Origin of the sequence: Pseudomonas sp. B37(2017) (assembly GCF_002112885.1) — a bacterium.
Classification (GTDB): domain Bacteria; phylum Pseudomonadota; class Gammaproteobacteria; order Pseudomonadales; family Pseudomonadaceae; genus Aquipseudomonas; species Aquipseudomonas paraglycinae.
Map to the genome: position 1 here is coordinate 1 of NZ_NEIX01000008.1, position 230,686 is coordinate 230,686.

The 230,686-nt window shown below is 61.0% G+C and carries 192 protein-coding genes and 4 pseudogenes (1 of these 196 cut by a window edge); 109 read left to right on the top strand and 87 right to left on the bottom strand.

Features of this window, described 5'->3' with window-relative positions; genetic code table 11:
• Positions 1-268: 268 nt before the first annotated feature.
• Positions 269-2,161 carry a penicillin-binding protein 2 gene (gene mrdA / locus CAF90_RS19715; protein WP_085608182.1) on the top strand — a complete coding sequence of 631 codons (1,893 nt, stop codon included), beginning with the start codon at positions 269-271 and terminating at the stop codon, positions 2,159-2,161.
• Positions 2,162-2,173: 12 nt separating this feature from the next.
• Here the strand turns inward: mrdA and CAF90_RS19720 are convergent, their stop codons facing one another.
• Positions 2,174-3,133 carry a LysR family transcriptional regulator gene (locus CAF90_RS19720; protein WP_007953130.1) on the bottom strand — a complete coding sequence of 320 codons (960 nt, stop codon included), beginning with the start codon at positions 3,131-3,133 and terminating at the stop codon, positions 2,174-2,176.
• Between the two features lie 144 nt (positions 3,134-3,277).
• On the opposite strand from CAF90_RS19720, the gene CAF90_RS19725 reads away from it, so the two are divergent.
• The 3 genes from CAF90_RS19725 to CAF90_RS19735 are packed head-to-tail and all read left to right on the top strand — an operon-like array spanning position 3,278 to position 6,257.
• Positions 3,278-4,579: an MFS transporter gene (locus tag CAF90_RS19725; RefSeq protein WP_007953124.1), complete on the top strand. Its 1,302-nt coding sequence runs from the start codon at positions 3,278-3,280 to the stop codon at positions 4,577-4,579.
• Positions 4,576-5,331: a class II aldolase/adducin family protein gene (locus CAF90_RS19730; RefSeq protein WP_085608183.1), complete on the top strand. Its 756-nt coding sequence runs from the start codon at positions 4,576-4,578 to the stop codon at positions 5,329-5,331. The genes CAF90_RS19725 and CAF90_RS19730 overlap by 4 nt, the downstream gene beginning before the upstream one ends.
• On the top strand, positions 5,328-6,257 hold the full coding sequence (locus tag CAF90_RS19735) for a glyoxylate/hydroxypyruvate reductase A (RefSeq protein WP_085608184.1): 930 nt from the start codon (positions 5,328-5,330) through the stop codon (positions 6,255-6,257). The genes CAF90_RS19730 and CAF90_RS19735 overlap by 4 nt, the downstream gene beginning before the upstream one ends.
• On the opposite strand, the gene CAF90_RS19740 is transcribed toward CAF90_RS19735, so the two are convergent.
• Complete coding sequence (locus CAF90_RS19740; protein WP_085608185.1) at positions 6,251-7,186, bottom strand: LysR family transcriptional regulator; 936 nt, start codon at positions 7,184-7,186, stop codon at positions 6,251-6,253. The genes CAF90_RS19735 and CAF90_RS19740 overlap by 7 nt on opposite strands.
• A 162-nt stretch (positions 7,187-7,348) precedes the next feature.
• Here CAF90_RS19740 and CAF90_RS19745 point away from each other — a divergent pair.
• The 7 genes and pseudogenes from CAF90_RS19745 to CAF90_RS19775 all read left to right on the top strand — a co-directional run bounded on the left by CAF90_RS19745 (position 7,349) and on the right by CAF90_RS19775 (position 16,641).
• Positions 7,349-8,646: pseudogene (locus CAF90_RS19745) on the top strand (MFS transporter).
• Between the two features lie 22 nt (positions 8,647-8,668).
• Positions 8,669-9,907, top strand: coding sequence for a Zn-dependent hydrolase (locus tag CAF90_RS19750; protein WP_085608186.1), 1,239 nt, complete (start codon positions 8,669-8,671; stop codon positions 9,905-9,907).
• Between the two features lie 3 nt (positions 9,908-9,910).
• Positions 9,911-10,936: a histone deacetylase family protein gene (locus CAF90_RS19755; RefSeq protein WP_085608187.1), complete on the top strand. Its 1,026-nt coding sequence runs from the start codon at positions 9,911-9,913 to the stop codon at positions 10,934-10,936.
• Positions 10,937-11,059: 123 nt separating this feature from the next.
• Positions 11,060-12,964 (top strand): sigma-54-dependent Fis family transcriptional regulator, encoded by a 1,905-nt coding sequence (locus tag CAF90_RS19760; protein ID WP_085608188.1) that lies wholly within the window; start codon positions 11,060-11,062, stop codon positions 12,962-12,964.
• Positions 12,964-14,682, top strand: a complete 1,719-nt coding sequence (locus CAF90_RS19765) for an ABC transporter ATP-binding protein (RefSeq protein WP_085608189.1) — start codon at positions 12,964-12,966, stop codon at positions 14,680-14,682. Before CAF90_RS19760 ends, CAF90_RS19765 begins: the two co-directional genes overlap by 1 nt.
• Entirely contained in the window at positions 14,672-15,349 is a 678-nt protein-coding gene (locus CAF90_RS19770) for a S8 family serine peptidase (protein WP_085608190.1), read from the top strand. The genes CAF90_RS19765 and CAF90_RS19770 overlap by 11 nt, the downstream gene beginning before the upstream one ends.
• Positions 15,346-16,641: an FAD-dependent monooxygenase gene (locus CAF90_RS19775; protein WP_085608191.1), complete on the top strand. Its 1,296-nt coding sequence runs from the start codon at positions 15,346-15,348 to the stop codon at positions 16,639-16,641. Before CAF90_RS19770 ends, CAF90_RS19775 begins: the two co-directional genes overlap by 4 nt.
• Positions 16,642-16,657: 16 nt before the next feature.
• Here CAF90_RS19775 and CAF90_RS19780 read toward each other — a convergent pair whose 3' ends face one another.
• Positions 16,658-18,148, bottom strand: a complete 1,491-nt coding sequence (locus CAF90_RS19780; protein WP_085608192.1) for an aldehyde dehydrogenase — start codon at positions 18,146-18,148, stop codon at positions 16,658-16,660.
• A gap of 356 nt (positions 18,149-18,504) precedes the next feature.
• Between CAF90_RS19780 and CAF90_RS19785 the strand changes: the two genes are divergently transcribed.
• The 5 genes from CAF90_RS19785 (at position 18,505) to peaD (ending at position 23,881) form a co-directional block, all read left to right on the top strand.
• Positions 18,505-18,702 (top strand): hypothetical protein, encoded by a 198-nt coding sequence (locus tag CAF90_RS19785; protein ID WP_007953098.1) that lies wholly within the window; start codon positions 18,505-18,507, stop codon positions 18,700-18,702.
• A 603-nt stretch (positions 18,703-19,305) separates the two neighbouring features.
• Positions 19,306-20,886, top strand: a complete 1,581-nt coding sequence (gene peaA, locus CAF90_RS19795) for a quinohemoprotein amine dehydrogenase subunit alpha (protein WP_085608194.1) — start codon at positions 19,306-19,308, stop codon at positions 20,884-20,886.
• Positions 20,887-20,980: 94 nt separating this feature from the next.
• Positions 20,981-22,411 (top strand): quinohemoprotein amine dehydrogenase maturation protein, encoded by a 1,431-nt coding sequence (gene peaB, locus CAF90_RS19800; protein ID WP_085608195.1) that lies wholly within the window; start codon positions 20,981-20,983, stop codon positions 22,409-22,411.
• A gap of 1 nt (position 22,412) precedes the next feature.
• Positions 22,413-22,736: a quinohemoprotein amine dehydrogenase subunit gamma gene (qhpC, locus tag CAF90_RS19805; RefSeq protein WP_008016081.1), complete on the top strand. Its 324-nt coding sequence runs from the start codon at positions 22,413-22,415 to the stop codon at positions 22,734-22,736.
• Positions 22,737-22,759: 23 nt separating this feature from the next.
• Entirely contained in the window at positions 22,760-23,881 is a 1,122-nt protein-coding gene (gene peaD, locus CAF90_RS19810) for a quinohemoprotein amine dehydrogenase subunit beta (RefSeq protein ID WP_085608196.1), read from the top strand.
• Positions 23,882-24,003: 122 nt separating this feature from the next.
• Here the strand turns inward: peaD and CAF90_RS19815 are convergent, their stop codons facing one another.
• Complete coding sequence (locus tag CAF90_RS19815; RefSeq protein WP_085608197.1) at positions 24,004-24,408, bottom strand: lysozyme inhibitor LprI family protein; 405 nt, start codon at positions 24,406-24,408, stop codon at positions 24,004-24,006.
• Between the two features lie 58 nt (positions 24,409-24,466).
• The gene (locus CAF90_RS19820; protein ID WP_085608198.1) at positions 24,467-25,384 is read right to left on the bottom strand and encodes an ADP-ribosylglycohydrolase family protein; all 918 of its coding nucleotides are present in this window, start codon (positions 25,382-25,384) and stop codon (positions 24,467-24,469) included.
• A gap of 196 nt (positions 25,385-25,580) precedes the next feature.
• Between CAF90_RS19820 and CAF90_RS19825 the strand changes: the two genes are divergently transcribed.
• Together CAF90_RS19825 and CAF90_RS19830 are read left to right on the top strand one after the other, a co-directional pair.
• The gene (locus CAF90_RS19825; protein ID WP_007953087.1) at positions 25,581-26,069 is read left to right on the top strand and encodes an SRPBCC family protein; all 489 of its coding nucleotides are present in this window, start codon (positions 25,581-25,583) and stop codon (positions 26,067-26,069) included.
• Complete coding sequence (locus CAF90_RS19830; RefSeq protein WP_085608375.1) at positions 26,062-26,877, top strand: aminoglycoside phosphotransferase family protein; 816 nt, start codon at positions 26,062-26,064, stop codon at positions 26,875-26,877. The genes CAF90_RS19825 and CAF90_RS19830 overlap by 8 nt, the downstream gene beginning before the upstream one ends.
• 289 nt (positions 26,878-27,166) lie before the next feature.
• On the opposite strand, the gene acnA is transcribed toward CAF90_RS19830, so the two are convergent.
• Entirely contained in the window at positions 27,167-29,908 is a 2,742-nt protein-coding gene (acnA, locus tag CAF90_RS19835) for an aconitate hydratase AcnA (RefSeq protein ID WP_085608199.1), read from the bottom strand.
• A gap of 222 nt (positions 29,909-30,130) precedes the next feature.
• Here acnA and rlmM point away from each other — a divergent pair, with 222 nt between their 5' ends.
• Both rlmM and tusA read left to right on the top strand, forming a co-directional pair.
• Positions 30,131-31,204, top strand: a complete 1,074-nt coding sequence (gene rlmM / locus CAF90_RS19840) for a 23S rRNA (cytidine(2498)-2'-O)-methyltransferase RlmM (protein WP_085608200.1) — start codon at positions 30,131-30,133, stop codon at positions 31,202-31,204.
• Between the two features lie 65 nt (positions 31,205-31,269).
• Positions 31,270-31,521 carry a sulfurtransferase TusA gene (tusA, locus tag CAF90_RS19845; RefSeq protein WP_007953079.1) on the top strand — a complete coding sequence of 84 codons (252 nt, stop codon included), beginning with the start codon at positions 31,270-31,272 and terminating at the stop codon, positions 31,519-31,521.
• 50 nt (positions 31,522-31,571) lie between these two features.
• Here the strand turns inward: tusA and CAF90_RS19850 are convergent, their stop codons facing one another.
• On the bottom strand, positions 31,572-32,981 hold the full coding sequence (locus CAF90_RS19850) for an MATE family efflux transporter (RefSeq protein ID WP_085608201.1): 1,410 nt from the start codon (positions 32,979-32,981) through the stop codon (positions 31,572-31,574).
• A gap of 179 nt (positions 32,982-33,160) precedes the next feature.
• Between CAF90_RS19850 and pdxB the strand changes: the two genes are divergently transcribed.
• Complete coding sequence (gene pdxB, locus CAF90_RS19855; RefSeq protein ID WP_085608202.1) at positions 33,161-34,303, top strand: 4-phosphoerythronate dehydrogenase PdxB; 1,143 nt, start codon at positions 33,161-33,163, stop codon at positions 34,301-34,303.
• Between the two features lie 57 nt (positions 34,304-34,360).
• On the opposite strand, the gene CAF90_RS19860 is transcribed toward pdxB, so the two are convergent.
• The gene (locus tag CAF90_RS19860; protein WP_085608203.1) at positions 34,361-34,540 is read right to left on the bottom strand and encodes a PA1571 family protein; all 180 of its coding nucleotides are present in this window, start codon (positions 34,538-34,540) and stop codon (positions 34,361-34,363) included.
• Between the two features lie 259 nt (positions 34,541-34,799).
• Here CAF90_RS19860 and CAF90_RS19865 point away from each other — a divergent pair, with 259 nt between their 5' ends.
• A complete protein-coding gene (locus CAF90_RS19865; RefSeq protein WP_170929412.1) occupies positions 34,800-36,593 on the top strand; it encodes an ABC transporter transmembrane domain-containing protein in 1,794 nt (597 codons plus the stop codon).
• Between the two features lie 105 nt (positions 36,594-36,698).
• Here the strand turns inward: CAF90_RS19865 and CAF90_RS19870 are convergent, their stop codons facing one another.
• Positions 36,699-38,627 (bottom strand): transglycosylase SLT domain-containing protein, encoded by a 1,929-nt coding sequence (locus tag CAF90_RS19870; protein WP_007953066.1) that lies wholly within the window; start codon positions 38,625-38,627, stop codon positions 36,699-36,701.
• Positions 38,628-38,842: 215 nt separating this feature from the next.
• Between CAF90_RS19870 and CAF90_RS19875 the strand changes: the two genes are divergently transcribed.
• Positions 38,843-40,765, top strand: coding sequence for an ATP-binding cassette domain-containing protein (locus tag CAF90_RS19875; RefSeq protein ID WP_011335198.1), 1,923 nt, complete (start codon positions 38,843-38,845; stop codon positions 40,763-40,765).
• Between the two features lie 76 nt (positions 40,766-40,841).
• On the opposite strand, the gene CAF90_RS19880 is transcribed toward CAF90_RS19875, so the two are convergent.
• On the bottom strand, positions 40,842-41,279 hold the full coding sequence (locus CAF90_RS19880; RefSeq protein ID WP_007953063.1) for a universal stress protein: 438 nt from the start codon (positions 41,277-41,279) through the stop codon (positions 40,842-40,844).
• A 103-nt stretch (positions 41,280-41,382) separates the two neighbouring features.
• Between CAF90_RS19880 and CAF90_RS19885 the strand changes: the two genes are divergently transcribed.
• From CAF90_RS19885 to CAF90_RS19920, 7 genes are all read left to right on the top strand, one after another.
• On the top strand, positions 41,383-41,820 hold the full coding sequence (locus CAF90_RS19885) for a hypothetical protein (protein ID WP_085608204.1): 438 nt from the start codon (positions 41,383-41,385) through the stop codon (positions 41,818-41,820).
• A gap of 540 nt (positions 41,821-42,360) precedes the next feature.
• Positions 42,361-44,508 carry a fatty acid oxidation complex subunit alpha FadB gene (gene fadB / locus CAF90_RS19895; RefSeq protein WP_085608205.1) on the top strand — a complete coding sequence of 716 codons (2,148 nt, stop codon included), beginning with the start codon at positions 42,361-42,363 and terminating at the stop codon, positions 44,506-44,508.
• Positions 44,509-44,537: 29 nt separating this feature from the next.
• The gene (gene fadA, locus CAF90_RS19900; RefSeq protein WP_085608206.1) at positions 44,538-45,713 is read left to right on the top strand and encodes an acetyl-CoA C-acyltransferase FadA; all 1,176 of its coding nucleotides are present in this window, start codon (positions 44,538-44,540) and stop codon (positions 45,711-45,713) included.
• A gap of 99 nt (positions 45,714-45,812) precedes the next feature.
• Entirely contained in the window at positions 45,813-46,049 is a 237-nt protein-coding gene (locus CAF90_RS19905; RefSeq protein WP_007953059.1) for a DUF1653 domain-containing protein, read from the top strand.
• A gap of 114 nt (positions 46,050-46,163) precedes the next feature.
• The gene (gene topA / locus CAF90_RS19910; RefSeq protein ID WP_085608207.1) at positions 46,164-48,794 is read left to right on the top strand and encodes a type I DNA topoisomerase; all 2,631 of its coding nucleotides are present in this window, start codon (positions 46,164-46,166) and stop codon (positions 48,792-48,794) included.
• A 171-nt stretch (positions 48,795-48,965) separates the two neighbouring features.
• Complete coding sequence (locus tag CAF90_RS19915; protein ID WP_085608208.1) at positions 48,966-49,490, top strand: DUF6586 family protein; 525 nt, start codon at positions 48,966-48,968, stop codon at positions 49,488-49,490.
• 106 nt (positions 49,491-49,596) lie between these two features.
• Positions 49,597-49,830 (top strand): hypothetical protein, encoded by a 234-nt coding sequence (locus tag CAF90_RS19920; protein WP_007953047.1) that lies wholly within the window; start codon positions 49,597-49,599, stop codon positions 49,828-49,830.
• An 86-nt stretch (positions 49,831-49,916) separates the two neighbouring features.
• On the opposite strand, the gene sulA is transcribed toward CAF90_RS19920, so the two are convergent.
• Both sulA and lexA read right to left on the bottom strand, forming a co-directional pair.
• Positions 49,917-50,390, bottom strand: coding sequence for an SOS-induced cell division inhibitor SulA (sulA, locus tag CAF90_RS19925; RefSeq protein WP_085608209.1), 474 nt, complete (start codon positions 50,388-50,390; stop codon positions 49,917-49,919).
• Positions 50,391-50,400: 10 nt separating this feature from the next.
• Entirely contained in the window at positions 50,401-51,009 is a 609-nt protein-coding gene (gene lexA, locus CAF90_RS19930; RefSeq protein WP_007953044.1) for a transcriptional repressor LexA, read from the bottom strand.
• A 230-nt stretch (positions 51,010-51,239) separates the two neighbouring features.
• On the opposite strand from lexA, the gene CAF90_RS19935 reads away from it, so the two are divergent.
• From CAF90_RS19935 to CAF90_RS19945, 3 genes are all read left to right on the top strand, one after another.
• On the top strand, positions 51,240-51,947 hold the full coding sequence (locus CAF90_RS19935) for a TetR/AcrR family transcriptional regulator (RefSeq protein ID WP_007953037.1): 708 nt from the start codon (positions 51,240-51,242) through the stop codon (positions 51,945-51,947).
• A gap of 170 nt (positions 51,948-52,117) precedes the next feature.
• A complete protein-coding gene (gene nagZ / locus CAF90_RS19940) occupies positions 52,118-53,116 on the top strand; it encodes a beta-N-acetylhexosaminidase (protein ID WP_169432674.1) in 999 nt (332 codons plus the stop codon).
• Between the two features lie 12 nt (positions 53,117-53,128).
• Positions 53,129-53,866 carry an S-methyl-5'-thioinosine phosphorylase gene (locus CAF90_RS19945; protein ID WP_085608210.1) on the top strand — a complete coding sequence of 246 codons (738 nt, stop codon included), beginning with the start codon at positions 53,129-53,131 and terminating at the stop codon, positions 53,864-53,866.
• Between the two features lie 114 nt (positions 53,867-53,980).
• Here CAF90_RS19945 and CAF90_RS19950 read toward each other — a convergent pair whose 3' ends face one another.
• From CAF90_RS19950 to mfd, 3 genes are read right to left on the bottom strand one after another with little or no spacing between them, the layout of a single operon-like run.
• A complete protein-coding gene (locus CAF90_RS19950) occupies positions 53,981-56,671 on the bottom strand; it encodes a DEAD/DEAH box helicase (RefSeq protein ID WP_085608211.1) in 2,691 nt (896 codons plus the stop codon).
• A gap of 11 nt (positions 56,672-56,682) precedes the next feature.
• Entirely contained in the window at positions 56,683-57,249 is a 567-nt protein-coding gene (locus CAF90_RS19955) for a CsiV family protein (RefSeq protein ID WP_085608212.1), read from the bottom strand.
• Between the two features lie 10 nt (positions 57,250-57,259).
• Complete coding sequence (gene mfd, locus CAF90_RS19960; RefSeq protein WP_085608213.1) at positions 57,260-60,709, bottom strand: transcription-repair coupling factor; 3,450 nt, start codon at positions 60,707-60,709, stop codon at positions 57,260-57,262.
• Between the two features lie 354 nt (positions 60,710-61,063).
• On the opposite strand from mfd, the gene CAF90_RS19965 reads away from it, so the two are divergent.
• A complete protein-coding gene (locus CAF90_RS19965) occupies positions 61,064-62,527 on the top strand; it encodes a glyceraldehyde-3-phosphate dehydrogenase (RefSeq protein WP_007953026.1) in 1,464 nt (487 codons plus the stop codon).
• A gap of 66 nt (positions 62,528-62,593) precedes the next feature.
• Here CAF90_RS19965 and CAF90_RS19970 read toward each other — a convergent pair whose 3' ends face one another.
• The gene (locus CAF90_RS19970) at positions 62,594-63,886 is read right to left on the bottom strand and encodes an MFS transporter (protein ID WP_085608214.1); all 1,293 of its coding nucleotides are present in this window, start codon (positions 63,884-63,886) and stop codon (positions 62,594-62,596) included.
• 53 nt (positions 63,887-63,939) lie between these two features.
• On the opposite strand from CAF90_RS19970, the gene CAF90_RS19975 reads away from it, so the two are divergent.
• Both CAF90_RS19975 and sthA read left to right on the top strand, forming a co-directional pair.
• Positions 63,940-64,989: an FAD:protein FMN transferase gene (locus CAF90_RS19975; protein WP_170929413.1), complete on the top strand. Its 1,050-nt coding sequence runs from the start codon at positions 63,940-63,942 to the stop codon at positions 64,987-64,989.
• Between the two features lie 197 nt (positions 64,990-65,186).
• On the top strand, positions 65,187-66,581 hold the full coding sequence (gene sthA / locus CAF90_RS19980) for a Si-specific NAD(P)(+) transhydrogenase (protein WP_007953019.1): 1,395 nt from the start codon (positions 65,187-65,189) through the stop codon (positions 66,579-66,581).
• 42 nt (positions 66,582-66,623) lie between these two features.
• Here sthA and CAF90_RS19985 read toward each other — a convergent pair whose 3' ends face one another.
• Together CAF90_RS19985 and CAF90_RS19990 are read right to left on the bottom strand one after the other, a co-directional pair.
• Positions 66,624-67,346 carry a glycerophosphodiester phosphodiesterase gene (locus CAF90_RS19985; protein ID WP_007953017.1) on the bottom strand — a complete coding sequence of 241 codons (723 nt, stop codon included), beginning with the start codon at positions 67,344-67,346 and terminating at the stop codon, positions 66,624-66,626.
• 14 nt (positions 67,347-67,360) lie between these two features.
• Positions 67,361-67,942 carry a PilZ domain-containing protein gene (locus CAF90_RS19990; protein ID WP_039772787.1) on the bottom strand — a complete coding sequence of 194 codons (582 nt, stop codon included), beginning with the start codon at positions 67,940-67,942 and terminating at the stop codon, positions 67,361-67,363.
• A 94-nt stretch (positions 67,943-68,036) separates the two neighbouring features.
• Here CAF90_RS19990 and CAF90_RS19995 point away from each other — a divergent pair, with 94 nt between their 5' ends.
• From CAF90_RS19995 to CAF90_RS20005, 3 genes are all read left to right on the top strand, one after another.
• Positions 68,037-69,287 (top strand): lipoprotein-releasing ABC transporter permease subunit, encoded by a 1,251-nt coding sequence (locus CAF90_RS19995; RefSeq protein WP_039772786.1) that lies wholly within the window; start codon positions 68,037-68,039, stop codon positions 69,285-69,287.
• A gap of 7 nt (positions 69,288-69,294) precedes the next feature.
• Positions 69,295-69,978, top strand: coding sequence for a lipoprotein-releasing ABC transporter ATP-binding protein LolD (gene lolD, locus CAF90_RS20000; protein WP_162831788.1), 684 nt, complete (start codon positions 69,295-69,297; stop codon positions 69,976-69,978).
• 63 nt (positions 69,979-70,041) lie between these two features.
• Positions 70,042-71,286, top strand: coding sequence for a lipoprotein-releasing ABC transporter permease subunit (locus tag CAF90_RS20005; protein ID WP_064381083.1), 1,245 nt, complete (start codon positions 70,042-70,044; stop codon positions 71,284-71,286).
• A 30-nt stretch (positions 71,287-71,316) separates the two neighbouring features.
• On the opposite strand, the gene CAF90_RS20010 is transcribed toward CAF90_RS20005, so the two are convergent.
• Both CAF90_RS20010 and CAF90_RS20015 read right to left on the bottom strand, forming a co-directional pair.
• Entirely contained in the window at positions 71,317-72,657 is a 1,341-nt protein-coding gene (locus tag CAF90_RS20010) for a heavy metal sensor histidine kinase (RefSeq protein WP_085608215.1), read from the bottom strand.
• Positions 72,657-73,337: a heavy metal response regulator transcription factor gene (locus CAF90_RS20015; protein ID WP_085608216.1), complete on the bottom strand. Its 681-nt coding sequence runs from the start codon at positions 73,335-73,337 to the stop codon at positions 72,657-72,659. The genes CAF90_RS20010 and CAF90_RS20015 overlap by 1 nt, the downstream gene beginning before the upstream one ends.
• 154 nt (positions 73,338-73,491) lie before the next feature.
• Here CAF90_RS20015 and CAF90_RS20020 point away from each other — a divergent pair, with 154 nt between their 5' ends.
• Both CAF90_RS20020 and queF read left to right on the top strand, forming a co-directional pair.
• Positions 73,492-74,025 (top strand): plastocyanin/azurin family copper-binding protein, encoded by a 534-nt coding sequence (locus CAF90_RS20020; protein WP_085608217.1) that lies wholly within the window; start codon positions 73,492-73,494, stop codon positions 74,023-74,025.
• Positions 74,026-74,086: 61 nt separating this feature from the next.
• Positions 74,087-74,917: an NADPH-dependent 7-cyano-7-deazaguanine reductase QueF gene (queF, locus tag CAF90_RS20025; RefSeq protein WP_085608218.1), complete on the top strand. Its 831-nt coding sequence runs from the start codon at positions 74,087-74,089 to the stop codon at positions 74,915-74,917.
• Positions 74,918-74,980: 63 nt separating this feature from the next.
• Here queF and CAF90_RS20030 read toward each other — a convergent pair whose 3' ends face one another.
• Together CAF90_RS20030 and CAF90_RS20035 are read right to left on the bottom strand one after the other, a co-directional pair.
• Positions 74,981-75,244 (bottom strand): DUF4404 family protein, encoded by a 264-nt coding sequence (locus CAF90_RS20030; protein WP_085608219.1) that lies wholly within the window; start codon positions 75,242-75,244, stop codon positions 74,981-74,983.
• 108 nt (positions 75,245-75,352) lie between these two features.
• Entirely contained in the window at positions 75,353-75,973 is a 621-nt protein-coding gene (locus tag CAF90_RS20035; protein ID WP_085608220.1) for a phosphatase, read from the bottom strand.
• Positions 75,974-76,158: 185 nt separating this feature from the next.
• Between CAF90_RS20035 and CAF90_RS20040 the strand changes: the two genes are divergently transcribed.
• The 3 genes from CAF90_RS20040 to rssC all read left to right on the top strand — a co-directional run bounded on the left by CAF90_RS20040 (position 76,159) and on the right by rssC (position 78,834).
• Positions 76,159-76,848 carry a VacJ family lipoprotein gene (locus CAF90_RS20040; protein ID WP_085608221.1) on the top strand — a complete coding sequence of 230 codons (690 nt, stop codon included), beginning with the start codon at positions 76,159-76,161 and terminating at the stop codon, positions 76,846-76,848.
• A 322-nt stretch (positions 76,849-77,170) separates the two neighbouring features.
• Positions 77,171-78,352: a two-component system response regulator RssB gene (gene rssB / locus CAF90_RS20045; RefSeq protein ID WP_007951615.1), complete on the top strand. Its 1,182-nt coding sequence runs from the start codon at positions 77,171-77,173 to the stop codon at positions 78,350-78,352.
• Entirely contained in the window at positions 78,352-78,834 is a 483-nt protein-coding gene (gene rssC / locus CAF90_RS20050; RefSeq protein WP_003226553.1) for an anti-sigma factor antagonist RssC, read from the top strand. Before rssB ends, rssC begins: the two co-directional genes overlap by 1 nt.
• 73 nt (positions 78,835-78,907) lie before the next feature.
• Here rssC and tal read toward each other — a convergent pair whose 3' ends face one another.
• Positions 78,908-79,834: a transaldolase gene (gene tal / locus CAF90_RS20055; RefSeq protein ID WP_085608222.1), complete on the bottom strand. Its 927-nt coding sequence runs from the start codon at positions 79,832-79,834 to the stop codon at positions 78,908-78,910.
• Positions 79,835-80,024: 190 nt separating this feature from the next.
• Positions 80,025-80,969 carry a glycosyl hydrolase family 5 gene (locus CAF90_RS20060; RefSeq protein ID WP_085608223.1) on the bottom strand — a complete coding sequence of 315 codons (945 nt, stop codon included), beginning with the start codon at positions 80,967-80,969 and terminating at the stop codon, positions 80,025-80,027.
• 291 nt (positions 80,970-81,260) lie between these two features.
• Between CAF90_RS20060 and CAF90_RS20065 the strand changes: the two genes are divergently transcribed.
• Genes CAF90_RS20065 through CAF90_RS20100 form a run of 8 tightly spaced genes read left to right on the top strand, consistent with a single transcriptional unit; the run spans position 81,261 to position 90,747 of the window.
• Positions 81,261-81,701 (top strand): low molecular weight protein-tyrosine-phosphatase, encoded by a 441-nt coding sequence (locus CAF90_RS20065; RefSeq protein ID WP_085608224.1) that lies wholly within the window; start codon positions 81,261-81,263, stop codon positions 81,699-81,701.
• A 38-nt stretch (positions 81,702-81,739) separates the two neighbouring features.
• Complete coding sequence (locus CAF90_RS20070) at positions 81,740-83,962, top strand: polysaccharide biosynthesis tyrosine autokinase (protein WP_085608225.1); 2,223 nt, start codon at positions 81,740-81,742, stop codon at positions 83,960-83,962.
• 41 nt (positions 83,963-84,003) lie between these two features.
• The gene (locus CAF90_RS20075; protein ID WP_085608226.1) at positions 84,004-85,080 is read left to right on the top strand and encodes a glycosyltransferase; all 1,077 of its coding nucleotides are present in this window, start codon (positions 84,004-84,006) and stop codon (positions 85,078-85,080) included.
• Positions 85,081-85,094: 14 nt separating this feature from the next.
• A complete protein-coding gene (locus CAF90_RS20080; protein WP_007951622.1) occupies positions 85,095-86,207 on the top strand; it encodes a polysaccharide pyruvyl transferase family protein in 1,113 nt (370 codons plus the stop codon).
• Complete coding sequence (locus CAF90_RS20085) at positions 86,204-87,436, top strand: polysaccharide biosynthesis C-terminal domain-containing protein (RefSeq protein WP_085608227.1); 1,233 nt, start codon at positions 86,204-86,206, stop codon at positions 87,434-87,436. Before CAF90_RS20080 ends, CAF90_RS20085 begins: the two co-directional genes overlap by 4 nt.
• Positions 87,427-88,530 (top strand): hypothetical protein, encoded by a 1,104-nt coding sequence (locus tag CAF90_RS20090; RefSeq protein WP_007951624.1) that lies wholly within the window; start codon positions 87,427-87,429, stop codon positions 88,528-88,530. Before CAF90_RS20085 ends, CAF90_RS20090 begins: the two co-directional genes overlap by 10 nt.
• 12 nt (positions 88,531-88,542) lie before the next feature.
• Complete coding sequence (locus CAF90_RS20095) at positions 88,543-89,586, top strand: acyltransferase family protein (RefSeq protein ID WP_085608228.1); 1,044 nt, start codon at positions 88,543-88,545, stop codon at positions 89,584-89,586.
• Between the two features lie 12 nt (positions 89,587-89,598).
• The gene (locus CAF90_RS20100; protein ID WP_085608229.1) at positions 89,599-90,747 is read left to right on the top strand and encodes a GDSL-type esterase/lipase family protein; all 1,149 of its coding nucleotides are present in this window, start codon (positions 89,599-89,601) and stop codon (positions 90,745-90,747) included.
• A gap of 3 nt (positions 90,748-90,750) precedes the next feature.
• On the opposite strand, the gene CAF90_RS20105 is transcribed toward CAF90_RS20100, so the two are convergent.
• Both CAF90_RS20105 and galU read right to left on the bottom strand, forming a co-directional pair.
• Positions 90,751-91,158: a mannose-1-phosphate guanylyltransferase gene (locus CAF90_RS20105; protein WP_085608230.1), complete on the bottom strand. Its 408-nt coding sequence runs from the start codon at positions 91,156-91,158 to the stop codon at positions 90,751-90,753.
• Positions 91,159-91,205: 47 nt separating this feature from the next.
• Positions 91,206-92,039: a UTP--glucose-1-phosphate uridylyltransferase GalU gene (gene galU / locus CAF90_RS20110; RefSeq protein ID WP_007951629.1), complete on the bottom strand. Its 834-nt coding sequence runs from the start codon at positions 92,037-92,039 to the stop codon at positions 91,206-91,208.
• Positions 92,040-92,417: 378 nt separating this feature from the next.
• On the opposite strand from galU, the gene galE reads away from it, so the two are divergent.
• The 6 genes from galE (at position 92,418) to CAF90_RS20140 (ending at position 98,617) form a co-directional block, all read left to right on the top strand.
• On the top strand, positions 92,418-93,434 hold the full coding sequence (gene galE, locus CAF90_RS20115) for a UDP-glucose 4-epimerase GalE (RefSeq protein ID WP_085608231.1): 1,017 nt from the start codon (positions 92,418-92,420) through the stop codon (positions 93,432-93,434).
• A 227-nt stretch (positions 93,435-93,661) separates the two neighbouring features.
• Positions 93,662-93,898 carry a hypothetical protein gene (locus CAF90_RS20120; protein ID WP_003226528.1) on the top strand — a complete coding sequence of 79 codons (237 nt, stop codon included), beginning with the start codon at positions 93,662-93,664 and terminating at the stop codon, positions 93,896-93,898.
• 90 nt (positions 93,899-93,988) lie between these two features.
• Entirely contained in the window at positions 93,989-95,104 is a 1,116-nt protein-coding gene (locus CAF90_RS20125) for a polysaccharide biosynthesis/export family protein (RefSeq protein WP_176240358.1), read from the top strand.
• Between the two features lie 11 nt (positions 95,105-95,115).
• Positions 95,116-95,781, top strand: coding sequence for a YjbF family lipoprotein (locus CAF90_RS20130; protein ID WP_085608232.1), 666 nt, complete (start codon positions 95,116-95,118; stop codon positions 95,779-95,781).
• Positions 95,782-95,810: 29 nt separating this feature from the next.
• The gene (locus CAF90_RS20135) at positions 95,811-96,542 is read left to right on the top strand and encodes a capsule biosynthesis GfcC family protein (protein WP_085608378.1); all 732 of its coding nucleotides are present in this window, start codon (positions 95,811-95,813) and stop codon (positions 96,540-96,542) included.
• Positions 96,539-98,617, top strand: coding sequence for a YjbH domain-containing protein (locus CAF90_RS20140; protein ID WP_085608233.1), 2,079 nt, complete (start codon positions 96,539-96,541; stop codon positions 98,615-98,617). Before CAF90_RS20135 ends, CAF90_RS20140 begins: the two co-directional genes overlap by 4 nt.
• A gap of 279 nt (positions 98,618-98,896) precedes the next feature.
• Here CAF90_RS20140 and CAF90_RS20145 read toward each other — a convergent pair whose 3' ends face one another.
• The 3 genes from CAF90_RS20145 to CAF90_RS20155 form a co-directional block, all read right to left on the bottom strand.
• Positions 98,897-100,291, bottom strand: coding sequence for an undecaprenyl-phosphate glucose phosphotransferase (locus CAF90_RS20145; protein WP_007951635.1), 1,395 nt, complete (start codon positions 100,289-100,291; stop codon positions 98,897-98,899).
• A 382-nt stretch (positions 100,292-100,673) separates the two neighbouring features.
• Positions 100,674-101,333 (bottom strand): helix-turn-helix domain-containing protein, encoded by a 660-nt coding sequence (locus CAF90_RS20150; RefSeq protein WP_085608234.1) that lies wholly within the window; start codon positions 101,331-101,333, stop codon positions 100,674-100,676.
• A gap of 292 nt (positions 101,334-101,625) precedes the next feature.
• Entirely contained in the window at positions 101,626-102,366 is a 741-nt protein-coding gene (locus CAF90_RS20155; protein ID WP_085608235.1) for a winged helix-turn-helix domain-containing protein, read from the bottom strand.
• A 506-nt stretch (positions 102,367-102,872) separates the two neighbouring features.
• Here CAF90_RS20155 and CAF90_RS20160 point away from each other — a divergent pair.
• Positions 102,873-103,706 carry an undecaprenyl-diphosphate phosphatase gene (locus tag CAF90_RS20160; RefSeq protein ID WP_007951638.1) on the top strand — a complete coding sequence of 278 codons (834 nt, stop codon included), beginning with the start codon at positions 102,873-102,875 and terminating at the stop codon, positions 103,704-103,706.
• On the opposite strand, the gene CAF90_RS20165 is transcribed toward CAF90_RS20160, so the two are convergent.
• Both CAF90_RS20165 and dusA read right to left on the bottom strand, forming a co-directional pair.
• On the bottom strand, positions 103,707-104,087 hold the full coding sequence (locus CAF90_RS20165; protein WP_085608236.1) for a DUF2388 domain-containing protein: 381 nt from the start codon (positions 104,085-104,087) through the stop codon (positions 103,707-103,709).
• Between the two features lie 75 nt (positions 104,088-104,162).
• The gene (dusA, locus tag CAF90_RS20170) at positions 104,163-105,158 is read right to left on the bottom strand and encodes a tRNA dihydrouridine(20/20a) synthase DusA (protein ID WP_085608237.1); all 996 of its coding nucleotides are present in this window, start codon (positions 105,156-105,158) and stop codon (positions 104,163-104,165) included.
• Between the two features lie 171 nt (positions 105,159-105,329).
• Here dusA and CAF90_RS20175 point away from each other — a divergent pair, with 171 nt between their 5' ends.
• On the top strand, positions 105,330-105,989 hold the full coding sequence (locus CAF90_RS20175) for a hypothetical protein (RefSeq protein ID WP_085608238.1): 660 nt from the start codon (positions 105,330-105,332) through the stop codon (positions 105,987-105,989).
• Positions 105,990-106,187: 198 nt separating this feature from the next.
• The gene (locus tag CAF90_RS29305; protein ID WP_139834512.1) at positions 106,188-108,587 is read left to right on the top strand and encodes a hypothetical protein; all 2,400 of its coding nucleotides are present in this window, start codon (positions 106,188-106,190) and stop codon (positions 108,585-108,587) included.
• A gap of 361 nt (positions 108,588-108,948) precedes the next feature.
• On the opposite strand, the gene CAF90_RS29310 is transcribed toward CAF90_RS29305, so the two are convergent.
• Positions 108,949-109,419: a hypothetical protein gene (locus tag CAF90_RS29310; protein WP_139834511.1), complete on the bottom strand. Its 471-nt coding sequence runs from the start codon at positions 109,417-109,419 to the stop codon at positions 108,949-108,951.
• An 11-nt stretch (positions 109,420-109,430) separates the two neighbouring features.
• Complete coding sequence (locus CAF90_RS29315; protein ID WP_139834510.1) at positions 109,431-109,946, bottom strand: hypothetical protein; 516 nt, start codon at positions 109,944-109,946, stop codon at positions 109,431-109,433.
• Positions 109,947-110,487: 541 nt separating this feature from the next.
• Here CAF90_RS29315 and CAF90_RS20190 point away from each other — a divergent pair.
• Both CAF90_RS20190 and CAF90_RS20195 read left to right on the top strand, forming a co-directional pair.
• Positions 110,488-110,847: a DUF6124 family protein gene (locus CAF90_RS20190; protein WP_085608241.1), complete on the top strand. Its 360-nt coding sequence runs from the start codon at positions 110,488-110,490 to the stop codon at positions 110,845-110,847.
• Between the two features lie 152 nt (positions 110,848-110,999).
• Positions 111,000-111,209, top strand: coding sequence for a hypothetical protein (locus CAF90_RS20195; RefSeq protein WP_085608242.1), 210 nt, complete (start codon positions 111,000-111,002; stop codon positions 111,207-111,209).
• A 3-nt stretch (positions 111,210-111,212) separates the two neighbouring features.
• Here CAF90_RS20195 and CAF90_RS20200 read toward each other — a convergent pair whose 3' ends face one another.
• From CAF90_RS20200 to CAF90_RS20225, 6 genes are all read right to left on the bottom strand, one after another.
• Entirely contained in the window at positions 111,213-112,004 is a 792-nt protein-coding gene (locus CAF90_RS20200; RefSeq protein ID WP_170929414.1) for a transporter substrate-binding domain-containing protein, read from the bottom strand.
• Between the two features lie 59 nt (positions 112,005-112,063).
• Positions 112,064-112,927, bottom strand: a complete 864-nt coding sequence (gene copD, locus CAF90_RS20205; RefSeq protein ID WP_085608244.1) for a copper homeostasis membrane protein CopD — start codon at positions 112,925-112,927, stop codon at positions 112,064-112,066.
• A gap of 3 nt (positions 112,928-112,930) precedes the next feature.
• A complete protein-coding gene (gene copC / locus CAF90_RS20210) occupies positions 112,931-113,305 on the bottom strand; it encodes a copper homeostasis periplasmic binding protein CopC (RefSeq protein WP_085608245.1) in 375 nt (124 codons plus the stop codon).
• Positions 113,306-113,336: 31 nt separating this feature from the next.
• Positions 113,337-114,194 (bottom strand): copper resistance protein B, encoded by an 858-nt coding sequence (locus CAF90_RS20215; RefSeq protein ID WP_085608246.1) that lies wholly within the window; start codon positions 114,192-114,194, stop codon positions 113,337-113,339.
• Positions 114,195-114,205: 11 nt separating this feature from the next.
• Positions 114,206-115,909 (bottom strand): copper resistance system multicopper oxidase, encoded by a 1,704-nt coding sequence (locus CAF90_RS20220; RefSeq protein ID WP_085608247.1) that lies wholly within the window; start codon positions 115,907-115,909, stop codon positions 114,206-114,208.
• A gap of 95 nt (positions 115,910-116,004) precedes the next feature.
• Entirely contained in the window at positions 116,005-116,487 is a 483-nt protein-coding gene (locus CAF90_RS20225) for a hypothetical protein (protein WP_085608248.1), read from the bottom strand.
• A gap of 165 nt (positions 116,488-116,652) precedes the next feature.
• Here CAF90_RS20225 and CAF90_RS20230 point away from each other — a divergent pair, with 165 nt between their 5' ends.
• The 4 genes from CAF90_RS20230 (at position 116,653) to CAF90_RS20245 (ending at position 119,202) form a co-directional block, all read left to right on the top strand.
• The gene (locus CAF90_RS20230) at positions 116,653-117,312 is read left to right on the top strand and encodes a ribonuclease T2 (protein WP_085608249.1); all 660 of its coding nucleotides are present in this window, start codon (positions 116,653-116,655) and stop codon (positions 117,310-117,312) included.
• 137 nt (positions 117,313-117,449) lie between these two features.
• Entirely contained in the window at positions 117,450-117,947 is a 498-nt protein-coding gene (locus CAF90_RS20235; RefSeq protein ID WP_085608250.1) for a PAAR domain-containing protein, read from the top strand.
• A 3-nt stretch (positions 117,948-117,950) separates the two neighbouring features.
• On the top strand, positions 117,951-118,679 hold the full coding sequence (locus tag CAF90_RS20240) for an alpha/beta hydrolase (RefSeq protein ID WP_085608251.1): 729 nt from the start codon (positions 117,951-117,953) through the stop codon (positions 118,677-118,679).
• 1 nt (position 118,680) lies between these two features.
• A complete protein-coding gene (locus tag CAF90_RS20245) occupies positions 118,681-119,202 on the top strand; it encodes a hypothetical protein (RefSeq protein WP_085608252.1) in 522 nt (173 codons plus the stop codon).
• Positions 119,203-119,223: 21 nt separating this feature from the next.
• Here the strand turns inward: CAF90_RS20245 and CAF90_RS20250 are convergent, their stop codons facing one another.
• Positions 119,224-120,081 (bottom strand): LysR substrate-binding domain-containing protein, encoded by an 858-nt coding sequence (locus CAF90_RS20250; RefSeq protein ID WP_085608253.1) that lies wholly within the window; start codon positions 120,079-120,081, stop codon positions 119,224-119,226.
• Between the two features lie 110 nt (positions 120,082-120,191).
• Here CAF90_RS20250 and CAF90_RS20255 point away from each other — a divergent pair, with 110 nt between their 5' ends.
• The 3 genes from CAF90_RS20255 to CAF90_RS20265 all read left to right on the top strand — a co-directional run bounded on the left by CAF90_RS20255 (position 120,192) and on the right by CAF90_RS20265 (position 123,461).
• Complete coding sequence (locus tag CAF90_RS20255) at positions 120,192-120,896, top strand: haloacid dehalogenase type II (protein WP_085608254.1); 705 nt, start codon at positions 120,192-120,194, stop codon at positions 120,894-120,896.
• Positions 120,897-120,927: 31 nt separating this feature from the next.
• Positions 120,928-121,701 (top strand): aldolase, encoded by a 774-nt coding sequence (locus tag CAF90_RS20260; protein WP_085608255.1) that lies wholly within the window; start codon positions 120,928-120,930, stop codon positions 121,699-121,701.
• A 188-nt stretch (positions 121,702-121,889) separates the two neighbouring features.
• Positions 121,890-123,461, top strand: coding sequence for a GGDEF domain-containing protein (locus tag CAF90_RS20265; protein WP_085608256.1), 1,572 nt, complete (start codon positions 121,890-121,892; stop codon positions 123,459-123,461).
• Between the two features lie 62 nt (positions 123,462-123,523).
• On the opposite strand, the gene CAF90_RS20270 is transcribed toward CAF90_RS20265, so the two are convergent.
• The 4 genes from CAF90_RS20270 to CAF90_RS20285 form a co-directional block, all read right to left on the bottom strand.
• Positions 123,524-123,823 carry a hypothetical protein gene (locus CAF90_RS20270; protein ID WP_007955886.1) on the bottom strand — a complete coding sequence of 100 codons (300 nt, stop codon included), beginning with the start codon at positions 123,821-123,823 and terminating at the stop codon, positions 123,524-123,526.
• Between the two features lie 82 nt (positions 123,824-123,905).
• Positions 123,906-126,335 (bottom strand): TonB-dependent receptor, encoded by a 2,430-nt coding sequence (locus CAF90_RS20275; protein ID WP_085608257.1) that lies wholly within the window; start codon positions 126,333-126,335, stop codon positions 123,906-123,908.
• 99 nt (positions 126,336-126,434) lie between these two features.
• Positions 126,435-127,394, bottom strand: a complete 960-nt coding sequence (locus CAF90_RS20280; RefSeq protein ID WP_007955890.1) for a FecR domain-containing protein — start codon at positions 127,392-127,394, stop codon at positions 126,435-126,437.
• Complete coding sequence (locus tag CAF90_RS20285; protein ID WP_085608258.1) at positions 127,394-127,900, bottom strand: sigma-70 family RNA polymerase sigma factor; 507 nt, start codon at positions 127,898-127,900, stop codon at positions 127,394-127,396. The genes CAF90_RS20280 and CAF90_RS20285 overlap by 1 nt, the downstream gene beginning before the upstream one ends.
• Positions 127,901-128,140: 240 nt before the next feature.
• On the opposite strand from CAF90_RS20285, the gene CAF90_RS20290 reads away from it, so the two are divergent.
• The gene (locus CAF90_RS20290; protein WP_011335126.1) at positions 128,141-128,581 is read left to right on the top strand and encodes a carboxymuconolactone decarboxylase family protein; all 441 of its coding nucleotides are present in this window, start codon (positions 128,141-128,143) and stop codon (positions 128,579-128,581) included.
• Positions 128,582-128,585: 4 nt separating this feature from the next.
• Here CAF90_RS20290 and CAF90_RS20295 read toward each other — a convergent pair whose 3' ends face one another.
• From CAF90_RS20295 to CAF90_RS20305, 3 genes are all read right to left on the bottom strand, one after another.
• Positions 128,586-130,178, bottom strand: coding sequence for a DHA2 family efflux MFS transporter permease subunit (locus tag CAF90_RS20295; protein ID WP_085608259.1), 1,593 nt, complete (start codon positions 130,176-130,178; stop codon positions 128,586-128,588).
• On the bottom strand, positions 130,175-131,296 hold the full coding sequence (locus CAF90_RS20300; protein ID WP_085608260.1) for an HlyD family secretion protein: 1,122 nt from the start codon (positions 131,294-131,296) through the stop codon (positions 130,175-130,177). The genes CAF90_RS20295 and CAF90_RS20300 overlap by 4 nt, the downstream gene beginning before the upstream one ends.
• 97 nt (positions 131,297-131,393) lie before the next feature.
• Positions 131,394-132,158, bottom strand: a complete 765-nt coding sequence (locus CAF90_RS20305) for a helix-turn-helix transcriptional regulator (RefSeq protein ID WP_085608261.1) — start codon at positions 132,156-132,158, stop codon at positions 131,394-131,396.
• Between the two features lie 97 nt (positions 132,159-132,255).
• Between CAF90_RS20305 and CAF90_RS20310 the strand changes: the two genes are divergently transcribed.
• From CAF90_RS20310 to CAF90_RS20340, 7 genes are all read left to right on the top strand, one after another.
• Positions 132,256-133,389: an MFS transporter gene (locus tag CAF90_RS20310; RefSeq protein WP_085608262.1), complete on the top strand. Its 1,134-nt coding sequence runs from the start codon at positions 132,256-132,258 to the stop codon at positions 133,387-133,389.
• Between the two features lie 105 nt (positions 133,390-133,494).
• On the top strand, positions 133,495-135,222 hold the full coding sequence (locus CAF90_RS20315) for a ShlB/FhaC/HecB family hemolysin secretion/activation protein (protein ID WP_085608263.1): 1,728 nt from the start codon (positions 133,495-133,497) through the stop codon (positions 135,220-135,222).
• 94 nt (positions 135,223-135,316) lie between these two features.
• The gene (locus tag CAF90_RS20320; RefSeq protein ID WP_085608264.1) at positions 135,317-139,786 is read left to right on the top strand and encodes a hemagglutinin repeat-containing protein; all 4,470 of its coding nucleotides are present in this window, start codon (positions 135,317-135,319) and stop codon (positions 139,784-139,786) included.
• A 113-nt stretch (positions 139,787-139,899) separates the two neighbouring features.
• Complete coding sequence (locus CAF90_RS20325) at positions 139,900-140,613, top strand: class I SAM-dependent methyltransferase (protein ID WP_085608265.1); 714 nt, start codon at positions 139,900-139,902, stop codon at positions 140,611-140,613.
• A gap of 109 nt (positions 140,614-140,722) precedes the next feature.
• Entirely contained in the window at positions 140,723-141,223 is a 501-nt protein-coding gene (locus CAF90_RS20330) for a sigma-70 family RNA polymerase sigma factor (RefSeq protein ID WP_085608266.1), read from the top strand.
• Between the two features lie 40 nt (positions 141,224-141,263).
• Positions 141,264-142,247 (top strand): FecR family protein, encoded by a 984-nt coding sequence (locus CAF90_RS20335; protein WP_085608267.1) that lies wholly within the window; start codon positions 141,264-141,266, stop codon positions 142,245-142,247.
• 98 nt (positions 142,248-142,345) lie between these two features.
• Positions 142,346-144,769 (top strand): TonB-dependent receptor, encoded by a 2,424-nt coding sequence (locus CAF90_RS20340; protein WP_085608268.1) that lies wholly within the window; start codon positions 142,346-142,348, stop codon positions 144,767-144,769.
• Between the two features lie 116 nt (positions 144,770-144,885).
• On the opposite strand, the gene CAF90_RS20345 is transcribed toward CAF90_RS20340, so the two are convergent.
• The gene (locus CAF90_RS20345; protein WP_064597996.1) at positions 144,886-146,037 is read right to left on the bottom strand and encodes an MFS transporter; all 1,152 of its coding nucleotides are present in this window, start codon (positions 146,035-146,037) and stop codon (positions 144,886-144,888) included.
• Between the two features lie 136 nt (positions 146,038-146,173).
• Between CAF90_RS20345 and CAF90_RS20350 the strand changes: the two genes are divergently transcribed.
• A complete protein-coding gene (locus tag CAF90_RS20350) occupies positions 146,174-147,169 on the top strand; it encodes a diaminopimelate epimerase (protein WP_085608269.1) in 996 nt (331 codons plus the stop codon).
• A 10-nt stretch (positions 147,170-147,179) separates the two neighbouring features.
• Here the strand turns inward: CAF90_RS20350 and CAF90_RS20355 are convergent, their stop codons facing one another.
• The 6 genes from CAF90_RS20355 to CAF90_RS20380 form a co-directional block, all read right to left on the bottom strand.
• On the bottom strand, positions 147,180-148,745 hold the full coding sequence (locus CAF90_RS20355) for a glucan 1,4-alpha-maltotetraohydrolase domain-containing protein (RefSeq protein ID WP_085608270.1): 1,566 nt from the start codon (positions 148,743-148,745) through the stop codon (positions 147,180-147,182).
• A 131-nt stretch (positions 148,746-148,876) separates the two neighbouring features.
• Positions 148,877-150,118, bottom strand: coding sequence for a cytosine deaminase (gene codA, locus CAF90_RS20360; RefSeq protein WP_007955931.1), 1,242 nt, complete (start codon positions 150,116-150,118; stop codon positions 148,877-148,879).
• Positions 150,119-150,131: 13 nt separating this feature from the next.
• Positions 150,132-151,403 carry a cytosine permease gene (gene codB, locus CAF90_RS20365; protein WP_085608271.1) on the bottom strand — a complete coding sequence of 424 codons (1,272 nt, stop codon included), beginning with the start codon at positions 151,401-151,403 and terminating at the stop codon, positions 150,132-150,134.
• Positions 151,404-151,576: 173 nt separating this feature from the next.
• Complete coding sequence (locus CAF90_RS20370) at positions 151,577-152,389, bottom strand: alpha/beta fold hydrolase (protein ID WP_085608272.1); 813 nt, start codon at positions 152,387-152,389, stop codon at positions 151,577-151,579.
• Positions 152,390-152,473: 84 nt separating this feature from the next.
• Complete coding sequence (gene queD / locus CAF90_RS20375) at positions 152,474-152,830, bottom strand: 6-carboxytetrahydropterin synthase QueD (RefSeq protein ID WP_007955941.1); 357 nt, start codon at positions 152,828-152,830, stop codon at positions 152,474-152,476.
• 86 nt (positions 152,831-152,916) lie between these two features.
• Positions 152,917-153,996 (bottom strand): patatin-like phospholipase family protein, encoded by a 1,080-nt coding sequence (locus CAF90_RS20380; protein ID WP_085608273.1) that lies wholly within the window; start codon positions 153,994-153,996, stop codon positions 152,917-152,919.
• A 146-nt stretch (positions 153,997-154,142) separates the two neighbouring features.
• On the opposite strand from CAF90_RS20380, the gene CAF90_RS20385 reads away from it, so the two are divergent.
• From CAF90_RS20385 to CAF90_RS20400, 4 genes are read left to right on the top strand one after another with little or no spacing between them, the layout of a single operon-like run.
• On the top strand, positions 154,143-154,451 hold the full coding sequence (locus CAF90_RS20385; RefSeq protein WP_039770261.1) for a PepSY domain-containing protein: 309 nt from the start codon (positions 154,143-154,145) through the stop codon (positions 154,449-154,451).
• A complete protein-coding gene (locus CAF90_RS20390; protein ID WP_039770259.1) occupies positions 154,451-154,762 on the top strand; it encodes a PepSY domain-containing protein in 312 nt (103 codons plus the stop codon). Before CAF90_RS20385 ends, CAF90_RS20390 begins: the two co-directional genes overlap by 1 nt.
• 3 nt (positions 154,763-154,765) lie before the next feature.
• The gene (locus tag CAF90_RS20395) at positions 154,766-155,434 is read left to right on the top strand and encodes a response regulator transcription factor (protein WP_011335105.1); all 669 of its coding nucleotides are present in this window, start codon (positions 154,766-154,768) and stop codon (positions 155,432-155,434) included.
• Positions 155,431-156,744, top strand: coding sequence for a sensor histidine kinase (locus tag CAF90_RS20400; RefSeq protein ID WP_085608274.1), 1,314 nt, complete (start codon positions 155,431-155,433; stop codon positions 156,742-156,744). Before CAF90_RS20395 ends, CAF90_RS20400 begins: the two co-directional genes overlap by 4 nt.
• Before the next feature lie 39 nt (positions 156,745-156,783).
• On the opposite strand, the gene CAF90_RS29950 is transcribed toward CAF90_RS20400, so the two are convergent.
• Positions 156,784-157,539 (bottom strand): methyl-accepting chemotaxis protein, encoded by a 756-nt coding sequence (locus tag CAF90_RS29950; protein ID WP_371915868.1) that lies wholly within the window; start codon positions 157,537-157,539, stop codon positions 156,784-156,786.
• Positions 157,540-157,641: 102 nt separating this feature from the next.
• Positions 157,642-159,030: pseudogene (locus tag CAF90_RS29955) on the bottom strand (HAMP domain-containing protein); the annotation flags it as partial.
• Between the two features lie 215 nt (positions 159,031-159,245).
• Here CAF90_RS29955 and CAF90_RS20410 point away from each other — a divergent pair.
• The 3 genes and pseudogenes from CAF90_RS20410 to CAF90_RS29965 all read left to right on the top strand — a co-directional run.
• Complete coding sequence (locus CAF90_RS20410) at positions 159,246-160,565, top strand: Na+/H+ antiporter family protein (protein ID WP_007955962.1); 1,320 nt, start codon at positions 159,246-159,248, stop codon at positions 160,563-160,565.
• 226 nt (positions 160,566-160,791) lie between these two features.
• Positions 160,792-161,568 (top strand): annotated as a pseudogene (locus tag CAF90_RS29960) (cache domain-containing protein); the annotation flags it as partial.
• A gap of 312 nt (positions 161,569-161,880) precedes the next feature.
• Positions 161,881-162,474: pseudogene (locus tag CAF90_RS29965) on the top strand (methyl-accepting chemotaxis protein); the annotation flags it as partial.
• Positions 162,475-162,495: 21 nt separating this feature from the next.
• On the opposite strand, the gene CAF90_RS20420 reads toward CAF90_RS29965, so the two are convergent.
• A complete protein-coding gene (locus CAF90_RS20420) occupies positions 162,496-163,431 on the bottom strand; it encodes a LysR family transcriptional regulator (protein WP_085608277.1) in 936 nt (311 codons plus the stop codon).
• 111 nt (positions 163,432-163,542) lie between these two features.
• On the opposite strand from CAF90_RS20420, the gene CAF90_RS20425 reads away from it, so the two are divergent.
• The 3 genes from CAF90_RS20425 (at position 163,543) to CAF90_RS20435 (ending at position 165,140) form a co-directional block, all read left to right on the top strand.
• Complete coding sequence (locus CAF90_RS20425; RefSeq protein WP_085608278.1) at positions 163,543-164,031, top strand: DMT family transporter; 489 nt, start codon at positions 163,543-163,545, stop codon at positions 164,029-164,031.
• A 3-nt stretch (positions 164,032-164,034) separates the two neighbouring features.
• On the top strand, positions 164,035-164,490 hold the full coding sequence (locus tag CAF90_RS20430; RefSeq protein WP_085608279.1) for a DMT family transporter: 456 nt from the start codon (positions 164,035-164,037) through the stop codon (positions 164,488-164,490).
• Positions 164,491-164,972: 482 nt separating this feature from the next.
• On the top strand, positions 164,973-165,140 hold the full coding sequence (locus tag CAF90_RS20435; protein ID WP_074689145.1) for a metallothionein: 168 nt from the start codon (positions 164,973-164,975) through the stop codon (positions 165,138-165,140).
• A gap of 24 nt (positions 165,141-165,164) precedes the next feature.
• On the opposite strand, the gene CAF90_RS20440 is transcribed toward CAF90_RS20435, so the two are convergent.
• On the bottom strand, positions 165,165-165,437 hold the full coding sequence (locus CAF90_RS20440; RefSeq protein ID WP_085608379.1) for a hypothetical protein: 273 nt from the start codon (positions 165,435-165,437) through the stop codon (positions 165,165-165,167).
• 38 nt (positions 165,438-165,475) lie between these two features.
• A complete protein-coding gene (locus CAF90_RS20445) occupies positions 165,476-165,703 on the bottom strand; it encodes a DUF6555 family protein (protein ID WP_011335095.1) in 228 nt (75 codons plus the stop codon).
• 137 nt (positions 165,704-165,840) lie between these two features.
• Here CAF90_RS20445 and CAF90_RS20450 point away from each other — a divergent pair, with 137 nt between their 5' ends.
• The 3 genes from CAF90_RS20450 (at position 165,841) to CAF90_RS20460 (ending at position 167,880) form a co-directional block, all read left to right on the top strand.
• Positions 165,841-166,629: a helix-turn-helix domain-containing protein gene (locus CAF90_RS20450; protein WP_085608280.1), complete on the top strand. Its 789-nt coding sequence runs from the start codon at positions 165,841-165,843 to the stop codon at positions 166,627-166,629.
• 89 nt (positions 166,630-166,718) lie between these two features.
• Positions 166,719-166,892, top strand: coding sequence for a DUF1427 family protein (locus CAF90_RS20455; protein ID WP_007958996.1), 174 nt, complete (start codon positions 166,719-166,721; stop codon positions 166,890-166,892).
• A gap of 31 nt (positions 166,893-166,923) precedes the next feature.
• On the top strand, positions 166,924-167,880 hold the full coding sequence (locus CAF90_RS20460) for a zinc-binding alcohol dehydrogenase family protein (RefSeq protein WP_085608281.1): 957 nt from the start codon (positions 166,924-166,926) through the stop codon (positions 167,878-167,880).
• A 71-nt stretch (positions 167,881-167,951) separates the two neighbouring features.
• Here the strand turns inward: CAF90_RS20460 and CAF90_RS20465 are convergent, their stop codons facing one another.
• Together CAF90_RS20465 and CAF90_RS20470 are read right to left on the bottom strand one after the other, a co-directional pair.
• A complete protein-coding gene (locus CAF90_RS20465) occupies positions 167,952-168,974 on the bottom strand; it encodes a purine nucleoside permease (RefSeq protein WP_085608282.1) in 1,023 nt (340 codons plus the stop codon).
• A gap of 14 nt (positions 168,975-168,988) precedes the next feature.
• Positions 168,989-169,948 carry a nucleoside-specific channel-forming protein Tsx gene (locus CAF90_RS20470; RefSeq protein ID WP_085608283.1) on the bottom strand — a complete coding sequence of 320 codons (960 nt, stop codon included), beginning with the start codon at positions 169,946-169,948 and terminating at the stop codon, positions 168,989-168,991.
• Between the two features lie 410 nt (positions 169,949-170,358).
• On the opposite strand from CAF90_RS20470, the gene CAF90_RS20475 reads away from it, so the two are divergent.
• From CAF90_RS20475 to mnmH, 3 genes are all read left to right on the top strand, one after another.
• Positions 170,359-180,882 carry an autotransporter-associated beta strand repeat-containing protein gene (locus tag CAF90_RS20475; RefSeq protein WP_085608284.1) on the top strand — a complete coding sequence of 3,508 codons (10,524 nt, stop codon included), beginning with the start codon at positions 170,359-170,361 and terminating at the stop codon, positions 180,880-180,882.
• A gap of 99 nt (positions 180,883-180,981) precedes the next feature.
• Entirely contained in the window at positions 180,982-182,016 is a 1,035-nt protein-coding gene (selD, locus tag CAF90_RS20480) for a selenide, water dikinase SelD (protein WP_085608285.1), read from the top strand.
• Positions 182,016-183,119 (top strand): tRNA 2-selenouridine(34) synthase MnmH, encoded by a 1,104-nt coding sequence (gene mnmH / locus CAF90_RS20485; RefSeq protein WP_085608286.1) that lies wholly within the window; start codon positions 182,016-182,018, stop codon positions 183,117-183,119. Before selD ends, mnmH begins: the two co-directional genes overlap by 1 nt.
• A 27-nt stretch (positions 183,120-183,146) precedes the next feature.
• Here mnmH and CAF90_RS20490 read toward each other — a convergent pair whose 3' ends face one another.
• Positions 183,147-183,821 carry a hypothetical protein gene (locus CAF90_RS20490; protein WP_007958986.1) on the bottom strand — a complete coding sequence of 225 codons (675 nt, stop codon included), beginning with the start codon at positions 183,819-183,821 and terminating at the stop codon, positions 183,147-183,149.
• A 295-nt stretch (positions 183,822-184,116) separates the two neighbouring features.
• On the opposite strand from CAF90_RS20490, the gene CAF90_RS20495 reads away from it, so the two are divergent.
• The gene (locus CAF90_RS20495; RefSeq protein ID WP_039770231.1) at positions 184,117-184,815 is read left to right on the top strand and encodes a glutathione S-transferase family protein; all 699 of its coding nucleotides are present in this window, start codon (positions 184,117-184,119) and stop codon (positions 184,813-184,815) included.
• A gap of 258 nt (positions 184,816-185,073) precedes the next feature.
• The gene (gene hemB / locus CAF90_RS20500; protein WP_085608287.1) at positions 185,074-186,048 is read left to right on the top strand and encodes a porphobilinogen synthase; all 975 of its coding nucleotides are present in this window, start codon (positions 185,074-185,076) and stop codon (positions 186,046-186,048) included.
• 4 nt (positions 186,049-186,052) lie between these two features.
• Here the strand turns inward: hemB and CAF90_RS20505 are convergent, their stop codons facing one another.
• Positions 186,053-187,588, bottom strand: coding sequence for an FAD-dependent oxidoreductase (locus CAF90_RS20505; protein ID WP_085608288.1), 1,536 nt, complete (start codon positions 187,586-187,588; stop codon positions 186,053-186,055).
• A 194-nt stretch (positions 187,589-187,782) separates the two neighbouring features.
• Here CAF90_RS20505 and CAF90_RS20510 point away from each other — a divergent pair, with 194 nt between their 5' ends.
• Entirely contained in the window at positions 187,783-188,871 is a 1,089-nt protein-coding gene (locus CAF90_RS20510; protein WP_085608289.1) for a DUF1615 domain-containing protein, read from the top strand.
• 78 nt (positions 188,872-188,949) lie between these two features.
• Here the strand turns inward: CAF90_RS20510 and CAF90_RS20515 are convergent, their stop codons facing one another.
• From CAF90_RS20515 to CAF90_RS20570, 12 genes are all read right to left on the bottom strand, one after another.
• Positions 188,950-189,351 carry a phage infection protein gene (locus tag CAF90_RS20515; RefSeq protein WP_074689113.1) on the bottom strand — a complete coding sequence of 134 codons (402 nt, stop codon included), beginning with the start codon at positions 189,349-189,351 and terminating at the stop codon, positions 188,950-188,952.
• Positions 189,352-189,464: 113 nt separating this feature from the next.
• On the bottom strand, positions 189,465-190,160 hold the full coding sequence (locus tag CAF90_RS20520) for an anti-sigma factor domain-containing protein (RefSeq protein ID WP_085608290.1): 696 nt from the start codon (positions 190,158-190,160) through the stop codon (positions 189,465-189,467).
• Positions 190,157-190,690: a sigma-70 family RNA polymerase sigma factor gene (locus tag CAF90_RS20525; protein ID WP_170929415.1), complete on the bottom strand. Its 534-nt coding sequence runs from the start codon at positions 190,688-190,690 to the stop codon at positions 190,157-190,159. Before CAF90_RS20525 ends, CAF90_RS20520 begins: the two co-directional genes overlap by 4 nt.
• 42 nt (positions 190,691-190,732) lie before the next feature.
• Positions 190,733-191,254, bottom strand: a complete 522-nt coding sequence (locus tag CAF90_RS20530) for a DUF3455 domain-containing protein (protein WP_085608292.1) — start codon at positions 191,252-191,254, stop codon at positions 190,733-190,735.
• Between the two features lie 118 nt (positions 191,255-191,372).
• Complete coding sequence (locus tag CAF90_RS20535; RefSeq protein WP_256578456.1) at positions 191,373-193,073, bottom strand: ABC transporter ATP-binding protein; 1,701 nt, start codon at positions 193,071-193,073, stop codon at positions 191,373-191,375.
• A 14-nt stretch (positions 193,074-193,087) separates the two neighbouring features.
• The gene (locus CAF90_RS20540) at positions 193,088-194,110 is read right to left on the bottom strand and encodes an ABC transporter permease (RefSeq protein ID WP_085608293.1); all 1,023 of its coding nucleotides are present in this window, start codon (positions 194,108-194,110) and stop codon (positions 193,088-193,090) included.
• A complete protein-coding gene (locus CAF90_RS20545; protein ID WP_085608294.1) occupies positions 194,110-195,174 on the bottom strand; it encodes a microcin C ABC transporter permease YejB in 1,065 nt (354 codons plus the stop codon). The genes CAF90_RS20540 and CAF90_RS20545 overlap by 1 nt, the downstream gene beginning before the upstream one ends.
• 1 nt (position 195,175) lies before the next feature.
• Complete coding sequence (locus tag CAF90_RS20550; protein ID WP_085608295.1) at positions 195,176-197,047, bottom strand: extracellular solute-binding protein; 1,872 nt, start codon at positions 197,045-197,047, stop codon at positions 195,176-195,178.
• Between the two features lie 110 nt (positions 197,048-197,157).
• Positions 197,158-199,863: a TonB-dependent receptor gene (locus tag CAF90_RS20555; protein ID WP_085608296.1), complete on the bottom strand. Its 2,706-nt coding sequence runs from the start codon at positions 199,861-199,863 to the stop codon at positions 197,158-197,160.
• A 208-nt stretch (positions 199,864-200,071) separates the two neighbouring features.
• Positions 200,072-200,473, bottom strand: a complete 402-nt coding sequence (locus CAF90_RS20560) for a biopolymer transporter ExbD (RefSeq protein WP_085608297.1) — start codon at positions 200,471-200,473, stop codon at positions 200,072-200,074.
• Positions 200,473-201,177, bottom strand: coding sequence for a MotA/TolQ/ExbB proton channel family protein (locus CAF90_RS20565; protein WP_085608298.1), 705 nt, complete (start codon positions 201,175-201,177; stop codon positions 200,473-200,475). The genes CAF90_RS20560 and CAF90_RS20565 overlap by 1 nt, the downstream gene beginning before the upstream one ends.
• A 49-nt stretch (positions 201,178-201,226) precedes the next feature.
• Positions 201,227-202,045: a TonB family protein gene (locus tag CAF90_RS20570; RefSeq protein ID WP_085608299.1), complete on the bottom strand. Its 819-nt coding sequence runs from the start codon at positions 202,043-202,045 to the stop codon at positions 201,227-201,229.
• A 1,089-nt stretch (positions 202,046-203,134) separates the two neighbouring features.
• Here CAF90_RS20570 and CAF90_RS20575 point away from each other — a divergent pair.
• Positions 203,135-203,758 (top strand): glutathione S-transferase N-terminal domain-containing protein, encoded by a 624-nt coding sequence (locus tag CAF90_RS20575; RefSeq protein ID WP_011335069.1) that lies wholly within the window; start codon positions 203,135-203,137, stop codon positions 203,756-203,758.
• On the opposite strand, the gene CAF90_RS20580 is transcribed toward CAF90_RS20575, so the two are convergent.
• Positions 203,759-204,199, bottom strand: coding sequence for a CBS domain-containing protein (locus CAF90_RS20580; RefSeq protein ID WP_064380861.1), 441 nt, complete (start codon positions 204,197-204,199; stop codon positions 203,759-203,761).
• 222 nt (positions 204,200-204,421) lie between these two features.
• Between CAF90_RS20580 and CAF90_RS20585 the strand changes: the two genes are divergently transcribed.
• On the top strand, positions 204,422-207,907 hold the full coding sequence (locus CAF90_RS20585; RefSeq protein WP_170929416.1) for an NEL-type E3 ubiquitin ligase domain-containing protein: 3,486 nt from the start codon (positions 204,422-204,424) through the stop codon (positions 207,905-207,907).
• A gap of 63 nt (positions 207,908-207,970) precedes the next feature.
• Here the strand turns inward: CAF90_RS20585 and CAF90_RS20590 are convergent, their stop codons facing one another.
• Complete coding sequence (locus CAF90_RS20590; RefSeq protein ID WP_085608301.1) at positions 207,971-210,682, bottom strand: RHS repeat-associated core domain-containing protein; 2,712 nt, start codon at positions 210,680-210,682, stop codon at positions 207,971-207,973.
• Positions 210,683-210,867: 185 nt separating this feature from the next.
• Here CAF90_RS20590 and CAF90_RS20595 point away from each other — a divergent pair, with 185 nt between their 5' ends.
• Complete coding sequence (locus CAF90_RS20595; protein ID WP_170929417.1) at positions 210,868-213,228, top strand: DNA polymerase II; 2,361 nt, start codon at positions 210,868-210,870, stop codon at positions 213,226-213,228.
• Here CAF90_RS20595 and CAF90_RS20600 read toward each other — a convergent pair.
• From CAF90_RS20600 to CAF90_RS20610, 3 genes are all read right to left on the bottom strand, one after another.
• Positions 213,193-213,663, bottom strand: coding sequence for a DUF1810 domain-containing protein (locus tag CAF90_RS20600; protein WP_085608303.1), 471 nt, complete (start codon positions 213,661-213,663; stop codon positions 213,193-213,195). The two genes, CAF90_RS20595 and CAF90_RS20600, sit on opposite strands and share 36 nt — an antisense overlap.
• A gap of 29 nt (positions 213,664-213,692) precedes the next feature.
• Entirely contained in the window at positions 213,693-214,514 is an 822-nt protein-coding gene (locus CAF90_RS20605) for an aldo/keto reductase (RefSeq protein WP_085608304.1), read from the bottom strand.
• 91 nt (positions 214,515-214,605) lie between these two features.
• The gene (locus tag CAF90_RS20610; protein WP_085608305.1) at positions 214,606-215,754 is read right to left on the bottom strand and encodes an aldose epimerase family protein; all 1,149 of its coding nucleotides are present in this window, start codon (positions 215,752-215,754) and stop codon (positions 214,606-214,608) included.
• Positions 215,755-216,001: 247 nt separating this feature from the next.
• Here CAF90_RS20610 and CAF90_RS20615 point away from each other — a divergent pair, with 247 nt between their 5' ends.
• From CAF90_RS20615 to CAF90_RS20630, 4 genes are all read left to right on the top strand, one after another.
• Positions 216,002-216,751 (top strand): hypothetical protein, encoded by a 750-nt coding sequence (locus tag CAF90_RS20615; protein ID WP_085608380.1) that lies wholly within the window; start codon positions 216,002-216,004, stop codon positions 216,749-216,751.
• A gap of 81 nt (positions 216,752-216,832) precedes the next feature.
• Positions 216,833-218,047, top strand: coding sequence for an MFS transporter (locus CAF90_RS20620; RefSeq protein ID WP_085608306.1), 1,215 nt, complete (start codon positions 216,833-216,835; stop codon positions 218,045-218,047).
• Between the two features lie 105 nt (positions 218,048-218,152).
• A complete protein-coding gene (locus tag CAF90_RS20625; protein ID WP_011335062.1) occupies positions 218,153-218,938 on the top strand; it encodes a sulfite exporter TauE/SafE family protein in 786 nt (261 codons plus the stop codon).
• 212 nt (positions 218,939-219,150) lie between these two features.
• On the top strand, positions 219,151-219,717 hold the full coding sequence (locus CAF90_RS20630; protein WP_085608307.1) for a DUF4174 domain-containing protein: 567 nt from the start codon (positions 219,151-219,153) through the stop codon (positions 219,715-219,717).
• Between the two features lie 74 nt (positions 219,718-219,791).
• Here CAF90_RS20630 and ampC read toward each other — a convergent pair whose 3' ends face one another.
• Positions 219,792-220,958 (bottom strand): class C beta-lactamase, encoded by a 1,167-nt coding sequence (gene ampC, locus CAF90_RS20635; protein WP_085608308.1) that lies wholly within the window; start codon positions 220,956-220,958, stop codon positions 219,792-219,794.
• Between the two features lie 160 nt (positions 220,959-221,118).
• Between ampC and CAF90_RS20640 the strand changes: the two genes are divergently transcribed.
• Positions 221,119-221,991, top strand: coding sequence for a LysR family transcriptional regulator (locus CAF90_RS20640; protein ID WP_085608309.1), 873 nt, complete (start codon positions 221,119-221,121; stop codon positions 221,989-221,991).
• A gap of 121 nt (positions 221,992-222,112) precedes the next feature.
• Here CAF90_RS20640 and gudD read toward each other — a convergent pair whose 3' ends face one another.
• Entirely contained in the window at positions 222,113-223,456 is a 1,344-nt protein-coding gene (gene gudD, locus CAF90_RS20645) for a glucarate dehydratase (RefSeq protein ID WP_085608310.1), read from the bottom strand.
• A gap of 14 nt (positions 223,457-223,470) precedes the next feature.
• The gene (locus tag CAF90_RS20650) at positions 223,471-224,817 is read right to left on the bottom strand and encodes an MFS transporter (RefSeq protein ID WP_007951586.1); all 1,347 of its coding nucleotides are present in this window, start codon (positions 224,815-224,817) and stop codon (positions 223,471-223,473) included.
• A gap of 364 nt (positions 224,818-225,181) precedes the next feature.
• On the opposite strand from CAF90_RS20650, the gene CAF90_RS20655 reads away from it, so the two are divergent.
• Entirely contained in the window at positions 225,182-225,898 is a 717-nt protein-coding gene (locus CAF90_RS20655) for a FadR/GntR family transcriptional regulator (protein ID WP_085608311.1), read from the top strand.
• 12 nt (positions 225,899-225,910) lie between these two features.
• On the opposite strand, the gene CAF90_RS20660 is transcribed toward CAF90_RS20655, so the two are convergent.
• Positions 225,911-226,804, bottom strand: coding sequence for a DMT family transporter (locus CAF90_RS20660; RefSeq protein ID WP_085608312.1), 894 nt, complete (start codon positions 226,802-226,804; stop codon positions 225,911-225,913).
• Between the two features lie 101 nt (positions 226,805-226,905).
• Between CAF90_RS20660 and CAF90_RS20665 the strand changes: the two genes are divergently transcribed.
• On the top strand, positions 226,906-227,769 hold the full coding sequence (locus CAF90_RS20665) for a LysR family transcriptional regulator (protein WP_085608313.1): 864 nt from the start codon (positions 226,906-226,908) through the stop codon (positions 227,767-227,769).
• Positions 227,770-227,775: 6 nt separating this feature from the next.
• Here CAF90_RS20665 and yegQ read toward each other — a convergent pair whose 3' ends face one another.
• A complete protein-coding gene (gene yegQ, locus CAF90_RS20670) occupies positions 227,776-229,104 on the bottom strand; it encodes a tRNA 5-hydroxyuridine modification protein YegQ (protein WP_085608314.1) in 1,329 nt (442 codons plus the stop codon).
• A 156-nt stretch (positions 229,105-229,260) separates the two neighbouring features.
• Between yegQ and CAF90_RS20675 the strand changes: the two genes are divergently transcribed.
• The gene (locus CAF90_RS20675; protein WP_085608315.1) at positions 229,261-230,322 is read left to right on the top strand and encodes an AI-2E family transporter; all 1,062 of its coding nucleotides are present in this window, start codon (positions 229,261-229,263) and stop codon (positions 230,320-230,322) included.
• On the opposite strand, the gene CAF90_RS20680 is transcribed toward CAF90_RS20675, so the two are convergent.
• Both CAF90_RS20680 and CAF90_RS20685 read right to left on the bottom strand, forming a co-directional pair.
• Complete coding sequence (locus tag CAF90_RS20680) at positions 230,319-230,501, bottom strand: hypothetical protein (RefSeq protein WP_064380832.1); 183 nt, start codon at positions 230,499-230,501, stop codon at positions 230,319-230,321. The genes CAF90_RS20675 and CAF90_RS20680 overlap by 4 nt on opposite strands.
• A 102-nt stretch (positions 230,502-230,603) precedes the next feature.
• Positions 230,604-230,686 carry the 3' portion of a hypothetical protein gene (locus tag CAF90_RS20685; RefSeq protein ID WP_007951579.1) on the bottom strand. Its footprint extends 112 nt past the window's final position, so the window shows 83 of its 195 coding nt (coding positions 113-195); its start codon lies off the right edge, out of view; its stop codon occupies positions 230,604-230,606.

Here is a 230,686-nt window from a genome sequence, read left to right on the forward strand (position 1 = left end):
ATCGCCGATGGTAGTGTGGGGTTTCCCCATGTGAGAGTAGGTCATCGTCAAGATTAAATTCCGAAACCCCAATTGCGAAAGCAGTTGGGGTTTTGTTTTGCCCGCAGGAAAGTTCCTGGAGAAACCCCCAGCCGTCGCGATCGCGACCATTGGGGAAATCCCTCTGAAATGACCGCCCGGTTTTTGGTATGGTGCAGCTCGTTTTTTAACGGACTGATGTCACGCCCAAGGATCGGCGCTCATTTTTTGTCAAAGAGTGGCTGCAGAAATGCCCGAACCCATCCCTATCAAGGATCACGAAAAAGAGACGCGACTGGTCAACAAACGCCTGATCGCCTGCGCCTTGTTCGTCTTCGCCGTCAGTTGCGCTCTGGTTGTGCGCCTGTACATCCTGCAAGTCGTCGAGTTCGACTACCACTCGACCATCTCCGAAAACAATCGCGTCCATGTACTGCCGATCCCGCCGACACGCGGCCTGATCTACGATCGCAACGGCGTATTGCTGGCCGACAACCGTCCCAGCTACAACCTGACCATCACCCGCGAACGCGCGACCGACGTCAACCAGGAGCTGGATGAAGTCATCAGTCTCCTGCACCTGCCCGCCGAAGACCGCACAGTCTTCGACAAGGCCATGAAGCAGTCGCGCCACCCGTTTACACCGGTAACGCTGTTCTATGAGCTGACCGAAGAGCAGATCGCCGTACTGGCAGTCAACGAGTTCCGCTTGCCGGGCCTGGACGTCGAACCACAATTCGTTCGTAACTACCCGCTGGGCGCGCACTTCGCACACTCGATCGGCTACGTCGGCCGTATCAACGAGAAAGAATCCAAGACCCTCGACTCCGTCGAATACCGCGGCACACAATCCATCGGCAAGACCGGTATCGAACGCTTCTACGAGCCACAACTGCACGGCCACGTCGGTTACGAGGAAGTAGAGACCAACGCTCAGGGCCGCGTACTGCGCGTGCTGAAACACACCGATCCGATACCAGGCAAAAACATCGTACTGAGCCTCGATATCAAGCTCCAGGAAGCCGCCGAAGCCGCTCTGGGCGACCGTCGCGGCTCGGTCGTTGCGCTGGACCCCTCGACCGGCGAAGTACTGGCCATGGTCAGCAACCCGAGCTTCGATCCCAATCTGTTCGTGACCGGTATCAGCTCCAAGGAATATTCCGCGCTGCGCGACTCCATTGACCGTCCACTGTTCAACCGTGTGCTGCGCGGCCTGTACGCACCCGGTTCGACGATCAAGCCGGAAGTGGCCATCGCTGGCCTCGACGCCGGCGTGGTCACGCCTCAAACCCGAGTCTTCGATCCGGGTTACTACCAACTTCCGGACTTCGACCACAAGTATCGCAACTGGAATCACAGCGGCGACGGTTGGGTGGACATGGACGCAGCGATCATGCGTTCCAACGACACCTACTTCTACGACCTGGCGCACAAGCTCGGCATCGATCGCCTGCACGATTACATGGCGATGTTCGGCCTCGGCGAGAAAGTCTCGCTCGACATGTTCGAGGAGTCGCCCGGCCTGATGCCGTCCCAGGCCTGGAAGCGCGCTACGCGCCGGCAAGCCTGGTTCCCCGGCGAAACCGTGATCCTCGGTATCGGTCAGGGCTACATGCAGGTCACGCCGCTGCAACTGGCTCAAGCCACCGCACTGATTGCCAACAAGGGCATCTGGAATCGTCCGCACCTGGCCAAGACTGTCGATGGTGTGGCGCCGGTGGACGAACACCCGATGCCGAACATCCTGCTCAAGGATCCGCGTGACTGGGAACAGGTCAACCACGGTATGCAGATGGTGATGCACGATGCCCGAGGCATTGCTCGTGCGGCGGCGGCCGGTGCGCAATACCGCATCGCCGGCAAGAGCGGTACGGCGCAAGTGGTGGCGATCAAGCAGGGGGAGCGCTACAACCGCGAGAAAACCCTCGAACGTCACCGTGACAACGCCTTGTTCGTCGGCTTTGCGCCTGCCGAACATCCGAAGATCGCGATCTCGGTGATGATCGAAAATGGCGAGGCCGGTGGCCGGGTCGCAGGTCCCGTGGTGCGGCAGATCATGGACGCCTGGCTGCTCGACCAGGACGGTCACCTCAAGCCGCAATACGCGGCGCCGACCAAAGCGCCGGGCGATCCCCACGTGTAATCCGCTGCAGCTTCACAGCACAGGTTCACGCAAGCTGAGCATGTGCTGGAAGCTGTCGATGAACACCGTTTCCGCCTGAGTCATCTTCTGTTCGCGATTCCACAGCAGCTGGATATCGAAATCCACCACCCCATCCTCTGGCGGCAAGCGCCACAGCAAGCCTTGTTCGACATCTCGTCGCACCAGGTGAATCGGCAGACAGCCAATTCCGAACCCCGCACAGATCAGACGATAAATCTCTTCGAAACTGGTGGAGGAGGCGACGATCTTGCCGGTAAATCCCTGCTGGTCACGAAACAGCGTCAACGGCGAAAGATTGCCGCCGAGCTGATCGCTGGTGAAGCTGACAAAGTTCTCCGCGGCAAGCTGTTCCAGCGTCAGATTCTGCTGTCCGAACAGTCGATGCCGCTGCCCGCAAAAGTACGCATAGCGCTCACGAAACAATACTCGTTGTTCCAGCCTCGGCTGCGGTAGACGACACAATCCGACTCCCACCGTAGCGGTCTTCTGCAGCAATGAACTGATGATGTTCGAGCTACCCATCACCTCGACTTCCAGCTCGATTTTCGGGTGAGTTTCGTGGAAGTCCGCAAGAAACTCATCGTAATGCCGCGCCTGAACGCCACTCACGGTGAGGATACGGATCTTGCCCACCACGTCGTCATGGCGGTTTTCGACCACGGTGCCCAAACGAGAAATATCGCCGTAGATATCCGCCGCAATCCGCAGGACTTCTTCCCCGGTTTCCGTCAGATCAAAGCGCCGTCCGCTGCGGGCAATCAACACACAATCCAGTTGTTCTTCGAGACGTTTCAACGCCTGGCTGACCGCCGACTGAGTGATGTGCAGCCGGGCAGCGGCGCGGCTCATGCTGCCTTCCTGACCGATCACCAGATAGGTGCGCAGCAGGTTCCAGTCCAGCCGGTCATTTAGAAAACGCCGGCCGACCCAAGGATTAGCGGATGAGGTCATGTAGTAGCCACGCTAATAGTAAAGATAAGTTATTGAAAATTGACTAATCCTGTCACGGAAGCGATAAAGCCCACAAGCGCCACAGAGCGCGACCATCAGCCGCCTCGACACCTGCCCAAAACTATAAATACACAGGGTTCTTGCATGCACACCACCGCTCAGCCGCGTCGCGCCGCGGCCGCTGCCTTCATTGGCACGACCATCGAGTTCTACGATTTCTACATCTACGCCACCGCCGCCGCACTGGTGCTCGGGCAAGTGTTCTTTCCCAGCAGCGACCCGGTGACAAGCACGCTCGCCGCGTTCGGCAGTTTCGCCGTCGGCTTCATCGCCCGCCCGATGGCCGGGATGGTGTTCGGTCATTTGGGCGATCGTCTCGGCCGCAAGAAAATGCTGCTGGTGACCATGGCGCTGATGGGGCTGGCTACCGCAGGTATCGGTCTGTTGCCGAGCTACGCCAGCGTCGGCATCTGGGCGCCGATCGGGCTGATCGTGTTGCGCCTGATCCAGGGCATCTCCGTCGGCGGCGAGTGGGGCGGGGCGGTGTTGATGGCCAGTGAGCACGCGCCGGCCAAACGCAAAACCTTCTACGCCTCGTTCGCCCAGCTCGGCAGCCCGGCGGGTTTGCTGCTGGCGTTGATCGCGTTCCGACTGGTGACGTCGCTGTCGCCGGAAGACTTCCTCGCCTGGGGCTGGCGTCTGCCGTTTCTCGCCAGCGGCGTGCTGATGATGGTCGGTCTGATGATTCGTTCCGGGGTGCATGAATCACCGGAATTCGCCAAGGCCAAGGACAACAACGAAACCGCCAAATACCCGGTGAAAGACGTGATCCGTCAGTGCTGGCGGCAGATCCTGTTTGCTGCCGCCGCCGTCACCATCGGTTCGGCCGGCTTCTTCTTCACCAACACCTTCATGATTACCTACGTCACCCAATATCAGGGCATCCCACGGGCGACCATTCTCGACTGCCTGTTCCTGGTGACGGTCATTCAACTGCTGTCGCAACCGGTGTCTGCGCTGCTCGCCGAACGCATCGGCGAAGGTCGATTCCTGATGCTGGTGGCGTTGCTGTGCATGGTCACGCCGTACCCGATGTTTCTGCTGGTCGGCACTCAGAACATCCTGCTGATGACCCTCGGCATCGCCGTCGCGGTGGTGATTCTCTCGGCCTTGTACGCGGTGATCGCCGGATACATGACCCAGGCCTTCCCGGTGCATCTGCGCTACTCGGGGATCTCCATCGCCTACCAATTGAGCTGCGCGTTGGCCGGCGGCACCACGCCGCTGATCGGCACGCTGCTGGCCAGCAAGTTCTCCGGACAGTGGCTGCCATTGGCGGTGTTCTTCACGCTGCTGTCTGCCCTGTCTCTGATCGGTGTCTGTGGCCTCGCGCGTCTGCGGGCCAACCCGGTCGTCCTTCACACAAGCAAAGAGGTGTATTCGTGAGTAAGCCCGCCCACATTGACCCGATCGAATGGCAAGCCCGTTGTGAGCTCGCCGCGTTGTACCGCTTGATCGCGCACTTTCGCATGACCGACCTGATCGACACCCACATCACCCTGCGAATTCCCGGGCCGGAGCATCATTTCCTGATCAACCGCTACGGCGTGATCTTCGACCGCATGCGCGCCTCCGATCTGGTGCGCATCGATCAGGACGGACGCATCGTCGACCCAGAATACGCCGGGCATCGGGTCAACGCCGCCGGCTTCGTGATCCACTCGGCGATCCACATGGCGCGCCCGGATCTGAACTGCGTGATCCACACCCACACCGCCGCCGGCATGGCTGTCGCCGCGCAGAAACAAGGCCTGCTGCCGATCAGTCAGCACGCGCTGAAGTTCTACGGAAAACTCGCTTACCACACCTACGAAGGCATCGCGCTGTCGCTGGACGAGCGCGATCGGTTGATCGCCGACCTTGGCCCGCATCGCGCCATGATCCTGCGCAATCACGGCCTGCTGGTCGGCGGTTCCGGCGTGGCCCAGGCGTTCCAGGAAATCCATTTTCTGGAGCGTGCCTGCCAGGCCCAAGTGCAGGCGTTGGCCGGTGGCTGCGAACTGCATTTCCCCTCGCCGGAAGTCTGCGCCCACACCGCCGAACAGTTCGACCGCGATGAGCAGGACAACATCATCGACCTGGCCTGGGAGGCCGCACTGACCCTGATCGAATCCCAGCGCGAGTCCTATCTGTCATGAACACCGTTGCACTGATGTCCCGCGACACGCTGTTGCTCAAACAATTGCAGGAAGCCTTCGCCCGCCGTGCGCCGCAGCTTTCGGCGGTACTGGCCGACGATCCCCGGGCGGCGAATGCACAGATCGCGGCGTGCTGGTTTCCGCTGGCGGACAGTCTCGCCGCGTTGCCCAATCTGCAAGTGATTCACTCGGTTGCCGCCGGTATCGATCACTTGGAACACGATCCTTCATGCCCGGATCTGCCGGTGTGCCGGGTGGTCGATCCCGGTCATCGGCAAGGCATGACCGAGTACGTACGCTGGGCGGTGATTCACTATCATCGCGGCTTCGATCAAGTGCTCGAGCAACAGCGCCAACAGCATTGGGAGCGACCGCTGCAACGCCCGGCCCATGAGTTTCGGATCGGTGTGATGGGGCTCGGCTCGCTCGGCAGCGCGATCGCTCAAGACCTGGCCAACGCTGGTTACGAGGTGCGTGGCTGGGCGCGCAGCAGCAAGGATTTACCCGGCGTGCAGACCTTCGCCGGCACCGATGCTTTCAACCCGTTCCTCGACGGCGTGGAGTTGCTGATCAATCTGTTGCCGCTCACCCACGAGACTCGCGGCATCCTCAATCGTCAGACGTTCGAGCACTTGGCCAACGGTGCGGCACTGGTCAACGTCGGTCGCGGCGGACACCTGAACATCGAGGATCTGCAACAGGCTCTAGCCCGCGGAAAACTGCGCGGTGCACTGCTCGATGTCTTCGAACAGGAACCGCTGCCCGCCGATCATTCGCTGTGGAAAACCCCGGGCGTGACCATCACCCCGCACATGGCTTCGGCGGCTTCCCACGATTGCATCGCCGAACAGATCGCCGAAAACTTCCGCCGTTTGAATGCCGGTGAGCCTTTGCTCAACAGCGCGGATCGACTGCTCGGTTACTGATCCGCCAGACAGGCCTGCAAGCGTTCGATGAACAGCGTCTCGGCGCGGCTCATGCGCTGGTCGCGGTTCCACAGCAGATGAATGTCGACATCGGCAATTCCCTCGTGGGGCGGCAGGCGCCAGAGCAATCCGGCGTCGACGTCCGCCGCCACCACATGCTCCGGCAGGCAGCCGATACCGAACCCGGCGATCACCAGTCGCCGGACTTCTTCCAGGCTTGGCGAGGAGGCAACAATGCGTCCGCTGAAGCCCTGCTGATCGCGAAAAATCGTCAGCGGCGAGAGCATTCCACCAATCTGGTCACTGGTGAAACTGACGAAGTTCTCCCGCTGTAGATCGCCTTCGCCGATGTCCTGTCGGCCAAACAGCGCGTGGTGCTTGCCACAGAAAAACGCATAGCGCTGACGCAGAAACAGACGCTGTTCCAGACGCGGTTGCGGGCGGCGATTAAGGCTAAGGCCGAGGGTCGCGGTTTTCTCCTGAAGGGCGCTGACGATGTCCGAACTGCGCATCACATCCACCTCCAGATCCACCCTTGGATACTGCCGATGAAAGTCGGCGAGAAAGTCATCGAAGCGTTCGGAAAAGATCCGGCTGATGATCAGCAGTCTCACCTTGCCGATCACTTCGTCGGCCGGTTGCTCCAGCAGGCTGCTGACCTGGGACATCTGCCCGTAGATCTCGCCGGCCAGTTCGAAGATCTGCTCGCCGACTTCGGTGAGGGCAAAGCGCGGACCGCGCCGGGCGATCAACTGGCGGCCCAATTGTTCCTCCAGACGCTTGAGCGCCTGGCTCACCGCCGGTTGGGTCAGGTGCAGACGCGCCGCGGCGCGGCTGATGCTCAGCTCCTGGCCGATCACCCGGAAGGTGCGCAGCAGGTTCCAGTCGAGGCGGTCGTTGAGCAGGCGTTGCACATCGCGTTCGGCCATGGCGGCTCTCGATTATAAGGTGAAGTAATACTCGGAATAATAAATAGAAAATTGACTAATCATAGCCCCGAGACGATAAATCACCCTACGACAGGCGCCGCCAGAGCGCCTCGGATTTACGTTTTCCTCCTGCCAAAAAAACAATCAAAGGAGCCCGATCCCATGAAGCCCCACGCTTCGAACCAGCCGCGCCGTGCGGCGGCCGCAGCCTTCATCGGCACCATGATCGAGTGGTACGACTTTTACATTTACGCCACCGCCGCCGCGCTGGTGTTCGGCGCGCTGTTCTTTCCTTCCGACGATCCGCTGTTCAGCACCATGGCCGCATTCGGCACCTTCGCCGTGGGCTTCTTTGCCCGGCCGTTGGGCGGGATCATTTTCGGTCATATCGGCGACCGCATCGGCCGCAAGAAATCCCTGATCATCACTCTGTTGATGATGGGCGTGGTCACGGTGTGCATCGGTCTGTTGCCGACCTACGCGCAGATCGGCGCCACCGCGCCGGTGCTGCTGATTCTGCTGCGAATCGTCCAGGGCATCGCCGTCGGTGGCGAGTGGGGATGGCCGGCGAGCATGCGCCGAAGGGCCGGCGCAATTTCTTCGCGTCGTTCGCGCAACTGGGAAGCCCGGCGGGTTTGATCCTGTCGCTGTTGGCGTTCAGTGCGGTGACCCGTTTGCCGGAAGAAGACCTCATGAGTTGGGGCTGGCGCCTGCCGTTCCTCGCCAGTGCGCTGTTGCTGCTGGTGGGCCTGGCAATTCGTCTGGGCGTGAACGAGTCGCCGGAATTCCTCGCCAGCCGCGAGCAGGCCAGCAAGCAAATCAAGAAAGAACAGGCGCCGGTGATGGAAGTGTTGCGCACCGCGTGGCGTCCGCTGTTGCTGTGCATCGGTGCCAACACGCTGGGCATCGCCGGGGTGTATTTCACCAACACTTTCATGATCGCCTACACCACTCAGCAACTGGCGCTGCCACGTTCGCTGATTCTCGAATGCCTGTTCTTCGTCGCGATCATCCAGTTCTGCATCCAGCCGCTGGCTGCGTGGACGGCGGAGAAGATCGGCGCGACGCGTTTCCTGTGCCTGGTGTCGCTGCTGGCGATGGCCTCGCCGTATCCGATGTTTGTGCTGGTCAGCTCGGCCCAGGCGCCGCTGATCATCCTCGGCATCGCGCTGGCGGTGGTGTGCATGGCCTCGTTCTATGCGGTGATCGCCGGTTACGTCAGCGGCATGTTCGAGACTCGTGTGCGCTACACCGCGATCTCCCTGGCCTATCAGATTTGCGGCGCGGTGGCCGGTGGTCTGACGCCGCTGATCGGCACGATGCTCGCGCACAAATTCACCGGGCAGTGGTGGCCGATGGCGGTGTTCTACAGCCTGATCGCCGGCATATCGCTGGTCTGCGTGCTGTCCCTCGCCCGTCGTCACGCCAGCGCCCATCGCGCGGAAATGGCCCGTGCCTAAACCGGAATTTCAGGAGAACCTCATGTTGAAGATCAATGGCGAACGCCTGTGGGCGAGCCTGATGGCCATGGCCGAAATCGGTGCGACAGCCCGGGGCGGCAGCTGTCGTCTGGCATTGAGCGACGAAGACAAGGCCGGTCGCGAACTGTTCGCCCACTGGTGCCGCGAAGCCGGCATGACCCTGAGCGTGGACGCCATCGGCAACCTGTTCGCCCGTCGCGCCGGCACCGATCCGGACGCCGCGCCGGTAATGATGGGTAGCCACCTCGACACCCAACCCGAGGGCGGGCGTTTCGATGGTGTCTACGGGGTACTCGCCGGGCTGGAAGTGGTGCGTTGCCTCAACGACCTGAACATCCAGACCCGCAAACCGCTGGAAGTGGCGGTGTGGACCAACGAAGAAGGTGCACGCTTTACGCCCGCCATGTTTGGCTCGGCAGTGTTCACCGGGATCATGGAGCTGAACGCGGCGCTGGCGGTGCGCGATGTCGATGGCATCAGCGCTGCCGAGGCGTTGCAGCGTACCGGTTACGCCGGTGAACGTCCGTTGGGCGGCGCGGTGGATGCGTATTTTGAAGCGCACATCGAGCAGGGGCCGATCCTCGAAGACAACGCCAAAAGCATCGGCGTGGTCACGGGCGGACAGGCGATCCGCTGGCTCGATGTGCGCGTGGAAGGCATGGCCGCCCACGCCGGCACCACGCCGATGCCGCTGCGCAAAGATGCGCTGTACGGTGTGGCGCGGATGATTCAGGCGATTGAAGGTCTGGCCGCAGATTTTGCCCCCGAAGGCCTGACCACGGTCGGCGAGTTGAGTATCAACAAGTCTTCGCGCAACACCATTCCGGGGCTGGTGAATTTCACCGTCGACCTGCGTCATCACTGCGACGACGCCATTGCCGCCATGGAGCAACAGGTCCGCGCCCGGTTGCAGGCCATCGCCGATGGCCGAGGCCTGAACCTGACGATCACCCCGCACTGGATCAGCCCGGCCACGCCGTTCGACGCCGAATGTGTGGCGGCCGTGCAAGAAGCGGTGGATGCGCTGGGCTACGCTCAGCAGTCGATTGTCAGCGGCGCTGGGCATGACGCGATTCACCTCGCGCGTTACTGCCCGACGGCGATGGTGTTTATCCCGTGCGTTGGCGGCCTGAGCCATAACGAAGCCGAAGATGTGTTGCCCGAAGACGTGAAGCAGGGCACCGATGTATTGCTCAACGCCGTGCTGGCCCGCGCCGGTCGAATCGAACAGGGAGTCTGAACCATGCGCAGTTTTTTCCACCCCGAACAATTGCTCCACCATCCACGCAGCTATTACTCGCGCGGGCAGATGCGTACGCCGCAGGAAGTCCCCGAGCGTGCGCAACGACTGGTGCAGGCCGCCCACGGTTTGGGCTTCAATGTCGAGCAACCCGCCGATGCCGGCCTCGCACCGTTGCTGGCGGTGCATGGCGCGCCGTATCTGACCTTTCTTCAGGAAGCGCACGCACGCTGGAAAGAAATCCCCGAAGACTGGGGCGATGAGGTGATGTCGAACATCTTCGTCCGCGAGCCCAATGCATTGCGCGGCATCCTCGCCCAGGCCGCGCGCTATCTGGCGGACGGCAGTTGCCCGGTCGGCGAGCAGACCTGGCGCTCGGCGTACTGGTCGGCGCAAAGCGCAGTGGCCGGGGCTCAGGCGCTGATCGACGGCGAGCCGGCAGCCTACGCCTTGTGCCGTCCGCCGGGGCATCACGCTCGGGCCGAGGCGGCGGGTGGTTTCTGCTACGTGAACAACGCGGCGGTGGCGGCGCAGGTGCTGCGTGACAAGTTCGATAAAGTCGCGGTGCTCGACACCGACATGCACCACGGCCAGGGCATCCAAGAGATTTTCTACGATCGCGATGACGTGCTTTACGTCTCGGTGCATGGCGATCCGACCAACTTCTATCCGGGCGTCGCCGGGTTCGCCGACGAACGTGGCAGCGGCGCAGGGGAGGGCTTCAACCTCAACTTGCCGATGGCTCATGGAGCAAGCGAAGCGGATTTCCTCGGGAAACTGGAAGTCGCATTGAACGCGGTACGCGAGTTCGGCGCCGAGGTGCTGGTGTTGTCGTTGGGCTTCGATATCTATGAGCTGGACCCGCAAAGCAAAGTCGCCGTCACTCGTGAAGGCTTTGCAGCATTGGGCGAGCGGATTCGCAGCCTGGGCCTGCCATGTCTGATCGTGCAGGAAGGCGGCTATCACCTGGAAAGTCTCGAAGACAACGCCCGGGCGTTTTTCGTGAATACCGAGGTGTGGCAGCGCTGAGGCAATCCGCCTGCTGGAACACAAGCGCCCTACGGTGCTTGCCATCGCCCTGACGTTAACGTAAACATTGGCGTCAGGGCGCTGATGTAAAAAAGCGCAAAGCGGACCGCTCCGGAGCGCTTGATGACTCTTATAAAAACAACCGATCCCAAGTCTCACCACGAAGCCCGGCTGGCCCGGGAAAAACTCCATCTCGAAGGGCAGGTCCCGGATGGCGTGTTGCGTGCGGAGATCGATGCTTCGTGGCGGCGCAGCCTGAGCCACGGCGTGCATTTCAATGGCAAGCATGAGCTGGCACTGGAATCGAGCGCGAGTCTCGATGTGTTGCTGGCGAGCAATCGCCTGCTGATCGATGCGGCGATACCGGCCATCGATTACCTGGCCGAACGTCAGGGCAAGGAAGGCCTGATCATCCTCGCCAATTCCGACGCCACCATTCTTGCGGTCGAGGGACGTGCCGACCGGCTCAAGGGCAGCGGCCTGCAGGACATCACCCTCGGCGCTTGCTGGAGCGAAGCCGCTCGCGGTACCAACGCCCTCGGCACGGCGCTGGTCGAAGCGCGGCCCACCCTGATCGATTGCGGCGAACACTACCTCGACCGCCTCACCGACTTCTCCTGCACCTCGGTGCCGATCCATTGCCCCCAAGGCGAAATTCTCGGCGTCCTCGACCTGACCCGCGAAGGCCCTCTTGGCCGCGTCCATGACAGCACCGCGCTGCTGAGCATGGCGGTCAGCCAGATCGAGAGTCGGGTGTTCAACAACAGTTTTCCCGATCAGATCGTCCTCGCTTTCCACAGTCGCCGGCAGTATCTGGAATCGCCATGGCAAGGCTTGCTGGCGGTGAGTCTCGGCGGGCAGATTCTGGCGGTCAGCGCCCAGGCCTGCCAGTTGCTGCGGGCCGAACGTTCGGCGCTGGTCGGACGGCGTTGCGAAGAGTTCCTCGGCGTCGATGGCGTGCAATTGCTGACCCGTCTGCAACAGGGCGGCGTCGGCAGTGTGCAGACCGCCAAGGGCGAGTTTTTCTACAAAACCCTGCGAGCCCCGGCGCGTTCGGTGAACCTCGGCGGCCCGCCGCGCAGCGTGGCGAAAACCGCCAAGGCGCAACCGGATCTGGAAGCCCTGGCCGGCAACAACGCTCGCTACGCCCGCGCCCTGCGCATGGCTCGCCAAGGCCTGGCCAATGAGCTGCCGGTGCTGCTGCTCGGTGAAACCGGCACCGGTAAAGAAGTGATCGCCCGCGCCCTGCATCTGGCCGGCAGCCGTAGCGACAAACCCTTTGTGGCCGTGAACTGCGCGGCGATTCCCGAAGGCCTGATCGAATCGGAACTGTTCGGCTACCGTGAAGGTGCGTTTACCGGATCGCGCCGTGGCGGCATGATCGGACGCTTGCAACAGGCCCACGGCGGCACGTTGTTCCTCGATGAAATCGGCGACATGCCGCTGGCCTTGCAGGCGCGTTTGCTGCGCGTTCTGCAGGACCGAAAAGTCGCGCCGCTGGGGGCCGGGGAAGAACAGGACATCGACGTCGCACTGATCTGCGCCACCCACCGCGACCTCAAGCGCCAGGTCGAGGACAAGCAATTTCGCGAGGATCTGTTCTACCGGGTCAACGGCATCAGCGTGATGCTCCCGGCCCTGCGCGAGCGTGATGATTTCAGCGCGCTGGTCACTCGGCTGCTGGGCAAACTCGACGCGCCGAACGCCGTGCTGCACGACGACCTCAATCGCCTGCTCGGCGCTTATCACTGGCCGGGCAACATCCGTCAACTGGAAATGGTCTTGCGCACCGCTTTGGCCATGCGCGAACCCGGTGAAACGGTGCTGACCCTCGATCACCTGCCCGACAGCATGCTCGACGAACTGTCCGTCACCGAGAAACCCCAGACCGGCAGCATTCGCGAGAACGAACTGGAGATGATCCGCCAGTCCCTCGACACCCATCAGGGCAATGTCTCGGCCGCGGCCGACGCCCTCGGCATCAGCCGCGCGACTCTGTACCGCAAACTCAAACAGTTGCGCTCGTGATGCAGCGCCTGTTCGTGCGGCTGATCGACAGCCAGAACCCCGCCGCACTGCAAGCGTCGTTGCGTTGGCTATACGGTTTCGTGCGGCCGCAGCGTCTGGCCATTGCCGGCCTGCTCGGTCTGTCGGTGTGCGCGTCGCTGCTGGTGCTGGTGCAGCCGTGGCTGGTCAAGCTGTTGATCGACGATGGCTTGCTGGCGCGCAATTTTCCGGTTCTGGTGATGATCGCGATGCTGATGATTATCGCGGGACTGCTCGGCACCGCGTTGTCGGGGATCAACCGCTATCTGCACACGCGACTGTCCGGGCGGATTCTGTTTGCCCTGCGCGATGACCTTTACCGGCATTTGCAGAAGCTCTCGCCAAGCTTCTACGGCCAACGGCGGATCGGCGATCTGATGTCGCGGCTCGACGGCGATGTGGCGGAGATTCAGCGCTTTGCCGTGGACTCGTTGTTCTCGGCGGTATCGAGTGTGATCGGCCTGGTGGTGGCGATCGCGATGTTGTTCACGCTGTCGTGGAAACTGTCATTGCTGGCGCTGGTGCTGATCCCGCTCGACGTGCTGTGGCTGCGCTGGATGCGGCGCAAGGTCGAGCGCGATGTGCGGCAGTTGCGCGAGCGTTCGGCGGACATGTCGTCGTTCATGGTCGAGACCCTGCCGGTGATGAAGTTCATCCAGTCCGCCGGCCAGCAACAGCGTGAAGCGCGACGTCTGGAAAGCCTCGGGCAGGGCTACATGAACCAGTTGCTGCGCCTGCAAGTCACCGAGTTTTTCACTCAGGCCGTGCCCGGTACGTTGACCTCGCTGTCCCGCGCCTGTGCGTTTCTGATCGGCGGATATTGGGTGGTGCAGGGCACCTGGCAACTCGGCGCGCTGATCGCGTTTTCCACTTATCTGGGGATGGCGGTCGGGCCGGTGCAGAGCCTGTTGGGGTTGTACGTGGCGATCCAGCGGATGACCGTCAGTCTTGGGCGAGTCATGGAGTTGCGTGGCGAAGAACCCACGGTGTTTTCACCGGTCACGCCGAAACCGTTTCCGACTTCGGGCGAGCTGCGTTTCGACGCGGTGCACTTCAGCCATCCGGGCCGCCCAAGTACGTTGAGCGGGATCGAAGCGACGATTCCCTACGGTTTGAAAGTCGCCTTGAGTGGCGGCTCCGGCGTTGGCAAATCGACGCTGATCGATCTGCTGCAACGGCATCACGATCCGCAGTCCGGGCGGGTGTTGCTCGGCGAAGTGGACCTGCGTGAACTGGAACTGTTCGAACTGCGCCGACGCATCGCCGTGGTCAGTCAGGACATCGTGCTGTTTCGCGGCAGCCTCGCCGACAACCTGGCTTACGCGGTGCCGGACGCCAGCCGCGAAGCCATCGCCGAAGTCGCACGGCTGGCGCAACTCGACAGCCTGATCGCGTCGTTATCCGAAGGCCTCGACAGCCCATTGGGCGAGCGCGGTCAGCAGTTGTCCGGCGGACAGAAACAGCGGATCGCGATTGCCCGGGCGCTGTTGCAGGATCCGCTGATTCTGGTGCTCGACGAGGCTACATCGGCCGTCGACGAAACCACCGAGCGCGAAGTGATCGAAGCCATCGACCGGTTGTTTGCCGGGCGCACGCGGATCCTCATAAGCCATCGTCCGTCGACCCTGGCCGATGCCGATCTGCGCTTTGAATTGCTCGACGGTGTGCTCATTTCGAAAACGGTGCTGCATGAAGCCTGAATTGCGGATTGGTGTGGTCGACAGCGGGCACTCGGCGGCGCAGCGAGTGCAAGTGATTGCCGGGCGGCGATTCTCGTTGCTGGAGGATGGACTGGCTGAATCCGATTTGCGCGACGATCCCCTCGGGCATGGCAGCGCGGTGATCGAAGCAATCAGCCGTCGGGCACCGGCCGCACAGATTTGCGTGGCCCAAGTGTTCGATCAGCGCGGCATTACCAGCGCCTTGCAGATCGCCTCGGCCATCGACTGGCTGGTGGCGCAGGACGTGCGGCTGATCAATCTGAGCCTCGGCCTGCGCCAGGATCGCAGCCTGTTGCGCGAGGCCTGCGCGGCGGCGGTGGCCCATGGAGTGTTGCTGTGTGCATCGAGCCCGGCGCAGGGCGCGGCGGTGTTTCCGGCGAGTTATTCGCAGGTGTTGCGGGTGACCGGCGATGCGCGTTGTACCGATGAGCAATGGTCATGGCTCGACAGTGCGCAGGCGGATTTTGCCGCGTGTGTTCGCGGCACTTATCCGGGGCAGTCCGGGGCCAGTCTGGGGTGTGCCGCGTTGAGCGGGCATATTGCCGGCTATCTGCTGGAGCATCCGCAGGCGAGCAATGCCGAAGTGATCGACTGGCTGAAACAGCACGCTCGTTATCGCGGCCCTGAACGGCGTTTCGATCCGTGACTTCGATCCTGATTCTCGGTGCCGGTCCGGCTGGTGCGGCGGTCGCATTGGGGCTGCGACGACTGGGTTACGCGGTGACGCTGGTCAGCGAATGGCGGCGGTTTGCGGCGCTCGAAGGCGTGTCGCAGCGGGTATTGGAGGCGTTGCGTGGTGCCGGGTTGAATCACGGGTTGGCGAATGCCACGTTGCCGTCCCAAAGGCAGGTTGCGTGGAACGGTCAGCAGCATGCGCAGAACATCGAGTTTCTGCTGGATCGCCCGGCCTTTGATCGTGGTTTGCGGGAAGATCTGCGGATGGCCGGGGTCGAGGTGATTGAAGGGCGAGTCCTGAATGTTCATTCCTCGGCGGAGGGGCATCGGGTTGAACTCGATGGCGGTCAGACGCTAACGGCGGATTTTCTGGTGGAGGCCCGTGGGCGACAGGCGCCGGCGTCCGGTAAAGGTCTGCGCGGGCCGGAGACGGTCAGCCTGCTCAATCGCTGGCAAGGCGCGCCGGGTGTGACTTCCAGCGCCGTGGAAAGCCTTGAAGACGGCTGGGCGTGGATGGCCCGACGGGACGATGGCCAGTGTTATTGGCAGTGGACGGTGGATGTGGCCAGCGCCCAATTGCCGGGCAAGGCGCAACTGCTCGATCACAGCCGCGCGCGGCGTCAGGCCTCGGATTTTGCCCAAGCGTTCTTTGCTGGCGGGCAGGAATTCGAGTTGCAACTGCACGCTCGCAGCAGCACCGCGATTCTTGCGCCACAGGTCTGCGGTCATAACTGGATTCGCGTGGGCGATGCGGCGATGGCGGTGGACCCGCTGTCGGGCAACGGGATTTTTCAGTCGCTGTCCTCGGCGTTGCAGGCGCCGGTGGTGATCAACACGCTGTTGCGCAAACCGGAACGAGCGGCGCTGGCCCAGCGTTTTCACCGTCAGCGTGTGGAGCAACTATTCCTGCGTTTTGCGCGGATCGGTCGAGACTTTTATGCCGATGAACAGCGTTGGCTCGATCAGCCGTTCTGGCAGGCGCGGCGGCAGTGGCCAGATGCTGAAGTGGCTCATGCGCAAGCGGACTTTGCCGCGTTGCGCATCGAGCGGATGCCGGTGTTGCGTGACGGTTTTGTCGATGAAGCCGAGGTGGTGATCACGGCGGATCAACCGCTGGGGATCTGGCATGTGCAAGGTGTCGAGCTGGCTCCGCTGGTGCGGCGGCTGCGCGATGAGCCGGCGGATCAGGTGTTGGCGGGATTGACGCTTGAGCAGGGGCGAGCCGTTCGCGGGTGGCTGTTGGCTCAGGGTTTCAAACCCTGAGCCGCAAGCGCAGTCATTACAACTTGATCAACACCGACTTCAACTCGGTGTAATGCTCGATCGCCGCATACCCCATCTCGCGCCCGACCCCGGACATCTTGTAGCCGCCAAACGGCAACGCCGGATCCAGCGCGCTGTGGCAGTTGACCCACACCGATCCCGACTTGATCCGCGGAATCATCCGGTGTACCGCCGCCAGATCGTTCGACCAGATGCTCGCGCCCAAACCGTAAGGGCTGTCATTGGCCATGCGCAGCGCATCGGCCTCGTCATCGAACGGAATCGCCACCAGCACCGGCCCGAAGATCTCTTCCTGCACCAGTGAATGCCGCTGATCGACATCGACAATCACCGTCGGCTTGACGAAGAACCCCGGCCCGAACTGCTCACCGCCGCAGGCGATGGTCGCGCCGCTTTCCCGGCCCATTTCGATGTAGTTGTAGACCCGCTCCTGCTGGCGCGCGGAAATCAGCGGGCCCATATCGATGCTCGGGTCGAGGCCGTTGCCGAGTTTCATCGCATTGGCGATATCGCTGATATCAGCCACCACATTGTCGAAATGCTTGCGCTGCACATACAGCCGCGAACCGGCGCAGCAGACCTGGCCCTGGTTGAAGAAAATCGCACTGGCCGCACCCGCCGCGGCGGTTTTCAGGTCGGCGTCGGCCATGACGATGGTCGGTGATTTGCCGCCCAGTTCCAGGGTGACCCGGGTCATCGAGTCCATGGCGATCTTGCCGATTTGCTTGCCCACGGCGGTGGAGCCGGTGAAGGTCAGTTTGTCGACCAGCGGGTTGTGAGTCAGGGCGGATCCGGCGGTGATGCCGGTGCCGGTGACGACGTTGAACACGCCTTCCGGGTAACCCGCCTCCAGCACCAGCTCCGCCAGTTTCAGCGCGGTCAGTGGGGTTTCGTCGGCCGGTTTGAGCACCACGGTGCAACCGGTGGCCAGCGCCGGGCCGAGCTTCCAGCAGGCCAGCAGCAACGGAAAGTTCCAGGCGACGATGGCGCCGACCACGCCGACTGCCTCGCGGCGAATGAAACTGTGGAACTGATCGCCGGGCATCAGCGGCAAAGAGACGTCGACGCTGGAACCTTCGATCTTGGTCGCCCAACCGGCCATGTAGCGCAGGAAGTCGATGGCCAGTTGCACGTCCATTACCTGCGCCACCGCCGCGCTCTTGCCGTTGTTCAGGCATTCCAGTTGCGCCAGCAGTTCGGCGTCACGCTGCATCAGGTCAGCGAGTTTCCACAGCAGGTTCTGCCGCTCGCGCGGACGGGTGCGGCTCCAGGCTGAATCATCGAAGGCTTGCCGGGCGGCGAGCACCGCGCTGTCGACATCTTCCGGCGTGGCTCGAGGCACCACACACAGCACTTCACCGGTGGCCGGATTGTGCAGCGGCATGGTCTGGCCGTCGTTGGCTTCGACCCAGTCGCCGCCGATCAGCATGCGTGGCGGGCGCTGGATAAAGGCCGAAGTGGCAGGGAGCAGATAAGGCAGGGGCATGGCGAAACCTCTTGTTGTTCGATGGGGTCGAGAGGGGCTTTCGCAATGGTTGTGCCAAATGCTCGAAGGTGGCGCACAGCCCGGTTGCACGGGCGGAAGGAGGAAGAGTTTGAGTGGCAATGAGGGTGAATTTGTCTCAAAACGCGACACCCGTTGAGATGCAGGATACGCATCCTACAAAGCCAATCCAGCTGTCACGGGGCCTTGGCGAAATCGGGCCGTTTCAGGTGTAGGAAAAGTCGCGCGTCTGACAGTTTTTACCGACTGGTGGAGGCATGAGGTACGAGCTAAGTTGCTTGGTGTATAGGGTTTTCCTGCCATGGATTTGGCGGGTCAGTGTCTTCACAGGGATGTCGATGAACAACTTAACCATTCGATGGCTAACCAATTTTACGATGGGCGTGGGGACTGGATTTCTGGTGACAGGGATTGCGGCGCTATTGATCGGCGACTTGACCGATGTCGATACGATTCGGGCAGGTGCGTGGATGGCTTCAACCAGTTTTTTCGTAATCGTTACCTCATTCGGTGTTGCCATGATGGAGGGGAAATGATGGCGGCTTTAATTGTGGGACTGTGGTGTATGGGCGTCAGTATGCTGCTCATGTATGCGTATCACCGGGATCGTCGAATTCAAGCGGCCCAGCGTGATTCCGCGGCATTGGCAGCCAAGGCCGGCGCCCACTGTGAATGCTCGATGGTTTGCAACCATTGTGGGCGTTACAAGGTTCACCCGGACAACTCCGTTCGCTAGGCGCGGGTCAACAACCAATACAAGAGCCCCGTCATTGGCGGGGCTTGTTTTCGTGTGGGTTCGGCAGGCGTCACTCTCCTGGAGGTTTTTCATGGGGGATGCTGTTAGCTCCGGGTCATCTGTCGCGCGACGCAATGTCGCTGATGCCGCAACAACTATGCTTGTCTCAGACTGCAACAGCTGTCGCGAAATTGGACGCCGGCAAGCACCGCCGGCACCGCCACTTCGCCTTGATCTTCACGTAACTGCTTGATTGAAAAGCTTATCGGCAAGCTGGCACGCTCCGTGTATTGCTCACAGCAGACGTTTCGCTTGCCTCCGTTCGTGCATCGCCACGAACGGCAGAAACCATAAAAACGATAAGCCACAACAATAAGAAAGCACCGTGCGAGGTTCGACGTTGATGAAGAGAAAACTCCGATCAGGCATGAGCGCCAGCCTGCTGGCCGTGGCCGCTTGCGTGGCCCTGCATTCGCCGTACAGCCTGGCAGCCCGCGATGCCCAGACCATCCTCAAGGAAACCTGCCAGGGCTGTCACACCCCTGAAACCGGCGACCAGTTGAGCCGCATCAGCCACCAACGCAAGACCCCGGAAGGCTGGCTGATGAGCATTGCCCGGATGCAGACCATGCACGGTTTGCAGATCAGCGATGACGACCGTCGCACGCTGGTCAAATACCTCGCCGACACCCAGGGCCTGGCGCCCAGCGAAACCGATGGCGTGCGTTACGCACTGGAACGGCGGCTGAACACCGTCGAGCAGTTCGACGAGAAAACCGCGCAGATGTGCGGCCGTTGCCACTCTGGCGCGCGGATCGCCCTGCAACGGCGTCCGGCTCAGGAATGGGAACGTCTGGTGAATTTCCACCTCGGTCAGTGGCCGTCGCTGGAATATCAGGCCATGTCCCGCGATCGTGACTGGTTCGATATTGCCCGCAAGGAAATGGTCCCGCTGCTGGCCAAGCGTTATCCGCTGGATAACCCGGCATGGCAGTCCTGGATCAAAACCGCACCGAAAGCCGAGGCGCTGGTGGGCGACTGGAGCTTCAGCGGCCATTTGCCAGGCAAGGGTGAACTGGCCGGCACCATGAGCGTCACCGCCGATGGCAGTGACACCTTCAAGGTCGCCGTCAAAGGTCAGTACGCCGACGGCAGCCCGTTCAACGGCGATGGCAGTGCGATCCTCTACAGCGGCTACGAATGGCGCGGCAACGTGACCGTCGATGGCGTGACCATGCGTCAGGTGTTCGCCGCACAAGGCAACGCCATGCAGGGCCGGATGTTCGAGGCCGAGCACGATGAGCGCGGTTTGGACTTTGTCGCCGCCAAACAGGGTTCGCAGCGTTTGCTGGCGGTGCAGCCAGGTTATGTGAAGGCAGGCAGCGAAACCGAAGTGACGCTGATCGGCAGCGGTCTGAGCGGCAAGCCGAACTTCGGCAAAGGCGTGGACGTGGTCGAAGTGGTCGAGCAGAACGCCGACCGGATCAAGGTCAAAGTCAAAGCGGCAGCCAATGCCCAGCCGGGTCTGCGCGCGGTCAGCGTCGGCAGCCTGAAAGGCCCGAATCTGTCGGTGTACAACAAGATCGCCTCGGTCAAAGTGGTGCCGGAATTCTCGGTGGCACGGATCGGCGAGGGCGGCGGTTCGACGCCGAAAGTCCAGGGCCGCTTCGATGCCGAAGCCTGGGGCAAGGGTGCGGGCGGCAAGCCGTATCGCATCGGCGTGTTCCCGGCGCAATGGAAAGTCGAAGCCTTCGACGAGCGTGCCAAAGAGGACGAGGACGTCAAGTTCGCCGGTACCATGCAGACCGACGCGGGCGTGTTCACCCCGGGCGATGCCGGGCCGAATCCGGCACGCAAGATGTCCACCAACAATGCCGGCAACCTCAAGGTGATCGCCGCCGTCGACGACGCAGGGAAATCCCTGACCGGCGAAGGCCACCTGATCGTCACCGTACAACGCTGGAACAATCCACCCATTCCCTGATGTTGAAACGTGAGTTGAGCTGAGCGACAGCGATTCAGACACTTTTCGGAATGACCGCAAGTCCCCCAAGCGGGGCTTGCACAGGAGGTTTGCAATGGGCGCTATCTTGAATCTGGTCGAACGTAATCTGCACGAAGTGCACGTCGACGCCGACCGCATGCTGTTCCACATCCCCAGCAGTTCGCTGTTTGCCAGCGATGAACTGACCGGCACCATCATCGATGCGTTGCGCGGCCCCGGTTGCTCCTCGGAAGACCTGATCCAGCGCCTCGGCGCGCGGTTCAACGGCGAGGAAATCAACGAGACCCTGCGCGAGCTGATTTCGCTGGAACTGGTCAGCGACGGCTCGCCGCTGACGCCGGACATCGCGGTCAAACGCGTCGAGCGCACGGCGATCAACACCGTGGTGCTCAACGTCAACACCGGCTGCAACCTGAGCTGCACCTACTGCTACAAGGAAGACCTCGACAAGCCGTCCGCCGGCAAGAAGATGGACGTCGAAACCGCCATCGCCTCGGTGGAAATGTTGCTGCGTGAGTCCCCCGACGAAGAACGGTTCACCGTGGTGTTTTTCGGCGGCGAGCCGCTGAGCAATCGCAAGCTGATCGAGTACATGGTCGATTACTGCGAGAAGCGTTTTGCCGAGGCCGGCAAGTTCGTCGAATTCGTGATGACCACCAATGCCACGCTGCTCACCGAAGAAACCGTGGACTACCTGAATGCACACCGCTTTGGGCTGTCAGTGAGCATCGACGGGCCGAAAACCGTGCACGACCGTAATCGCATCACCGTGGGCGGTCAGGGCACTTATGACGTGGTGCGGCGCAAGGCCGAAATGCTGCTGTCGCGCTACAACAGCCGTCCGGTCGGCGCGCGGGTGACCCTGACCACCGGCGTCACCGACGTTGAAACCATCTGGGATCACCTGTTTAACGAATTGGGGTTTGCCGAAGTCGGATTTGCTCCGGTGACGTCCGGTGATATCAGCAGCTTTAACCTGACCACTGACGAGTTGATCGAAGTGTTCGCCAGCATGAAACGCCTCGGTCGGCGTTATCTGGAAGCCGCGCTGGAACACCGCAATATCGGTTTCTCCAACCTGCATCAACTGATCACCGACATCCACGAAGGCCATAAAAAGGCCCTGCCGTGCGGCGCCGGACTGAAGATGCTGGCGGTCGATCACAAGGGCGAACTGAACCTGTGCCATCGCTTCACCGGATCGTCGCTGCCGACCTTTGGCAACGTCCACAGCGGCGTTAAACAGGTCGAGTTGAACGACTTCCTGTCCCAGCGCCTGGATCGCACCAACACCGGTTGTCATGACTGTCAGATCCGCAACCTGTGCTCCGGCGGCTGCTACCACGAGAGCTATGCCCGCTATGGCGACCCGGCCCACCCGACTTATCACTACTGCGAACTGATGCGTGACTGGGTCGACTTCGGCATCGAGGTCTACACCCGGATCATGGCCAACAACCCTGCGTTCATCAGCAGCTACATCACTCCGCGCAAGGCTCACTGATATGAAACATCTCAAGGCAATCAATAACAAAGCGTTGAAGCTGGATCAGGCCGCGGACGAGAACCGCATCGAAGAAGTGGTGGCGATGAGCTCCGTTGCCGGTTGCGCCTCGACCACCGACCCAGGTTGGGAAATCGATGCGTTCGGCGGGGTGTCGTCGCTGTGCCAGCCGATGGAGGCTGACCTCTACGGTTGCTCCGACCCGTGCTGGTGGCCGGCCCAGGTGCCGGACATGATGAGCACCTACCCGGACTGGAACAAGGATGCCCAGGCGTCCAACGACAACTGGCGCAACCTCGGCACTGTCTTCCCGAAAGACAAGTGATCCCCAAGAAAAAGGATTCCAGCATGCCTAGCCTCAACAAAGCCTGCGGTGTTGCCGCACTCGCGGTTCTGAGCGCCTGTTCGCTTCCGGTTCTGGCCGATGAAAACACCGCGCTGCAAGACGGTCACGAGTACATGTTGACCACCAACTACCCGAACAACCTGCACGTCATCGACCTGGCGACCGACAGCCTGTACAAGTCCTGCAAGATGCCTGACGCCTTCGGCCCCGGCACCGTACAGCTTTCGCCGGATCGCAAGACCGCGTATGTGCTGAACAACCATTACGCCGATGTCTATGGTGTCGAACTGGACAGTTGCAAGCAGGTGTTCCACGCCAGCATCACCCAGCAGCCGGGGGAAAAGGCGCGGTCGATGTTCGCCTTCACCGTCAGCCATGACGGCAAGGAGCTGTACACCATCGCCAACCCGACCCAGATGCTCAATGACCGATACGAGGTCAAACAGCCGCGTCTGGACGTGTACGCCACCGACGCCGGGATGGACGCCAAACCGGTGCGCAGCTTCCCGGCGCCACGGCAGTTGACGATCATGCAGAGCGGCGATGACGGCACGCTGTATGTGGCCGGTGCTGATGTGTACAAGGTCGATGTGAAGAGCGGCAAGTTCGACGTGCTGATCCCCAGCCGTCACTGGAAACGCCCGAACTACAGCGCGCCGGACGTGCTTTACGTGTGGAACCAGCAGACTTACCGCCACGATTTCTCTCTGCTGTACACCGCCGCCAAGTTCAAGGACAAGAAGCAGGACCCGGCCACCGCTGAATACCTGTACGGCTTGTTCAGCGTCGATCTGAAAACCGGCAAGACCGAAACCACCGATTTCGGCCCGCTGACCGAGATCTACTTCAGCGGCATGCGCTCGCCGAAGGATCCGAACCTGATGTTCGGTGTGCTCAATCGTCTGGCCAAGTACGACATCAAGCAGAAGAAGCTGATTCAGGCGGCGACACTGGACCATTCCTACTACTGCATTTCGTTCAACAAGGAAGGGAGCAAGATCTATTTGGCCGGGACCTTCAACGACGTGGCGATCTTTGATGCCGAGACCATGAAACAGACTGGCAGCATCAAATTGCCGGGTGGGGATATGGCGATTACCACGGCGCAGATTTTTGTTCGGTAATTAGCGGCGTCAGGGATGACGCCTTCGCGAGCAAGCTCGCTCCCACAGGGAATTTGTGAACGGCACAAAACCAATGTGGGAGCGAGCCTGCTCGCGATCAGGCCTTCAAAGGCTCGGAAAAATCAGGCCCCGGGCACCGGGCAGCTCATGTCACCTTCCTCACATTTCAAATATTGCTTGAGCGCCTCGGTTCGCGTCTTTGTCACCGAGGCGATGCAATTGTTGTAGATCAACGGATAAACACTCCCGCCTGCCACGCCGGATGCCGAAAACTTGCACTCGGCATCGCGAAACCCGATCCACGCCCGTTGCGCGCTCACCAGCAGTTTTTTGCCATCAGGGTTGTCCTTCAACCGGGCGGTAATCTGCTGATAAACCGTGTTCAACTCCTTGTCCGCCGCTTTGTTTTCCTGCGCGGCGCACTGATTCATCGTCGCCTGATCGCTGGCATTGGCGCAGTCCACGGCAGCGTGAGCAATAGAAGTGAAAAGAAAGGGTGTCAGGGCCAGAAGCAGACGTGGGGACATGAGTCATCTCGCTTTGATGAATGAACGTGCCGGGCAGTTTAGCGACTTCGTAGCGCCATCAGGGTTTGTGCTGTCTCGATGCGTTGAGCAAGCGTTCGGCGGTCGCGGCAATTTCCTCTCCGTCATGCAGTTTTTCCAGCCATCCGAACGGGATTCCCTGCACGCCGTAATGGGCGCCGGCCAACTGGCCGACGATGGCAGCCGTGGTGTCCGCGTCATCGCCCAGATTCGCCGCTTGAAGGACGGCCGCGGCAAAACTGTCGGTGTGCTGGAAGCACCATAACGCCGCTTCCAGGGATTCGACGCAGTAACCACTGCCGCGAATGTCGCGCTCGGTCTTGTGCAGGTACTCGCCCCGGGCAATTGCCGCCACCTTGGGCTGGCTGAAGGCTGTTGGCGGCAGGGTGCGCAGTTCCGATTTCGATGCACCTTCCAGGGCCTTGCAGAGCAGTTCGGCAAATAACCGGCAGCATTCGATGGCCTCGGGGGCCGCGTGCGTGGTGCGAGAACTGTCGGCGGCGAATCGCCTGATTTGCCGGGCATCGGGGAAATAAAACAGAACCACGGGCACCAGTCGCATCAACGAGCCATTGCCGGCACTGTGCGGGTCAGTAGAGCCGGCAAACGGCTCTCCGGTGTGTTGGTAGCGATCCAGCGCCTGACTCACGGTCATGCCGACATCGAAACATTCGCCGGTCGAACTCAGATAACCCCATTGCCACCAGTTCAGGTAGCGGCCCATCTGGTCAGCGGCATCGAAGCCGTTTTTGTTCAGCAGACTTTCCGCCAGGCACAACGCCATCGAGGTGTCGTCGGTCCATTGACCGGGCTTCAGGCGAAACGGCCCGCCACCAACCATGTCGGTCAGAGGCTGGAAGCTGCCGCGCGGCTGGAATTCGACGGTGGTTCCCACGGCATCGCCGCAGGCCAGGCCGAGCAGGGCGCCACGGTAACGTTCGGGGAGAGAGAGCTGCATGATGACGTCCTTGTGTCGTTCAGTTCGCTGCGAACGTTATCAGTTTCGCCGCGCTGATCCGTGCGCATTCTGACGAACCGGCGCCCTGAAATACTGCCGGATATTTCAATCAGAGCCGACCGTTGCACTGGATTGATACAACTTCGGATTGGACATGTGGTCATACAAGCCTACTGTTCAAAACAGGAGGTGACGTATGAAACCAGTACCCAACAGCTTTGAACGTAAAATCATGCTCAGGTCGCCGCGCTCCCATGTCTGGCGCGCCCTGGTCGATGCCGAGGCGTTCGGCCAGTGGTTCGGCGTTGCGCTGGAGGGCCGGCGGTTTATCGCGGGTGAATGGACGCAGGGGCAGGTGACGTACCCCGGTTATGAACATGTGCTCTGGAACGTGCTGGTGGAACGGGTCGAGCCGCAGCAGCTGTTCTCCTTCCGCTGGCACCCGTACGCGGTGAACCCGAAAATCGACTATTCCCAGGAACCGACCACCCTGGTCAAATTCGAACTGCAGGACTACGAGAACGGCACGCTGCTGAAAGTCTCCGAGTCAGGTTTTGCGCACATTCCCGACGTGCGCCAGAAGGAGGCGTACTACATGGACAGTCGGGGCTGGGAAGAACAGTTGAGTCGACTTGAGCACTTCCTCACGGAGAGCGACCGGGCCCGCGAGCGTGAAGGTGGCTGATCTCGACCTGTTCACGCCGTGGCTGGAACGCTGGGCGCTGGCGCCGGACGGCAAGCCGATCATCACCCCGGGCAGCCGCCTGTTGCCGGTGCGTCAGTGCGATGCACCGGCGATGCTGAAAGTCGCGGTGGACGACGAAGAAAAGTACGGCAACCTGCTGATGACCTGGTGGGACGGCGACGGTGCCGCCCGGGTGCTCGCGCATCACGAAGAAGGCTTGTTGCTGGAGCGGGCGATGGGCCAGCGTTCGCTGATGCACATGGCGCTCAACGGTGAAGACGACGAAGCCACACGGATCATGTGCCGAGCGCTGGCGCGCCTGCACGCACCGCGACCGACGCCGCCACCGCCGTTGGTGGAACTGGCGCCGTGGTTTGCTTCATTACGAGTGGCCGCAGCCCGATACGGCGGCCAATACGCCGAATGCCTGCAAACCGCCCAGGCCTTGCTCGCCGAACCGCAGGACGAGGTGGTGCTGCACGGCGACATGCACCACGACAATGTCCTCGATTTTGGCTCACGGGGCTGGCTGGCCATCGACCCCAAGCGGGTGGGGGGCGAGCGCGGTTACGACTATGCCAACCTGATCTGCAACCCGGAATTGCCAACGGCCAACGACCCTGAGCGCTTTCGGCGACAAGTCGACGTGATCTGCGAAGCAGCGGGAATCGAGCGAAAGCGTCTGCTGCAATGGGTGCTGGCGTTCGCCGGACTGTCTGCCGCATGGTTTCTGGAAGATGACGAGCAAACTGCGGCAAAGGGACAGCTGAAAGTTGCGCAACTGGCGGCTTCTGCGCTCGAAGCCTGACACGTCTAAGGGTTTTCGGAAGGCCCGCTATGGCGAATGTCTTACACGCGATGGTAGCTATTTCGACTATTGCCGATTGGATCCACAGCGTAATCTAGCCCCATCAACTGAAGCACAGGGAGTGTTTCAGGATCACGGATGATCGACCATTAGCAAGGATCGCTGCCGACAGGGAGTCGATAATGGTCTTGGGAAAAACCCGCTTCGGCGGGTTTTTTTTCGTCCGCAGAAAAGTGCCGTGCCCAAACAGAAACACCGCCGATTGGCGGTGTTTCTGCATCTGCAGGTTTTACGAGGCGATCAACTGGCGCAACACGTAATGCAGGATACCCCCGGACTTGAAGTACTCGACCTCGTTCAAAGTGTCGATGCGGCACAGCACTTCGATTTTCTCCTGGTGCCCGTTTTCACGGGTGATGACCAGCGTCAGGTTCATCCGTGGCGTCAGCTCGACACCGCTCAGCCCCTGAATATCCAGGGTTTCCTTGCCGGTGAGGTTCAGACTCTTGCGGTTCTGATCCAGCTTGAACTGCAACGGCAACACGCCCATGCCCACCAGGTTGGAGCGGTGGATCCGCTCGAAGCTTTCGGCGATCACCGCTTTCACCCCCAGCAGGTTGGTGCCCTTGGCCGCCCAGTCGCGGCTGGAACCGGTGCCGTATTCTTGGCCGGCAATCACCACCAGCGGCGTGCCCGAGGCTTGATAACGCATGGCCGCGTCGTAGATTGCCAGTTTCTCGCCGGTCGGAATGTAGATCGTGTTGCCACCTTCTTCGCCGCCCAGCATTTCGTTGCGGATACGGATGTTGGCGAAAGTGCCGCGCATCATCACTTCGTGGTTGCCCCGGCGTGAACCGTAGGAGTTGAAGTCCCGTGGCTCGACGCCTTGCTCGCGCAGGTAACGCCCGGCCGGGCTGTCGGCCTTGATATTGCCGGCGGGGGAGATGTGGTCGGTGGTCACCGAGTCGCCCAACAGTGCCAGTACTCGCGCACCTTTCACATCGGCGATCACCGGCAAAGGCCCGGCAATGTCGTCGAAGAACGGCGGATGCTGGATGTAGGTCGAATCCGCCTGCCAGACGTAGGTCGCGGCTTGCGGCACTTCGATGGCTTGCCACTGTTCGTCACCGGCGAACACTTCAGCGTATTCCTTATGGAACATGGCGGTGTTGACCTGATTCACCGCATCGGCGATTTCCTTGCTGCTCGGCCAGATGTCACGCAGGTAAACCGGATTGCCCTGTTGGTCGTTGCCCAGCGGCTCGCTGCTGATATCGGTGCGCACACTGCCAGCCAGGGCGTAAGCGACAACCAGCGGCGGCGAGGCCAGCCAGTTGGTTTTCACCAGCGGATGCACCCGGCCTTCAAAGTTGCGGTTGCCGGACAGCACCGAAGCCACGGTGAGGTCGGCTTTCTGGATGGCTTTTTCGATCGGTTCCGGCAGCGGGCCGGAGTTGCCGATGCAGGTGGTGCAACCATAACCGACCAGTGAAAAACCGAGCTGATCGAGGTACTGCGTCAGCCCGGCGGCTTTGTAGTAATCGGTGACGACTTTTGAACCCGGAGCCAGCGAACTCTTCACCCACGGCTTGCGGGTCAGGCCCTTTTCCACGGCTTTTTTCGCCAGCAGGCCGGCAGCCATCATCACGCTCGGATTGGAGGTGTTGGTGCAAGAGGTGATTGCGGCAATCACCACCGCGCCGTTTTTCAGACGATAGGTGTGGCCGTCGTACTCGTAATCTGTTTCGCCGACCAGATCGGCGTTGCCCACCGCGACACCGCCACCGCCTTCGCTTTCCAGACGTCCTTCTTCTTTGCTGGTGGGTTTGAATTGTAGGTCGAGGAAGTCACTGAACGCCTGGCCGACGTTCGGCAGCGAGACACGGTCCTGCGGACGTTTCGGCCCGGCGAGGCTGGCTTCGACGCTGCCCATGTCCAGCGCCAGGCTGTCGGTAAACACCGGTTCCTGACCGGGCAGGCGCCACAGGCCCTGAGCCTTGGTGTAAGCCTCGACCAGTTTCACCACTTCAGGCGGACGGCCGGACAGGCGCAGGTAGTCGAGAGTCACGTCATCCACCGGGAAAAAGCCGCAGGTCGCGCCATATTCCGGGGCCATGTTGGCGATGGTTGCGCGGTCGGCCAGCGGCAGGTCGGCGAGACCGTCGCCATAGAACTCGACGAATTTGCCGACCACGCCTTTCTTGCGCAGCATCTGGGTCACGGTCAGCACCAGGTCGGTGGCGGTGATGCCTTCCTTGAGCTTGCCGGTGAGTTTGAAACCGATCACTTCCGGAATCAGCATCGACACCGGTTGCCCGAGCATCGCCGCTTCCGCCTCGATCCCACCGACGCCCCAGCCGAGTACGCCGAGGCCGTTGATCATGGTGGTGTGGGAGTCGGTGCCGACCAGCGTGTCAGGGAAGGCATAGGTGCGGCCGTCTTCGTCCTTGGTCCACACGGTGCGGCCGAGGTATTCGAGGTTGACCTGGTGGCAGATCCCGGTGCCCGGCGGCACCACGCTGAAGTTGTCGAAGGCGCTCTGGCCCCAGCGCAGGAAGGCGTAGCGTTCGCCGTTGCGCTGCATTTCGATGTCGACGTTCTGTTCGAAGGCGCTGGCGCTGGCGAACTTGTCGACCATCACCGAGTGGTCGATCACCAGATCCACCGGCGACAGCGGGTTGATTCGTTGCGGATCACCGCCGGCCTTGGCCATGGCGGCGCGCATCGCGGCCAGATCGACCACGGCGGGGACGCCGGTAAAGTCCTGCATCAGCACGCGGGCAGGGCGGTACTGGATTTCGCGGTCGGAGCGGCGCTCCTTGAGCCACGCGGCAATTGCTTTGAGGTCAGCGCCGGTGACGGTTTTTTCGTCTTCCCAGCGCAGCAGGTTTTCCAGCAGGACTTTCAGCGACATCGGCAGCTTGTCGAGATCGCCCAAGGTCTTGGCGGCATCCGGCAAGCTGAAATAGTGATAAGTCTTGTCGTCTATTTTCAGGGTTTTAAGGGTGTTCAGACTATCGAGGGACGGCATTACGATCACTCCTTTGAATCCGCACGGCTACGGATAGAGGGGACGAATAGAGCTTTAAACCTAGCCCTGTTTTAGGTAGCTGGCTAATAACTGGACTCTATGGACAGAACCAAGGTTCCGACATGGGCTATCATGCGCCGGTTTTCGTGACAGGCTTTGCTTCAACGCAGGGTCTGGGCATCGCGCAGGGGATGAATGATCGCCCTCTGCCCAGGAGTAAGAATGAACACCCTATTCATGCATTGCCGGCCAGGCTTCGAAGGCGAAGTCTGCTCGGAGATTTCCGCCCTCGCCGCTCAACTGAACGTGGCCGGCTACGCCAAGGCCAAACCGGCCACCGCTTGCGCCGAGTTTGTCTGCACCGAAGAAGACGGTGCCGAGCGCCTGATGCGCGGTCAGCGTTTCGCCGAGCTGATCTTCCCGCGCCAGTGGGCGCGCGGGTTTTTCATCGATCTGCCGGAAAACGACCGCATCAGCGTGATTCTCGCGAACATGGCCGAATTCCCGGTCTGTGGCAGCCTGTGGCTGGAAGTCGTCGACACCAACGACGGCAAGGAACTGTCGAACTTCTGCAAGAAGTTCGAAGGCCCGCTGCGCAAGGCCCTGACCGGCGCCGGCAAACTGGTGGAGGACGCCAGCAAGCCACGTCTGTTGCTGACGTTCAAGAGCGGCCGTGAGGTGTTCCTCGGTCTGGCCGACGCCGGTAACTCGGCGATGTGGCCGATGGGCATTCCGCGCCTGAAGTTCCCGCGCGAGGCGCCGAGCCGTTCGACCCTGAAGCTGGAAGAGGCCTGGCACCACTTCATCCCCCGCGATCAGTGGGAAGATCGCCTGCACAGCGACATGACCGGCGTCGACCTCGGCGCGGCGCCGGGCGGCTGGACCTGGCAACTGGTCAATCGCGGCATGCTGGTCACCGCCATCGACAACGGCCCGATGGCCGAAAGCCTGATGGACACCGGTTTGGTGCAGCACTTGATGGCTGACGGTTTCACCTTCAAACCCAAGCAACCGGTGGACTGGATGGTCTGCGACATCGTCGAGAAACCGGCGCGCAACGCTGCGATGCTCGAAGAGTGGATCGGCGAGGGCCATTGCCGGGAAGCGGTGGTCAACCTCAAGCTGCCGATGAAGCAGCGTTACGCCGAAGTGAAGCGCTTGCTCGAACGCATCGCCGACGGTTTCAAGGCCCGTGGGATCAAGGTCGACATCGGCTGCAAGCAGCTTTACCACGACCGCGAGGAAGTGACCTGCCATTTGCGCCGCCATGACGTGAAGAAAACCAAAGCCCGCTGAGCACGCGACAGGTGACCGAACACCCGGCATTGGGCGACAATGCCGGCCAGTTTCAGGAGTGAATCATGAGTGAAATGATTGATACGCCGGTCGACGGCACCCTCGATGCCACGGGCCTCAACTGCCCGGAGCCGGTGATGATGCTGCACCAGCACATCCGTGACCTGGTGCCCGGCGGCCTGCTCAAGGTGATCGCCACCGACCCGTCGACCCGCCGCGACATCCCCAAATTCTGCGTGTTTCTCGACCATGAACTGGTGGGGCAGCACGAAGAGGCCGGGACCTATCTGTACTGGATCCGCAAGAAATCCGGGTGATCGGAAGGCAAAAAAAAGACCTGCATGTGCAGGTCTTTTTTTATGGCCGGTCAGCCCATCGAACGGCTGATGCGAATGCGTTTGCGTGCACTGCGCGTCAGGCGGATCGACAGCATCAGCGCCGCGCAGCTGAGGCCGACGATCAGGCCTTCCCACAAGCCGCTCGGACCGCGTGGCTCGCCGAGCCAGTCGGTCAGGCCGAGGGCGTAACCCACCGGCAGGCCGATGCCCCAATAGGCGAACAGAGTCAGGATCATCGTCACCCGGGTGTCCTGATAACCGCGCAGGGCGCCGGCGGCGGTGACCTGGATCGCGTCGGAGAACTGGAACAGCGCCGAGTACACGATCAGCATCGCCGCGATGTGAATCACCATCGGATCCGACGTGTAGATCGCCGCAATGTGTTCGCGCATCAGCAGCATCATGCTCGCCGACAGGCAGGCGTAAGCCAGCGCAGTGCCCATGCCGACACCTGCGGCGAAACGTGCTTCACGGGGTTCTTCACGGCCCAAAGCTTGGCCGACGCGTACGGTCACGGCCATGCCCAGCGAGTACGGAATCATGAACACCAGCGAGCTGACGTTCAGCGCGATCTGGTGCCCGGCAACGACCGTGGCGCCGAGGCTGCCGATCAGCAGCGCGATCACCGCGAAGATGCTCGACTCGGCAAACACCGCGATGCCGATCGGCAGACCGATGGCCAGCAAACGCTTGATCACCGCCCATTGCGGCCAGTCGAAACGGCTGAACAGTTCGCTCGACTTGTAGGCCGGCGCCCAGCGCTCATAACTGGCCAGACCCAGCGCCATCACCCACATCACGATGGCCGTGGCCCACCCGCAGCCGACGCCGCCCATCGCAGGCACGCCAAAGTGGCCATAAATGAACACGTAGTTCAGCGGAATGTTCAGCGCCAGACCGCACAGGCCCAGCACCATCGCCGGGCGCGTGCGACCGAGGCCGTCACTGGTGCAGCGCAGCACATGGTAGAAGGCCACCGCCGGCAGACCGCTGGCGATGCCGTGCAGGTACTGCATGCACGGTCCGATCAGTTCCGGATCGACTTTCATCAGATGCAGGATCGGTTCGGCGCTGATCAGCATGGTGGTCGCCATCAGTCCGACTACCAGAGCCAGCCACAGGGCCTGACGGACGATCGGGCCGATTTCGCTGTGGGTGCCGGCGCCGAAGCGTTGGGCGACTTTCGGCGTGGTGGCCAGCAGGGTGCCGGTCATCAGCAGGAACACCGGCACCCAGATCGAGTTGCCCAGCGCCACGGCCGCCAGATCCTTGGGCCCGACGCGCCCGGCCATCACCGCATCGACGAAGCCCATGGCGGTGGTTGCCAGCTGCGCGATCATGATCGGCAGGGCCAGGCCGAGCAGATTCTTCAGCTCCAGGCGAACCCGGGCAGGGCGGTTGAGGGAAACGGCAGCAGGGCGGTCAGTCACGGAATTCACAGGCAAAGCGTCCACAGGGGTTGATGCGCAAGGCCGGGCATTCTACGCCGCTGACGTTATGGTCAGGAAAAATCCTCTGTTGCGGATTTGTAATCGCCGCGTCCCATCAAGAAATCACAGCCTGCTGGCTCATCGCAGTCCCAGCGCCTACACTGCCGATCCGCCCAAGGAGCCCCGCCATGCTGATTGTTGCCGACGAAAATATCCCGCTGCTCGATGCCTTTTTTGCCGGTTTCGGCGAGATCCGCCGGGTGCCGGGCCGTTCCATCGACCGGGCCACGGTCGAACAGGCCGACGTGTTGCTGGTGCGCTCGGTGACCAACGTCAACCGCGCACTGCTCGAAGGCAGCAAGGTGCGTTTTGTCGGCACCTGCACCATCGGCACCGATCATCTGGATCTCGATTACTTCAACGAGGCCGGCATCACCTGGTCCAGCGCGCCCGGCTGCAATGCCCGGGGCGTGGTCGATTACGTGCTCGGCAGCCTGATGACCCTGGCCGAAATCGAAGGCGTCGATCTGCGTGAACGTACTTACGGTGTGATCGGCGCCGGTGAAGTCGGCGGTCGCCTGATCAAAGTGCTCAAAGGCCTGGGCTGGAACGTGAAAGTCTGCGATCCGCCACGTCAGGCGGCCGAGGGCGGCGACTATGTCAGCCTGGAGCAGATCATCGCGCAGTGCGACGTGATCAGCCTGCACACCCCGCTGACCCGCAGCGGCGACGGCGCGACCTGGCACCTGTTCGACGAGCAGCGTTTGCAGCGGCTCAAGCCCGGCGCCTGGCTGATCAACGCGGCTCGTGGTCCAGTGGTGGATAACACCGCGTTGCGCGAAGTGCTGCTGGAGCGTGAAGACCTGCAAGCGGTGCTCGATGTCTGGGAAGCCGAACCGCAAGTCGATGTGGCGCTGGCCGAACTCTGCGTACTGGCGACGCCGCACATCGCTGGTTACAGCCTCGATGGCAAACAGCGGGGCACCGCGCAGATCTATCAGGCGTACTGCGAATTTATCGGTGAGCCCGCGAGCATTCAGCTCGGCGATCTGCTGCCGGCGCCGTGGTTGTCGGAAGTTTCCCTGCATGCCGACAGCGATCCGGCCTGGGCGCTGGCGATGTTGTGCCGTGGCGTATACGACCCGCGCCGGGACGACGCGGATTTCCGTCGCACGCTGCTGGGCAGTGTCGGTGAGCAACGTGCTGCGTTTGATCTACTGCGCAAGCAGTATCCGGCGCGACGCGAGATCGAAGGCTTGAAGGTGCGGATCGACGGCGATTCGCCGGCCCTGCGCCAGATCGTGACCGCGCTGGGCGCTGTGGCCGTATAAACAGCGGGCAGAAAAAACCCGGCCTGCAAGGGCCGGGTCAGGAAGACGGTGGCGATATCACTTTTGTTCGGCAGGCTTGACCAATCGCTTCTCCAGTTCGCTGCAAGCTTCCTGGATCATGTCTTCAGTGATCTCGATTTCACGCCCGTTTTCGTCGATGATCGAGCAACCCAGAGGTTGGCCGGGCTTGGTGCGGATCACTTCAATCTTGTCTTCGCTGCTGTTTTGCAAGGACATGGCCTGTCTCCTCATCAGGTTGTGTGCCTAGGTTAAAACCGTCAGGTGACCAGGCTGTGACAACTCCCTGCGGTCGATCCGGAACGGCATCTCCACTCAAACAGAAATGACCGTCTGTCTCAACCCGGACCTTAGACCAATAGCATCTAGGGGGTAGTCTTGCCGGTCATATTTAACCTGACTCATTGTGATTTACAGAGTTCCTCCCCATTTGAGTCTGTAGGCTGGCCCTATCCATCAGCACACGACGTGAACCTGAATGATCCCGATGCTTTCCTCGCGCCACCGCCGGGCCTTGCGCCTGACCAGTCATTTTCTTGCCCCTTATCGCTGGCCGGCGTTCGGCGCACTGCTCGCGCTGATCGTCACGGCGGGCATCACCCTGTCGATGGGGCAGGGCATCAAGTTGCTGGTCGATCAAGGCTTCATGACCCAGTCGCCGCACCTGCTCAACCAATCCATCGGCCTGTTCATGCTGCTGGTGTTCGGCTTGGCGGTCGGCACCTTTGCGCGGTTTTATCTGGTGTCCTGGATCGGTGAACGCGTGGTGGCGGACATCCGTCGACAGGTGTTCAACCATCTGGTGTACCTGCATCCCGGGTTTTACGAGGACAACCGCAGCTCGGAAATCCAGTCGCGGCTGACCGCTGACACCACGCTGCTGCAATCGGTGATCGGCTCGTCGCTGTCGCTGTTCCTGCGCAATTTATTGATGGTCATTGGCGGTGTGGTGCTGCTGTTCATCACCAACCCAAAGCTCACCAGCATCGTGGTGATCGCACTGCCGTTGGTGATTGCGCCGATCCTGATTTTCGGCCGCCGCGTGCGTAACCTCTCCCGGTTGAGTCAGGACCGGATCGCCGACATTGGCAGCTACGTCTCGGAGACTCTCGGCCAGATCAAGACCGTGCAGGCCTATAACCATCAGGTTCAGGACGAACAGCGTTTCGCCGGCACCGTCGAGCAGGCATTCGAGACTGCGCGCAAACGGATTTTTCAGCGGGCCTGGCTGATCACGCTGGTGATCGTGCTGGTGCTCGGCGCCGTCGCGGTGATGTTGTGGGTCGGCGGCATGGACGTGATTGCCGGGCGGATTTCTGCCGGTGAACTGGCGGCGTTCGTGTTCTACAGCCTGATCGTCGGCAGTGCGTTTGGCACGTTGAGTGAGGTCATCGGTGAATTGCAGCGAGCAGCCGGCGCCGCCGAGCGCATCGCTGAATTGCTGCGTTCGGAGAACATTATCCAGCCACCGACCACGGGATTGGTGACGCTGCCGGAGCGAGTCAAAGGCGAGCTGGAATTGCAGGATGTGCGTTTTTCCTACCCTTCGCGTCCCGAAAGCCTCGCCGTCGATGGCTTGAGTCTGACGATCAACGCCGGCGAAACCCTCGCGCTCGTCGGCCCGTCCGGCGCGGGCAAGTCCACGGTGTATGACTTGTTGCTGCGTTTCTACGATCCCCGGGAAGGGCGGATCCTGATCGATGGCGTGCCGCTGACGAGCCTTGATCCGCTGGACTTGCGTCGCTGCTTCGCGCTGGTCTCGCAAACCCCGGCGCTGTTCTTCGGCAGTGTCGAAGAGAACATTCGCTACGGCTGCCCCACCGCCACGCTGGAGCAGGTGCGGGAAGCGGCGAAAATCGCCCACGCCCATGATTTCATCGAACAGATGCCCGACGGTTACCAGACCCATCTGGGTGACGGCGGCCTCGGCCTGTCTGGTGGACAACGCCAGCGCCTGGCAATCGCCCGGGCGCTGCTGGTCGACGCGCCGATCCTGCTGCTCGACGAAGCCACCAGCGCCCTCGACGCCCAGAGCGAACACCTGATCCAGCAAGCGCTGCCGAGCCTGATGCAAAACCGCACCACACTGGTCATCGCCCACCGGTTGGCCACGGTGAAAAACGCCGACCGGATCGCGGTGATGGATCAAGGCAAACTGGTTGCGATCGGCACGCATCAGGAGTTGATTGCGAGTAACCCGTTGTATGCGCGGTTGGCGGCGTTGCAGTTCAGTGATGGTCATCAGGCTTCGACCGACCCAGTAACCGACTAAGTAACCGACCATGTAACCGACCCAGTAGAGCGCCATAAAAAATGCCCGCATCTCTCGATGCGGGCATTTTTGTTTACGTCGATCTATCGGCGAAACACGCCTCGATCACTGATCATCGAAATACCGCTCATGCCAGTCCACCAGCGGTTGCGGCGAGTTGAGTTTCTGGCCGTAGATCACCGAGTAGGACAGCACGTTCTGCACGTACTGGCGGGTTTCGTCGAACGGGATGCTTTCCACCCAGACGTCGAAGCTCAGGTGGTCGGCGCCGCGCAGCCACTGGCGCACGCGGCCGGGGCCGGCGTTGTAGGCGGCAGAGGCGAGCACGCGGTTGCCGTTGAACTGGCTGTGCACCTGGCTCAGGTAAGCGGCACCGAGCTGGATGTTTTTATCCGGATCGAGCACCTGCTGTGGCGAGGCCAATGGAATGCTGAACTTGCGCGCGGTTTCCTTGGCGGTGCCGGGCATCAGTTGCATCAGGCCGCTGGCGCCGACGCTGGAACGGGCGTCGTCCATGAACGCACTTTCCTGACGGGTGATGGCGAACACCCAGCTCGAATGCAGGCCGCGCACCTTGGCTTCGCGCACCAGTGTGTCGCGGTGGGCCATCGGGAAACGGATATCCAGATCATCCCAGTACTGCGCCTGACTGATGGTGCGGATGGCCGGGAAATACCATTTCAGGTCGTAAGCCAGTTTCGCCTGGGCGACCATTTCGTCGCGGCTGAAATGCCGGCTGACGTGATACCACTCGCGGCGACCGTCGACGATCTGCCCACGGGCGTGGAACTCCAGCGCACGACGCACGCCAGGGGTGTTGCGCACCTTGTTGATCAGCGCCTGACTGAGCACCAGCGGCTTGTTGTTCAGCGAGTAAGGCGACTGCGAGCGGTCGGCGGCGAGGAAGCCGTAGAAGTCACGCTCCCGCGACAGATTCTTGTACAGCGTCTGCGCTTCCGGATTTTGCGGTTGCGCCAGTTCCAGACTGCGGGCCTGCCAGTAGCGCCAGCGGTTGGTAGTGGCCAGATCCTGCGGCAGACGGCGGGTCAGTTGGTAGGCGTCGTCCCAGCGCGCCAGACGCAACAGCAGACGCAGGCGCCATTCGGACACGGTGTTGTCGCGCAGCTCCGGGTCGTACTTGGTCATTACGTCCAGCGCGCGGCTGTCGAAGCGGCGGGCGAGAGTCAGGCCGATTTCCCGGGCGATCGCGACTTTTTCATCCCGGGAGAAATGCATGCTGCTGGCGTAACCGTCGAGCAGGGCCATGGCCTTGTCCGGGTCCTGACGCGCGAGGCGGCGCAGACCGAGGCTGACCACGTCGGACATCGGTTCATCGGCCGGCGTGAACCGCGAAGGCTGGTTGAGCAGTTCCGGTTTCTGCGCCACGTCCACCAGCAGGCGACCGCGCGGGGCGAGGGTGGTCAGGCCGTTGACCAGGCTGTTGGCCAACGGATAGTTGCGGTGCTGGGCGGCGAGCTTGGCGCGTTCCCAGCGTTTCTGTTCGGTCAGTTGACCCTCGGCGGCCCACATGCCGAACAACGCGTCACAGGCGGCGGGCTGGGATTTGCCGGTCAGCCACAGCTTCTCGGCGTTGGCGTAGCCCTCGGCCTTCTTGTTGTGGCTGATCTGGTACTGCGCGTTCAGGCAGTCCAGCTCGGTGAAATTCAGTTTGGGGTCGTAATACTTGACGAACGTCGCCCAGTCGCCTCGATCGGCCAGCCAACGCAACCAGCGCAACTTCATCCAGTTGGCCTGGGGCAGGTCACCGTGCTCGGCGAGAAACTTTTCGATCTCCGCGTTGCTGGCGGTTTTCAGCCGGGCGGTCAGCTCGTCATAAGCCAGGTATGGCTCCAGCGGATAATCAGCCAGTGCCTGGCTGTAACGGAAATACGGGCCGGTGTCGCCCTTGGCCAGGGCGCGCTTGGCTTCATCGTAATACTGGCGTTGGGTGGACAGGTCCACCGCCTGGGCGGATTGAACGGCAGCGGCGGAAAGCAGCAAACATGACAAAACACTGAAGAGGCGACTGCGCATGAGACATCCGGGCAGAGAAATCATGACAAGTGCCGGCCCAAAACCCGCACTGAATTGTCTGTAGCTTAGCCTTTTGCCAGCAGGCGGCGAAAGCTTTGCCGGCCTTGCAGCACAAGTTCGCAACAATTGTTGTGCAGAGTGCGTCAGCGGCGAAATTGCCGGCCTGCTCGGGCCCCGATTCAGGTAGAATGCGCGCCCGGTTTTTGGAGAAGCTCATGACCCTGCTCAAATTCAGCGATGTGTCCCTTGCATTCGGCGCGATGCCGTTGTTGGACAAGGTGTCCTGGCAGATCGCCCGTGGTGAGCGGGTGTGCATCATCGGCCGCAACGGCACTGGCAAATCCAGCATGATGAAACTGGTCAAGGGCGACCAGAAGCCTGATGACGGCTCGGTGTGGCGTGCCCCCGGTCTGAAAATCGGTGAATTGCCACAGGAATTGCCGGTGGCCGACGAGCGGACTGTGTTCGACGTGGTTGCCGAAGGCCTCGATGGCGTCGGCGCCTTGCTCGCCGAATACCATCATCTGAGCCAGAACATCGTCACCGACGCCGATCTGGACAAACTGATGCACGTCCAGCACGACCTCGAAGCGCGCGATGGCTGGCGCTTGCAGACCCTGGTCGACAGCACCCTGAGCCGCCTGCAACTACCGGCCGACAAGACCCTCGCCGAACTGTCCGGCGGCTGGCGTCGTCGTGTGCTGCTGGCGCAGGCGCTGGTGTCCGAGCCGGATCTGCTGCTGCTCGACGAGCCAACCAACCACCTGGACATCGGTGCGATTGCCTGGCTTGAAGAAGCGCTGAAGGATTTCCAGGGCGCCGTGCTGTTCATCACGCACGACCGTTCCTTCCTGCAAAACCTCGCCACCCGCATCCTGGAACTGGATCGCGGCGGCCTGATCGACTGGAACGGCGACTACGCCAGTTTCCTCGTCCATAAAGAAGCCGCACTGGCCGCCGAAGAAACCGCCAACGCGCTGTTCGACAAGCGTCTGGCCCAGGAAGAAGTGTGGATTCGTCAGGGCATCAAGGCCCGTCGCACCCGTAACGAAGGCCGCGTACGTGCGCTGAAAGCATTGCGCGTGGAGCGCAGCGAACGTCGCGAGCGCACCGGCAAGGCCAACATCCAGCTGGAAACGGCGGAGAAGTCCGGCAAGCAGGTAATGGTGCTGGATAACGTGAGCTTTGCGCATCCGGGCGGTCCGTTCCTGATCCGCGATTTCTCCATGGTGCTGCAGCGCGGCGACCGGATCGGTCTGCTCGGCGCCAACGGTACCGGCAAGACCACTCTGCTGAAACTGATGCTCAGCGGTCTGCAACCGACCAGCGGCAAAGTGGAAGAGGGCACCAAGATCGATGTGGCCTACTTCGACCAGTTGCGTCATCAGCTGGATCTGGAAAAGACCGTGATCGATAACGTCGCCGAAGGTCGCGACTTCATCGATATCGACGGCCAGAGCCGCCACGTGCTGAGCTACCTCGGCGACTTCCTGTTCAGCCCGCAGCGTGCCCGCACGCCGGTGAAGGCGTTGTCCGGTGGTGAGCGTGCGCGTCTGTTGCTGGCCAAATTGTTCAGCAAGCCGGCGAACCTGCTGGTACTCGACGAACCGACCAACGACCTCGACGTGGAAACCCTCGAGCTGCTCGAAGAAGTGCTGCTGACCTTCAACGGCACTGTGCTGATGGTCAGTCACGACCGGGCATTCCTCGACAACGTGGTCACCAGCACTCTGGTCTTCGAAGGTGAAGGCAAGGTGCGCGAATACGTCGGCGGCTATCAGGACTGGATCCGTCAGGGCGGTTCGCCGCGTCTGCTGGGCGTGACCGAAAGCAAATCCGGCAAGGCCGACCTGAACTCGGCGGTGGTCACTGCCGAACCGGCTCCGGTTGCCGCGCCGGTTGCTGCGGCTCCAGCGGCGAAGAAGAAGTTGAGCTACAAGCTTCAGCGCGAGCTGGAAGCGCTGCCGGGCGACATCGACGCCAAGGAGCAGCAGATTGCTGCTGTCGAGGCTGAAATGGCCGAGGCCGGCTTCTATCAGCGTCCGCCGGCCGAGACGGCCAAGGTGATTGCTTCTCTGGAGCAGTTGCAGGCTGAGCTGGATGCGCTGGTGGAGCGTTGGGCCGAGCTGGACGCCTGATTGTTTCAAGGCATGAAAAAGCCCGGCGTCCAGTGATGGGCGCCGGGCTTTTTTAGCTTTTCACAAGTGCCTGGGATCAGCGTTTGACCAAGTGCACCGCCAGCACATCGCAAGGTGCGCCGTGCAGCACGTCATTGGCGGTCGAGCCCAGCAACAGCGCCAGACCATGCCGGCCATGGCTGCCGACCACGATCAGGTCGCATTCCTGTTCCTTGGCGAAATGGTGGATTTCCTGACGCGGCTGGCCGTAGGTCAGGTGGCAGTTGGCGCCTTCAAGCTCGGTGTACTTGTGCTTCAGGCGTTCGAGGCGTTCCTTGGCCTGATCGAACTGCTGTTGTTGCAGTTGTGACAGATCCATCGGTACGTCACCGCCGAAGGCCATGGCCATCGGTTCAACGATATGCACCAGCGACAGCTTGGCGCCATTGCTCACCGACAGCTCTCGGGCGCGGTGGATCACAGGGTCGCACTCTTCGGTCAGATCTACGGCGACCAGGATATGGTGGTAGGGCATGAGGTGCTCCTCGTGAGGGATCAATATTGTTAAGTATGGCTGGTTTCAAGCGCATTGGTTCCAAAGTGACGCAATGGGCTCATCAAGAATCGGGAGTAGAGATATGACGGTCTGGCTGGTGGTGTCAATCCTGCTGGTGGTGTTGAGTCCCCTGGCGTGGTTGCGTCCGTCCCGTGCACAGAGTGGCCGGATAGCCTTGCGCACCGAGGCCCGGCGCATCGGGCTGGCCATGCAGCTGGCGCCCCAGGAGTGGCCGCACTGGCTGAGCCAGGAGCCGCCAAACCCGTGCGCGCAATACCATCGGCCACGCCGTGGCAAGCAGTCGGCGTGCTGGACGTATTGGCAGAAATCCCCGGGTGTTTGGGTGAATCAGTGGCAGGAAGTCTGTGAGGATCCACTGCTGCTGAATCATTTCGAAAAATTGCCGGGCAACGTTTTCAAGGTCGAGGCGGATAAGCAGATGATCGCCCTCTATTGGGGCGAGAAGGGTGAGGCGTCGGTTTTGCTGGAGATTGATGCCACGCTGAAAGCGCTGGCATGACTTGCGGACTTTTCGCGCTGCAACGGTGCGAAACGTCTGGCAGACGCGCAATAAAAAGCCCGACATGATTCATCGGGCGGGGTTGGCCAGGCAGGCCGGAAATTCTTTTTGGCGTTGAACCGGAGTCATCCGGTCAGCAAATCTGCGCCTGTTTTCCTTCGTAGTCCAGCCAGCGTAGCCTGTTAAACAAGGCTTGCGGTGAATTAGGGCGACTTTTCTAACTATTAATCTTATGAATGCCCTCACATGCAAGCGTCTGTGGCCGGGCTGCGTCCTACAGAAATGACCGCAAAGTCGCATTTCAACCCGTATTTAGGGCGATTGACAATTGTCGGAAATTCCGTGAAGGTGGCGTACCCAAATCAAACGGGCGTATGAATTGAGCGTTTGTATTGCAGACTGCTCCTACAGAATCCCGACTATCGCGTTGGCGGGTGTGCCGGGTGGATGAGTGTCAGCATCGACGAAAAAACGTCCTGCCGAGCCATTTGCCTGCGTCCGACGTGTACTGTTCAGCTTCCATATCGTGGAGATCAGTTGATGATTTACGAAGGTAAAGCCATCACGGTTAAAGCTCTTGAAAGTGGCATCGTCGAATTGAAATTCGACCTCAAGGGTGAGTCCGTCAACAAGTTCAACCGTCTTACCCTGAACGAACTGCGTCAGGCCGTAGACACCATCAAGGCAGATGCTTCGATCAAGGGCGTGATCGTCAGCAGTGGCAAGGACGTGTTCATCGTCGGCGCCGACATCACCGAATTTGTCGACAACTTCAAGCTGCCGGATGCCGAGCTGGTTGCTGGCAATCTCGAAGCCAACAAGATCTTCAGCGATTTCGAAGACCTCAACGTTCCGACCGTCGCCGCGATCAACGGCATCGCCCTGGGGGGCGGCCTGGAAATGTGCCTCGCAGCGGACTACCGCGTCATGTCGACCAAGGCCAAGATCGGTCTGCCGGAAGTCAAGCTGGGCATCTACCCGGGCTTCGGCGGTACCGTGCGTCTGCCGCGCCTGATCGGTGCCGACAACGCCATCGAGTGGATTGCCGCCGGCAAGGAAAACCGTCCTGAAGACGCGCTGAAAGTCGGCGCCGTCGATGCCGTGGTTGCCCCTGAAAAGCTGCAGGATGCCGCCCTTGAGCTGGTCAAGCGCGCCGTCTCCGGCGAGTTCGACTACAAGGCCAAGCGCCAGCCCAAGCTGGAAAAGCTCAAGCTGAACGCCATTGAACAAATGATGGCTTTCGAAACCGCCAAAGGTTTCGTGGCTGGCCAGGCTGGCCCGAACTACCCGGCCCCGGTCGAAGCGATCAAGACCATCCAGAAAGCCGCGAACTTCGGTCGTGACAAGGCGCTGGAAGTTGAAGCCGCAGGTTTCGTGAAACTGGCCAAGACCTCTGCCGCGCAGAGCTTGATCGGTCTGTTCCTGAACGATCAGGAGCTGAAGAAAAAGGCCAAGGCCTACGACGAAATCGCCAAGGACGTGAAGCAGGCTGCCGTACTGGGCGCCGGCATCATGGGTGGCGGTATCGCCTATCAGTCGGCCTCCAAAGGTACGCCGATCCTGATGAAGGACATCAACGAGCACGGCATCGAGCAAGGTCTGGCTGAAGCCGCCAAGCTGCTTGTCGGTCGCGTTGATAAAGGCCGCATGACCGCCGCGAAAATGGCTGAAGTGCTCAACGGCATTCGTCCGACCCTGTCCTACGGTGATTTCGGTCACGTCGACCTGGTCGTTGAAGCCGTGGTCGAGAACCCGAAGGTCAAGCAAGCCGTTCTGGCGGAAGTCGAAGACAAGGTCAAAGAGGACACCATCCTCGCGTCCAACACCTCGACCATTTCCATCAGCCTGCTGGCCAAGGCCCTCAAGCGTCCGGAAAACTTCGTCGGCATGCACTTCTTCAACCCGGTGCACATGATGCCGCTGGTGGAAGTGATCCGTGGCGAGAAGTCCAGCGAGCTGGCGATTGCCACCACCGTTGCCTACGCCAAGAAAATGGGCAAGAACCCGATCGTCGTCAACGACTGCCCGGGCTTCCTGGTCAACCGCGTACTGTTCCCGTACTTCGGCGGTTTCGCCAAGCTGGTCAGCGCCGGTGTGGACTTCGTCCGTATCGACAAGATCATGGAAAAATTCGGCTGGCCGATGGGCCCGGCGTACCTGATGGACGTGGTCGGCATCGACACCGGTCACCACGGCCGTGACGTGATGGCCGAAGGCTTCCCGGATCGCATGAAGGACGACCGTCGTTCGGCCATCGACGTGCTTTACGAAGCCAAGCGTCTCGGTCAGAAGAACGGTAAAGGCTTCTATGCCTACGAGGCCGACAAGAAAGGCAAGCAGAAGAAAGTCGCCGATCCGTCGGTACTGGAAGTGCTCAAGCCGATCGTCTACGAGCAGCGCGAAGTCACTGACGAAGACATCATCAACTGGATGATGATCCCGCTGTGCCTGGAAACCGTGCGTTGCCTGGAAGACGGCATCGTCGAAACCGCTGCCGAAGCCGACATGGGTCTGGTCTACGGTATTGGTTTCCCTCCATTCCGTGGCGGTGCGCTGCGCTACATCGACTCGATCGGTGTTGCCGAGTTCGTTGCCCTGGCCGACCAGTACGCTGATTTGGGCGCGCTGTACCACCCGACCGCGAAGCTGCGCGAAATGGCCAAGAACGGCCAGAGCTTCTTCGGTTAAGCGCCCCCAACTAGAGTGAGAGTGAACTTATGAGCTTGAATCCTAGAGACGTCGTGATTGTCGACTTCGGTCGTACTCCGATGGGCCGCTCCAAGGGCGGCATGCACCGCAACACCCGCGCCGAAGACATGTCGGCGCACCTGATCAGCAAACTGCTGGAACGCAACGCCAAGGTCGATCCTGCCGAAGTCGAGGACGTGATCTGGGGCTGCGTCAACCAGACCCTGGAGCAAGGCTGGAACATCGCGCGCATGGCGTCGCTGATGACCCAGATCCCGCACACCTCGGCCGGCCAGACCGTCAGCCGTCTGTGCGGCTCGTCGATGAGCGCGCTGCACACCGCTGCGCAAGCGATCATGACCGGTAACGGTGACGTGTTCGTGGTTGGCGGCGTCGAGCATATGGGTCACGTGAGCATGATGCACGGTGTCGATCCGAACCCGCACATGTCCCTGTACGCGGCGAAAGCCTCGGGCATGATGGGCCTGACCGCTGAAATGCTGGGCAAAATGCACGGTATCACTCGCGAACAGCAAGACGCCTTTGGCGTGCGTTCCCACCAGTTGGCCCACAAAGCGACTGTGGAAGGCAAGTTCAAGGACGAAATCATCCCGATGCAGGGTTACGACGAGAACGGTTTCCTGAAAACCTTCGACTACGACGAAACCATTCGTCCGGAAACCACCCTGGAAAGTCTGGCGGCTCTGAAGCCGGCGTTCAATCCAAAGGGCGGCACCGTAACGGCCGGTACTTCGTCGCAGATCACCGATGGTGCTTCGTGCATGATCGTGATGTCGGCACAGCGTGCACAGGACCTGGGCATCCAGCCTCTGGCGGTGATCCGCTCGATGGCGGTAGCGGGTGTGGACCCGGCCATCATGGGCTATGGTCCGGTACCGGCTACTCAGAAAGCACTGAAACGTGCCGGCCTGGGTATCAACGATATCGACTTCTTCGAGCTCAATGAAGCGTTCGCCGCACAGGCTCTGCCAGTGCTGAAAGACCTGAAAGTGCTCGACAAGATGAATGAGAAGGTTAACCTGCACGGCGGCGCGATCGCCTTGGGTCACCCGTTCGGTTGCTCCGGTGCCCGTATTTCCGGCACCTTGCTGAACGTGATGAAGCAGAATGGCGGCACCTTCGGGGTGGCCACCATGTGCATTGGCCTCGGCCAAGGCATCTCCACCGTCTTCGAACGCGTTTAAGCGTCTCGTCGATGGAAGCCGGGGCCAAGTGCCCCGGTTTTTGTTTTTGCGGATTTATTTTTGTTTTTATTTTGAAAAAATTTGAGTGAGGGCCGAAGCATGCCGATACAACCTGGGCTCTACCAACATTACAAAGGTCCGCAGTACCGCGTATTCAGTGTTGCGCGGCATTCCGAGACCGAAGAAGAAGTGGTCTTTTACCAAGCCCTGTATGGCGATTACGGCTTCTGGGTACGTCCCTTGAGCATGTTCCTGGAGTCCGTCGAGGTTGACGGGGAGCAGGTCCCACGCTTTGCTTTGGTGCAAGCCGAACCGAGCCTTTTTTCGAAGCCGTAAGGCGAGTGCGCGCAAAACCCTGCGCTTGACCTCACCTTGTAGCCACTATATATAGCGGTGCCGCGTCAGGCGCCAACCGCCTTTCACTTCTAGAATTCAGGAATTTTCTGATCCATGGGCAAATCGCTGGTCATTGTGGAATCCCCGGCTAAGGCCAAGACCATCAACAAGTATCTGGGCAACCAATACGTGGTGAAGTCGAGTATCGGCCATATCCGAGACCTGCCCACCAGCGGTTCGGCTAGCGCCAGCAAGGAGCCAGCCGCCAAGCGCGGGAAAGCTGCTGCGGGCGAAGCGCCAGCGCTGTCGCCGAAAGAGAAGGCGCGCAAGCAGCTGGTCTCGCGCATGGGTGTCGATCCCGAGCACGGCTGGAAAGCCAAGTACGAGATCCTCCCGGGCAAGGAAAAGGTCATCGAAGAGCTGCGCCGGCTCGCCAAGGATGCTGACACCATCTATCTCGCAACCGACTTGGATCGCGAGGGGGAAGCCATTGCCTGGCACCTGCGCGAAGCCATCGGTGGTGATGACAGCCGCTACAAGCGCGTGGTGTTCAACGAAATCACCAAGAAGGCGATTCAGGAAGCCTTCTCGGAGCCGGGCGAACTCGACATCGATCGAGTGAACGCGCAGCAGGCCCGTCGTTTCCTCGACCGCGTCGTCGGCTACATGGTCTCACCGCTGCTGTGGGCGAAGATCGCTCGTGGCCTGTCCGCCGGTCGCGTGCAATCGGTTGCCGTGAAGCTGGTGGTGGAGCGTGAGCGCGAGATCCGTGCGTTCAACCCGGAAGAGTACTGGGAAGTGCACGCCGACCTCGGCACCACCAAAGGTTCGACCGTGCGTTTCGAAGTGGCTCGCGAGAAAGGTGAAGCCTTCAAACCGCTGAACGAAGCCCAGGCTACGGCCGCGCTGGAGAAGCTCAAATCTTCCAGCTACAGCATCGTCAAGCGTGAAGACAAGCCAACCAGCAGCAAGCCGTCGGCACCGTTCATCACCTCCACACTGCAACAGGCCGCGAGTAACCGCCTGGGCTTCGGTGTGAAGAAAACCATGATGATGGCTCAGCGTCTGTACGAAGCCGGCTACATCACTTATATGCGTACCGACTCGACCAACCTCTCGGCTGATGCCGTGGCGATGGCGCGCGATTACATCGAAACCGAGTTCGGCAAGAAGTACCTGCCGGAGTCGCCGAACGTCTACAGCAGCAAGGAAGGCGCACAAGAGGCTCACGAAGCGATTCGTCCGTCTGACGCCAACACCACGCCAGCCAAGCTGGCCGGCATGGAGCGCGACGCTGAGCGCCTCTACGAGCTGATCTGGCGCCAGTTCCTGGCTTGCCAGATGCTGCCGGCGCAATACCTGTCGACCACCGTCAGCGTCGCTGCCGGCGACTTCGAGCTGCGCGCCAAGGGCCGCATCCTGAAGTTCGACGGTTACACTCGTGTGCTGCCGCAGATCACCAAGCCTGGCGACGATGACGTTCTGCCGGACATGGCGCAGGGCGACGTGATGAAGCTTATAAAGCTCGATCCGTCCCAGCACTTCACCAAGCCGCCGGCCCGTTATTCGGAAGCCAGCCTGGTGAAGGAAATGGAAAAGCGCGGCATCGGCCGTCCTTCGACCTACGCAGCGATCATCTCGACCATTCAGGATCGCGGCTACGTGACCCTGCACAACCGTCGTTTCTATTCGGAAAAGATGGGCGACATCGTTACCGAGCGTCTGTCGGAAAGCTTCTCGAATCTCATGGACTACGGCTTCACCGCCGGCATGGAAGAGAATCTCGATGACGTGGCCCAGGGTGAACGCGACTGGAAAAACGTGCTGGACGAGTTCTACGGCGACTTCAAGAAAAAACTTGAAGTGGCGGAGAATCCGGAAGCCGGCATGCGTGCCAACCAGCCGGTAATGACCGACATTCCTTGCACCACCTGCGGCCGTCCGATGCAGATTCGTACTGCATCGACCGGTGTATTCCTCGGCTGCTCGGGTTACAGCCTGCCGCCGAAAGAGCGCTGCAAGGCCACCGTCAACCTGGTGCCGGGCGATGAAATCGCGGCGGACGACGAGGGCGAGTCGGAATCCCTGGTGCTGCGCGGCAAGCATCGCTGCCCGATCTGCAGCACGGCGATGGACGCCTACCTGCTCGACGAGAAGCGCAAGCTGCACATCTGTGGTAACAACCCGGATTGCGCCGGCTACGAGATCGAAGAAGGCAGCTATCGCATCAAGGGCTACGAAGGTCCGAGCCTGGAATGCGACAAGTGCGGCAGCGAGATGCAGCTCAAGACCGGCCGTTTCGGCAAGTTCTTCGGTTGCACCAACCCGACGTGCAAGAACACCCGCAAACTGCTGAAAAGCGGTGACGCGGCGCCGCCGAAGATGGATCCGGTGAAGATGCCTGAGCTGAAATGCGAAAAGGTCAACGACACCTACATCCTGCGCGACGGTGCATCCGGCCTGTTCCTGGCGGCCAGCCAATTCCCGAAAAACCGCGAGACCCGTGCTCCGCTAGTGATCGAGATTCTGCCGCACAAGGACGAGATCGATCCGAAGTACCATTTCCTGTGCGAAGCGCCGCAGAAGGATCCGGATGGCCTGCCAGCGGTGATCCGCTACAGCCGCAAGACCAAAGAGCAGTATGTTCAGACCGAAGTCGACGGCAAGCCGACTGGCTGGAAAGCGTTCTTCGACGGTGGTAAGTGGACAGTTGAGGACAAGCGTCCGGCGAAAGCCAAGGCTTGAGCAATCGCTGATCTGAAGGTGCCCTGACTGGGCATCTTCAACACAAAAGGCCGCATGACAACCTTCGGGTTTTCATGCGGCCTTTTTGTTTAATGCTTGCGGTCAGATCGGCTGATCCATGACACTGTCCGGCCTGTGTGAAGCAATTATTTCGTTGTGGAGAGTGCCGACATGGCCCACGAACTTTATACCCGTACCAATCAGAAGATCTATTTCGCGGGTTTGTCGCTGGAAGCGCTGGCCAGGGCCGAAGAGGGGCGGGCGATGAACTCGCTGGCGCTGATTCAGGCCGGGCGCGAATCCGCACTGTTTCATCTCTACGGTGCGTTGTTGGGGCTGTGTCATGAAATCGCCGGCTTCTATCGTTTGCCGCAAGCCAATGCGTCGCGGGCGGAAACTCTGCTGACCCGCGAAGTGCTGGAGTCGATTGCCATTCCTGAGCTGGCGGAGATGATCGAGCTGGCAGGCAATCCGGAGACCTGGCTGGCTAAATTGCTGGCCGCGCACTCGGCGCTGTTTCAGCCGCCACGGGTGCCACACAAGCCGAAGGGCGATGTGACGCAGCCGTTAATTCAGGCGGTGAATCTGGATGAAGAAGAGGCGGTTGAAGAGCTGAGCCGCGAAGAGCTCGAGAGCTGGCGGCAGAACCTCAAGGGGCTGGCGATCCGTTTCCGTGAAGGCTTGAACGAGTGCTGAGGAACTGTGGACTGGCGGCGACGAGAGGCGTGCTGCTGGTCAAGATCCCGAGCGAAGCCTGAATGATGTCTATATAATCCCTGCCTTTCGTGGAGAACAGACCTATATGCCAACGTCCTTTCTAGAAATTGTCGAGCTACCAGACGGCCGAATCGAACTGCGCAGGGCCGAGGACGAGGGTTCTCTGGTAACTCTGGATTTCTCCGAGGATGCCAAGGCGTTTCTGCAAGGCCAGCACGTTGAAATTGCCAAGGCGATGTTGAGCGTCGGCGTGCAAATGGCGGGGCGTATGGTTGAAGGCGAATTCGATAAGGATGAGGGGCCGCGGGTTCTTCATTGATCCGCTGTCTGTCAGTTACTGCTCCAGATCGGCTTCTCTATCCCTGGAGAAGCCCTGCGCTTTACATGGCGCGCATTGTTGCTGAATCACCCCAAACGAATGTTCAGGCTTTGAGCGTCCCCGGTACGGGCGGCGCTGATCAGCTGTTGCCGTGATCCTGCGCTCAATGGATTCAGCCACGTGACGACTGTGTGGCTGCGGCCCAGGCGTAATGCTTCGCAGGCCAATTGCTGAGCGCTTTGGGCGCCGCGCGGTTGCAACAGCAGGATGCGTTCGCGATTCAATCCAGCGTCCCGCAGCCAGGTCTGGGTCAGGCTGGCAGGCGGTGCAATCAGGGTCAGCCAGCGTGCGTCCTGATCCTCGCTCAGTTCGCGAAGAATCGGTGCCAGCAGGCTCAGGCAGTTCCCGGCCGCACCGCGCAGTGACAGCTCGCTGAACGCTTCGGGTTCGGTATTCCACGGCCGCTCGACGACATCCTTGAGGATGGGGGCGATGGGCTGCGCCAGAAACGCTTCGAACAACGGCAGTTGTGTTTGCTGAGGTGCGTGTGGGAACTGCATAAAGCCTCCTTTAGCGGCGGATGACGCCGACACTCAAGCCTTCGATGACCAGTTCCTGGTCTTTCAGGTTGACTTCGATAGGGGCGAACTCGGGGTTTTCGGCAATCAGCCAGACTTTGCTGCCGTCACGCTTGAAGCGTTTGACGGTGACTTCGTCGCCGATCCGGGCAACCACGATCTGACCGTTGCGTGCCTCGCGGGTGGTGTGAACCGCCAGCAAGTCGCCGTCGAAAATACCGATGTCCTTCATGCTCATGCCGTGGACGCGCAACAGGTAGTCGGCGCGCGGATGAAAGAAGGCCGGGTTGATGTTGCAGGACTCTTCGATGTGCTGCTGGGCGAGAATCGGTGCGCCGGCAGCCACTCGACCGATGATCGGCAGCGTGGATTCGTCGACCTTGGCTTCGAAGCCGGGGATGCGAATGCCGCGAGAGGCACCCGGAGTCATCTCGATCGCGCCTTTACGGGCGAGTGCCTTGAGGTGCTCTTCGGCCGCGTTGGGCGATTTGAAACCCAGTTCCTGAGCGATTTCCGCACGGGTCGGCGGGTAGCCGTTGTCTTCGAGGCAGCGTTTGATAAAGGCCAGAATCTCGGCTTGGCGTGGCGTCAGCTTAAGCATATTGATCGCTCTGTCTTTTTATACAGTGACTGGGATTATATACAGTGAAGCAGTCTTGGCAATGATCGTTTTTTGCCATGCCGCCGGACGGTCAGTGACGACGCTGATTAATGTGGCGTCCTTGTTGTGGTTAAATAACTGACCGACCATTCCCAAAACGAACTGGCAGGCTTGACAAGGCATAGGCTGAAACGTATGTTTCAAACAAGTGTTTGTCAGGCGGAGTAGCCATGGCCCAGTCGGAAACCGTTGAACGCATTCTTGATGCTGCAGAACAGTTGTTCGCGGAAAAAGGTTTCGCTGAAACCTCATTGCGTCTGATCACCAGCAAGGCAGGGGTCAACCTCGCTGCGGTGAACTATCACTTCGGTTCGAAGAAGGCGCTGATCCAGGCGGTTTTTTCGCGCTTCCTCGGTCCGTTCTGCATCAGCCTCGACAAAGAGCTGGAGCGCCGCCAGGCCAAGCCAGAGAACAAGCCTTCGCTCGAAGAGCTGCTGGAAATTCTCGTCGAGCAAGCGCTGGTGGTGCAGCCACGTAGCGGCAACGATCTATCGATTTTCATGCGCTTGCTCGGTCTGGCATTCAGTCAGAGCCAGGGCCACTTGCGCCGTTATCTGGAAGACATGTACGGCAAGGTATTCCGTCGCTATATGTTGCTGGTGAACGAAGCCGCGCCGCGCATTCCTCCGATCGAACTGTTCTGGCGTGTGCACTTCATGCTCGGTGCTGCAGCATTCAGCATGTCGGGTATCAAGGCCTTGCGCGCGATTGCCGAGACCGATTTCGGTGTCAACACCTCCATCGAACAGGTGATGCGTCTGATGGTGCCGTTCCTGGCAGCCGGTATGCGTGCCGAAACCGGCGTCACCGACACGGCCATGGCCACTGCGCAGTTGCGACCACGCAGCAAATCCGCGCCGGCACCTGCCAAGGTTTAACCGTCCATGGGTGGGCGCGGCAGCTGACATCCGCTAAGCTAGCCGCCCATGTCGACTCTCGTTCTGAACCCGTTTCTCATTGAAATCACCGACCCGCCGGGCAATGCCCCGCGCGGTGATTTTGTGGGCGACGGGTTTTTCGTTTTCAAGGAATCTCTATGACTGCTGGCCTGCAAGGCTCGTTGATGGTGGACGTCGCCGGTACCTGGCTGACGGCCGAAGATCGCCAATTGTTGCGCCAGCCCGAAGTGGGCGGCCTGATCATCTTTGCCCGCAACATCGAGCATCCGCGCCAAGTGCGCGAGTTGAGCGCGGCGATTCGTGCCATTCGTCCTGACTTGCTGCTGGCGGTGGATCAGGAGGGCGGTCGCGTCCAGCGGCTGCGTCAAGGCTTCGTGCGTCTGCCGGCCATGCGCGCCATCGCCGACAATCCGAACGCCGAGTATCTGGCCGAGCAATGCGGCTGGATCATGGCCACCGAAGTGCTGGCAGTCGGCCTCGACCTGAGCTTCGCGCCGGTGCTGGATCTGGATTACCAGCGCAGCGCCGTCGTCGGCACCCGCTCGTTTGAAGGTGACCCGGAGCGTGCTGCGCTACTCGCCGGTGCTTTCATCAAAGGCATGAACAGCGCCGGCATGGCCGCCACCGGTAAGCATTTTCCCGGCCACGGCTGGGCGGAAGCCGACTCGCACGTCGCGATTCCCAACGACGAGCGCAGCCTCGAAGAGATTCGCGCCAACGACCTCGTGCCGTTTGCCAGACTCAGCAAGCAACTGGCCGCCGTCATGCCGGCCCACGTCATTTATCCGCAAGTCGATGCGCAGCCCGCCGGTTTCTCCCGGCGCTGGTTGCAGGACATCCTGCGCGGTGAGCTGCAGTTCGACGGCGTTATCTTCAGCGATGACCTGTCGATGGCCGGCGCGCATGTAGTGGGCGACGCCGCCAGCCGTATCGAAGCCGCGCTCAGTGCCGGTTGCGACATGGGCCTGGTGTGCAACGACCGAGCGGCCGCCGAACTGGCCCTGAGCGCCGCGCAGCGCATGAAGGTCAAGCCGTCGCCGCGCATCGCGCGCATGCGCGGTCAGGCATTCGCCAACACCGAATACCGTCAGGATCCGCGCTGGCTGACCGCTGTCGGCGCGCTCAAAGACGCTCAACTGATCGATTAAGGATTTTTCGCTATGACGGTTTACGCAATCATCGGCGGCACCGGCCTGACCCAGCTGGAAGGCTTGAGCATTCGTCAGTCGCTAGCGGTGGATACGCCTTATGGCGCGCCATCGGCCGAGGTTCAGATTGGCGAGTATGCCGGCAAGGAAGTGTTATTCCTCGCTCGTCACGGTCACCCGCATCGCTTCCCGCCGCACAAGGTCAACTACCGCGCCAACCTGTGGGCGTTGAAGCAGGCCGGGGCCGAAGGGATCATCGCGGTCAACGCCGTGGGTGGGATTCATCCTGCAATGGGCACCGGACATTTCTGCGTGCCGCATCAGATCGTGGACTACACCAGCGGTCGCGAGCACACCTATTTCGCCGATGATCTGGAACATGTCACACACATCGACTTCAGCTTTCCCTACAGCGAACCGCTGCGTCAGCAATTGATTGCTGCGTTGGCCGCCGAAGGTTGCGAGTACAGCGATCAGGGCGTTTACGCCTGCACCCAGGGCCCGCGACTGGAAACCGTGGCCGAGATCGTGCGTCTGGAGCGTGACGGTTGCGACATCGTCGGCATGACCGGCATGCCGGAAGCGGCGCTGGCTCGTGAGCTGGATCTGGATTACGCCTGTCTGTCGCTGGTGGTGAACCCGGCGGCGGGCAAGACCACTGAAGTGATCACCATGGCCGAGATCGAGCAGGCGTTGCACGATGGCATGGGCAAGGTGAAATCGACGTTGGCGCGCGTACTCAGGGGCTGAGTCTGGCTCGAAACTGAGTCGAGCCTTTCGCGGGCAAGCCCGCTCCCACAGAGGTCACGCTAAACCTGTGGGAGCGGGCTTGTTCGCGAATCGATCTGATAGCCGACAAAGATCTCAGCGCTTTTCAAACTTGTCCGGCAACGGCGCAAACAGCGCCTCGATATCGTCACTCTGCAACTTCCAGTCCCCGGCCTTGCGCCCATCCAGCACACCGGCCGCCAGGTCGGATTTTTCCTTCTGCAAGTGCTGAATCTTCTCCTCGACCGTGCCCCGGGCAATCATCTTGTAGACGAACACCGGCTTTTCCTGACCGATGCGATACGCGCGGTCGGTTGCCTGATTCTCGGTCGCCGGGTTCCACCACGGATCGTAGTGAATCACCGTGTCCGCTTCCGTCAGGTTCAGGCCCACACCACCAGCCTTCAGGCTGATGAGAAAGATCTGACGCTTGCCGCTCTGGAATTCCTTCACAGGCGTTCGCCGATCACGGGTCTGTCCCGTCAGCAGCGCATACGCGACATTGCGCTTTTTCAGCTCGTCCTCGATCAGTGATAGCATCGAAGTGAACTGCGAAAACAGCAGAATCCGCCGGCCTTCCTCAAACAACTCCTCGAGCATTTCCATCAGGCTGTCGAGCTTGCCCGAGGTGCTGCCGCGAGCGGGCAGGGTAGCGTCGTTGACCAGGCGCAAATCGCAGCAGACCTGACGCAGCTTGAGCAACGCTTCGAGAATGATGATCTGACTGCGCGCCACGCCTTTGCGGGTGATCTCGTCGCGAACCTTCTTGTCCATGGCCAGACGCATGGTTTCGTACACGTCGCGCTGCGCTTCGTTGAGCTCGACCCAGTGGATGATCTCGGTTTTCGGTGGCAGCTCGGTCGCGACCTGTTCCTTGGTGCGGCGCAGCAGGAACGGTTTGATCCGACCGTTGAGGTGCTGAAGTCTGACTTCGCTCGCGCGCTTTTCAATCGGCACGCGGTAATCGGCGTTGAAGCTTTTGACGTCGCCGAGCCAGCCGGGCAGCAGGAAGTGAAACAGCGACCACAGTTCGCCCAGGTGATTTTCCAGCGGCGTCCCGCTCAGGCACAGGCGCTGACGCGCATTGAATTCACGGGCGGCCTGGGCGGCTTTGCTGTTCGGGTTCTTGATGTACTGCGCCTCATCCAGCACCAGTACATGCAGCGGCTGCTGGGCCAGACGTTCGACATCCTTGGGCAGCAGTGCATAAGTGGTGAGGATCAGGTCGTAATCGGCCAGATGCTCGAAATGCTTTTTACGGCTGGCACCGTACAAGGCGACAACCTTGAGCTGTGGCGTGAAGTGCGCCGCTTCGTCCAGCCAGTTGGGAATCAGGCTGGTGGGCATCACCACCATGCACGGGCGATCCAGACGCCCGGCGTTTTTCTCGCTGAGAATATGCGCCAGTGTCTGTAAGGTTTTGCCCAGGCCCATGTCGTCCGCGAGAATCCCGCCGACTTCAAGTTGCCGCAGCGACTGCATCCAGCTCAAGCCTTCGAGCTGATAAGGACGCAGCGTTGCATTCAGTCCCTTCGGTGCTTTGGCGCTGTAGTCGCGGATATCACGCAAGCGCTGGGCGAAGCTGCGAATCTGTTCGCCACCCTCCCAGAGCAGGGGAATGCCTTCCAGCGAATTCAGGCGCGTGGCGTCGGCCTTGCTCAGGCGCAGGGTGGTTTCGCCCGGTTCCTGCAAATAAAACTCGCCAAGGGTCGCCAGCACCGGCTTCAGCCGGCCGAGGGGCAGGGCGACTTGTAACGGTCCGTGCTCGCTGTTGCGTTGCGGAATGTTCACCAAAATCAACTCATCGTCCCGTCGTCGGGCAAGGCGTTCGGGGTTGAGGATTTCCGTGTGCGAGCGCATCAGATTGAGCAGAATCGGCAGCAGGCTCAGACGCTCGCCGTTGACGATGATCCCCAGCTCCAGATCGAACCAGTCGCGCTCCGGCGTCTGCTCGACGGTGGCGTACCAGTCGTCGACGGCGGTCAGGTCGAAACCGAACTCATCGTCGACCAACAGCTCCCAGCCTTGAGTGCGCAGCTTCGGCAGATCGTTGAGGGTGAACGTCAGCCAGGCGCTGTCGTTGACCATCTCGTAGAGTTCGCCGGCGCTTTCCGGCAGGGCCTTGCTCTGGCGGGTGGCGATGCGGAACCCGAGAATTCGCAGCTGCTCGCGGTAGCTCTGTTCGATGTCCGGGTGGCGTTTGACCCGCAGGGTCTGGGCTTCCTGGCGAATCAGAATGTCGCTGTTCTTTTGCCCGCTGACGTATTCGTCGAGGTAGCTGAAGGACAGTGCCGCACGATGCTGGATATAACGCTGCATCTTGCCGTTGCGCGGTTCGAACGCGCTGAACTCGACGCTCGCCAGCCACAAGCGCGGCACCGGCTGCACGTTGTCCACCAGCACTTGCGGCGGCGCCTTCGGGCTGCGGTTTTCCAGCACGGCCTGGAGTTTTTCCAGCAGTTCGGCGTCCTTGGCGGCGGCGGGGTATTCGAGGGTTTCCTGCACTTGCAGCAACACCGCCGCACAGTGTTTGCAGTTGCTGTGCACCGGGCAGGTGCAGGTGGCGTCGACCATCAGCAGCGTGCCTTTGGCTGACTCGCGCAAGTGAATCGTCTGACGGTAGACGTTACCGCCAGAGCCTTCGCAACTAGCGGTAATGGTCGCGTCGCCGACCTGCACGAATCGCACCCGGTTTTCCAGCGCGTAGCGGCGGCCACGCTCCAGGCTTTGTTCCTTGAATCGGCTGACCCAGGAGGAGGCCAGCGGTTTACTCAGTGGCGGGGGCATAAGGACTTCGATCAGTCCGGAACGACTTCAGGCGCTTCCCGAGGCGCGGGCGCCGTCAGTGAAGTGATCTTGATCAGCAGGGCCAGGTGGCCGTTGTCGAGGTAGTTGAGTTGGCCGTTCTTGGTGTGGCTGTCCTGTTTCAGGCGCTCGCTGGCGGTGACCATGCCGTTGGCGTCGATCTGGTTGACCCAGAAGTCGGCGTTCACGTCAGTGAAGCGCCCGAGCTTCATTTCAATCGTGCCTTCGATCGGGAACTGGCCGAACTTCTCCTGACCTTCGCTGACTGCAACTTTCGCCGGCGTCTCGCCGAGAGTCTGCTGCCAGGCTTTATGCATCAGCACGCTGTACTCGCCGCTGGCGGTGAGTTTGGTCACAACGTCGTTCAGCGCCGGGGTGCGTTTGCTGTCATCGCCCAGGCGTTGAGCGCCGGCCGCCCAGTCTTCCGGTGCGGCGCGGCTGACAATTGCCGGCACGGCGTTCTGGCGTACCAGAATCATTTCGACCTGATACAGGTCATCGGCAAACGCCGTAGGTGCCACCAGGGTCAGTAGCAAAGTCAATGAGCGAAACAGGCGCATGCGGCGTCCTTCAAGCAGTTTTCGGGATGAGGCGCTCAAACAGCGCCTCCACAGTATTAAAGCGCTCTTCCGGGCGCTCCATCGGCACCTGGAACTTGAACATAGTGGCGCCTTCGAATTTGTAGCGTTTTGGCTGGCTCTGGATCAGTTTGATCAGGGTCATCGGGTCGACCGGCGTCTGCGCCGCGAACTCGATACGGCCACCTTGCGGGCCGCCATCGACTTTCTTGATGCCCAGCTGCTCGGCCTGCAACTTCAGCGCCGTGATGCGCACTAGATTCTTGGTCGGCTCCGGCAGCAGACCGAAGCGGTCGATCATCTCCACTTGCAGATCCTTCAGGCCTTCCTCGTCGGTGGCCGAAGCGATGCGCTTGTAAAGGATCAGGCGTGCATGCACGTCCGGCAGGTAATCTTCCGGAATCAGCGCCGGCACCCGCAGGTTGACCTCCGGGCCGCCGCCGAGCGGTTGATCGAGGTTCGGCTGTTCGCCCTTGCGGATCGACTTCACCGCGCGCTCGAGCATTTCCATGTACAGCGTGAAGCCGACCGCCTGAATCTGCCCGCTCTGGCCGTCGCCCAGCAGTTCGCCGGCGCCACGGATTTCCAGGTCGTTGGTGGCCAGCACGAAGCCAGCGCCCAGATCCTGAGTATTGGCAATCGCCTCCAGGCGTTTTTCCGCATCGCCGGTGATTTGCTGGCGCGGCGGGGTCAGCAGGTAAGCGTAAGCCTGGTGGTGACTACGGCCAACGCGACCGCGCAACTGGTGCAACTGCGCCAGACCGAACTTGTCGGCGCGCTCGATGATGATGGTGTTGGCGCTCGGCACGTCGATGCCGGTCTCGATGATGGTCGAGGCGATCAGCACGTTGAAGCGCTTGTGGTAGAAGTCGCTCATCACCTGTTCGAGTTCGCGTTCGCGCATCTGCCCGTGGCCGATGCCGATCCGCGCTTCCGGCACCAGTTCGGCCAGGTCGGCGGCGCACTTCTCGATAGTCTTCACGTCGTTGTGCAGGTAATAGACCTGACCGCCGCGCAGCAGCTCACGCAGCAAGGCTTCTTTGACCGTGCTCTTGTTCTGCTCCATGACGAAGGTGCGCACCGACAGGCGTCGTGCCGGCGGCGTGGCGATGATCGACAGGTCGCGCATGCCCGACACCGCCATGTTCAGCGTGCGCGGAATCGGCGTGGCGGTCAGCGTAAGAATGTCGACTTCGCTGCGCAGGGCCTTGAGCTGTTCCTTCTGACGGACACCGAAGCGGTGTTCTTCGTCGATGATCACCAGCCCGAGGTTTTTGATCTTGACGTCGTCCTGCAGCAACTTGTGCGTGCCGATGACGATGTCGATATTGCCTTCGGCCAGTTCGGCCACCGCAGCGTTCACTTCCTTGGCCGACTTGAAACGGCTCATCACTTCCACGGTCACTGGCCAGTCGGCGAAGCGGTCGCGGAAGCTGTTGTAGTGCTGCTGGGCGAGCAGGGTGGTCGGCACCAGGATCGCCACTTGCTTGCCACCGTGCACCGCGATGAACGCGGCACGCATGGCCACTTCGGTCTTGCCGAAACCCACGTCGCCGCAGACCAGGCGATCCATCGGTTTCGGCGCGAGCATGTCTTCGCGCACGGCTTCGATGGTGGATTGCTGGTCCGGGGTTTCTTCGAACGGGAAACCGGCGCTGAAGGTCGCGTAATCGGCCTTCGGGTCGGCGAACGCATAACCTTCGCGGGCGGCGCGACGGGCGTAGATGTCGAGCAGTTCGGCAGCCACGTCGCGGACCTGTTCGGCGGCCTTGCGCTTGGCTTTCTGCCAGGTCTCGGAGCCGAGGCGGTGCAACGGGGCCAGCGCATCGTCGCTGCCGGTGTAACGGGCGATCAAATGCAGGTTGGCCACCGGCACGTAGAGCTTGGCATTCTCGGCGTATTCGAGGGTCAGGAACTCAGCGGCCTGATTATCGATTTCCAGAATCGTCAGGCCGAGATAGCGACCGACGCCGTGGTCGATGTGCACCACCGGCGCGCCTTCACGCAGTTCGGTGAGGTTCTTGATCACCGCATCGTTGTTGGCGTCGGCGCGTTTTTCGCGGCGGCGACGCTGCATCACGCGCTGGCCGAACAGCGGACTTTCCGCGACCAGTGCCAGCGCCGGGTCGTCCAGCATCAGGCCTTCGTCGAGCGGGGCGATGGTGATCGCCAGGCGATCCTTGCTCGCGACGAAATCCGGCCAGCTGTCGACGGTTTTCGGCCGCAGCTTCAGGCGATCCAGCAACTCCAGCAGCACTTCGCGACGACCGGCGGATTCGGCGGTGAACAGCACGCGTCCCGGGAACTCGTCGAGAAATGCCGAGAGCGCGGCCAGCGGCTGGGTGGCCTTGGCTTCGATCGCCAGGTTCGGCAGCGCCTGCGCCGGGAAGCGTTCGCGGCCGGCACCGGTTTCCACGTCCTGCTGACTGGCGACCACGCGCGGCCAGTTCTTCAGGCGGGCAAAGCAGTCTTCCACCGGCAGGAACAGTTCGGCCGGCGGCAATAAAGGACGCGATGGATCGACGCGACGCTCTTCATAACGATTGCGCACATCGTTCCAGAAGTTTTCCGCCGCCTGCTCGATGCCCGGCAGCGAAAACACTTGGGTGTCCTGAGGCAGGTAATCGAACAGGGTCGAGGTTTCTTCGAAGAACAGCGGCAGGTAGTACTCGATACCGGCCGGCGTGATGCCGCTGCTCAGGTCCTGAAAGATCGGGCAGCGACGGAAGTCGACGTCGAAACGCTCGCGAAAACGCGCCTTGAAGCGGGTGACCGCGTCTTTCTGCAGCGGAAATTCCTTGGCCGGCAGCAACTTGACCGAGTCGACCTTGTCGATGGAGCGCTGGTTTTCCGGATCGAAGGTACGCAGGGTTTCGATTTCATCGTCGAACAGGTCGATGCGATACGGCAGTTTGCTGCCCATCGGAAACAGGTCGATCAACGCGCCACGCACCGTGAACTCGCCGTGTTCGTAAACCGTGTCGACGTAGCGATAGCCGCTGGCTTCGAGCCGCGAGCGCATTTGCTCGACATCGAGTTTCTGCCCGACATCCAGCACCAGGCTGCTGCCGAGCAGGAATTTGGTCGGCGCCAGACGGTGCAGGGCGGTGGTGATCGGCACCACCAGCACGCCATGCTCCAGCTCCGGCAGTCTATAAAGGCTGGCGATGCGCTGGGAGATGATGTCCTGGTGCGGCGAAAACAGATCGTAGGGCAGGGTTTCCCAGTCGGGGAAATGCAGCACCGGCAAATCCGGGGCGAAGAAGCTCAGCTCCTGCTCCAGCCGTTCGGCACTCTGGCTGTCGGCGGTCAAAAGCAGCGTGAAGCGCTTGGCAGCGCTGGCAGCCTCGGCAATCGCCAGGCTCAGGGCGGCACCGGGGAGGTTGCCCCAGTGCTGTTTACCTGCCGCGGCAGGGAGAAGCGGTAGACGCAGAACAGGCACGGAAGGTTGAGCTCCAGGCGTTGCGACAAAGTCGGTAATTGTAGCGGCGTCCGGTGCCGCCTGTCAGTTGCAGGATGCGTCTATCTGCGCTGTTTGGGAAAAATGTAGTGGTAACCATAAAAACCAGCGCTTTTTTTACGGTTATGTAGTGCCAAATGTCGGTGGTGTTACGGAGGGTTACAGACATCGTCTAACAGTCGTCGAAAAAATGGCTGCGCTGGAAGCCCCGGTTTTACTGGGCTGGCGGGGAGCGTTATTTTTTTGGACGGATTTTTGTTACCGTTTGCGCGACAAGCGCGCATTGCTACAAGAGGTTCTCGGCGGCATAATGTAGCCCCTTTTTTCTGCCCCTACATGTGGAAGGTTACCGTGACTCAGAAGCCCGACCAGTGTCTTGGTGAATGGATCGACCGTGAAGCACTCGCAGAAGCGATGATTCCGCTTATCGGTCAGCTCTACCGCAACAACAACGTGGTGAGCTCGATCTATGGCCGCAGCCTGATCAACCAGTCTGTCATCGCGATTCTCAAAGCTCACCGCTTTGCTCGCCACCGTTCTGCCGACGACAGCGAACTCTCCGTCCACGAAACATTCCCACTGCTCAAGGCCATGAGCGAGCTCAAGCTCGGCGCGGCCTCGGTAGATCTGGGCAAGCTGGCGTACAAATTCCGCAACGAAGGCAACGGCCGTACCGCCGAGCAGTTCGTTCGCGAAGAAATGGCTGACGTGGTTGGCCAGCAAAACGCTTCGGCACGCAAAGGCACCGACGTTGTGCTGTACGGCTTCGGTCGTATCGGCCGTCTGCTGGCGCGCATCCTGATCGAAAAAACCGGTGGCGGCGACGGTCTGCGTCTGCGTGCCATCGTGGTGCGCAAGGGCGCCGAAAACGACCTGACCAAACGCGCCAGCCTGCTGCGCCGCGATTCGGTACATGGTTCGTTCAACGGCACCATCACCATCGACGAAGAAAACAACACCATCACCGCCAACGGCAACCTGATCCAGGTTATCTACGCGAAGAACCCTACCGAAGTGGATTACACCCAGTACGGCATCAAAGATGCGCTGCTGGTGGACAACACCGGTGTATGGCGTGATGCCGACGGCCTGGGTCAGCACTTGCAGTGCCCGGGTATCGACCGCGTTGTTCTGACCGCGCCTGGCAAGGGCAAGCTGAAGAACATCGTTCACGGTATCAACCACAACGAAATCACTGCTGACGACAAGATCGTGTCCGCCGCTTCCTGCACCACCAACGCCATCGTGCCGGTGCTGAAAGCCGTGAATGACAAGTTCGGCATCATCAACGGTCACGTCGAAACCGTTCACTCGTACACCAACGACCAGAACCTGATCGACAACTTCCACAAGGGCGATCGCCGTGGCCGTAGCGCCGCGCTGAACATGGTGATCACCGAGACCGGTGCTGCCACCGCTGCTGCCAAGGCCCTGCCTGAGCTGGCCGGCAAGCTGACCGGTAACGCGATCCGCGTTCCGACGCCAAACGTGTCGATGGCCATTCTCAACCTGAACCTTGAGAAAGCCGCCTCCCGTGAAGAGATGAACGAGTACCTGCGCTACATGGCGCTGCACTCCGATCTGCACAAGCAAATCGACTTCGTCAACTCGCAGGAAGTGGTTTCGACCGACTTCGTGGGCTCGCGCCACGCCGGTGTGGTCGACGCAGAAGCGACCATCGTTCAGGACAACCGCGTTGTTCTGTACGTCTGGTACGACAACGAGTTCGGCTACAGCTGCCAGGTGATTCGCGTGATGGAAGACATGGCCGGTGTAAACCCGCCAGCGTTCCCGCGCTAAGCCTTAGCTGCAAATGAAAACGCCCCGACTTAGGTCGGGGCGTTTTTGTTTGTGCGCGATTTTGCCTTAGCGGGGGATAGCCGCTTGTGCCGTGCGCAGTTCGTGCTTGTTGCCACGGAACAGCACCAGCGTGGCGATCAGGCCCAACACGGCTGCGCCGCTGAGCCAGATCCCCGGTGCCGCCTTGTTGTCCAGTACATGGATCAGATAAGTGCAGGCCGCCGGCGTAAAGCCACCAAAGGTCGCGGTCGCCAGGCTGTAGGCCAACGAGAAACCGGTCGTACGAACTTCCACCGGCATGATTTCGGTGAGCGCCACCACCATCGCCCCGTTGTACGAGCCGTACAGGAACGACAGCCACAACTCGACGATCAGCAAATGGCTGAAGCTCGGGTTCGCCACCAGCCACGACAACGCCGGATAAGCGGTCAGGATCGCCAGAATCGTCGCCGCCAACAGTAGGGGTTTACGCCCGACCTTGTCCGACACCGCGCGCATCACCGGCAGCCAGAAGAAATTCGAAAGGCCAATGCACACGGTCACCAGCAACGCATCGAAGTCCGACAGGTGCAATTCCGCCTTGCCGAACGTCGGCGTGTAGGCGGTGATCAGGTAGAACGACACCGTCGTCATCACCACCAGCGCCATGCCGGCGATGACGATGCCAAAGTTCTGACCGATCGAACGGACAATTTCCTGCAGGGTAGGGCGATGTTTGCGCGCCTGGAACTCCGGGGTTTCCTCCAGCGAGCGGCGGATGACGAAAATCACCGGGACGATCATGCAGCCGATCAGGAACGGCACGCGCCAGCCCCATTCGCCCATCTGTTCCGGGCTCAGCCAGTGGTTGAGGCCGACACCGAGCAGGCCGGCGAATACCACAGCTGCCTGCTGGCTGGCGGACTGCCAGCTGACGAAGAAGCCCTTGCGGCCCGGCGTGGCGATTTCCGCCAGGTACACCGACACACCGCCCAGTTCCACGCCGGCCGAGAAGCCTTGCAGCAATCGGCCGAACAGCACGATCAGCGGCGCGGCGACCCCAAGGGTGGCGTAGCCCGGCACACAGGCAATCAGCACGGTACCGGCCGCCATCAGGGCCAGCGTGATGATCAGGCCCTGGCGCCGGCCGTGACGGTCGATGTAGGCGCCGAGAAAAATCGCCCCCAACGGGCGCATCAGGAAGCCTGCGCCGAACGTGGCCAGGGCGAGCATCAGGGAAGCGAAGGCGCTGTCGGTGGGAAAGAAGGTCTTGGCAATGGCCGTGGCGTAGAAGCCGTAGACCATGAAGTCGAACATCTCGAGAAAGTTGCCGCTGACAACGCGAAAAATCGCCTTGCCGTTGCCGGTCGTGGAGGACATGGGTAGGTACTCACTCTAAATCTTGTAAGAAAGCGTTGCGCTCGTAGCCCATAATGGCCGGCGCGGTTTTGCGGGGAGATGAAGAATTGTTAACTGGACGGTGGGTGATTCTCGTGCTGCTGACCGGGGTTTTGTCCGGCTGCGGCAGCGGCGATTCGCTCGAGACTTTCGGTGGCCCGACGATGGGCAGCACCTATTCGATCAAGTACGTGCGCCATGCCAATCTGCCTGCCCCGCAGGAGGTGCGTGCCGAAGTGGAAAAAATCCTCGCGGCCGTCGACCGGCAGGTGTCGACTTACCGCGCAGACTCCGACATCTCGCGCTTCAATGCATTGCCGGCTGATCGCTGTCAGGTCATGCCCGCGCCGGTCCTTGAATTGATCCGCGTGGGCGAGCAGCTGTCGCAACAAAGCGAAGGCTCCTACGACCTCACGGTAGAACCGCTGATGAACTTATGGGGTTTCGGCCCGCAGGGGCGTGAAGAAAAAGTCCCGGATGCGGCAGCGCTGGCCGAAGTGCGGCAGAAAGTCGGTCATCAGCACCTGCACATCGACGGCGATCGCTTGTGCAAGGATGCGGCGGTCGAGGTGGATTTCAACAGCATCGCCGCCGGATACGCGGTCGACACCATTGCCGCACGGCTCGAAGCACTTGGCATCCATGACTATCTCGCCGAAGCCACCGGCGAGCTCAAGGCATCCGGCAAGAAGCCCGATGGTTCGCCATGGCGTATCGCACTGGAAGAGCCTCGTGATGATGAGCAGGTGGCAGAGCGCGTCATCAATGTCGATGGCTATGGCCTGTCCACGTCCGGCGACTACCGCAACTATTTTCAGCAGGATGGCCGGCGCTATTCCCACACCTTGGATGCCCGGACCGGTGCGCCGGTCCTGCACGATCTGGCGTCGGTCACGGTGATTCATCCTTCAGCGCTGATGGCCGATGGACTATCGACGCTGTTGCTGATTCTCGGGCCTGAAAGGGCCTGGGACTATGCCGAAAAACACGACATTGGTGCATTCTTTGTGATTCGTGCCGATACAGGTTTCGTCACACGCACCAGTCACGCTTTCGAACGGCTCAGTGGCGCAAAAGTTGACTGAGAACAGTACGAAAGCTGGCGTTGTAGTGCAGGCAAAAGTAGCCTACGACGCGACCAAGGGTTAATGTGCGCGGCGTTGACGCTTCTATAGACTGTGTCCGGGTTTTCTACTGGCCCCCAATTGTTCCTTCGCGCCGTCGTTCGGCGTGATTTAGCCGCAGGTGCTGCTGGCACCGCGGCCTGTTCTGAGGAGTACGCATGGCTGTCTACAACTACGACGTGGTGGTGCTGGGTTCCGGCCCGGCGGGAGAAGGCGCGGCAATGAACGCCGCCAAAGCAGGGCGCAAGGTGGCGATGGTCGACAGCCGTCGTCAGGTCGGCGGCAACTGCACCCACCTGGGCACCATCCCGTCCAAGGCCCTGCGTCACTCGGTGCGGCAGATCATGCAGTTCAACACCAACCCGATGTTCCGTGCGATCGGCGAGCCGCGCTGGTTCTCCTTTCCGGACGTGTTGAAAAGCGCCGAGAAAGTCATTTCCAAACAAGTCGCTTCGCGTACCGGCTATTACGCCCGTAACCGCGTCGACGTGTTCTTCGGTACCGGCAGCTTCGCCGACGAGCAAACCATCGAAGTGGTCTGCGCCAACGGCGTGGTCGAGAAACTGGTGGCCAAGCACATCATCATCGCCACCGGTTCGCGTCCTTATCGCCCGGCGGACATCGATTTCCACCACCCGCGTATCTACGATAGCGACACCATCCTCAGCCTCGGCCACACCCCGCGCAAACTGATCGTTTACGGCGCCGGCGTGATCGGCTGTGAGTACGCTTCGATCTTCAGCGGTCTGGGCGTGCTGGTCGAGCTGGTGGACAACCGCGGTCAGTTGCTGAGCTTCCTCGACTCGGAAATCTCCCAGGCGTTGAGCTACCACTTCAGCAACAACAACATCACCGTGCGTCACAACGAAGAGTATGACCGCGTCGAAGGCGTGGACAACGGCGTGATCCTGCACCTGAAGTCCGGCAAGAAGATCAAGGCCGACGCCTTGCTCTGGTGCAACGGCCGTACCGGTAACACCGACCAGTTGGGTCTGGAAAACATCGGGGTCAAGGTCAACAGCCGTGGCCAGATCGAAGTCGATGAGAACTACCGCACCTGCGTGCAGAACATCTACGGCGCCGGTGACGTGATCGGCTGGCCGAGCCTGGCCAGTGCCGCCCACGACCAGGGCCGTTCGGCCGCTGGCAGCATCGTCGACAATGGCAGCTGGCGTTTCGTGAATGACGTGCCGACCGGCATCTATACCATTCCGGAGATCAGCTCGATCGGCAAGAACGAGCAGGAGCTGACCCAGGCCAAAGTGCCGTACGAAGTGGGCAAGGCGTTCTTCAAGAGCATGGCGCGTGCACAGATCGCCGGCGAGCCGCAAGGCATGCTGAAGATCCTGTTCCACCGTGAAACCCTGGAAGTGCTGGGCGTTCACTGCTTCGGTTATCAGGCGTCGGAGATCGTGCACATCGGTCAGGCGATCATGAACCAGCCGGGCGAACTGAACACTCTGAAGTACTTCGTCAACACGACGTTCAACTACCCGACCATGGCCGAAGCCTATCGGGTAGCGGCGTACGACGGCCTCAACCGGCTTTTTTGACGGGCTCCGGCCGGTGGCCTGAGCCGGCCGGGGAGACCGATTTCAGCAATTCCCGAGGGTGGCAGTGGCCAAACCGGGAAAGTCTGTAATCAGGCTGTCAACGCCGAAGTCGGCGAGTCTGCGCATCAGCGCAGGCTCGTTGACGGTCCACACCGACACATGCAGCCCCTGACGCTGCGCCTTTTGCAGGCGTTCCGGCGTACACAGCGTCCAGTTCAACGCCAGAATCTCGCAACCGTAGCTTTGCGCGACCTTCAACGGGTCGAGCCAGGCGTATTCGGCCACCAGGCCGCGTGACACGTCGGGCACCAGATCCAGCGCAGCCTTCAATACTTCCCGCGAACTCGAGGTGATCGTCACCTTGTCGAGCAGCCCGTGCCTGACCGCCATTTCACGGATGGCCAGCACGGTGGTCGCGGCGCGGGTGCGCGAAGCGCTTTTGACTTCAAGCTGCCAGTGCTCGAAATCGCACTTTTCGAACAGCTCTTCAAGCGTCGGAATCGGGCAGGGCTTGATCCAGCCCGGGCCGCCCTTGCGCGCGTCGTAGGTCACCAGATCGGCGGCGGTGTGCTCGACCACCTTGCCGCGCCGGTCGGTGGTGCGCTTGAGGGTCGGGTCGTGGATGACCATCAGCTCGCCGTCCTTGGACAGGTGCAGGTCCAGCTCGCAACGGCGCACGCCGTGCTTGAGACATTCCTGAAAACTGCTCAGGGTGTTTTCCGGTGCTTCGCCCTTGGCGCCGCGGTGGCCGTAGATAAGGGTCACGGTTCTTCCTTAATTTAAATGCCTGATTCGTTCTGTTCGCGGGCCAGACGTCGTTCCTGGGCCTGCTTCTGCAAGATATAGCGGGCGAGCAACTGGCGTTGGGCATCGGTCAGGTGTTCGAACTCGGTGCCGACGTCGTAGCCGTCGCCCTTGCGGTCGCAATGGGTGACGCGGGCGCGCAGCAACAGGCCAAGCGCCTGGGGCATCAGCACCAGTTTCACCGACAGGTGGGCGCCGGTGGCGATCGGCGTCGGGTGCTGAAAGTCGATGCCGCCCTCGGAGATGATCACCGGTTGCGGCTCGCCGATATGGCCGAGCACGGTCAGGGCGACCACCTGGCTGAGCAGGTCGATGCGTTTGTTCTGGGATTTCAGGAACGCCGCGATGGCGCGGTCGCGTTCACTGATCTGGCGCAGCAGGTGCTGCGACTCGAATTCGCTAAGGTGCAATTCGCTGAGCAGGTTGAACAGTGGAGAAGCATCCTGCAACACTTCCTGGCCTGCGGCTTCGGGAGCGGACAGGGGCCGAATTTCCAGTGCGATCGTGTCCTCGATACGGTAGTATTCGCGGCGATCTTCTTCATCTAATGTCGACATGGCGAACCCATGGTAGCGGCGGTGGTCTGAGTGTAAAGCTGGTTATCGACCCCCGCCACAAGGACGTTCCTTTTCCCTCCGAACAAGCCCCGACATGTTCAGACCTCTCTTCGTATTTATCGGCACGCGTTATACCCGTGCAAAGCGTCGCAATCATTTTGTGTCATTCATTTCCCTGACTTCGATGATCGGGCTCGCCCTTGGCGTGGTCGTGATGATCGTGGTGCTGTCGGTGATGAACGGCTTCGATCATGAGATGCGCACCCGCGTGCTGGGCATGGTGCCTCACGCGACCATCGAGTCCGGTGAAGCCATCAACGACTGGCCGAGCCTGGCCGCCAAGGTCAAGCAGAATCCGCAGGTGGCGGCCGTCGCGCCGTTCACCCAGATGCAGGGGTTGCTGACCAACAACGGCCAGGTGTCCAAGGTGTTGCTCAATGCCATTGATCCGGCGCTGGAGCGCAACGTCTCGATCATCGACAACTTCATGAAGCAGGGCAAACTCGACGATTTGACGCCGGGCAGCTTCGGTATCGTGATCGGCGACAAGGCCGCGACCAAGCTCGGCGTGGGTCTCGGTGACAAGATCACCTTCGTCGCGCCGGAGGTCAGCGTGACCCCGGCCGGGATGTTCCCGCGCATGAAACGCTTCACCGTGGTCGGCATCTTCCATGTCGGCGCCGGTGAACTTGACGGTTACCTGGGCGTCACCAACCTGCAGGATCTGGCGAAGATGCACCGCTGGAAGCCTGATCAGGTGCAGGGCCTGCGTCTGAAGTTCGACGATCTGTTCCAGGCACCGCGTGAGGCGTGGAACATCGCCCAGCGCCTAGGCGAAGACCGTTACTACGCCCGCGACTGGACCCGTACCCACGGCAACCTGTATCAGGCGATCCGCATGGAAAAAGCCATGATCGGCCTGCTGTTGCTGCTGATCGTCGCGGTTGCTGCGTTCAACATCATTTCCACGCTGGTGATGGTGGTGAACGACAAGAAGGGCGATATCGCCATTCTGCGCACACTGGGCGCCACACCGGGCACGATCATGCGCACGTTCATGGTGCAGGGCACGGTGATCGGCGTGGTCGGCACGGCCATCGGCGCCGTGGTCGGGATCTTCGCCGCGCTCAACGTCAGCGCCGCGATTTCGGCCCTCGAAGGCGTGATCGGACACAAATTCCTCAACGCCGACGTGTATTTCATCGATTACCTGCCGTCGCAGGTGCAGAGCCAGGACGTGGTCATGGTCTGCGCCGCTGCGTTGGTCCTGAGTTTCCTCGCCACCCTGTATCCAGCCTGGCGTGCCGCGCGCACCCAGCCGGCGGAGGCGCTACGTTATGAGTGAGTCGGGCATGAGTGAAAAAGCAATCTTGAGCTGCCGCAACCTGGGCAAATCCTACGAGGAAGGCCCGGAGTCGGTGGAAGTGCTGGCCAACCTGCAACTGGAACTGCATCCAGGCGAGCGGGTGGCGATCGTCGGCAAGTCCGGTTCGGGCAAAAGTACTTTGCTCAATCTGCTGGGCGGTCTCGACACGCCGACCAAGGGCGGAGTCTGGCTCGACGGTGAAGAACTGTCGGCGCTGAGCGAAAAGAAGCGTGGACTGCTGCGTAACCGTGCCCTCGGGTTCGTGTACCAGTTCCACCACTTGCTGCCGGAATTCACCGCGCTGGAAAACGTCTGCATGCCGCTGCTGATCGGCAAGACCGCGATCCCGGAAGCGCGTCAGCGTGCCACGGCGTTGCTGGAGCGAGTGGGGCTGGGCCATCGCCTGGAACACAAACCGGCAGAGCTGTCCGGTGGCGAGCGTCAGCGCGTGGCCATCGCCCGTGCGCTGGTCAACAATCCAGGGCTGGTGATGCTCGACGAGCCGACTGGCAACCTCGACTCCCATACCGCCGAAGGCATTCAGGATCTGATGCTGGAACTCAGCACTTCGATGCGCACGGCGTTTCTGGTGGTGACTCACGACATGAACCTGGCTCGCCAGATGGACCGCGTCCTGCAGCTGCAGGAAGGTTGCCTGACCCCCATCTGACGGCTTGAAACCCGGTGCCTGAAAAGGCATCGGGTCTTTTATTTTTATACGGTGCCCCAGCGAATGTTCAGACCGTTATCGATCTTTATCGGCACGCGCTATACCCGCGCCAAGCGCCGCAATCGCTTTGTTTCGTTCATTTCGATGACCTCGATGATCGGCCTCGCCCTCGGCGTGCTGGCGATGATCGTGGTGCTGTCGGTGATGAACGGCTTCCAGCGCGAAATGAGCTCGCGCATCCTCGGCATGGTGCCTCACGCGACCATCGTCGGCGTCAAGCCGATCGACGACTGGCAGCCAGTGGCTGCCGCCGCGATGAAGAATCCGGAAGTGACGGCCGCCGTGCCGTTCACCGAGATGGAAGGCATGCTGTCCTACAAGGGCATGATGCAGCCGATCCAGATCAGCGGCGTCGACCCGGCTCAGGAAGGCAAGGTGTCGATCGTTGCCCAGCACATTGTTCAGGGCCGTCTCGATGCCTTGAAACCGGGTGAGTTCGGCGTAGTGCTGGGTGAAATCACCGCCCGGCGTTTCCGTCTCAATGTCGGCGACAAGATCACCCTGATCGTGCCGGAAGTCAGCACCGCACCGGGCGGCATCACCCCGCGCATGCAGCGCCTGAACGTGGTCGGCGTGTTCAAGGTCGGTGCCGAACTCGACGGTTCCATGGGCCTGATCCACGTCTCCGACGCGGCGACCATGCAGCACTGGGAGCCGAATCAGGTGCAGAGCGTGCGTCTGGCGGTGAAGGATCTGTATGCCGCGCCGAAGGTTTCATCGGATATCGCCACCGGCCTCGGCGCCGATTTCAAGGCTGACGACTGGACTCACACCCAAGGCAGCCTGTTCAGCGCGATGAAGATGGAAAAAACCATGATCGGCCTGTTGCTGCTGATGATCGTCGCGGTGGCGGCGTTCAACATTATCGCGACCCTGATCATGGTGGTGAACGACAAGGGCGCGGACATCGCGATCCTGCGCACCATCGGCGCCACGCCACGACAGATCATGGCGATCTTCATGGTGCAGGGCACGGTGATCGGCATCGTCGGCACCATTATCGGCGGTGTGTTGGGGGTGATTGCCGCGCTGAATGTCAGTGAGATGGTGGGCTGGGTCGAGCGCGTGACCGGGCAGCACATCTTCAGTTCGGACGTGTACTTCGTCAGCAACCTGCCATCGGAATTGCAGGGCGGCGACGTGCTGTTGATCTGCTCGGCGGGCTTCATCCTCAGCTTCCTGGCCACCGTTTATCCGGCCTGGCGAGCGGCGAAGATCGAACCGGCGCACGCGTTGCGCTATTCGTAAGTTCCCCCATTGAGGCCGGCATTGCCGGCCTCAATCGTTTTTCGGCAACTCAATCACAAACCGCGTCCAGCCCTGAGCCGATTCGCAATGAATCTGCCCGCCATGGGCCCGGATGATCGACTGAGTAATCGCCAGCCCCAATCCCGCATGCTCGCTGCTACCTTCCTGGCGCGCCGGATCCGCCCGGTAGAACCGGTCAAACAAGCGCGGCAGCAACTCGGCGGAAATCCCCTCGCCACTGTTCTCCACCGTCACGCTCAAGGATTTCGCCTGCTCGGCCACCCGCACGCGTACTTCGCCGTTAGCAGGGGTAAAGCGCAACGCGTTATCCAGCAGGTTCGACAGCGCCCGGCGCAACATCGCGCGATCACCCGCAAACCGCCCCGCACCGTCACGGCTGAGGCTGACCTGAGCGTCTTCGGCCAGCGGCGCAAAAAACTCCAGCAACGCATCGGCTTCTTCCGCCAGCTCCAGCGGTTCACGCTTGGGCACCAGCAAACCGTGGTCAGCCTTGGCCAGATAAAGCATGTCGTTCACCAGCTGCGCCATCCATTGCAGCTCTTCAAGGTTGCTGTGCAGTGCCTCGCGATAGTCTTCGAGGGGGCGAGGGCGGGTGAGAGTGACTTGAGTGTGGGTCAGCAGGTTCGACAGCGGTGTGCGCAGCTCATGGGCGATGTCGGCGGAAAACGCCGAGAGCCGCTGAAAAGAGTCATCGAGGCGTCCGAGCATGGCGTTGAAGCTGTGGGCCAATTCCCCGAGTTCTGCGGGCATCCGCGCTTCCGGCAGTCGGGCATTCAGCGATTGCGCCGAAATCCCACGGGCCACCGCACTCATGCGACGTAACGGGCGAAGACCGCTGCGGGCCGCCCAGGCACCGAGCAGTGCAGTGGCCAGCGCCGACAGGCCGACGGTCAGCCAGATCAGATGCTGCATGCGTTGCAGGAAGTGCTGGTGGTGGGTGATGTCCAGCAGCAAGGTCAATTGCGGGGAATCGGGTTTTTCCGGTTCAAGTGCGGCGTTGAGCAGGCGATAGTCGGTGCCGTTGTCGTTGATGGTGGCCAGACCGGGTTGCTGCGGCAGGTTTGCCGGGGCGTGCAATGAGCGGCCGAACCAGCGTTGCCCCTCAGGGCTGCTGATGCGCAGCGAGACATCGCCCTGCTGGCTCAATTCATCGGTGATGTGCGCGGCGTCGCTACCACTCAGCAGTGTCTGACGTACGCTGAGCAGTTTTCCTTCGAGCAGTTGCTGGTCGAGCTCGATGAAGTGACCCTCGCTGGCCCGATTGAAAACCACCCCGGCCACGAGCGAAACCACCGCGGTACAGCCGGCGAACAGCAGCGCCAGCCGACCGCTCAAGGACAGTCGGCGCATCAGTCGGCACGCTCTTCAAGGACGTAACCCATGCCGCGTACGGTGTGAATCAGCTTGTGGGGGAAGTCGTCATCAATCTTCAGACGCAGTCGACGAATCGCCACTTCGATCACATTGGTGTCGCTGTCGAAGTTCATGTCCCAGACCTGCGAGGCGATCAGCGACTTGGGCAGCACTTCGCCCTGGCGGCGCAGAAGCATTTCCAGCAGAGCGAACTCTTTGGCTGTAAGGTCGATGCGTTGGCCGCTGCGTTCGACCCGGCGGCGAATCAGGTCCAGGCTCAGGTCGGCCAGGCGCAGGCTGGTTTCCTGGGGCGTGGAACTGCCGCGGCGCAACAGGCTGCGCACCCGCGCCAGCAATTCGGAGAAGGCGAACGGTTTGACCAGATAGTCGTCGGCGCCCAGTTCGAGGCCGTGAACCCGGTCTTCAACGGTGTCCTTGGCGGTCAGAAACAGGATCGGTGTTTCCAGACCGGCGTTGCGCACCGCTTGCAGAATCTGCCAGCCATTGCGGCCGGGCAGCATTACGTCGAGGATCAGCAGCGCATAGTCGCCGCTCAGGGCCAATTGCTGGCCGGTGGTGCCGTCGGCCACCAGTTCGGTGTTGAAACCGGCCTCGGTCAGGCCCTGGCGCAGGTACTGGCCGGTTTTGGGTTGGTCTTCGACGATCAGCAGTTTCATGGGCGGCTCGGGTTGCGGGAACGAGGACGTTATACCGTGGGCAAACGCGGTGAGCGCCAACCTGACAAAGTTGTAATCTCCCTGTCAGGTCGCTGCCAGCGCAGGCGGGCTAGAGTTTCCCACAGGCTGAACCTTGATTTGTTGGAGTACGACTATGTTTTTGCGTAACCGTCTGGCCCTTGCCGCGTGTCTGCTGGCGCTCAGTTCGCCGCTGTGGGCATCGCCGGCGCACACCTATGACTTCGGCCAGCCGGCCCCGGCGGCCAAGGCCACCCGCAGCATCGAAGTGGTGATGGGCGACATGAGCTTCGATCCGAAGGCGATCGAGATCAAGGCCGGTGAGACCGTTCGTTTTGTGCTGGTGAACAAAGGCCAGTTGCTGCACGAATTCAACCTCGGCGACGCGGCGATGCATGCCAAACACCAGCAGGAAATGTTGCAGATGCAGCAAAGCGGCATGCTGACGCCGATCGGCATGAAGGAAATGTCCCACGACATGGCGGGCATGGATCACGGCTCGATGGGCCATGGCATGAAGCACGACGACCCCAACAGCGTGCTGGTCGAACCGGGCAAGACCGCCGAGCTGACCTGGACCTTCAGCAAAGCGGTGAACCTGGAATTTGCCTGCAACATTCCCGGGCATTACCAGGCCGGAATGGTCGGCAAACTGACTGTCAGTCAGTAAGCACTCAAAGGCGGGAGCAAAGGCTGGTAGAATCCGCTGATTCTTCAGTCAGGTTTCCGCCATGCATCCCGCAGCCGAACATTCGCCGCTGGGCAAATCCAGCGAATACATCGCCACGTACACGCCGTCCCTGCTGTTCCCGATTCCGCGCACCGCGAAATGGGCCGAGCTGGGCCTGACCGCCGAAACCCTGCCGTATAAAGGCGTGGATTTCTGGAACTGCTTCGAGCTGTCGTGGCTGCTGCCGTCGGGCAAACCGGTGGTGGCGATCGGTGAATTCAGCATTCCGGCGGACTCGCCGAACATCATCGAATCCAAGTCGTTCAAGCTGTATCTGAACTCTCTGAACCAGACGCCGTTCGCCGACATCGCGAGCCTCGAAGCGACGCTGGTCAAAGATCTGTCCGCTGCTGCCGGCAAGCCGGTGGGCGTGCGGGTTCGCAGCCTGAAAGACGTCGAAGCTGAAGGCGTCGTGGCGTTGCCGGGCGTGTGCATCGACGATCTGGATATCAGCGTCAGCAACTACGAGCATCCGCGTCCCGAACTGCTGCGCTGCGACGATTCGCGGGTGGTGGAGGAGAGCGTGCACAGCCATCTGCTCAAATCCAACTGCCCGGTGACCAGCCAGCCGGACTGGGGCAGCGTGGTGGTGGAATACCGTGGCGCCGCGCTGGATCACGCCAGCCTGCTGGAATACATCGTCAGCTTCCGCCAGCACTCGGACTTCCACGAGCAATGCGTGGAGCGGATCTTCCTCGACCTGCAGCGCCTGCTGAAACCGGAAAAGCTCACGGTGTTCGCGCGTTATGTGCGCCGGGGCGGGCTGGACATCAACCCGTACCGCAGCACTGAAAGCGTGCAACTGCCGAACCACCGTCTGGTTCGTCAGTAACCCGCCTCGCGGACATGAAAAAGCCCTGCCAGTGATGGCAGGGCTTTTTTGCATTCGCGGGTTTCAGATACCCATGCTGACCAGGGAATTCATGATGTTGCGCAATGTACCGGCGATGGTAGGGTGATCAACTTCAAAGCGCTCAACGGCCAGGTTCACGCCATCGGCAATGTTGGAGTCTTTGGTTTTGGTTTCCAGTTCAAGTTCCAGTTCGATCTGTTGCATCAGTGCGTGCAGTTCTGCGCGCTCGGCGTCCGACAGCGGCGGATTCTGTTCCAGTTGCTCGCGCAGGGTGTTGAGCTGTTCTTGCAGTTCGCGGGCGGGCATGGCGTTTTCCTTTTATCGAGAGGCACTGGCATAGACCGCAGCCGTGCGCCAAAGGTCTATGGCTCTCCTTAAGACTAATCCACTCTTGGCCAACCTGCATGATCCCGGTCAGGGCTTTTCGCCTTTGAGACGACGCAGGCTGATGTCCGCCAGACAAGTGTCGAGTTCGCCCAGATGATCGATCACCGAGTGCACGCCGAGGCCGAACAGTTGCACCGTCGCTTTGCCGCGCAGTTGTTCGCGTTTCTTCTGGCTCAGAGCCTGCCATTCGCTCGGCGCCAGCCCGCACAGTGAACCGCACGACGCCAGGCCAATGGTCCACAGCCCGGCATTGAGGCCCGATTGCAGCAGGCGCGGTTCGCCGCTGACCAGCACGCAACCATCGAGACGATCGACATTCAAACCCATCAACGCTTGCCAGCAGGCATTGGGCGCGGGCCATGGATTGATTGTTGCCGAATGTTGCGACGGTTTGATCCAGTCGGGCAGCGCCGATGAGAGGACTTGAGTGCAGGCCGTGGACAGCTCATCGAGCCAGGCGCAGGGGATTTGCTGGCGCTGCAGGCTGCGCAGGCTGTCGAGGGCGCCGGGTGTGACGTCGGCGTGTTCCGGGCCGACGCTGGCGTGATGACGGGCGCGGGCGCCGAAGTCCACCAGACAGCCGCTGAGTCCGAACAGCACGGCGGTCAGCGTCGGTGCCGCGAGGGGCAAGGCTTCGGCTTGAGGCATGGAAAACGTCCCTGAAATAGCGATCAGGCTAGGCAACATCGGTGACAGTTGCATGACAGGCCAGTGACGAAGCGTCCTACAGAGGGATTCACCGGGGAACTGCCTAAAGCGGCGTTTCCGTCTTATACTGACGCACTTATCGTCGCGGCCCAGGTGCTGCGTCCGTACTATCCAAGGAGTTTTCTATGCGCTGGAGCCATCCTCTTGCTCAGCTTTGTGTATGTGCCAGCGTGATGCTGGTGCCGTTCGCCGCTCAGGCCGCAACGGAAGAAGACCCTTGGGAAAGCGTCAACCGTCCGATCTTCGAGTTCAACGATTTCGTCGACACCTATGCGCTGAAGCCTCTGGCGCAGGGCTACGAATTTGTTACTCCGCAATTCCTGGAAGACGGCATCCACAACATGTTCCGCAACGTCGGTGATGTCACCAACCTGGCGAACAACATTCTTCAGGCCAAACCGGCCGCCGCTGGCGTCGACACCGCGCGCCTGATCTTCAACACCACTTTCGGCCTGCTCGGTTTCTTCGACGTCGGCACCAAAATGGGCCTGAACCGCAGCGACGAAGACTTCGGCCAGACCCTCGGCTACTGGGGCGTTGGCAGCGGTCCTTACGTGATGCTGCCGCTGATGGGCCCGAGCACCCTGCGCGACGCGCCGTCCAAGTACGTCGACAGCTTCACCGGCCCGTACCGCTACATCAACGATGTGCCGGTGCGTAACTCGATTTTCGGCCTGAACATCGTCGACACCCGCGCCAGCCTGCTGTCGAGCGAGAAGCTGATCAGCGGCGACAAGTACACCTTCATCCGCAACGCCTACCTGCAGAACCGCGAGTTCAAGGTCAAGGACGGGCAGGTCGAAGACGATTTCTGATCTCGATTGATCAGTACAAAAGGGCGACCGCGAGGTCGCCTTTTTTGTGGGCGCGACCAATGATTGGGTTACCGAAGAACCCGTTCTTATAACTGCGAGTGATTTGACAAACAAAGTCTCCAAGCGACCATCGGCGCATGCTTGAAACGCTCGAAGGATGGGAGTACCGTCTGCGCCTTAGAAGGGCACCTCTGGTGCAACCGTGTGCGGGGCAAACGCTCCGAAGCGGTGCAGCAGAGAGGCTAGAAAGCGAATCCAGTAGTCTGCGCCGGGCCGTTGCCCCGCCTGCTACGCCAACCTAATTCTGGCGCCGTTTGCCCACATGCCAAAAACCAGTGCCACGCTGCTGATAATCGATGATGACGAAGTAGTGCGCGCGAGCCTCGCGGCCTATTTGGAAGACAGTGGTTTCAGCGTCTTGCAGGCCAGTAACGGCCAGCAGGGTCTTCAGGTATTCGAGCAAGACACGCCCGACTTGGTCATCTGCGATCTGCGCATGCCGCAGATGGGCGGTCTCGAACTCATCCGTCAGGTCACTGAGCGGTCACCGCAGACACCGGTGATCGTGGTCTCGGGCGCCGGCGTGATGAACGACGCGGTCGAGGCCCTGCGCCTGGGCGCGGCGGATTACCTGATCAAGCCTCTCGAAGATCTGGCCGTGCTCGAGCACTCCGTGCGCCGGGCCCTGGATCGTGCGCGTCTGCTACTGGAAAACCAGCGCTACCGCGAGAAACTGGAAAAGGCCAACCGCGAACTCGAAGCCAGCCTGAACCTGCTCCAGGAAGACCAGAACGCCGGTCGCCAGGTGCAGATGAACATGCTGCCGGAAAGTCCGTGGGCCATCGACGAATTCAGGTTTGCGCACCAGATCATCCCGTCGCTGTACCTGTCGGGTGATTTTGTCGACTACTTCCGGGTCGACGAGCGCCGGGTGGCGTTCTACCTGGCGGATGTATCGGGTCATGGCGCTTCTTCAGCGTTTGTCACCGTGCTGCTGAAGTTCATGACCACGCGCTTGTTGTTCGAATCCAAGCGCAACGGCACGCTGCCGGAATTCAAGCCTTCGGAAGTTCTCGGTCATATCAACCGGGGGCTGATCAGTTGTAAGCTGGGTAAACACGTCACAATGGTCGGTGGAGTCATCGACGAGGAGACCGGTTTGTTGACCTATAGCATCGGCGGCCATCTGCCGTTGCCTGTGTTGTACACGCCTGACAGTGTTCGCTACCTCGAGGGGCGCGGTCTGCCCGTGGGGCTTTTCAATGAAGCCACCTACGAAGACCACGTGCTCGAGCTGCCACCGACGTTCAGCCTGACGCTGATGTCTGATGGCATTCTGGATCTTTTGCCAGAACCCACACTCAAAGAAAAAGAAGCTGCCTTGCCCGAACGGGTCAAGTCGGCGGGCGGCAGCCTGGATGGTCTGCGGCAGGTTTTTGGATTGGCCACGCTAGGGGAGATGCCGGATGATATCGCCCTGTTGGTGTTGAGCAGGAATCTTTAATGAGTACCGGTAGAATCCAGTTCGCCGAGCAGGACGGCACCTTCGTCCTGAAGTTCGTCGGTGAAGTTCGCCTGACCCTGTGTTCGGCGTTGGATGCGACTATTGAAAAAATCTTCACCGCGCTGAATTTCAACGCGATCGTGATCGATTTGACCGAAACCCGCAGCATCGACAGCACCACGTTGGGCCTCTTGGCCAAGCTGTCGATCCTGTCGCGGCAGAAGGTCGGCCTGCTGCCGACCGTGGTCACCACCCACGAGGACATCACCCGTCTGCTGCAGTCGATGGGTTTCGAGCAGGTGTTCAATATCGTCAACCATCCCGTGCCGTGCCCGGAATGCCTCGATGACCTGCCAGATCAGGATCAGTCGGAAGAGGTGGTACGGATCAAGGTGCTCGAAGCGCACAAGATCCTCATGGGCCTGAACGACTCCAACCGCGAAGCGTTCCATGACCTGGTGAATGCCCTCGAACGGCACTGATCAGCCAGACCGCGAGGCACAAAAAAGGGCGAACCTGTAAGGGTTCGCCCTTTTTGCGTTTGCGCTCGGCCGATTACAGCTTGGCTTGCAGCAGCGCCTCGAGTTTTTCCTGGTCGCGGGCAAACTGACGGATGCCTTCGGCCAGTTTCTCGGTGGCCATCGCGTCTTCGTTGGACAACCAGCGGAATTGCGCTTCGTTGAGGCTCAGGCGCGCTTCGCCGGCATGGCCCGGAGCAAGTTTGCGTTCCAGCTTGCCGGTGTCGGCTGCCAGTTTCTCGATCAGGTCCGGGCTGATGGTCAGGCGGTCGCAGCCGGCCAGTTGCTCGATCTGGTTGAGATTGCGGAAGCTCGCGCCCATCACCACGGTCTTGTAGTCATTGGCCTTGTAGTAGTTGTAGATGCGCGTCACGGACTGCACGCCCGGATCGTCGGCGCCGGTGTAGTCGTTGCCGTTGGCCTTCTTGTACCAGTCGTAGATGCGGCCCACGAACGGCGAGATCAGGAACACGCCGGCATCGGCGCAGGCCGCGGCCTGAGCGAAGGAGAACAGCAGAGTCAGGTTGGTCTGGATGCCTTCCTTTTCCAGGATCTCGGCAGCACGGATGCCTTCCCAGGTCGAGGCGATCTTGATCAGCACGCGGTCACGGCCAACGCCGGCCTTGTCGTACAGTTCGATCAGACGATGGGCGCGCTTGAGCACCGCGTCCTTGTCGAACGACAGGCGCGCATCCACTTCGGTGGAAATGCGGCCCGGAATGACCTTGAGGATTTCCTGGCCGACCGCGACGCCGAAACGGTCGCTTGCCAGGCCGACATCGCCCTTGCAGTCGCGCACGCTGGCGTTCAGCAGTTCGGCGTAGGCCGGAATCGCGGCTGCCTTGAGCAGCAGGGAAGGGTTGGTGGTGGCGTCGACCGGTTTGACCCGGGCAATCGCTTCGAAGTCGCCGGTGTCGGCCACGACGGTGGTGAACTGTTTGAGTTGTTCCAGCTTGGAAGTCATGAGCGTGCTCTGTCCTATGGGTCTGGTGACATTACCCGAGCGTCGGCAGCCACTCAAGGGCATGTCGGCGTATCGAGCGCCCCGCTGACAACAACCTGAAAACGGCTGTTTGAAAGGCGGGGCGCGTTATCGATCAATACGATGCCAAAAAGGACCACAGGTTCAAAGCTACCGACCCGTTGCGCAGCGCCTATTCGGCGTTGAGTTGGGTCGAGGCCGCCGTTTGTGCCGGTTTCGACTGCCCGTCTGAGGTCAGCAGGCCGAAATTCTTCTCCCGGTCGTTACTGCCCGACTCGCTGTTCTTCCATTCGTAAATCGATGTCAGCGGGATGTTGAGTTTTTTAACATCGGCAATGAACGCAGAGATTTTACTCGCTTGCCCTTCCGGCCCGCCGTTGGAGGCGAGCGCCGAGATACCCCATTCACTGATGACGCCCGGCAGATGGAAGTTTTGCTGGATGAAGGTTTGCGCGTTGCTGATCTGCGTCGCGGTCATGCCGTAAGGGTGATAGGAAATGGCATCCAGACACTCAGGATAGGTGCCAAGAATGCTGTTGAGTGCCACGGTCGAGGCGGAGCCGGCCGTCGGCGGGCGGGCGAAACCGAATCCCACCAAGGGCGTCGATTGCGGTTTGCCTTGCAGCGTCTTGCACATGGCCGTCATGAACGGCACGAAGGTGTTTTTGAAGTCTCCGGTGGGCCAGTAGGTGTCGAGATCCGGCTCGTTCCAGATTTCGATCCCCACCAGTTGCGTGCTCCAGGCTTGCTCAAGCCCGCTCACCGCGTTGGCGAACGCTTCACCGGCGGTTGTCAGGTCGCCGGTCAACGGTTTGGTGGCGCGCACGGTCATCAAGACCGGCAATCCGGCGTAGCGAGCCGCCGCGAACGCATCGCTGATCTGTTTCTGATAGGCCTTGGCGCCGAGGCTGTCGCTCCACACGCCGAAGCGCACAAAGCTGAATCCGGCCGCTTTGATCTGCTCGGCGTCGGCCGGGGTGAAGTTCTGGATCTTGACCTGTACGCCGATGGTTCTGGCGGGCAGTGACGGGAACAACGCGCTGGCGTGAACCTGCGCGGTAGCACTGAGCATCAACAGGGCGGCGGCACCAAGATGTTTGAGATGTGCTGATTTCATGTCTGCTCTCCTGATGAGAATGACATCTAGCCAATAGTTATCTCGTTGCCTGTATTTCGATGACGAAGAGGGCGCGAAGTGCACGAATGTTATTTTTTGTCGGAAAACTTTCGCCCGAAAATCACAGTTATTTTTAGTCCGGTAATTCTGGTTGGGGGACTTTTAGAGGCCGTGGTACTTAATGCACCGGTATTAACGGGTGAATCTATTTCCGAGTGAAGGAAGGTCTTGCGGGTTCATTCGAATGTGCAAGGCATGTTGGCCGATTGACATTACACGGGAAAGTAAACCTTGTTCAAAAAGATTCTTGTCGTTTGCGTAGGCAATATCTGCCGAAGTCCGACAGCGGAACTTCTGTTGCGCAATGCACTGACACCTTCGGCGATCAGCGTGACCTCCGCAGGCCTGTCTGCACGGGTCGGCGAAAGCATGGAGTCGACCGCGCGCCGAGTGCTGGAAGACCACGGCCACAGTGCCGAAGGGTTCACTGCGCGGCAACTGACAGCGGACATCGTCAATGAATCAGACCTGATTCTGGTCATGGAAAAACAACATGTTAATCAAGTACTGAAGATTGCCTCTCACGCCAGGGGCAAAGTGTTTCTGCTGGGCAAGTGGCAGAGCGAACGAGAAATACAGGACCCGTATCGTCAGGGGCAAGCCGCTTTTATTCATGCCCATGCATTGATTGAAGATGCTGTTAGCTCATGGGCGCAACGCCTGGCGCGTTGATGAATATTCTTCAGTTCAGTGAATGGTAAGAAAGACTTATGCAGTTACCGTCAGTAATCGGCACCCGCGACAACGATCAAGACAGTATTGATCTTCTCGGCATCTTCGGCAGCCTGATCGATCAGAAATGGTTGATCGGTGCGTTCACCGGCGCGTTCATGATGACGGGTGTGGCCTATGCGATCTTGGCCACGCCGGTGTATCTGGCCAACGCGCTGGTGCAGGTCGAACCGAAAAAGAACGACATGCTCGGTTTTTCCGACCTCAACAGCATGCTCGGCGGGCAATCGCCGTCGGTGACCGAAATCGGCATCATCAAATCCCGCGCGGTGATCGGCAAGACGGTCGACGATCTGCGCCTGGATATCGACGTCACTCCCAACACTTTTCCGTTGATTGGCGGCTTTCTCTCTCGTCGCTATCGGGGTGAGACCGAACTCAGCGTCGCGCCACCGCGTTTCGGCCTGAGCAGCTACGCCTGGGGCGGTGAGCGCCTGGAGTTTGCCAAGCTCAATCTGCCCAAGGAACTGCTGGGCAAGAAACTCACCTTGATCGCTGGCGAGCAGCATCGCTTTCAACTGCTCGACGACAACGACAACCTGCTGGTTGACGGCGTGGCGGGCGAAGCCTTCGCGCAGGACGGCGTAGAAGGGCAGATCACGCAGCTGTTGGCCAACCCCGGGACCCGTTTCGAAGTGGTGCGCTACCCGCGAATCGTGACCATTCAGGGTTATCAGGACGCGCTGGACATCTCCGAGCAAGGCAAGGAATCGGGGATCATCCGTCTGGCCCTGGCCAGCAGCGATGCTGCCGAAGCAGTGAAGATTCTCAACAAGATCGCTTCGCTGTACGTGGATCAGAACGTACGCCGTACCTCTGCCGAAGCCGCGCAGAGCCTGGCCTTCCTGCAAAGCCAATTGCCGCAGGTCAAGCGTGACCTGGCCAAGGCCAGCGATGCGCTCAACGCCTACCAGACCCACGGCAAGACCGTGAACATCTCGCTGGAAACCCAATCGGTGCTCGGCCAGTCCGTGGCGCTCGAAACGCGGATTTCCGAGCTGAAGCTGCAACAGGCGGAGATGGACCGCAAGTTCACCAAACAGCACCCGGCCTACCGCGCGCTGATGACCCAGATCGGTGAACTGACCCAGCAACAGCGCTCGCTGGAAGGCAAGGTTCAGGACCTGCCGGCCACGCAGCAGGAATTGCTCAACCTGACCCGCGATGTCGAAGTCGCCTCGCAGATCTACACCCAGTTGCTGAACAAATCCCAGGAGCTGGACATCATCCGCGCCGGTGCCGTGGGTAACGTGCGTCTGGTGGATACGGCGGACGTCGACCTGACCAGCCCGGTCAAACCGAAAAAAGCCCTGATCGTGCTGATCGCCACTTTCCTCGGCGCCTTCGTCGGCGTGGCGCTGGTGCTGTTGCGCAAATCCCTGAGCAAGGGCCTGGAAGGGCCGGAAGGCATCGAGCAGCTCGGCTTGCCGGTCTACGCGTCGATTCCCTACAGCGCCCTGCAACAGGAAGAGGACAGCAAAAAAGTCCGGGCCAAAGTCACGGCGGACACGCCGGCGTATCTGCTGGCCCTGCGCAACCCGACGGACCTGTCCATCGAATCGATCCGCAGCCTGCGCACCTGCCTGCATTTCGCGGCGCTGGATTCGACCAACAACCGCATCATGATTTCCGGCCCTAGCCCGCAGGTCGGCAAGACCTTCGTCTCTTCCAACCTCGCGGCGGTCATGGCCCAGAGCGGGCAGCGCGTCGTGCTGATCGACGCCGACATGCGCAAGGGGCATCTGCACAAGACCCTGAACACGCCGATCACCAACGGCTTGTCCGATCTGCTGGTCAAGCGCTGCACCCTCGATCAGGCGATCAACAAGGTCGAAGTCGACAACCTGCACTTCATCAGCCGTGGCCAGGTTCCACCGAACCCTTCCGAGCTGTTGATGCACGCCAATTTCCGCGAACTGCTGGCGCAACTCAGCGAGCGCTATGACGTGGTGATCATCGACACGCCACCGCTGCTGGCCGTGACCGATGCGGCGATTGTCGGCCGTGAAGCCGGCATCAGCCTGATCGTCGCGCGGTTCGGGGTGAACCCGGCCAAGGAAATCGAAATGACGATTCGTCGTTTCGCCCAGAACGGTATCGAGTTGAAGGGCGCGGTATTCAACGGCGTCGAGAAGCGTGCGGCCAGCTATTACGGCAACGGCAGCTATTACAACTACGAATACGCGTCCGACCAGTCCTGAATCTCAGCGACGGTCCTTACAGGCATGAAAGTGGGTGGGTTGTGAAAAAAATACTGCACGTGGCGGAAACGATCAAAGGCGGGGTGGCGACGGTCATCCGCACGATTTCGGCGGCTCCGGAAGACGGGCGCTATGAGCTGGTGTATCTGGTCCCGCTCGACCAGAAGAAAGAACTGCATGGCATCGATGCACAGCAGATCCGCACCTTTGCCCGAAGCGGGCGGAATGTGCCGTCGCTGCTGCGTTTTGCCTGGCAGCTGGCGCGGGTCCTGCTCAAGGAAAATCCCGATGTGGTGCATTTGCACAGCACCTTTTCCGGGGTGATCGGCCGTTGCGTGTGCGTGCTCCTGCGGCCGTGGCGCAATCCGAAAATCGTCTACTGCCCCCATGCGTTTTCGTTCCTGATGGAAAGCTCGCCGATCAAGCAGAAAGTCTATGCGTGGATCGAGCGGGTGCTGCAGAAGGTCACCGACAAGATCATCTGCGTCAGCCAGTTCGAGCTGGACAAGGCCGCGAAATTTGGCATCGAGCGCCAGCGCATGACGCTGATCTACAACGGCATCGATCACAAACATGACGAACGCAAGGCCAACGATCCGGCACCGATTCATTTGCTGTTCGTCGGTCGCCTCGACTACCAGAAAGGCTTCGACGTGTTGCTCAAGGCCTACAGCGAAGCAAAACGTAGCGACCTGAAACTGACGGTGGTGGGCAGCGCGGTGAACGAGGACGTCGTCGAATGTCCGCCGCTGGACGGGGTGGAATACCTGCCCTGGGTGACGCCAACCGAGGTGCACGCGCTGTATCAGCAAGCCGATGCGCTGATCGTGCCGAGTCGCTGGGAAGGCTTTGCCATGGTGCCGCTGGAAGGCATGGCGCTGGGTCTGCCGGTGATCGCCAGCGACTGCACGTCGTTGCCCGAGCTGGTCACCCATGGCGTGTCCGGTTACGTGTTCCCCGCCGGTGATCATCAGGCGTTGGCCGATCGGCTGAAGAAAATCCAGAAGCCTGCGTTGTCGGCCCTCGGCATCGAAGGTCGGCGCATCGTCCGCGAGCGTTTCAGCGCCGCGTTGATGATCCGCCAGACCTACGACGTGTATTCCGCTCCCTCTTATTAAGTAGAACTCCGCTCATGAACGTAACGATTTTGCATGGCTACAGTGCCTCCAACTCCGGCGATGGTCTGCTGGTCGATCTGGCCATCGCCCTGGTGCAGCGCAACTTTGGCGAAGACACCGCGATCAGCGTTGTGGCTTCCGATCCGGACTCTTTCAAGTACCTGCCGCACCCGCGTTTCGACGCGCCGGTGATGGCGGCGAAGGGCCTGGGTCGGGTCAAAGAAGCGGTGTTCCTCAACCAGTCCTACGCGGGGCTGGCGGATCTGTTGAAGAAAACCGATCTGATCGTCGGCGTCGGCGGCGGCTACATGCGTTCGAAGAGCGCCTTCGAGCACATCAAGCTGAAACTCGGCCACGCCAAGCAACTGGAAACCGCGATCCTCAGCAAAGTGCCGTCGGTGTACCTGCCGCAAAGTATCGGGCCGTTCCACGGCGACAGCGACAAGATCGTCGGCCACTACGCCAGCGCCGACGCGGTGTTTGTGCGCGATAACCGTTCCTCGGCGCTGTTCGATGCTTGCGAGAATGTCTACCGCGCACCGGACCTCGCGGTGCAGGCGCTGGCCGGCAAGATCCTTCAGCAACCCAAGTTCACCCGCTGCGCCTCGACGCCGGCGACGGTGTGCGTGGTGCTGCGCAAACCGCCGGCGTGGAGCAAGGAAAAGAAGCTCGCCTACGTGGCCAACCTGAAAGTGCTGCTGCAGCGCTTGAAGAACAAAAGCAAAGTGGTCTGCGCTGTACAGAGCGCCGTGCGCGGTAACGATGACGGCGCGTTCTATCGCGAACTGGGCATCACCGAAGACCTGTTGCCGCTGAAGGCGACGCTGGCCAAATACCAACCGGACCTGGTGATTTCCGTACGCCTGCACGGCGCGATCGAATCGCTGCTTTCGGGAGTGCCGGCGTACCACATCAGCTACGAACGCAAAGGCTTCGGCGCCTATCAGGACATGGGCGTCGAGGACTGGGTCATCAACGGCGGCGACATCAATGTCGACACCATCATCGACACCGTTTACGCGCCTGACGCGCTGTCGAATTTCGGCAAACGCCTGACCGACACCTGCCGCGAGATCGAGGCGAAAACCGTGGCCATGGACGACATCATCAAGGGCGTCATTCGATGATATTCCGGCTGTTGCTGCGGGGCGGGGCACTGGGCGCGAAGTTCCTGCTGGTGCTCGCCATCACCCATTACCTCGGTTACGAGGCGCTGGGTTTTTACGGCGTGGTGGTCGCGGCGTCGTTGATCGCGTCGAAGTTCTACAGCGTCGGTTTCAGTTCCGAGATCAACCGGTTGATCAGCGTGGGCGGCAGTTCACGCCGGGTCGTGGACAAGGTGCTGTTGTTGTACCTGGCCGTGGGCCTGGCGCTGTCGGTGCTGACGGTGGTGATTTATTCACTGTTCCAGTCGGTAGAAGCGACCACCGCGCTGATCGCCTGCGTGACGCTGGTACTGCTCACCGAGCATCTGTCGTTCGAGATCAACTCGTTCGTGTTTTCCGCGCAGAAAGCCACGGCGGGTGCGCTGCTGTTTTTCATCAAGACCGGGCTCTGGGCATTGCTGGCCGTGGGCGGGATGGCGCTCGGCTGGGTGTCCGCAATCGCCAGCGTGTTGTGGCTGTGGGTCATCGCCAACGTGCTGGTGATTGTCGCCGGTTACCTGATCGTGGTGAATGTTCATCGCGGGCGGGAAGAGGGGACGCTGGCCACTGCCGCAGTGTGGAAAGCCGGGTTGCCGTTTTACCTCGGCACTGGCCTGATCGCCCTGAGTCAGTACGCCGAACGCTTTCTGATCATCGACCTCGAACCTTACGCCAGCCTCGGTAAATACGTGTACGCGTGGTCGGCGGCCAACACCTTGCAGGCGCTGTCTTACGCGGTGGTGGCGGTGGTCGGCATTCCGCTGCTCGCCAAGCGTTATCAGGCCGATCAGCAACCGTTCACGGTCCGGCAGTTGTTCGTGAACAAATGGGTCGCACGTTCGCTGGTGGTGTCGGCGGCAGTCGCGGTTGGGATTTATCTGTTCTTCAACGTGGTGCTCGATTACGTCGCCACCAGCGTTCCGCGTCCGGACAACGGCATCCTCGGCGTGCTGATTTTCTCCTTCGCCCTGCGCGCCATTGGCGACATCGTCTGGGGCGGGTTGATCGCCTCGAAAAACAGTCGGGTGTCCCTCGCCAGCGCGGCCATTTGTCTGTTGGTTTCAGTGCCGGTCAGTTACCTGCTGATCAAGCACTATTCGATCTACGGCGCGGCCTGGGGCAACGTCTTTGCGATCATCGTGCAGCTCGGGGTGATTGCGCTGCTGACTCGCGCCACGCGCGCGAAAAAGGCTGTCGTGTCATGGGCCTGAAACTTCCGTGTATCGAGTTTCGCGGTCGCCGTCTCGATTCGTCGCTGTCGTTCCTGATCCTGTTCACCGGGCTGTTTCTGTCGGTGGCGATGCCGCTGCTGATTCCCCGCGATCCCGGCCCGGATGCGATGACCCTGTGGTCGTCCTATGCCCGGGCCGACAACTGCAATTTCTGGAACCCGTTCTCGCCGGATCGCTCCTCCTACGAGTGTTCGGCGTTCCTGCTGCGGCCCACCGGGATCAACCTGACCAACGCCTGGGCCTACGGGATGTTCTGCAACTTCTTCCTCACGGCGATTCCCGTGGTGGTGTTCCGGCGCATGCCGCTGACCATCTTCGGAACCCTGTGCCTGTGGGGCATCGTGCGTTCGTTTTTCCTGGAAAACCTGACCAAGGAAATCATCGTGTCGGTGGCGGTGTTGAGCATTCTGTTCAGCTCGTTGACGCGCAAATATCGCGGCGGATTTTTCCTCTCGGCGGTGATCTACGGCGTGCTGATTCGGCCTTACTGGATTCTGTTTTCGCTGTCGTGGGTCGGCGTCTGCGTGATGAAGAAATACGTCTCGCGCACGACCTTCTTCCTGATGCTGTTCCTGTTCTATCTCGCGGTTGCGATGGCGATCCAGCTGGCGCTGGGCTTTCCGGTGTCGTCGATTCGCGCCAGCAACAACGAACTGCGCACGGCGGGCGAGGAGGGTTCCAAATCGCTGATCGTGTCGTGGCTCAGCGGCAGCGACTTCGTCTCGCAGGCCCTGGACTCGATGATCATTTTCTTCCGGTTGTCGTTCCCCGTTGAGCTGATCCTGCTGTCCGGACCGGGCCAGGTGATCTTCGTGGCGTTGATGATCATGACCGCGCTGCTGCTGTTCAAAGTCATCACCTCGACCGATTACAAGGGCGCGCCGATCCAGACCAAACCCAAGGAACTGATCGCGATTCCGCTGGCGTTCCTGCTGGTTCAAGGCTTGTTCGAACCGGACTTCGGCTCGTTCGCCCGGCACTTTTCGATGGTGGTGCCGGTGCTGTTTGTGGGCCTGGGTCTGATGCTGCGGGCGAACAAACCGGTGAAGGTTGAATCAAGAATTCTGAATTGAGGCGGGTGCTTTATGTCGAGCAAGAAAAAGTCCCTGGAGATCGAAACCCTGCGTGGCCTGGCGTGCCTGTTGCTGGTGCTCTATCACGTGATCGGGCCGTTGGGCGGTGGTTTGAAAATCGACATCGGCTCGCCGTTCCGGGTGATCGCCGATTCGATGGTGTACGTGCGCATGCCGCTGTTCACCTTCATCTCCGGCTACATCTATTCCATCTACAAGATTCGCGGCAATGACTTTTCCGCGTTCTTCAGCGGCAAGGTGCGGCGGCTGATCGTGCCGCTGTTTTGCGTGGGTGTGCCGTTCTCGGTGTTGCAGGCGGTGGGGCCGGGCGTGAACAAGGACGTCAGCGTGATGGATGCGCTGTTGTCGTTCTATGTGCCGATCAACCACTTCTGGTTCCTGCAGGCGGTGTTCATCATTTTCATGTTCGTCGGCCTGCTGGAATGGCGCGGTTTGCTGCGCACGCCAACACGCCTGTACCTGTTGTTCGCGTTCGCGGCGGCGGTGTTTCTGTTGCCGCCGTTTCCGCTGGACGCATTCGGCATCAACGGGGCGATTTATCTGTTGCCGTTCTTTGTGGCGGGCATGATCGGTCAGGAGAAAGTCAGCGAGCTGAAGCAGACGTTCAAGGTGATCGGCCCGCTGGTGTTTGTGCTGATCTCGCTGACGCTGCTGTACGTGGCGTCGGTGAACCGCGAGCTGATCGTCGACCGCCGCAGCCTGATCGGCCTGACGGTGGGCTGCGTGTCGTGCATCGCGCTGCTGTCGAGTGACATGCGCTCGAAGGCGCTGACCTGGCTCGGCGGTTATTCCTATGCGATTTTCCTGTTTCATGTGTTGTTCGCCGCCACGTCGCGCTCGATCCTCGGCCGCTTGGGCGTGAAAGATGAAAGCGTGCTGGTGTTCTGCGGCGTGACGTGTGGCTTGCTCGGGCCGGTGGTGTTGTCGATGATTTTCAGTCGGTTCAATTTCACCTCCGTGCTGTTCCTCGGCGAACGTGCCGCGACGAAAAAGAAACCGGCGGCGACCATCGCACCGGTGGCGCAGACCCGATGAAGGAAGCGATCCATGCTGGCTGTTGATGATGTGCCGCCGGTAGCGGCGTCGGTGGTGCAAATCGGCGACGCTCGCGAGCGGTTTGGCCAGTGGCGTGAAGGCAGGGCCGGCAAGGTCTTGTCGATCTCGGTGATCGGCGACAGCTACAGCGCCGGGCAGGATTTCTACCTGAACAAACTGGTGCAGCGCGTGGCCGGGGAGGTCGGGTTTGCCGGGCCGGGTTATGTCGGCTTCAACCACGGTGCAGCGCTGGGCGGCACGCATTTCAAGTACACCCGCAGCAGCGAGAAATACTTCGGCGGCGACTGGCAGGTCTCCGGCCTCGGCCAGGCCAGCCCCGACAGTCGCACGTTGACCGGCCGCCCCGGCGCCTGGCTGCAAGTTGAGGCCAGTCCGACGCCTGCCATCAACACCGCCGTCACTCAGGCGAAACTGCTTTACCTCGGCAACGGTGAGTCCAGCGAGTTGCGTTATCGCTGGTCACCTTCTGCCGACTGGCAGCCGTTGAAACTCGCAGGCGAGGGCGTTCAGGAAGTCCCGCTGTCCGGCACGTCGGCAGCCACCGATTGGGCTTTCAGACTGGAAGTGGTGAAGGGCGCGCCGACCCTGTTCGGCCTGTGGCTGAGCAACGATCAGAACGGGGTTCGGGTGTCGAAACTGGCAGCGTCCGGCGCGGCGTCCGCTGATTTCTATCACGACGATGCCCGCTGGCAGGCGCAGTGGAAAGCCGTGGTGTCGAAGATTCCCGCAGACATTTACCTGATCATGCTCGGTGGCAACGACCAGGGTTTTGGTGTGAAGCCCGAGCAGTATTTGCACAATGTCCAGGGGCTGGTCGGCATGCTCCGCGAGATTCAACCGGCGGCGAGCATCAACCTGATCCTGCGTCAGGACACCACCCGCTCCAGCGCCTATCCGATGTCGGCTTATGCGCAGGTCATCGAGCCCTGGGCCCGTGAGCAACAGCTGGGTTATGCCAATCTGCAATGCGCGTTCGGCACCGACGTCAAACGCTACGCGGCGGCCATGATTGGTCCGGACAAGATTCATCCAGTGCCGGCCACGGGCGGGCGGGTGATTGCCGATTACTTCTATCGTTGGGTTGTGGGCGGACAGCAAAAAGTCTCGCCACAGGACAACTGTGGCGAGACTTCGAAGTAGCCGTCAGTTGTCGAACAGATCCAGATGGCTCAGCAGCTCTGCGGTTTTCTGCGGCATCAACTGCGTCACGCAACGGGTTTCGACGTTGACGATGATCGCCGGGTCGTTGCAGCAGATCCGCACGCGAAAACGCCAGTCGCTGAAAATCACTTTCAGGCCGTCGCGGTCATCGACCTCCAGCGCCTGTTCGCCGTAGATCCGTTTCAGGTGGGCGAGCAGGGGATAGGGATCGCGCATCGGTCGGCGTATGTCCCCGGAGGAGGGAAACACACCGATGCGATCGACCAGCAGCAGGGTGCCCAGCCACGGGCCATTGGCGCTGGGCAATGGCTGATGGCGGGATAACCAGCTCATCACCCCGAGGTTGTCCACCTCACGTTCAATCTCTGCGGAATGTTGTGCAATGTTCATGGTTGCCTCGTTGGATGTGCGTGCTGCAATGAATCAGTGGGGGCCGCTCAGCGGCCCTTCAGGTAAACGTTGTCGTAGCAGAAGTTGGTCGCCTGCAGGTAACCCTCGGCGTCGCCGCAGTCGAAGCGCAGCCCCTTGAACTTGTAGGCCAGCACGCAACCGTTCTGCGCCTGTTTCATCAGGGCGTCGGTGATCTGGATTTCGCCACCCTTGCCCGGTTCGGTGTCGGCGATCAGGTCGAAGATGTCCGGCGTGAGGATGTAGCGGCCGATGATCGCCAGGTTCGACGGTGCGTCTTGCGGGGCCGGTTTTTCCACCATGTGGTTGACCCGGTAGATACCCTCGGAAATCGCCTCGCCGGCGATCACGCCGTACTTGTGGGTCTGGTCGCGCGGGACTTCCTGGATGGCGACGATCGAGCAGCGGAATTTCTTGTACAGCTCGATCATCTGCGTCAGTACGCCGTCGCCTTCGAGGTTCAGGCACAGGTCGTCCGCCAGTACCACGGCGAAAGGCTCGTCACCGATCAACGGGCGGCCGCTGAGAATCGCGTGGCCCAGGCCTTTCATTTCCACCTGACGAGTGTAGGAAAAGGTGCAGGTGTCGATCAGCTCGCGAGTGCCGGCCAGGAATTTCTCTTTCTCGGTGCCACGGATCTGGTGTTCGAGTTCGTAGCTGATGTCGAAGTGGTCTTCCAGTGCGCGCTTGCCCCGTCCGGTGACGATGGCCATGTGTTGCAGGCCGGCGTCCCGCGCTTCTTCAACGGCGTATTCGATCAACGGCTTGTTGACGATCGGCAGCATTTCCTTGGGCATGGCTTTGGTGGCCGGCAAGAAACGCGTGCCATAACCGGCAGCGGGGAACAAACATTTACGGATCATAAAAGTTTCCTGGTCATTCATGGCGCACTGCCATCGTTTATTGCAATAACGAAGGTTGCAAGTTATTGAAGCTGTACTTTAATACCTGACTTGGGAGATGAGTGGCAAATAGCAATGAGTGTAAAACACGACAATGTTATGAGATGTCGGTTTGACAGTTATTGGTTATTTTTAGTCGGCATCCGTTGATAGTGATGAATGCGCGGGAGTGCTAATAAGTACCAGGCAATACAGTTTGGCTTGTAAAAATATTTATAGCCAGTGATTGAACTGTTTTTGTTTCTGGTTGTTGTCGCGCTGTTTGTGTGAATCAAGACACACATTAAACAAACAGCGCTTGACAAGCGAGTTGGCACTTTTCCCACTATGGACCGCGCTATGAAGATTCTGGTAACGGGTGGCGCCGGCTATATCGGCTCGCACACCACACTTGCACTACTTGAAGCAGGTTATGAAGTTGTAGTTCTGGATAATCTTTGCAACAGCAGCGACGCCGCCTTGCACGCGGTGGAAGCCATTTGCGGCAAAAGTGCGCTGATGATTCGCGGAGATGTCTGTGACCGGGCCCTGCTGGACCGGATTTTCCAGCAGCACGCTATCGACGCCGTGCTGCACTTCGCCGGGCTCAAGGCTGTCGGCGAGAGCGTGCGCAAGCCGCTCGAATACTACGAAACCAACGTCAGCGGCAGCATCACGCTGTGCCAGGCGATGGCAGCGGCGGGGGTGTTCCGGCTGGTGTTCAGCTCGTCCGCCACGGTGTACGGCGAGCCGGCGCAGATGCCGATCCGCGAGGACTTCCCGACCGGCACTCCGACCAATCCCTACGGCCAGTCCAAGCTGATCGTCGAGAACGTGCTGCGCGACCTGTGCCAGTCCGAACCGCGCTGGAGCATCGCTCTGCTGCGCTACTTCAACCCGATCGGCGCGCATCACAGCGGCCAGATGGGCGAAGACCCCAACGGCATCCCCAACAATCTGGTGCCTTACATCAGCCAGGTGGCGGTCGGCAGCCTCAAGGAATTGTCGATCTTCGGCGACGATTACCCGACAGTCGATGGCACCGGCGTGCGCGATTACATCCATGTGGTGGATCTGGCGGACGGGCATTTGAAAGCCCTGCAATCGATCGCCGACCGCACCGGCATTCATACCTGGAACCTCGGCACCGGCGACGGCTACAGCGTGTTGCAGGTGCTGCGCGCCTTCGAGCAGGCCTGCGGGCAGCCAGTGCCGTTCCGCGTGATGCCACGGCGTTCCGGGGATATCGCCGAGAGCTGGGCCGACGCCTCCAAGGCGGCAAAGGAGCTCGGCTGGAAAGCCACACGCAACTTGCAGGACATGGTCACCGACACCTGGCGCTGGCAATCGAATCATCCCCGGGGTTATCAGGGATGATGGCGTTTTAGTGCAATGTTAGTTTCAGTCAGGTTGTTAGATATCGTCGGGAAATTAGACTGGCAATGCCTTTTGCAAGTCCGTAGATATAAACCTGCCGTTCGACTTTTATCAGTTGGGTAAGACTGTGAAAGAACAACGGATCTTGTTCGCGCTTTTTGCGACTTGAACTCTACCACCTCTAACGAACACCCGATGTTCAGGTGCAATGTTAGAAAGGAGTTGATATGAAGAAAGTGATGGCGATCGCCCTGTTGACGATGTTGAGCAACTGGGCCTCCGCAGCTGAAGCGCCGCTTACAGCAGTGACCAATGTATCTGGCAGTGTCGCGGCTTCTACAGCGCCTGCTGCCAGTACTGCCATGGTCGCCAGTGCTGTAGCGGCGTCCAACAGTGGTGGAAGTGCCAACGGCGGTACAACGGGTACCACCGGTACCACGGGTACAACCGGCACGCACAACTAACTGAAGTATCTGTTGGTGCAGTACAAGGTCGCCCGACGAAAGTCGGGTGACTTTGTTTTTGGATTCGCCCTTGAATAGCGTAGTGCCATTATGACCCGTCGTTTTTCTCTTTTATTGTTGGCAAGTATCGCTTTGCAAGGTTGCATGTTCTCCCCCGGCCAGTACCTGAGCACCAGTAGCATCACGCGCCAGGGCGCCAGCGAAAGCAGCCGGGTCGAGCTCATTCAGATCACCCCCAAGCTCATCGCCATGAACCGCGCCACGTACAAGCGTGAGTCGGTGCCGGCGGAGTTGTTGGCGACCCCGGCCGAATACCGCATCGGCAGCAACGATGTGCTGTACATCACGGTCTGGGATCATCCCGAGCTGACCGCCCCTTCGGGTGCGCAGCAGCAGATCGACGCCAACGGCCGTCTGGTGCGCTCCGACGGCACGTTGTATTACCCGTACATCAAGGAAGTCCAGGCCGCCGGCAAAACCATCCAGCAACTGCGCTCGGACATCGAGCAACGCCTCTCGGCGTTCATTGCCGAGCCGCAAGTGGATGTCGCGGTGCTGCGTTTCGCCAGCCAGAAAGTCGTGGTCTCGGGCGCCGTGGCCAAGGCCGGCCCCCAGGCGATTTCGACCAACCCGCTGAGCGTGGTCGAGGCCCTCGGTTCGGCCGGTGTCGATACCAACAATGCCGATTTGTCCGGGCTGATGCTGACGCGTAACGGGCGGGTCTATCCGCTCAATCTCGACGCGCTGAATCAGCAGGATTCCGAATTGCAGAACGTCTACCTCAAGGGTGGCGATCAGCTGTATCTGCCGTACAACGACAACAAGCGCATCTACGTGATGGGCGAGGTCAACCAGCCGCGTGCGCTGAGTTTCAAGACCGCCACCATGAACCTGTCCGACGTGCTCGGTTCGGTCGGCGGCTTGAGCCAGACCACCTCCAACGGCAACGCCGTGTACGTGATTCGCGGGGTCGAAAACCTCGATGTCGAGCCGGCGAAAATCTATCAGCTGGAAGCCGAATCGCCGACCGCCATGGCGCTCGCTTCGCACTTCGAAGTGCGGCCCCAGGACGTGGTTTATGTCGGGCCTGCCAACGTGACTCGCTGGAATCGCCTGATCAGTCAGTTGGTGCCGTCGGCATCGATTGTCGGGACCGGAGCTTCCGCTGCGAAGAACTGGAGCGAATACAGTAACAACAGCAAATAAGGCCGCCGACTGTGAAAACGTTGAAAGTGGGCGTGTGCCTGATGGCGGCCGTGTTGTTGAGTGGCTGCAATCCGCTGATGAGCGCTTCGTTGAACAACCTCAAGGCGTCGGTCATCGGACCGGATGAACTCGATGTGTCGGCGGAGCAGGTGGCCGGGGTCAAGTATCCCCAACTCAAACTGACCACGCCGTCCGGCTCCGGGGTACTGGCGCTGGTGCGCGAGCGTGAGGATCTGCAGTTCTGGGTCGCCTCCGGCAAGCAGGTGTTGTTGATGCGCGACGGCCTGGCGATGCGCAGCATCGGTCTGGGCGCGGAGGGCGATCTGGACGGCACGCGCCTGTCCGATGACTCGCCGTTCAAACAGGGTCTGCATCGCATCACCGACGGCTACACCAGCCGCCGCTGGATCGACCTCTACAAGGGCCAGGAAGTCGGGATCATCGTCAACAGCCGCTTCTCCCGAAAATCCCTGGAAACCCTCGAGATTCTCGACAAGGAATACACCGTGCTGCGTGTCGATGAGCAGATTGACGCGCCGGCCATCGGCCTGCGCGCGACCAATCGTTACTGGGTCGATCCGGTGGACGGTTTCATTGTGCAGAGTGAACAGCAACTGACCTCGCAGTTGCGGGTCAGGATCGTGCAACTGACCCCTGACCGCAGGCATGTCCCGTGAAGCGGCTCAGAGCGCTGTCGGCGTGTTTGATGTTGCTCACCGGGGGCAGCGAGGCAGCGGTCATCGTCAGCGGTGATGTGGTCAACCCGGGCCCGATCGAATTGCCGGCGGGCGGGCGTTTGCGCGATGTGATCGGCGAGGCTGTACCGAATGCCGAAGGCTACTGGCTGGCGGGCGTTCTGTTGCGTCAGTCATTGCTGGAAGAACAGACGCGACTCAAGGTCGGCGTGCTGTTCGATCTGGATGTGCTGCAGCGCATGGCGATGCTGTTCGACAAGCCGAGTCGAGCGGCGCTGGCACAGCGTCTGGCCGAGCAGGTCCGGCAGATGCCGGTGACCGGGCGGCAGATTGCCGATCTCGATCCGGTGGCGGTGGAAGTCGGCTTCGCCCGCAACATCCGTCTCGACGATGGCGATCAACTGATCTACCCGAAACGGGTCGACGAAGTCGAAGTGCTGGGCGCGGTCGCCGAGCCGTGCCGCTTGCCTTACCAGCCGTTGCAGGAGGCCCGCGAATACCTGCAGGGCTGCACGTTGCTGGAGGCCGACGCCGATGCCGACTACCTGTGGCTGATCCAGCCCAACGGCGAATCACGGCGGGTCGGCATCGCCCACTGGAACCGCGAGAGCGGGCAGATGCCCATGGCCGGCAGCAAGATTCTGGTGCCGGTGAAAAACGATGATCTGGATCCGCCTGTCCCTGAACTGAATCAGCAGTTGGCCGAATTGATTGCCACGCAGTTGGCTGAGGTGGTTCGTTGAATTTGCGTTTTGCAGCTGTGTTGTTATTGCCGTGTGGCCTGGTGCATGCCGAGCCACGCATTACCCAGAATGACTTCGGCGGCGTCGGTCTGTTGCAGACCCCGACCGCGCGCATGTCGCCCGCCGGTGAGTTGAGCGTCAACGCCAACCGCACCGAACCGTACAGCCGATACAGCGTTTCGTTGCAGCCGCTCGACTGGCTGGAAGGTTCGTTTCGCTACACCGCCATCACCAACCGTCCGTACGGTTCCGAAGCGCTGAGCGGCAGCCAGAGCTATAAGGACAAGGCGGTCGACGCCAAGGTCCGGCTGTGGCAGGAAAGCCACTGGGCGCCGGAAGTGGCGCTGGGCTTTCGAGACATCGGTGGTACCGGTTTGTTTGCCAGTGAATTCTTCGTGGCCAACAAGCGCTATGACAATTTCGATTTCAGCGCCGGCATCGCCTGGGGTTACATCGGTAATCGTGGCGACTTCGACAACCCGCTGGGCTGGGCCAGTGATCGCTTCAAGACCCGCCCGGACCTGGAAGGCACCGGTGACGTCAACGCCGGGTCATACTTTCGCGGCAAGCCTGCGTTTTTCGGCGGCGTGAGTTACCAGACACCCTGGGATCGCCTCAGCCTGAAACTCGAATACGAAGGCAACGACTACAAGCACGAGCCGAAGGACAACGTCATCAAGCAGGACTCGCCGATCAACCTCGGCGCGGTGTTCAAGGTGACCGATTCCCTCGACCTGAGCGCCGCGTGGGAGCGGGGCAACACGGCGATGTTCGGCGTGACGTTCCACACCAATTTCGTCAGTCGCAAGGCCCCGGCCAAGACCTTCGACCCACCGGCCGAACCGCTGCCGGCGAAGGCGCCGAGCACGACGATGGAGGAGGTCAACTGGGCCGACGTATCTCGGCGTTTGCAGCAGAACGCCGGCTACAAGGTCGAGCGCATCACCCAGCGCGATTCCGAACTGATCGTGTACGGCGAGCAGCAGCGCTACTTCCATTCGCCTAAGGCCGTCGGCCGCGCGAGCCGGATTCTCGACAACAGCGTCAACGACGACATCGACTGGTTCACCGTGGTCAACAAGCGTTACGACCTGCCGCTGGAAGAAACCAGCGTGCCCCGGCAGACCTTCCGCGAAGTGCTCAACAACGAGGAGCCGCTGGAGTCGCTGCACCGCACCACCGAAATCAATCCGGCGATGCCGCGCAACGAGAAAACCCTCTACACCGAAGCGCCGCAGCACTTCAATTACGGCGTCGGCCTGGGCTTCAAACAGAACGTCGGCGGCCCCGATGGCTTGCTCTATCAGTTCACTGCCGATCTGGATGCCGAGTACCGCTTCAACCGCAACACCTGGTGGAACGGTTTGCTCAGTCAGAACCTGATCAACAACTTCGACAAATTCACCTACGACGCACCCAGCGGCCTGCCGCGTGTGCGCACCGACTTGCGTCAGTACCTGACCACGTCGGACACCACCATGCCGCTGTTCCAGGTCAGCCACGCCGAGCAACTGGACAAGGATTTGTACGGCATGGTCTACGGCGGTTATCTGGAGTCGATGTTCGCCGGGGTCGGGGGCGAGGTGCTGTTTCGTCCGACCGGCAAGCGCTGGTCGATCGGTGCGGACCTGAACTACGTGCGTCAGCGTGAATTCGATCAGGGTTTCGGCCTGCGTGATTACTCGGTCTGGACCGGCCACGTCACTGGCTACACCGACCTGCCGTTCGACACGCTGGCTGCGGTCAGCGTCGGGCGTTATCTGGCGGGCGACTTTGGCGGCACGGTGGATATCTCCCGCGAGTTCTTCAACGGCGTGCGCTTTGGCGCCTGGGCGACGATCACCACCGCCGGCAGCGCCGAGTATGGCGAGGGTAGTTTCGACAAGGGGCTGTACCTGTCGATTCCGTTCGACGAAATGATGAGCATGTCGACCATGCGCCGCGCCAACCTGGTGTGGGCGCCGCTGACCCGTGACGGTGGCGCGCGGCTCAACCGCAGCTTCCAGCTGCATTCGATGACGGACAGTCGGGAAGGGGACATGTTCTATCGGAACTTCGGGAAGATTACCGAGTAGGTTCGGGAGAGCGGGGAGTCAGTGGGAGTGGGGTTGCTCCGGGCGGTGTTCCACCGCTATCGCGAGCAGGCTCGCTCCCACATTTGTTTGAGGTGAATAGCAAATCCTGATCCGCTCATCATCCTTGTGGGAGCGAGCCTGCTCGCGATGGCGCTAGTACAGCCAACATCAAAGCATCTGTCACTCCTCGGCTTCAGAGCCCCGACCACCCCCCAAATCCCGCCCACAAAAAAGGGGACTTTCGTCCCCTTGCGGTGTTGCCTTCTCAAGCCCTGCGCCTCAGTAAATATCCTTCGACAGCAAGGTGAACGGCGTCTTCACCAGGATCTTCACATCCAGCCACAGCGACCAGTTGTTGATGTACTTCAGATCGATCTCAACACGCTTTTCCATCTTGTCGAGGGTGTCTGTCTCGCCCCGGCAACCGCTGATCTGCGCCAGGCCAGTGATGCCCGGTTTGATTCGGTGACGGGCCATGTAGGCGAGGATCTTGCCCGAGTAGTAGTTGTTGTGCGCCACGGCGTGCGGACGTGGGCCGACCAGTGCCATGTGCCCTTGCAGCACGTTGAACAGTTGCGGCAGCTCGTCCAGCGAAGTGCGACGGATGAAACGACCGACTGGAGTGATGCGCGAATCGTTGCGGCTGGCCTGTTTGACGTCACGGTCATCGTGCACGCGCATCGAGCGGAATTTCCAGACCTTGATCACCTTGCCGTTCCAGCCGTGGCGATCCTGCTTGAAGAACACCGGGCCGGGCGAGGTGAGCTTCACCGCCAGCGCCACTGCCAGCAACACCGGGCTCAACAGGATGATCGCCAACAGGGCGACGGCTTTTTCCACCAGACTTTTGCTCAGCGCAGCGGTCGGGCGGCTGGTCAGCGGGCTTTCGTTGAGGTAGATCGCCGGCAGACCGTCCACGACTTTCACCGAGTGGTTGAGCAACGTCAGGCTGTTCAGGTCCGGCACCCAGACCACGTCAACGTTGGCATCCAGCAGATCGACGTACATGGCTTCGATGTTGGCGGCTTCCGACAGCGGCAGGGTGATGTACAAGCGGCGGATGTCGTGGGTCTGGATCAGCTCGAGCAATTCGTCCTGAGCGCCGACGACGCGAGGGGCGTCCGCTTCCAGAGAAGGCTTGTCGCCGTTGCTGACCAGGCCGACCAGCGGCAGGTTTTCGTGCTGGCTCAACTTCTTCGCCAGGCCCAGCGCCAGTTCGCCGGTGCCGACGATCAGGGTCTTGTGTTCGCTTTTGCGCGAACGCTGGTAGAACTTCGAGAACGCATGCAGCGGTGCGTACAGCAGCGCCTGACCGAGGAAACCGTACACCGCCCACTCAAGGATGACTTGCCGAGAGAACAGCGCATCGGCCTTGCAGATGAAGGCGATGAACGCCAGCCCGGCCATGGTCATGAACCAGCCCACGAACAGTCGACCCAGCCCGGTCAGGTAATTGTCTCGCTTTCGATACGCACCGCTGAAGGTATAAGCCGGCACCGAGGCCAGTACCGCCAGGATCGTGCACATCCGGTAGTAGAACTCGACGGTGCCCGTGTGCTGTTCGGCGAGTATGAACAACAGTGAAACAATGAAAGTCTGTGCCAGCGCCCATTGGCCCCAAAAGGTCAGTCCCTTGAGGCCGGTGTTTCGATTGATACGAAGAGAAAGATCCATACGATATCCCCAAAAGACGTCCATTCAGGTTTCGACAGTAGAAAACCGAGTTGTTAAGCAGACTTGTTATTGTTGTTTGAGCCAGTGTCCTGAGGTAACAACGCCGGAATGCGGAACTGTCGTCAGTCAATAGACTAAGTTATTGCCGGGGATGCTGTCTGACGAGTTCTAACAAGATGGCACAGTGCCAACTTATTTAAATTTCCAATATTCAAACGTTAGAAAAGGTCGAAAGGCAGGGGGTGAATAATCAATCTTGTGTTTGCTATCGTAGGTGGGGTCAGGAGGCGGGTATAACCAGGGAGGGGTGTAACCAAACAGAGTGCTTTTTTATTTTTGTAATCGCACTTGTATCTGTTTGTCTTGTAGTGGGGGATGTTGTTTAGGCAACAACTTCCTGGATCAGGCAATAACCGCGATTGCGTACGGCACGAAACAATCGTTCACCGTTGCTGGCGTTCTTGAATTTGTCTTGAAGACGGCTTAGGCACATTTCCAGTCCCCGGTACTGCTCCGGCTCGCGACCGATGCTGAGGATCAGATCGTCCCGACTGACAACACGTTCTTCATGGTGGAGCATTTTACGGACCAGTGCGGTTTCGAGCCCGGTGAGACTGATTTCGACACCCTCTTTCGTCAATGCACCCTGATCATTGTCCAGGTGCCAGGCTTCAGTGCAGGGCGCGTCGGACTCGATCGTTCGGGAAGTGTCAGCGGGGTCTTCGGCCATGGCCGTGGAACTGTGGAACGAATGCGCCGATTGTGCTGCCAGCCATTCCGATTCGAGAGTGGCCAATATGCGCTGGGTATCATGTTCGATGCTGCGTGCGACATGCTTCCTTGTGCCGCGTGGGTAAGTGAACTCCATCAGCATCGGAGTGGAAGAGGGCGAAGCAACACCTTCAATAAACATTTGTGCCTGGGACGTGCCAAACGAATTGAAACGTTCGCTGGAGAGGATGTTCTCAAGTTCACGTTGCGACGCCGAGCTATTAGTCACGACAACAAAGTATTTTCTTGGGAGGGTTGTGCTGGTTTCCATGTCTCTCTCCTAAAGTACACACCAAATTTGGCGAAAAAATAATGGGCAGGCGAGCAATGTTTTCCTCGGAAATAATCGACAGGCAGGGTCTGGGCCCAATGATGGCCCTCGATAAGTTCCACTCGGTCTGCTTTTAGAGTAATGGTTTATTGTTATGTTTAAGTGTTGCAGCGCTCATGCAATTGACAGCTTTTTATTAGATATGTGACGCAGTTAAAACAGTGAGACATCGGATTTTTAGCGCGTTGCATCAGACGTTCCCTCGTAAGCTGCAAAAGAGTGATTCCCTGAATCAGGCGGTCGAGATCAACCCCCTCATCAGACGATAGCCATACCCGCGGATGCTCTGTATGGCGTTCGTACCGTACACGTCCTTGATTTTCCCACGCAAGCGGCTGATGGATTTTTCCAGCGCCCGAGGATCGTAGAAATGGGTGTTGAGCCCCATGATGCTGGCGATTTCATCATGGCTGAGAATGTGATTGCCGGTCTGCGCAAAGGCTTGCAGGATCTTCATTTCGGCAAAGGAGATATCGAGTTTCTTGCTGGTGTCCGAGAGGCAGATGCGGGTGGGGTCCAGCACCAGGCTGATATCACGCTGCCATTCTTCACTGTTGAAGAACTCGCCCAGCAGTTCGCCGCTTTCATCGGATAAGGTATTGAGTTTGATACAGAAGTCGGCACCGGCCAGGAAATACTTGATCTTGTTGAACGCGCCGCGCCCGGTGATCACCGCACAAATGATCGGCTTCAAGTTGTCACTGCGCAGGCTTTCCACCCGTGCCAGGTTGTCTTCAAGAGCCTGAGGGCTGTCGATGACAATGAATATGGCCCGATACAAACCGTGATATTCATTTTGCTGATATGAACTAGCGTAAGAGTCGGCCTCAATGGCCAGATCAGACTGCACATGCTTCGCGATTAGCGCGCTAAAGTGTTCAGCCACGCCACGGGTACGACCCAGAGTGAGAACACCTGGTTCGTCGCTTGTGCGGCGCGGGCTTCTAGTCGCTAAGTTACCTGTGAGCATCATGCATTGACTCGAAAAGGTGCTGACATCGGGATGTTAAAGCACCGGTTCTCATCTGTGACTGACAATTGGTAACATTTGCGCGGATTTTAGACGTGGCTCCCGAGTTTTCTAACAATAATTAAGCTTTTCAAGCTTTTAGTTGCTTTTTTCGGGGCTCTGAACTAACGAAAGAGGGCTCGTTAGATGGTGGCAATGTGCAATGGTGCCACTATTTTGTAATTGTGGCGACCTGTTTTTATGTCCCTTGGCCACTACTGATTTGCACGCCAGTACAGGGAGTGTGAGGTGGATCACATTTTAAGGGGCGATGTGATTTTTAGCTATAACACTGACAAGTTCACACACGGACGTTTATTAACATGCCTTGAGTGTGGCTTTTGATAAGACATATTCTCCGTCCCCGAGTCGGGCAATGGGTGTGCATCTGCCAATTGTTTTACTTCAGATACTCAATGCCTGAATGCACTTAACGGCGCGCCCTCAAAGAGCGTGCCGACGGAGGATTAATGGATTTACTGACCTTGTTCAAGGTGCTGATTCTTGGGGCGGTAGAAGGCCTGACCGAGTTCCTGCCCATTTCCAGTACGGGCCACCAGATTATTGTTGCCGACTTGCTGGAGTTCGGTGGCGAACGCGCCATGGCGTTCAATATCATCATTCAACTGGGCGCCATTCTGGCCGTGGTCTGGGAGTTTCGCCCGAAGATCTTCGAGATCGTCAAAGGCCTGCCGACCCAAAGTAATGCCCAGCGTTTTACCCGCAATCTGCTGATCGCCTTTTTTCCGGCGGTCATTCTCGGCGTGTTATTCGCCGACACGATTCATGAATACCTGTTCAACCCGATCACCGTTGCCGTTGCATTGGTGGTGGGCGGCATCGTGATGTTGTGGGCCGAGCAGCGGGATCATGTAGTGAGTGTCGACCATGTGGACGACATGAAGTGGGCTGACGCGCTGAAGATCGGTTGCGTACAGTGCCTGGCGATGATTCCGGGCACGTCGCGCTCCGGGTCCACCATCATCGGCGGTCTGCTGTTCGGCCTGTCACGCAAGGCCGCTACGGAGTTCTCGTTCTTCCTGGCGATGCCGACCATGGTCGGCGCTGCGGTGTATTCCGGCTACAAATACCGCGAACTGTTCCAGAGCAGCGACCTGCCGGTCTTCGCCTTGGGCTTCGTCGTAGCGTTCATTTTCGCAATGATCGCCGTGCGCGGCCTGCTGAAGTTCATTGCGAACCACAGCTACGCCACCTTCGCCTGGTACCGCATTGCCTTCGGCTTGCTGATCCTCGCCACCTGGCAGTTCGGCTGGGTGAACTGGACGGCGGCCGCAGCCGCTTGATCACTGACTGCTGATCAGCGCAGCGACGGCGAGGTCATTCAATTCAGAGTCGGGCGAATCCTGACGAAGCCGCTGCAACGCCGAGGTGAAATACGCGGCTTGCAGCATGCCGTCACTGGCGAGGAAATAACGTGCCGCTTCTATTTCCTCTACCGAATACACACGTTTTTTCAGTCCGGAAATGTCCGACATCCCGTCGACTGTGACCATCGTCGTCGTGAAAACCAGAAAACCAGACATCTGGGTAGATTGAAAAGGGCCATCTCCCCCCTCACCGCAGCCCTTTAAAAAATCACAGGATGCATAGGCGCTTGTATAGAGAGTCGAGAGTAAAGCGAGGAGGGTGAAACGCTTGAATAAAACACAGCTGAACGCGGGCATAACCAAAAGACATCCTGTCAGTACAACAAATCACCGGGCAACGCTCATTCGTTGCCCGAACGCTCAACGCGTCGATCAACGCCCGGCCAGCAGCTCTGCCGCCTGATCCAGCAACGCCAGCGGATCCTTGGCCTTGTGGATATCCACCGACAACAACTGACGAAATTTGCGCGCCCCCGGGAACCCGGTGCCCAGGCCCAGCACATGCCGGGTGATGTGATGCATCGCACCACCGGCCAGCAAATGCTCGGCTATATAAGGCCGCAACTGCGCCAGCGCCTCGGCCCTGCTGATCACCGGCGCGGTGCTGCCGAACAACTGCTGATCCACCTCGGCCAGCAGATAAGGATTGTGATACGCCTCGCGGCCCAGCATCACCCCGTCAAAGGTCTGCAAATGCTCATGGCAGGCCTCCATCGTCTTGATCCCGCCGTTCAGAATGAACTCCAGCTCCGGAAAATCCGCCTTCAACCGCGCCGCCACGTCATAACGCAACGGCGGAATGTCGCGGTTCTCCTTCGGCGACAACCCCTCCAGAATCGCAATCCGCGCATGCACCGTAAAACTCGTGCACCCGGCATCCCGCACCGTGCCGACGAAATCGCACAGCTGCTCATAACTGTCCCGTCCATTGATCCCGATCCGATGCTTCACCGTCACCGGAATCGATACCGCATCACGCATCGCCTTCACACAATCCGCCACCAACTGCGGATGCCCCATCAGGCACGCCCCGATCATATTGTTCTGCACCCGATCACTCGGGCAGCCGACGTTCAGATTCACCTCGTCGTAACCGTGCTCCTGCGCCATGCGTGCGCAAGCGGCCAGGTCCAGCGGAACACTACCGCCCAACTGCAACGCCAACGGGTGCTCGGCTTCGTTGTGACGGAGGAAACGCTCGTGATCGCCGTTGAGCAGCGCGCCGGTGGTGACCATTTCGGTGTAGAGCAGGGCGTTTTTCGACAGGATGCGTAGGAAGTACCGGCAGTGACGGTCAGTCCAATCCATCATCGGCGCGACGGAGAAACGGCGGGAGAGTGGGGCAGGTGTGGCGGAGATTGGGGGCATTGGGGGTACGGAATCGGTGTGGCTGGGAGGTGGGGGAGTTTATCAGGAATGACCGGGCGGGCTCAGTGATATCCGGCGGAAATACAACCTCATCAAGTGTGGGATTAAGCAAGACAGCCATGAAATGGACTGATAGCATCGGGCTATCAATAAGAGTGAGGAAGGGATCCCATGCTGAAAAAACTCGCATCATCTGTTCTCGTCGCCGGCGCCCTGCTTGCCTCCGCCCAAGGGGCTTTCGCCGAAGAAAAGCTGTTCAAGAACTACGTCTACCAAACCCCACTCGCAAAATTCACCGAAGCGGCCGGTTACTACGACTGCTCCGAAGACGTCGGCGGAACCGCGAGGTGCATCGACGATGTGGATTTCCTGGAAGAGAAATTCACTGTCGCGCTGATCTTTTCCGGGGACAAGCTGATGATGGTTTCACTTATCAGCCCGTTCGATCAGAACCTGTACGTCAAAGCCATCGCGGGGCTTTCCAAATCATTCACGCTGGTTTCCATGAGCGATGAGAAATCCATCCTGGATATGTTCGATACCGCGAGAAAGTCGAGAAGCACTGAAGAGCTGACGACGAAGATTTCCAATTTTGAACAGGTTGGTTTGGCTTCGGGGAATCTGACTTATACGTTTCTTGAAGGGTTGAACGCTAAAGGGCAAACCAATGCTGTGAGTGCGTTGGCTGCTGCGCCGGAGAACATTCGGTCCGCTGAGTTGGTGATGGCGGGGCAAGGTGCGGATTCGGGGATGATTATTCGGTTTACGTTTCCTCGATTAGAGGCGAATAAGATTTTGGCTGAGGCTAAAAAGCCGGTTGAGTTATTTTAATTAGCCGATGTATTTATTCTCAATAAGGTCCTTATATGGGGGTGCGAGTGTTTATTGTACTTGTAATGTTTAGAGTGTCGGGTAGATAAAGCTTCTGCTATTTTGATTGCTGCGTAGAAATATCTTCTTCACTAGCTCTGCTGTGTTTGTGGGTGGCTGCTTTTATTTATATTATTTTTTGAGTGAGTGGAGGGTAAAATGTGGAGGTCTAATGTTGACATCGCTTTGGAGTTGGAATTAGTCGGGGGTGGGAATGCGCTTGAAAAATTGTTTTCATTGAGCGTGCTATGGAAGGGGGCGATATATCCAGAAGGTTATACGGCGGATAAAAAATGGCCAGACTTATTGCGGTTGAGTGAGAAGGGCGAGTCGTTTGCACGTGCCATGAGCGCTCATTATGGTTTAGGGGAAGAGGCGGATTTTTATCTGGCCTTGTTTGCGAAATTTAATCATCATGATGTTTTTTTCTCTCCCGAGCATTCCGATGTTGAAGGGATTTCAGCTCTTTTGGAGAATGAAATTCTCAGTGAGCGGATTCGTCTACCGTATCGTTTTGGTCGATGCCTATATGACAGGTTTCACGATCTCGAGCAAATAAATAGAGCAAACCATTTATTACCTCATGATGTAGATAAACTCCTTCATGGTACTCCAAAAGGAGTGTATCAAGTTGGTAGTCTGGTTGTAGGGCCTCTCGGCGTTTTAACTTCAACGGAGCCCAGAGCTATACATCCAATATCCACGCTTCCTTTATGGCACTGTGAAGATACAGGATGCAATACTGTACATCATGTCGATTTGTTACCTCATCAGACTGTAATCAATAGGATTTTTCGTGCCGTCAATAGGCAGGCGCTTGATGAGTTTGGGCCCCCGTCAGAGTGGAAGAAAGAGTTAAAGTGGCGGCATAGAGATGCACGTTGGGAAAATGGAAGAAAGTATTCTGACATTATCGAAATGATCGCCGACTGTATTGTTGGTCAAGAAAGATTTTCATTAACTGTGCAAGCTTTGAAGGGGAGTGGGAAGTTATCTCTTAGGCAGTTGTTGTCTCGGCCGCCGAGAAAGAAGGCCGCTAGCGAAGGAACACCGGAAGAAGTGGCAAGTCGATTGACTGGTGAAGAACAACTGCAGTTGCTGATGTATTTGGATGATAGTTTGTTGGTAGAGTATATCGACGAGTTGGTCTCAAAAAAAACGATAAAAATTCCTTTGGGGGATGTAAGGCGGCCGGAATTTAGTGCGGCTGGTATGGGGCAAGACCAACGTTCTGAATTGTCTGTTCTTGGAGTACGATCATTTCAACCGAATGCGATTTCAAATTTATCTGCGCTTATATGGCAGGCATACGAGTCGGAGGGTGTATTAAACGAACTTGAATGGAAGCTCAGGCAGGCGGGAGGGAAAAGTCCTCGAGAGTCTCTTTTTAACTATATTAGAGATAGAGGTCCTGAAGTAGTAGTTAAAGAACTTGTATTGTCTAGCGCTGCATTGACGAAAAGAATTTGTGCTGACGTAAAGTTGGCACTCAGTCATGTTGACTCGAATGATGATGTTTCCGTGGAGAAAATGCTTTGGAAGTTAGGGTTCAATCCGTCTGGTTATAGCGATACTTTGAAGCGGCTTAAATCAAGGCTTCGTGATTTTAATGAAAAGCTGTTATCTATTCCATCAATCGATACTGAGAATGATCGAGAAGCAATTCGCTCCGTTGGAGTTAATTTGTTTGTATCGTTAGAGGATTTTCTAGATAACTTTATTTCCTATAATGTTTGGCTGCTTTATAACGATCACTTCACAGCCAATAGATTTCAATACGACATAGACGTCGCTAGGCGAAGTGTTTCGCTAGCGCTTGGTTCTAAGTTGCAGGTTGAAGATGTAGTGGTCTCATGGTCCTCCAAAGGTAACAATGCTCTTGGAACATTGTTGCAGTATCTAAATAAGGCTGCAGTTTGGATGGAGTCGTTGGAGGAGGGAGATAGGGATGTTTTGAAGAAATCCGATAGTGATCTTCCGCATTATTATGATGATAAGCTTCGTCCATTTCCATTTCGACATACCCAACTCTGGGCTGATACAGACTTGACCGAACTTGCAAAGCACAAGGAGGGTTTTTTGTCGATTTCTCGTTTGATACATCAAGCGGGGCTGGCTTCTGTACGAAATGGTATTGATCATCATAGAGATGAACATAGTTTTCCAGATGCAGACAAGATGATTGCTTGTGCTGCTCGTTTGTCGCAAGCCTTAGAAAGTGCCGACATAAATCGTTATTTTCCAAAACAATTTTGGCTGGTCTCAAAGAAAGAAAATAGATATGGGGCTGTGGAGTATTTGTATATGGATTATGCAAATAGAGAGTTAGTTGCATTTGGTCCTCATTTTGCCTCTGGGCTGCCAAGTCATATGTATAATTATCCAGTTGTTATCGCTCCAGGGAATTTGCTTGGATATCCAAATTCTCAAATGATGTTTTGGGTTCAAGAGCGAAGTGAGTATTCAGTTTTCTGGGAAGATTACCCTAAGAGAAGAAAGCTTGAATTAGTTAAAAGGGATGCTGCAAGCGCTTTGAATACGCTGGAGGGGGAAGCTTAATAAAGTAATAGAAAGGGCTAGTTATTTTTTAAATTTTGGGGGGGTAAATATCCCCCCGCTTCATTCATTTTCTATTGGTGGTAGGTAGCGAGATATAAGCTGTAGTTCACCTATTAGGAAGGATGTCTAATGGATCGCTTGGTTTGCGGAGTTGATGCGATAGAAGTGGGGGCTGCTCTGGATGGAATAGGGATCAGTTGCTGTGGTAAATAAATCTGTCCCAATTTTTCATTGGAAGTATCTGAAAGGCACGAATAGAAAGTGGACAATATAAAGCAATAGAAAGGGGGGTGGATTTATTTTTATTGTGGTTTATTTGCAGCTTTTGGCGATGGATAAATCTGTCCCAATTATTTGCACGTTAAACAATGTTTATGTCGCTCACTTGTTCGCTGTTGAATCTGAGCATAAGATCCGTTTCGATTAAATCGAAATATTTGGAAGCATGGTAAAAATTTGTCATCGCTCTATCTATCAAATTTTTAGCCTCTTCGTGTGGGTTGAAATGGATAAAGTCATCCCCTGAGATTCCCATATGCTTAGTCGAGTTTTTTGCTTTGTTCATCAAGTCTCCGATTTCTTTTCTCGTGACGGATTCATGTTGAAGGTCGGTATTGAACATTGATGAAAGTATCCGTACGGCGCCTTCGCGCAAACTGGCGAATGCCGAAATCCCACCTTTCGACTCTACATGCTTACCGAAAAGCTCTTCAGCTGCTCCGGCAAGGCAAATGGCTGAAAAATCTTTGGGAGGATCTGAGTAGAAGTGCTGAAGTGAAGAGTGTAAGAGCTCTGTTGCGATATCAATTTTTGGTGTCGAAAGAAGTGGCATTTTAGCGGCGCCTAGATGGATTTTGATCTGCGATGGGAATTGGCTGGCACTTTTTTAAGCAGTGTTATGTCGTTAAGATGTTTTTGTACTTGATCGGTAAGTTCCGAAATAACAGCGCTTTTCATGGCGATGAGGCTGGGGATAGAAGCCACTAAAACCGGTATATTAAAAAGCTTGGCAAGAAGAGCCTCGGATTCTATTTCGGAGTAGGTTGGAAAATCCGGTTTTGGAGTCAACAGATCTGCATAATAGTAATCTTTCAGTGACATCTGCTGGCCAAACCGAGTGAAGGAATCAGTGGAAAATCCTGATATCTGAAGCTTAGTTAGAGCGGATGAGAGTCGTCGAGAGTTCTCAACGCTCGGCTCGATTAAAATATCTAGATCATCAGCTTGGCGCTCAACGCAGTGCCAAGCTACAGCAAGGCCTCCGATTATTATAAATTTTACATTACAGGAGACCAGTTGCCGGACGAGCTCTTCGTTTACGCCGGTGTGCAAAAGGTTATCGCTGATTCGATTGTTCATTTGAGGACACCGCTCAGTCACTTCATGCCTTAGCTTAGGAGTGTAGCAAGATGCCGGCGTTTTGCTTTTAGCTGACGGACAATGTGGGGACGGGCAACATGGGGACAGATCTATCTAATTGGATTTTTTAGTATTCATTGGCCGATACCTCTCCTAAGCCGTCGGATTGAGGGCGGATAAACAACAAATTTCTTCGTGTTTAAATCCGGTTTGCCATTGATACTCGTGCCCTACACATCCTTGCGCCACCCCCTACACCTAAGACAGAATCCGCCGGCTTGTGCCTTTAGCACGGGGGTTCTATCGTTCCTGGGTCACTGAAAACCAGTGATCGGGTTTGGTAGCCCGGATTCCGTCAGAAGCACAAGACTACTGTCTTGCGGAGGCTTTCAGTGCCTTCGTTTTATGGTGGTCATGCGCAGGGCATCTTCGGATGCGCCGGGGTTCCTGACGGCCGGTCTACCAACCTGCGTATGGCCTCCACCCTAGTTTGGTAGCGAAGGTGGCGGCTCCTAACCTCTTATCCGTCGGGAGTTACTCCATGTTCAAACCAACACCCAACCCACCAGAAACCGACCCAGTCTCCCCCTACAAATTCCCCGATTCACGAACCCTCAACGAAGCCGCCGAGCGCGCCCTCGATCACTACCTCACCCCACAGCAACGGATCATGGGCAGCCACACCCAACATGACCCGATGTACTTCGCCAACCCGGCCTACGACACCGAATCTCTACTCGCCAACGCCAGCGAATCCCTCGGTTCAGCCTCCGAAATGCTCAACAACTTCGCCGCCTCCCTGGAGCCCGCCCACCGCAAAACCGCCATCGGCATTGCGCAGTTGGTGATGTTGGGGTCTTTGGCGGTGAATCAGGCGCTGGATAACGTCGAGCCGAAGTAGGTTCGGGCAACCCTCTGCGGTGGAGGGTTGATCGTCAGGCGTGGGTTCAACCTGAACCCACGCTGAAACCCCCGCAAGTTTCATCTTCCCGCCACCCGCGCAGGCCTACGATCCATCCACAAGATCCCGACCCCACCCGAGCGCCAAACACCATGAACAATCCACTCAAAGCGCTGTTGATCGTCGCCACCATCTCGGTTCTAAGCGCCTGCTCCGGCTCCGGTGGCTTGACCACCACCAGTTGTTTCTCCAGCGACTGTCAGTCGCCGGAGGCGCGTAACGTGAATACGTTGAAGTTCGGCGGGAGCAATATCGGTAACAGTTTCAACCAGTACAGCTCCGGCCTGATGCATGACGACTGAGGATTACTGGGCCGCGGGTACGGCGATCCATTCGCTCAGGACTTTCTGGTATTTGCCGGTGACTTTGCTCAGGTGCAGCCACTGGTCGACGTAGAGTTTCCAGCTGATGTCGTCGCGCGGCAGCAGGTAGGCTTTTTCGCCGTATTGCATGAACTGGCTCGGGTTGACGGCGCACAGGCCGGGTTTGAGTTTCTGTTGGTAGAGGGCTTCGGAGGCGTCGGTGATCATCACGTCGGCCTTGTTGTCGAGCAGTTGTTCGAAGATGGTCACGTTGTCGTGCAACGCCAGTTGCGCCTTGGGCAGGAAGGCGTGGACGAAGGCTTCGTTGGTGCCGCCGGCGGGTTCGACCAGGCGTACGTTCGGCTGGTTGATCTGGTCGATGGTCTGGTATTTGGACTGGTCGGCGCAGCGCACCAGCGGGATCTTGCCGTCGACGTCGAGGGTGTTGCTGAAGAAGGCTTTTTTCTGGCGTTCGAGGGTCACCGAGATGCCGCCGACGCCGATGTCGCACTTGCCGGCCTGCATGTCCGGCATCAGGGTTTTCCAGGTGGTCTGCACCCATTCGACCTTGACCCCGAGGCTGTCGGCCAGGGATTGCGCCATGGCGATGTCGATGCCTTCGAATCCGCCGTCCGGACGTTGGAAGGTGTAGGGCTTGTAGTCGCCGGTAGTGCAGACGCGCAATTGGCCCTGTTGCTGGATGGTGTCGAGGTGCGAGGCCGGTTCTTGTGCTTGGGCGGCGCCGGCCATGGCCAGCAGGCCGCAGAAGATCATCGTGCTTTTTGGAATTGTCATGGAGATCGGGCTTGTGCAGTGGGAGTGCGGGCCAGTGTAGTGAATGCGTTTGCCGGGTGTCATCCCGGCTCCGGGCTCAGCGTGCCCAACCACGCCACCAGCCCCACGATCAACAGCGCAATCACCAGCTCCGATGCCACGCTGCGGCGCAAGGCATTGGCCGCCACCTGATGTTGCCCGGCGCGCAACGATTGTTCGAGCAACGGCCCGAGGTGGAATCGGTTCAACGCGGCCAGCACCAGCATGCCCCCGAACAACACAACCTTGATCGCCAACAGAATCCCGTAGGTGCCGAGCAGGACTTCGCCCAGTGTCGGGCCGACGATGAACAGGTAATTCGCCACGCCGGTGGCCGACAGGATCAGCACAATTGCCGCGCCGACGCCTTCGAAGCGTTTGACGGAATCGGCCAGCGAACGAATGCGCGCCTCGCTGCACAGTGCGTCGAGCCGCGACATCAAGATCAACGCGAGCATTGCGCCTAGCCACGCACCCGCCGCGAGCAGGTGCAGGATGTCGCTGAGCAGATGCCACGCGTTATCCATCGCGCCGTGACCGCTCCAGGCCAGGGAGGCGAGGGCGACTGAGCCGGCCATCGATGCCAGCCACAATCCCGGCCAGATCATCACGACAATCAGCGCAATCATCCGCAGCGTCCACGCCAGCCCGACGTCGGTTTCCAGCACCATCATTTGCAGGTGCGGCCACAGCGCCGCGAACTCCGTTTCGCCACTCATGGCGCGGGTCATCAGCACCAGTCCCGCCACTGACAGCAGCGCCCCGATCAACGCCATCCCGCGCAGCATCGGCCGAAACCGCAGCACCGCGTCAACGCTGTACAGCCCGAACAACGCCAGACCGAACAACAGCAGCAAATCCACATACAACGCCAGACGCAGGAGGATGTTGATCAGATCAGCCATCGCTCATTTCACTTTGAACGTGACGTTGCCGGTGATCGGGTGCGTGTCCGACGACACCGCGCGCCATTCGATCTTGTAGGTACCGGCCGGCAGGGGCGAGAGCGGGGTAACGAGCATGGTTTTCGGGTCGCTGCCGGCGCTGACTTTGGCCTTCATCGGCATCGGCGAGTGGGCCATGCCGGGCATTTCGGTCATGACCAGTTTGGCGCCGGAGAACTGGGTCAACAGATCCTCCGAAAACCGCAGTTCGATCTTGCCGGGCGCCGCGCCGTCGGCACCTTCGGCCGGGGTCGACGACAGCAGTTTCGGATGGGCCTGGGCCAGGGTGCTGAAGAGCAAACCGCTGGCGAGGACGAGGGAGATTTTCAATGTGCGCATGCAAGACCTCGGTGTTGTTTTTTGAAGGGATTCAGAACCACAGCCGCACGCCGAGGACGAGTCGCGCTTCGCTGCGATCCTCGCCTTCTTCCCGTGCGTAATCGGCGGTGTGGCCGTAGGTGCGGTTCCAGGTCACGCCGATGTAGGGCGCGAATTCGCGGCGGATTTCATAGCGCAGGCGCAGCCCGGCTTCGGTGTTCGCGAGGCCGGAGCCGATCCCGCGTTGCGGGTCGTTTTTGCCGTAGACGTTGAGTTCGGCGGTCGGCTGCAGGATCAGGCGATTGGTCAGCATGATGTCGTAGTCGCCCTCCAGCCGCACCGCGCTCTGGCCGTTTTCGCCGATGAAGGCCGTGGCTTCGGCTTCGAAGTTGTACAGCGCCATGCCCTGCAGGCCGAACGCGGCCCAGGTTTGTGGAGCGCCGGGTTTGAAGTCCTGACGCACGCCGCTGACCACGTCCCACCACGGCGAAATCGCGTGGCCCCACAGCGCCTGGATTTCCGCGTCTTCGGTCTTGCCGTTGCTGCGTTCGCCCTCGGAGCGCAGCCACAGCCGATCGATGTCGCCGCCGATCCAGCCGGACAAATCCCAGGCCAGGGTGCTGGCGTCGTCGGCATCCTGCCATTCGAGTTTGTCGGCGAGGAAGTACGTGTTGATGGCGCTGTCGTGCACTTGATGCCCGGCGTGACTGGTGAACACGGCGGCGCGGTCGGCGTCGGTCAGCGCCGGGATCGGCGTGCGGCTTTCGGTCGGCGCGGCGGGCTGCATCATGCCGTCGTCCATACTCTGCATATCGCCCATCTGGCTGTGATCCATGCCCTGCATGTCGCTGGCGGCGAATGCCGGAGCCATCGACAGGAGCGACAACGAAAACGCGGTAAATCGAGTCATGGTCGGCGTCCTCATTCTTCCACCCGCACTTCGCGGAACATGCCCATTTCCATGTGGTACAGAAGATGGCAGTGATAGGCCCAACGGCCGAGCGCATCGGCGGTCACGCGGTAAGTGCGGCGGGTGCCGGGCGGCATGTCGATGGTGTGTTTGCGCACCTGGAAATTGCCGTTTTCGTCTTCCAGATCGCTCCACATGCCGTGCAGGTGGATGGGGTGGGTCATCATCGTGTCGTTGACCAGTACCAGGCGGATTCGCTCGCCGTACTTCAACAGCAGCGGCTCGGCATCGGAGAACTTGATGCCGTTGAACGACCAGGCGAATTTCTCCATGTGGCCGGTGAGGTGCAGCTCGATGGTGCGGCTCGGGTCGCGGCCGTCCGGGTCTTCGAAAGTGCTGCGCAGGTCGGCGTAGGTCAACACGCGGCGACTATTGTTGCGCAGGCCGAGGCCAGGGTCGTCGAGTTTCGCGGCGGTGGTCATGGCTTGCATGTCCACCAGCGGGTTGTCCTTTTCGCTGTCGGGGTGCGACTGCATCGGGCCCATGTTCATGCTCGAGTGATCCATGCCGCTCATGTCCATCGAACCATGATCCATGCCGCCCATACCCATGTCGTCCATGGTCACCAGCGGTCGCGGGTCCAGCGCCGGTACCGGGGCCGACAATCCGGCGCGGGCGGCGAGGGTGCCTCGGGCGTAACCGGTGCGATCCATGGCCTGGGCGAACAGGGTGTAGGCGTCGGCGGCGGGTTCGACGATCACGTCATAGGTTTCCGCCACGGCGATGCGCAACTCGTCGACGCTGACCGGTTTGACGTGCAGGCCGTCGGCGGCGACCACGGTCATTTTCAATCCGGGGATGCGCACGTCGAAGTAGGTCATGGCCGAGCCGTTGATCAGCCGCAGCCGCAGCTTTTCGCCGGGGCGGAACAGGCCGGTCCAGTTGGAATCGGGGGCGTGGCCGTTCATCAGGAAGGTGTACGTGGCACCGCTGACGTCGGCGATGTCGGTGGGATTCATCTTCATCTGCGCCCACATCGTGCGATCGGCGACGGTGGCGCCCCAGCCTTTTTCGCCGACGTCATGGATGAAATCGCCGACGGTGCGCTTGTGGAAGTTGTAGTAGTCGGACTGTTTTTTCAGGGTCTTCATCAGGCTGGCCGGGTCTTCGTCGGTCCAGTCGCTGAGCATCACCACGTAGTCGCGGTCGTACTGGAACGGCTCCGGTTCCCGGGCGTCGATCACCAGCGGCCCGTAGACGCCGGCCTGTTCCTGCAAGCCGGAATGGCTGTGATACCAGTAGGTGCCGTGCTGGCGAACCTTGAACTGGTAGACGTACACACCACCCGGCTCGATGCCCTTGAAACTCAGGCCCGGCACGCCGTCCATGTTGGCCGGCAGCAGAATGCCGTGCCAGTGGATCGACGTGCTGTCCTTGAGCCGGTTGCGCACCCGCAGCGTCACCGTATCGCCCTCGCGCCAGCGCAGCAGCGGGCCGGGCAGGCTGCCGTTGATGGTCATTGCGGTGCGCGGCTGGCCGGTGAAGTTGACTGGGGTTTCGCCGATAAACAGCTCGAAGTCGGTGCCGCTCAGTTCATTTATCTGGCCAGGGCTGTTCAAGGCCCAGACCGGCGTGCGCCACAGGCCGAGGCCGCCGAGCAGACCGCTGGCGGCGAGGCCTTTGACGAAAGTGCGTCTTGAGGTGGTGGAAGGCATGCGCTGGAAGTCCCCGTTTGACCAATGACGGGGAGGCTAACCAGCGGCAGCTTTCAGCTGGCTGAGGGGCGGATTACAGTTGTGTCAGGTTCAACCTACAGACCGAGACCTTCTTGGACGACCAACAACAGGTTGTTTTCCGTCAACGCAATCGCATCCAGCTGTTGCCCGGTCTCAAGCGTCTGCAACCACCAATGACTTTCGCCGTGTTCATCGACCGTGCGCAGCAGCGACGCTTCGCGCCCCGGCAGGACGATTTGCACGCGCCCCGAGCCGTCTTCGGTGAAACGGGCGATGGGGTCGAAGGTCAGGCTGTGGTGGTTGGCTTCGATGATCAACTGGTCGATGGCGTAGTCGTGGGTCTCGCCATCCGGTGAACTTTCGCAAACATGGGTAGGATTTCGCCGAATCTTCAGACCGACCTCGGTGACCGGTTGCAACCAGCCCTCGATGCGGTGATACAAGGCGTAGACCTGGGCCGGCCAGCAATCGATCTCCAGTTCGGCGCAGGTGATTTCGTCAGCATGGGTGTGCCGGGTTTGTTTGAGTTTCGCGGCGAGTTCGTCTGCTTTACTCATGTCGGTTCCCTGTAGTGATTTCAACTTCATCGTAGTCCTTTCAAAGTAATGCAGGTTTTGCCCTGCGTCATGCGCTTGCAACACGGGCATGACTCAATCAGCGTCTGGCCAAGTGATGGTCAGACCACAGAAACCACGGACGCACGCGTCCCAAGGAACGGGAACATGAAAAAGCTTTTTACAATTATGGCGCTGATTGCGCTGACGGTCGGTAGCATCGGCCTGAGTTCGGCACGCCAGTCGTCTGCCAGCAAGGCGGAATCGGTGGCGGGGGTATTCGATTACTACCTGCTGACGTTGTCCTGGTCGCCGACGTTCTGCCTGACCCACAAGGACGACCCGCAATGCACCGGCAAGGGTTATGGTTTTGTCCTGCATGGCCTGTGGCCGCAATACGCCAAGGGCGGCTGGCCGGAGTCCTGCCCGCCGCTGACCAACCTGTCGGCTGCCGAAACGGCCAAAGGCCTGACGCTGTTCCCGACCAAAAAACTGCTCGATCACGAATGGAGCAAGCACGGCACCTGCAGCGGCCTCGGCGCGATGGGCTATCTGGACGAAGCAGACAAAGCCGTGGCCGCGGTGAAAATCCCGGAAGAGCTGCAACCGTTCAGTAGCTCTTATTACTTCGAAGCGCAGGAAATTGCCGACCTGTTCCGCAGGAGCAATCCGGGCATCCCGTCAGACGGCATCGCCGTGATCTGCAACGGCCCGGAACTCTCGGAAGTGCGCGTGTGCATGGGCAAGGACCTGCAATTCGGCGCCTGCGGCAAGGGCGTGAAAACCCAGTGCCGGGCGGGGGATATCCGGGTGCCGCCTTCGCGTTGACCGGAGCGATTACCGACCATAAAAAACAGGCGCCTTTTCAGGCGCCTGTTTTTTTGCGTGCGGGTTTGAACAACGCCGCGACTTTGTTCATGCTTGCGCGCCAATGGATGATGACGCGACACCGCAAGGAGCTTTTCATGAGCGGAAAACCCGCTGCCCGAGTGACCGATCCGACTGCCTGCCCGTTGCCGGGGCATGGCACCAACCCGATTGTCAGTGGTTCGCCGAATGTGAATTTCGACGGGCTGCCTGCTGCGCGAATGACCGACAAGTCGGCGTGCGGCAGTCCGATTACCGGTGGCGTTGCCTCGACGGTTTTTATCAATGGACTGAACGCCGCAACCCTGGACAGCACCGGTGGTCACGGGAATGTGGTGGTGGGCGGTTCCGGTACCGTCATCATCGGCGATACCGTGGTGAACGCTCCCTTCAGCGGCCTGCTGCCAATGCCGGTGCACTTCACAGACAAGTTGCAGTTGGTGAATGACACGACCGGCGAACCGATGCCGAATCATCCGTACATGATTCAGCGCGCGGACGGTCGGATGGAACACGGCGTGTCTGACGCCGCCGGTTTTACCCACACGATCAGTTCGCATCTTCCGGAAACCATCAAACTGTTTCTGGAGGAATGAGGCATGAGTGCGGAAACGGTCACGTGCGAGAAAGGCAACAGTTACAAGCTGCAAAAGGAACATACGCTGACGGACAAGAAGGATGTCAGTGTGAAGACTGTTCCGGTGGAGAGTACCAAGGCGATTGTTTTTTTTATCGGCGGGGCGGGTGACAAGGAGAGCTATTACTTTTCCGGCCCCTTTGAAAACGTTAACCAAGCTAAATCTGGCTTTGATGATCGAAACGGTAAGCTGGAAAAAGAGGGCAAATATAAATCCGAGTGGCTTGGGTACAACGAGGTTCGGGGGAAGAAGGATATTCAGAAATATGTTCTGAACCTGATTCCTTATAAATCCTGCCCTATCTATATAGTGGGTCATAGTTTGGGTGGATGGAACGGAGCCCACTTGACCCGTGTCATGTCTGAGTGGGGATACAGGATCAATATGTTGGTAACGCTGGACCCTGTGGGGGAGGGCACTCTGGTGTGGCTGGGATCTGATATATACGGAGAGAAACCGACGCCGGTGGCCGATTATTGGATCAATATCAAAGCCACACCCTCGAGGCCCGATCAGTCCGATTCGGTAGCCGACTTTGGAGAGAAGTGGCAAGTGGTCACTGGACCCAATGTCAATGTGAATATGGATACGAACCACGCCAATGCCCCAGCGATGTTCACCAGGCCCATCGCTCAGGGAAAGTCAGCCAGTGACCTTATGTTTGAAGCTATCAACAAGGACGTTTGCTGATATGAAAAACGCTCTTTTACTTCTACTGATTACCTTGTGTTCAGCCTGCGCTAAAAACCATACGGTGCAGCCTGCAAATCTCAATTTTCTGACGATAGAGAGAAAACCCAGCAGCCTGTATTACGAAATTTACTACGGCTCTGATGTAAATCTTTTGGATCTGTTTGGGAGAGGAATGAGGGAAGGCGCCGCTTCGACAACTCTGAAATGTGCGCTGGGTGACGATCAGGACTTCTCTATCACTAACCGCTTCAGGTATTCGGCGTACGGACTGATTGATGTAGATGAGGCCAACAAGGCAGGTGGGAAATACAACTACGTGACCAGTGCAACTTTAAGGCAGACCGTAAATAACGGTTCAACTCAGGAATTTCTTTCAACTCAGGAGTTGAATGGCCTGTTGTCCGGAAAGCTCCAGGTCCCCTGCAAAGTCGTCATTACCGCTTGGGGCTACAAACCCTACTACTCAAACACGATGAACCTCCCGGTCGCCGACCTGCTGCGCGAAGTCAACAAGCCCTGAGCTCAGCGCCCATCGGGGGGATCAAGCAAATCCCCCCGCATCAACCCCCAATTCCCCCCGCAGAAACTCCACCAACCCCCGCTGCAATCCACTCAACACCCCCTCGCGGCTGACCAGCGCCAGCTCCGTCGGCGGCAGCGGCGGCAAGTCCGTGCACAACCGATGCTCCGGCAACACCGCCGACGCCGGCAGAACCGAAACCCCAAGCCCTGAGGCCACCGCCGCTTGAATACCGGTCAGGCTGTGGCTGCCGAAGGCCACCCGCCAGGGGCGTTGCGCCACGTCGAGCAGGCGGATCGCCCGTTGTCGGTACAGGCAGCCCTGTGGAAACAGCGCCAGCGGCAACACACCACTGGATGAGTCGAACTCAGCACCCTTGACCCAAACAAGTCGTTCCGGCCAGGTCGCCCAGGCGGGACCGCTGTCAGGTTCGCGTTTGATCAGGGCGATGTCGATTTCGCCGCTGTCGAGGCGTTGCCTCAGGTCGAGGCTCATGCCGCTGACGGTTTCCAGTCGCGCTTGCGGGTGGCTGCGGGTGAAGCCGGCGAGGATCAGCGCCATGCGTCGGGCGTCGAAGTCTTCCGGCATGCCGATGCGCAGGATTTCCAGGTCCAGATCGCTGGCCAGGGCTTCGCTGGCCTCAGCGGACAAGGCCAGCAGGCGGCGGGCGTAGTGGATCAGCAGTTCGCCGTGCTCGGTGACGCTGACATTCTGCCCGGTGCGGTCGCGCAACAGGAGGGCGTGGCCGACCATTTCTTCCAGTTTGCGTACCTGTTGGCTGACCGTGGATTGGGTGCGGTGGACGCGTTCGGCGGCGCGGGTGAAGCTGCCTTCATCGACCACGCAGACGAAGGTTCTCAGCAGTTCCAGATCCAGCATGGCGGCGGTCTCGATATTTGTTTGGCAACTGACGGTTGGCTATTTATTTAATTTCACACTATCACTCCGAGTTCATAAGCTGAAGCCCTCACTTGCAGAGGAATGCTTCCATGACCTTGATCAACACACCGCGCCCGCAATGGCTGACCTTCGATTGCTACGGCACCTTGATTCAATGGGACGAAGGCCTGCGCGCCGTGGCCGAGCAGATCCTGAGCGAGAAGGGCGAGCACCGGGTCGACGCCGGGCGCCTGATCGAGGTTTACGACCGCCACGAACATCGCCTGGAACAGACGCCGCCGCACCGCTCGTTTCGAGAACTCAGCACTCTCGGCCTGCAACTGGCCCTGGAAGAACTGGGCCTGACGAGTGCCAGCGAAGACAGTCAGCGCCTGGCCGCCGCGATTCCGCAGATGCCGCCGTTTCCCGAAGTCGTCGAGACCCTCGCGCAGCTCAAGGCCAAGGGTTTCAAGCTGTGCATCGTCTCCAACACCGATGACGACATCATCGCCGGCAACGTCGCTCAACTCGGCGGCCATATCGACCGGGTGATCACCGCGCAACAGGCCGGCGCCTACAAACCGGCGCCCCGGCTGTTCGACTACGCTCATGAGCAATTGGGCGTCAGCCGCGATCAGGTGGTGCACATCTGCGCCAGCCCGATGCTCGACCACACGGCGGCCCGCGACATGCATTTTCGCTGCGTATGGATCGACCGCGGGACCGGTCGTCAGTTGCTGCCGGACTATCGGCCCGACGCGATCCTCAACACGCTGGACGAAGTGCTGCCGCTGTTCGCGTCCCTCGGCTGGTAAGAAACCTCGCCCGTCATCAAGGAGTTTCGCCATGGCCCATACCCTGACCGGCAGCGCCCGACCCACGCGTTCCGGCTCGTTGAACCTCGACAGCGAAGCCATCATCACCGCCCGTCACGAACTGGCAGCGTGCTTTCAACTGGCGGCGCTGCACGGCTTGGAGGAGGGGATCTGCAATCACTTTTCGGCGATGTTGCCGGGGCACGCTGACCTGTTTCTAGTCAATCCGTACGGCTATGCGTTTTCCGAAGTGACGGCGCACAACCTGCTGGTCTGCGACTTCGACGGCAACGTGGTGGACGGCGAGGGCCAGCCGGAGGCCACTGCTTTTTATATTCATGCGCGGCTGCACCAGCGGCTGCCTCGGGTGAAAGTCGCATTCCACACCCACATGCCGAACGCGACGGCGTTGTGCCTGCTGGAGGGGCCGCCGCTGTTGTGGCTGAGTCAGACCGCGCTGAAGTTCTACGGGCGCACGGCGGTGGACGAGCATTACAACGGGCTGGCGCTGGATGAGCGCGAAGGCGAGCGGATTGCCGGGGTCATGGGCGACGCCGACATTCTGTTCCTGAAGAATCATGGGGTGATTGTCGCGGCGCCGACCATCGCCGAAGCCTGGGACGATCTGTATTACCTGGAGCGTGCCGCGCAAGTGCAACTGCTGGCGATGGCCACGCAACGGGTATTGAAACCGGTGCCGCACGCGGTTGCGCAACGGGCGTACGAGCAGATGCGCGAGGGCGATCCGGAAAGTGCGCGGGCGCATCTGCACAGTGCGATGCGGCGGTTGTCCCGTCAGGGTTGATGCAGGCAAAAACGGGCAGGCAAAAATAATTTGTGTCGCAGGTCATCCATTTGGCCTGCGCGCCGATAGCAACAGGGTCGGGATTGTCGCGGTGGCACTTGGTTGCCCCACACAACCCGGTGGGCTACGCTCACAAAAAACAAGGGTTTCGGGCCTTTGCCCCTGTCGTACCTGCCCAGGACACGCTTTTGCCTATCCCCATTCACGATCCGCACCAGGCCCCCGGCGGCACTCTCAAGCGTTTGCCCCTGCGCAAGGCGGCGGTGTTGTTCATCGTTGCTGTGTGTCTGTGCCTGTCCGGTCTGCTGTATTTGCAGATCGAACAGTCGCGGCGCCAGGATCTGGCCAACGCGCAGGTGTCGTCGGCCAACCTGACCCGGGCGATGGCGCAGCAGGCTGAAGACACGTTTCTGGCGGCGGATCTGGTGATGACCAGCCTGGTCGACTGGGTTCAGGAAGATGGCTACGGTGCGGCGCAGAAGCCGCGATTGCAGCGAACCTTCGCGCGGCGAGTGCAACAACTCGAGCAGTTGCACGGCATGTTCCTGTTCGACCGCGAAGGGCAGTGGGTGATTACCTCGTTCACGGATCTGCCGCGCGGCAATGGCGTGGCCGATCGCGAGTACTTCAAGTTTCACCAGCAGAACGTGTCGGGTGTGGCGCACATCGGCCCGGCGATCCGCAGCCGCGAGAACGGCGAGTGGATCATCCCGATCTCGAAACGGGTCAACGACCGCGCCGGCAATTTCCAGGGCGTGTTGCTGGCCGGGATCAAGATGTCGTACTTCGACAAGTTCTTCAAAAGCTTCAGCCTGGATGACAACGGCACGATGTTTCTCGGCATGACTGACGGCACGTTGCTCGCCCGTCGGCCGTTCGACGAGTCTCTGATCGGCACCTCGCTGGCCAAGGGCGAGATCTATCAGAAGCTGCTGCCCAACGCCTCCGCCGGCACCGCGATGATCGATTCGGTGGTCGACGGTGTGACGCGTCTTTATGGTTACCGACAGCTGGAAAGCTACCCGTTGGTGGTCGCGGCGTCTTCGTCCCGGGACACGATCCTCCAGGGCTGGTATGACCGGGCGTTTCAGTCCAGCGTGATCGTGGCGCTGGTGATGCTCGGCGTGGGGCTGTTCGGCTGGGTGTTCATTCATCAGGTGCGCGAAGGCGAGCGGATCGAAAAAAACCTGCGCAAGGCCCAGCAGGCGCTGGAACAGATCGCCACCCACGACAGCCTGACCGGACTGGCCAACCGGCGCCTGTTCGAGCGTTCTCTGGAAGTGGAGTTTGCCCGGGGCGCGCGGCAGTCGAGCCCGGTCAGCCTGATCATGCTCGATATCGATTTCTTCAAACGTTACAACGACGCCTACGGCCATGTGGCCGGCGACCATTGCCTGACGCAGGTCGCGCAGGTGGTGAAAAACTGCTGCCAGCGCAAATCCGATCTGGCGGTGCGCTATGGCGGTGAGGAGTTCGCGGTGTTGCTGCCGGACACCGACATCAACGGCGCGCTGGCGATTGCCGGGCAGATCCGCCGCAGCGTCATGGACAAGCACATCACCCACAGCGGCTCGCCGACCGGTTATCTCACGGTGAGCCTAGGCTGCTATTCGTTTATTCCGCTGGGCAACGACAGCCCTGAGCTGTTCATCCAGCGCGCCGATGCGGCGCTGTATCAGGCCAAAAATGCCGGTCGCAATCGCGCGGCCGTGTTGTCGATGGACGTCGGCCTCGGCGAATTGCTGCGCTCGGATCGCTGACAAAAAACGCGGTCGGGTTCAGACACAGGCCATGGCACTTACCACGGCCTGCTCTTGTTCGTTCAGCTGCCGGTGCCACCACCGGCGCCGCCAGTCCCGCCGCCGGCCGAACCGGTCCCGCCGCCAGCCCCTGAGCCTGAACCGCTGGCGCCGCCGTTGGTGCCGGTGCCTTTGCCCATGCCATCGGAAGTGCTGCCACCCGAAGGTGCGCCGGGCGTGCTGTTTGGTGGCTGGGTCGAGCCGCTGGTGGCGCCGGACTTGGTGCCCGTGGCATCGGCGCCATCGTTGGCGGCAAAACTGGCGGTAGAGGCGGCGGCCAACAAGCCTGCCAACAAAATTGAGGTCAATGTGCGCGTCATCATGGTCTGTCTCCGGAAAGGGGATCTACCTGATATTGGTCTGACGCGCACAAGGCTTGGTGCCGGCCGAGTGACGAGCGGTTTTTTAGAAGTCCACAGTCGCCGAAACCTTCAGCGTGCGCGGCGTGCCCTGGGTCAGGTAACCGCCGTTGGCCGAGGCCCAATAGGCTTCGTTGGCGACGTTCTCCAGATTGGCCCGCAGGGTGATCTGCTTTTCATCCAGTTTGAAGGCATAGCGCGAGCCAAGGTCGAAGCGGTTCCACGCCGGAATGCTCTGGGTGTTGGCGGCGTTCAGGTACTGGCCGCCGGTGCGCAACATCCGCGCGCTGAGGGCGGCGCCTTCGAGGCCCGGAATGTCCCAGTCGGCGCCGAGGTTGAACTGGAAGCGCGGCACCCCGACGGCGCGGTTGCCGTCATTCACGCCGTTGCTGCTGCCTTCCAGTTCAGTCTTCATCAGCGTTGCGCCGCTGAGCAGGCGCAGGCCGTCGAGCGGTTCGCCGTAGACGTTGAGTTCCACGCCTTTGTTGGTCTGCTGGCCGTCGACCCGGAAGATTCCGTCCTGGGTGTAGCTCGACGGTTGCTCGATGCGATAGACGCCGAGGTTGGCGCCGTAGCTGCCCATGTCCAGGCGCACACCGGCTTCGATCTGCTTGCTGCGCACCGGGGCGAAGGTTTCGTCGCGGTTGATTGCCGTGGTCGGTGGCGTCGGGCCCTTGGCCAGGCCTTCGATGCGGTTGGCGTAGAACGAAACGTGTTCCCACGGCTTGATCACCAGACCGTAGACCGGGGTGGTGATCGACTCTTCATAACTGGAAGTGCGGGCGCCGGTGGCGGTGCTCCAGCCGTCGACTTTCAGTGCCTGGCGACGCACGCCGAGGGTCAGCAGGATGCGGTCATCGACGAAACCGAGGGTGTCGGAAATCGCCTCGCTGCGCAGGATGTTCTTGCCGGTGATGCGCGGGTCGTTGATGTCGCTGGCAAACGAGGTTGGCGCCGGGCGCGGTTTGTCAGTGACGTTGTACAGGTTGGTGCTGTAGCGCCCGGCGGTGCCAATGGTTTCAAACGCCGAGCGTTGCTCGCCCCAGATGCCCGCCCAGCCGATGTTCAACTGGTGCGTGACGGGGCCGGTGTCGAAGCGGCCGTTGAGCCCGGCCATGGCGCTCTGGTTGTCTTCGTCGTGGGGCGAATAGAGCATGCCGCCGCGGGCATTGCCGTTGAGGTCGGTGACGGTCAGCGACGAGTACACGCCGTTCTCGCGGGTGTGCTTGGCACCGCCGGACACGTAGGCCGTCCAGTTGTCGTTCAGGTCGTATTCGGCGCGGGCCATGCCGAAAGTGTCTTCGAGTTGCGAATAGCTCCAGCTCTGGGCGTAGCTGGCGTTGGCGTGTGGCACCTTGGGGGCTTTTGTCAGGCTCGAATCGACATAGATCACCGAGCGACCCTGGTTGATCACCTGCTTCTGATAACCGAAATCGGTCGAGACCCGCAGGCGATCGCCGCGATAGTCCAGGCCAACGCTGAACAGCGACGAGCGCTGATCTTCGTCATCGACGGCGGTGTCGCCTTCGCGCTGCATCAGGTTGACCCGCGCGCCGAAGCGGTTGTCCTCGCCAAAGCGCTGGCCCAGATCCAGATGCCCGCCGACCCGGCCGTCGGCGCTGTAATCAAGGGTGACGCTGCGGGTCGGGGTGTCCATCGCGCGTTTGGGTTGCAGGTTGATCCCGCCACCGATGCCACTGCCGCTCGGGGTCACGCCGTTGACAAAGGCGTTCGGACCCTTGAACAGTTCCACCCGGTCCAGCGCTTCGACGGCGATGATCTGGCGTGGCAGCACGCCGTACAGGCCGTTATAGGAAATGTCATCGGAGGCCAGCGGCAGGCCGCGGATCATGAACATCTGCGAGAAGTTGCCGAAGCCGTTGGACTGGCGCACCGAGGCATCGTTGAGCAACACATCGCCAACGGTCTGGGCCTGTTGGTCGGCCATGGTCTTGGCGGTGTAACTGGTGACGCTGAAGGGCAGGTCGTTGACCTCCTGGTTGCCGAGCATGCCGATCTGCGCGCGGCGGGCGACCTGTTCGCCGCCAAAGGTGTCGCCGCTGTCGTCGTGCAGGGCGCTGACGTTGGTGGCGCCGAGTTCCAGCGCACCGTCCGCCGCGACTTTCGGGGCCACGGTGTAACCGTTGTGGCCGGTGCTGATCAGCTCGAAACCGCTGCCTTCCAGTAACCGGGCAAAACCGCTCTGCGCGGTGTAACTGCCTTGCAGGCCGGGGCTCTGGCGATTGCCCAGTTGCGCCGGATCGAACGACAGCGGCACGCCGACGCTGACCGCAAATTGCGCCAGCACATGGCTGAGCAGGCCGGGGCCGATGTTGACGCTGCGGCTGGCGCTTTCACTGACGCTGTCGGCGGCGTGGGCGGCGGTCGGCAGCAGGGCGCTGAGGGCCAGGGCCAGGCTCAGGTTCAGGGCCTTGAGCGCAAATGTGGCGGGGCGGGGCGATGGCATTGCGGTCATTCGGTGTTCCTGTCGGGGGCGTGGAATTGAAAGGTCTATCCACTCACCGGACGAGTCGCGAAAAGGTATCAGCAAATATCGAAAATTTTTTCCGAGGGCTCAGACTCGCGGTTCCACCGACAGCCAATAGCGGGTCAGGCTGTTGATGTTCAGCGGCAACGTATCGCTGAGCAGACGCAGACTGGCGTCGGTGTCGCGCAGGGAGAACGCCCCGGACACGCGCATCGCCGCCACGTCCGGATGACAGCGCAGCACGCCCCGGCGATAGCGGCTCAGCTCGCCGAGCAATTCGTCCAGTCGCATGTTGCTGGCCAGCAGCATGCCTTTGTCCCAGGCAAGGGAGGCGGTGTCGAAGGTTTCGGCACTGTCGAAGCTGTTGAGCTTGAAGCGCTGGCGTTCGCCCGCCTGGAGAATCGCGCTCTGCTTGAGCAGTTGCGGGGTGATCTGAACCTGGCCCTCAAGCACCGACACCTGGCTGCGCGAACCCTCGGTGCGCACGCAGAATCGCGTGCCCAGCGCGCGGGCCACACCCTGCGGGGTTTCGACAATGAACGGACGAGCGCTGGCGTCTGCGGCGGTGTTGATCAGCACTTCGCCGTTGAGCAGCAGGACGCGACGCTCCACCGGGCTGAAAGCGATGTCCACGGCGCTGTCGGTGTTGAGCACCAGTTGAGTGCCGTCCGGCAATTGCAGGTTCTTCTGCTCGCCGACAGCGGTGCGCTGGTCGGCGGTCCATTGCTGCCACGGCACATGTTGCGAGGCCATGCCCAGTGGCCCGGCCATCAACAGCAAGCCGAGGCGGGTGAGGGTCTGGCGACGGCTCAGGCCTTCTTTGCGGGACGCGCGTTTCAAGGTCTGGATCGCGACGTTGGCCGGCACACTGCGCAAATCCCCCAGCAGGGCTTCGGCCCGTTGCCAGGCGATGGCGTGCTCGGCGCTGCGGCTGCGCCATTGGGCGATGGCCTGATGGTCGGACGGGGTCGCGGTGCCGGAATGCAGTTGCACCAGCCAGTCGGCGGCTTCGCCGAGAATCTGCGGATTGATCATCGACGAATTCATCAGGCGACACTCAGGCAGGCAATGAACGCGGCACGCATGTGCCGTTTGATGGTGATCAGCGAAACATTCAGGCGCGTGGCGATCTGCGCGTAGGTCAGGCCTTCGATCTGCGACAGCAGGAAGGTCTCGCGGGTCTGTTCCGGCAGTTCGCGCAGCAGCGCTTCGATGCGCCACAGGGTTTCGAGAATCAGGTAGCGGGTTTCCGGCGACGGCACTTCGGCGGCGGGCAGGTGCGCGATGGTTTCCAGGTACGCGCGCTCCAGGTCCTGGCGCCGCCAGCGGTCGATCACCAGACCTTTGGCGATGTGCGTCAACAGCGCCCGGGGCTCGCTGCCCAGTGGCTTGATCACCTGACGGGTGAGCAGGCGCAGGAACGTATCGTGCGCCAGGTCGGCCGCATCGCAGCGATTGCCCAACTTGCGCTGCAGCCAGCCCTGCAGCCACCCGTGGTGTTCGCTGTAGAGCGTCTGGACTTGCTGATTCAACGGCTGATCAAGGGACGACATGAAGGGCAGATACTCGTTTCGGGCGTCCGTTGCCAAGGGTGCGATCATGAGTGCGAAAGCGGTGCAATTAAGAATTGATCGCATTCTAGTGGCACAGAACGAGCGCTGGCAATTGCCCCGCAACACTTTCTTTTCTGACGCCAGAGGAGTGGCCTACCCGTCTTCCGGGAGATTGGCTATTTGCCTGGCCCGGCGCCGGGACTAACGTAGCCACACATTCACTTGCCCCGGAGAGTCGCCATGAAACCTCGTATCGATTTCTACACCGCGTCCCCAGATGCCCTGAAAGCGATGATTGCCCTGGAAACCGCCGTCTCGAAACTGCCGCTGGAAAAGACCCTGATCGAACTGGTCAAGCTCCGCGCTTCGCAGATCAACGGCTGCGCGTTCTGCATCGACATGCACACCGCCGACGCGATCAAGGGCGGCGAAACCCCGCGCCGGTTGTTCGCCGTGACCGCGTGGCGTGAAGCGCCGTTCTTCACCGAACGTGAACGCGCCGCGCTGCTGTGGACCGAATCCCTGACCCAGCTGAGCCTGACCCACGCCCCGGACGAAGACTACGAAGTGGTCGCTGCGCAGTTCTCGCCCCAGGAAATGGTCGACCTGACGGTCGCGATCAGCACCATCAACAGCTGGAACCGTCTGGCCGTGGGCTTCCGTAAAACCCCACAGGCCTGATCGATCAATGTGCATCGGCACTCGGCGCGGCCGGTGGTTGCACCTTGCGCATCAAGGGCACCATCGCCGTGGCGATGCCGAAGCACACCATGATCATCAGGAACGTGTCGCCGTAGGTTTGCGTCTGCGCCTCACGGTAGGTCAGCAGCCATAGCTGACGCAGGCTGGCGGTGAGGCCGACGTCGCCGCTCTGACCCAGCGCGGCAAAGTTGCCGCCGACCTGGGCCAGCCACTGATTCACCGCTTCGTTGCTGCTGTTCAGATGCTCCGCCAACCGGGTGAAGTGCAGGTTGGTGCGGTCGTTGAGAATGGTTGCGCACGCGGCAATCCCTATGGCACCGCCCAGATTGCGCATCAGGTTGAACAGGCCCGATGCATGCTTCAGCCGCGCGGGTGCAAGCCCACCGAGCGTCAACGTCACCGCCGGCGGCACCGCCAGTTGCTGGGCAATCCCGCGCAGCGCTTGCGGCAGCATCAATTCTCCGGCGCCCCAGTCGTGGGTGATCGGACTGAATTCCCACATCGACAACGCGAATAACGCCAGGCCCGCCATCATGATCCAGCGCAGATCGATGCGATTGGCCAGAAAGGCGTACAGCGGAATCGCCATGATCTGGAATACCCCGGTGGAGAAAACTGCCAGACCAATATCTAGCGCGCCGTAGCCGCGCACCCGGCCGAGAAACAGCGGCGTCAGGTAAATCGTCGCGAACAGGCCGATCCCGGTGACGAAGGAAAAGAAGCAGCCGAGGGCGAAGTTGCGATCCTTGAGCGCGCGCAGGTCTACGATCGGATTGGCCACGTGCAACGTGCGGCCGATGAAGGCCAGCCCGGCGAGGCCACTGATCCACGCGGTGGTCAGAATCGTTTGATCGCTGAACCAGTTCCAGCGCGGGCCTTCTTCGAGGGTGTATTCCAGGCAGCCGAGAAACAGCGCCAGAAACACCATGCTCAGATAATCCGCGCCCTTGAGCAGCGACAGTTCCGGCTGATCGATCTTGACCAGCAACGGCACTGCCACGGCGACGAAAACCCCCGGCACCAGGTTGATGTAGAACAGCCAGTGCCAGGACGAAATGTCGGTGATCCAGCCGCCGATCACCGGGCCCAGCGTTGGTGCCAGCGACGCCACGGCGCCGATGGTCGCGGCAGCAATCACTCGCTGTTTGCCGGTGAAGAAAAAGAACGCCGTGGTGAACACCAGCGGAATCATCGACCCACCGAGAAACCCTTGCAGCGCGCGAAAGGCGATCATGCTCTGGATGTTCCAGGCGATACCGCAGAGCAGGCTGGCGAGGGTGAAGCCGACCGCCGAAGCGCAGAACAGCCAGCGTGTGGAAAACACGCGCGACAGCCAGCCCGACAACGGAATCACGATGATTTCGGCGATCAGGTAACTGGTCTGCACCCACGCCGTTTCATCGGTGCCGGCGGACAACCCGCCGCCAATATCACGCAGCGAAGCCGAGACAATCTGGATGTCCAGCAGCGCGATGAACATGCCGATGCACATCGTGGCGAAGGCGAACACTTTGGTCGCCGTCGCCATCTCGGCGGCATTGAACGGCTGCGCGGAGGCGGTGAGGGCGGTGCTCATGGCGCGCTGGCTACAGCGGTGGTTTCAGGCTGGACGCGGGTGTCGACTTCAGCGGTCACCGACAGGCCCGGACGCAGGTGGCCAAGCACGCCGTCGGCGGGGTCGAGCAAAATCCGCACCGGCACGCGCTGGACGATTTTGGTGAAGTTGCCGGTGGCGTTTTCCGGCGGCAGCACGCTGAATTGCGAACCGGTGGCCGGGGCGAGGCTGTCGAGGCGACCGTGGAATTCCTGGCCTGATAAAACATCGGCGCGGATGCTCACGCGCTGGCCGGGTTTCATCCGCGCCAGTTGGTCTTCCTTGAAGTTGGCATCGACCCACAGACCGCTGGCCGGCACCACCGACAACTGTTGCGAACCGGCCTGCGCATAGGCGCCGACCCGCGCGCGGCGGTTGCCGATCACCCCGTCGACCGGGGCACGCAGTTCGGTGTAGCCGAGGTTGAGTTGCGCCAGATCCCGTTCGGCCCGGGCTTGCTGGAGGGCGGCGCGGGCCTGTTGTTTCTGGGTTTCGATCACGGTGAGCTGGCGTTGCGCGGCCAGCAGTTCGGCCTGGGCTTTGGCGCTCAAGGCTTGCGCGGTCTTGAAGGTGGCATCGGCCCGTTGCGCGCTTTCCACCGAGACTGCGTTGGTGGTCACCAGACGCTTGTAGCGGGCGTTGTCGTCCCGCGAACGGGCGGTTTCGGCGCTGGCGGCATCAATGCCGGCGCGGGCCTGACCGATCACCGCTTGCTGCAATTGTTCGGTGGCGTCGAGGTTGGCCAGCAGCGCTTCCTCGGCGGCGACCGCGCCTTCGGCCTTGGCCAGATTGGCGCGGTAGTCGCGCGCGTCGAGGCGAATCAGCACGTCGCCGGCCTTCACCTTCTGGTTGTCGCTGACCAGCACTTCCTCGATGTAACCGGCGACCTTCGGCCCGATCACCGTCACGTCGCCGCCAATGTAGGCATCGTCGGTCTCCTCGAGAAAACGCCCGGCGCCCCACCAATGCACGGCGTACAGCCCGGCGAACACCAGCGCGGCCAGACCCGCAGTCGGCAACAGCAGGCGTTTGAGCAGGGGAGGTTTGGGGGCGCTGACCGGAACGGCGAGATCGGGTTCTACGGTGGGCATGCTGGTCATGGCGTAATACCTGAAGAAGCGGGATGGCTATTACGACCGTAATATGACGCGAGTAATATTTTGTGGCAATTGATTTTTATCGCCGGTCGTCAGTTGCTTACTTGAGCCAGGCGCCGGGTGTGCTGCCGGTCATGGATTTGAAGAACGCAATGAATGCGCTGTCGCTGGCGAAGCCCAGTTCAAACGCGCAATAGCCGAGGTTGCGACCGGTGGCGAGCAACTCCATGGCACGCATCAGCCGCCACTGCTGGCGCCATTGCTGATAGCTTATGCCGGTTTCGCGTTGAAAGATCCGGCCGATGGTGCGGCTGCTGGCGCCGATCTGCTGCTCCAGCACTTGCAACTCCGGTGGCAGTTGCTCGGGGCGTGCAAGTAGGGACGCGAGTCGCTTGTCTTGCGGCAATGGCAACAGCATCGGTTGCTGCGCTGCGTCACGGATTTCACTCAGACACAGCCCCAGCAAATGGACAAATTTACCTTGCTGCCAATCGGTGGCGAAATCGGCAATCGCCATCGGTTCCAGCACCGCTCGCAGCAGCGGGCTGACCTCGATCACGCAAACCTGCTGCGGCAGCTCGCGGCACAACTCGGACGTCAGGTAGATGGAGCGGTAATCGACGCTTTGCTGCATCACCGCCCGATGCGTGACGCCACCGGGAATCCACGCCGCCCGCGACGGCGGCAGCAGGCACAACTGCTGCGCCAGGGTGATGCGAGTGCAACCCCGCCGGGTGTAGAGCAGTTGGCCGCGCTGATGCTGATGCAGGCCGGAGTCGTGATCGCCGAGGGTAGAGGCGATGCCGATCACCGGTGCCGGAAAGCGATCCGGGTCAAAACGATCATGAGCTTCGAGCCAGGCCATGGGTTGTCCGATTTCAACGATAAATTGTCAGGATTCGGATAATACGTCAGCCACGGCTTTTTAAACTCCTCGGCGTTTTTGTTGAGGAGTCTTGGTGATGAGCCATAGAAAGTTTTTGATGTTGGCGATTGCGCTGCTGATGTTTCCGCAGATCGCCCAGACCCTTTTCAGCCCGGCGCTGGGGGATATCGGCCGGGCATTTGATGTCGGCCCGCAAGCGGCGGCGCAAACCCTGTCGGTGTACTTCCTGGCGTTCGCGTTGGGTGTGGTGACGTGGGGCCGCGTGTGCGACCGGATTGGCCGGCGGCCTTCGATGCTCGCCGGTCTGGCGATTTATGTTTTTGCCTGCGTACTCGGATTGAGCGTTCGTAGTTTCAACGGTTTGTTGATGGCCCAGGCGATGGCGGCATTCGGCGCTGCGGTTGGCTCGGTGGTGACCCAGACACTGTTGCGCGATCGGTTTCGCGGGACAGAGCTGGCCCAGGTCTTTTCTCTGGTGGGCATGGCGCTCGCGGCCAGCCCGGCCATCGGTTTGTTCAGCGGCGCGAGTCTGGTTCAGGGCTTTGGTTATCGCGGCGTGCTTGCCGCGTTGTTGCTACTGGCGTCGGCCTTGTGGCTCTGGAGCTGGCGCGCCTTGCCGGAAACCCGTCCACCACAACTGACCTCCGTCGGTCTGTTCGCAACCATGGGCGACATGTTGCGCGATCCCGGCATCTGGCGTTCGGCTTTGTGGATCGCAACGTTCAACGTTGCGTTGTTCAGCTATTACAGCCTCGGACCGTTTCTGTTCGAGCGGCTTGGACTGAGCAGTTCCGCGTTCGGCTACAGCGGCGTGATGCTCGCGTTGGCCTCAGGTTTTGGAGCATGGCTCAACAAACGCTTGCTGCAAATCGGTTGTCGTCCGCTGCAGTTGATTCACCTTGCGGCCGTCACCGGTTTGCTCGGTGGCATCGGCGTGTGGCTGTTGCAGGCGCACGTCTGGTTCGTGCTGCCGATGCTGCTGGTGGTACTGGCGTTCGGCATGGCGATTCCGAACATTCTGGGTTCAGCCTTGAGCAATTACACGGATCGTTTGGGTACCGCCGGCGCGTTGCTGGGGCTGTTTTATTACCTGCTGATCGGCGGGGGATTGATATTGGCAGCGTGGTCTCAGGCCCTCGGGGAAACCCTGATGATCTGCAACTTGCTGGCGTTATCGCTGGCGATCCGCGCTAAAACGGCATTTGTTTAAGAAATGTAAGCAGCGTAGGAAGCGTCTTGCAATTGTGTAGGAAGGCTCTGACTATCACCGCTATTGATGGGGTGGCATTAAGCCAGTTGATTGCAAGGATGTTGAGTGCCGTATTCGCTTTGCGCTGTTTCTCGTAGTCGTTCCCTGCCTCGCCCGCTGTTGTCGGCCTTGTTGTTGAGTGTGTGTGCGCCCAGCGTTCTCGCCGCCGAAACTCCAGCCCCTGGCCAGGAAGTGCTGCGCCAGCAACAACTGCAACAGCGCGATCTGCAACAGCTGCAACTCGAACAGCGCAAGCGCCAACTGGAGCGCGGCGCGTTCGGCCCGACGCCTGCCACTCCGGCCATTCCTGAATCGATCAAACCCGACGAACGCTGCTGGCCCTTGAGCGGCACGCGCATCGGTGGCGTCACGCTGATCGATAAAGACAAACTCAACGCCCGGATCAAGCCGCTGCTGACGCCGTGCATGGGCGTCGGCCAGATCAACCATCTGCTGGCGACCATCACCGCGCTGTACGTGGAGAAGGGCTACATCGCCAGTCGGCCTTACCTGAGCAGCGCGCCGGCAGCTGGGCAATCGCTGGATATCCTGATCGAAGAAGGTTACATCGAGTCCATCGAACTGGCGGACCAGAGCCTGCCGGTTTCCCTCGGTGGCGCGTTCCCCGGAATGCTCGGCAAGCCGCTGAACCTGCGGGATCTGGAGCAGGGACTGGATCAGTTGAACCGTCTGCGCTCAATCGATTTGACCGCCGACATCGCCCCCGGCAGCCAGCCCGGTGCGTCGAAAATCATCTTGCGGTCGCGCACCTCGGGGCAGTCGCGCTGGAGCTTGGGCCTGGGCGTGGACAACCTCGGCAGCGCCAGCACCGGTCGTGATCGGGACACGCTGAGCCTGACCCTCGACAGTCCGTTCGAACTCAACGATCTGTTGAGCCTCAGCGCCAGCGACACCCTCAATCAGGGCGACCGCTACAGCCGCAACGCCAGCCTCTATTACGCGATTCCCTACGGTTACTGGACGTTCAGCACCTTCGCCAGCCACGCCGAATACCGCGCGCCGTTCAAGCTCAGCACGCTGACTTTCCACAGCACCGGCATCACCGATCAACTCAGCCTGCGCGCCGACCGGGTGTTGTGGCGCGACCAGAGCCATCAGCTCAGCGCCAACCTGCAACTGGCGCACAAGGACGTCGACAGCTATCTGGAAAAAGTCCGCCTAGGCATTCAGAGCCCGACCCTGACCGTGGCCGAAGCCGGGCTCAATCTGTTCTGGCTCGACCGCGCGGTGTGGAATCTCGACGTCAACTACGCCCAGGGTTTGCGTTGGTTCGGGGCTGACGACGATGCCGATCGTCAGGTCAAAAACCTGCCCAAGGCACAGTTTCGCAAGTACCGCGCCGGCCTCAGCCAATGGCGCAACGGCCAGCTCGGCGCGCAAGCCTGGCAATGGCAGAGCCAGCTCAATTTGCAGTACAGCCCCGATCCGCTGCCGGCCATCGAACAACTGCTCGGCACCGACGATTCCGCCGTGCGCGGTTATCGGGTCAGCAGCGCGTCCGGCGCCAGCGGTGCGATTTGGCGCAATACCCTGCGCCTGCCGCTGCGCACCGATTTGCCGGTGCAGCTCACCCCGCGCGTCGGCCTCGACCACGGCTGGATCAAGGCCGATCACGGCGCTCCGGTTCAACGCCTGAGCGGCGCCAGCATCGGCCTCAACCTGGGCTGGAAAAACCTGCAAGTGGATGTCGATTACCAACGCAGCCTCAACACCCCGACCGGCCTGCACCACGAGCCCGAAACCTGGCTGATGCGGGTCGGATTACAGATATGAATGTCAGTGAACAACAGCCATCGGACCTGAGCGCGACAGCCGTGGCCTTCAACTCAACGCGCAACGTGATGCCGCACTACATGGAGAGTTTTTTATGCCAATGAATACCTTTGCGTTTCATCTTTCCCCACGGGGCAAACTGCGCTGGGCCATCGCCAGCCTGTTCCTGGTCGCTCACCTGCCGGGCGCCATGGCCGGCGGTGTGGTGGTCGCGCCCGGCCCCGGCGGCACCGCGCAATTGCAGACCCAGGGCGGCGTCCCGATCGTCAACATCGTCGCGCCCAACGGCTCGGGCCTGTCGCATAACCAGTTCCTCGACTACAACGTCGACCGTCAGGGGCTGGTGTTGAACAACGCCTTGCAGGCCGGGCAATCGCAGCTCGCCGGGCAACTGGCGGCCAACCCGCAATTGCAGGGCCAGGCCGCGAGCGTGATCCTCAACGAAGTGATCAGCCGCAACCCGTCGGCTATCAACGGCGCCCAGGAAATCTTCGGTCGCGCCGCCGACTATGTGCTCGCCAACCCGAACGGCATTTCGGTGAATGGCGGCAGCTTCATCAACACGCCGAACGCCAATCTGGTGGTCGGCCGGCCCGAGCTGAACGACGGCAAGCTGCAAGCTCTGAGCACCCGCGACGCCACTGGCCAGTTGCAGATCCAGAGCGGCGGGCTGCGCAACGGTGAAGGCTCGATCAACCTGATCGCGCCGCGTATCGACAGCCAAGGCGCAATCAGCGCTCGCGATCAACTGAACCTCACCGTCGGACGCAATCAGATCGATTACGCCAGCGGCCAGGTGAAAGCCGTGGACCCGGCGGGCAACACCACCGATCAACGAATCGACGCCAGCCTGTTTGGCGCGATGCAGGCCGGGCGCATCAACATCGTCAGCACCGCTGAAGGCGCGGGCGTGAAGGTCGGCGCTGTGCAAGTCGCCGGGCGTGACGGTGTGCAGATTCGTTCGGCTGGCGACTTGAGCGTCAGCGGTCAGGCGATCCCGGACAGCCTCGACGTGACCCGCGCCGGCATTCGCAGCAGCCAGGGCGACGTCGGCCTGCACAGCGGCAAGGACCTGACCCTGGCCGCCACCGATGTCAGCGGTCGTGACGTGAAGGTCGAGGCCAAACGCAATCTGACCCTGACCACCGTCGAAAGCCGCAAGCTCCAGGAACAGCGCGAGAACTGGAACAACAGCACCATCGGCATCACCTGGGAAACTTATGAGCGCACCAAGACCGACAGCGATTCGCGCCAGCACGGCAGCCAGATCGTCGCCAGCCGCGACGCGCAACTCTTGTCCGGCAAAGACACCGAACTGCAAGCCGCCAAGGTCGACGCGAAGAACAACCTCAGCGTGCAAAGCGGCGGCGATCTGCGCCTGACCGCCGCCACTGAAAGCCACACCCAGACCGATCAGGGCAAGCACCGCAAACACCTGTGGAAAGCCGATTGGGACAGCAGCAGCGAAGAGCAGCGCAGCATCACCAGCCAGCTGAAGGCCGGCAACATTGCCCTGCAAACCGCCGCACTGTTGCGCTCCGAAGGCGCTGAATTGAACAGCGCCGGCGATCTGCATCTGGCCGGCAAACAGGTGGAAATCACCACCGCGACCCGCACCCATCGCAGCAGCGACAACCGCTATTCCGGTGACCTGGTCGGTGGCGGTTTCTTCGGCAAGACCGGCGACGCCGACAAGGGCCAGACCCAGCATCAGGGCAGCAAAATCAACGCGGCCGGCAAGCTGGTGGTCAAGGCCGACGACGTGCGCATCAGCGGCAGCCAGGTGCGTGGCGGCAAGGACGCCAGCGTGATCAGCGACAACGGTTCGCTGACCATCGACGGCGTGCAGGACACCTCGCACAGCAACAACCACGACAAGGACAGCAAGTTCTTCGGCATCACCAAGGACGAGTCGCGCCAGAACAGCAAGGACAGCACCACGGTGCGCAGCGAGCTGGCTTCCGACAGCAACCTCAAGCTCAAGAGCGCCAAGGACATCGAAGTCGCCGGCTCCACAGTCAAGGCCGGCGGTTCGCTGACGGCGGACGCGGCGGGTGACGTAAATGTGCATTCGACGCAGAACACCCACGACAGCAGCAACAGCACGCAGACCCGTAGTTTCGACGCCTACGCCAAAGAGCAGACGGCGGAGCAGTATCGCGCCGGCGTGCATTACGAAGACAAGGCGCAAACCGTCACCGCCAACGACGTCACCCAACAGGGTTCCAGCCTCAGCGGTGGCAGCGTGCAGGTGAAGGCGGGCGGCGACGTGACGCTCAAGGGCGCCGAGGTGAAATCCACCGCCGGCGACACCAGCCTGAGCGGCAAGAACGTCTCGTTGCTGGCCGAGCAGGACAGCCACACCACCTCGACCGAAACCCGCAGCACCGGCGGTGGTTTCTACTACACCGGCGGCCTCGACCGCGCGGGCAGCGGCGTGGATTTCTCGCATAACACTTCGCAAGACACCACCGGCAAAACCACTGCGCAAACCACCGGCGTGCAGAGCAGCGGCAGCCTGAACATCAACGCTGACAAACTCGCCACCGAGGGCGCGCAACTCAAGGCCGGCAACGGCCTGAACGTCGCCGCCAACGAAGTCGACAACCGTGCCGCCAGCAACACCGAAAGCAGCACTCACAGCGAGAGCAACTGGTCGGCGGACATCGGCGCCAACGTCGAGTACAAGGACATCGCCCGACCGATTGCCGGCGCGGTGAAAGAAGTGCTCGCCGGCAAGGTGCCGGACAAGGATGCACTGGCCAATCTCGGCCAGCCGAACGTCGGTATCGACGTGGCAGTCGGTCATGCCAGCGCCGATAAAACCGAGCAGGGCAGCAACGCTGTGGTCAGTCGGTTCGACGGCCAGACCGTGGACGTGAAGGTCGGCGGCACGCTGCACGATCAGGGCACCCAGTACAACGCCAGCGCCGGCAAAGTGAATATCAGCGCCGATAAACTGGTGGCCGATGCCGCGAACAACACCCACAGCAGCACCGACAATGCGGTCGATGCCAAGGTCGATGTGCGCGTCTACACCAAGACCGGTGAAGACGTGAACGTGGCCGGCAGCGGCGCGGGTGGCAGCAGCCAGTCGAGCAAGAACAGCTCCACGGCGGTGGTCGGCGGTTACGCTGGCAACCAGGGCGTGAACATCAATGTCGGCGGTGATGCACAGTTTGAAGGCAGCCGTTTCGACGGTGGGCAGGGCGGTGTCAGCGTCAAGACCGGCGGTGACCTGGCCCTGAATCAGGCCAACGACCGTCAGAGCAGCGACAGCTCGAGCCTGCGCGGCAACGGCTCGCTGACGGTCGGCACCTTGCCGGGCACTGACGGCACCAACGTCGATCTCGGCGCTGGATTCCAGCTCGATCACAAAGGCAATAAGACCACCGACAGTCAGGCGCACGTCGCCAGCCTCAGCGGCAACGGCTCGGTGCATCTGAGCAGCGGCGGTAATCAGGTACAGCAAGGCACGAATATCGACAGCGCTGCTGCTATCGACCTGAAAGCTGGCGGCAAGCTCGATCTGCAAGCGGCCACGGATTCGCACGTCGCCACCGGCAGCAATCTCGGCGGCGGCCTGAAGGCCGGCGGTAGCAAGACCAGCAGCGAGAAGAGCCGCGATCAGGGCGGCAACCTCAGCGGCAACTTCAACATCGGCCGGGTCAACGAGAACACCCAGACCCTCAGCGGTGGCCAGCTCAACAGCCAGAATGGCATCGCGTTGAGCGGCGATTCGGTGCACCTGCAAGGCACTCAGGTCAGCGCGCCAAACGTCAGCATCGACGCGCAGAAGGGCGGTTTCGTTCAGGAGTCCGCGCAGTCCACCGACAGCCGCAACAACTGGAACGTCGCGTTGAATGCCGGCGGCAATCTGAGCAAAAGCACACCGACCGCCTCCGATGAAAAAGTCAGCAGCGACCACGGCTTCAATGCCGGGGCCAAGGTCGGCGTGGACTACCTGCAAGGCACTACCCAGCAGAACAGCCAGATCAAGGCTGACACTGTGGTGTTGAACAGCGGCGGTGATGCGAGCCTCAACGGCGCGCGGATCGATGCGCGTAACGTCAGCGGCAACGTGGCCGGTGATCTGTCGGTCGAAAGCCGTCAGGACTCCAGCACTCACACCAAGGTCGACGTGGATCTGGGCCTGACCGCCAAGAAGACTCCGGCCAACGACAAGGGCAAACTCGCTGGCACCGACTACAAGCCAACGCTGAAAGTCGATGGTGAATACGCGCACAAGGACAGCGTGAAACAAGTCTCCGGTATCAGCGCTGGTCAGGGTGTGAATCTCACCGTCGGCGGCGCCACGCAACTGACCGGTGCGCGGATTTCCGCCACCGAAGGCAAGGTCGATCTGGGTGGTTCGAAGGTCAGCAGCAGCGATCTGAGCAACCTCGACTACGGCGTGAAAGCCGGCCTGGACCTGCCACATAAAACCGAAGAAAACGCACCGAAGGTTTCCCTTGAAAACGGCAACCTGAAAGTTGGTCCGGTGACCCTGAGCGGTCATTTCGACAGTCAGTCACTTCAAGCGGGTATTGACGAAAAAGGCTGAGCCACCATGCGTTCAGGGCTGCTCAACCAAGGTGGCTTGACAGCCCTGCGATAATGGAACGTGAACCGCAGCTTGCGCGGTGCATTTCATCAAAACGCAGAGGAATGTGTTCCATGGATAATCAAGCGCTCAAGGCCTTGTTCGACCAGCAGTCAGCTGTCTACGACAAACAATGGGCCGGGATGGCGCCTATTCGCGACGCCCTGTACCTGCTGCTTGATTCTGTATTTGCAAGCCTGCCGACCAATGCCCGCATTCTCTGCGTCGGCGTGGGTACCGGTGTGGAAATGGCCCATCTGGCGCAGCAGTTTCCCGGCTGGCAATTCACCGCAGTCGACCCTTCGGGCGCCATGCTCGACGTGTGCCGTCAGCGAGCGAAAGAGGGTGGTTTCATTGACCGCTGCCGGTTTCACGAAGGCTACCTCGATACCCTGACGGATGAATCCAGTTACGACGGCGCGACCTGTTTTCTGGTGTCGCAGTTTTTGCTCGATCCTCAGGCGCGTATCGACTTTTTCCATGAGATTGCCCGTCGTCTGCTGCCGGGCGGGGTGCTGGCGAACGCTGATCTGGCCTCGGATACTCAATCCCCGGCCTATGAAGCATTGCTGCGTCACTGGATGACGCTGATGGCCTCGGCCCAGGTGCCGGCGGAGATGCTTGAGCGAGCGCGTTTGGCCTATGCCCGGGATGTGGCAATTCTGCCAGCGCCGCAGGTCGCCGATCTGATAGAGGCGGCCGGGTTCGAGACGCCGGTCCAGTTCTTTCAGGCGGGTTTGATGCATGGGTGGTTTTGCTCGCGCAAGGCAGAGATCGCCGCGAGTTAGAGCGCTGGAGGCGTTGGGTAAAACAGCTTCGCCGGCATTCCCGAGGAATCCATTGCTTCGGCTTAATAGGAAGCATTACTATTCACGCCCCTTTCCTCAGCACGCCGCAATGATCCCCATGCTGCCCCGCAGACCCGGCTTTCTCGAGCATTACGAAGAGTTGATCGGCACCTGGACCCGTCGCCTGCGCAATCGCTCGCAGGCCGAGGATCTGGCGCACGACACCTTTGTGCGGGTGCTCGAATCCGATTCGTCGACGGTGCAGCAACCCCGGGCGTATTTGCACCAGACCGCGCGCAACATCGCGGTGGACGGCTATCGGCGTGAGGACCGGCGGGGCGCCATGGAGTCGGAGGCGATCGATCTCAGTGAGTCGCCGACCGGCGATCCGGAGCATTACATGCATGCGATCCAGCTGGCCGATTCCATCGAACGCGCGCTCACGGAGCTGCCGGTCAACTGCCGACGAATCTTCGTCTGGCAGAAGATCGAAGGCCTGACCCAGGCGGAAATCGCCGAACGCCTGGGCCTGTCCAAGAACATGGTGGAAAAGTATATGATCCGCACCCTGCGGCATCTGCGTGATCGCCTGGACGGGGCGCAATCATGAGCCGTGGCGTCTTTTCATCCCCAGCCAAACAGGACATTCCATGATGGATACTCGTGATTGCGCGTGCGGGCAAACAACGGTGCGCGATGACGCGGCACGCTGGTTTGTGCGTTTGCAGGAGCCGGCCGTCAGTGTCGACGAACAGCAGCGCTTCGACGCGTGGCTGAACGAACATCCGCAGCACCGTGACGAATTCCAGTTGCTGCAAGGCTTGTGGACGGCGGCGGATCTGCTGCCGGCGCCACAGCTTAAAGCTTTGTGCGAAACCCCGCCGGCGCGGCGCGAACGCCGTCCGTTGTTGCGTTATGCCGTGGCGGCGAGCGTAGTCGCGGTGGCGCTCGGGCTCGGGCTGTTCAGTGGTTTGAATCATCCGCAAGGTTACAGCGCCGAATTCGCCACCGCGCTGGGCGAGCGCAAGCATGTTGCGCTGCCGGATGGTTCGGTGATCGACCTCAACAGCCGCAGCCGTCTGCAGGTGCGTTTCGAGAAGGATCGGCGGCTCATCGAATTGACCGAAGGCGAAGCGATGTTCAGTGTCGAGCACGACACGTCCCGCCCGTTCGTGGTCGAGGCCGGCAGCGGCAAGGTCACGGTGACCGGCACCCGTTTCGATGTGCGGCGTGACGTGACGCAGACCCGGGTCGCGGTGGAGCAGGGCACGGTCAAGGTGCAGGGCCGTGATGCGGCCGAGGCCGATTTCATCAGCCTCACTGCCGGCCTCGGCACGCGGATCGATGCCCAGGGCAAAGTGGCGCCGGCGTATGCGGTCAACCCGGCGGAGCTGACGGCCTGGCGCAGCGGCAAACTGGTGTTCAACAACGCCAGCCTCAGCGAAGTCGCCGAGGAAGTGTCGCGTTATCGCGACAAGCCGCTGAAAGTCGCCAACCCGACCGTCGCCAATTTGCGCCTGACCAGCGTGTTCAAATCCGACAATACCGATGCCTTGCTCAAGGCCTTGCCAAGCATCCTTCCGGTGGCCGTGCGCACCCTTGCCGACGGCAGCCAGGAAATAATTTCAAAATAAAATTCAGGTTTTTTTCGAGTTCGTCGTCTTCCTGTTCAACTGCAACTGGTTTGCATTAACAGCCGCACACTCTTGCGATCCACAGGACTCCGTTCGACGTGAAAAACTCCACCGCCAAAAACAAAAAATCCCCTTGGTTGCCGCTGGCGCTTGCGCTGGCGGTCAACGCCGCCGTGCCGATGGCCTTCGCCGCCGAAGCCATTCACATCCGCGCCCAGCCGCTGGGTCAGGCCCTGAGCGAACTGGGTCAGCAAACTTCATTGCAGGTGTTTTTCAGCCCGGACCTGGTCGCCGGCAAACAGGCGCCGGCGGTGGACGGCAACCTTTCTCCGGAGCAGGCCCTGCGCCAATTGCTGCAAGGCAGCGGACTGGATTATCAGATCAATGAAGGCTCGGTAACCTTGTCTCCAGCCCCCACTTCCGCCGCCAACGGCCCGCTGGAGCTGGGCGTGACCGACATCAAGGTTGTCGGCGACTGGCTCGGCGACGCCAACGCCGCCGTGGTGCAGAACCACCCCGGCGCGCGCACGGTGATCCGCCGCGAAGCGATGGTCGAGCAGGGCGCGATGAACGTTGGCGACGTGCTGCGCCGCGTGCCGGGCGTGCAGGTGCAGGAAGCCAACGGCACCGGCGGCAGCGACATCTCGCTGAACGTCGGCGTTCGGGGTTTGACGTCGCGCCTGTCGCCACGCTCCACCGTATTGATTGATGGCGTGCCGGCCGCGTTCGCCCCGTATGGCCAGCCTCAACTGTCGATGGCGCCGATCTCTTCCGGCAACCTCGACAGCATCGACGTGGTTCGTGGTGCCGGTTCCGTGCGTTACGGGCCGCAGAACGTCGGCGGCGTGATCAACTTCGTGACCCGCGCGATCCCGGAAAAAACCACCGGTGAAATCGGCACGACCCTGGAAACCTCGCAGCACGGTGGCTGGAAACACATCGACACCGCGTTTCTCGGCGGCACTGCCGACAACGGCATCGGCATGGCGCTGTTGTACTCGGGCGTGAACGGCAACGGTTACCGCGAGCGCAACAACGGCAACGACATCGACGACGTGATCCTCAAGACCCACTGGGCGCCGACCGATCAGGACGATTTCAGCCTCAACTTCCATTACTACGACGCCAGCGCCGACATGCCCGGCGGCCTGACGCAGAAGCAGTACGACGACAAACCGTTCCAGTCCGACCGCGACTACGACGGCTTCAGCGGCCGCCGCAAGGACGTGTCGTTCAAGTGGATCCGGCAGATCGACGAGCGTACCCAGGCGGAAGTGCTGACCTACTATTCCGACAGTTTTCGCGGCAGCACCATCGCCGCCCGCGATCAGAAAACCCTCAGCTCGTTTCCGCGTTCTTACTACACGCTGGGCATCGAGCCGCGCGTTTCGCGTGTGTTTGACGTAGGCCCGACCACTCAGGAAGTCAGCGTCGGTTACCGTTATTTGAAAGAGGCGATGCACGAGCAGTCGAGCCGTCTGGCGCTGGTCAACAACGAGCCGGTGGTCACCAAGACCTCCGACGGTCATGTGTTCCAGGATCGCACCGGTGGCACCGAGGCCAACTCGGTCTACATCGACAACAAGATCGACGTCGGCAACTGGACCGTGACCCCGGGTATTCGCTTCGAACACATCAGCACCGACTGGCATGACCGCGCCGTGCTCGACACCGCCGGCAAACGCGTCCCGGAGAAAAACCGCAGCATCGAAAGCAACGAGCCGCTGCCGGCCCTGAGCGTGATGTATCACCTGTCCGATGCGTGGAAGCTGTTCGCCAACTACGAGACGTCGTTCGGCAGCCTGCAATACTTCCAGCTCGGCCAGGGCGGCTCGGGTGACCAGACTGCCAACGGTCTGGAACCGGAAAAAGCCAAGACCTACGAAATCGGCACGCGCTACAACGATGACGTGTGGGGCGGGGAAGTGACGCTGTTCTACATCGACTTCGACGATGAGCTGCAATACGTCAGCAACGACGTGGGCTGGACCAACCTCGGCGCGACCAAGCACCAGGGTGTCGAAGCGTCGGTGCACTACGACATGGCGGCGCTCGATCCACGCCTCGACGGCCTGACCGCCAATGCCGGGTTCACCTACACCCGCGCCACGTACGAAGGCGAGATTCCAGGCTTCAAGGGCCGTGATCTGCCGTATTACTCGCGTCAGGTGGCGACCGTCGGCCTGCGTTACGACATCAACCGCTGGACCTACAACATCGACGGTTTCGCCCAGTCCAAGCAGCGCGCCCCCGGTACAGGTGTGAACGCCGACGGTAGCTTCAACGGCAACTACATCACCGAAGGCACGGCAGACGGGCAGTACGGCGACATTCCGGGCTACGTGACCTGGAACGTGCGTGGCGGCTATGACTTCGGCTCGCAGCTGTCGAACCTGAAGCTCGGCGCCGGGGTGAAGAACATCTTCGACAAGCAGTACTTCACCCGCTCCAGCGACAACAACTCGGGGATCTACGTGGGCACGCCACGGACGTTCTTCGTGCAGGCCAGCGTCGGTTTCTGATAGACCGAGGTGGCTTCATCGCGGGCAAGTCGAATCGTCGAACCGCCGCTCCCACAGGGATCGTTTGTATCTCGTGGGAGCAGGTTCGCTTGGGGAGGGCGCTTAGATGATGTTTCTCAGACCTTGAGCGCCTTCCCACCGATGGCCACCGCCACCAGCAATGTCGCCATCAGCCCGAAGGCAAAACTCAGACTGCTGGCATGGGCGACAAAACCGATCACCGCCGGCCCTGCCAGAATCCCTGCATAACCCAGCGTAGTGATTGCCGGGACGGCGATGCTCTCCGGCATCACCGTCTGCTTGCCCACTGCTGTGTACAGCACCGGCACGATGTTCGAACAGCCGGCGCCGACCAGCGCATAGCCCAGCAATGCGGCTTGCCAGCTCGGGGCGAAGGTCGCCAGAAACAATCCCGCCGCCGCCAGCAGACCGCCAAACAGAATGATCCGGGTCGCACCCAATGCCCGGACGATCCGGTCACCGGTCAGACGGCCGGCCGTCATGGTCAGCGCGAACGCTGCGTAACCCAATCCCGCATAGGCGGTGTCGATCCCGCGTTCCTGCGCCAGAAACACCGCGCTCCAGTCCAGCGCTGCGCCTTCGGTGAGGAACACAATGAAGCACATCCCGCCGATGAACAGCACGATCCCGTGGGGCACTGCGAAGGCCGGCCCCGAGCTTTCACTGCCGTAAGGCAACATGTGCGGCACCGCCTTGAACAGCGCCGCGATCAACACCACGACCACCACCAGCATCGCCGCCAGTGGCGACAGCCCGAGACCCAGCAGGGCGCTCACGCCCGCCGCGCCGACGATCCCGCCGAGGCTGAACAGGCCGTGAAACCCCGACATCATGTTCTTGCCGCTGGCCCGCTCGACGATCACCGCTTGCAGGTTCACCGTCGAATCCACCGTGCCCAGCCCGGCGCCGAACATGAACAACGTGGCGATCAGCGCCGGAATCGACGACACCGTCGCCAGCAACGGCAACGCCGCGCAGATCAGTAACGTGCCGCCGGTGGCCACTTTTTTGCAGCCAAACCGCGTGGCCAGAATCCCCGCCAGCGGCATCGCCAGAATCGAACCGACGCCCAGGCACAGCAACAGCAACCCCAACGTCCCTTCATCGAGACCGGCGCGCGCCTTGGCGTAGGGCACCAGCGGCGCCCACGCGGCGATGCCGAGCCCGGCAATGAAGAAGGCGATGCGCGTGGACATCTGTTCGAGGCGTCCGGGAACGAACGTGTCTTGAGGGGTGAGGCTGGTCATAACGATCCTTGGCAAAAAACGTTTCAGCAGCGGACATCCTTGCACAGCTCTTTCGCTGGAGCGAGCCCGCTCGCGTCTGCAGGGCGTTGCGATTTACAGTGGCGCCCCTGTCGACGGGAAAAACAAGGGCGGGCTCATGACGCAGTTCTACGATGCACGAGGCAATATCTACGGAGTCGTTTCACCCCAGGCGCTGCGCGCTGCCGGAATCGAATTACCAACGGGCGCCGCGCAGTGCGCGCTGTCGCGACAGGCGTGGAGCGCTGCTGCCATCGCGCTGTGCTGCGATTGGCCCGAAGGTCGGCGCCCCGTCGGCAGCAAGTCCCATCGCAGCGATGGCCTGTTGATCGGCCCGTTTCAATCCGCGCCGCCCTTCGACCTGCTGATCGTCAACACCGACGGCACGCTGGCTGAACGCAGCGGCAACGGCCTGACGATTTTCTCCCAGGCGCTGCTCGAACAGGGGCTGATGCCGCAGGAGGGTGCGACGTTGCGGGTGCATCACGACAAACAGGACGCACAATCGCCAGTGCCGACATCGGTGAAACCGGCGCAGGTGGCGGGCGTGCAGGGCTTCTGGCTGGACCTTGGCCAGCCCGGTTTTGGCCCGGCAGCGGTCGGTGCGCTCGGCGTTGAACCGGCGCCGTTTAACGGTGTGGCGGTCAGCCGTGTTCGGCCGCTGGCGCAGCTCGATCCCGCGTGGGCGCACAGCCAGTTCGTGCGTATCGGCAATCCACATTGCGTGACGCTGGTTCAGGATGAAGCCGCATTGCCGAGCAACGCGCAGATGCTTGAATCGCCGCTGACGGACCGTCTGACCGCCATCGCCTACGCCATGCCCACCGGCGCCGGCCAGCCGTGTCCGGCCGGGGTCAACCTGCAATGGGCGATGCGCGCCGGCGATCAACGCATCGTCGCGCGAGTGTTCGAACGGGGCGAGGGGCCAACCGCCTCATCCGGTACCAGCGCCAGTGCGGTGGCGAGTGCGGCGTGGCGGGTGGGCTGGGTATCGGCGGGAGAAGTGCAGGTGGTGATGCCGGGCGGAACCGCGCCGATCCTGCTGGAGGAGTGCAATGGAGAACTGACTGGCGTGCGCCTGTTCGGCACCGCAGTGCGCGACGAGAGCAGCTGAAACCCCGAGATCAGAAGCGCCCGACAGTGTCGGTCACGGCACCGCTGGTGAATGCGTTGTTCGCGCCGGCCTGCCAATACACCGCTGTCGGAGTCTGGCCCCGCACGATGCACTTCCACTCGAGCTTTTGCTGGCCTGGTACCTCAACGGTTGTACTCCAGCGGGTGTTGTTCAACTTCAACGCTATCGCGTGTTGCGGGTCCCACGCCCCGAACTCCAGCGATGAACCCGCCGCATAGACACTTTCGCCCGGTTGCGGATTGGCGTTGTCGCAATGCACGTTGACTGCCACTGTCGCAGGTTCGACAGGCCCGCTCCAGATCCGGATATCGCCGTTATCCCAGGTCAATGTCGGCGTGCCCAGACCCTGTGGCAATTGTTGCAGATTGGATTTCAACGCTATGACCAGCGTCCCGCGTACGCCCGACGTGGTGGCGACCAATCCCGAATACGCGGTGTTGAAACGTACCGGAGAATCCGCGCGGATGCCGGCGGTCTTGCGCAGTTTGATCAATTCCCGGATCAGTTGATCGCGCTGCCAGTCGTACTTGTCCGACCAGTACACGGTCGGCGTACCGGGACTGCTGAGGATGTAGGCGTAAGCCAGATTGACCAGTGGATCGGGTAGCCTCCAATGGCGTTGACCGCCGTAGGCGCCGGGTGAAGGGCCGGTGTCGTGATTGTCGACGAAGGTCACGGCGATTGCGCGCCAGGCAGGGTCCGGATTGCCATTCAAGCCGTGGCGCCACTCGGCGAGCGAGCCGTTCTGCATGCGCTCCTTGAGGGCAAAATCGAACACGGTGCAATGCGAGCGATCCGACCAGTCCTTGAGCACATCCTGCCAGCTCGCGTTGCGTCGCCAGTCACCCTGCGGGTATTCGTTGGGGCCTTTCCAGTTTTCGCCGACGCAGAATTGCTGGTTGCCGAAGGCGTTCATCCAGCGATCCACGGTTTCCGGCGCATAACCACGGACGAAGTCAAAGCGCAGGCCTTGAGCCCCGTAGTTGTCGCGCAGATTGATGAATTCTTTTTTGAAGGCGTCGAAGACTGTCGGATTGGCAGTGTTCAGGTCGGCTGCGCCATCCATGAACCGGTCACCTTCATCACATTGCATGCAGTCCTGCCGCCATTCGTTGGTCCCTCGCGGGAACATCGGATAGACCGATTTATCGTCCATGTGATTGGGCACGACGTCGTAGACGACTTTCACGCCCGCGTTGTTGAGCGCCAGCACTGCTTGTTTGAGTTGCTGATCGCTGCCGTAACGGCTGTTTTTGTCGAAGCTGTTCCAGAAGTAACCTTCACCGCCGCCGGCAGCCGTAGGTGTATTCCATTGCGAGGAATCGGTCCACGGCGGCGGCATCCAGATCAGGGTAAATCCGTCGTTGCCAATGGCCGTCGCCTGTTGCGCAAGTACCGAATACCAAGATGTTGGATGGCGGCTGGAGTTCCAGTGAAAGCCTTGCAACAGGATCTCTTCACCGCTGCCGTTGCGAACGGCGGCGATCGTCGCTGTCGTTGTGGCGAAGGCCAGACAGACAGCGAAAACCAGGCGAAATGGTGAAGTCCCTTTCATGATCGTCCCCCCGGGAACGATTGATCCCTTGGGACTTACTGTGGGCCGGTTCGCTGCGGTTGTCGCCTGTCAGATCTGACAGTTCGGCACTAACCTTTCGCGATAAAACCACTGCGAACCATAACCGCCGCTCAACTCTCCATGAACTCCACCACCGGCATCTGCCGCTTCATCAGCACTTTGCCGTTGCGGATCGAATACAGCGGCAGGCCTTGGCTGCGGATCACTTCGTAATCGCTGTCCGCCGACAGGATCAACAGGTTCGCCGGGCGGCCCTGTTCCAGACCGTAGCGTTCGCCAAGGTGCATGGCCTTGGCGCTGTTGTCGGTGACCAGGTCCAGCGCGCTTTGCAAGTTGCGGTAGCCGAGCATGTGGCAGATGTGCAGGCCGGCTTCGAGTACCCGCAGGATGTTGCCGTTGCCCAGCGGATACCACGGATCGACGATCGAGTCCTGACCGAAGCACACGTTCATGCCGGCTTCGAGCAACTCGTTGACGCGGGTCACGCCGCGGCGTTTCGGGAAGTTGTCGAAGCGCCCTTGCAGGTGAATGCTTTCGGTCGGGCAGGAGACAAAACTGATCCCCGAATGCCCGAGCAGACGGAACAGTTTGGCGCAGTAGGCGTTGTCGTAGGAGCCCATTGCGGTGGTGTGGCTGGCGGTCACGAGGGCGCCCATGTCGCGGCTGCGGGCCTCTTCGGCCAGCACTTCGAGGAAGCGCGAATGCGGGTCGTCGGTTTCGTCGCAATGCACGTCCACCAGGCAGCCGGTGCGCTCGGCCAGGTCCATCAGGAACTTCACCGAGCTGACGCCTTGGTCGCGGGTGTACTCGAAATGCGGGATCCCGCCGACCACGTCCGCGCCCATGCGGATCGCTTCTTCCATCAGCTCGCGCCCGTTGCGGAACGATTCGATGCCTTCCTGGGGGAACGCGACGATCTGCAGGTCGATCAGGTGACGGCTTTCTTCACGCACTTCGAGCATCGCCTTGAGTGCGGTGAGTTGCGGGTCGGTGACATCAACGTGAGTGCGCACGTGCTGTATGCCGTGGGCGGCGAGGGTCTGAATGGTTTTCTTGGCCCGCGTTTTGGTGTCTTCCTGGGTGATGGTGACCTTGCGCTCGCCCCAGCATTCGATGCCTTCGAACAGCGTGCCGCTCATGTTCCAGCGCGGCTCGCCGGCGGTCAGGGTGGCGTCGAGGTGAATGTGCGGCTCGACGAAGGGCGGCACCACCAGATTGCCGCCGGCGTCGAGGTCGTCGGGGCCCAGGGTCGGCGCTTCGGTCTGGCGCGCGATGCTGCGGATCAGGCCGTCTTCGAGGTGCAATTCGTGCAGACCTTCCTGGTTGCGCAGTCGGGCGTTGATGATGTGCATCGGGCGAATCCTTTTATAGATCTTGTAGAGGGGCGGCCGCGTTGCGGGCGCCGAGCAGGCCGGTCACTGCGATATACGTTAACGCGGCAACGGCGATCCCGACCAGCGGCGCGACCCACGGCGAGCCGAACGCCGCGACGGTTCCGGCCGCGTAAGCCGCAAGCCCCGGCCAGTTGAACGCCGGTAACCGTGCGTCGGCCAGACGCGGATAACGCCCGCGCCAGCGGAAGAAAAAGTCCGCCATGATCACGCCGCCAATCGGCGGAATCACCGTGCCGAGCAGGATCAGATAAGGCACCAGCATGTCGTACATGCCGAGCAGCGCGAGCGCCGTGCCGATCACGGCACCGACCAGGGTCACGGTCTTGCGGCGCCCGGTGCGCAGCAGGTTGCAACCGGCGACGGCGAAGTTGTAGATGGTGTTGTCCTGGGTGCTCCAGATGTTCAGCAACAGCATCGCCATCGCCGCCATGGCGAAGCCTTGCAACAGCAGCACTTCGACCACGTCGGGTTGTTGGTAGACGATTGCGCCGTAGGCGCCGATCAGCACCATCAGGCCGTTGCCGATGAAAAAGCCGATCAGGCTGGCGAACACCGCGACCCGAGCCGAGCGCGAAAATCGCGTCCAGTTGGTGGCTTGGGTCGCGCCGCTGACGAAGGTGCCGAACACCAGCGTGATGGCGGTCGACCAGTCCAGTGAACCGCTGGGCACGACGCTGAGCAAGCCGTCGAGGCCGCCGACTTTCACGGTCGCAACCCACATCGACAGCATCAGCAGCAACATCATCGCCGGCACTGCGATGTACGACAGAATCTCCAGCCCGCGATAACCGACATACGCCGTGGCGCAGAACACCAGGCCGAACAGCACCATCAACCCCAGCACCGTGGCTTCGTTCAGATCGAAATACTTGCCGAGCACCACCGCCGCCGTCGCGGTGCCCCAGGCGTACCAGCCGATCTGGGTGAACCCGAGGATCAGGTCGCTGAGCTTGCTGCCGACTTCGCCAAAACAGAAGCGTCCCATCAGCACCGAATTCAGCCCGCTCTTGAAGGCGATGTAACCCAGGCCTGCGGCGTACACGCCGAGCAGCAGGTTGCCGATGACGATGACGGCGAGCATTTCGCCGAAGTTGAACGCCACGCCGAGCTTGCCGCCGGCAAACATGGTCGCGGTGAAGAAGGTGAACCCCAGCAGCACCATCGCCGTGGAGGCCAGGCCTTTGCGCGCGTGCATCGGGACTTCGCTGAGGGGGTAATCGTTGCCGGGATCGTTTTGCGTCATGGGGGCGTTCCTTGCTGGAAAGGGGAGGACGCGAAGAGGTTGCAGCGGTCGTGCCAAACGCGATGTTGCGGGTATTTATAGACGAGGTACGGATGAACGGCGCGAAAGCAGTGCATTGGACGCTGCACCGAACCAAGTGGGAGCAGCTGTTCCCACAGGGTCACGGGATTGGATCAGAGGAACCGCAGCAGGGCGGCGACGATGGCCTCGGGCGCATCCTCCTGCACCAGATGCCCGGCATTCGGGATCGGGTGAAATTGCGATTCTGGAATCATCTTGTGCAACTCGCGCCCGTGCTCAATGGGAATCCACTGATCCTCTTCGCCCCAGAGAATCTGCACCGGACAGCGGATCGTCGGATACAGCGGTTGCGCTTCCAGCGTGTAGCGCTGATCCATCTGCGCGATCTGCCGGTAGAACGCCGCTTGCCCCGGATCGCCCAGCCACGGCTGCACGTAGGGCGCCAGTTCGTCATCGGGAATATCCCGATGGATCGCCCCACGAATATAGGTCGGCACGATGGCGCGCTGGATGTAATCCGGCAGGCCGCTGAACGCCGCCTCATGCTGGCGCACGTGCTGCACGAACGGTGATCCCCACGGCGTCAGCGCCACCGGGTCGATCAGCGTCAGGCTGCGGTAATCCTTGCCATTGAGCAGATGCGCGCGCAGCACGGTGGCGCCACCGAAGTCGTGGGCAACCACGTCCGGGCGTTGCAGATTCCAGTGATCGAGCAACTGAGCGAACAATTCGTTCTGCACGCCGAGGGAGACATCGGCGTCCGGTTGCTCGGATTGGCCGTAGCCCAGCAGGTCGAAGTAATGCACCCGGTGTGTGGCGAAAAAGTGCGGCGCGATGCGGTGCCACACGTAGGAAGAGAAGGGCGTGCCGTGCACGAACACCAGCGGCGGGCCGTCGCCGCGCACCCCGTGGCGAATCTGTCGCCCGTTGAAATCAAAGACCTGATCCAGCAGCCAGTCCGTCATGGGCCTGTCCTCTTGGCGGGTTCGAGCCAAAAAGCATAGGCGTAAAAAAACCACCGGTCTCGGTGGTTTTTTGTGTCGCAGGATTTACTCGCCGCGATAGATGCAGCCGCTGGTGCAGGTCTCGTGGATGCGGATCGCACTGAGTTCCGGCAGCAGGGGCTTCAATTCATTCCAGATGAACTTGGCCAGCACTTCGCTGGTCGGGTTCTCGAGGCCCGGAATGTCGTTCAGGTAGTTGTGGTCCAGACGCTCGTACAGCGGCTTGAAAATCGCCTTGATCTCGGAGAAATCACGGATCCAGCCGGTGTGCGGATCGAGGTCGCCGCTCAGGTGAATCGCCACTTTGAACGAGTGACCGTGCAGGCGTCCGCACTTGTGGCCGTCCGGTACGTGGGGCAGGCGGTGGGCGGATTCGAAGGTGAACTCTTTGAAAATTTCCACAGTGATTTCAGCTCTGTTCAGATGGCGTTCGCCGCAGCGAATTCGGGCAGGCGGCGAGTTTACCAGCTTGTCCAGGGCTGTGCTGACTAAAGGGTCAGCAAGCGCTCGGCGAGGCGACCATTGGCAGTCAGTTCAAGGAATTCGTCGCCCATCCGGCGGCTCTCGTCCATCGCCGCGCGCCAGTATTTCTGCCGGCTCGGCGCATCGCCCATGAAGCGCTTGAAGTCGTTACGGTCGGGGAGTTTGCCGTAGGGCAGGCGCGCCAGGTATTCCTTGGACGGCGCCAGCAACAGCACGTCCTGTAAACGCTCGACCGAAGCTTTGCGCCACGGCAGGGTCTTGTCGAACCAGCCCGGAATCACCCGGTCGGTGAAGTGCGGATAGAGCACGATGCCGTCGCCGCTGTAGGGCAGGTCGAGGTGATAGTCGAGCAGACCGCCGTCGCGGAAGGTGCCGGCACCGGCGCCCGGCAGGTCGCGCACGCCTTCCATGACCATCGGGATCGAGCCCGAGGCCAGCAGCGCCTGGCGCAGGTTGCCGGCGTCGAGGGCGACGAAGCGCGACGGGAAGTCATTCAACGCATGCACCGGCGGCGCCAGGCGCGGGTCGTGGATGATCAGCCGTTCGAAGTGCCGCGACAGCCGCGCCCGGCCCCGCAGGTTGTCGGCGATCACCGAGCCCAGCGCCAGCCCGAGCCGGCCGCGATGGTCGTCCGCCAGCCCGCCGTGGCTTTTGACCACCATGATGTTCAAGCGGTAATGGGCGTTGGTCAGAAGGCTGGTGTCGCGGCCGTCGAGCAGGTCATCGAGCATGCGCTGCGAACTGCGGCTGACGTCGCCGATGGTCACGCCTTTGTTGAAGTTCTGCTCGGTGTACAGATGGCCGAGGCGGCGGATGCCTTCGGCGGCGTCCGGCAGACAGGCGCTGGCGAAGCGCCAGGAGCCCACCGACGCACCGATCAGCGAACGTTCGCGCGGCGCCGCCGGCAGCCACTCGCCGAACAACGCCAGATCCAGCCCCTGAATTCCCAGCGCCTTCGGCCCACCGGCAGCGCCGGGCAGGGTGCCGACGTCCGCGGCGTTCAGGCCTTGGGCACGAATGCGCGCCATGGCTCGGGGGCCGGCCTTGAGGGTCAGAGAAGGGAACTTGATGTGAATGGCGGTCATACCGGTCTCGATCGTTAGCAAGCGAAAGATTATAAGCACATGTTGCCGTGGCTGCAGGAGCAGACCCCATGATGGCAATTCAGTTTCAGTTAAGTTCGCACCGTTAAGGTGCCGCCCGTAGCGACACATAAAAATACGGAGACACCATGAAAACCCTGACTGCCCTGACCATTGCCTCGATCATCGGCCTCACCGCCAGCACCGTTCACGCCCGCGATCTCGGCCCGGATGAAGCCCTGCGCCTGCGCGACGCTGGTACTATCGTCTCCTTCGAGAAGCTCAACGCCACCGCGTTGGCCAAACACCCGGGTTCGACGATCACCGACACCGAGCTGGAAGAGCAGTACGGCAAGTACATCTACCAGATCGAACTGCGTGATCCGCAGGGGCTGGAATGGGACCTGGAACTGGACGCGGTGAGCGGGCAAGTGCTCAAGGATCATCAGGATACGTAATGAAGGTTAATGTTCGCGCCACCCGCCGTACGGCATTGGCGCTGGTGATGTTTTGCTCGACGGCCATGGCCCGTGACCTGGGTCCGGACGAAGCCCTCAATCTGCGCAAGCAGGGCGTGATCCTGCCGCTGGAGCAAGTGCTGCAGCAGGCGATGGACCGTTATCCCGGCGCGAAACTGCTGGAAGTCGAGCTGGAAGAAAAACACGACGTCTACATTTATGAAGTCGAGTTGCTGACCGTCGAAGGTGTGGCCCGCGAGCTGCACCTGAAGGCCGATACCGGCGAACTCGTGAAAGACAAGGAAGATTGACCGATGCGCTTGCTTCTGGTGGAAGACCACGTACCGCTGGCCGACGAACTGCTCGCCGGCCTGCAACGCCAAGGCTACGCGGTGGACTGGCTGGCGGACGGGCGCGATGCGGTCTATCAGGGCAGCAGCGAGCCCTATGACCTGATCGTCCTCGACCTCGGTCTGCCCGGCGTGCCGGGGCTTGAGGTGCTGGCGCAATGGCGCGCCGGCGGTCTGACGATTCCGGTGCTGATCCTCACCGCCCGCGATTCCTGGGCCGAGCGCATAGAAGGCCTGAAGGCCGGTGCCGACGATTACCTGACCAAACCCTTCCACCCGGAAGAACTGTATTTGCGCATCCAGTCGCTGCTGCGCCGCTCCAAGGGCCAGGCCAACCAGCCGACGCTCAAGGCCGCCGGGCTGCACCTGGACGAGGGCCGCCAGTGTGTCGTGCGCGACGGTGCCGACATCCAGCTGACCGCTGCCGAATTCCGTCTGCTGCGCTACTTCATGCTGCACCCGGAACAGATCCTCTCCAAAAGCCACCTCGCCGAACACCTCTATGACGGTGAAACCGAGCGCGATTCAAACGTGCTTGAAGTCCACGTCAATCACCTGCGGCGCAAGCTCGGCAAAAGCGTGATCGAAACCCGTCGCGGCCAGGGTTATCTGTTTGGCGGACAGGCTTCGTGAGATCGATCCAGCGCCGCTTGAGCCTGGGGTTGATCAGCGTGCTGGTGGTCGTCGGCGTGCTGCTGGCGCAAACCAGTCTGTGGTTGTTCGAAGTCGGATTGCAGCGCTATCTCGAAGCCGGCTTGCGTAACGACAGCGAGAGCCTGCTGGTGGCGCTGGTTCGCGGCCCGCAAGGCTTGCAGCTGGATGAGCGGCACTTGTCGCCGGCCTACCAGCGACCGTTTTCCGGGCATTACTTCCGCATCGATTTCGCCGACAGCCATTGGCGCTCCCGCTCGTTGTGGGATCAGGATCTGCCGTTGCTCGAACGCTCCGGTCTGCACAGCAACCTGCAACTGGGGCCGGATGGTCAGCAACTATTGGTGCTGCGTTCGGACTATCGACGGCTCGGCCAGTCGATTTCCATCAGCGTGGCCCAGGATTACACGCCGGTGCGCGAGAGCTTCCAGCGCATGCGCCAGATCGGTCTCGGCCTCGGGCTGGCCGGGTTGCTGCTGATTCTGTTGCTGCAACGCCTGACCGTGCGCCGCGCCTTGCGTCCGCTGGAAAAGGCTCGCGAACAGATCGCCCAGTTGCAGCAGGGCCAGCGTTCACAACTCGATGAACAAGTGCCGGCGGAACTGGAGCCGCTGGTGGCGCAGATCAACCATTTGCTGGCGCACACCGAAGACAGCCTCAAGCGCTCGCGCAATGCCCTGGGCAATCTCGGGCACGCGCTGAAAACCCCGTTGGCGGTGCTGCTCAGTCAGGCGTCGAGTGAAAGGCTCGACGCACACCCGGAGCTGCGCAAGATTCTCAAGGAACAACTGGAACAGGTTCAGCAACGGCTGAACCGCGAGCTCAACCGTGCGCGGCTCTCTGGCGATGCGTTGCCGGGAGCGCTGTTCGATTGCGACGCCGAGCTACCGGGGCTGCTGTCGACGTTGAACATGATCCATGGCGAGCACCTGGAGCTGAGTTATGTGGCCCCGCGGGGCCTGCAATTGCCGTGGGATCGTGAGGATCTGCTGGAACTGCTTGGCAACCTGCTGGACAACGCTTGCAAATGGGCGGATGCCGAGGTGCGGTTGAGCGTGGTCGAAACGGCCGAAGGTTTTGTGCTGAGCGTGGAGGATGACGGGCCGGGGATTCCCGAGGCGCAGCGGGCTCAGGTGTTCAGCCGGGGGACGCGGCTGGATGAGCAGACCCATGGGCATGGGTTGGGGCTGGGGATTGTGCGGGATATTGTCGAGACTTGGGGCGGGGTTCTGGTGTTGGGGGAGAGTGAGTGGGGTGGGTTGAAGGTGGAGATTCTATTGCCTCGGCGGTGAGCCCGCCCCCACAAGGTTTGTGGTGAGCGGGCTTGAGCGTCAGACGCGAAACTGATCCATCAAACTCTGCTGCTGATTCGCCAGACTATTGAGCGACTGACTCACCCGCGCCGATTCATTCGCCTGCCCCGACAGCGATTCCGTCACATCACGAATCGTCGCCACGTTGTTGTTGATCTCTTCAGCCACCGCGCTCTGCTCTTCGGCAGCGCTGGCGATCTGCAGGTTCATGTCGCTGATCACCGTCACCGCATCGCCGATCTGGCGCAGTGCGGTCACGGCCTGGCCGACCTGTTCGACGCTGCCCTGGGCCTGGCGATGGCTATTGCCCATCGAACCGACCACGTCCTGGGTGCCGTTCTGCAATTGCTCGATCACCTGGCGGGTTTCTTCCACCGACTCTTGAGTGCGGCGGGCGAGGTTGCGGACTTCGTCGGCGACCACCGCAAAACCGCGTCCGGCTTCACCGGCACGGGCCGCTTCGATGGCGGCGTTCAGGGCCAGCAGGTTGGTCTGTTCGGCGATGGCGCGGATGGTTTCCAGCACGGTGCCGATCTTCTCGCTGTTGGCGGCCAGGCCTTCGACTTGCACCATCGCTGCGCTCATGTCGGCGGCGAGGGTGTCGATGCTGGCGGTGGTGCGGTCGATCACGGACAGGCCCTGACGGGTGGCGCGGTCGGCATCCTTGGCCGCTTCGGCGGCCTGCGCGGCGCTGCGGGCCACGTCCTGGGCGGTGGCGCTCATTTCGTGGGACGCGGTGGCCACCTGATCGACCTGACGGTATTGCTGCTCCATACCGGCGCTGGTCTGGGTGGCAATCGCGGAAGACTGGTCGGCAGTGTTGCGCGCGTCCTGCACCGAGTGTTTCACCTCGGCGATGATCGGTTGCAGCTTGTCGAGGAAACGGTTGAACCAGCCGGCCAGTTGACCGAGCTCGTCCTTCTTGTCGTAGGCCAGACGGCGGGTCAGGTCGCCTTCGCCGCTGGCGATGTCTTCCAGCATATGGGCCACGCCGAGGATCGGTTTGGTCACGCTGCGCGCCATCAGCCACACCAGCAACAGGCCGATCAGTGCGGCGAGTACGCCCAGGCTCAGCTCGATCAGGGTGCCGGAAGTGTTGCTGGCATCCAGTTGCTGCTTGAGCGCTTCGGCGCGGCTGACCAGCACTTTCTCCGGTACATCAAGCAGCACGCCCCACGACGGGCCGCCGGGAATCGGCTGGAACGGCGACAGTACTTTCAGTTGCGCATTGCTGTGCAGGCTGCTGACGGTGTGACTCGAAGCGAGCAGACGCAGCAGCTCAGCGCCGCTGGTGGTGTCCACGGCATCCAGGCGCTGGCTGAGTTTATTGGCGTCCGGGCTGTACCCGGCGAGCAGGCCGGCGGGGCTGATGATGCTCACGGCGGTCTGGCCGTCGTAGAGCTTTTTGCTCGCGCTCTGGCTGATCGCTTGCAGGCTGTTGAGGTTGATGTCCACCGACAGCGAGGCGATGACTTTGCCGTTGACCATCAGCGGGAACACGATGCTGGTCATCAGCACCTTTTGCCCGTCGATCACATAGAAGTAGGGTTCGATCACGCACGGCTTGAGCGTGGTGCGCGGGCAGGTGAACCAGGCGTTGGCGGCCTGGCCGCTGGGGCCGGTGCTGGTGTCGGCCATGTCGCTTTCCGGCAGCGCCATCGAGGTGACTTTGCCCGGGGTCGGCTGCGACCAGTACAGGGCAAAGCGGCCCTTGTCGTTGCTGCCGAGTTCCGCCTGGCCGGAAAACAGTTCGTCCTTGCCGTCCAGCGCATTGGCTTCGAACACCAGCGACAGGCCAAGCAGATCCGGGTTGGCCTGCAATGCCGATTTCACCTGACGGGTCATGTCCTCGCGCAGGTCGAAGGCATCGAGAAAGCGCTTCTCGGCCTGTTCGCGCAGGAACAGCACCTGACGCGAGAAACCGTGGCCATATTGATAGGCGTCCATGAACTGCTGGCGAATGCCTGCTGCCTGGACTTCACCCTGGGATTCGATGCGAGCCTGGGCCGATTCGGTGAGCATTTCCATGCTCGAAGCTTTCACCAGTTCGGAACTGTGCTCCATGCGATACAGCGAAAGACCCACCAACAGGGTCACGATACCGGCCAGGCAGAGCCCGGCGAGCAGGGTGATTTTCCATTGGATGGAAAGTTGTCTGAGTGACATGGAAACGTCCTTATTCGATAAATATCTGAGACTTTGCACTGTAACGGCCGCGTTTCGACTTTCTTTATGGCGCAAATGCAATATGGCGAATTGACGCATGTTGTGGCGGATATGCCATCTTCAGCGCTTTGATCATGCAAAGTTACACAGTGGCGCGACCGCTCGCTTTGACACTGCGCCCGCTCTGCGGCACAGTGCGCGCCCTTCTAATAAGACCCTCTATGCAAATCCGCTGGCGACCCTCGTGGCTTGCCGGCCGGACTCATCCTGTCTGGCGGTGAATGGCTTTACCGTCGTGTTTTTGAGGTAGTGAAATGAATGCAGTGATTGCTGCGGTCGGCGTCATGCTGATCCTCAGCCTGTCCCGGGTGCATGTGGTGATCGCGTTGATCGTCGGTGCGCTGGTCGGTGGCCTGACCGGTGGTCTGGGCATCGACGCCACGCTCAAGGCTTTCAACAGTGGCCTGGGTGGCGGGGCGACAGTGGCGTTGTCCTACGCGTTGCTCGGCGCTTTCGCCGTGGCGATTGCCAAGTCCGGCCTGGCCCATGCGCTGGCCGACAAGGCTCTGGCGATGGTCGACCGCCAGCATGCGACCGGTGGCGGCAGCGTCAAATGGATGCTGATCGGCCTGCTGTGGGTGGTGGCGATCGCTTCGCAGAACATCCTGCCGATCCACATCGCGTTCATTCCGCTGCTTGTGCCGCCGCTTTTATATGTATTGACCAAGCTGCAACTGGACCGCCGGTTGATCGCCTGCGTCATGACCTTCGGCCTGATCACGCCGTACATGGTGTTTCCGGTCGGCTTCGGCAACATCTTCCTCAACCAGATCCTACTGGCCAACGTCAGCAAGGCCGGCGTGGATATCAGCCAGATCAACGTCATGCACGCCATGGCCATTCCGGCGGCGGGCATGGTGTTCGGCCTGTTGCTGGCGGTGTTCTTCAGCTACCGCAAGAAGCGGGTCTACGACCTGGAAAAGATCGAGCAGGTGGAGCAGGTCAGCGTCGCCTACAACCCGATGACGATCGGCATCGCCGGCCTGGCCATCGCGGCGGCGTTCATCATTCAGTTGCTGTTGGATTCGATGATTATCGGCGCGCTGGCCGGGTTTCTGATCTTCTCGGCGTCGGGCATCGTCAAGTGGCGTGAGACCGACGATCTGTTCACCGAAGGCATGAAGATGATGGCGATGATCGGCTTCATCATGATCTCCGCCTCGGGCTTTGCCGAAGTGCTCAAGGCCACCGGTGAAGTGCGTTCGCTGGTTGAAAGCGCGGCGGCGTGGATCGATCACAGCCAGGCGATTGGCGCGCTGCTGATGTTGCTGGTGGGGTTGATGGTGACCATCGGCATCGGTTCGTCGTTCTCCACGGTGCCTATCCTGGCAGCGATTTTCGTGCCGCTGTGCGTGCAACTGGGCTTCAGCCCGATGGCGATCGTCTGCATCGTCGGCACGGCCGGGGCGCTGGGCGACACCGGTTCGCCAGCCTCGGACTCGACCCTCGGCCCGACCTCCGGCCTGAACGTCGACGGCCAGCATCATCACATCTGGGACACCGTGGTTCCGACCTTCCTGCACTACAACCTGCCGCTGCTGGCGTTTGGCTGGGTGGCCGCGATGGTCCTCTGACCTGATCGTTCCCACGCTCCGCGTGGGAACGCCTCCTGTGACGCTCTGCGTCACGCTTCTGGATGCAGAGCGTCCCGGGCTGCATTCCCACGCAGAGCGTGGGAACGATCGGCGTCGAGGTGTCGAAGCGTCCGTGTGGGAACGATCTGAGGTAAAGCTCAACTTTTGGTTTCGCGTGCCGTTAAAGCCTTTATCCACGCCAATAAAACCAAAAGAGTGAGCCCCCATGCGCCTGAGTCTCAAGGCTAAAGTCCTGTCCCTTGCCGTCCTTCCGGTCTTGCTCTTTGCGCTGGTGATCAGCCTGACCACGCTGTTCATCCTTCAGGAACAGGCGCGCAAGGAAGTCGAACAGACCCGCGAACGCCTGCTCGGCGACGCCAAGGCCACCCTGGCCAGCTATGTCGCCGTGGCCATGACCACCATCAAACCGTTGTACGACGCCGCCGCTCCCGGTGACGCCGACGCGCGGGCTCAGGTGATCAAGTTGCTGTCGAGCATCAAGTACGGCAAGGACGGCTACTTCTTCGGCTACGACTCCGAGACCGTGCGCCTGTTCAAGGCCAACGACCCCGAAGGCGTGGGCAAAAGCTTCAAGGACAACCGCGACCCGAACGGCGTTTACGTCAACCGCGATCTGGTGAAAGTCGCGAAGGACGGCACCCACTACCTGCAATACAGCTCGCCGTTGCCGGGCAATGCGCAGGTGCTGGTGCCGAAACTCGGCTACACCGAATACCTGGCGAAGTGGGACATGGCGGTCGGTACGTCGGTCAACCTCGACGGCATCGAAGCGCAAGTGGCGGTGGTCGAGGCCAAGGTGCAGGAGCGCATGCAGGGCGTGGTGCTGAGCATCGTCGGCGTGGCGGTGGTGGTGCTGCTGGTGATCGCGGCGGCGGGGATGCTGCTGGCCAACACCATCCTGCGACCGCTGACCCTGATGAAAGCCAACCTCGATGACATCGCGGCGGGCGAGGGTGACCTGACCCGACGCCTGACCATCACCAGCCAGGACGAACTCGGCGAACTGGCCGGCTCGTTCAACCGGTTCGTCGACAAGATCCACGGCCTGGTGCGGCAGATCACCGAGATGACGTCGCAACTGACCGGTCTGGTGACGCAGGTGTCCGATCAGGCCCAGCGCTCCGATCAGGCCATGGAACGTCAGCGCCACGAAACCGATCAGGTCGCCACGGCGATCAACGAGATGTCCGCCGCCGCGCAGGAAGTCGCCAAGAGTGCACAGAACGCCGCCGTCGCTGCGCAGCAGACCGACGAAGAAGGCCAGACCGCCAAACGCGTGGTGGCCGGCAGTATCAAGCAGATTCATGCGCTGGTGGACGACATCCGCAGCAGCGGCGTGTCCCTCGACAGCCTGCAGCAGGACGTGTCGTCGATTGTCGGCGTGCTGGGAGTGATCCGTTCGATTGCCGAACAGACCAACCTGCTGGCGCTCAACGCCGCGATCGAAGCGGCTCGAGCCGGTGAGGCCGGGCGCGGGTTTGCGGTGGTGGCGGACGAGGTGCGGGCACTGGCGTCGCGCACGCAGATCAGCACGCAGGAAATTCAGGGGATGATCGATCGCTTGCAGGCGGGGACGCAGTCGGCGGTTGAAGCGATGCGCCGTTCCAGCGAGGCGGGTGACGGTACTTCGGCTCAGGCCAATCAGGCGGGGGCGTCGCTGGATGCGATGGCGGATCTGATTGCGACCATTAACTCGATGAACGCGCAGATTGCCAGTGCTGCCGAGGAGCAGACGGCGGTGGCCGAAGAGATCAACCGCAGCGTGCATCAGATTGCGGTGGCGGTGGATAACGTGGCGGATGAGACACAGCTGGGGGCGCAGACTTCGCGCAGTCTTGCGGACTTGGGGCAGCGGTTGGGCAAACTGGTTGGGCAGTTCCGTATCTGAGGGCGTTGTCGGGACAGACCGTCAGGGTCTGTCCCAATACGGCACCTCGCCAAAACACTCCATAAAGAAATCAATCACCGTCCGCACCTTCACCGACAACCGCCGGCTCCCCGGCCACAGCACCGAAATCTGCTGCGGCTCGACACTGTTCGACACCTGATAATTCCCCAACACCGGCACCAGCGTGCCCTCGCGCACCGCCTCGCCGATCAGCCATGACGGAAACATCACCAGCCCCAGCCCTTGCACAGCGGCTTGGGTCAGGGTGTCCGCGTGGTTGCCGGTGATCGGGCCCTTGACTGCATACGGCGTCCATTCACCCTGATCCTGACGGAAGAACCAGCGCTGCTGGCCGGTCGCGCCCTTGTAGGCCAGGCACTGATGTCGGGCGAGGTCGTCGGGATGCCGGGGTGTGCCGAAACGCTTGAGATACGCCGGGCTGGCCGCAACCTGAAAGCGGTGTGGCGCGAGGATCCGCGCCTGCATGCTCGAGTCGTGCAGCGGGCCGATGCGAAACAGCAAATCGGCACCTTCCTGCAGCGGATCGATGTAGTGGTCGGTCTGCTGGATGTCCAGTTGCAGCTTCGGATAGCGCTCGCACAAACGGCCCAACCATGGCGTCAGGTGGCGCTGGCCGAACACCACCGGGGCGTTGATCCGCACCAGGCCGGTCGGTTCGCTTTGCTGTTCCTGCAACGCCTGTTCGGCTTCTTCCAGTTGCACCAGCACCAGCCGCGCGTGGTGGCCGAGCATGCGCCCGGCTTCGGTCGGCGTGACCGCGCGGGTGTGGCGGTAGAGCAATTGCTGGTTCAGCGCCTGCTCCATCAACTGGATCTGCCGGGAAATCGACGAGGGCGCCACGCCCTCGCGGCGGGCGACTTCGGAAAAACTGCCGTGGTCGAGCACCGCCACAAACAGCCTTAAAGCCTTGAATCCCAGTTCGTTGAGCCCGTGCATCGTCTGTCCTGCTGTGCGAGTTGCGCAAAAGTGTTGTCCGGATGCTCCCATTTATCGCACAGCTGCGCCAGCCGATAATCCGCGCCATCGTTTCCTTCAGAGGTTTTTCAGATGCAGTCGTTTGATGAAGTGAGTGCCGCGCCGGCCCCGGTCGCGCGGCCTGGTTTGCGTTTGTTGCTGTTGCCGCTGGTGATTCTGGCCGGCATGGGGTTGTCGGTGGAGGCGGGGTTGCTGGGGCCGTTGGGTGAGCAGGTCGGGCATTTGTGGGCGACCTTGAGCATCTTCGGGGTTGGGTCGGCGATTCTGTTTTTGCTGTTGTTGTTTGCGGGGCCGCAGAAGGGGCCGGCGCTGACGGATCTGCCGCGCTGGCAGTTGATCGGCGGGTTTCTGGGGCCGATGTATGTGGTGGTGTTGACGCTGGCGACGCCGCATATCGGGATTGCGATGACGATGATTGCGATTTTGTCGGGGCAGGTTGGCAAGAGTGTGTTGATTGACCATTTCGGGTGGTTTGGGGCTACGCGCAAGAAGGTCAATGCTGAGCGGTGGCTGGCGTTGGGGTTGATTGTGGTGGCTTTGGTTTTGATTGCGCGGGGGTGAGTGATGAGTCTGGTTATTTTGTTGGCGGTGGTGGTGTTGGCGGGTGCGGTGTTGAGTGTGCAGGCGGCGATCAATGGGCGTCTTGGGGAAACCGTTGGTGTGTTGCGCAGCAGTTTGTTGACGTTTGTGGTGGGGGCGGTTTCTACGGGGTTGTTGATTTTGTTTTTTGAGCCTGCTCAGGCGGTGAGTTTGCTGGATGTGCCGAAGTGGCAGTTGAGTGGGGCGCTGTTTGGGGTGGTTTATATGATGGTCATGGTTGGTGCGGTGCCTCGGGTGGGGACGGCTGTGGCGACGGTGGCGGTGATTGTCGGGCAGTTGGGGATGGGGATGTTGATTGATAATTTTGGGTGGTTGGGGAATCCCGCTATCGAGTTGTCTTCTAGTCGGGTTTTGGCGATGGGGTGTTTGGGGTTGGCGTTGGTGTTTATGTATCGCAGTAGCGTGCGTCAGGCTGTTTGAACTTGGCGGCCTTTGGGCCGGCCATGCTCTTGGGGTTTTGGGTGAATATCCGTTTCTTCGGGTGCTGCCGCTGGCGGTTTCGCTCTTACAGCGAGTCACTTTGGCAAACGCCCCAAAGTAACCAAAGGTCTTGGGCCCTGACGTACGGCCCTCGCTGTGGCTCGGGTTCCTTCGCTCCGGGATTGATCCGGGGGCATCGCCTACGGTTTGCTTCGCTGCACCTCCTCTCGATGCATGCGGCTGCGCCGCACGGTCGCTGCGCTCCCACCCCCGGATCAATCCCTCCACTCAGCCTGCCGACGGGCCTTGAGATCAAAAGCTTTACTCGAGCTAACGCTCATTGTGGTGAGTGTTGGGGGGAGGGTTGAAGGGTGAGTGGTGAGTGGTGAGTGGTTTGGTTGTTGGGTTGTTTTCACCTTCTACACTGGTAGCACGGCTTGTTCTTTCGGCCTCAGGCAACCACCACCAGAGGAGTCTGTTCCATGGCAGATAGAAAATGCGATTGTCCGGGATGTCGTTGCACGATCAAGGAGGGGGAGCATTCTTATGTGGCGCACGGGAAGCATTATTGCTGTGAGGCGTGTGCGCATCATCACAAGAGTGGTGAGGAGTGTTCGGGCAAGGGGTGTCAGTGTGCGCATCCCAAGTAATTTTGGGTATTGAATGAGTGGAGCCTAGTCGGGCTCCACTTCCAGTTTCAGGCTGTTGTCGTCCAGGCGTTCGGTGTGGCGGACGTTGCCTTGCAGGCGGCGGCCTTCGACGTTGACGACGATGGTTTTGGCCTTTTCAAGGTCTTCCGGCAAGGGGGCCGGGACGCGCAGGGCGAAGCGGTAGGGGTCGTTTTCGACGGGTTCCAGGCCAACCGGGCAGTCGACGCTTTTGGTGATGCGGCCGAACAGGGTGTCCAGGCCGTAGTCCAGGTGCGCCGGGCTGTTGATGGTTGTCATGTTGTTCCCCTCGAAATAGTCCCCGCCTGCGCGCAAGCTTAGCTTGCCGGTCGCCATGTGACGTTTTCCACGCCGAATTTTTCTGCCATCGGCTTGCTGGTCTTCTGCACTTTCTCCCGGCCGAAACGCGGGATGCGGCCGACCCCTGCGTCGCAGCTTGCCCAGTGCCACGCCTCGGTGTTGTCCATTTTGTCCGAGCGGATAATGAACGACTTAGGCGCGCCGTGAAGGGTGTAATCGATGACGTACAGTTTTGCGTTGTTCATAAAGCCCATCTTCCTCCCTGTGGTAATAGAAGGATCGCTGCGCTCCGGGAAAATTCACTCGGATTGTCCGACGGTATCTATCAATGGCGAGCGAAGGTGCGGACTGGTTACCATGGCGTTTCCGTCAACCCCGATGAATGTTCGCCATGGCCCTCGCTGCGCCCCCTGATCTGAGTGATACCGATGTGCCGGTGCAACCGCTGGCGCGGACGTATCCGCGTGGGCTGTTCATCGAGCCGCACGAGCATGTCTGGGGGCAGTTGCTGTATGCGATGAGCGGGGTGATGTGGGTCGAGACCCCGCATGAGGCGCTGGTGGTGCCGCCGCAGCGGGCGGTGTGGTTGCCGCCGGGGGTGCCGCACGGGATTCGGGTGGTGTCGGATTTGCAGATGCGCAATATCTACCTGCGCCCGGCGCTGGCGGCGACGCTGGATCAGACGGTGCAGGTGATCGAGGTCGGTGGTCTGCTGCGTGAGTTGATTGTCGGGCTGGTGGCGCAGGGCGACAGCGGGGATGCCGAGTATTACGAGGCGCTGGTCGGGCTGGCGCTGCTGGAGCTGAAACGTGCAAGGCGTTCGCAGCTGAAGATCCCGTTGCCGGACGATGCCGACCGGCGGTTGATGAGTCTGTGTCAGGCAGTGATGGCCGCGCCGTCGCTGGACATTCCTTTTGAGCAACATGCCGAAAACGCCGGGGCCAGCGTGCGCACCCTGGCGCGGTTGTTCAAGGAAGGGCTGGGCATGGGCTTTGCCGAGTGGCGGCGGCAGGTGCAGTTGGCGACGGCGGTGGCGGAGTTGATCCAGGGCGTGCCGGTCAGCGCGATTGCCCGGGAGCTGGGGTATTCGCCGAGCAGTTTCAGCGACATGTTCCGCCGTGAGCTGGGTGTCGCCCCTTCGCAGTTCGATGGCGGGCCGCTTGCCGGCTGATTTGGCCGAAATTCAGAAGTCCTTGGCCGATGCCGGTCGCCGCCTTTCCCTAGACTTTGCCCATTCCCTTTGTGTGGCGGAGTGATCCCATGAATTACCTGATTTCACTGGGCGTCGGTCTGGGTGTCGGCCTGCTGTATGGCGCGCTGGATGTCCGTTCTCCGGCGCCGCCGACCATCGCGCTGGTAGGCCTGCTGGGCATGCTGGCGGGCGAGCAGTTGTGGCCGATGGGCCGGCAACTGGTCAGTGGCTGGCTGTCCTGAATCCTGTCTTTTTCCTTCGGTGGAGATTTCCATGAAAGCACTGCAATTCGATAAAACCGGCGACCTGTCGTCCCTGCGCTTCGTCGAGGTGCCGACGCCGGTGCCGGGCGCTGACGAGGTGCTGGTGCAGATCAAGGCCGCGGGCCTCAATCCCAGCGACGTGAAGAACGTGCTCGGGCGTTTCCCGTATACCACGCTGCCGCGTATTCCCGGTCGGGACTTTGCCGGTGTGGTGGTCGAAGGGCCGCAGGCGTTGATCGGTCAGGAAGTCTGGGGCACCGGGCGTGAGCTGGGTTTCTTCGCCGATGGCTCCCATGCGCAGTTCGTCAAATTGCCGGCCAATGGCGTGGCGCATAAACCTTCGCATCTGAGTTTCACCCAGGCCGCCAGCCTCGGGGTGCCTTACACCACGGCGTGGGATGCGCTCGAGCGCAGTCTGGTGAGTGCCGAAACCCGTTTGCTGGTGATTGGTGGCGGGGCAGTGGCGACGGCGGCGCTGGCGCTGGCCAAGGTGCGCGGCGCGCAGTTGCTGGCGGCGGCGCGGCGGCCGGAGCAGGTCAGGGACTTGCAGGCGCAGGGTTATCAGACGATTCAGCTGGATAAACCCGAGGAGCTGGGTGCGCAGGTCAACGCCGTGTATCGCGGCGGTGCCGACGTGATCTTCGACACCACCGGTTTCTGGCTGCCGGCCTCGGTCGCGGCATTGGCGACCTTTGGGCGGATCGCGATCATCGCTGCGCCGGTGGACGGGCATGTGCAGTTGCCGGCGCTGGCCCTGTATCGCAAGGGCGGTTCGGTGGTCGGCATCAACTCGTTGCTGTATGGCGTTGAGGCCTGTGCGGCGATGCTCGAGCAGTTCGGCCGGTTCTTCGACGAAGACCGGCTGCCACTGCCGCAAGGGCTGGTGGAAGCGCCGCTGGCCGAAGGGCTGGCGCGCTATGCCGATGTTAATCAGGGCAGCGGTGACAAGGTCATTCTTATCCCCTGACCGCCGCTGTTCTGCATGTCATCACAAAGCCCTGCGGGAGCGAGTTTCGCACCCACAGGGCTTTGTGGGTCTCAGGATTGCGGGACGCCGTTCTCCCACGCCGACCAGTTTTTCAGGATGTCCTGCACCAACGGATTGCCCGCGCGGTAGAGGTTTTCCAGTGCCGGCACAAATCCGCCCTGATCGGCGTACTTGAGCAGGTTGTCCACTTCGCTGCCGCCCGGCGCCGGACGGTCGAAATCGGAGCCGGCGCGCACCACGGCGAGGCGCTGCACGTCCACCAGACCCTCGCGACTTGCGCGCAGCAAGGCTTCGTAGGTGGAGTTGTCTTCCTGTTGGGTGGTGCAGTATTCGCCCTGGTTGTCGGTCAGCAATTTGGTCCAGACCTCGGCGCGTTCGCTCAGGCGTGTGCCGGAGAACCAGGTGTTGCCCGCCAGCGTGTCGCAACGGGTGACCACCGGCGGTTGATTGGCCGGTGCTGCCGGGTATTTCAGGCGCCACGCGGCCGATTCCTTGCTTTCGCTCAGTTCGACCTTGTGGCTCAAGGCGAAGGCTTTTGCTTGTAGCTTCGGGTTGAGTTCGAAGACTTCGGTCTTGTAGTCCAGCGGCGGTTTTTCGTTCGGGCCTTGAGTGTTGATGCCGAGGTAACCGGTCGGCCAGCTCGATGGCGCATCGCGTGAATCCAGCTCCCACTGGGTGCCGAACTCGACCAGATAATGCGCCCAGGCGGCCGTGCCGATGGTCCCGTGTTTGGGGCTGATGCCGGCAATCCCGGCAATCAGGAAGTAGCTTTTGCGCAGGTCGAATTTCGGCGACAGCGCCAGTGCCAGTGTCGAAGCCGCTGCGTTGGTCTGGCCCATGCCGGTGGTCATCAGGCAGACCTGCTGTGTGTTGCAGCGGATGGTCGGGTATTCGGCCGACAGGCCCGGCACGCGGACTTCCTGTTTGAGTTCGAGGCGATCGATCCAGTGCTGTGCCTCCGGAGCGAACATGGTGATCAGCACGACTTTCGGCTGAATCGGTGCCTCGGCCGCCCATGCGGTGGAAGAGAGCAGGGCGGCAGCGGCCAGTGATACACGCGTCATTGCTTTCATGATTGCTCCTGGATTCAGAACTGATAACCGACGCCGGCGTAGTAACCCCAGCCGTTGGAACGTGCCCGGAAATTACCGTCGCCAAAATTCAGCTCGCTGCCATCCTCCCAGTTGCCGCCGTTGTGGAAATAACGGCCGACCAGGGTGAAGCGCAAGTGGGTGAACGAGTACAGCAACACGTTGGTTGCCACCGTGGCATTGGCAGTGCGCGCCGGGTTGTCCTTGTGGATGTCCGAGCCGAAATCGAAGTTGGTGAAGCCGATGTAGGTCAGCGAGGCACCGTTGCTGAATTTGTCGATCGGCACGATGTACTTGAGCTGCGCGCGGTAGCCGTCCCACGAGTATTCGTTGCTGGCGCCGTAGTTTTCCCACTGGTAGCGCCCGTACAGGTTGGCCGACAGATTGACCCGCGAATGGGTGTCGATGTCGGTGCCGAAACCGCTGTACAGCGTGTTGGCGCGGTTCTCTTTACGGCTGCCGTGGTCGTAGATCCAGTCGAACGTCACGTACCATTCCTTGAACGGCCCGATGGCCAGGCTGCGGCCGGCGAGGTAGTCGATGGAGATGCGCGGCTCGTGCTCCATGAACACCGGCGAGCCGTGATCCCACACGCCTTTGTCGTGGCTGTTGCCGATGTTGAAAATCTTCGGGATGTCGATGTAGCCGTAAAGCTCGAACGGCCCCTTGCGCCCGAAGTACTCGTATTCCAGGTAGATGTCGTCCGCCGGTTGCGGGCCGAAACTGATGTCCTTGCTGCCGATCAGCATCAGGTCCTGGTTGTACCAGTCCGACAGGTACGCGCCTTTTTTCGGCGGGCTGGCTTCGGGGCTGAGGGCTTCGCCCTGGGCGGAGTCCTCTGGCAGGGCAGGCTGCGCCAGCGTGGTCTGACTGAGAACTCCGGTAACGCCGGCCAGTAGCAGGGAAACAGCAAAAGTGCGCACACCGCGACGACGGTGGCAGGAGGAAACGTGCATTCAAAGTCCTTTTTGCGGATCACGGCCCGGAATCATAGGGCCTGTACGGTTTTGTAACGAAAAGGCAGTCAACGGTAGCTCGCAAACGTTTGCACAAGCCGTACCAGTTTCTCAAGTGGCTGAAAAATCGATTGATTCGCGGGTTTAGCTGGCGGCTCGGTCAACTCCCCTCAAAAGCGTCTGAAATAGCCCTCAAGTCCTTGCTCAGAACGGCCGGAAGTATCGACGCAGGGCCTTATCGCACAAAAGTATTAACACTATTTAACCGGTGCCCCATCGCAGGGCATCAACTAGCGTGTGTCTGGAATGGGACGGTTTATCTGTTGACCGTCATACGCTTGATACGCGTGCTGAATCTTGCCGCAGTTGCACGCCTTCAAGGACGAAATTGGCCACGCAAGGAGTAACCCGTGGAAGCAAGGTTTGGTGTCGCCCTCGTTTCGCGTTTTTCCCCACTGTCCCTTGCTGTGCATCTGAGCGTCGCCGGGCTGCTGTTCGGTGGCGTCAGCGAGCAGGCGTTCGCCACCTGCTCGGCGGCGGGCTCCACGATTACCTGTTCGGGCGTTCCGACCCTGCCGCTGTTTCTCAATGACTACAGCAGTGCCACCAGCGGCCTGACGGTCAACGTCACCAACGGCGCGCAGATGAACGCGACCCTGGGTGGCAAGGTCATCAACCTGACCGGCGCCAACATCAACCTGAACAACTCCGGGACCCTCGACCCGGCCTTGCTCGGCCTGGTGTCGATCCTCAGTGGCGGCGCGTTCATCGGCACCGGCGCAACCAGCACCGTGAGCATCGTCAACAACACCACCGGGCTCATTCGCGGCACCGGCATGTTGCTCGGACTCAACCTGACCAGCATCGACGGGCTGGGGATCGCCGTGAACAACTCGGTCTCGGGCACCACGACCATCACCAACGACGGCACGATTACCTCCACCGGGCTGTCGGTTGGCGGCATCACCCTGGCCGATACGCCAGTGGTCGGGGTGTATGGCGGTTCGCAAGTCAACATGACCAACAGCGCCAGCGGCACGATCAACGGCCGGGTCGCGTTCGAGACGTCGGTGGCGGGCAACACCTTCACCAACGCCGGTAACATCACCGGCGGCGTGTCGATGGGGGCGGGCAGCACCAACACCTTCTACGCGATCACCGGTTCCAGCGTTAACGTCGGCGACGGTGTGCAAGTCTCCGTCGGCCTCGGTGGCCTGATCGGCATCAACCTGACCTTCGCCCCGACCGGGACGATCGATGGCGGTGCGGCCGGTACCAACACGCTGATCCTGCAAAACCCGATCGGCCTCGGCGGCGGCACCACCGGGACCGGCACGGCGTCCAGCGCAACCTACGTCAACTTCAACAATCTGACCCTCAACAGCGGCACCTGGACCTTGCAGGGGCCATTGGTCAGCGGTGCGACCACCCTCAATGGCGGTGTCGCGCAGTTCAATGACAACGCGGCGTTCGGCAGCGGTGTGCTGACGTCCAACGGCGGGATTCTCCAGGCCAGCAATGCCGGTTTGACGCTGTCCAACCAGATCAACCTGGGTGGGACTGGCCTGACTCTGCAGGGCATCAACGGCATGACCCTGAACGGGGTGATTTCCGGCACGGGCGGCCTGACCAAGATCGGCAGCGGCCAGATCAACCTCAACGGCATCAACACTTACACCGGCAACACCGTGCTCAATGGCGGTGTGGTGCTGGTGGGCAACAACCAGGCGTTCAGCACCGGGGGCATCACCGTTGGCGGCTCTTCAAGTATCTCGGCGACGACGCCGATTTCGCTGGCGAACGCGATCACGCTCAACAGCACCCTGACCGCGACCGGCACGGGTGCGCTGACCCTGGGCGGAGTGATCAGCGGCGCCGCCAACCTGACCAAAACCGGCAGCGGCAGCCTGACCCTCAATGGCATCAACACCTACACCGGGACCACCAGCCTCAGCGCCGGCACCTTGCGTGTCGGCAACAACAACGCCCTGGGCACCGGTGTCCTCAACACCAGCAACGGCACCAGCCTCGACAGCACCGGCAACGTGACCCTGGCCAACAACGTCGGCATCACCGGTGCGCTGAACGTGCTCGGCAGCAATGCCCTGACCCTGGCCGGCATCGTCTCCGGCACCGGCGCGATCACCAAAAGCGGCAGCGCCAGCCTGACCCTGACCGGCAACAACACCAACAGCGGCACCACCGCGCTCAACGGCGGCAGTTTGCTCGTCGGCAGCAACACCGCCCTCGGCACGGGCGCCTTGAACGCGGCGGCCGGCACCACGCTGGATGCGACCACCGCCGTGACCCTGGCCAACGCAGTGGCGCTGGCAGGCGGGCTGACCATCGGCGGCACCCAGGCGCTGGGCCTGAGCGGTGTCATCAGCGGCGCCGGCAACCTGATCAAGGGCGGCACCGCGAACCTGACCCTCAGCGGCAACAACACCTTCTCCGGCGGCACGGCACTGAATGCCGGGACGCTGATCGTCGGCTCCAACACCGCGCTGGGCACTGGCGCGCTGACCACGGCGGCGGGCACCACCCTCGATGCCAGCACCGCCGTGGCGCTGAGCAACGCCGTCGCCCTCGGCGGCAACCTGAACATTGGCGGCAGCGCCAACCTGACCCTCGGCGGCGTGGTCAGCGGCAGCGGCGGGCTGACCAAGAACGGCGCGGCGAACCTGATTCTCAACGGCACCAATACGTTTCTCGGTGCCGTTGCGTTGAACGCGGGCACCATCACAGCGGGTGCCAATGCTGCGCTGGGCAGTGGCAATATCACCGTCGGCGGCGCGGCGACCCTCGACAGCAATACCGCGGTGACGCTGAACAACAACGTCATTCTCAACAACAATCTGGGGATCGGCGGCAGCAGTGCACTGACCCTCGGCGGCGTGATCAGCGGCGCCAGCCAGTTGATCAAGAACGGCACGGCCAACCTGACCCTCAACGGCGCCAACACCTTCACCGGCGGCACCGCGCTCAACGCCGGCAGCCTGACCGTCGGCAACGGCGCGGCGCTCGGCACCGGCACGCTGTCTGTGGGCGGGTCGGGCGGCACGCTCAACAGCAGCGCCAACGTGACGCTGAACAACGCCATTGCCCTGAACGCCAACCTCACCACCGGCGGCGCCAACCCGCTGACCCTCGGCGGTGTGATCAGCGGCGGCAGCAACCTGATCAAGACCGGTGCTTCGACCCTGACCCTGACCGGCAACAACACCTACACCGGCGCTACTTCGCTGAACGCCGGGACGTTGGTCGTCGGCTCCAACACCGCCCTCGGCACTGGAGTACTCAACGCCGCCAACGGCACCACACTGGATGCCAGCACGGCGGCGAGCCTGGCCAACAACGTCAACCTTGGCGGCAACGTGACCATTGGCGGCAGTAACGCGCTGACCCTCGCGGGTGTGGTCTCCGGGGTCGGTGGCCTGACCAAAAGCGGCCCGGCCGACCTGATCCTCAACGGCGCCAACACCTACTTCGGCAACACCGCGTTGAACGTCGGCAAAATGATTGTCGGCAGCAACACCGCGCTGGGCAGCGGTGCACTGAACGCAGCGGCCGGCACCACGCTGGATACCAATACCGCCGTCACTCTGGGCAACCAGGTCAACCTCGCCGGGGCGCTCAATGTGGGCGGCAGCGCGGATCTGAGCCTCACCGGAACCGTCGCTGGTGCCGGTAGCCTGGTGAAAAACGGCGCGGCCAATCTGAACCTCAACGGCACCAACACCTACGCCGGCGGCACCACCCTGAATGCCGGTACGCTGACTGTCGGCAACAGCTCGGCGCTCGGCACTGGCGCCTTGACCGTCGGCGGTGCAGCAACGCTCGACAGCAGTTCACCGCTGGTCAGCCTGGCTAACGCAGTTGTGCTGAATGCGGCGCTGAGCGTCGGCGGCACGCAGAACCTGACCCTCGGCGGTGTGCTCAGCGGCACCGGCCAACTGGTCAAGAACGGCAGCGCCAACCTGACCGTCAACGGCACCAACACTTTCAGCGGCGGAACCACCCTCAACGCCGGCACCCTGACCGTCGGCGCGCCCGGCGCACTGGGCAGCGGCACGCTCACCGTCGGTGGCGCCGCGACGCTGGACAACAGCACCGCCTTCACCCTCGGCAACAACATCACCCTCGATGCCGGGCTGACCCTGGCCGGCAACAACGGCCTGACCCTCAGCGGCGTGATCGACGGCGCCGGCAGCCTGACCAAAACCGGTCTGGACGACCTGGCTCTCAGCGGCACCAACACCTTCACCGGCGCGCTGAACATTGCCGCCGGCAGTGTCACCACCCTGAGCAGCGGGGCGCTGGGCAACACCTCCGGCGCCAACATCAGCGCCGGCGCCAGCCTCAACCTCGGCAGCAGCGCCAGCCTCGACGGCCTGAGTGGCAGCGGCAGCGTGCAGATCGGTGGTGGCAATACCCTCACCGTGGGCGGGGTGAGCAGCACCAGCACCTTCGACGGCGACCTGAGCGGCAACGGCGGTCTGACCAAGGTCGGCACCGGCACCCTGAACCTGACCGGGATTAACGGCATCGTCGGCAACACCGCCGTCAACGGCGGCACCCTGAACCTCAGCGGTTCGCTGGCCAGTGCCCAGGTCAACGTCAATACCGGCGGCACCCTCACCGGTAACGGTTCGGCACTCGGTGCGATGACCATCAACAGCGGCGGTCACCTGGCCCTGTCGTCGGGTAATACACTCTCGGCCGGATCATTGACGCTCGCAGCCGGCAGCAATGTCGATGCGGCGCTGGGGACGCCATCGACCACGTCGCTGATGAACGTCGGCGGCAACCTCACCCTCGACGGTAATCTCAACGTCACCGATGCCGGTGGTTTCGGCGTCGGTGTGTATCGTCTGTTCAACTACACCGGTGCCCTGACCAATCTGGGCCTGGATGTTGCCAGCGTGCCGGTCGGTTATGGGCTGGGCGATCTGGTGGTGCAGATCGGGGTCGCCAATCAGATCAACATTCAGGTCTCGGCGCCGAATTCGGACATTCGTTACTGGGACGGCAGCCAGACCATCGCCAACGGTACTGTCGATGGCGGCAGCGGTACCTGGAACGGCGCCGGCACCAACTGGACCGACGCCAATGGTCTGGTCAATCAGACCTGGGCCGGCGACTTCGCGGTGTTCCAGGGCACGGCCGGGACGGTGTCGGTCAACGGCACTCAACTGTTCACCGGCATGCAGTTCCTCACCGATGGCTACAACGTGGTCAACGGCACCTCGGGACTGCTGACCGCCGTCAACGGTGCCGGCGGCACCACGGCGATGCGGGTTGATCCGGGCGTGACTGCCACGGTTGGCGTGAACATCAACGGCAGCGGCATTCTCAATAAGCTCGACAGCGGCACCCTGGTGCTCAATGGCGCCAACAGCTACACCGGCGGCACGCAACTCGATGGCGGCAAAATCGTGGTCGGCAGCAACACCGCGCTGGGCAGCGGTGCGTTGATCGCCAATGCCGGCACGCAACTGGACAGCAACACCGCCGTGACCCTGGCCAACGCGGCCACGCTCAACGGTAACCTCACGATCGTTGGCAGCAATGCGCTGGCCCTCAACGGTGTGATAAACGGCACCGGCGGGCTGATCAAGAACGGCTCGGCCAACCTGACCCTTGGCGGCAACAACGCCTTCCTCGGGCCGGTGGCACTGAATGCGGGCGGGTTGATTCTGGCGTCGAACAGCGCGCTGGGCTCGGCCACCCTGAACGCGGCGAACGGCACCACCCTGGATGCCAGCGGCGCTTTCACGGCGGGTAACGCGATCAACCTGGCGGGCAACCTCGGCATCGTCGGCAGCAACGATCTGACGCTGAGCGGCGCGATCAACGGCGCCGGCAGCCTGACCAAGAATGGCGCGGCCAACCTGATCCTCAGCGGGGCCAACAACTTCCTCGGTGGCATCACCCTCAACGCCGGCACCCTGACCGCCGGCAGCAACGGCGCCCTCGGTCTGGGCAACCTGACCGTGGCGGGTGCTTCGGCGCTGGACAGCAACACCTCGGTGTCGCTGGGCAACAACGTGGTGCTCAATGCCAACCTGACCAACACCGGCAACAGCGACGTGGCGCTCAGCGGCGTGGTCAGCGGCACTGGCGGTCTGATCAAGAACGGCGCGTCCAACCTGACCCTCAACGGCATCAACACCTACAGCGGCGGCACCACACTGAACGCCGGCACCGTGACCCTCGGCACCTCGGCGGGTCTGGGTTCCGGCGCGGTGACCGTGGCGGGCGCTTCGACCCTCGACACCACGGCGCCGCTGGTGCTGGCCAACAACATCAACGTCAATGCCAACCTCAGCGTGGCCGGCAACAACAACCTGACCCTCGGTGGCGTGATCGCCGGGGCGGGCACCCTGACCAAGAACGGTCTGGCCGACCTGACGCTGTCCGGCAACAACACCTTCAGCGGCACCTTCGATGTGCAGTCCGGCAGCCTGACCACCCTGGGCAACTCGGCACTGGGCAGCAACGCCGGGGTCAATCTCGGCGCTGCGGCGACCCTCAACCTCGGCGGCTCCGGCAGCCTCGCCAGCCTGACCGGCACCGGCACCGCTCTAATTGGCGGCGGCAACACGCTGAGCATCGGCGGCAACAACGCCAGCAGCATCTTCGACGGTGTACTTACCGGCACCGGCGAGTTGAGCAAACTCGGCACCGGCACGTTGACCCTGACCGGCCTCAACAGCCTGACCGGCAACACCACGGTTAACGCCGGTACCTTGAACGTCAGCGGCTCACTGGACAGCGCCAGTGTGCTGGTCAACAGCGGCGGCACTCTGACCGGCGGCGGTTCGCTCGGCGGGGCCGTGACCGTGGCGGATGGCGGTCATCTGGCCGGCGCCACCGGCAGCACCCTGTCGGTGAATTCGCTGGTATTCAACGCCAACTCCAACTTCGATGTCGGCCTCGGTACACCGGTCTCCGGTGGCGGCAACCCGCTGGTCAATGTCGGCGGCAACCTGACCCTCGACGGCACGCTTAACGTCAGCGACATCGGCGGTTTCGGCAGCGGCGTGTACCGGTTGATCAACTACACCGGCGGTCTGACCGACAACGGCATGCTGATCGGCACCGTGCCGGGCAGCGTCACCCCGGGCGACCTGACCCTGCAAACCGCACTGGCCAACCAGATCAACCTGCTGGTCACCGCACCGGGCGTCACCGTGCAGTTCTGGGACGGCAACCAGCTCGTCGCCAATGGTTCGGTGGATGGCGGCAGCGGTACCTGGGGCACCGGCACCACCAACTGGACCGACGTCAACGGCACCACCAATCAGGCCTGGACCAACAGCTTCGCGGTGTTCCAGGGCACGGCGGGCACCGTCACGGTGAACGGCGCGCAAACCATCACCGGCATGCAGTTCGTCACCGATGGCTACAGCCTGCAGAACGGCACGGCCGGTTCGCTGAATCTGGTCAACGGATCGCTGGGCAATGCCACCGTGCGGGTCGACCCGAACGTCACCGCCACCGTGGGCGTGGCGCTCAACGGCGCCGGCACACTGGGCAAATACGACACCGGCACCCTGGTGCTCAACGCCGCCAACGGCTACACCGGCGGTACTGCGCTCAACGGCGGCAAGATCGTGGTCGGCAACAACGCGGCCCTCGGCACCGGCGTGTTGACCGCCGCCAACGGCACGGCGCTGGACAGCAACGCAGCGGTCAGCCTGGCCAACGCCGTGGTGCTCAACGGCGGACTCACCGTCACCGGCGCCAACGCATTGACCCTCGGCGGTGTGGTCAGCGGCAGCGGCAGTCTGATCAAGACCGGCGCATCGAGCCTGACCCTCAACGGCAGCAACACTTACAGCGGCGGTACCCAGCTCTCGGGTGGCTCGCTGATCCTGGGCAACAACAGCGCGATCAGCAGCGGCGCCCTCAGCGTGCTGGGCAATGGCACCCTCGACAGCACTTCTGCGCTGCAACTGGCCAACGCCATCAACCTGGGTGCGCAACTGACCCTGGCCGGCAACCAGAACACCACGCTGATCGGTGCGATCACCGGCAGCGGCAGCCTGGTGAAAAACGGCAGTGGCGACCTCGTCCTCAGCGGCGCCAACACCTACAGCGGCGGCACGACGCTGAACGGCGGCAGCACCCGTGGCGACACCAGCAGCCTGCAAGGTGCAATCGTCAACAACGCGACGCTGACCTTCGAGCAGAACAGTAACGGCAGCTACACCGGCAACCTGACGGGCGCCGGCACTCTGAACAAAACCGGCACCGGCGCCTTGTTGCTGACCGGCAACAACACCTTCACCGGCAACACCGCGGTGCAGGCCGGTTCGCTGAACGTCAACGGTGTGCTCAACAGTGCCAACGTCAACGTCGCCAGCGGGGCGAAAATTGGCGGCAGCGGCGTGTTCGCAGGCGCCGTGCAACTGGCCAACGGTGCGACGCTGACGGGCGGCGGCACTGCAACGCCGTTGTCGATCGGTTCGCTGGCGTTGTCTTCGGGCACTAACCTGGACTTCACCCTCGGCTCGGCCACCAGTTCCACAACCGTGGTCAACGTCGCCGGCAACCTGACCCTCGACGGCACGCTGAACATCAGCAATGCCGGCGGCTTTGGCACCGGGGTCTATCAATTGTTCAGCTACGGCGGCAGCCTGACCAACAACGGTCTGGTCTACGGCAGCCTGCCGGTATCGGCGGCCAACCTGACCCTGCAGACCGCGCTGGCCAATCAGGTCAACCTGCTGGTGCAAAACACCCCGGGCGAAGTGCAGTTCTGGAACGGTGGCAAAACCAATCCGGACGGCAGCATCGGTGGTGGCAGCGGCGTGTGGGGGCCGAATACCAACTGGACCGATCCGAGCGGTACCCAGGCGCTGGCGTCGAACGGTCAGTTCGCCGTGTTCGGCGGGCAGAGCGGGACGGTCACCGTGCAAGGCAATCAGAACTTCACCGGGTTGCAGTTCCTCTCCAGCGGTTACAGCCTGGTTCCAGGCGCTGGCGGTACGCTGACCCCGGTCAACGGCCCGGGCGGCAGCCTTGCGCCGGTACGGGTGAATGCCGGTGGCAGCGCGGAAATTTCCGCACCGCTGGTGGGCAGTGGCGGCATAGAGAAGCTGGATTCCGGCACTCTGGTCCTCAGCGGCGCCAACACCTACAGCGGCGGGACCACGGTCAGCGGCGGTACGCTGATCGGTAATACCACCAGCCTGCAAGGCAACATCCTCAACAACGCATCGCTGGTGTTCCAGCAGAACGCCAACGGCCAGTTCAACGGTCGCCTCAGCGGTGTCGGCGCCCTGGCCAAACGCGGTGCCGCGCGCTTGCTGCTGACCGGTGATCAACCCTTCAGCGGCACCGTGGCGGTGGATCAGGGCGTGCTGCAAGTCGGCAGCCGTGCGGCGCGGGCCTCCCTCGCCGGGCAGGTCACCGTGGCCAATGGCGCGGGCCTGAGCGGTAATGGCAGCGTCGGTTCGGTGGTCAACCATGGGGTGGTGGCTTCCGGTGGCGAGGACGGCACCTTGAGTGTCGCCGGCAACCTGACCAACGCCGCCGACGGTGTACTGGCCCTGACGGTCAGCTCGCCGACTGCTACTCCGCTGGCCGTCGGTGGTACCGCGACTTTGAGCGGTGGTCTGCAGGTCAACAGCCTGGCGCCGTTCACCGGCAACACCGTGTACTCGCTGATCACCGCCGGTGGCGGGGTGAACGGCACCTTCAGCGCTGCCGATCTGCCGCAATATGCGTTCCTCGACACGGCGCTGGTGTATGACCCGAACGCGGTGACCCTGGTGGTCAGCCGCAACGGCAACTCGTTCGTCGACGTCGCTGCTACCCGCAACCAGCGCAACACCGCTTCGGCGTTGATGCGTAACGGCGCGGCGGGCGCTGCGTTGCAGAACGAAATCATCAATCTCAGTGTGGCGGGCGCACGTAACGCCTTCGACAGTCTGTCGGGTGAAATCCATGCCAGCACCGCCAGCGCAATCCTTGAGGATTCGCGCTACGTGCGGGACGCGGTCAACGACCGTATGCGCCAGCCGTCGTGCAGCGCACCGGACGATCCACGCCGCGCCCTGGCCCCGAGCGACAATCAGTTGAGCAGCAACGGCTGCCACGGCGAAATGGTCGGCTGGGCCCGCGCACTCGGGGCCTGGGGCGAGTCGGACGGCAACAGCAACAGCGCGAAGCTGGATCGCAACCTGAGCGGCTTCATGCTCGGCACCGACAAGCAGATCGACGACCAGTGGCGCGTCGGCATGGCCGCCGGCTACACCCGCAGCGATCTGGATGCTCACGATCGTCGCTCGGATGCCACGGTCGAGAGCTACCACCTGGCGGCGTACCTCAACTCGCAATTCGATGCCCTGGCGGTGCGCCTTGGCGCGGCCTACAGCTGGCACGACATCGAAACCAAGCGCGACGTCAGCGTCGGTGCCTACAACGATCGGTTGAAGGCTAATTACGACGCGCGCAGTGCTCAGGTGTTCGGTGAAGTCGGCTATGCCATCGAAGCGGCCGGGATTGCCCTGGAACCGTTCGCCGGCCTGGCGTACGTCAACTACGACAGCGACAAGGCCAAGGAGAAAGGCGGAGTAGGGCGCCTGCGCGCCGAGTCCGATCAGGACATCACCTTCTCGACCCTGGGCGTGCGCGCCGGCAAGGTCATCACCCTGGCCAACGGCGGGCAGTTCACCCCGCGCGCGGCGCTCGGCTGGCGACATGCCTTCGGCGACACCAAGCCCGACGCCGATCTGACCTTCATCGACGGCGGCGCCTCGTTCAACACCCAGGGCGTGCCGATTGCCAAGGACAGCGCGGTGGTCGAAGCAGGCGTGGACTTCCAGATCAGCCCGACCGGCAAACTTGGTATCGGCTATTCGGGGCAGCTGTCGAACGAGAGCAACGACCATGCGATGACCATCAGCTTCAGCCTCGGATTCTGATTCAGGAGCGAAGCACTTCAGCCGCCCGAAAGGGCGGCTTTTTTTTGCCCGCCGACCCCTCTGCTAAAATCCCTCCCACTGCCTCCCGGAGACTGCCCCATGACCGAGCCCATCCGTCTGACCCAATACAGCCACGGCGCCGGTTGTGGCTGCAAGATTTCGCCCAAGGTGCTGGAAGTGATTCTGGCCGGCAGCGGGGCGCAGAACCTTGATCCGAAACTGTGGGTCGGCAACGCGTCGCGCGATGATGCGGCGGTGTATGAAATCGATGCCGAGCGCGGGGTGGTCTCGACCACGGACTTCTTCATGCCGATCGTCGACGACCCGTTCGACTTCGGCCGCATCGCAGCCACCAACGCGATCAGCGACATCTACGCCATGGGCGGCGATCCGTTGATGGCGATTGCGATCCTCGGCTGGCCGGTCAACGTGCTGGCGCCGGAAGTGGCGCGAGAGGTGATTCGCGGCGGACGTGCGGTGTGCGATGCGGCGGGGATTGCGCTGGCCGGCGGGCATTCGATCGATGCGCCGGAGCCAATCTTCGGCCTGGCCGTCACGGGGCTTGTAGAAAAGCGCTTCATGAAACGCAACGACACCGCCACCGCCGGTTGCCTGCTATACCTGACCAAGCCGTTGGGCATCGGCATCCTCACCACCGCCGAGAAGAAGGGCAAGCTGCGCCCCGACGACATCGGCGTGGCCCGGGACTGGATGTGTACGCTGAACAAGCCCGGCAGCCGTTTCGGCAAACTGGCCGGGGTTACCGCCATGACCGACGTCACCGGGTTCGGGCTGCTCGGGCATCTGGTGGAAATGGCCGACGGCAGTCACCTGACGGCGCGGATTTTTTACGACCGGGTACCGCGTCTGGCGAGCGTCGAGTATTACCTCGAACAGGGCTGCGTGCCGGGAGGCACCTTACGTAATTTCGACAGTTATTCGAGCCGCGTCGGGCGGGTGCAGGAATTGCACAAGCGAGTGCTGTGTGACCCGCAGACCAGCGGCGGGCTGCTGGTGGCCGTGACGCCTGAAGGCAATGCCGAATTCCTCGCCGTCGCTGCCGAACTGGGCCTGACACTGGAACCCATCGGCGAACTGCTGGAGCGAAAGAGTACCGCCGTCGAGGTGAATTGATGGCCGTCGACTTCACGGACTATCGCGACATCTTCCTCAACGACCGGCCGCTGATGGACGCCCGTGCGCCGGTCGAATTTCACAAGGGCGCGTTTCCCGGTGCGCTCAATCTGCCGCTGATGAACGACATCGAGCGCCAGCGGGTCGGCACTTGTTACAAGCATCACGGTCAGCAGGCGGCTATCGAACTGGGCCATCAACTGGTGTCCGGTGCGGTGAAGGCCGAACGGCTCCAGGCTTGGGCGGCATTTGCCCGGGCGCATCCCGAGGGGTTTCTGTATTGCTTTCGTGGCGGCCTGCGTTCGCAGATCGTCCAGCAGTGGCTCAAGACAGAAGCCGGCATCGACTATCCGCGTATCGGCGGTGGCTACAAGGCGCTGCGGGGGTTTCTGATCGACACCCTCGAATCGGCCCAGGCCGACTGTGATTTCGTGCTGCTGGGTGGCATGACCGGCACCGGCAAGACCGAAGTGCTGGTGCAACTGCGCAATAGCGTGGATCTGGAAGGTCATGCCAATCACCGGGGCTCCAGTTTCGGCAAGCGCGCCACCGGTCAGCCGTCGAACATCGATTTCGAGAACCGGCTGGCCATCGACTTCCTGAAAAAACGTGCGGCCGGCATCGAGCAGTTTGTGCTGGAGGATGAGAGCCGGGTGGTGGGCAGCTGCGCGCTGCCGCTGTCGCTGTATCAGGGCATGCAGCAATACCCGATGGTCTGGCTGGAAGATCGTTTCGAGCAGCGCGTCGAGCGGATCCTGCGCGATTACGTGGTGGATTTGTCTGCCGAGTTTCAGGCAGTGCATGGGGAGGAAGGTTTCGGGCGGTTTACCGAGCGATTGCTGGATAGCCTCGACAACGTGCACAAGCGCCTGGGCGGCGAACGGCATCGACGGATGCGGGTGTTGATGGAAGAGGCGCTGGCGGAGCAGGGCCGCAGCGGGGCGGTGGATTTGCACCGCGCGTGGATCGAAGGTTTGCTGCGCGAGTATTACGACCCGATGTATGTGTTTCAGCGCGAGAAGAAGGGCGGGCGGATCGAGTTTGCCGGGGAGCGGCAGGCCGTTATCGAGTACTTGCGTCAACGCGATAAACCCAAGGCCTGACGGGGCCCGAGCGGGCCCCGGGCAAACTCAGGTCGGACAGCTTTCCTGCCCGTTATCCAGTCCCTGTTTGTAGCTGTGGCTCTGCAGGCTGGCCTTGCCGTTGTGCCAGGTCAGGGTCAGCACATACAGCGAGTCGTAATCGCTGGACTCCCAATCCTCGGTGATCTTCTGCTTCTCGCCGACAGCCTTGCCCGCGACCTTGTTGATCAGCTCCGGCAGGTAACCATGGGACCACGCGGTGTAGATGGTCGAATTGTGGTACTTGTCTTCGATCAGCTCGCGGGCCAGATCGCTGGTGTCGTTGGCCGAGAACTCGATGTTCACCGGCAGGCCGAGCTTGATCGCGGCCGGGCTGATGGTCATCAGCGGGCGGATGTAGCTGTAGGAGTTGTCCAGCTCGCCTTCCTCGACATTGCGCGTCGGGTTGGCGGCGAACACATAGTCGGCCTTGCCGAATTTTTCCGGCAGCAGGGTCGACAGGTCGATCGCCCGGTTCAGGCCCTGGCAGTTGAGCTGACCGAGACCGCCGGCCGGTTTCTCCGCGTGGCGCAGGAACACCAGAGTCTGGGTGCCGTCCACCGGTTGCGCACGGCTTTCGCTGGATTCCAGCGACAGGAACAGCGCGCTGACCGCCAGCAGAGTGGGCAGGGCCACATACGCGCGATGTTTGAAGCGTTTGGCGACTTTCATCAAGTTCGTCATGGGATAAGGATTCTTCAGTCTGTTCGGTTAAGGCTGACAAACCTCTGCACCGGGGCTCGCGCGCCGGATGTTTTCCCTGTCATCAATGGCTTGCTTGGAGCCCCCTGAGGCCTGTTTGGTTCGATCCGGCTACGTGCGCCGCACTTTACCGTTCAGCCCGTGCGATTGAAGGGAAGGTTAATCACAGGATGTTGCGGATTTAAGTAAGCCGGCGGGCGAGGGCGTAAAGAACCCGAGCCAGAGCGCTGATCGTGGATTATGCTCAGGCCTTTCATTTTGTGACTGGATGCTACACATGACCGATCTGTCCGCGTTCCCGATCACCCAGAAATGGCCGGCGCAGTACCCTGACTGGATTCAGCTTTATTCCCTGCCGACCCCCAACGGCGTCAAGGTCTCGATCATGCTCGAAGAGATCGGCCTGCCGTACGAGCCGCACCGCGTGGGCTTCGACACCAATGACCAGATGTCTCCGGAATTCCTGTCGCTGAACCCGAACAACAAGATCCCGGCGATCCTCGACCCCCACGGCCCCGAGGACAAACCGCTGCCGTTGTTCGAATCCGGCGCGATCCTGATTTATCTCGCCGACAAGAGCGGCCAGTTGCTGGCCCAGGAAGGCGCGCTGCGCTACGAAACCATCCAGTGGCTGATGTTCCAGATGGGCGGTATCGGTCCGATGTTCGGCCAGCTCGGTTTCTTCAACAAATTCGCCGGCAAGGACTACGAAGACAAGCGTCCCCGTGACCGCTACGTCGAAGAAAGCCGCCGCCTGCTCAGCGTCCTGAACACCCGCCTGGAAGGGCGCGACTGGATCATGGGCGAGCGCTACACCATCGCCGACATCGCCACGTTCCCGTGGGTGCGCAACCTGATCGGCTTCTACGAGGCGGGTGATCTGGTCGGCATCAACAACTTCCCGAACGTCACCCGGGTGCTGGAGCGCTTCCTGGCGCGGCCGGCCGTTGTGCGCGGCCTGACCATCCCGTCCTGACGCCACAAATAACCCTGTGGGAGCGAGCTTGCTCGCGAAGGCGTCGTGTCAGTCACACATCTTTTTCTGATACACCTCCTTCGTCGGATCGCCGCCCGGAGCAAGCTCGCTCCCACAGGAATAGTGATGACGCCCGCAGATTGTTGCGTGCCCGGTAATGCACTGTTGATTGATCCAGGTTTGTACCCCGTCCCCCGCAAGGCATAAGCTTCGCCCCCTACGACTTTCGTCTCATCCGCTGTTTTCAGGAAAGGCCCCATGTCCAGTCAGTTCCCCGAAGCACGTCCACGCCGTCTGCGCCGCAATGCGAGCCTGCGCAGCCTGTTCCAGGAAACCGAGTTTTCCCTCAACGATCTGGTGCTGCCGATCTTCGTCGAAGAAGAGATCGACGACTTCGTGCCGATCAAGAGCATGCCCGGCGTGATGCGTATTCCCGAGCGCAAACTGGCCGGCGAAATCGAGCGTTACGCCCGTGCCGGGATCAAGTCGGTGATGACCTTCGGCGTGTCCCATCACCTGGACGCCAGCGGCAGCGACACCTGGCGCGAAAACGGCCTGGTGTCGCGCATGTCGCGGATCGCCAAGGACGCCGTGCCGGAAATGATCGTGATGTCCGACACCTGCTTCTGCGAGTACACCGACCACGGCCATTGCGGCGTGATGCACAACCATGAAGTCGACAACGACCAGACCCTGATCAACCTCGGCAAACAGGCGGTGGCGGCAGCGCGTGCCGGTGCCGACGTGATCGCGCCGTCGGCAGCAATGGACGGCCAGGTGCGGGCGATTCGCCGGGCGCTGGACGATGCCGGCTTCACGCAGATTCCGATCATGGCCTACTCGACCAAATTCGCCTCGGCGCTCTACGGCCCGTTCCGCGAGGCTGGCGGCAGCGCGCTGAAGGGCGATCGCAAAAGCTATCAGATGAACCCGATGAACCGCCGCGAAGCCCTGCGCGAATCGTTGCTCGACGAGCAGGAAGGCGCCGATGCGCTGATGGTCAAACCGGCCGGCGCGTACCTGGACATCATCCGCGACATCCGCGAAGCCTCGAACCTGCCGCTGGCGGCGTATCAGGTCAGCGGCGAGTACGCGATGATCAAGTTCGGTGCCCAGGCCGGGGCCATCGACGAAGATCGCGTGGTACGCGAAAGCCTCGGCGCGATCAAGCGCGCGGGTGCGGATCTGATCTTCACCTACTTTGCGATGGACCTGGCCCTGGCCGGGATTTGATCCTTCAGGGGCAATTGAAAAACGGCCGGATCCCGTGGTCACGGAAGTACCGCTCGATCACCTTCGGATCCGCGCTGTTGTCGGCAATCGCCACGTAGGTATCCGGGCGCAACAGGTAAAAACCGTTGCGCCCCAGTCCCGCCGTTTCAAACGCCGGACGCCAGTCGAACACGTGCAGCGGCAAGTGATGTTCATTGCACCAGGCGATCATCTCGTCGCTGGTGTCGCCGTACACATGCACCTGCCAGCAAGGATGGCGCAACGGCTCGTAATTATCCCCCTCGCCATCATGGGCCCACGGCAAGCGGTCGCCGCCGTGCACGTGCCCGGCCACGCCTTCGCTCAACGCCATGCCTCGATAGTTGACGGTGATTTGCGAGACGGTGCGAAACAGGAATTCGCGGCTGGTTTCGAATGAGGCCATTTTCGGAATCAGGAACGGCGCCAGCCGCGTGCGCAACAGATCGGCCATGCGGCCTTCGGCGGTGACGAAGCTGAAGACCTTGTCGGTGGTCGACACCAGTCGCCGGGCGAAGGCGATGCGTTCGGTTTCGTAGCTGTCGAGCAGTGTGGGCGTGGCAGCGCCGCCGAGTACTGCCGCGAGTTTCCACGCCAGATTGATCGCATCGCCGATGCCGGTGTTCATGCCTTGGCCACCAGCGGGGCTGTGTACGTGCGCTGCGTCGCCGAGCAGAAACGCCCGGCCCTTGCGAAAGTGATCCGCCACCCGGTGATGCACGCGGTAGGTGGAGAACCAGTTGACGTCCTCGATGTGCACGTTCAGATGTTCGATGGCGCGGTTGCTGACATCGGAAAATTCCAGGGTTTCGGCGCGATCCGCGCGCTCATCACGCACGGTGCCGATCAACCGCGCACGGCCTTCGCCGGCCAGCGGGAACACCGCGAGAAAGTCCGCCTCATCCAGATCCAGATGCAACTCGCCGTTGAGCGCCGGGCCGCTGGCCTGCACATCCGCGACATAGAAAATCTGCTGATAAGTGCCGCCGGGAAAACCGGTGTCGAGGGTTTTGCGCACGACCGAACGGGCGCCGTCACACCCGGCCAGATAGCAGGCCTGACAGATTTCCTGCTCGCCATCCGGCAGGCGCAAATGCGCGGTGAGGCCGTCGCCGTTCTCCGTGAAACTCTCAAGCGTCGTGTTGCGCTCGACCGTCACGTCGTAGTCTTCGAGGCGGTCGATCAACAGTCGCTCGTGTTCGTCCTGCGGGTACATTTCCAGAAAGGCATAGGGCGTCAGGCCTTCGCCGATCCGGTTCAGCGGCAGTTGCGCCACGGGTTTGCCCTTGACCCAGAAATTCGCCGCGGCCACCCGGTGACCGTTGCGCACCACCGCATCGGCCAGGTCCAGTTGCCGGTACAGCTCAAGGGTGCGCGCCTGCACCGCCAGCGCCCGCGACGTGGTGCCCGGCGCGGAAGCCTTGTCGATGATTCGCACGCGCACGCCCAGTTTGCTCAGCCACAGGGCCAGCACCAGTCCGGTGGGGCCTGCGCCGATGATCAGAACATCACTGCGGTTCATGGTCTGTCCTCCTCGCGTGTCCTGATCCGAGACGTGCAACTGAGTGTGCAGCAGCAAGTATGGATCAGACGGCGAGGGCGGCCAGTCGGCCTGCCAAACGGGACAATGGAACAGCTCCGCCGGCCCGCAGTCCTATCCTGCACCCTGCGATTGAGCGTAGGGTTAACCCGGCTCAACGGACTGGATGAAGCGTTATGCACACCCCTCGATTATTCGTCAGCCTCGCCGCGCTGCTGGTACTGGCCGGTTGCGCCGGTCAACGCAGCGAAGAACCGGCGCCGCGCCCGCCCGCCGAGGTCAAGGCGCAGATCGTGCGCCTGCTGCCGGCAAAAACCGTCGACCGCCAGGGCTGGGCCACCGACATCTACGCCGCGTTCGCCGCCCAGGGCATCAGCCCGACCACGCAAAACCTGTGTTCGGTGCTGGCCGTCGCCGAGCAGGAATCCACTTTCCAGGTCGATCCGCCGGTGCCTGGCCTGGGCAAGATCGCCCGTGACGAAATCGACCGCCGCGCCGCCAAGGTGCATATCCCGAGCCTGTTGGTCAGCGGCGCCTTGCAGGTGCGCTCGCCCAACGGCAAGACCTACAGCGAACGCCTCAGCGCCGCCCGCAGCGAAAAGGAATTGAGCGCGATTTTTGACGACTTTATCGGCTCGGTGCCGATGGGCCGCACGCTGTTCAGCGGTTTCAACCCGGTGCACACCGGCGGGCCGATGCAGGTCAGCATCGAATTCGCCGAGAAGCATGCCAAGGACTATCCGTACCCGGTGGACGGGACGATTCGCCGCGAGGTGTTCAGTCGTCGCGGCGGGATGTATTTCGGCATCGCCCATTTGCTGGGTTATCCGGTGAGTTATCGCGAGCCGCTGTACCGCTTCGCCGACTTCAACGCCGGCTGGTACGCCAGTCGCAACGCGGCGTTTCAGAACGCGGTCAGCCGGGCGTCGGGGATTCCGCTGGCGCTGGATGGCGACCTGATCCGCCCGGGCGCGATCATGCCGGGCAGCACTGAACTGGCGGTGCGCACCCTCGGCAAATCGCTGGGCATGCGCAATCCGGTGATCCGCGATCAACTGGAGAAGGGCGATAGCCTGGCCTTCGAGGAGACCAAACTGTATCAACGGGTCTTCGAACTGGCGGAGCGTGCGGAGGGCAAGTCACTGCCCCGTGCGGTGTTGCCGGGGATCGTGCTGCAGAGCCCGAAGATCACCCGCAAACTGACCACGGCGTGGTTTGCCAAACGGGTCGACGAGCGCTATCGGCGCTGCATGGCCAAGGGCTGAGGACGATCAAAAGGGAATAAAAAAACCCGGCTGACGGGAGCCGGGTTTTTTCTGGGTTGTTGCGATCAAGCCATTCATTCAGGCAACGCGGCGTTCGATCAGACGATCCGAACCACCTTCGGCAACGCGGCGTTCAATCAGGCGATCCGAACCACCTTCAGCGACGCGACGTTCGATCAGACGATCCGAGCCACCTTCAGCAACGCGACGTTCGATCAGACGATCCGAACCACCTTCGGCAACGCGGCGTTCGATCAGACGATCCGAACCGCCTTCAGCGACGCGACGTTCAATCAGACGATCCGAGCCACCTTCGGCAACGCGACGTTCAATCAGACGATCCGAGCCACCTTCGGCAACGCGGCGTTCGATCAGACGATCCGAACCGCCTTCGGCGATCATGGTGTGGGCAGGTTTGGCGGCAAATGCGTTGAAGGCCAGAACCGAGAGGGCAATGCTGAGGATGACTTGGCGTTTCATGATGGTGTGCTCCGGGGGTGTTGTTTGTTTGGTATGGAGCCGATGTTACGCCCGGGATTTTTTAAGAGAACTTCATTGACGTGATGGTGAACATCGACGCCGATGATGGTTTGTCACAACACCTTCACTGCGCGGCCAATCGCCTGGATCGGCCCGGTGGGTTTGCCGATCGGCGAACCGTTGGCGCCTTCCAGCGTCAGTTCGAACAACTGGTTCGGTTGCAGCGGCGGCAGCTTGTCCAGCGGGATCGACAGCGCTTGGCCCGGTTTGACCAGCCCCAGCGACACCGGCCCCTGCCAGCCGTCGGCCTTGGTCCAGAACTCCAGCGCCTTGTCCGCCGGCACCTCGACCACGCCCAGCGGAATCAACTGAATCTCCCGTGGATTGCTGGCCTGGATCACCCAGCCCGGCGCCTTGTCCTGCGGGGCGACCAGCACCACCAGAAAGCTCGGTTTCGGTGTGGTTTGAGTTAGCAGGATCGAACCCAGCAACAAAGTCGCGGCCAGCCCGGCAGCGCTCAAACCGCGCCACAGCGACAGGCGATTCCACCATGAAATCTCGGGCGCCACCTTATGGGTGAGTTGCCCGACACTGCGTTCAATGCGTTGCCACAGCTGCGACGAGGGCTGATGCGCCGGGGCGAGGTCGGTCAGCTCCAGCAGCCGCCGCTCCCAGGCATCCACGGCCGTCTGCAGCTCGGGCTCGTTGGGCAAGCGCCGTTGCACTTCGGCGCGCGCTTCGGCCGAGAGCGTGCCGAGCACGTATTCGCTGGCCAGTTCATCGCGTTCCTGCGCCGATTCGGTGGTCATCCCATGCACTCCCGCAACGCATTGAGGCTGCGCTTGATCCAGGCTTTGACGGTGCCCAGCGGCGTGTCGAGGCGTTGGGCGATCTGCGCGTGGCTGTAACCGTCGACGTAGGCGTGAAGGATGCAGCGGCGGCGTTGCGGTTCTAGTTGATGCAGGCAGCGATGGATGCGGGTCGATTGCGCCAGCGCATCGAAGTCGTCATCAATCGCCAGAGATTCGTTGCTGTCGTTCAGCGGCGTTTCCTGATGGTGATTGCGCAACACATTCAGCGCCAGATGGCGGGTCACGCTGAACATCCAGCCCCGGGCCGAACCGCGCGCCGGATTGAAACCCGCCGCGCCGGCCCAGATCTTGATGAATGCGTCGTGAACGATGTCTTCGGCCAGCGCCGTATCACGCACCAGACGCCGGGCCACACCGAGCAGCCGCGGACCTTCCTGCACATACAATTCGCGCAGGGCCCCGCGCTCGCCGCGGGCACAGGCGGCGAGGCGGGCTTCGTAATCGAACGCGGTTTCGGGTAATGGCATGTCCTGCAATCTAGCAAGCATCGGCCAAACGTCCAGTCAGGGTCAGTTAGCCGCCCAGAAAATGTAGTCGGCCTGGTACTTCACCACTTCCTGTTTACCCTTGTTCGCCGCCGTGCATTCGCTGCCCGGCGCCACGCCGCCCTTGAGCGCGACGCGCTGGATGTAGCTGACGCCGCTCATGGCGCCTTTGCCCTCGGCGGGGTTGGCCTTGACCAGTTGATAGGGCAGGTTGCCCGGGCTCGAGGGCGCTACGGCCAGTTGCGTGCCGGTGACTTTCGAACCGTCCTGCGCCTGCCAGGTGGCGGGCGGGCCGAAGTAGGTGCCGACCTGTTTGCCGCTGCGATCGTTGAGCACCGCTTTCGGGCCGACGAACACCCATTCGGTCTGGCCGGCGGCATTGGCCTTGTCCCGGCATTCGTAGGTGATCTCGCCGACCCCGGTGGTTTCCATCGCGATCTTGTGGCCGTCCGGGACTTTGATCGCGTCGGGATAACTGCTTTGGGCGAAGCTTGTCGAGGCGACGGCGAGCAAACCGGTGAGGCCGATCAGTTGGGTGATGTTCATCAGTGTTTCTCCGAAAAAGGGTAAACCGCTGACAGCCGAAAGAGGGCTGTTACAGGGACTACCCGTGACGGAGCGGTTTGGATGCAGTGGCCGGAAAATAAACTTCAAACCCCATCGATTACCCCCTGTGGGAGCGAGCTTGCTCGCGAATACGGTGTGTCAGCCACATAAATGCTGACTGATCCGACGCCTTCGTCGGATCGCCGCCCGGAGCAAGCTCGCTCCCACAGGGTTCTTTGTCAGGCTTCAGGCCGGAGGCTTTCAGCAACGCCTGGGTGTAGGCATGCTGCGGCGCCGCAAAAATCTGGCGCGACGCTCCCTGTTCCACCACTTTGCCGTCCTTGATCACCATCAAGTCGTGCGCCAGCGCATGCACCACCGCCAGGTCATGGCTGATGAACAGGTACGTCAAGCCATGGCGGATCTGCAACTGCCGCAGCAATTCCACCACCTGTTTCTGCACCGTGCGATCCAGCGCCGAGGTCGGTTCGTCGAGCAGAATCAGAGCGGGTTCCAGCACCAGGGCCCGGGCGATGGAAATGCGCTGGCGCTGGCCACCGGAGAATTCGTGGGGATAACGATGCCGGCTCTGCGGGTCGAGGCCGACTTCCTCCAGCACGCGGATCACCGCTGCTTCACGCTCTTCGGCCGTGCCGATGCCGTGGGTCAGCAGGCCTTCGGCGATGATTTGTTGCACCGACATCCGAGGGCTGAGGCTGCCGAACGGGTCCTGGAACACCACCTGAATCTGCCGCCGCAACGGACGCATCAATCGCTGATTGAGCAGGCTCAATTGCTTGTTGCCGAAACGAATGTCGCCCTCGGATTCCACCAGCCGCAGAATCGCCTGGCCCAGTGTCGACTTGCCCGAGCCGGACTCGCCGACAATGCCCAGGGTCTTGCCCCGTTGCAGCCGGAAACTCACGCCGTCCACGGCCTTGATGTATTCCTGGGTGCGGCTGAACAACGCCTTGGGCAGCGGGAACCAGACTTTCAGATCATCCACCTCCAGCAGGTTGTGATCGTAGCGGCTCGGCACCGGTGCGCCGGACGGTTCCGCCTCGATCAGCAGGCGGCTGTAAGCATGCTGCGGGGTGCGGAACAGCGTTGCGCAGTCGGCCTGTTCGACGATTTCCCCGTGGCGCATCACGCACACCCGTTGGGCGATACGCCGCACCAGATTGAGGTCATGACTGATGAGCAGCAGCGACATGCCCAGGCGTTGCTGCAACTCGATCAGCAGCTCGAGAATTTTCTGCTGCACGGTCACGTCCAGCGCTGTGGTCGGCTCATCGGCAATCAGCAATTCCGGCTCGTTGGCCAGCGCCATGGCGATCATCACCCGTTGCCGCTGGCCACCGGAGAGCTGGTGCGGATAGGCCTTCAAGCGCTGCAACGGCTGGCGAATGCCCACCAGTTCCAGCAGCTCCAGCGTGCGCTGGCGCGCGGCACGGCCCTTGAGTCCCTTGTGGATCTCCAGCACTTCGCTGATCTGTTTTTCCACCGTGTGCAGCGGGTTCAGCGAGGTCATCGGCTCCTGGAAAATCATCGCGATGCGATTGCCGCGCAAGCCGCGCAGTTGTTGTTCGCTAGCGTGCAGCAAGTCCACGCCGTTGTAGCGGATGCTGCCCGTGCTGCTGACGGTCTTGGCCGGCAGCAAACGCAGGATCGAGTGCGCCGTCACCGACTTGCCCGAGCCGGATTCGCCGACCAGTGCCAGGCACTCGCCACGGCGGATGTCGAGGTTCACACCGTGCACCACTTCGTGCCCGGCGAAGGCGACGCGCAGGTCGCGGATTTCAATCAGGTTGTCGGTCATTTCAGCTCCGGGGATCAGGATCGCGGATCGAACGCGTCACGGCAGGCTTCGCCGATAAACACCAGCAGGGACAGAATCAGCGCCAGGGCGAAAAACGCCGTCAGCCCCAGCCACGGCGCTTGCAGATTGCGCTTGGCCTGGCCGATCAGCTCACCCAGCGACGCGGTGCCGGCGGGCATGCCGAAGCCGAGAAAATCCAGTGCGGTGAGGGTGGCGATGGCGCCGGTCAGAATGAACGGCAGGTAGGTGAGGGTGGAGGTCATGGCGTTGGGCAGAATGTGCCGGCGCATCAGCTCGCTGTCCGTCAGGCCCAGCGCCCGCGCGGCCTTGACGTATTCCAGGCTGCGCCCGCGCAGGAACTCGGCGCGCACCACGTCCACCAGTGCCAGCCAGGAAAACAGCGCCATGATCCCCAGCAGCCACCAGAAACTCGGCGAGACGAACCCCGACAAAATGATCAGCAGGTACAGCACCGGCAGCCCTGACCAGATCTCCAGCACTCGTTGCCCGAGCAAGTCGACCCAGCCGCCGTAGTAACCCTGCAACGCCCCGGCGACGATGCCGACCAGCGCACTGACGGCGGTAAGGATCAGCGCGAACAGAATCGAAATCCGCGTGCCGAAAATCACTCGCGCCAACACATCCCGCGCCTGATCGTCGGTGCCCAGCCAGTTGCTGGAGGACGGCGGACTGGGTGCCGGTTCCGTGAGGTCGTAATTGACCGTGTCGTAGCTGAACGGGATCGGCGGGAACAGCATCCAACCGCCCTGATCCTCGATCAGTTTGTGCACGTAGCTGCTGGCGTAATCCGGCTGGAACGGCAGTTCGCCGCCGAAATCGATTTCCTGATAATCGCTGAGGATCGGGAAGTAAAAGGCGTCGTGGTAGCGGATCACCAGCGGCTTGTCGTTGGCGATCAGTTCGCCGCCGAGGCAGATCAGGCACAGCCCGATGAACAGCCACAGCGACCAGCGCCCGCGCCGGTTGGCCTTGAATTGCGCAATGCGCCGCCGGCCCAGAGGGGAGAGTGTGAACATCAGGCAGTCCTCGCCGAGAAGTCGATGCGCGGGTCGAGCAGGGTGTAGCAGAGGTCGCCGATCAGCTTGATCAACAGGCCGAACAGGGTGAACAGAAACAGCGTGCCGAACACCACCGGGTAGTCCCGCGACACCGCCGCTTCGTAGCTCATGCGCCCGAGGCCATCGAGGTTGAAGATGGTTTCGATCAGCAGGGAGCCGGCGAAAAACACCTCGATCAATGCTGACGGCACACCGGCGACCACCAGCAGCATCGCGTTGCGAAACACATGGCCGTAGAGCACACGTCTTTCGGTCAGGCCCTTGGCGCGCGCGGTGATCACGTACTGGCGGCTGATCTCGTTGATGAAGCTGTTTTTGGTCAGGATCGTCAGCGTCGCAAAACCACCGATCACCAGCGCCGTCACCGGCAACACCAGGTGCCAGAGGTAGTCACCGACCTTGCCCCACAGGCTCAGGTTGTCGAAATTGTCCGAGACCAGACCCTGCACCGGAAACCAGTTGACGTAGCTACCCCCGGCGAACACCACGATCAACAGGATCGCGAACAGAAACGCCGGCATCGCGTAGCCGACGATGATCGCCGTGCTGCTCCAGACATCGAACGCGCTACCGTTGCGGATCGCCTTGCGAATGCCCAGCGGGATCGAAATCAGGTAGGTGATCAACGTCGCCCACAGGCCAAGGGACAGCGACACCGGCAGCTTCTGCACGATCAGATCGGTGACCTTCGCACCGCGAAAGAAACTGCTGCCCAGGTCCAGTTGCGCGTAGTTCTTGAGCATCAGCCACAGGCGTTCGTGCATCGGTTTGTCGAAGCCGTAGTGGTGCTTGATCTCTTCGATCAGCGCCGGATCCAGGCCACGGCTGCTGCGCCCGGCACCGCCGATCGCGGTGACCTCGCTGGCGCCGCCCATGCTGTGCCCGCCGAAACCTTGCAGGCGGGCGATGGCCTGTTCCACCGGGCCGCCGGGCGCGGCCTGCACGATGACGAAGTTGACCACCAGAATGCACAGCAGCGTGGGGATGATCAGCAACAGACGTCGACTCAGATAACGCCACATGTCACTGGCCCCCCGCGAGCTGGCGCAGGGCGCTCATCCGCTGGTTGGTCAGCGGCTTGGCCGAGACCTCCCACCAGGTGTCGAGGCCTTCGCTGTAGATCGGCTGCACCGGCGGCCTGCCGAAGCGGTTCTGATACACCGTCGGCGTGCCTTTGGAGTAGTAGTTGGGAATCATGTAGTCACCCCATTGCAGCACCCGGTCGAGGGCGCGGGCGTAACGCACCATGGCGTCGCGGGTATTGGCCTGGACCAGGCCGTCGATCAGCCGGTCCACCGCAGGATCCGCCAGCACCATCGAATTGGAGCTGCCGACCTGGGTCGCGCTTTGCGAGGCATACAGGCTGTACAACTCGCGGCCCGGCGAGACGATCGGATCGCCGCTGCGCGGAAAACTGGTGACGATCATGTCGTAGTCCCGGGCGTTGAGCCGGTTGATGTACTGCGCTGAATCGATACGCCGCAGATTCAGGGTGATGCCGATCTGCGCCAGGGTGCGTTTGTACGGCAGCAGCATGCGGTCGAAACCGCCCTGACCGTCGAGGAAGGTGAATTCGAAGGGCTCGCCGGCGGCGTTCACCAGCCGATTGTTTTTCGGTGTCCATCCGGCCTCGGCCAACAGCTTCAGGGCCTGCAACTGCTTGTCGCGGATGTAGCCGCTGCCATCGGTTTTCGGCGCCTGATAGACCCGGCTGAAAACCTCGTCCGGAATCTGTCCGCGCAGCGGTTCGAGGATCGCCAGTTCGCCAGCGTCGGGCAGGGCGGTGGCGGCCATTTCACTCTTCGGCCAGTAGCTGTTCTGGCGCACGTAGAAGCCGCGCATCATCTGCTTGTTGGTCCACTCGAAATCCCACAGCAGGCTCAGCGCCTGACGCACGCGGCGATCCTTGAACAGCGGGTTCTGCAGGTTGAACACAAACCCCTGGGCGCTGGTCGGTTTGTCCGGGGCGAGAATCGCTTGTTGCAGGCGACCGTCACGCAGGGCCGGGCTGTCGTAGCCGACCACGTAGCCGGACGAGGAAAACTCGCGGTTGTAGTCGAACGCGCCGGCCTGCAGCAGTTGTCGGGCGACGTCGGTGTCGCCGTAGAAATTCACGGTCAGGCTGTCGAAGTTGTATAGCCCGCGACTGACCGGCAAGTCCTTGCCCCACCAATCCGGATCGCGCTGGAAACCGATGCTGCGCCCGGCGTCGACCTTGCTCACCCGGTACGGGCCGCTGCCCAGCGGGGGTTCGAAACCGCCGCCGTTGGCGAAGTCGCGGGTCTTCCACCAGTGCTCGGGCACCGGCCGCAGCGATGCCAGATCCAGCGCCAGGGTGCGGTTGAGGTTGTTCTTGAAGGTGAAGCGAATCTGCCGCGGACCTTCGATCAGCACGTCCTGCACATCGGCGTATTGCTGGCGATAACTCAGGCTGCCCTTGGTCATCAACAGCTCGAAGGTGTAGCGCACGTCCTCGGCGGTGATCGGTGTGCCGTCGGCGAAACGCGCCTCGGGATTCAGATTGAAACGCACCCACAGGCCGCCGGGATCGCGCTCCATGGATTGCGCCACCAGACCGTAGACGGTGTAGGGCTCGTCCAGCGAGCGGAACGCCAGCGGCGAATACACCCAGTCGTTGACCTGCACCACGGAAATGCCCTGATCGGCGTACGGAGTGATGTAGTTGTACTGACCGATCTCCATCGAAGCGCGGCTGAGCGAGCCACCCTTGGGGGCGTCGGGATTGACGAAATCGAAGTGCTGGAAACCGGCGGGGTATTTCGGCGCCTCGCCGTACACCGTCATCGCGTAGCTGCCGCCGGCCAGTGCAGCTGCCGCGTTGCACAGCAGCGCGCTGCCGAGCAGCAGGCCGGCCATGTTGCGCATGAATGTCATGAAGTCGTTCCTCTGAGCCGGAAAAGCCCGGAGCGGCGGCTGGCCGCTGCGGGATGCGAATTCGCAAGGGGAAGGGGCCGGCCGGAGTCTTGCGCGGCCCCGACCGGGACTCAGAAGTGGTACGTCATGCGCGCAAACAGCGTGCGGCCCAGCGGATCGGTGTAGCGCGGGTCATAACCGCTCTGGAAGTTGTAGGCCTGGTTGGAGAACGGCGGGTCGCGGTCGAACAGGTTCTTCACCCCGGCATCGACGTCCAGCACCTTGTCGAAGGTGTAGCCGGCCGACAGGTCCCACACCGAATACGATGCGACCCGCGCGTTGGTCTCGCGGTCGTAGTCGTTGTAGCCGGTGGTGAAGCGGTTGGTCAGCGCCGCGCGGGCGGCGCCGAAGGTCCAGGAACCGGTCAGGTTGTGTTTCCACCGGGCAATCACCCCGTCACCCTTGAAGTCGCCGACCTTGTCGGTGAACGGGCCCTTGATGGTGCTCTGGAAGTCGTACTCGTCGACATAGGTGCCTTGCAGGCCCAGACCGAATTGACCGTACGGCGTGTTCGGGAAGCGATAGTCCAGCGACACATCGACGCCGTTGGTTTCGACGATGCCGAGGTTGGCGTTGCCGGTGACGATGTAATTGAGCGTGCCGTCGGCGTTGCGCACGAAGCGGTCAGGGTAGCTGCCGGCCTGATCGAACACGGTGGATTCCGGGAACGGCTGGATCTGGTTGGAGATGTGAATCCACCAGAAATCCAGGCCCACGGACAGATTGCTGACCGGCTGATAGACGAAGCCCAGCGTCACGTTGCGCGCCTTCTCCGGGGCCAGGTCTTCGTTGCCGCCGATCTGGTTGAGGAACTGCTGACCGCAATCGCGCCCGCCGTTGCCGCCCGGTTGCACCACGCCGCCGGTACACAGCACCGGGTCGTTGTAGTAGCCCTGGGTGTAGGTGATGCTGCGCGGCGAATACAACTCATACAGCGACGGCGCGCGGAAGCCTTCGCTGTAGGCGCCGCGGACCACCAGCTCCTTGAGCGGCTGATAACGGAACGAATATTTCGGGTTGGTGGTGCTGCCGAAGTCGCTGTATTTGTCGTGACGCACGGCGGCGGACAGTTCCAGGCTGTCGAGCACCGGCACGTTGATTTCCGCGTAGGCGGCTTTCACGCTGCGGTCGCCCTCGACGCTGCCGGCCGGGTCAATGCCCAGGCTCTGGATGTCGCCGGCGAAGGCTTCGAAGTCCTGGTGGAATTTCTCTTTCCGGTACTCGCCGCCCAGCGCCAGACCCGACGGGCCGGCACCGAACCAGTCACCGATTTCGCGGCTGATCCGCCCGTCGAAACCGGCGACCCGACCGACCGCCGTGGAATAGGCGCCGTGGTACGCGGCCTGGTCGATGTATTGCTGACCGGCGCTGGTCTGCGGGCCGAACGGGTTGAGCAGGCCGCTGGCCAGACCGTCGATCATCGCCTGATCGCTGACGTAGCCGCTGGTGACGCTGGAGACGATCTTGTTCTGGTTGTACGAGGCGCCGACGTTGTAGTCCCAGCCGCCGACCAGACCGTCGAAGCTCAGCAAAAAGCGCTGGCTGGTGTTCTGGTCTTTCGATTCACGCGGGCCGGCGGCGGTTTCGCGCCAGTTCACGTCCACCGGTTGCGTCGGGTCGAGGGCGAAACCGGTGGGCGCCGGGGTGATGCCGTTGCCGGGGTAGTAGGGCGAGGACGAATCCAGGCTCAGACCGGTCAATGGCGCCGGGCCGACAGCGGTGGCGTTGTTGTTGCGCGACCAGAAGTATTCGAGGTTGACGTTGTGGTCGTCGGCCAGTTTGCCGGTGGTCTTGCCGAAGAACGAAGTCTTCTCGGTCTGCGGCACCAGGTCGATGTATTCGCGGGTGCTGAAACGGCAGAGGCCGTCGCGGGCCACCAGGTTGGGGCCGTTGCAATTGCTGTTGGCCAGCGGGTTGGTGGCGTTGCCGTTCTGGCTGTAGTTGCCGGGGAACGCGGTGCCGGAGGTCTGGTCCAGGCCACGGCCGGGCACGTAGTCGCGGGCGAAGGAGCGGTCGTTGGCGTCGAGGTTCTGCTGCTTGTTGTAGTTGAACACGCCGAGCACGTTGAAACGGTCCTGCTCCAGGTCGCCGTAGCCCCAACTGGCGCTCATGTCCTTGGTCGCACCGCCGCCGCTGTGGGTCGGGGTTTCGCCGCCGAGGGTGAGTTGGCCGTCGGTCATGGATTTCTTGGTGATGAAGTTGATCACGCCGCCGATGGCGTCGGTGCCGTACAGGGCCGAGGCGCCGTCGCGCAGCACTTCCACGCGCTCGATCGCGGCAAACGGGATCATGTTCAGATCTACCGCGCCGCCGGCCGAGTTGGTGCCCGACAGGGCGTTGTTGGCCAGCCGGCGACCGTTGAGCAGCACCAGCGTCTTGTTCGCGCCGATGCCGCGCATGTCGGCGAACGATGCGCCGCCGGTGGCCGCGCCGACCGAGCCTGCGCTGTTGTTGATCGACTGGCTGCCGGTGATGCGCTGCACCAGTTCGGCGGTGGTAGTCACGCCCTGTTTGCGCAGTTCATCGGCCTTGAGCACGGTGATCGGCACCGCCGTTTCCGCGTCGACCCGACGGATCGCCGAACCGGTCACTTCGACCCGTTGCAGTTGCGTGGTCGGCGCGACCACCGCAGCGGCGGCCGGGACGCTGTTGTCGTCCTCGGCAGCCTGAACCCCGGCACCCATCCCCATGGCCACCAGGTACAACGGAACGAAACGGTGGCGGGAAATCGTCGCCACCAAGGGTTTGAGCGTGAAGCGTGGAGTGTTCATCAGCATGGTTGTTTCCGACTTTGTTAGACGTTTATCGAAATGGCCTTGTGAGCCCTCTTTGCACGGAGCACGGTGGTGCCGCGCCGCGAAAACCACTTTCTTCAAGCAAGCCGATCCCCTCCGAAGACGCGCTGCGTTTTTTCGGTCGGCCGATTGCGACGGGATTCAACGAACGGTGTCGGGCGCGTCCCTCACTGCGCGCCCAGCACCGCCGTCAGCGGGTGGTCATCACCGATATCCTGGTGATGCCCGAGCGCTCGATGGACGCCATGGCTTTGGCGACCTGGCCGTAATTCACGGCGGAGTCCGCCTGCAGTTGCACGCGCACTTCGGCGTCCTTGGCCATGACCTCCTTGAGGCTGGCCTCCAGTGATTCCGGCGCCAGCTCGGTCTTGGCCAGGAAGAACTTGCCGTCCTGATCGACGCTGACCACCACCGGGTCTTTCTTTTCAGCGGGGGCGACGGCGTCGGTTTTCGGCAGGTTGACCTTGATCGCGTTGGTCATCAGCGGCGCGGTGACGATGAACACCACCAGCAGCACGAGCATCACGTCCACCAGCGGCGTGACGTTCATTTCACTGAGCACTTCATCGCTGTCTTGAGTGGAAAAGGACATCAGCTGGCCTCCCGCACGGCGGCCGTGGATTTGGCGATGGCCTGGCGGCTGATGGAAAACGCACTGCGCGAGGCGAGGGCGTCGAAGTCGTGGGCGAAGTCATCCATGTCCGCCGAGGCCAGCTTCAGGCGCCGCAGGAAGAAGTTGTAAATCAGCACCGCCGGCACCGCGACGGCAATGCCCACACCGGTGGCGATCAGCGCGTGGCCGATGGGCCCGGCCACGGTTTCCAGGCTGGCCGAACCGCTGGCGCCGATGCTTTGCAGGGCTTCCATGATTCCCCACACGGTGCCGAACAGGCCAATGAACGGCGCGGTGCTGCCGATGCTGGCGAGGATCGCCTGGCCGTTTTCCAGCGAGCGGCGTTCCTTCTGGATCTGCTGGCGCAGGTTGCGCTCCAGTCGGTCGGAACGGTTGATGGTGTGCGCCAGTTGCTGGGTGGTGCGCGGGGATTCTTCCACCAGCAAGGCTTCGAAACCGCTGCTGGCGATCCGCGCCAGCGAGCCCGGATACTGGCTGGCGTGTTCGGCGGCGGTCAGCAGGTCCGGTGCGCCCCAGAAGGCTTTGCTGAACTGTTTATTCTGGGTTTTCTGGCGCAGGTATTGCGCCGACTTGACCAGCAGGATCGCCCAACTGACCACGGAAAACAGCACCAGCCCCCAGAGCACGCCGGGGACAATCATCGAAGACAAAGAATCGTTCATGGCTACACCTCGCTTGCGTTAATCGGTTGTGAGTTCGGTTGTCGCGCCGTCATTGCGGCAATTTGAAATCGATGGTCTGGGTGGCGAAGCCGTCGATCGGTGTGTCGCCGCGTTTGGCCGGGATGAACTTCCAGGCCTTCACCGCTGCAACCGCCGCTTCATCCAGTTGCGGCTTGCCGCTGGATTTGGTCACCGTCACCGAGCCTGCGCGACCGTTGGCCAGCACCTGAATCCGCAGCACCACGCTGCCTTCCCAGTTGCGCCGCAGGGCCAGCGACGGGTATTCCGGCGGCGGGTTGCCGAGGCTGGCGAGGCCGGAAATCGCCGCCGACTCTTTCACCGGGCCCGGTGCCGCGGCAGGTGCCGGCGGCGCGCTCGGGGTGGCCGGAGCGGCAGGCGCGGCCGGTTGCGCAGGGGCGGGCGGCGCTTTCGGCGGCTCGGCCTTTTTCACCGGTTTGGGTTTCTCGACCGGTTTCGGTTTTTCGATCGGCTTGGGTTTCTCCACCGGTTTGGGCGGCGGCTTGACCGCGTCCTCGTCTTCCACCGGTTGTTCCGGTTCGGGCGGTGGCGGTGGTGGGGGCGGCGGCTCCGGTGTCGGCGGGGCCGGCGGTGTCGGGCTGGTGAGCTCGACGGTCATTTCCGGAATTTCCGGTGGCGTGGGCAGCGGTTCGGCCCGCGCCTGCTGGAAAAACCACCAGGCGCCGCCGTGTATCAGCGCCGACACTGCCACCAGCAACAGCATCTGCTGTTTGTTCAGGCCGCCGGGCTGAGAAGTGTTGGCCTTGTAGACGGGCCGAACCGCCACCGACGCAAGCGCTGCGTTCGGTACTGGCCCCGGCGGCGTTCTGTGCTTTACCGCATCGTTCATTAAAGCTCCCTCGGGTGGATGAAGGGCAATAAGGTGCCGTTCGAACAACACAGCGTTGTTCGAGTGAGTGGTCGCAACTTTCATACAGGTGTGCAGAAGCCGATAGTTGAACTATCTATTGGACAGGGCTTGTGCAGCTTGTTGCTTCAGTAATGTCGACTTCGATGGTTCATTGATCCGGTCCGTGGCTGTTCTTTTATAAGTGAGTGTGCAATTGAGTGGCGAACATCGTTCTTGCCCTCATGGTGGATGCAATAGCAACCGCTGTGCCAAACAGTAAACAATGTGTAGCGGTTATTTCACGGATGATACGTATGTCGCATTTATATAAGTTTCATCAGGCACGCCGGTTTTCATGGGCGCATAACCTCCCGAAGGCCCTGTTTGCAAGGCTTTTTCAAGGGCGAGACAGGCCTGGCGCGGTATCGCGCTGTTCAGCGAGATAGAGCGGCTGTTCTCGGGTCGGCCAGGACGCGTGATGGTGCGTGGCGGACTGATTTGGTGCGGGTCAGTGTTTTAGCGGGTCACAGGCGATGTTCCTTGTTCTTGTCTAAGTAAAGTCGGTTGTTCCGCTTGTTCGGTGAAATGGTTGAAAGTGCAGTTTTGGTGCGCTTCGGACATTAACGCCGAACAGCAAAAGTTGTAGCGGTGTGCTGTCTGGAAGTTATTGTCGAACAATGTGTTGTTGCATTCATTAATGCAGCGCGCACGCAATGATTTCTTGCGTGCTATTTAAAAAATAAATAGTGCAGGCGTTCAGGTAATAAAGGGAATGCACGGACAGTTCGCAGGACGAACACGGCGCAGGTACAAGGGCACGGAGAGAAGAGTGTGGCGCAGCAGATGAAGATTCACGCGGTGAACTCCTTGTTGCCAGCTCGGATACGCGAACTTTTGGTTCGGTATCGCACCTTACAAGAACGCGGATAGCGTTCGCTGATTGCTCTTGGTGCGGGATGGGCACCGCCAGCGCTGTTTTGCGAGATCAGGGATTCGCAAGCTGCCGATGAATGCGCAATCCGTGCCAAATTCGATACAACAGCTATAAATAGGGCCAGGCAGGATGCCTTTCGCAGTGGAGGAGGGGATATGTATCAGCTCTACGGACATCGCAATTCAGGGGCGGCGGCCATCGAGGCGGCGCTCGAGCTGTGCCAGGTGGCTTACCGCTTCATCGATATCGAGGCCAGTGCGGAAGCGGCGCAGGAGCTGGCGCGGCTCAATCCGCTCAAACAGATCCCGACCCTGCAACTGCCGGACGGCAGTGTCATCACCGAAAGTGCGGCAATTCTGATTCATCTGGGGCAAAGCTTTGCGCAATCCGGCCTGCTGCCAGCGAACGGCGCTGACCGCGATCAGGCGATTCGGGGCCTGGTGTACATCGTCAGCAATTGTTATGCGGCCATCGGGATCATTGATTACCCGGAACGCTGGCTGGTGATGCCGGACGAGGCCTCGCGGCAGAATCTGATGGCGGGGGCGCGGGAACGACTGCACTGGAGCTGGGAGGTGTTTGCCGATCAGTTCTCGGCCGAGCTGTACCTGGACGATGAAACACCGGGGGCGCTGGATGTGCTGGCGGCGGTGGTCACGCGCTGGGCCGGTGCCCGCGAACACCTGCGCCAGGCCCGACCCGGTTTCCATGCGTGGCTGCAGCGCATCGACCGACACCCGGTGCTGGCGCCGGTCTTTGCGCGGCATTGGCCCGGCTGATCACTCCCCGCGAATGTACTGCTCCAGCTGCTTGATCAGCTCGGCCTGTTCGGCAATCGCTTCCTTGACCAGGTCGCCGATCGACAACAGGCCGATCAGTTTGCCGTTCTCCACCACGGGCAAGTGACGCAGGCGTTTGTCGGACATGATGCCAAGGCAAGTGTCGACGGTCTGGTGGGTGTCCACCGTGATCACGTTCGCCACCATGATGTCGCGCACCGGCGTGCCCACCGAAGAGCGCCCGTGCAGCACCAGTTTGCGCGCGTAATCGCGCTCGCTGATGATGCCCACCACTTTGTCGTCTTCCACCACGAGCAAGGCGCCGACGTTCTTTTCGGCCATTTTCATCAGCGCTTCGAGCACCATGTGATCGGGTTTGATCTGGTGCACTTCCTGATTTTTCGGATCTTTGAGCTTGAGCAGCTGGGCGACGGTTTTCATGGCGGTTACTCAGGTGTTGTCGTTGTTCTCCAAGCATCGTAGACGCAGGCGCACAGAGCAAGGCCGCAAAACGGCAGATAACACGCAAAAAACGTCATTTCCCGGTAAATGACTCAAACCCTTTGCCGATTGCAGGTGCGACCACAAGCCGTCACATGTTTCGAAACAGAGCCCGAAACGAACAGCGCTGCGTTTTTTGTAGACTCCAGGGCCCTTAATGTCATGGATGACAGCTTTAACATGCAAAACGTACGGATCAGCAGCCAACAATCGCCCGACAACGCAGCAGCCCGATCCATCGCAGGTTCAATTCCTTCCTGGTTGTTGAAGTCCAGAGACGCTCATCGTCTCGCCATGCGGACAGCAGCCGGGCGTGATCTGCCCTGGTATCACCAGGCGTCGGCAGCGCAACGCATGGCCCTCAAAAAGGCACTTGAGGCCAGTTGGCAATCACGCAACCAGTCCGACAGGATCTTTGGCCGTCTCAAGGAAATCGAAGCGTTCGCCGAGCCGTTATTGATCGAAGCGCTCAAGACCCGATTCGGCATCACAGTCGATATCAGAACGACTTATCTCAGAACCTATCGTTCAACGGGGTTGGCCGGTGGGTTTGAAATGCGGACAGTGTCCTTGCTCGAAGCGGCGCTGAATAACTTCGAAGCCAAGGAAACACGAGGCGGTTATTTCGACGCAGCCAGCCAGTTCATCACCCGACCTTCGGCGACGGGGCAGTTCGAGATCGTCCCCGTCAAGTCTCGGCTGTCAGTCGAGGCCTTTGCCTCACTCTGTCGTGAACTGGATATCGGTCGCCAATACCAGACCTGTCTGAACGGTTTTTTCGACTTCACCCAACCGGTGGTCAAGGCACGGCTGCAACTGGCGTTTCAGACCTGTGAAAAAGACGCTCTGGTGGTAGCCAGCGAACTCGCGCTCCTGAAAGGAGACATTGATTCGCAGACCCATGCGCTGCTTTTGCGGCTGACACAAGGAGACCGATTATTAACGCTCGGCGTAAAAAACCTGCATTGCCATACGGTCACGATGATGGGGATCGATCTGAGTTCAATCCTTCTGATCGCGGCAGACCTTGAGGGCAGCCGCTCGGTCGAGCCTGTCATTGCCTACGTCCCTCATGATCCCCGGCATCCGGTCAGGCAATATCCCTCGGCTGCCCGTTTCGCGGCGGTGCTGACCGACCAGTTGCGGGATCCGGATTACCAGCAGTTTTTCAGTCGTTTCGTTCCCCATCGGCACCGTGGGAATTTCTTCTTTCAGCTCAATGAGCGGCTTGTAGAACTGAAATGGCATGCGTCCGATCCTGGTACGCAACAGCCGACGTGGCGCCCCGAGCCGGTGGCCAATCCGGATTTGAGACTGGCCGGTGCAAGAATTGCCGGTGAAGTCTGGGACCACGTCTTTACACGTCACTTGAATCAGTTGTTCGCCGACGCCAGGACTCGGGCCGTTCCGACTGGCGATGAAGACGCGAAGTCGCGCTGGGCGCGTTGGGACAGTTTTCAGAAGGTCGCTCTAACTGTGCTTGAGGTTGGCCTCTTCGTTGCCGCACCCTTTGCGCCTCTTTTGGGCGAGCTGATGCTGGCCTACACCGCTTATCAGCTGCTGGATGAAACCTTCGAAGGCATTGTGGAGTGGTCTGAAGGGCAGCGCATTGAAGCGGCAGAGCACGTCCTCGGCGTGGTCGAAGACCTTATTCAGTTGGGCGCTCTGGTAGCGGCAGGTGAGGTGCTGACTGCCTTGAAACCGCTCAAGTCATCGCCATTGATCGAGCGAATGGAAGTCGTGGAGTCGAGCGATGGTCGATCGCGTTTGCGTACCTCGGAGCCGGAAACGACCGTTGCGCAAGATCACGAACGCGTCGATGAGACACCACTCGGCACGGGAGACATGCCAGGTCTGGAGGCGCGCTTCAAGGCGCTCTATCCACAGTCGACCGAACAGACCTTCGTTGATTTTGTCCGCAAGTCAGGCACACCAGCTCAGGCACTGCAACGGATTGGCGAGCTAGAGCAAAACTATCAGGCAATGAGCGATACCCTGGACGGGTGGGTGGCCATCGAGAAGGGTGATTTGTTGCCCATGGATCAGCGTTACCACAAGGGACGCTTTGCCGAGGCGATCAAGCGTTGCTGGCAAGCCGCGCATACACCTTCGGCGAACGGTTACACCCTGGATCTGGACTTTCACTGGACCAGTGACTTCCTGGAATATCTGCCGACGCTGGACGTCGAGTTCCCGCATGTCAGCGCCTTGCGGTTTCGCAGTGCGGAGTTGCGTACCGATATCGATGGATTTCTGGATTATTTCCCCGATCTGAAATCACTGGACTTAAGCGACAACAACCTTGTTGCACTGCCGAGTCTGAAGGGGAGCTTGAGGGGGCTGGAGTCGTTGGATATGTCCGCCAACCAATTGAGCCTGAGCGCTGAAAGTGTCGCGGAACTGGCGGCTCTGACTCATCTGCAAACGTTGAGTCTTGGGAATAACCCGGCGTTGTCGCGGCCACCGGACATCAGTCGCCTGTCTGAGCTTGTGACGCTGGATCTGCATGGCAGCGGTCTGGTGGATTGGCCCCAAGGATTGTTTGCCCTGGCAAGGCCGCGGGGCTTCGAACTGGATCTGCTGGACAATCCGATTGCTCGAATACCTCAAGTGGTACCTGGCTCCGAACAGGCCAGACTGGTTGCCCGTACACGTTTGAGCCGTGATCGATTGCCTGACCCGGTTCGTGAACAGTTTCAGGCCTGCATGCGTTCAGTTGGTTATGACCCCGCTCGCAGCTATCCGCCCAAGGGTGAGAAAACCAGTGTGCACTGGCTGGAGGGTGTGAACGGCTCGGAACTGCAGAGCAGGCAGACCAGGTGGAATCAGCTTGAGGCGCAAGCGGACTCCCAGGGTTTTTTCGAAGTTCTGGAGCAGTTGGTCGAATCGGCTGATTACATCGAAGCTGCGAACCGTGCGGAGCTTACGCAGCGGGTTTGGCGAATGATTGATGCGGCTACGCAAGACGCGCCGTTGCGCGAGGAGCTGTTTGGCATGGCCATCCATCCAGAATCGTGCGCGGATGCCGGTGCGCAGATATTCAATGAAATGGGCATCAAGGTATTGATCCGCGAAGCTCATATGGCGGGCACTCCCGAGCAGATTGAAGCTGCACTGATAACGCTGGCCAAAGGCAAATCCCGACTGGATCAGGTCAATGAGATTGCACGGGCCACTGTCAGGCCCCGTCTGCAGGCTGGTGAAACATTTATCGCAGTGGATGAAGACGGGGACATGACTGGCACGATCGATGAGGTGGAAATTTATCTGGCGTTCCAGACCGGCCTGGCGCAACGGCTGGAACTGCCGTGGCAATCGCGGGGCATGTTGTTTCGGGAGATAGGCGAGGTCACGGATGCCCAGATTGATAAGGCTTATGACTCCATCCTGGGACTTGAGGCGGGTGAAGGGCTGGTCAACCAGATCATCGAGCAACGCTTCTGGCGCAAATATCTGAAAAGACGGCATCCGCAAGCGTTTGGGCAGAATGCTCTGGAATTCAATACAAGGCAGGAGGCGTTGTTCGCGCGACATGTGACGGGGGCGCTGACGCAGCCAGTGTACGAGCGAGAGTTGCTGGCATTGGCCGAGGAGCGTAAGGGGTTATTGAAAACGCTGACGCTGGATGCGTTGAACAAAGCGGCATAGGCCGTCGCGAGATAATCGCCGGTCAGGCTCACCCTGACCGGCTTTCGTCTACCTGCACGCCGCTTATTGCAGTGCATCCAGCTGGTTTTTCCAGATCTCGTGTGTCAGGCCGGTGGAGCCTGTCAAAACGTTGAAGGGTTTGACTGCATTGTCGTAAGTGGCCACCAAATGCCCGGCGCAACTGAAGCAGGCTTCAAAAGCCTGAGCGTGTTCGACGTTTTGCAGTCGTTGCGTCACCAGGGAGATCGACTCGGGATCGAGGTCGGCATATGGGAACAGTGTTTTCTGGATGTAGAGGGCGGCACTGGCGGCCTGCACTTCTGCATGAGCCCCCGGCAGGCCTCGACTGGCGGGCAGTTTCATATCGCTGGCTCTGATATGCAGCTCCATGCGCTCCAGTATTTGAGAGTGGATAGCGGGCACTTCGTACTCCATCCCTGCGAGACTGGTGGGCTCGGTTGATGCGCCTACGTACACTTTGACTGCGAAATTTCTGTCTTTCAGGCGATTGGTGTATTGCTTCTCCATATGGTCTTTGAAAAGCCCGAAGTCAGTGATCTGATAGACGCCCAGAGAAGCGAGATTGTCGTCTCCAAGGGTGTAATCGACCGGTCTGGACAGATGGATCCCGTGTTCGGCACTCGTCAGGGTTTCCGTCAATGGGATATTGATGAAGTCAGTGAGGATTACGTCCTCTTCCGCGCCTTCCCCCGGGATCAGTGCGCCGGCGTGTGCCACGGCAACGTTGCTTCGAAATTTCTTCGAGAATCGAGAATCCGGGTTTGCCGCCAGTCTTTTCTTGATCTGTGCAGGGGTGCCTGCCGCTGCAGTGTTGCCCGCCGTTATCATGGCGGTCGTTCGGCCACTGACTCGCTGGTTGAGCCTTTCGCCAGTCAACCCAAGCACGTCTACAGCGCTGACGGGATTGTTCCTGACCATCGCATACAGATTCCATCCATCCACCGCGCCAGCCGGGTCAGCACTGATCCAGCGCAGGCACCACCAGGCGTAGTAGCGCCTTCCATAGGCATAGAGCCCGGTTTCGTCCATCTCCTCGCCCGAGTAACGCAGGGTCTTGTAACTCACTTCCCGTGCCGAGCCTGCCGTCAACGCGGCCGTTCCGCCGAAAGGGTAGTAGTCTTCCTGGCTGATCAGGCGGGCCCGCTGATCGAGCTCGAGCATGCCGGAGTGCTGGATGTCGTCGAGGCAGTAACGCACTTGATCGTTATCGACTTCAGCGGGGCGTCCGGCGATCCAGCGCAGGCAGCGCACATTGCCAATCGCGTTCGGCAAGGTAATGACATGCAAGACCTCGCCGGTTTCCCGCGTGCGGATTTCCAGGCCGTGCAGGTAGTAAACCTGTTGAAAGTGAGAGGTGGACGGGGTGTGAGTCTCATGCCGTTTGGAAACCCTCCTGCCACCGCTGTAGCGATAAGTTTCCTTGTCATCCGGTTCGCTACTGCGCTCAATCAGCGTGACGCTGCTCAGTTGGTCGTGGAGGTTCCATTCAAGGGGTTGACCCGGATGCAACTGCTGAAGATTGCCATGACGATCAAACAGCGCGGGAAAGTCCGGGTCGGGATCTCCTGCCTGCCATTGCACGCCCCGATTGCTTGAAGGCTGAATGAACATCTGTCGGGTATACCCACCCACCGCGCGGGTATGTACCATCTGGGTCATATTGCCGCCTGTGTCGTAACTGTAAGTCTGGCGGTAATTGAGATGATGGGCGGGATCGCTCGGCACCGGGCGGCCCGGGGTGCCGGTCGCAGGCAAGGCGTCATGACCGGTAGCGCTGATCAGTCGGTACAACGAGTCATAGGTAAAGTGACGTATCCCGTTGATAAGCTGGTTGGCAAAAAACTTCGGTTGAAAGGTGTGATCCTGAATGCTGACCACGTTACCGGTATTGTCATAGCCATACTCCAGATACTGGCGCAGGGGCTGGCCGGGCACGCCAGCCTTGATGCTGGTCAGCCAGCCATTGGCATCGTCATAATCCCAGGTTCGAACCACCCCATTGCCCAATGTCTGTTCCTCGGGCAGTCCTTCTGCGTTGTAACGACAGCCTTTGAGAATGTCCTGGACGGAGTGGCTGCCAGCAAGTTGCAACGTCACCTGTATCAGTTGTCCGGCGACGTCGTATCGAGATTTTTGCAAGTGACCACCGGCATCGGTCTGGCTGAGTGGCTTGCCGTCGGCGCCGTAGTGCCATCGGGTGGTGTAGGTAGCGCCATCGAGCGTTTGGGTTTCTGCAAACGGCAACCCCGACAGACTGAATGGTCCGAAGTCCGTTGATCCTGAAGGGTCGACTTTGTGAATGAGCTGTCCGCGGATGTTTTGCCCGGGATCAGCGTCCGCCTGGCCGTAGGTCAGTGTTTCGATATCGGGTTGGTCATTCACTCCGACGGCAAGCAGGCGCAAGCGGCTGTCGTAGACGTTGTTCCATACGTTGCCGCGTCCATCCCAGCGGGTGAGCACTTGATCGGCCAAGCCGGACAGGATCACACGATCACCGGAGTCGACACTCTCGGTCTTGAGCACTTGCCCTTTCAACCCATGCACGGTCACCAGATTGGGTTTGGGTGCGCTGCCAAAGAGGCGGGGATCCCAGCACTCCACCAGGCGGCCAGCGGAGTCGTAGTGATTTCGGGTAATCAGTGACTCTGTCGGTGCCCCCGCCGTCGTGCGCAAACAGGACACCTCGCGAACCGTCAGGCCTCGCCCGTCCATAACGATGAGTGAAGGCGTACGGTGATGTACGGAGGCATTCAATTTGCCCAATCCTGCGATGCATCGCACCAATGAGTGTTCGAGGCAGTTCCTATGCGAATGCTATCAACATTGATGTGACGGGTAACCTGTCAACTTTGACAGTGCCCAGGCTTTGGCGCTCGTCAGCAATATCGCCCCGAGACGCGTAAACTCGCCACTCTGGTTCAATTGTTGAGGCTGCAGTGGTGGATTTACAGCAGGGCTTCGTCCTGACCCGGCATTGGCGCGATACCCCGGCCGGCACCGAAGTCGAGTTCTGGCTGGCGACCGACGCCGGGCCGCGCCGTGTGCGCCTGCCGCATCAGCCGTCGGTGGCGTTCATCCCGGCGGCGCAGCGCGAGCAGGCCGAGCGGGTGCTGGCGGACGAAAAGAACGTCGAACTGCGCCCCCTGGCCTTGCAGGATTTCGAGCATCGCCCGGTGCTTGGTCTGTATTGCCAGCAGCACGGCCAGTTGATGCGCCTCGAAACCGCGCTCAACCGTCACAGTGTCGATGTTTTCGAAGCCGATGTGCGACCGCCCGAGCGCTATCTGATGGAGCGTTTCATCACCGCGCCGGTGTGGTTCAGCGGCACGCCCGATGCCGAGGGTGTGCTTCTCGACGCGCACCTCAAGCCTGCACCCGACTATCGCCCGCAACTGCGACTGGTTTCGCTGGACATCGAAACCACCGAGCAGGGCGAGCTGTATTCCATCGCGCTGGAAGGCTGCGGCGAACGGCAGGTGTACATGCTCGGTGCGCCGAATGGCGATCACAGCATTGTCGACTTCGACCTCGAGTACTGCGAATCGCGGACCCTGATCCTCAAGAAACTCAACGACTGGTTCGCCCGCTACGACCCCGACGCGATCATCGGCTGGAACCTCGTGCAGTTCGACCTGCGCATCCTCCACGAACACGCCCGGCGCCTCGGCGTGCCGCTCAAGCTCGGGCGTGGCGGCGAGGAAATGCAGTGGCGCGAACACGGCAGCCGCAATCATTACTTCGCGGCAGCGGCAGGAAGGCTGATCATCGATGGCATCGAATCCCTGCGTTCGGCGACCTGGAGCTTTCCTTCGTTCAGTCTGGAGAACGTCGCCCAGACGTTGCTCGGCGAGGGCAAGTCGATCGACAACCCGTACCAGCGCATGGACGAGATCAACCGCATGTTCGCCGAGGACAAACCGGCGCTGGCCAAGTACAACCTCAAGGACTGCGAACTGGTCACGCGGATCTTCGCCAAGACCGAGCTGTTGAAGTTTTTGCTGGAGCGCGCCAGCGTCACCGGTCTGCCGGCGGATCGCAGCGGCGGGTCGGTGGCGGCATTCACCCATTTGTACATGCCGTTGATGCACCGCCAGGGTTTTGTGGCGCCGAACCTCGGCACCAATCCACCGCAGGCCAGCCCCGGCGGGTTTGTCATGGACTCGCAACCGGGGCTGTACGAATCGGTGCTGGTGCTCGACTACAAGAGCCTTTATCCGTCGATCATCCGCACCTTTCTGATCGACCCGGTGGGGTTGATCGAAGGCTTGCAGCTTCCGGATGACAGCGACTCGGTGCCGGGTTTTCGCGGCGCTCGTTTCTCTCGCACCCGGCATTGCCTGCCGTCCATCGTCGCCCGGGTCGCCGAGGGTCGCGAGACTGCCAAGCGCGAACACAATGCGCCTTTGTCCCAGGCGTTGAAAATCATCATGAACGCCTTCTACGGCGTGCTCGGTTCCAGCGGTTGCCGGTTTTTCGATACGCGGCTGGCGTCCTCGATCACCCTGCGCGGCCACGAGATCATGCTGCGCACCCGGCAATTGATCGAGGCTCAGGGGCATGCGGTGATTTATGGCGATACCGATTCGACCTTTGTCTGGCTGCGTCGCCCCCACGGTCAGGAAGAAGCAGCGACCATCGGCCGGGCGCTGGTTGCGCACGTCAACGACTGGTGGCGCGAGCATGTGCGTGAACAATACGGGCTGGAAAGCGCCCTCGAATTGCAGTTCGAAACCCACTACAAACGTTTCCTGATGCCGACCATTCGCGGCGCCGAGGAGGGCAGCAAAAAGCGCTACGCCGGTCTGGTGACCCGCGCCGACGGCAGCGAGGAAATGGTCTACAAAGGCCTGGAAACCGTGCGCACCGACTGGTCGCTGCTGGCCCGGCAATTCCAGCAGGAGCTGTACGAGCGGATCTTCCAGCGTAAGCCGTATCAGGATTACGTGCGCGAGTACGTGCGCAAGACGTTGGCCGGCGAGTTCGACGAGCGACTGGTCTACCGCAAGCGCCTGCGCCGCACTCTCGACGACTATGAACGCAACGTGCCGCCCCACGTGCGCGCCGCGCGGCTGGCCGACGATTACAACGCGCAACACGGTCGCCCGCGCCAGTACCAGAACGGCGGCTGGATCAGCTACGTCATCACCCTGGCAGGGCCCGAACCGCTGGAAGTACGCCGTGCGGCCATTGACTACGACCACTACATCACCCGCCAGCTGCAACCGGTGGCGGATGCGATCCTGCCGTTTGTCGACGACGATTTCTCAACCCTGATCGGGGGGCAACTGGGCCTGTTTTGAGTCCAGCAGTTGCAGGGTCCATTCGTCCTGAATGCCGTGGAAGTAACGCTCCAGCGCCTGATGCCAGGGGCTGTCGTCGTCAGCGAACTGGGCGAACAGGGTCATTGATGAGTGGAATTTCAGGTCGTCCGGATGACCGAAGATTTCGGCAATCGAACGCTGCTGCACATTCAGTACAAGCTGCGTGCAGGTCCGCAGTCGGGCGCCGAGCAACGGATGATCGAGGTAGGCGCGGGTTTCCGGCGCCGAGCTGATCGCGAACCGCCGCGACATCTCGCTGCCACCGAGCCCGGCAAACTGTGGAAACACGAACCACATCCAGTGGCTGCGCTTGCGGCCCTCGCCGAGCTCGCGCTGGACCCGTTCGAACACCGGGTCCTGGGCGAGCACGAAGCGTTGCAGGTTGAATGGATCGTCCTGATCAGTGCTTCTCATGGCGAAGCCCTCTGTCAGTCGGCGGTGGCTCAGACCATGGCCAGCCGCTGCTTGCGTTGTGGCGCGTGAAACGCCTGGTCCAGCGCCGCCAGATCCCCGGCATCGAGTTGCAGCTGCGCCGCTTGTGCATTGAGCTGCACGTGTTCCGGGCGCACGGCCTTGGGAATCGCAATCACCCCATCCTGACGCAGAATCCACGCCAGCGAAACCTGTGCCGGGGTCACGCCGTGACGAGCGGCAATCTGTTTCAGCACCGGCTCGGCAAGCATGGCGCCGCCCTGGCCGATCGGGCAGTACGCCATCAACGGCATGCGCTGTTGCTGGCACCACGGCAGCAGGTCGAATTCGATGCCGCGCTCTTCCAGGTTGTACAGCACCTGATTGGTTGCGCAGGCCGAGTTCGACAGTTCTTCAAGATCGTCGACGTCGAAGTTCGACACGCCCCAGCGGCCGATCTTGCCTTCCTCGCGCAGACGCTCGAAAGCCTCGACGGTTTCTTCCAGCGGATACTGGCCGCGCCAATGCAGCAGATAGAGATCGATGTAATCGGTGTCGAGCCGGCGCAGACTGCGCTCGCAGGCCTGGGGAATGCCTTTGCGGCTGGCGTTGTGCGGGTAGACCTTGCTCACCAGGAACACTTGATCGCGCAGGCCGGCAATGGCTTCGCCGACCACGCTTTCGGCACCGCCCTCGGCGTACATTTCGGCGGTGTCGATCAGGGGCATGCCCAGCTCGATGCCGCTGCGCAGGGCAGCGACTTCACGCTTGTGCGCCGAGCGGTCTTCGCCCATGCGCCAGGTGCCCTGACCAATCACCGGAACCTGCACGCCAGCCAATTCGAGGGTACGCATTCAAACCTCCTTTCTGAAACGGTCGATACCTTGGGTGGGCAGCAGGATAGCCCACGGGTTCCGTCCGGTTCCAGAAAGGAGGCGGGAGTGGTTACTTGGCGGAGAACCTCAACACCACGCTTTGGGTGTAGGTCTGGCCGGGATCGAGGCGGGTGCTCGGGAAGTTCGGTTGGTTCGGCGAATCCGGGTAGTGCTGAGTCTCCAGGGTGAACGCGCCCCAGTGCGGATAGACCTTGCCACCCTTGCCTTTGACCGTGCCGTCGAGGAAATTGCTGGTGTAGAACTGCACGCCCGGCTCGTTGGTGAACAACTGCAAGTGGCGACCGGATTGCGGGTCGCTGACTTCGGCCGCGAGTTTGCTGACGTCACCCTTGGTGTCCAGCGCCCAGTTGAAATCGAAGCCACCGTGTTTTTCTTCGGCGAATTTCAACTGCGGGTGATCGGCCTTGATGTGCTGGCCGATGGCGGTCGGTTTGGTGAAGTCCATCGGCGTGCCGGCCACAGGTGCCAGTTCGCCGGTCGGGATCAGTTTGGCGGTGACCGGGGTGTAATGGCTGGCATGCAGGGTGGCGACCTGCTTGAGGATGTCGCCATTGCCGGCGCCGGCGAGGTTGAAGTAGCTGTGGTTGGTCAGGTTGAGCACCGTCGGTTTGTCGGTGCTGGCCTTGTAGTCGATGCGCAGCTCGTTGCTGTCGGTGAGGCGGTAGGTTACTTCAGTGGTGAGGTTACCGGGGAAACCCATTTCGCCATCCGCCGACAGGTAGGTCAGGGTCACGCCGACCGAATCCTTGTCTTTGGTTTCCTTCGCTTTCCAGACCTTTTTGTCGAAGCCCTGAGTGCCGCCGTGCAAGGCATTGGTCTTGTCGTTCTGCGGCACTTGGTAGCGTTTGCCGTCGAGTTCAAAGGCGCCGTCGGCCAGGCGATTGCCGAAGCGGCCGATGGTCGCGCCGAAGTACGCGGTGCCTTTCTGGTAACCCTGCACATCGTCGAAGCCGAGGACGATGTCGTCGAGCTTGCCGTGTTTGTCCGGCACCTGCAGCGCCTGCAAGGTCGCGCCGTAGGTGATGACTGTGGCTTGCATGCCGTGGCTGTTGCGCAGGATGTATTGTTCGACAGGCGTGCCGTCATTGGTTTTGCCGAAGGCTTTGTGTTCGCTGGACAGGCCGGCAGCCTGGGCGGAGAGGGTGGCGATCATCAGGGACAGTCCGAGGCCGCAGAGTGAGTGACGGGATTGAAGCATGGTTGACCTTCCTTTTTTGTTGTTGTTTTAAAAATCTCTAAATAGTCATGCTAATTGATGGTTGCGTGAAGATTTATAGCGGATGAAACGATTAATGCAAAAATAAAGTCGGACTTAATGCCTTGAACAGTTTGCGCCGAAGGTCGGGAATCCACGCCGGCACTGCACTTTTGCGAAATCCCCGGCTCTATCCATGGCCAGGGTGCGGTGACTTCCGCCGCACAGGAATGTGTCCGTCAAAGAATTCATGCCGAGAGTTTTGCACCCCATCGCTGCATTCATTCATCGCCCGTGCCTGCTGCTGGCCTTTTTGTCGACGCTGTTGCTCGGCGGTTGCAGCCATCAGGACGGCAACAATTTCATCAACCAGATGCGCGAGGGCAGGCCTCAGGAATTTCTCCAGACCAGCGTCGACCGCATGGCCACACTGGCGATGCGCGACAACCTCGACAGCCTCTACCTGCTGATGGGCAAGCTGTATTTGCGCAACCCTGAAGAGCTGCGCAAATCCGGCTTCCTCGACGTCAAGACCGCGGTCAAACAAGTGCGCCTGGCCATCGAACAGCAACAACCGTTGCCGACCCTCGGCGGCAAAAAAGACCTCGCAGCGCTGAGCTATGCCATGAGCCCGGAGTTCCTCGGCGACCGGGTCGGCGCGTTCATCTATGCCATCGGCAGCATGCTGGTCACCGCCCACGGCAACCGCACCGAGTTCTACATGACCGATGCGATCAACCCGACCTTCGTCAACAACGCCGCGCGCAACATCGAGAAAGCCACGTGGATCCTCGCCCAACGGCAAAACAAGGAAGGCCAGCCGCTGCTGTTTTCCAACGAGATTTCCGAGGAGGGCAGCAACCTGAGCTTTGCCACGGAGTTCGGCAAAGTCGTGGCGCGTCTGGATCTGCTGACCCAGATGCTCGACGAGCGCTACCGGCGCATCGGCCTGAATTACGCCCAGAGCCTGCTGTTTTTGAATTTTTTGCCAGTGCAGTGAGCCAAGTCGGGTAGAGTGGCCGACGACTGTGTTTGTATACAATCTGTCGTCCGATTTGACTCAAAGGGAGCTGCACCCGTCATGACCGACCCCGCAAGCGCCGAATACTCGAGCCTGGAACGTGCCACCCGCACGGACAAACTGCCTTACGCCGCGTTGCTGGCGTTTGCCATGACCGGCTTCATCGCCATCCTCACTGAAACCCTGCCGGCCGGTTTGTTGCCGCAGATCGGCGCCGGCTTGAACGTCAGTGAAGTGCTGGTCGGGCAACTGGTGACGCTGTATGCGCTGGGCTCGATTGTCGCGGCGATTCCGCTGACGGTCGCCACCCGTGGCTGGGGGCGCAAGCGGGTGCTGCTGATGACGGTCGGCGGGTTTCTGCTGTTCAACACCATCACCACGTTCTCCAGTCATTACGGTTTGACCCTGGTCTCGCGGTTTCTGGCCGGGATGGCGGCAGGGCTGTCGTGGGGGATCATGGCCGGTTACGCGCGCGGAATCGTTCCGGTGCATCAACAGGGCCGGGCGCTGGCGATTGCCATGCTCGGCACGCCGGTGGCGCTGTCGCTGGGCACGCCGGCCGGCACCTGGCTGGGCAATGTGATCGGCTGGCGCGCCTCGTTCGGGATCATGTCGGCACTGGCGCTGGTACTGGCGACGTGGATCGTCATTGCCGTGCCGGATCGTCCGGGTCAGGCCCGCGCCGAGCGTTTGCCATTGATGCAGTCGCTGCGTTTGCCCGGCGTGCGCCCGGTGCTGTTCGTAGTGCTGACCTGGATGCTCGGCCACAACATTCTCTACACCTACATCGCCCCGTTCCTGACGCAGGCCGGTCTTGGCGAGCGGGTCGATCTGGTGCTGCTGGTCTTCGGCCTGTGTTCGTTGCTGGGGATCTGGATCATCGGTCTGCTGGTGGATCGCTGGTTGCGCGGGTTGGCCCTGATCAGCCTCGCGATATTTGCCGTGACCGCGCTGGTGCTGGCACTGGTCGCGCCGTCGCCCTGGCTGATTTATGCGTGCATGGCGGTGTGGGGCCTGTCGTTCGGCGGCTCGGCGACGTTGCTGCTCACCGCCGCAGCGGACTCCGCCGGAGAACATGTGGATGTGGTGCAGGCGATGCTCACCACTTCATGGAACGTGGCGATTGCCGGCGGCGGATTGTTCGGCGGTTTGCTGCTGGACCGGACGGGGGCGATGTCGTTTCCGTGGGCGTTGCTGATCCTGTCGCTGATCGCGCTGGCGACGGTCTGGCTCAATAGCACTCACAGTTTCAAACCAGGCCGACGACGGCACTGATACTGATGAAATGGCATAACGATAGATCCTATCGATATAGGGCGTTATAAGAAAACTGGTTATCCTGCGGGCCGGATTTTTCCTGTGGTTTGTCTGGACGTCTTAATGGAATTGGCAAATTTCGGCCTGGTGATTGCCGGGCTGGTCGTGGGGTTCATCGTCGGCATGACCGGTGTCGGCGGCGGTTCGTTGATGACGCCGATCCTGCTGTGGTTCGGCATCAATCCGGCCACGGCGGTGGGCACGGATCTGCTGTACGCGGCCATCACCAAATCCAGCGGCGTGCTGGTCCACAGGAAGAACAAGAATATCGACTGGGCCATCACCGGCTGGCTGACCCTGGGCAGTGTCCCGGCGGTGGCGATGACCTTGTGGTTCCTCAGCACCCTGCACACCGCGCCGGACGCGATGAACGCCATCATCAAGCAGGCGCTGGGCTTCGTGCTGTTCGCCACGGCGCTGGCGATTCTGTTCAAGAAACGCCTGCTGGAATTCGCCCACAAACGTGCCGGCGGCAACTACAACCCGAGCGGCGCGCGCCTGAATGTCATGACCGTGATCACCGGTCTGATCCTCGGCACCATGGTTGCCCTGACCTCCATTGGCGCCGGCGCCCTCGGCACTGTCGCGCTGTTCATCCTTTATCCGCTGCTGCCGACCCGTCGCCTGGTCGGCACCGAAATCGCCCACGCCGTTCCGCTGACCCTGGTCGCCGGCCTCGGCCACGCGAGCATGGGCAACATGGACTGGGGCGTGCTGGGCTTTCTGCTGGTCGGCTCGCTGCCGGGCATCTGGCTCGGCAGCCACCTGACCGGCCGCGTCTCCGATGAACTGCTGCGCCCGTGCCTGGCGACGATGCTGGTGTTGATCGGTTACAAGCTGGCGTTTTGATCGGCGAGCATCCATGGCCCTGAAGGCTCAAGCGTCTGGCTGACGCGGTCATAAAAGGTAAACAAATGGGCGACAGGATCGCGCCCGTCCGGTTGCGCAAAATCGGTGCTGACCTAAGCTTTGGGCAAGGCGAAACACTTTTGCCGGGCAGCCCCCGGAACAATCGCCGCGATGCGCAATCATTAGAGCGTGGATATCAAAAGGAGATGCGCATGCTCATCAGGTCACTGACCCTGACACTCTTGCTGGCGATTGCCGGCCCCCTGTTCGCCGCCGACGGCGATTCCCCTCTGGACGTCGACAAGGGCATCAACCGCCCGGTGATCGTGATCGCTTCCAGTACGGTCGATTCTTATTGGGTCAGCCTGAAAAAAGCGCTGGACGACCCGGCCAACAAACAAGGCATCGCCGACCGCAAGATCAAGGTCTACACCATCCTGAGCATGAGCGGTCAGGTCGATGGCAAAAGCCTCGAGCAGCAGCAAACCATGGCGCTGCTGCGTTCGCTGAAGCTGGGCGCCGGGGCGTATCCGAAAGTCTTCCTGGTGGGCAAGGATGGAGAGACCAAACTGACGGCTTCGGGCGAGGAAGCGGCGGCGGTCGATTTGAAGAAAATTTTCGACACCATTGATGCGCTGCCTGCTGCCGAGAAAGAAACTACTTCCACCGTGGTCACGGCCCCGGCTGCTGCAGAACCGGCACCGGCCAAGGGTGCGAAAGGGACTAAATCGACGAAACCGACCAAACCGGCCAAGCCGCCGGAAATGCCGGATGATTGATGTTCTGATTCAGGGGTGATCAGAAAAGAAAAAACGGGCGACCTGAGAAGGTCGCCCGTTTTTTTATGGCGTGATTACCGGGTCAATTCACCCAGAATCTTGTGCGCAATCTTCACCCGTTCCGCATTCGGATAATTGCGGTTCGCCAGAATCACGATCCCGACTTTCTTCGATGGCACGAACGCGACATACGCGCCGTAGCCAGCGGTGGAGCCGGTCTTGTTCAGCAGCACGTTCGCCGGTTCCGGCTGTGGCGGATTCAGCCATTTGACCTTGTGCGGTTCCATGGCCATCGGCGTCGAGTTGCCGTCCAGCAGGCGGTCGAGGCTGATCGGGTAGGTGTAGCGTTCCCAGCCCAGGCCCTGGGTCATGTCGCCGACGGTGTAGTAGCCGGTGTGGGTGAGGCCGATGGCTTTTTGCAGGGGTGCTTCGAGTCTGGCGGTGTTGAGGTTGGCTTCGACGTATTGAAGGAGGTCGGCGGCGCTGGTTTTTACGCCGTAGGCTTCGGAATCGAGGGCGCCGGGGCTGACGCGAACCGGTTTGTTGTTCTTGTCGTAGCCCTGGGCGTAGAGCTTTTCTTCAGACGCGGGCACCGACAGGAAGGTGTGCTTGAGCCCGAGTTTTGGCAGCAGGGTTTCGGTCATCACCTGATTGAACGGCTGGCCGAGGCTTTTTGCGGCCAGGTAGCCGAACAGGCCGATGCTCGGGTTGGAATAGAGGCGATGGCTGCCGGCCGGAAAGGTCGGTTTCCACTGTTGGTAATAGCCGAGCATCTTGTCGGAAGAATCCGCAGCATCGGGGAATTGCAGCGGAAGGCCGCCGGCGCTGTAGGTGCCCAGTTGCAGCAGGCTGATGTGGTCGAAGGCGCTGCCTTTCAGTTCGGGCCAGTGCTGGCTGGCCTTGTCGGAGAACTCCAGTTTGCCGCTGGCCTGGGCGTAGGCGGCGAGGGTTGCGGTGTAGGTTTTGCTCACCGAGCCGATTTCGAACAGGGTGTTTTCACTCACCGCTTGCCCGGTACTTTTGTCGGCGACACCGTAGTTAAAGTAATGTGCCTTGCCATCGACGGTCACGGCCACGGCCAGACCGGCGATATCCTGTTGCTGGATGACCGGGGTCACAGTGGCTTTGACCAGCGCCTGCAACTGATCGTCGGTTTGCGGGGCGGCCAGGCAGGTGGCGGCGCTGAAGAAAAGTCCGAAAGCGCTGTAGGGCTTGATTTTGTTCAGGTTGATCGAAGACATGCGTGAACCACTCTCCATGAGTGTTGATGGTGTTATCCCGCTACACTGCGAGCGTTTTCCGTCGGGCCGGCTGATCGGCGCCGCCAAATCTAGGCAGTCCGGGGTCTTTCGACAAACGATGAAATCTCGGACGAGCCATTAGAAAAATTTGGGACTTGGCATGATTCGACCTCAATTGCCCTTGAATGCATTACGCGCTTTTGAAGCTTCTGCGCGCCACCTGAGCTTCACCCGTGCGGCCGTGGAGTTGTGCGTGACCCAAGCGGCCGTCAGCCATCAGGTAAAAAGCCTGGAGGCGCAACTCGGCGTGATCCTGTTCAAACGCCTGCCCCGTGGCCTGATGCTGACCGGCGAGGGCGAAACCCTGCTGCCGGTGCTGACCACGTCGTTCGATCATATCGCGCAGATGCTCGAGCGTCTGGCGGGCGGGCAATATCGGGAAATGCTCACGGTCGGCGCGGTGGGCACCTTCGCGGTGGGCTGGTTGTTGCCGAGGCTGGCGGACTTTCAGGCGAAACATCCGCTCATAGATTTGCGGCTGTCGACCAACAACAATCGGGTGGACGTCGCCGCCGAAGGGCTGGATTACGCGATCCGGTTTGGCGCCGGGGCGTGGCACGGTATCGAGGCGACCCGTTTGCTGGAGGCGCCGTTGTCGGTGCTTTGCGTGCCTGAAGTCGCCCGGCAATTGCATGCGCCGGGGGATCTTTTGCAGCAGCGTTTGCTGCGTTCCTATCGCACTGATGAGTGGCCGGAGTGGTTTCACGCGGCGGGTCTGGCGACCCATGCCGCGCCGCCCCAGAGCATCGTGTTCGACTCGTCGCTGGCGATGATGGAGGCGGCGTTGCAGGGCGGAGGGGTAGCGTTGGCGCCGCCGTTGATGTTTGCCCGGCAACTGGCGGCGGACCTGATCCGCCAACCCTTTGCCATCGAAATCACCACCGGCAGCTATTGGCTGACGCGCTTGCAGTCACGGCCGGAGACGTCGGCGATGGCGGCGTTCAGGAACTGGTTGCTGGAAATGTCCGGCTAGTGAAAATTCTTGTGGGAGCGAGCTTGCTCGCGATGACGGCCTCAAATTCGAAACATCTATCGGCTGAGACTCCGCCATCGCGAGCAAGCTCGCTCCCACAGGGAGTTGCGTTGAATCCGGGTCAGCGCACCAGGCACGGCTTCTTGTTATCGAACGTCCAGCCCGGAATCAGAAACTGCATCGCCACGCTGTCATCCCGCGCGCCGAGTCCCATGCCTTTATAGAGTTCGTGGGCCTTGGCCACCTGATCCATGTCCAGCTCGACGCCCAGCCCCGGTTTCTTCGGCACCTGCACGCAGCCGTCGACGATTTGCAGCGGCGCCTTGGTCAGGCGCTGGCCGTCCTGCCAGATCCAGTGGGTGTCGATCGCGGTGATGTCGCCCGGCGCGGCGGCCGCGACGTGGGTGAACATCGCCAGGGAAATGTCGAAGTGGTTGTTGGAGTGCGAGCCCCAGGTCAGGCCCCATTCATGGCACATCTGCGCCACGCGCACCGAACCCTGCATGGTCCAGAAATGCGGATCGGCCAGCGGGATGTCCACCGATTGCAACTGAATCGCATGGCCCATCTCGCGCCAGTCGGTGGCGATCATGTTGGTGGCGGTTTTCAGCCCGGTGGCGCGACGGAATTCGGCCATCACTTCACGGCCCGAATAGCCGTTTTCCGCACCGCACGGGTCCTCGGCGTAGGCCAGCACATGATGCTGGTCGCGGCACAGACGGATCGCTTCTTTCAGTGACCACGCGCCGTTCGGATCGAGGGTAATGCGCGCGTCAGGGAAGCGCTCGGCCAGTGCGGTCACCGCTTCGATTTCGGCGTCGCCGCTGAGCACACCGCCCTTGAGCTTGAAGTCCTTGAAGCCGTAACGCGCATGGGCAGCCTCGGCCAGACGCACCACGGCGTCGGCGGTCATGGCTTTTTCGTGACGCACGCGGAACCAGTCATTGTCGGCATCCGGTTCGCTGCGGTAGGCGAGGTCGGTTTCCCGGCGATCGCCCACGTAGAACAGATAACCGAGCATCTTCACTTCATCGCGCTGCTGGCCTTCGCCGAGCAATGCCGCCACCGGCACGTCGAGGTGCTGGCCGAGCAGGTCGAGCAGGGCGGCTTCCAGCCCGGTGACCGCGTGAATGGTGATGCGCAGGTCGAAGGTTTGCAGGCCACGGCCGCCGGCATCGCGGTCGGCGAAAGTCTGGCGGACCTGGTTGAGGATCTTCTGATACGTGCCGATCGGGCTGCCGACCACCAGGCTGCGAGCGTCTTCCAGCGTCTGGCGGATGCGTTCGCCGCCGGGCACTTCACCGACGCCGGTGTGGCCGGCGTTGTCCTTGAGGATGACGATGTTGCGGGTGAAAAACGGCCCGTGGGCTCCGCTCAGGTTGAGCAGCATGCCGTCGTGGCCGGCCACCGGGATGACTTGCATCTCGGTGATGATCGGGGCTTTGGCGATGTCGTGTGCGGTCATTTGGGATTGTCCTTTCAAGCGTGTTTCGGCGCGGCATCGGCCACGGCGACGTCAGGTGCGGATTTGGGTGTCATGCGGGCGGCGAACACGATGATCGCGGCGATGATCGAGGTCGCGGCCAGACCATAGAGGCCGCCCTGGATCGAACCGGTGTGTTGTTCCAGCAAGCCGAAAGTGGTCGGGGCGACGAAGCCGCCGAGGTTGCCCACCGAGTTGATCAGCGCGATGACGGCAGCGGCGATCCGTGCATCGAGGTAGGCCTGCGGAATCGGCCAGAACAGTGACGAAGCGGATTTGAAACCCAGCGCAGCAAAGCAGATCGCGACAAAGGCAAAAATCGGCCCGCCGGTGGTGGACATGAACATCCCCGCAGCGGCGATCAGCAATGCAGTGGCGACCCACGCCTGCTGGTGTTTCCACTTCGCCGAGAACGAGGCGAATGCGTACATGCCGATGATCGACAGCAGCCACGGAATCGAGTTGAACAGGCCGACCTGGAAGTCGCTCATCTCGCCCATCTTCTTGATGATGCTCGGCAGCCAGAACGTCGCCGCGTAGATGGTCAATTGAATGAAGAAGTAGATCAGGCAGAACAGGATGATCTGGCGATCCTTGAGCAGTTTGCCCAGCGACGGCCGGATCGGGGTCGCGGCTTCGCGGGCCTTCTGCTCATCGTCGATGGCTTTGACCAGCGCATCCTGCTCGGCGCGGGTCAGCCATTTCGCATCGTGGGGTTTGGCGTCGAGCCAGAACCAGACGAATACGCACAGGCAGACCGAGAACATCCCCTCAATGAAATACATCCACTGCCAGCCGTGCAGGCCCAAGCCTTCGATCTGCAACAGCAGGCCGGACAACGGGCCGGAAATCAGCGAGGCCACGGCCGAACCGCTCAAGAAAATCGCAATCGCCTTGCCGCGCTCGGCCCCTGGCAACCAGCGGGTGAAGTAGTAGATCACCCCGGGAAAGAATCCGGCCTCGGCCACGCCGAGCAGAAATCGCAGGATGTAGAAGTGGGTTTCGTTCTGGATGAACGCCATGCCGGCGGCGACCAGGCCCCAGGTGAACATGATGCGGGTCAGCCAGATTCGCGCGCCGACTTTTTGCAGCAACATGTTGGAGGGGACTTCGAATAGCGCGTAACCGATGAAGAACAGCCCGGCACCGAAACCGTAGGCCGCGGCACCGATGCCGAGGTCGTGTTCCATGTGGGTGCGGACGAAGCCGATGTTCACCCGGTCAATGTAATTGACGATGAACATGATGACGAACAGCGGCAGGACGTGGCGTTTGACTTTGGCAATGGCGGAGGACAGCACGGAATCGGCGCCCTCGTTCATCCCGGCAATGGATGATTTCACTTGGTTTTCTCCCACTCGTTATTTTTATGCGGGGTGTGTCTGGTGTTGCGTTGTTGATAGACATCATACAACTAGATTTTTTTGTCCTACAAGCGGGAGTGCTCAATCAAATTTGTCTACGGGAGACGGTTTTTATGCTTTTTAAGTTTTTAAGTGCCGTATTTGTTGGCTTTTGTAAGGGTTTTATCAGATATGGCAGAGCATTCCATGCCAGTGATCGTGGGGCGGTTGCTCGACGCAAAGGAGAGTTTTCTAACTAAAATCCAGTGTTGTCATACAAGTTGAGGCCTGAAATTGATAGGAGCTCATACAAGTGATCACCTCCAGTGCTACGATCGGTTTGCCCCGATCACTGGAACCGACCATGCAAGAAGACCTCGACGCTCCCGCCCGTAAACGCGCACACAACCTGGCCCATGACCTGGTGGAAAAACTCACCCAGAGCATCCTGCTCGGCCAGATGTTGCCCGGTGACAAGTTGCCGTCGGAAAACTCGATCGTTCAGGAGCACGGTGTCAGTCGCACCGTGGTGCGCGAGGCGATTTCCAAATTGCAGGCGTCGGGGCTGGTGGAGACGCGGCACGGCATCGGCACGTTCGTGATCGAGCGCGCGCCGGAGCAGGGGCTGCGACTGAATGTCGACACCGCGCTGGGCGTGCGCAGCATTCTCGAATTGCGCATGGGCCTGGAGACGCAAGCGGTGGCACTGGCGGCGCAGCGCCGTACCGAACAGCAACTGGTGCAGATGCGTCAGGCGCTGGACGACTACCAGCGTCTATTGGCCAACAACGACAGTTGCGTCGAGGCCGACCGGCGCTTCCATCTGTTGATTGCCGAAGCCACCGGCAATGTCTGCTTCACCGAAATCATGCAGCACCTGGGCAGCGCAATGATCCCGCGCACCCGGGTCAACGCCGCCGAGCGCGGCGCGGTGGATTTGAGCAAGCTCGGGCAATTGGCGAATCTTGAGCATGAGGCGATCCTTAACGCGATCAGGCGTCAGGACCCGGACGCCGCGCGTGCGGCGATGTGGCTACACCTGACCAACAGTCGCGACCGGTTTTCGGCGGGCGGCGCATAACGGTGTCGCAACTCAAGTCTCAATGGCCCGCACCGCCGCGGGCCGCTCCAGATTCAACGCCAGCACGCTGATCAACACCACTGCCGAACCCACCAGTACCAGCAACGTCGGTCGCTCACCCAATCCCACCGAAGCAATGCCCATTGCGGTCAGCGGAATCAGGTACAGCGTCATCGTCGCCCGGCTCAGGTCCACATGCTTCAGCACGAATGCCCAGGCCATATAGGCGAGGGCGCTGGGAAACACGCCCAGACCCAGCACCGCCCATTGCACCCGCAGCGGCGCACGGGCCGCGCTGTCGACCAGCCCCGGCAAGTAGATCAACAGCAGCAGCGTGCCGGACCACACGGTGTAGCAAACCAGCGTCAGCCCGTCGTAGCGTCCGGCGTGGTGTTTTTGCAGAGCGAAGTAAACGCTCCATGACACGGCGGCCAGCAGGATCAGCAAGCCGTGCGCGTCGAGGCTGCCGAGGCCGCGATCGCCGCTGACCACGATCACCACGCCGACGAATCCCAGCAACACACAACCCCAGCGCCAGGCGCTGATCCGATCCTTGAACAGAAACCGCGCCAGCAACGTGCTGAACAGCGGCGTCGATTGCGCCAGCACACTCGACGCGCCGGCGCTGACGCTTTGCTGACCGATGTTCAGCACCACGTGATGCAGGCTGACGGCAAAAAAGCCCAAGGCAAACAACAGCGGCAAATCCTGCAGGCGCGGCAGATGAATGCCCTTGAAACCTGCAATCACCGCCATGAACAGCGACGCCAGCAGAAACCGCAGCAAGGCCAGATGACCGGGGTCGTAGGCTTGCAGACCGATGTGGATGCCGGTCGGCGAATAGGCCCAGCAACCGACCACGAATGCCATGGCCAACAGGATTTTCAAAGGCGAAGTGGAAGGCATGAGCGAGGCACCGTGTGATTGATGCGCCGAGTATCCGGGCGGCCAATCATTCGCCACAACTGACTTATACTGCGCCAACCATTCACTGTGAGTGATGAATTATGGAGCTGGCGCAGATCCGCATGTTCAAGACCGTGGCCGAGGTCGGCAGCATCGCCAAAGCGGCTGAAAAGCTGTTTTGCGTGCCGTCGAATATCACGGCGCGGATCAAATCCCTGGAAGCGGAGCTGGGGGTGGCGCTGTTTCTGCGCGAAGGGCGCGGGCTGCGGATCAGTCCGGCGGGGCAGACCTTTCTGGCTTACGCGGAGAAGATTCTGGCACTGACGGCTGAAGCCAAGCGCGCGGTCGATCCCGCTGCCGAGCCGTCCGGGCCGCTGCGCATCGGTGCCATAGAATCTTCGGCAACCGGGCGCCTGCCGCGCCTGCTGGCGAAGTTTCACAAGCGCTATCCAAACGTGGCCCTCGAATTGACCACCGGCACCTGGGGCCAATTGCTGGACGATACGGTGAGCCATCGGCTCGACGGCGCCATCGTCGCGGTGGACGTCGAGCGTTCCCAGCTCAAGCGCACGCCGATGTATCGCGAAGAATTGCTGCTGATCGCATCGACCTCGTTCGGGCCGGTGCGCGACCTCGACGATTTGCAGGACAAAACCGTGTTCATGTGGCCGCAAGGCTGTCCCTATCGCGCCGCGCTGGAGCACTGGTTGTTGCGCCAGGGCCTGGCACTGCCGATTGTCAGTCTGGCCAGTTACGGGGCGATTGTCGGTTGCGTGAGTGCCGGCGCCGGCGTGGCGCTGGTGCCCAAAGGCGTGTTCGAGCAATACGCGAAAGGCGCGGGGTGTGCGGGTTACGAATTTCCGGAACTGACGGCCATCGACAACTTGTTCTACTGGCATGAAAACGCCGGGGTGCACCCGGCGCGTGAGGCGTTTGTGGCGATGCTGCGCGAGGAGTTTGTCTGAGCCGGATCAGGCTCCGCTCACGTCGCGCATCAGCAAGCCGAAGCGCAAATCCACCGCATCCGGAATCGGCAGATAAACCGTGTGCCCGTCCCCCGGCGCCACGTCGATGGCTTCGCCCTTGAGGTTCTGCAGTTCATGCAGATCAAAATGGAAATTGCCCTTGGGCGTCATCAGTTCCAGATGATCGCCCAGCGCAAAGCGGTTCTTCACCTTGACCTCGGCCAGACGATCCCGGCGCTCGCCGGTCAGTTCGCCCACAAACTGCTGACGCTCCGACACCGAGCTGCCGTTCTGGTAGTTCTGGTATTCGTCATGCACATGACGACGGAGGAAGCCTTCGGTGTAGCCGCGCTGGGCGAGGGATTCCAGATCGGTCATCAGGCTGCGGTCGAATTCGCGGCCGGCCACCGCATCGTCGATGGCCCGGCGGTAGACCTGGGTGGTGCGTGCGCAATAGAAGTGCGATTTGGTCCGGCCTTCGATCTTCAGTGAGTGCACGCCCATGCGGGTCAGGCGCTCAACGTGCTGCACCGCGCGCAGGTCCTTGGCATTCATGATGTAGGTGCCGTGTTCGTCTTCGAATGCCGGCATCAGCTCGCCGGGACGGTTGGCTTCCTGCAACAGAAACACCTGATCGGTGGGGGCGCCGAGGCCGAGGGTCGGTTGCGGTTCGAAGGTCTGCACGATTTCGCCGAGCTGATTTTCAGTCGCTTCCTGTGCCGAATATTTCCAGCGGCAGGCATTGGTGCAGGTGCCCTGATTGGCGTCGCGCTTGTTCATGTAACCCGAGAGCAGGCAGCGGCCGGAATAGGCCATGCACAGCGCGCCGTGGACGAACACTTCAAGCTCCATGCCCGGCACTTGCTCGCGGATTTCGCCGATTTCTTCCAGCGACAATTCACGGGACAGGATGATTCGGCTCAGTCCCTGTTGCTGCCAGAACTCGACGCTCGCCCAGTTCACCGTGTTGGCCTGCACCGACAGGTGGATCGGCATCTGCGGGAAGTGTCGGCGTACCAGCATGATCAGGCCGGGGTCGGACATGATCAGCGCGTCCGGTGCCATTTCGATCACTGGCGCCAGATCCTTGAGGAAGGTCTTCAATTTGGCGTTATGCGGCGCGATGTTGACCACCACGTAGAAGCGCTTGCCCTGGGCCTGGGCTTCACGAATGCCGAGCGCCAGGTTGGCGTGATCGAACTCGTTGTTGCGCACCCGCAGGCTGTAGCGCGGCTGGCCGGCATACACCGCATCGGCCCCGTAGGCGAAGGCATAACGCATGTTTTTCAGGGTGCCGGCGGGCGCGAGCAGTTCGGGGGTGAAGGAGGTCGTCATGGCGGCGTCGGTCGCAAAAGCGCGGCAGGGTAGAGCAGTTGCGCCGAGGGTTTATTGATCTGGATCTATGCTCCATGAAGAAACAGGGCACTCGCGCTGACGCTGGCTGACTAAACGGGACGGGCGCGGGTGGCGCCTGACTGACCTGGACCGGACATGAACCAAAAGAGTCTGCAATTCAAATCCCTCACCGTGCTGCTGTTGCTGGTGACGGTCGCCTTTATCTGGATCCTGCTGCCGTTCTACGGCGCGGTGTTCTGGGCGGTGATACTCGGCATCCTGTTCGCGCCGATGCAACGTCAGTTGCAACTGAAATTCGGCTGGCAACGCAACCTGACATCACTGTGTACGTTGAGTGTCTGCCTGGTGATCGCGATCCTGCCGGTGATCGTCATCAGTGTGCTGCTGGTGCAGGAAGGGGCGACGCTTTACGACAACATCGAAAGCGGCAAGCTCGATATCGGCGCGTATCTGGCGCAGTTCAAACACAGCCTGCCGCCGTACTTTCAGCACTTGCTCGATCGCTTCGGCTTGGGTGAGCTCAATGCCTTGCGCGAGAAGATTGTCAAAGCCTCGATGCAGGGCAGTCAGGTGCTGGCGAGTCAGGCCTTCAGTTTCGGCCAGGGCACGTTCGATTTCGTGGTGAGTTTTTTCATCATGCTGTACCTGCTGTTTTTCTTCCTGCGCGATGGCGCCGAACTGGCGCGCAAGGTGCGCACGGCGATACCGCTGGAGGAACATCACAAACGCCGTTTGCAGCTGAAATTCAACCGCGTGGTGCGCGCGACGGTGAAGGGCAATCTGCTGGTGGCGATCACGCAGGGTGCGCTGGGCGGGGCGATTTTCTGGTTTCTCGACATTCCCAGCGCGTTGCTCTGGGCGGTGCTGATGGCGTTTCTGTCGTTGCTGCCGGCGGTGGGGGCGGGGATTGTCTGGGTGCCGGTCGCGGCTTACTTCCTGCTCAGCGGGATGATCTGGCAGGGCGTGGTACTGGGGTTGTTCGGGGTGTTCGTGATCGGTCTGGTGGATAACCTGCTGCGCCCGATCCTGGTGGGCAAGGACACCCGGATGCCGGACTACATGATCCTGATCTCGACCCTGGGCGGGCTGGCGGTATTCGGGCTCAACGGTTTCGTGATCGGGCCGCTGATCGCGGCGCTGTTCATGTCGAGCTGGGCGCTGTTCATCGAAAGCAAACCGAAAGTGCAGCTGCCTTAAGCCTTGAACGGACCGTTGAGCAGTTGTTGCGACAGTGCCTGCGCCGCCGGCAAGGACGTGAGCGGGCCGCTGACCGGCTCGCCGTCGCGCACCAGATACCAGCAGGCGAGCAGCCCCAGCTCTCTGAGCGATGCGGGAACGGCGCTACCGATAACGGACATGATTTGAACCTGAGCCATGAGAAGTACCTCCATCAATCTATGGAGCTACCTTAGGGAGTTGGCCGTTTCAGGGACAATCAACGCTTTCGATAGTGGTCATTGACGCCAGTGAGGGCTGGCTCAATCCACCACTTGATCGAGCATGTGCACGATCTCGTGTTCATTGAGAAACCCCTTGCGCACGAGGTTTTCCGCCAGCAGCG

What these genes read in the sequence shown, in the direction of transcription:
- CAF90_RS19880 (WP_007953063.1), bottom strand. Translation starts at nt 41,279, where the DNA reads ATGCCCTACCACCATATCCTGGTCGCCGTAGATCTGACCGAAGAGTGC.
- CAF90_RS20325 (WP_085608265.1), top strand. Translation starts at nt 139,900, where the DNA reads ATGGATAATCAAGCGCTCAAGGCCTTGTTCGACCAGCAGTCAGCTGTC.
- CAF90_RS20005 (WP_064381083.1), top strand. Translation starts at nt 70,042, where the DNA reads ATGTTCAGACCGTTATCGATCTTTATCGGCACGCGCTATACCCGCGCC.
- CAF90_RS19825 (WP_007953087.1), top strand. Translation starts at nt 25,581, where the DNA reads ATGAAACCAGTACCCAACAGCTTTGAACGTAAAATCATGCTCAGGTCG.
- CAF90_RS20585 (WP_170929416.1), top strand. Translation starts at nt 204,422, where the DNA reads ATGGATGACAGCTTTAACATGCAAAACGTACGGATCAGCAGCCAACAA.
- CAF90_RS19865 (WP_170929412.1), top strand. Translation starts at nt 34,800, where the DNA reads ATGATCCCGATGCTTTCCTCGCGCCACCGCCGGGCCTTGCGCCTGACC.
- CAF90_RS20240 (WP_085608251.1), top strand. Translation starts at nt 117,951, where the DNA reads ATGAGTGCGGAAACGGTCACGTGCGAGAAAGGCAACAGTTACAAGCTG.
- CAF90_RS20020 (WP_085608217.1), top strand. Translation starts at nt 73,492, where the DNA reads ATGTTTTTGCGTAACCGTCTGGCCCTTGCCGCGTGTCTGCTGGCGCTC.
- CAF90_RS20425 (WP_085608278.1), top strand. Translation starts at nt 163,543, where the DNA reads ATGCAGTCGTTTGATGAAGTGAGTGCCGCGCCGGCCCCGGTCGCGCGG.
- CAF90_RS20435 (WP_074689145.1), top strand. Translation starts at nt 164,973, where the DNA reads ATGGCAGATAGAAAATGCGATTGTCCGGGATGTCGTTGCACGATCAAG.
- CAF90_RS19760 (WP_085608188.1), top strand. Translation starts at nt 11,060, where the DNA reads ATGACTCTTATAAAAACAACCGATCCCAAGTCTCACCACGAAGCCCGG.
- CAF90_RS19725 (WP_007953124.1), top strand. Translation starts at nt 3,278, where the DNA reads ATGCACACCACCGCTCAGCCGCGTCGCGCCGCGGCCGCTGCCTTCATT.
- CAF90_RS20220 (WP_085608247.1), bottom strand. Translation starts at nt 115,909, where the DNA reads ATGCCTTCCACCACCTCAAGACGCACTTTCGTCAAAGGCCTCGCCGCC.
- CAF90_RS20560 (WP_085608297.1), bottom strand. Translation starts at nt 200,473, where the DNA reads ATGTCCTTTTCCACTCAAGACAGCGATGAAGTGCTCAGTGAAATGAAC.
- CAF90_RS20370 (WP_085608272.1), bottom strand. Translation starts at nt 152,389, where the DNA reads ATGACGGACTGGCTGCTGGATCAGGTCTTTGATTTCAACGGGCGACAG.
- CAF90_RS20250 (WP_085608253.1), bottom strand. Translation starts at nt 120,081, where the DNA reads ATGCTGGATCTGGAACTGCTGAGAACCTTCGTCTGCGTGGTCGATGAA.
- topA (WP_085608207.1), top strand. Translation starts at nt 46,164, where the DNA reads ATGGGCAAATCGCTGGTCATTGTGGAATCCCCGGCTAAGGCCAAGACC.
- CAF90_RS20490 (WP_007958986.1), bottom strand. Translation starts at nt 183,821, where the DNA reads ATGACGAACTTGATGAAAGTCGCCAAACGCTTCAAACATCGCGCGTAT.
- gudD (WP_085608310.1), bottom strand. Translation starts at nt 223,456, where the DNA reads ATGACCGCACACGACATCGCCAAAGCCCCGATCATCACCGAGATGCAA.
- CAF90_RS20335 (WP_085608267.1), top strand. Translation starts at nt 141,264, where the DNA reads ATGATGGATACTCGTGATTGCGCGTGCGGGCAAACAACGGTGCGCGAT.
- CAF90_RS20090 (WP_007951624.1), top strand. Translation starts at nt 87,427, where the DNA reads ATGGGCCTGAAACTTCCGTGTATCGAGTTTCGCGGTCGCCGTCTCGAT.
- CAF90_RS20530 (WP_085608292.1), bottom strand. Translation starts at nt 191,254, where the DNA reads ATGAACATCACCCAACTGATCGGCCTCACCGGTTTGCTCGCCGTCGCC.
- copC (WP_085608245.1), bottom strand. Translation starts at nt 113,305, where the DNA reads ATGCGCACATTGAAAATCTCCCTCGTCCTCGCCAGCGGTTTGCTCTTC.
- codB (WP_085608271.1), bottom strand. Translation starts at nt 151,403, where the DNA reads ATGACGCAAAACGATCCCGGCAACGATTACCCCCTCAGCGAAGTCCCG.
- CAF90_RS20555 (WP_085608296.1), bottom strand. Translation starts at nt 199,863, where the DNA reads ATGCTGATGAACACTCCACGCTTCACGCTCAAACCCTTGGTGGCGACG.
- CAF90_RS20280 (WP_007955890.1), bottom strand. Translation starts at nt 127,394, where the DNA reads ATGAATTCGTCGATGATCAATCCGCAGATTCTCGGCGAAGCCGCCGAC.
- CAF90_RS20290 (WP_011335126.1), top strand. Translation starts at nt 128,141, where the DNA reads ATGAAACCTCGTATCGATTTCTACACCGCGTCCCCAGATGCCCTGAAA.
- selD (WP_085608285.1), top strand. Translation starts at nt 180,982, where the DNA reads ATGACCGAGCCCATCCGTCTGACCCAATACAGCCACGGCGCCGGTTGT.
- CAF90_RS20525 (WP_170929415.1), bottom strand. Translation starts at nt 190,690, where the DNA reads ATGCCATTACCCGAAACCGCGTTCGATTACGAAGCCCGCCTCGCCGCC.
- CAF90_RS20330 (WP_085608266.1), top strand. Translation starts at nt 140,723, where the DNA reads ATGATCCCCATGCTGCCCCGCAGACCCGGCTTTCTCGAGCATTACGAA.
- CAF90_RS20495 (WP_039770231.1), top strand. Translation starts at nt 184,117, where the DNA reads ATGACCGATCTGTCCGCGTTCCCGATCACCCAGAAATGGCCGGCGCAG.
- CAF90_RS20225 (WP_085608248.1), bottom strand. Translation starts at nt 116,487, where the DNA reads ATGAGTAAAGCAGACGAACTCGCCGCGAAACTCAAACAAACCCGGCAC.
- CAF90_RS20145 (WP_007951635.1), bottom strand. Translation starts at nt 100,291, where the DNA reads ATGGATCTTTCTCTTCGTATCAATCGAAACACCGGCCTCAAGGGACTG.
- queF (WP_085608218.1), top strand. Translation starts at nt 74,087, where the DNA reads ATGCATCCCGCAGCCGAACATTCGCCGCTGGGCAAATCCAGCGAATAC.
- CAF90_RS20200 (WP_170929414.1), bottom strand. Translation starts at nt 112,004, where the DNA reads ATGACAATTCCAAAAAGCACGATGATCTTCTGCGGCCTGCTGGCCATG.
- CAF90_RS19965 (WP_007953026.1), top strand. Translation starts at nt 61,064, where the DNA reads ATGTGGAAGGTTACCGTGACTCAGAAGCCCGACCAGTGTCTTGGTGAA.
- galU (WP_007951629.1), bottom strand. Translation starts at nt 92,039, where the DNA reads ATGATCCGTAAATGTTTGTTCCCCGCTGCCGGTTATGGCACGCGTTTC.
- CAF90_RS20260 (WP_085608255.1), top strand. Translation starts at nt 120,928, where the DNA reads ATGGCCCATACCCTGACCGGCAGCGCCCGACCCACGCGTTCCGGCTCG.
- CAF90_RS19915 (WP_085608208.1), top strand. Translation starts at nt 48,966, where the DNA reads ATGGCCCACGAACTTTATACCCGTACCAATCAGAAGATCTATTTCGCG.
- CAF90_RS20445 (WP_011335095.1), bottom strand. Translation starts at nt 165,703, where the DNA reads ATGAACAACGCAAAACTGTACGTCATCGATTACACCCTTCACGGCGCG.
- CAF90_RS20510 (WP_085608289.1), top strand. Translation starts at nt 187,783, where the DNA reads ATGCACACCCCTCGATTATTCGTCAGCCTCGCCGCGCTGCTGGTACTG.
- CAF90_RS20010 (WP_085608215.1), bottom strand. Translation starts at nt 72,657, where the DNA reads ATGCGCCGACTGTCCTTGAGCGGTCGGCTGGCGCTGCTGTTCGCCGGC.
- copD (WP_085608244.1), bottom strand. Translation starts at nt 112,927, where the DNA reads ATGGCTGATCTGATCAACATCCTCCTGCGTCTGGCGTTGTATGTGGAT.
- fadB (WP_085608205.1), top strand. Translation starts at nt 42,361, where the DNA reads ATGATTTACGAAGGTAAAGCCATCACGGTTAAAGCTCTTGAAAGTGGC.
- CAF90_RS20625 (WP_011335062.1), top strand. Translation starts at nt 218,153, where the DNA reads ATGGAATTGGCAAATTTCGGCCTGGTGATTGCCGGGCTGGTCGTGGGG.
- sthA (WP_007953019.1), top strand. Translation starts at nt 65,187, where the DNA reads ATGGCTGTCTACAACTACGACGTGGTGGTGCTGGGTTCCGGCCCGGCG.
- CAF90_RS20460 (WP_085608281.1), top strand. Translation starts at nt 166,924, where the DNA reads ATGAAAGCACTGCAATTCGATAAAACCGGCGACCTGTCGTCCCTGCGC.
- yegQ (WP_085608314.1), bottom strand. Translation starts at nt 229,104, where the DNA reads ATGACGACCTCCTTCACCCCCGAACTGCTCGCGCCCGCCGGCACCCTG.
- CAF90_RS19820 (WP_085608198.1), bottom strand. Translation starts at nt 25,384, where the DNA reads ATGCAGCTCTCTCTCCCCGAACGTTACCGTGGCGCCCTGCTCGGCCTG.
- CAF90_RS20245 (WP_085608252.1), top strand. Translation starts at nt 118,681, where the DNA reads ATGAAAAACGCTCTTTTACTTCTACTGATTACCTTGTGTTCAGCCTGC.
- CAF90_RS20195 (WP_085608242.1), top strand. Translation starts at nt 111,000, where the DNA reads ATGAACAATCCACTCAAAGCGCTGTTGATCGTCGCCACCATCTCGGTT.
- CAF90_RS19955 (WP_085608212.1), bottom strand. Translation starts at nt 57,249, where the DNA reads ATGCGCCTGTTTCGCTCATTGACTTTGCTACTGACCCTGGTGGCACCT.
- CAF90_RS19770 (WP_085608190.1), top strand. Translation starts at nt 14,672, where the DNA reads ATGAAGCCTGAATTGCGGATTGGTGTGGTCGACAGCGGGCACTCGGCG.
- dusA (WP_085608237.1), bottom strand. Translation starts at nt 105,158, where the DNA reads ATGCCCCCAATCTCCGCCACACCTGCCCCACTCTCCCGCCGTTTCTCC.
- CAF90_RS20345 (WP_064597996.1), bottom strand. Translation starts at nt 146,037, where the DNA reads ATGACCAGCCTCACCCCTCAAGACACGTTCGTTCCCGGACGCCTCGAA.
- CAF90_RS19875 (WP_011335198.1), top strand. Translation starts at nt 38,843, where the DNA reads ATGACCCTGCTCAAATTCAGCGATGTGTCCCTTGCATTCGGCGCGATG.
- CAF90_RS19950 (WP_085608211.1), bottom strand. Translation starts at nt 56,671, where the DNA reads ATGCCCCCGCCACTGAGTAAACCGCTGGCCTCCTCCTGGGTCAGCCGA.
- CAF90_RS20575 (WP_011335069.1), top strand. Translation starts at nt 203,135, where the DNA reads ATGTATCAGCTCTACGGACATCGCAATTCAGGGGCGGCGGCCATCGAG.
- CAF90_RS20215 (WP_085608246.1), bottom strand. Translation starts at nt 114,194, where the DNA reads ATGACTCGATTTACCGCGTTTTCGTTGTCGCTCCTGTCGATGGCTCCG.
- mrdA (WP_085608182.1), top strand. Translation starts at nt 269, where the DNA reads ATGCCCGAACCCATCCCTATCAAGGATCACGAAAAAGAGACGCGACTG.
- CAF90_RS20105 (WP_085608230.1), bottom strand. Translation starts at nt 91,158, where the DNA reads ATGAACATTGCACAACATTCCGCAGAGATTGAACGTGAGGTGGACAAC.
- CAF90_RS20520 (WP_085608290.1), bottom strand. Translation starts at nt 190,160, where the DNA reads ATGACCACCGAATCGGCGCAGGAACGCGATGAACTGGCCAGCGAATAC.
- CAF90_RS20540 (WP_085608293.1), bottom strand. Translation starts at nt 194,110, where the DNA reads ATGTTCACACTCTCCCCTCTGGGCCGGCGGCGCATTGCGCAATTCAAG.
- CAF90_RS20095 (WP_085608228.1), top strand. Translation starts at nt 88,543, where the DNA reads ATGTCGAGCAAGAAAAAGTCCCTGGAGATCGAAACCCTGCGTGGCCTG.
- CAF90_RS20175 (WP_085608238.1), top strand. Translation starts at nt 105,330, where the DNA reads ATGCTGAAAAAACTCGCATCATCTGTTCTCGTCGCCGGCGCCCTGCTT.
- rlmM (WP_085608200.1), top strand. Translation starts at nt 30,131, where the DNA reads ATGAACACCCTATTCATGCATTGCCGGCCAGGCTTCGAAGGCGAAGTC.
- CAF90_RS20070 (WP_085608225.1), top strand. Translation starts at nt 81,740, where the DNA reads ATGCAGTTACCGTCAGTAATCGGCACCCGCGACAACGATCAAGACAGT.
- CAF90_RS19885 (WP_085608204.1), top strand. Translation starts at nt 41,383, where the DNA reads ATGACGGTCTGGCTGGTGGTGTCAATCCTGCTGGTGGTGTTGAGTCCC.
- CAF90_RS19935 (WP_007953037.1), top strand. Translation starts at nt 51,240, where the DNA reads ATGGCCCAGTCGGAAACCGTTGAACGCATTCTTGATGCTGCAGAACAG.
- CAF90_RS19905 (WP_007953059.1), top strand. Translation starts at nt 45,813, where the DNA reads ATGCCGATACAACCTGGGCTCTACCAACATTACAAAGGTCCGCAGTAC.
- rssC (WP_003226553.1), top strand. Translation starts at nt 78,352, where the DNA reads ATGAGTACCGGTAGAATCCAGTTCGCCGAGCAGGACGGCACCTTCGTC.
- CAF90_RS20305 (WP_085608261.1), bottom strand. Translation starts at nt 132,158, where the DNA reads ATGGCCTGGCTCGAAGCTCATGATCGTTTTGACCCGGATCGCTTTCCG.
- CAF90_RS20040 (WP_085608221.1), top strand. Translation starts at nt 76,159, where the DNA reads ATGCGCTGGAGCCATCCTCTTGCTCAGCTTTGTGTATGTGCCAGCGTG.
- CAF90_RS20150 (WP_085608234.1), bottom strand. Translation starts at nt 101,333, where the DNA reads ATGGAAACCAGCACAACCCTCCCAAGAAAATACTTTGTTGTCGTGACT.
- CAF90_RS19870 (WP_007953066.1), bottom strand. Translation starts at nt 38,627, where the DNA reads ATGCGCAGTCGCCTCTTCAGTGTTTTGTCATGTTTGCTGCTTTCCGCC.
- CAF90_RS19815 (WP_085608197.1), bottom strand. Translation starts at nt 24,408, where the DNA reads ATGTCCCCACGTCTGCTTCTGGCCCTGACACCCTTTCTTTTCACTTCT.
- CAF90_RS19970 (WP_085608214.1), bottom strand. Translation starts at nt 63,886, where the DNA reads ATGTCCTCCACGACCGGCAACGGCAAGGCGATTTTTCGCGTTGTCAGC.
- hemB (WP_085608287.1), top strand. Translation starts at nt 185,074, where the DNA reads ATGTCCAGTCAGTTCCCCGAAGCACGTCCACGCCGTCTGCGCCGCAAT.
- CAF90_RS20285 (WP_085608258.1), bottom strand. Translation starts at nt 127,900, where the DNA reads ATGTCGTCCCTTGATCAGCCGTTGAATCAGCAAGTCCAGACGCTCTAC.
- sulA (WP_085608209.1), bottom strand. Translation starts at nt 50,390, where the DNA reads ATGCAGTTCCCACACGCACCTCAGCAAACACAACTGCCGTTGTTCGAA.
- CAF90_RS20570 (WP_085608299.1), bottom strand. Translation starts at nt 202,045, where the DNA reads ATGAACGATGCGGTAAAGCACAGAACGCCGCCGGGGCCAGTACCGAAC.
- CAF90_RS20390 (WP_039770259.1), top strand. Translation starts at nt 154,451, where the DNA reads ATGAAGGTTAATGTTCGCGCCACCCGCCGTACGGCATTGGCGCTGGTG.
- ampC (WP_085608308.1), bottom strand. Translation starts at nt 220,958, where the DNA reads ATGTCTTCGATCAACCTGAACAAAATCAAGCCCTACAGCGCTTTCGGA.
- CAF90_RS20230 (WP_085608249.1), top strand. Translation starts at nt 116,653, where the DNA reads ATGAAAAAGCTTTTTACAATTATGGCGCTGATTGCGCTGACGGTCGGT.
- CAF90_RS20615 (WP_085608380.1), top strand. Translation starts at nt 216,002, where the DNA reads ATGCCGAGAGTTTTGCACCCCATCGCTGCATTCATTCATCGCCCGTGC.
- CAF90_RS20355 (WP_085608270.1), bottom strand. Translation starts at nt 148,745, where the DNA reads ATGAAAGGGACTTCACCATTTCGCCTGGTTTTCGCTGTCTGTCTGGCC.
- CAF90_RS20465 (WP_085608282.1), bottom strand. Translation starts at nt 168,974, where the DNA reads ATGAAAGCAATGACGCGTGTATCACTGGCCGCTGCCGCCCTGCTCTCT.
- lolD (WP_162831788.1), top strand. Translation starts at nt 69,295, where the DNA reads ATGAGTGAAAAAGCAATCTTGAGCTGCCGCAACCTGGGCAAATCCTAC.
- CAF90_RS29315 (WP_139834510.1), bottom strand. Translation starts at nt 109,946, where the DNA reads ATGAACAATCGAATCAGCGATAACCTTTTGCACACCGGCGTAAACGAA.
- CAF90_RS20035 (WP_085608220.1), bottom strand. Translation starts at nt 75,973, where the DNA reads ATGCCTCAAGCCGAAGCCTTGCCCCTCGCGGCACCGACGCTGACCGCC.
- CAF90_RS20295 (WP_085608259.1), bottom strand. Translation starts at nt 130,178, where the DNA reads ATGAGCACCGCCCTCACCGCCTCCGCGCAGCCGTTCAATGCCGCCGAG.
- CAF90_RS20455 (WP_007958996.1), top strand. Translation starts at nt 166,719, where the DNA reads ATGAATTACCTGATTTCACTGGGCGTCGGTCTGGGTGTCGGCCTGCTG.
- CAF90_RS19785 (WP_007953098.1), top strand. Translation starts at nt 18,505, where the DNA reads ATGAACAACTTAACCATTCGATGGCTAACCAATTTTACGATGGGCGTG.
- CAF90_RS20310 (WP_085608262.1), top strand. Translation starts at nt 132,256, where the DNA reads ATGAGCCATAGAAAGTTTTTGATGTTGGCGATTGCGCTGCTGATGTTT.
- CAF90_RS20100 (WP_085608229.1), top strand. Translation starts at nt 89,599, where the DNA reads ATGCTGGCTGTTGATGATGTGCCGCCGGTAGCGGCGTCGGTGGTGCAA.
- pdxB (WP_085608202.1), top strand. Translation starts at nt 33,161, where the DNA reads ATGCTGATTGTTGCCGACGAAAATATCCCGCTGCTCGATGCCTTTTTT.
- CAF90_RS20675 (WP_085608315.1), top strand. Translation starts at nt 229,261, where the DNA reads ATGAACCAAAAGAGTCTGCAATTCAAATCCCTCACCGTGCTGCTGTTG.
- CAF90_RS19975 (WP_170929413.1), top strand. Translation starts at nt 63,940, where the DNA reads ATGGCCGGCGCGGTTTTGCGGGGAGATGAAGAATTGTTAACTGGACGG.
- mnmH (WP_085608286.1), top strand. Translation starts at nt 182,016, where the DNA reads ATGGCCGTCGACTTCACGGACTATCGCGACATCTTCCTCAACGACCGG.
- CAF90_RS20660 (WP_085608312.1), bottom strand. Translation starts at nt 226,804, where the DNA reads ATGCCTTCCACTTCGCCTTTGAAAATCCTGTTGGCCATGGCATTCGTG.
- CAF90_RS20255 (WP_085608254.1), top strand. Translation starts at nt 120,192, where the DNA reads ATGACCTTGATCAACACACCGCGCCCGCAATGGCTGACCTTCGATTGC.
- CAF90_RS20410 (WP_007955962.1), top strand. Translation starts at nt 159,246, where the DNA reads ATGAATGCAGTGATTGCTGCGGTCGGCGTCATGCTGATCCTCAGCCTG.
- CAF90_RS20450 (WP_085608280.1), top strand. Translation starts at nt 165,841, where the DNA reads ATGTTCGCCATGGCCCTCGCTGCGCCCCCTGATCTGAGTGATACCGAT.
- CAF90_RS20535 (WP_256578456.1), bottom strand. Translation starts at nt 193,073, where the DNA reads ATGACCGACAACCTGATTGAAATCCGCGACCTGCGCGTCGCCTTCGCC.
- CAF90_RS19735 (WP_085608184.1), top strand. Translation starts at nt 5,328, where the DNA reads ATGAACACCGTTGCACTGATGTCCCGCGACACGCTGTTGCTCAAACAA.
- CAF90_RS20470 (WP_085608283.1), bottom strand. Translation starts at nt 169,948, where the DNA reads ATGCACGTTTCCTCCTGCCACCGTCGTCGCGGTGTGCGCACTTTTGCT.
- CAF90_RS20620 (WP_085608306.1), top strand. Translation starts at nt 216,833, where the DNA reads ATGACCGACCCCGCAAGCGCCGAATACTCGAGCCTGGAACGTGCCACC.
- peaD (WP_085608196.1), top strand. Translation starts at nt 22,760, where the DNA reads ATGCCTAGCCTCAACAAAGCCTGCGGTGTTGCCGCACTCGCGGTTCTG.
- peaB (WP_085608195.1), top strand. Translation starts at nt 20,981, where the DNA reads ATGGGCGCTATCTTGAATCTGGTCGAACGTAATCTGCACGAAGTGCAC.
- CAF90_RS20270 (WP_007955886.1), bottom strand. Translation starts at nt 123,823, where the DNA reads ATGATGACGCGCACATTGACCTCAATTTTGTTGGCAGGCTTGTTGGCC.
- CAF90_RS19920 (WP_007953047.1), top strand. Translation starts at nt 49,597, where the DNA reads ATGCCAACGTCCTTTCTAGAAATTGTCGAGCTACCAGACGGCCGAATC.
- CAF90_RS20320 (WP_085608264.1), top strand. Translation starts at nt 135,317, where the DNA reads ATGCCAATGAATACCTTTGCGTTTCATCTTTCCCCACGGGGCAAACTG.
- CAF90_RS29305 (WP_139834512.1), top strand. Translation starts at nt 106,188, where the DNA reads ATGTGGAGGTCTAATGTTGACATCGCTTTGGAGTTGGAATTAGTCGGG.
- CAF90_RS19720 (WP_007953130.1), bottom strand. Translation starts at nt 3,133, where the DNA reads ATGACCTCATCCGCTAATCCTTGGGTCGGCCGGCGTTTTCTAAATGAC.
- CAF90_RS20385 (WP_039770261.1), top strand. Translation starts at nt 154,143, where the DNA reads ATGAAAACCCTGACTGCCCTGACCATTGCCTCGATCATCGGCCTCACC.
- CAF90_RS20015 (WP_085608216.1), bottom strand. Translation starts at nt 73,337, where the DNA reads ATGAAACTGCTGATCGTCGAAGACCAACCCAAAACCGGCCAGTACCTG.
- CAF90_RS20545 (WP_085608294.1), bottom strand. Translation starts at nt 195,174, where the DNA reads ATGTGGCGTTATCTGAGTCGACGTCTGTTGCTGATCATCCCCACGCTG.
- CAF90_RS20395 (WP_011335105.1), top strand. Translation starts at nt 154,766, where the DNA reads ATGCGCTTGCTTCTGGTGGAAGACCACGTACCGCTGGCCGACGAACTG.
- CAF90_RS19860 (WP_085608203.1), bottom strand. Translation starts at nt 34,540, where the DNA reads ATGTCCTTGCAAAACAGCAGCGAAGACAAGATTGAAGTGATCCGCACC.
- CAF90_RS20165 (WP_085608236.1), bottom strand. Translation starts at nt 104,087, where the DNA reads ATGCCCGCGTTCAGCTGTGTTTTATTCAAGCGTTTCACCCTCCTCGCT.
- rssB (WP_007951615.1), top strand. Translation starts at nt 77,171, where the DNA reads ATGCCAAAAACCAGTGCCACGCTGCTGATAATCGATGATGACGAAGTA.
- CAF90_RS19945 (WP_085608210.1), top strand. Translation starts at nt 53,129, where the DNA reads ATGACGGTTTACGCAATCATCGGCGGCACCGGCCTGACCCAGCTGGAA.
- tal (WP_085608222.1), bottom strand. Translation starts at nt 79,834, where the DNA reads ATGACTTCCAAGCTGGAACAACTCAAACAGTTCACCACCGTCGTGGCC.
- CAF90_RS20605 (WP_085608304.1), bottom strand. Translation starts at nt 214,514, where the DNA reads ATGCGTACCCTCGAATTGGCTGGCGTGCAGGTTCCGGTGATTGGTCAG.
- CAF90_RS20580 (WP_064380861.1), bottom strand. Translation starts at nt 204,199, where the DNA reads ATGAAAACCGTCGCCCAGCTGCTCAAGCTCAAAGATCCGAAAAATCAG.
- CAF90_RS20665 (WP_085608313.1), top strand. Translation starts at nt 226,906, where the DNA reads ATGGAGCTGGCGCAGATCCGCATGTTCAAGACCGTGGCCGAGGTCGGC.
- fadA (WP_085608206.1), top strand. Translation starts at nt 44,538, where the DNA reads ATGAGCTTGAATCCTAGAGACGTCGTGATTGTCGACTTCGGTCGTACT.
- CAF90_RS20610 (WP_085608305.1), bottom strand. Translation starts at nt 215,754, where the DNA reads ATGCTTCAATCCCGTCACTCACTCTGCGGCCTCGGACTGTCCCTGATG.
- tusA (WP_007953079.1), top strand. Translation starts at nt 31,270, where the DNA reads ATGAGTGAAATGATTGATACGCCGGTCGACGGCACCCTCGATGCCACG.
- codA (WP_007955931.1), bottom strand. Translation starts at nt 150,118, where the DNA reads ATGCACATCATCAACGCCCGACTGCGCAACCAGGAAGGTCTGCACGAA.
- CAF90_RS19755 (WP_085608187.1), top strand. Translation starts at nt 9,911, where the DNA reads ATGCGCAGTTTTTTCCACCCCGAACAATTGCTCCACCATCCACGCAGC.
- CAF90_RS20160 (WP_007951638.1), top strand. Translation starts at nt 102,873, where the DNA reads ATGGATTTACTGACCTTGTTCAAGGTGCTGATTCTTGGGGCGGTAGAA.
- galE (WP_085608231.1), top strand. Translation starts at nt 92,418, where the DNA reads ATGAAGATTCTGGTAACGGGTGGCGCCGGCTATATCGGCTCGCACACC.
- CAF90_RS20155 (WP_085608235.1), bottom strand. Translation starts at nt 102,366, where the DNA reads ATGATGCTCACAGGTAACTTAGCGACTAGAAGCCCGCGCCGCACAAGC.
- CAF90_RS19780 (WP_085608192.1), bottom strand. Translation starts at nt 18,148, where the DNA reads ATGCCCCTGCCTTATCTGCTCCCTGCCACTTCGGCCTTTATCCAGCGC.
- CAF90_RS20085 (WP_085608227.1), top strand. Translation starts at nt 86,204, where the DNA reads ATGATATTCCGGCTGTTGCTGCGGGGCGGGGCACTGGGCGCGAAGTTC.
- CAF90_RS20600 (WP_085608303.1), bottom strand. Translation starts at nt 213,663, where the DNA reads ATGAGAAGCACTGATCAGGACGATCCATTCAACCTGCAACGCTTCGTG.
- CAF90_RS20350 (WP_085608269.1), top strand. Translation starts at nt 146,174, where the DNA reads ATGACGCAGTTCTACGATGCACGAGGCAATATCTACGGAGTCGTTTCA.
- CAF90_RS20080 (WP_007951622.1), top strand. Translation starts at nt 85,095, where the DNA reads ATGAACGTAACGATTTTGCATGGCTACAGTGCCTCCAACTCCGGCGAT.
- CAF90_RS20125 (WP_176240358.1), top strand. Translation starts at nt 93,989, where the DNA reads ATGACCCGTCGTTTTTCTCTTTTATTGTTGGCAAGTATCGCTTTGCAA.
- CAF90_RS20565 (WP_085608298.1), bottom strand. Translation starts at nt 201,177, where the DNA reads ATGAACGATTCTTTGTCTTCGATGATTGTCCCCGGCGTGCTCTGGGGG.
- CAF90_RS20440 (WP_085608379.1), bottom strand. Translation starts at nt 165,437, where the DNA reads ATGACAACCATCAACAGCCCGGCGCACCTGGACTACGGCCTGGACACC.
- CAF90_RS20120 (WP_003226528.1), top strand. Translation starts at nt 93,662, where the DNA reads ATGAAGAAAGTGATGGCGATCGCCCTGTTGACGATGTTGAGCAACTGG.
- peaA (WP_085608194.1), top strand. Translation starts at nt 19,306, where the DNA reads ATGAAGAGAAAACTCCGATCAGGCATGAGCGCCAGCCTGCTGGCCGTG.
- CAF90_RS20030 (WP_085608219.1), bottom strand. Translation starts at nt 75,244, where the DNA reads ATGCCCGCCCGCGAACTGCAAGAACAGCTCAACACCCTGCGCGAGCAA.
- CAF90_RS20505 (WP_085608288.1), bottom strand. Translation starts at nt 187,588, where the DNA reads ATGAACCGCAGTGATGTTCTGATCATCGGCGCAGGCCCCACCGGACTG.
- CAF90_RS19740 (WP_085608185.1), bottom strand. Translation starts at nt 7,186, where the DNA reads ATGGCCGAACGCGATGTGCAACGCCTGCTCAACGACCGCCTCGACTGG.
- qhpC (WP_008016081.1), top strand. Translation starts at nt 22,413, where the DNA reads ATGAAACATCTCAAGGCAATCAATAACAAAGCGTTGAAGCTGGATCAG.
- CAF90_RS20655 (WP_085608311.1), top strand. Translation starts at nt 225,182, where the DNA reads ATGCAAGAAGACCTCGACGCTCCCGCCCGTAAACGCGCACACAACCTG.
- CAF90_RS20380 (WP_085608273.1), bottom strand. Translation starts at nt 153,996, where the DNA reads ATGACCGCCATTCACATCAAGTTCCCTTCTCTGACCCTCAAGGCCGGC.
- CAF90_RS20430 (WP_085608279.1), top strand. Translation starts at nt 164,035, where the DNA reads ATGAGTCTGGTTATTTTGTTGGCGGTGGTGGTGTTGGCGGGTGCGGTG.
- CAF90_RS20420 (WP_085608277.1), bottom strand. Translation starts at nt 163,431, where the DNA reads ATGCACGGGCTCAACGAACTGGGATTCAAGGCTTTAAGGCTGTTTGTG.
- CAF90_RS29950 (WP_371915868.1), bottom strand. Translation starts at nt 157,539, where the DNA reads ATGGAGCAGCAATACCGTCAGGTCGATCAGGTGGCCACCGCGTCCCAC.
- CAF90_RS20275 (WP_085608257.1), bottom strand. Translation starts at nt 126,335, where the DNA reads ATGACCGCAATGCCATCGCCCCGCCCCGCCACATTTGCGCTCAAGGCC.
- CAF90_RS29310 (WP_139834511.1), bottom strand. Translation starts at nt 109,419, where the DNA reads ATGCCACTTCTTTCGACACCAAAAATTGATATCGCAACAGAGCTCTTA.
- CAF90_RS20135 (WP_085608378.1), top strand. Translation starts at nt 95,811, where the DNA reads ATGTTGCTCACCGGGGGCAGCGAGGCAGCGGTCATCGTCAGCGGTGAT.
- CAF90_RS20680 (WP_064380832.1), bottom strand. Translation starts at nt 230,501, where the DNA reads ATGGCTCAGGTTCAAATCATGTCCGTTATCGGTAGCGCCGTTCCCGCA.
- acnA (WP_085608199.1), bottom strand. Translation starts at nt 29,908, where the DNA reads ATGCCGTCCCTCGATAGTCTGAACACCCTTAAAACCCTGAAAATAGAC.
- CAF90_RS19995 (WP_039772786.1), top strand. Translation starts at nt 68,037, where the DNA reads ATGTTCAGACCTCTCTTCGTATTTATCGGCACGCGTTATACCCGTGCA.
- CAF90_RS20640 (WP_085608309.1), top strand. Translation starts at nt 221,119, where the DNA reads ATGATTCGACCTCAATTGCCCTTGAATGCATTACGCGCTTTTGAAGCT.
- lexA (WP_007953044.1), bottom strand. Translation starts at nt 51,009, where the DNA reads ATGCTTAAGCTGACGCCACGCCAAGCCGAGATTCTGGCCTTTATCAAA.
- CAF90_RS20515 (WP_074689113.1), bottom strand. Translation starts at nt 189,351, where the DNA reads ATGAAACGCCAAGTCATCCTCAGCATTGCCCTCTCGGTTCTGGCCTTC.
- CAF90_RS19750 (WP_085608186.1), top strand. Translation starts at nt 8,669, where the DNA reads ATGTTGAAGATCAATGGCGAACGCCTGTGGGCGAGCCTGATGGCCATG.
- CAF90_RS20630 (WP_085608307.1), top strand. Translation starts at nt 219,151, where the DNA reads ATGCTCATCAGGTCACTGACCCTGACACTCTTGCTGGCGATTGCCGGC.
- CAF90_RS20190 (WP_085608241.1), top strand. Translation starts at nt 110,488, where the DNA reads ATGTTCAAACCAACACCCAACCCACCAGAAACCGACCCAGTCTCCCCC.
- CAF90_RS19990 (WP_039772787.1), bottom strand. Translation starts at nt 67,942, where the DNA reads ATGTCGACATTAGATGAAGAAGATCGCCGCGAATACTACCGTATCGAG.
- CAF90_RS20550 (WP_085608295.1), bottom strand. Translation starts at nt 197,047, where the DNA reads ATGACATTCATGCGCAACATGGCCGGCCTGCTGCTCGGCAGCGCGCTG.
- CAF90_RS20235 (WP_085608250.1), top strand. Translation starts at nt 117,450, where the DNA reads ATGAGCGGAAAACCCGCTGCCCGAGTGACCGATCCGACTGCCTGCCCG.
- CAF90_RS20060 (WP_085608223.1), bottom strand. Translation starts at nt 80,969, where the DNA reads ATGAAATCAGCACATCTCAAACATCTTGGTGCCGCCGCCCTGTTGATG.
- CAF90_RS19765 (WP_085608189.1), top strand. Translation starts at nt 12,964, where the DNA reads ATGCAGCGCCTGTTCGTGCGGCTGATCGACAGCCAGAACCCCGCCGCA.
- CAF90_RS20300 (WP_085608260.1), bottom strand. Translation starts at nt 131,296, where the DNA reads ATGACCAGCATGCCCACCGTAGAACCCGATCTCGCCGTTCCGGTCAGC.